We start from the raw sequence: 201,578 nt of genomic DNA on the forward strand, positions 1-201,578 counted from the left end.
GCAATAAAAAATGAGATGGAAGCAATGGGAAATTTAGCCGCCCATTTCATGTAAACCATAATGATAGAATATATCAAAAAAGCTACATGTAAAAATAAGTAATTTTTAATAGTTGGTTTCATTTATTCACTCTCTTTTGCATATAAATATATATTTATACCTAATTTTTCTAATGATAGATATTGGAACGTATTTAGTTTAATCTTTCACATTCCAAATTATATAGTAACATGGCTTTTATTGTAAAACAATAAAAGCCATGTATTCATTTTTTCCAAGATTCTATAATATGTATCGTTTTATTTGTTGCATCTGAATACCCAATCATTATTTTAGGGTTATTTAGAAAAGCATCATAATCAATATAAGGTAATAAGGAATTTGAATTCATGCCACCAATTGTTGACATGATACAAGAAACATTAGGATTTCTTATTAAAGCATTTAGTTCCTCAGCACGCTCTTGTATACTACCCGAACGATAATAATCATATCGACCTGTTAGTGAACCTTCTAATATATGAAATCCTTTCTGTTGTAAGTAAGATTTCGCTCGTTCAAATCTTTTAGGAGAAGTGTAGGTTACTGGAGAAGAAGGTGAGTAAATCCCAATTGTGTCTCCGTATTTTAATGATTTTGGAAGTGGCATTTGTATGAATCCCTTCTATTAATAGTTTTATTCATAAGGATTTGTCATTGAATATTCTTATATTTCGGTATTGTTATTGTAACATACATGCATTGAAATAATAATTGCTGTAGATGAATAAATATGCTTTTTACCTTGACGATATAAAGGGAAAGTTGTTATGGTTAAATGTGAGTGTATAAAAGGTTTGTTAAAGGAGTTTTGAAATGAAGCGGTTAAAATGGGGAAGGCTGACAGTCCTATTAGTCATTGTTTTAGGGATATGTTGGTTCTTATTCCAAGGAACTCAAAAGAGTGCAACAAGTATAGAGGGACAACCTTTACAAGTGGCAGAACTACCTAAAACAGAATTAGTTGAAAAAGTAGTCCCACCAAAGTACATACCACCGGAAATTGATGCAAAAGCAGCTATGATTATTGATGCGAGTAATGGAGATATTATTTATCAACATAATGAAAATGAGGCTTTTGCGCCAGCAAGTATGTCTAAGATGATGACAGCATATCTTCTATTAGAAAATGTACATAATGGGAAAGTTCGCTGGGAAGATCCGGTGAAAATGAGTGCGAAAGCGGCACAAACAGAGGGAGCGAGAATCCCAGTACAAGTTAATGACACATTAACTGTTAAAGATTTATATCATGCATTAATGATTGAGTCAGCTAATAATTCAGCTGTGGCTTTAGCAGAACATATGGCAAAATCGGAGAAAGATTTCGTTCAGCTTATGAATGCAAAAGCGAAACAGTTAAAAATGTCGGAACATGCTAAATTTGCAAATGCTTCTGGATTACAAGAGCCCGATGGAAGTGAAACAAAAATGACGGCTGGTGATGTAGCAAACTTGGCGTATCATCTTATAAAAGATTACCCAGAAATATTAGAAGTGACTCACTTACGTCAAAGTCAGTTAGCATTTAATAATATTAATGTTATAAGTACAAATGATATGTTAAACAAAAATAATAAAGCTTTATATATAGAAGGAATAGACGGATTAAAAACAGGATTTACAGATAGCGCAGGGTATTGTTTTACGGGTACAGCAAAACAAGGTGATACTCGTATTATTACAGTTGTTATGGGAACAAAAGGTAAAACAAAGCGTTTTACAGAGACGAATAAGCTAATGTCTTATGCATTTGGCTTAGTTAATTAAGTGAAATACTGAGTTGGATCACATATAAGAAAGGCAATTTGTTGTTACGTACTATCGGTAACAACAAATTGCCTTTTATTTTTTAGCACTAATAAAGTAAAAAGGTAAAAAATGTGAGTGTTATTATTTGAGTTTATTATTGTTTGTTTATATTATAAAGTTAGAAACTTATTAATGATAAGTTTTGAGGGGCATATGATGTGTACATAGGAAAAAGCCTCAAATGAAAATTGGAGGGAATTATGATGGCAAAAGATTTTTACTCAGCAATTGAAGACAGAAGATCTATTTACGCAATTAGTAAAGAACAAGTAGTTTCTGATGAAAAAATTCAAGAAGTGATTTATCATGCTGTAAAACATACACCTTCAGCTTTTAACTCTCAGAGTGCTCGCGTTGTCGTCTTGCTTGGGGAACAACACGATAAGTTACGGGATATTACGAAAGAAACGTTACGAAAAATTGTACCTGAAAATAACTTCGCTTCTACGGAAGAAAAAATGAATGCATTTAAAAGTGGTTATGGAACAGTTCTATACTTCGAAGATAGTGAAGTGGTGGAACAACTGCAAGAAAAATTTGCATTATACAAAGAGAACTTTCCAATTTGGTCTCAGCAATCCTCTGGAATGTTACAATTTGCAATTTGGACAGCTTTGGAAATTGAAGGGTTTGGTGCTACATTGCAACATTACAATCCATTAATTGATGAAGAAGTGAGAAAAGAATGGGGAGTTCCAAAAAATTGGAAGCTTATTGCGCAAATGCCGTTTGGTAAACCGGTTGTACCTGCAGGTGAAAAAGAATACCAGCCTTTAGAAAACCGTGTGAAAATTTATAAATAATGTAGGAACAAGTGGGGGAATTGTTTATCCCACACTAATTATTATTTGAACCAATCGGGGTTTTGCTACTTATAAAAAGGTGAACAGGGATACAACCTGTTCACCTTTTTATAAGTAGTAAGGATTTTTTTGATAGGAATTTTTCATCTGATTTTTTAATTCGTTTTTACGTGTTTCAATAGTTGATATTTTTTGTAAGGTAATAATTGAAACGAATTGAAAAAAAGCATAGTACAGTTCTATATTTTTATTTATAGGATCATCTATTATGTTTTTCATAAATATACCTCCCTTTTGATTCCACTATTTGCAAGCAATAAAACGCTCATCTTAAAATTCAATTGCTTTCCGTGTAGGGTAAATAAAATGTGTATAGATTAAAACGCTACTATATATATGATAATATAAATACCCTATAAATTCCATAGACAGTTAAAAATGGGTAGCGGAATGTGTATTTTCGTCAAATTAGAACAGAATTTTTGAAGTTAAATCTTACAAATCGTCAAATCTTTTAAAAGCGATAGATAGTATCAAAAATAGTTTTCTAAAAATATTATACTATTGATAAAAAAAGTGTTTTTTGTCATGATAAGAGTATACTTCATAGGAGGAACTATAATAGGAAATACATTCTTTGCATTGTGTTAGATGAATAGATTTTTTTAATTGGATAGAAAATATATACTGAGATAATGAATGGTATGTCGAATTTTCAATAAAATACATAAGGAATATAAAAAAAGCATTGCAAAAAGAGTAAGTTTAATGGTAAAGTTCACATGAAGTTCACACGGATTTCACTTCGCTCGTTTAAAATGAACTCTGTGTGAAAAATAAAACTCTTGTTAAAAAATGGAACTTAATGAATATTTTACTTTGATAATATTGTAAAGTATTAAGTTTATAAGTTTTTTTTAAGAGGATAGTAGGGAAAGGAAGTAAAGACAACTTATGAAAAAAGTAATCGCAGGTTTAGCAGCAGCTTCAGTAGCAGGTGTTGCAGTTCCAGGTATGGATTCTGCTCATGCACAAGTTTCAAACGAAGCGCTAAAAGAAATTAATGGACAAACTCAAACACAAACGACTGTAACTGAAACAAAAACTGTAGAAACAAAATCTGACTTAAAATACACAGTAACTGCTGATGTATTAAATGTTCGTTCAGGTGCTGGTACAGGACATAGCGTTATTTCTAAAGTAAAACAAGGTCAAGTACTACAAGTAATTGGACAAGAAAACGGTTGGTTCAAAGTAACTGTAAACGGTCAAACTGGTTATGTAAGTGGTGACTTCGTAACGACTGGTGGTAAAACAGGAGCTACTGTTCAACAAGGAACTGGTACTTACACAGTAAACGTTTCTTCACTTAACGTACGTACAGGCCCAAGTACATCTCATACAGTATTAGGCTCTGTAAATAAAGGTAAAACAGTACAAGTTGTTGGTGAAGTACAAGATTGGTTTAAAATCAACTTCAATGGTGGAACTGGATACGTAAGCAAAGACTTCGTAACAAAAGGTGGTTCTGCTGTATCTAACCAAACACAACAACCAACTACAAACAACAATACTACTACAGTTCAAACTGGTGGTTCTTATGTTGTTAACACTGGTGCTTTAAAAGTACGTACAGGCCCAGCTACATACAACGCTGTAATCGGTGGTGTAACAAACGGTACAGTATTAAACGTTACTGGCGCTGAAAATGGTTGGTACAAAATTAACCATAACGGCCGCACAGGTTACGTAAGTGCAGACTTCGTTAAGTTTGTAAAAGGCGGAGTAAACAACGTTACAAATAACAATAACGTTACAAATAACGTTCAACAACCAGGTAAAGACGTACAAAAACCAACAACTGGTGGAGATACATCTTCAATCGCTGGATTCGCTAGATCATTAAATGGTTCACCATACAGAACAGCTGGTACAACACCTGCTGGTTTTGATTGCAGTGGATTCATTCACTACGTATTAAATCAAACTGGTCATAAAGGCGCTCGTCAAACAGTTGCTGGATACTGGAGCTCTAAAACAAAAACTAGCAATCCACAACCAGGTGATTTAGTATACTTCCAAAACACTTATAAATCAGGTCCTTCTCACATGGGTGTTTACTTAGGAAACGGTCAGTTCATTAGTGCAGAAACTGATGCAACTGGTGTACGTATTAGTTCTGTGAGTAACTCTTACTGGAGCAAGCACCTATTAGGTTACACAAAAGCATACTAAGAAAAAGTAGATTATATACTTTTCGTATAGAGAAAAGGCTTTCCAGGGAAACTTGGGAAGCCTTTTTATAGTTTAATAAATTGGGATGTAATAGTTTTTACTGTAACTTCCCGTTTAAAAATCGAGCGTATAGATCATGAAAGTAGTTGGGGCGGAATAAGTTTGCTGCATGTCCTGCTAACGGTATTTCTTTATATAAAACGTTAGGAAGAATGGACTTTAAATCAAAAAGACAAGATTTATAGAGATGATCATGTTCGCCCATTACCCATAGAATAGGGTGGGGAAGTGATTTTAATTTAGATTTTAAATCGAATTCTAACCGGTGACGTAATGATTGAGCAATAATTGATGAATGTAATTGCAATCCGAACCGATAATAAATATTTCTTGAAATGACTGCGAACGGATTTGCCTTTAGTATGCCACTTGGAAAAATGGTATTTGCGTATTGAGAGAGCCATTTAGAGTAATCGTCTCCTCGCTTCTCCCAAAACTTTTGAAATACGTTATATAAAAGGGAAGGGTTATTATAATGTCCACCAATATGACAAATGCTCAAAACTTTTTCTGGATGCATTTGTGCAAAAATGGTAGAGATATAACAGCCGTAGCTTAAAGCGCAAATATGAGCTTTTTGAATGCCTTCTTTTTCGTATAAATTCAATAATTGATCAACGAGACGCTGTAATGAAAATTCGATAGCTTCTCCTTTATCATCGCCGTGACCTAATAAGTCATAAGTGATAATGTTGTAAGAGGCGGAAAATCGTTTATGCTCTTTTTTGAAAGCACGACGATTGCCGACTAAACCATGAATAAAAATAATTGTTTCCTTTTTAGAATGTATATTTGTTTGCAAAAAGGATACTCCTTTCAATAACTGGAGATTTATATAGTATTGTAAATTAGTTATCTATCATTCACATAGAACAATATTGAGTACCAGGTAATAATATCAGATATTTATATCTGTTGTAAAGATGAGTTTTTATGTATATTTTGTAAAAATAGAAAAAGTGTGTTTACATTCAGTTTACATTTGTATTGTATTCTATTTTTAGAAAGAACAGTTTTGTTTAACACGAGGAGATGACAGAAATGGAAGTTAGAAATGAAATAAAGAAAAAAGGGAGTTGGAGGCAGTTTTTACGCCTTATTCAAGATACAAATCCTCCGAAAGGGATTCTTGTTTTTGCGTTATTCATGAGTTTGCTTTCTACGGGAGCGAGTTTATTTATTCCGATGTTAACAAAAGGATTAGTAGATAATTTTTCACTTTCGTCAATTAGTACAGGACAAATTGTTGGGCTAGTTGCATTCTTTATTATGCAAACTATAGCTGCAGGATTATCTATATATTTACTAAATTATATAGGACAGAAGATTGTAGCCGGACTGAGAGAACGTTTGTGGAAAAAGGTACTTATATTGCCAGTATCTTATTATGATCAAAATAGAACAGGCGATACAATTAGCCGAATGACAAATGATACAGGTGTTGTGAAGACATTAATTTCTGAGCATTTGTCAAATTTATTAACAGGCGGTATTTCAATTGTCGGATCATTAATCGTATTATTTGTTTTAGATTGGAAAATGACACTTTTACTTTTAACGGTTATTCCATTATCAGTACTGATCTTAGTTCCACTAGGACGAAAAATGTATAAGATTTCAAAAGCACTTCAAGATGAAACTGCTTCTTTTACAAGTGTGCTAACGCAAGTATTATCAGAAATTCGTTTAGTGAAATCTTCGAACACAGAAAAAAGAGAATATGAAACTGGAAATAAAGGTATAGAGAAGTTATTGCAATTTGGTTTGAAAGAGGGAAAAGTGCAAGCGTTAATTTCACCAGTTATGTCGTTTGTTTTAATGGCATTGCTTGTTATTATCGTAGGATATGGCGGGATGCGAGTTTCTAGCGGTGCATTAACAACTGGGGAACTAGTAGCGTTTATTTTATATTTAGTTCAAATTATAATGCCGATGAGTCAATTATCTATGTTCTTTACACAATTCCAAAAGGCAATTGGTGCAACGGAAAGAATTAATACAATTTTAGAGTATGAAGTAGAAGATCATGAAACTGGTGTGAAAGTCACAAATGCTAAGCAACCAATTGTTCTTGAAAATGTACATTTCGAGTATAACGAAGAAGAGCAAGTGTTAAAGAATATTGATTTCACAATTGAATCAGGAAAAGTAACAGCGATCGTAGGGCCAAGTGGTAGCGGGAAAACGACATTATTTTCACTATTAGAACGTTTTTATGAGCCAACTAGCGGTGCTATTAAATTAGGGAAAGATGCAATTACGAACTATTCATTACAATCATGGCGACGTCAAATTGGTTACGTTTCACAAGATAGTCCGTTAATTGATGGAACGATTCGGGATAACATTTGTTACGGCGTTGAGGGAGAAGTGACAGATGAAGAAATTGAAAAAGTAGCAGCGATGGCATATGTGGATGCATTTATTCATGACTTGCCAAATGGATATGCAACAGAAGTGGGAGAACGTGGTGTGAAACTTTCTGGAGGACAAAGACAGCGAATTGCCATTGCCCGGGCGTTACTTAGAAATCCACAAATTCTTATGTTAGATGAAGCAACTTCTAGTTTAGATAGTAAATCAGAGTCTGTCGTTCAAAAGGCATTAAATAACTTAATGAAAGGCAGAACAACGTTAGTTATTGCACATAGACTTTCTACTGTAGTAGATGCAGATAAAATTATCTTTATAGAAAAAGGAAATCTTACAGGAAGCGGTACACATGATGAATTGTTACGCACACATGACATGTATCGTGAATTTGCAACGCAACAATTGAAAATTAAAGAGGGCGTATTATAAAATGAATCATCAGTGGGGCTTATACTCCGCTGGTGATTCATTTTTAAAAGTTATATAAAAGATGCTACGTAGAAAGGAGAGGTTTTCTTTGCTACCAAAAATTTTAATAGTAGATGACGATCCACATATTAGAGAACTTGTTTCTGTATTTTTAGAGAGGGAAGGATTTCAAACATATGAAGCAATTGATGGTCTAGATGCACTTCAAAAAATAGATGAAGTGAAAGTTGATATGGTTATTCTTGATATCATGATGCCGAATATGGATGGATTTGATGTATGTTTTGAATTAAGAAAATACTATGATATTCCGATTTTGATGCTAACTGCTAAAGGAGAAACATCTCAAAAAGTAAAAGGGTTTCATCTTGGTACGGATGATTATCTTGTAAAACCATTTGATCCGATAGAACTAGTAGTGAGGGTAAAGGCGTTATTGAAACGTTATCAAATTACAGTGTCGCAATCAATTCAAGTTGGAAATGTACTGTTAAACCGTAAAACATTTGAAGTTACAACTGGAGAACAAACGGTTACGTTACCGCTAAAAGAATTCGAATTGCTCTTTACTTTAGGTTCTAAAGCGGGAAGGACTTGTTCGAGAGAGCAATTAATTGAAGATGTATGGGGATATGATTTTGAAGGGAATGAGCGTACACTAGACGTTCATATAAATCGGTTACGTGAGAAGTTCCAAGAAGAGAAGTCGAAATTTAGTATTAAAACGATAAGAGGCTTAGGATATCGCTTAGAGGTAAGTAAATGAGAAGAAGAGAGCGAATGAATAAGGTGAAGATATTGAAAATAATTGGAGCGGTACTAGCTCTCTTTTCTTTTCTCACAATAATTTGGTCTATAGCCTTTTATGTATCATCAAGTGTAATAAATGCTCTTGAAATACAAGTATCACCTTTTGTTACTTTTTTAATTAGTGATATGGTCGGCTTTGTATTTATTGTTCTTATTTGGGTGTTGATTGGGGTATTAATGAGACCGAAGCGAGAGGCGATGATTTGGACTATTATTGAACCGATACAAAAAATTGCAAAAGGGGACTTCTCCGTAAAAATACGAAATGAAGAGAAATATGATGGAGAAATTGGTGTGCTCGTAAAAAGTATAAATGATATGACAGATGAACTAAATGCGATGGAGAATATGCGCCAGGAATTTGTTTCGAATGTTTCTCATGAAATACAGTCACCATTAACTTCTATAAAAGGATTTGCTAGAGCACTACAAGATACTAATCTTCCTGAGGAAAAAAGAGAGCATTATCTTACCATTATTGAAACAGAAACGACGAGATTATCTAAACTAAGTCAAAATTTACTGAAACTAACTCTTTTAGAGTCGGAAGAATATACACCAGAAAGAGTAACTTATCGATTAGATCAACAGTTAAAACAAATTGTATTAAATAGTGAACCGCTTTGGGCTGAGAAAGAAATTGAATTAGACCTTGATTTAGAAAAAGTGCATATAACTGCTGACCAAGAAAGTATGAGTCAAGTTTGGATTAATTTAATTCATAATAGTATTAAATTTACTCCAAGTAGCGGTACGATTTCAATCAAGCTAAAAGAATATGAGACATTAGTGGAAGTGCGTATACGTGATACGGGAATTGGTATATCCGAAGAACAGAAGCAACATATTTTTGAGCGTTTTTATAAAGCAGACTCTTCACGAAATCGTGCTTATGGAGGAAGTGGCTTAGGTTTAGCGATTGTGAAAAAAGTACTCGATCTTCATAAGGGGGAAATAAAAGTCGAGAGTGAGGAAGGGAAGGGTACGGAATTTATTGTGTGTATTCCTAAGTATAAAGAGAAATAGTGTTAGGGGCATATCTTCTAACACTATTTTTCTTTATACATACATTTACCATTGCTGCAGCTATACTGATAAGCTTTTCCTTCACTATTCATACGGTATGAGTAATCAGATTCTTTATCTTTTTTAAAGTCAACGTATGCTTCTGCACCGTTTTTATCATCATCAATATCAACGAATTGAACATGGCGTATAGAATAATCTTTCTTTTTACTTAAACCTCTTTCTTGCAAGTTTGTATGAATACCGTCTACTAACTCGTCAAACAATGACCAGTTTAAATTAAGATTTTCAAATGACTCAGTATGTCTTCCTACAATGCCGTTGTCTTGTATTATTTTATTATTATCGTATGTATAAGAGTATGTAAAATAAGGTTCGTCTTTATATACGACTTCCGCATAATAGCCGATATTATAAAGAGGAGTATATTTTCCGGTTATGCTTTGTATTTCTTTTTGCTTATATCCTTTTATAGTATGGAGATATTCGTTAGTATCTTTTTCTATTACTTTATAATGTAGTGGATTACCAAATATAAAGTACATAGCCAAAAATATGATGCATAGTCCGACTGCAGTTAGTGACAAGAACCACTTCTTTCTTTTCATACACATACACCCTTCTGTGTGGGATTTATTTCTATTTTACATGAATTATGGAAAAAACATGAGAATTATAAATAAAAAATTTCTGTAGTTACCTACAAGTAACCTACGCACATGAAAGTGCATCATTGCCTTTTTACATAAACATAGATACAATTTTAATATAATACATAACTGAGATGATTAAGGAGTGTTATACTTGGCAGAATTATTACAAGGCAAAAATGCTTTAATTACAGGTGCAGGTAGAGGGATTGGTCGTGCTGTAGCGATCGCTTTAGCGAAAGAGGGCGTAAATGTCGGTCTTTTAGCTCGTTCAGAAGAAAACTTAAAAGCTGTAGCGAAAGAAGTAGAAGCAGAAGGCGTAAAAGCTGTTATTGCGACTGCTGATGTTTCCTCATATGAAGAAGTGACTACTGCGATTGAGACGTTAAAAAACGGTTTAGGATCTATCGATATTTTAATTAATAACGCTGGTATTTCTAAGTTCGGTAAGTTTTTAGAACTAGACGTTGCTGATTGGGAAAAAATCATTCAAGTAAACTTAATGGGTGTATACTATGCAACTCGTGCAGCTTTACCAAGCATGATTGAACAACAATCTGGTGATATCATTAACATTTCATCTACAGCGGGACAAAAAGGTGCACCTGTAACAAGTGCATATAGTGCTTCTAAATTTGGTGTTCTTGGCTTAACAGAATCGTTAGCGATGGAAGTTCGTAAACATAACATTCGCGTAACTGCTTTAACTCCAAGTACAGTAGCAACAGATATGGCTGTAGATTTAGGATTAACTGACGGAAATCCTGAGAAAGTAATGCAAGCAGAAGATATTGCAGAGTTTATCGTAGCGCAGCTGAAATTAAATAAACGTACATTTATTAAATCAGCAGGACTTTGGTCTACTAATCCGTAAGGGATACATGTATAAACAAAAGAAGGGATATCTATTTTGTAATGAAGTAGATGTCCCTTCTTTATTTTTTGTATATGAGACAGAATTTTCGGTATAATCAAAAGTGGATAGTAGAAAAGCATGCTGACATTGCGCGTAGCAATATTGAACGCGCTAATTTGAATGATAGAGTTGAAGTGCGAACAGGATTAGCTTTAGATTCTTTACAACAAATAGAAAATGAGAAGTATGAACCATTTGATTTTATCTTTATAGACGCTGATAAAAAAATAACCCTGCTTATTTTGAATGGGCACTGAAACTATCACGCCCTGGTACTGTAATTATTGGGGATAACGTAGTACGTGAAGGAGAAGTTATTGACAATACGAGTAATGACCCTCGCGTACAAGGGATACGTCGCTTCTATGAGCAATAGCTACTGAACCACGTGTAAGTGCTACGGCGCTTCAAACAGTCGGAAGTAAAGGGTACGATGGATTTATAATGGCAGTCGTAAAAGAATAACGAAAGGAGATAAATAGAATGAAAAAGATGTTTGAAAAGTTATAACATGTATCGTATACAACGCAGTTAGCTCGTGGACCTCCAACGTACTTCAAAATATAAGTTTATATTAAAAATTGGAGGTTAGGAATAGATGAGAACTGAAAAAGAAATGCTGGACTTAATTATAAATACAGCAAAAGAGGATGAAAGAATTCGAGCTGTCATCATGAATGGATCGCGTGTAAATCCAAATGTGAAAAGAGATTGTTTTCAAGACTACGATATTATATATGTTGTAAAAGATATACGCTCTTTTACGTCTAATCATAATTGGATTCATAGGTTTGGAGAAATAATGATTGTACAAATGCCGGAAGAAATGTCAGTAGTTCCACCAGATGAAGATGGGAAGTTTCCGTATTTAATGCAGTTCATGGATGGAAATCGGATTGATTTAACACTAATTCCAGTTGAATTAATAAATCATTTCGTTGGGCAAGATAGTTTAAGTAAATTACTTCTCGATAAAGATAATTGTATGGAAGAATTTCCACCAGCAAGCGATAAAGACTACTTAATAAAAAAGCCTACAGAAAAAGAGTTTTTGGATTGCTGTAATGAATTTTGGTGGTGTAGTACGAATGTGGCAAAAGGATTATGGAGAGAAGAGCTTTCTTATGCGAAAGGAATGCTTGATGGTCCAGTGCGAGATATGTTCATCGTAATGCTAGAATGGCATATTGGTATGAAAACAGACTTTACAGGTAATGCAGGGAAGTTTGGAAAGCATTTTGAACAGTATATGGAAAAAGATATGTGGGAGCAATTTAAAAGAACTTTTTCTAATGCAGAATATGAAAACATATGGGAGTCATTCTTTGTTATGGGCGATTCATTTAGGGAAGTAGCGAATGAAATTGCTAACGCTTATGGATATCCGTACCCGCAAGGTGATGATGACAGAGTGACAAGTTATTTAAAACATGTGAAAGCTTTACCGAAAGATAGTACATCGATTTATTAATAATAGTAAGCAGTAAGACTGTCCAAATGACGGACAGTCTTATTTTTGTTTATGAATAACAATTTCTCTAACAAAGTGCAGAGGAATCACATATGAAAATTTAGGGAGGTTTTTATCATGTATTATTTTTATTCGCCACAAATGTTTACTCCATATCAATGGGGACTAGAACGAAAGGTTTCGTATGCTTATATGCCATATAACTCATTTTATTATGGAGACTATATAAACTCATTGCCGTACGCATATACCCCTCAAAATTGTGAAGTACAAATGAAAGCAGATGAGCGTGGATCGTGGACGCCATTTTCTTGGGTTGAAAAATATGCGTACGCATTTTCAGGACCGTACAATAAAGCGGAAGTTGCTCTTACATTTGATGATGGACCGGATTTAGAATTCACGCCAAAAATATTAGATAAGTTAAAACAACATAATGTAAAAGCGACTTTTTTCCTGCTTGGTGAAAATGCAGAAAAGTTTCCAAATGTAGTAAAGCGTATTGCGAATGAAGGGCATGTAATTGGTAATCATACGTATAGCCATCCTAATTTAGCGAAAGTAAATGAGGATGAGTACCATAATCAAATTATAAAAACGGAAGAAATATTAAAACGTATAGCCGGCTATGCTCCTAAATTTATACGCCCGCCGTATGGTGAAATACTTGAAAATCAATTGCATTGGGCAACTGAGAAAAATTTTATGATTGTACAGTGGAGTGTGGATACAGTTGATTGGAAAGGTGTAAGTGCTGATACGATTACAAATAATGTGTTAGGGAACTCATTTCCTGGTAGTATCATACTTCAACATTCAACTCCAGGTGGACATTTGCAAGGATCTGTAGAGGCGCTAGACAAAATGATTCCGCAGTTAAAAACGAAAGGAGCACGTTTTGTAACACTTCCAAGCATGTTTCAGACATCGAAAGAAAGAAAGTGAATGTGTTATGAATTGGAAAAAATAGGGTCGTATCGTATAATAAGAGTGTAAGTTAGGGGGGATATAATTGAGCTATGCATTAGTAAACATAGGAATGAGCATATTGATTGGTGTTATATTTATACTTGCTGCACTTATTCTTCGGAAAAATCCACCAACGGATATTAACGCTGCATATGGTTACCGTACGAAACGATCTATGAAAAATAAGGGACTATGGGATGCGGGGAACAGGTATAGCGCAGAAGTGATGAAACAAAATGGATTCATTATGATGTTGATAGGAAGTTTTATTAGTATACTGTTTAAATATCCCCATACAACGTTAGCGATAATAATCTTTATGCTAGTACTAATTATTCGCTTATTCATACGAGTAGAGAAAAAGTTGAAGACACTTGAGCAATAATGAAAAATAGGACTCCCGACCGATATTAGTAGGGAGTCCTATTCTATTTACAAATCATTATTTTTTAGTAATTCTTTTCCTTGCTCTATAACAAATTCATAGTATGCAATATCATATGGATAAATATCTTCAAATGTTATCGTTATCGGCTTATTGTTTAAAACAGAAATAGCTGTAAAAGATGAAATCTCTCTTTTTAATAGTTGTAGAAAAGAAGTTGCATGTACTTTCATCACATCATCTACTTCTTCACCTGGTGCGAATGGAAGTGGATTGATGACATTGTGGAAATACATATGACAAAACTCGCGATCTGTAAGATTTGAAATTTCATAATCTATTGTAAAGATGCCCTTATATGCTAAATCAGTCGTTTGAAAAGAAAGCCCTAATTCTTCTTCAATTTCACGAAGACCACCACTTTGTACATCTTCATCATGCATAATATGTCCAGCGGAAGTAATATCCCAAATGTTCGGAGCTTCTTTTTTATTTTTAGAGCGTAATTGGAAATATAAAAACATATCTTCATCATCTTTTTCTACAAACCAACAATGAAATGTTTCGTGCCAATCACCGTCACGATGCACTTCATCACGTAATTTCTTCCCAAGTATATTTTTTTCAGTATCAAATATTGTTAACCACTCTGTCATTTAAATTCCCCTTTCTGCAAATTTTATTATACAATATTTGTAATTAATTTTGGGAAAATAAAGAAAAAAGGAGAGGGTATAAGTGGGTATAGAGAGGGCGGAAATAAAATCGATTATTTCAACAGAGGAAGAATTACGGAAAATATTGGGACAACCAAGTGAGAGAGCGTTAAAGAAAGTTATTTCATCACTAGACCACCATTGTATAGATTTTCTATCCAAATCTCCTTTTCTAGTATTATCTACAGCAAATAAATTAGGAGAGTGTGATGCTTCACCGAGAGGAGATGCACCTGGATTTGTTTACGTATTAAATCATAATAAAATTATCATTCCAGAAAGCCCAGGCAATCGTCGTATAGACTCCATTTTGAATATTATTTCCAATCCACGTGTAGGATTAATCTTTTTTATCCCAGGACTTGGAGAGACTCTCCGAATAAACGGCCGAGCGTATATTACAAACGACGAAGCCATTTTGCAAGAAATGCAGGCAAATGGGCGCAATCCGTTACTTGGAATTGTCGTTGAAATAGAAGAGTGTTATATTCATTGTGCAAAAGCTTTTATCCGATCTAAGATGTGGGATCCAGAATCATGGTTGAATAAAAAAGAGTTACCTTCAGCAGCAAAAATGTTACTGGAACATGCGAAAGTAAATGCTTCTGAAGAAGATGTTGCACGTTCTTTAGAAGAAAGTTATACGAAAAGATTGTATTAATAAAATTTTATTAATATAGTTTTGTGAGGTAGATATGTACGTGGTTTAGAATGGAATATTTATATATGAAGCGTTGATTTACAAAGTGGAGAAATAACAAAATAGGTAAATCGATCGGGCGTTGCATAATGTTATTGTGAAATATAATAAAAATTGATTTTGAAAATAGTTAGTAAAAATAGGCTTGCTTTTTAAAAAGTTGATAACTATAATAAATTAACAAATAGACATGAACGAAAAAGTAACGATAAGGACACGGAATCATTTTTACGGTTTACAGAGAGGGAAGTCAAGGGTGTGAGCTTCCTAACACGAGAAATGATTTTACCACCTTTGAACTTCAATAGTGAACGAGTAATCTAGTAATTATTGACGGAATCAGCCGTTATCTGAACTTGAGCGATCTAGAGAGAAATACGTCTAGGTTGGAACAAGGGTGGAACCACGAAAACACATTCGTCCCTTTCCTAGGGATGAGTGTGTTTTTTTATAGTTTTAGAGATTGAAAATTGAAAATAATTAAAAAATAGTATTGATTTTGTTTTTTATGCGAGTATAATGAGTTAACAAATAAACATGAACGAAAAGTAACGATAAGGACATGAAATCATTTTTACGGTTTACAGAGAGGGAAGTCAAGGGTGTGAGCTTCCTAACACGAGAAATGATTTTACCACCTTTGAACTTCAATAGTGAACGAGTAATCTAGTAATTATTGACGGAATCAGCCGTTATCTGAACTTGAGCAATCTAGAGAGAAATACGTCTAGGTTGGAACAAGGGTGGAACCACGAAAACACATTCGTCCCTTTCCTAGGGATGAGTGTGTTTTTTTATTACTTTGAAAGGAGGTGCTGTAACATGAAACGATTTGTACGTACGGAAATAACCACCACCTGCATGATTGAAAAGCAGAGCAAGGTGATTGATAAAGATAAAAAATAAAATTGTAGGAGGAGATTAGAAGATGAATAATGTTGTTAATGTAGGGGTGTTAGGATTAGGTACGGTCGGAAGTGGTGTTGTCCATATTTTGAAAGAACATTGTAAAAAAATTGCACTTGATACAGGGTATGAAGTGAAAGTGAAGACAGTTGTTGTACGTGATTTAGAAAAAGAACGTGATGTTTGTATTGATGGAATCGTAGTAACAAGTCATGTCGATGAAGTTCTAAATGATTCAAATATTGATATTGTAGTAGAGGTAATGGGCGGAATTGAAGAAGCGAAGCAGCATATTGTTAAGGCTTTACGAAATAAGAAACATGTCGTGACAGCAAATAAAGATTTAATGGCTGTATACGGTGCAGAACTTCTCCAACTGGCAAATGATAATGATTGTGATTTGTGTTATGAGGCAAGTGTAGCGGGCGGTATTCCGGTGTTAAGAGGGTTAACAGACGGATTAGCATCAGATCAGATTGAAAAAATAATGGGAATTGTAAATGGTACAACAAATTACATGTTAACAAAGATGAGTCAAAATGGATGGTCGTATGAAGAAGCTTTACAGGAAGCACAAAAATTAGGTTTTGCAGAATCAGATCCGACAGCGGATGTAGATGGGCTAGATGCGGCGAGAAAGGTAGCGATTCTTGCAAACTTAGGTTTTTCGATGAATGTTTCTTTAGATGATGTGCAAGTAAGAGGGATTCGAAAGGTCGAAAAAGAAGATTTACAAATGGCTGAAAAGTTAGGGTTTACAATGAAGTTAATTGGGAAAGCGGAGAAACAAGGATCAGCCATTCATTTAAGTGTAGAACCGACACTTTTACCAAGTCATCATCCATTGTCGAATGTAAATAATGAATTTAATGCGGTATATGTTCACGGTCAAGCAGTAGGAGAAGTAATGTTTTACGGACCAGGAGCTGGGAAATTACCGACTGGTTCTGCAGTAGTAAGTGATATTATTTCAATCGTTAAAAATATGAATCAAGTTCCGAAAAATAAAAGTGCGTTAAAAGAGCCAGAACCATATGAATTACAGGGAGATGAAGAAGTTGTTTCGAAATATTTCTTACGTATTTCATTACGAGATGAACCTGGGATGTTGCAAAAAATAACAGAATGTTTCGTTAATTATTCTGTAAGTTTAAAAGAAGTTATTCAGTTACCTTTAAATCGTGAACTTGCAGAAGTCGTTGTTGTGACACATCAAACTTCAAAGTATCAATTCGAACAAGTTTTAGGAGCGATAGAAGATGTCGCAAGTGAAATAAACAGTTACTACATTATTGAGGAGGAAAAACAATATGTATAAAGGATTATTAAAACAGTATGCTTCTTATTTACCGGTCAATGAAAATACACCTGATGTGAGCTTAATGGAAGGGAATACACCACTTATCCCGTTATTAAATATATCAAAACAATTAGGAATTCAGTTATACGGTAAGTATGAAGGAGCGAATCCGACAGGTTCTTTTAAAGATCGAGGTATGGTAATGGCAGTTGCAAAGGCGAAAGAAGAAGGGTCAGAGGCCATTATTTGTGCATCAACTGGTAATACATCAGCATCGGCCGCAGCATATGCGGCACGCCTTGGAATGAAATGTATTATCGTAATCCCAGAAGGGAAAATTGCACATGGAAAATTAGCGCAAGCAGTCGCTTACGGAGCTGAAATTATTTCAATAGAAGGGAATTTTGATGATGCACTTAAGGCTGTAAGAAATATTGCTGCGGAAGAGCCAATCACATTAGTTAACTCGGTAAATCCTTATCGAATTGAAGGGCAAAAAACAGCAGCATTTGAAATTTGTGATCAATTACAAAGTGCACCAGATGTGTTAGCAATTCCTGTTGGAAATGCTGGAAATATTACAGCATACTGGAAAGGTTTCTGTGAATATGAAAAAGAAAAAGGCTATAAGAAGCCAAGAATTCATGGATTTGAAGCGGAAGGAGCAGCTGCTATTGTAAAAGGGCATGTAATTGACGAGCCAGAAACAATTGCAACAGCGATTCGCATCGGTAACCCAGCAAGTTGGTCATATGCAGTAGAGGCTGCTGAGCAATCTCACGGTGAAATAGATATGGTATCAGATGAAGAAATTTTACATGCGTATAGATTATTAGCAAAATCGGAAGGGGTTTTCGCTGAGCCAGGATCAAATGCTTCATTAGCTGGCGTAATGAAACATGTTCAATCTGGAAAAATCAAAAAAGGAGAAACAGTTGTTGCAGTTTTAACTGGAAACGGCTTGAAAGATCCTGATATCGCAATCTCTTCTAATACATTAGATATTGCAAGTGTTTCAAATAATATAGAACAAATTAAAGAGCATATTAAAGGGGTGATTATGTCGTGATACCATTAAGTATTCGTGTTCCTGCTAGTACAGCGAATGTTGGACCTGGATTCGATTCAGTAGGAATAGCTTTGTCATTATATTTACATGTAGTAGTTAAAGAAAAAGCTGATAAATGGCAAGTGATCCATTCCTTTGAAGATTCAATTCCGATAGACGATAAAAATTTAATTGTTAGCACGGCATGTAAAGTATGTCCTTCTTTATCACCCCATATAATAGAAGTTACTAGTAACATCCCACTAACAAGAGGTCTAGGAAGTAGCGCATCAGCAATTGTGGCTGGGATAGAGCTTGCGAATCAACTAGGAAAATTGAACTTAACGACTGATCAAAAAGTTCAAATTGCTACAAATTTTGAAGGACATCCCGATAATGTTGCTGCTTCTATATTAGGAGGAACTGTAATCGGAGCACTTGATGGGAAGAATGTTTCGGTTGTAAGAATTGAAAGTAAGGAATTAGGTGTTATTTCTCTTATTCCAAATGAAGAGCTAAATACAGATGAAAGTCGATCTGTATTACCAGATGTATTCCCGTTTCATGAAGCTGTTAAGGCTAGTGCAATAAGTAATGTATTAGTAGCTGCTTTATGTCAAAAGAAATGGAAAGTTGTAGGCGAAATGATGGAAAGGGATCATTTTCACGAGCCGTATCGTTTAGAGCTTGTACCGTTATTACCATCTATTCGTAAATGTGCAAAAGAATTCGGTGCATACGGTACAGCGCTTAGCGGTGCAGGACCATCTATTTTTATATTAACGCCATATGAGAAACGTCAAGAAATTGCTGAGCAATTAGCGAGAGTATTTACGTCTATGAAAGTGTGTGAGCTAGAAATTGATCATAGAGGGATTACTGTAAATAAAGAAGAACATATTGGATTATAAAGAAAGCTAGTATCGCTAGCTTTCTTTATGTTGTAAATATGTTTGCATATAAAAGAAAAATATGAATGTATAATTTAGTAAAGAGTATATTAACTTGGAGGTGAATGGATCATATGAAGAAAGAGTTACCGGAAGAAAAAAGAGAACGTATAAGGCAAAGTGAATTGAAAAACAATTCTACCGGTTCTTTACATGATGGGCTCAACAGAGCTGAAACGGGTAGTCCAGTTGATATGGCGGGTGGTATGAATTGGAAAGGTACAGCGCTAGTAATTTTAGTGCTAGTTTTAGCGTATATTATATACACTTATTTTTTTAGTTAAGAAATGCATGTTAAAGCTTTGAATGATTTGCTTTTATAATTAGTGAGGATGAAAAAACACGGTTATTGTACTATATATATTAAGCAGATTATAGTTGTCCATATATATTTATTTTTAATCCCCAAAATAGAGCTAGCATTATGCTGGTTCTATTTTTTTGCCACATTCCTGTAACAAAGCCCCTGTATATTCGGTGGTGGAGGTGCAGAAGATGAAAAAAATGATAGCGATATGTCTTCTTACAACGATGTCATTTTCGACTTTAGTCGGGTGTGATGTAAAAGATAGCAATACTGTTCAAGAGTCTAAAATAAAGAAAGCAACGTATAAAGAATTTACTTATGATGTCAATCCAGAGACTTTCACGTTAACTGTAGAACATGATGGTGTAAAGGAACAGGCGTCACAGCCCTTGCCGAAAATGAAGGTGTCGAATGTAAAAAAAGATAAGGATCGTACATCTTGGGAATATCCAGATCAAAAAGTAAAAGTGAGTCTAGAGAAGAAAAAAGATCACTTAAATATTGAAGTAGAATCGACTGGTGCAGAAAGCTTTACTTGGCCGAAAGTACAAGCTGAAAATTATACACTTCCGTTATGGGAAGGGAAGCAAATTCCGAGTAATGATGAAAATTGGAAGAAGTTTTTAAAGGATGATGCATATTCATTTGCTGAATCATTTTCTATGAAGTTTTTCGCGTTAAATGGTTCTAACTATTCGATTGTATATATTGCGAACAATATGTTTAATAATGAATTAAAATTTCATTCGGATCCGAAAATAGGATTTGATTTTACACATGAATTCCCGCGTATAAATAAAAGTAAAACATATGGATTTCAATTATATGTGACAAATAATGATGCAGTCAGTATTGCTAAACTGTATAAGGATAATATTGCTGGAAAAGGTGAATTTAAAACATTAAAAGAAAAGGCTAGAAAAAATAAAGAGATAGAAAAGCTTTACGGTGCGGCTCATTTTTATTTTTGGAATCAAAATGGTTTGTCTGACAGTAATGTAAATTGGCCGAAGATAAGAGAGCAAATAAATAGTCCTGTATTTAGCCATATAAAAGAACTTATCCAAAAGAATAGTTCGGAGTCTGGGGAATTGAATGTATTAGATCAAGTAAGTAAACAAGATTTCATTGATAAGTATCAAAAAAATGTTATTTTACGTTATATAAACGAAGTGTTATCAATGAAAGAATTTTATAAAGATGATATTTTTCAAAACGTTAATCAGGAAGCTAGTGTGCTATTAAAGAAAGGTGTAGGTCACTTAACGAATACAGAATTGTATAGCTTAAATAAGCATTTATTAAAGTCGCTACTTGGTGATGCGGTTGAAGAGGTAAGTAAATGGGGTAATGCAGATGGAACGGACATACTAAAGGAAATGAAAGAGGCAGGAATAGAAAAAGCGTGGATTGGTCTGCCAAACTGGGAACAAGGATTTATGCAACCTAATTTCGTGACAGAAGCTAAGGAAATGGGGTATTTAGTTGGTCCGTATGACTCGTATCATTCCATTCACAAAAAAAGTGATAAAAATTGGAACACAGCATCCTTTAATGACCCATCATTATACGAAGAGGCTACTGTAACGAAGAAAAATGGAGAAAAGGTGCAAGGGTTTTTAGGTAGAGGGCGAAAATTAAATCCAACTTTATCTCTGCCTAGTGTAAAAGAACGCATGAATGATATATTACAAAATGGTCCTAAATATAATTCATGGTTTATTGATTGTGATGCGACAGGTGAAATTTACGATGACTATTCAGCGAAACATATAACGACACAAGAGCAAGATTTAAAAGCACGTTTAAAACGAATGGACTACATTGCGCAAGAAAAGGGTATGGTCGTTGGTTCTGAAGGCGGAAATGATTTTGCTAGTAGTACGATTGCATTTGCTCATGGTATTGAAACGCCTGTAATTAAATGGGACGATGAAGATATGAGGAAAAACAAAACAAGTCCGTATTATGTAGGCGGATATTGGTCACCGAATCAAAATGTTCCAGAAAAATATGCAAAACAAGTACCGTTAAAAGAAGAGTATAAACAAGTGTATTTAAATTCTGTATATTCAGTACCGTTATATAAATTAGTATACAATGATTCTATAATTACAACGCATCACTGGGAATGGGGAAGCTTGAAAGTAAAAGATGAGGTCGGAAACCGTATGCTATACGAATTATTGTATAACGTTCCTCCGTTGTACCATTTAGATGAAGTAGAGTGGAATAAGCATAAACAAGAAATTACGCAGCACCTGAAAGTTTGGAATGAAGTTCATGAAAAGGCAGTAAAAGAAGAAATGACGAACTTTGCATATTTGTCAGAAGATAAGTTAGTACAATCAGCTTCGTATGGAAAAAACATTGAAATTATTGTGAATTTCTCAAATGAAGAGATAGAAACACAAAAGACGAAAATAAAAGCAAAATCAGCTTTCATTATTAATAATGGAAAGCAAACTATGTATACACCAAACTAATAAAATTATAATATATGAATTTAAAAAACAATTTTATATAAATAGTGACTTGCCAAAAATAAGCACGAGAGTATAATGTGAAATGGAGTACATATTGGATTTGCGCAGTAACCTTACAAAATTGTAAGGTAATTGAAAGGAAATTCAATATGAAGGTTAATAGACTTGCATTATAATTGGGAAAGAGAAAGAGAGGCGAATGGATATGAGCTCTGAATTAGAACAGAATACGAGAAGCAGTAAAAAACGTTCTAAAAGAAAGTCAATAAAATGGTTCATTTTAATTCCGTTTTTCCTACTTATTTTTGGTGGAGTAGGATATGGATCGTTAATATATAATAAAGCAAAAGCAGTAGTAAGTGATGCATATGCACAAATTGATAAATCATCGAAGCGTGATAAAGAAGTTGAACCTTTAAAGGATAACATTTCAATTCTAATCATGGGTGTTGATGGTAGTGAAATGAGAAAAAGTCAATACGGAGAAGCTGTTCGAACAGATGCACTTTTATTAGCAACAATTAATAAAGATGATAAATCAGTTAAATTAGTAAGTATTCCGCGTGATTCACGTGTATATATTCCATCTAGAAAGAAATTAGATAAAATTACACATGCACACGTATTTGGTGGTGTTGAAAGTACACGCGATACAGTGGAAAGATTTTTAAATGTTCCTGTTGATTATTATGTGAAGTTTAACTTTGAATCATTCGTACAAATTGTCGATTCACTTGGTGGTATTGATATTGATGTACCAGTTACTTTCACTGAACAAGATAGTAAAGACCAAGCAGGTATGATTCATTTAGAGAAAGGCTACCAACATTTAAATGGAGAACAGGCACTTGCGCTTGCAAGAACGCGTAAAATTGACAGTGATGCAATGCGTGGTCAAAGACAACAACTTGTAATTGAAGCAATTGCTAAAAAAGCGATGTCTGTTCAATCTATTAGCAAAATGGGCTCTTTACTTGATGCGGTTGATAAAAATATGAAAACGAACTTAACTTTCGATGATATGCTTGCTATTACGAAAAATATGGCAGGATCTAATTTGGAAATGGAAAAAATGCAAGTGGAAGGTACGGATAAACGTATCGGAGGCATTTATTATTACATTCCAAATGAAAAAAATGTGAAAGATATTTCGGAAAAATTAAATGAACATTTAGGTGTAACACCAAAGCCAGTTCGAAATGAATAATAAAAAAGATTGGCCTTTGCCAATCTTTTTTTATCGAGATGGATTTGTAACTTTTCTGTAACGATTTTTTATACTTAAATCATTTCAATTTATATAAACAAAAGGTGCAATTATACGATATACTAGAGGGGACGATTTGGCAATTAACTCCTAATGCTGAAGAGAAGCAAATGCAATTCATCAAAACTATAGAACGAATTGCATTAATAGGAGATCGAAATAGGCTAAAGCAAATTTTCTTGAATATTGTTCAAAATGCCATTAAATATTCACATAAAAATGGTAAAGTATATATTGAAGCGACTAAAAGTGAGGGACAAGCAGTGATAGAGGTGAAAGACGAAGGTATGGAAATTGCTAAAGAGCATTTACCATATATAGAACAGTCATTTTACCAGATTAATAATCATGCTACAGGTGCGGGTCTTGGTTTAGCCATCGTAAAAAAATGGTGGAGCTTCATGGAGGTACAATAAATATTATAAGTAAAGAAGGAATAGGAACGACCATTTTGATAAAACTCCCATTATAATACATATAAAATCTGTTTATATAGTGTAATAAAATAAATAGATGTATAATTATATTGGGTGATTTATATATAAGATTAATAGGGAGAGGAATTCGATAGAATGGAAAAAGTTTTTAAAATTAAACGAGTAGTATTCGTTTTAATAGCGATTGCAGCAGTAGCTATTGGGTATTTCATGTTTCAATCCATTACTTCACCAGCAAAGGCTGTTGCAAAACAAGAAAATGTAGTACAACTCGCAAGTGAACAACCGAAAGTAGAAATGAATAAAACGGCACCAAGTCGTTTTAATGGTAAGGAAAGAAAAGTTGCTTATCTTACATTTGATGATGGGCCAGGGAAATATACGGCTGAATTATTAAATACGTTAAAACAACATGATGCGAAGGCGACATTCTTTTTAATTGGAGCGAATGTAAAAGAGTTTCCAGATTTAGTGAAACGTGAAAATGCAGAAGGTCATTATGTAGGAATGCATAGTATGACGCATAATTTTGCAAAGTTATATAAAAATGGCGAGTATGTAAATGAGATGAAAGAAGATCAAAGCTTAATCGCCAATATTATTGGGAAATCACCTAAATTAACACGTCCACCATACGGTTCAATGCCTGGATTAAATGAAAGTCTTCGAAATAAAGTGGTAGAGGGCGGCTTTAAAGTGTGGGATTGGACAATTGATTCATTAGATTGGAAATATAATAAAATGCAAGTTGATGCAGCTGCAGCACAAATTGCTCAAAATGTATTAACAAATGCAACAAAACCACAAGAAGTCATTTTAATGCATGATATTCATCCGCAATCAGTTGCTGCTGTGCCAGCAATTTTAAAAGGGTTAAAAGAAAAGGGTTATGAGTTTGAAGCTTATCATGAAGAGAGTCACTTCCCAGTGAATTTCTGGCATGATAACCGTATGTAATGGAGGAATGAACGTTGAAGTATGGAAAAGTAGCAGTAGTTGGAGCACTATCAGTAGGACTATTAACAGGTTGTTTCGGTGAAAAACCAGAAGAAAACCTATATACAGCTTTTGAAACAGCGGCGACACAAGAGAAATCATTAGTTGATGAAGCGAAGAAATTAGAGAAGTTAGAGAAGGAAGGCCAAGAACTATATTCTCAAATTTTACAAGAAGGTAAAGATCATAATGACGCTGTTATGAAGAAAATAGAGCAGGCTACTGCCAATGTAGATAATCGTGAAAAAGCTTTGAAAAATGAGAAAGAAATGCTAGAAAAAGCTCAGAAAGAAACGAAATCTGTTCAAGGAAATATAGAGAAGCTTGAAGATAAAAAGTTACAAAAACAAGCGAAAGCAGTAGAAGAGTCGTATAAAAATCGTTATGATGCATTCCAAAAGATGAATGAAAATTATACGAAGGCGTTAGCGACCGAAAAAGAATTGTATGAAAAATTAAAAGTAAAAGAAACGAAATTAAAAGAGATTGGTGAAAAAGTTAAGGCTGTTAATGAATTAACTATGGAAGCACAAAAATCAAAAGAGCAATTTAACAATTTTACAAAAGAGTATAATGACAGTAAATTAGCATTCTACAAAAATGCAGAGATTAAGATTAAAGATAAGAAATAAAGAAGAGTTTTAAGAGTAATAAAAAGCCGGAGAAACATCGTCACAAATGTTTTTTCGGTTTTTTATGTTAAATGAATAGAAAAGACTGGAATTGATATCATAAAAGAGTTATAGTGAATTATTCCAAGGGAAACATTGTAAAGTAAGGAGACTGGAAATATGTCATATGAATTTTTACTCAAATTAGGTTTAGCACTCTTTTTAGGATTATTCATCGGGATAGATAGGCAGCTAAAGAATAAACCACTTGGTGTGAAAACAAGTATGGTTATTTCTGTAGCAAGTTGTTTAATTACGATGGTTTCAATTGAATCTGTACATGTATATTCTGTTCCAGGGCATACAAATATGGATCCCATGCGTTTAGCTGCTCAAATTGTGAGTGGAATTGGTTTTCTTGGAGCAGGTGTTATTTTAAGAAGAAGTAATGACGTTATTTCTGGATTAACGACCGCCTCTATGGTGTGGGCTGCTTCAGCTTTAGGTATTGCGATTGGAGCAGGATTTTATTTACAAGCGACGGTTGCTATGATTTTAATTATTTTAGCAATTAATGTACTTCCGCAACTTGTGAAAATTGCAGGACCATATTCATTAAGACAAAAGGACTTGTCTATTAAAATTACTGTAAAAGAGCATCATGAGTTAGATGGTATATTTAAGCAGATTAAAAATTTAGGAATGCATGTAAAACGCGTGAAGATTAAAGATATAGATAGTGGAGCATTTCAGCAATTAGAGATGGTTATTTTAGCTCCAGAAGATTTATATACAACTGAGCTATATAGTTCACTAAAAGAGATAGATCGTGTTGTTTCAGTTGAAGTGGAAAGTAGATAATTGTAAGAAAAAAGAGTGAAGTTGAAGTGAATTCACTCTTTTTTTGTTTGGATTTTTAAGGAAGTAAATTGATATAATGATGAGTAAGCAAGGGGGGAGAAATGATGGAAATACATATTAGAAGAGCGATAAGAGATGATATACCATGTATAGCAAAGGTCCACGCTGATAGTTGGAAAACGACATATAAAGGCATATTCCCTAACGAGATTTTAGAAAATATAACATATGAGCAACGGGAAAAACAATGGGAAAATATTTTTCAAAAAGAATGTAATCATCAATTTAGATTTGTAGCAGAGACGTTAAATGGAGAAATAGTTGGATTCATCGATGGAGGAGCAGAAAGAACTGGTACATATAATTGCGAGGGAGAATTATATGCGATTTACCTTTTACAAGAGTATCAAGGAATGAAAATAGGACAAAAGTTATTTCAAGCTTTCTTATCGGATTGTAAAAACAATGATATGCAATCACTTTTAGTATGGGTTGTTACGAATAATCCTTCTAAAAAGTTTTATGAAAAGTTTAATCCAGAAAAAATTGATACAAAATTTTTAGAAAGATTACAGGTGGAAGAGACAGCGTATTGTTGGAAAGATATTAATAATATTATTATGTAAAGTGTATGTTTGAAAGAGGTATACCAATTAAAGTATACCTTTTTTGTTTCACTCGAATGGTTTGGACATAATGCGAAAGATATATGAAAAGAAGAAATGAAAGTACTAACAAATAGAAATTTAGAAGTAGTAACTTCTTAGTATAAAATGATGTAAGAGTCTCTCATTGTAGAGACTCTTTTTTAAAAATATAAATAACCAAAAATTACCATGTATTTAAATTAAAATTTAACACAATTTATATATAAATAAGGAGGTGATTGGTAATGGCTAGAAATCGTAATTCTAATCAATTAGCATCACATGGAGCACAAGCGGCTTTAGATCAAATGAAATATGAAATTGCACAAGAGTTTGGTGTACAACTTGGCGCTGATACTTCTTCACGTGCAAACGGTTCTGTAGGCGGTGAAATTACAAAACGCCTTGTAGCGATGGCAGAACAACAACTTGGTGGCGGATATACTCGCTAATTGTAGAAGGTTATAGGAGAAAGGAAGGATTCTTCCTTTCTTTTTTTTTCAATTAATTGGTATGGATATATTGTGAACTGGATTCAAAGAATAGGAATAATACTATATTTTCCCCAATTTCTTTTGTTGTGAATGGAAAGTAGTAAAAATGTAATAGCCCTGGTGGAATGAAAAGTTACGTTCCAGCAGGGCTATTATATGGTAAGAAATATATGATGAAAGGTTTCGAAGCCAACATGTTAAAAAAAGAAAACTGTTGTTTGATTGCGCTTGCATCAGTTCCACTTGTTATGACATTAGGGAATTCAATGCTCATTCCAATTCTGCCGACTATTGAAAAGAAATTACATATTTCATCGTTTCAAGTATCCATGATTATTACCATTTATTCTATCGTAGCGATTCTACTTATACCGATTGCTGGTTATTTATCAGATAGATGGGGACGAAAGATGGTAATGGTTCCGAGTTTGCTGATTGCGGCTATAGGAGGAGCGATAACTGGTTGGGTATCTTGGAAAGTTGATAATCCCTACACTTGGATATTAATCGGTAGAGCGATTCAAGGTATTGGTGCTGCTGGTGCGATGCCAGTTGTTATACCGTGTGTTGGTGATTTATACAAAGATGAAAAGCAAGTTAGCACAGGTTTAGGAATCATCGAAACATCCAATACGTTTGGGAAAGTGTTGAGCCCTATTTTAGGGTCTGCTCTGGCTGCCATTGTATGGTTCTTGCCGTTTTGGGCGATTCCAGTTTTATGCGTAGTATCAATTGTTTTATTACTTGTTCTAGTAAAGGCAAAGAAACAAGAAGGAGAAGTACCGCCACTTAAAGAGTTTATCAAATCTATTCTCGCTACGTTTCGAGAAAAGGGAAGATGGTTGATTGCCATTTTTGCATTAGGTGCAATTATTATGCTTATTTTATTCGGAATTCTCTTTTATCTGTCGACTATACTGGAATCAAAGTATGACATTCATGGTATATGGAAAGGGTGTGTACTTGCGATTCCGTTACTTGTACTGTCACTTAGTTCATATATGGCTGGCAAAAAAATTGGAGATAATCAAAATGTGATGAAGAAGTGTATTTATATTGGTTTTTTAATGGCTGCTGCATCAGTTATCATTCCTTTATTTATAAAAGGGATTTATTTACTACTTCTTTGTCTCGTTATTATGGGGATAGGAATTGGTATGGCACTCCCATGTTTAGATGCTCTTATTACACAAGGGATTGAAAAGGAGCAAAGGGGGACGGTTACGTCATTTTATAGTTCTATGCGATTTATCGGTGTAGCAGCTGGACCACCTCTATATTCTTTTTTCATGAAAGGTGCTGACCATGAAGTGTTTTATGTAACAAGTATATGCGCTGTTATCGGTGCTGTTATAGCGATCATTTGGATTAAACCAGCAAAAGATGCAAAGAACGTAAAACAGAAACCGGAACCTACTTCATAATTTGAAAGAGAATTGCATGATGTTTTCAGTAACATGCAATTCTCTTTCGTTCATTAAGAATAAATAACTTGTTTTAACATATAAAGCGCGACACCCCATATGATGAGACCAGAAAATTTATTTAATAACACGATTGTCTTTCCGGTTGAGTCCATTCTTTTTAGAAATTTCCCCGCGAAAGCTAAGCTTATAAACCAAATCCACGAAACGATAATAGTTGCAAGTGTGAAAGCCCATTTTTCACTTCCTATGTATTGAATAGAATTTGTTCCGATTACACCGATTGTATCTAAAATTGCATGTGGATTTAATAACGAAACCGATGCAGCAAAAAGGATTTGCTTTTTTAATGGCATGCTGTTTTCTTGTTTTATATCGTTGGAAGGGTTACTTCTCCAAATAACAAAGCCCATATATAGGAGAAAGAAAAATCCAATTATATATAACGAGTTAGTTAGCCAAGAAAAAGTAAGGAGTACAAGGGAAACACCTTGCACCGCAATCAATATGAGTAACGTATCACATATTGAGGCAGTTAATACGACAGGGGCTGTCCTCCAAATGTTTGGTTGGCTCGCACCTTGATTAAAGACGAAAACATTTTGGACGCCTAATGGAATAATAAGACCAAATGCAAGAATGATACCATGAATAATTGCCTCACTCATCATATTACCTCCTATTTAAATTTATTATGATAGTGTATATTGTATAGAAGAAATGAAAATTTGTATCCATAAGAGGAGAATATAATGAAACAATATGTAATTTGTCAAATTATCAATGGAAAAAAATATTTAGCTGCTTATGCGGAGACGAAGCAGGAAGCAATTGAAAAAGCAGAATTGTTAGGATTACGAACGGGAACTCGATACACCGTTATTACTGCAGAGGAAGCAGAAGGGTTAACTTATCCTTAAACAACGTATAATAATGATGCAGAAAGTAAATAAGCTTAGTAATATATTATATTACTAGGCTTATTTTTTTGAAAGCGTTACGTGTTCTCGTATAAAAGATAATAATATTATGAGTCAAGTTGGCGGAAATAACGATTTGATTTTCGATCCTGATTTCCGTTTCTATAGTTATCAATATATTGTCTGAAGTTCCACGATTGTAAAAACTTATTTGCGGCGTTATAACCAGAATTGTATAGCCACTCTTTTTCTTCCATTGTTAACTCAAAGTTTGTACTAGTAATGGACCCTGTTGGGATTGTAATTGTTCTTGCTTTTGATTCCTTGTCTAAATGACGTAAATCATGGGCTTGCATCATTGTTTTAAAAAGTCCTTTGAACATGGAGATAGGCTCGTTGTAGTGGGCTGGGTCAGCTTGAATCTCATCTTTTACGAAATGAAACCCAAAAGTCGGCCAGCGGGGAGAAGTAGGAGAGTCGAAAATCCAAATTGGATAATTGCTTAAAATTCCTCCATCAACCATATAACAAGGTTGCTTCCATTTAGGGGTTCTCCATTTTACGGGCTCAAAGAAGAAGGGGATTGTACTACTCATTCTTACAGCTTTAGCAATAGAAAAGCGATAATTTAAAAATCCGTAGTTTGGTAAGTCATCGGGAAAGATAACCATTTTACCATTACTTATATCAGAAGCAATAATTTTAAGCTTATTTAAATCAGGTAAATCTGTAAATAAGTGAACTCCTTTTTTTCGCAGTAATTCTTCAATCCATTCTTCTATAAAAATATTAGAGTAAATACCAAGACTAGTCCATGCGCTTAATCCTTTGCCGATAAATGGAATTCTGTCAATAAAGGTTTTCTTCGTAAATTTATTATAATCAATGTCAGTTATAATCGTTTTTAACTCTGAGCAAGAATATCCTGCTGCTAGGAGCGCAGCGATAATGGAACCAGCTGATGTTCCAGCTACACGCTCCCATTCATAGCCTTTTTCAGCTAACGCGCAAATTGCCCCTACATGCGCAATTCCGCGTACACCGCCTCCTTCAAAAACACCATCAATCTTCATCCATCATACTTCCTTTCACATAAAATATTTGAAAATGGCAAAAAAGCACGTATTGTACGTGCTTTTTTACAATAGTTTTTAAATTTACTAGCAGCCTACAAAGCCGCCCCAACAGCTAGCTCCAATGATGATTAGAAGGATAAATAAAACGATTAATAAAGCGAAGCCTCCATAACCACATCCACCACAACTACCGCCGTAACCGTAACCGCCGCAACTATATCCGTAACCCATGTGGAATTCCTCCTTAAATTAAAAATAAAAATGAACGAGGGGAAAATGTACTGGAAGAAATAATGAACTATCGTGTTTGTAGGAACAATGTATACTATGCTTTTTTAAACTTGTTCGCGTATGAAGGAAGAGCCCGTTTTTTTGGAGGCTTGTTGTTTTTATAAAGAATGGAGTATAATTTTTGTGCGATGATACAAATAAGTATGTAAATATAAGGAGAATGTATGAATAAACAAATTGAAGTATTAATTGATAAATATGGGCTGACGCATTTAAAAGAGGAACTTATGAATACTGTATTTCCTTGTATAAGAGTTGTGCCAAAGCAGGAGGAAACAGTAGCGATAGGTAGTTCGAAAATGGGAGGGGTTCCTGACTTGCCATTTACATTTGAATATCCAACGCATAAAGGAAATACGTTACAGTTTATTGCACAATTTAATTTAAAGGATTTACAAAATGTTGGTATGGATCATAATCTTCCTAAGACAGGGATGTTATATTTCTTTAGCGTTGAAAATTACTTTGAAGCAGATGTGAATCCAACCGAAGCGGGACGTGTACTTTATTATGATGTTCCTGTTGAGCAATTACGGAGAGCGGATGAATTGCAAACGAATTATAACCAGTGTACAACTACTTTTGAACTGACATATAAATTGCCAGAGCTTTTCATTGAAGATGAGAATGATTCAGATCGTTTCTTACAATTACTTGAAGAGCTAATCCCAGATAACTACGATAACCATCAAATATTTGGTGAGCCATTTTCTGTACAAGATGAGGTATTGTACGAAACTGGACAGTATATGGAAATAGACCCGCAGCAAATGACGCTTTTATTCCAAATTGACTCAGATACTAAAAATTGTAATATGATGTGGGGAGATTTAGGGATGCTTTATTTCTGCATTGGAAATGAAGACTTGAAAAATCGACGTTTTGAAAATGCATGTTGTGTATTACAAACTTGTTAATGAAGAAGGTTGTTCTTATAAAAAGAACAGCCTTTTTACAATGTTAAATATGCATAATCTCATATGACCTATACGAAAAAGTATTGTATACTCTGAAACTATACGATACTTTTTCGTATAGTTATAGAATGTAAGGAGTGACATGATGGGAAAGACAAGTAAGTATGTGACAGCTGCCGCACTTTGTTCAACGATAGTAATGGGGGGCTTACAGGCTTCATCTGTATCTTATGCTGCTACGAATTCAACTGTAGCGACATCACAATCAGATGCAAAGTTGTTAAATGATTTTAGAAAAGAATTAAAAAAACAGGTTGATAATCGAGAAGAAAATATTACAATCACATATAAAACAAAAGATGGAAATGCTAGAAATGTGATGGACCAATTGTACGGCGAGTTTAATAAAGTTGTAGATGCAGATGAGTATGTAAAATATAATGTAGCGTCTACTAGATATTCTATTAAAGGATTACCAGGAAACTATACGTTTACACTGCAAGTTAAGTACCGTGAATCAAAAGAGCAAACACAATATGTAAAATCTCAGGCGAAAGCGATTATAGGCTCGATTGTAAAACCAGGAATGGATGAACATGAGAAAGTAAAAGCTATTCATGATTACGTTGTAAAACATGTATCGTATGATACGTCTTATGGAGCATATACAGCATATGAAGCGTTAGCGAATCGTTCTGCCGTTTGCCAAGGATATACGTTATTAACATATGAATTACTAAAAGAAGCGGGCATTCAAAACCATATTGTAACAGGTACAGGAAATGGACAAGCTCACGCATGGAATTTAGTGAACATTGAAAACAAATGGTACCACCTTGATACTACATTCGATGATCCAGTGCCAGATAAAGCTGGACGTGTAACATATTCATATTTTAATATGTCTGACGAGCAGTTAAGTAAAGATCACGAATGGGATCGTAGCAAATATCCAGCGGCAACTACAAGTTATTTCAGTGAATTAACAAATAAAATAAAAGCTGGTAGCTCAAAAACTGTCGTATATGAGCAGATGTTAAAAGAAACAAATCTACAATACTTATCTGCAGAATACGGAGCAGAAAATTATAATGAATTTAAGAAAAAGTTACAGCAACAGTTTGCAGCTAAACCAGAAAAAGTAGAAGTGCGATATAAGCAGTCCATGGATGGGACGATGCAAGATATAAAGAAAGTATTAAATGAAATAAATTGGCCAAAAGGTGCAAAGCGTGTGTCTTATCAAGTAGCGCCTTATAGTGCATTGGCGGGTTATTCATTAGCTACAATTACGTTTACGTATTAAGCAATGGGAAAAAGCATCTGTAAAAGATGCTTTTTTTATTTATTGATTACTTTTTAATATTAAGAATTATGTGATAAAATAAAAGGATAAGGATGTGAATGCGGAATGAACTTGTTCGAAAGTAATATATTTACATTGATATATACTTGTTTAGTAATCGGACTTGTCGTTTTATTTTTCCTATCATTTACTTTGTTTATAAGAAGAGTATTGCAAAGCAGTGCTGCAAAAAAACAACAATTGATGCATATGAATCAGAAGCTAGATCGAATTATTGAATTGCTTGAAAAAGATAAGGAATAGCGATAAAAGAAGTATGAAAAGAGGAAAGAGAATGGCCAATTATATAAAAGAATTACGCGAAAAAGTAGGGCATGATTATGTTTTCTTAAACTTTGCCGGTGGTTTTGTATTTAATAAAGAAGGAGAAGTATTACTGCAAAAAAGAGGCGACTTTAACGCTTGGGGCTTTCCAGGGGGGGCAATGGAGATAGGAGAATCGGCTGCGGAAACTGCAATTCGAGAAATAAAAGAAGAAACCGGGTATGATGTAGAAATAAATGAACTTATTGGAGTGTATACAAAATATTTTCAATCATATCCAAATGGAGACAAGGCGCAGTCAATTGTGATGTGTTTTTCATGCTCAATAGTTGGAGGCGACAAAAAAGCAGATGGTGATGAAACGTTGGATTTGAAGTTTTTCCCGTTAGACGACATGCCACCGTTATTTTGTAAACAGCATGAAGATTGCCTGCAAGATTTATTGGAGAAAAGGGTAGGGGTATATCGTTAACATATAAAAAAGAAGCTAAATGAGATTAGCTTCTTTTTTATGTTTTATTTATTTCCACCAATCATCAAACATTGATGCTGGTACTTGTCTTTTATGCTCACTCACTGTGTAACGTTTTTCAATCTTTTCTGCAACGTCAGCTGGAACTGTTTTACCTTCTAAATAGTCATCAAGTTGATCATACGTAATACCTAACTCTGTTTCATCAGCTTGACCTGGCTTTTCATCTAATAAATCAGCTGTTGGCATTTTTAAGTAAAGTCGCTCGTCCGCACCTAATTCTTGCAATAGAGCGCGTCCTTGGCGTTTCGTTAATCCCGTTAATGGTAATAGGTCTGCACCACCATCTCCGAATTTTGTAAAGAATCCTGTTACAGCTTCTGCAGCGTGATCTGTTCCGATAACAAGGAGCCCTTTTTGTCCACCGATTGCATATTGTGTAACCATGCGGATACGTGCTTTCACGTTACCTTTATTGAAATCTGTTAACGATTCATCTAATAAGTTTTCGTATTGATTTGAGAAAGCATCAACAGTTGAAGCGATATCAAATGCAACAGATTGATCAGCTTGAATAAATTGTAATGCTAATTGCGCATCATCTTCATCTTTTTGCACTTTATAAGGAAGGCGCACGGCGATAAACGTTGCATTACCACCTTCATTACGAATTTCCTCCACTGCAAGCTGAGCTAAACGTCCCGCTAATGTAGAGTCTTGTCCGCCACTAATTCCAAGTACAAATCCTTTCGCACCTGTTTTTTTTACATAATCTTTTAAGAAATCAACACGTTTACGGATTTCTGCTTTCGGATCAATTACAGGCTGAACGTGTAATGCTTTCATAATCTGTTCTTGCAATGTCATTATGTTTTCCTCCTATTCATATTAAAGCGGTAAATAAGTTTATATGTATATTGGTACATACTTCTATCCTTTATTATTTCGCAAAATTAACGAATATACAATAGGATGTGTGTATGAATATGAATGTAGTCATTATAATGAAACTGCATCGTTTAAGCAATTTTTTTGAAACCTTTCAATAATGTAAGGTTTTTGTCATTTGAATCAATGGAAGGGATTTCCGTACTTTACTAATATAAGAACATAGTTAGTAGAAGGGCGGAGAAGTAATATGAATATTAGAGAACTCGCATATCGGAATGTGACGCGAAATAGACGAACATATTCAGCATATTTTTTAAGTAGTGCATTTGCTATTATGGCCTTTTTTGTTTATTCGTTTTTTGCGTTTCATCCAGCATTAAGTGCTGGAGAATTGGGACAATACGTGTTCGTAAGTATGTCGTTTGCACAGTCCATTATTTACTTATTTACATTTTTCTTTATTTTATATTCGATGGGAATGTTTTTAAAAACGAGAAAGCGTGAATTAGGAATTTTAATGATGTTAGGTATGACGAAATATCAATTAAAGCGTCTTATCTTCTTTGAAAATATTATGATTGGGATAGGGGCAATTATTTTTGGAATACTTGCTGGAATGCTATTTTCTGGAATATTACTATTTGTAGCTCCAATGATATTAAAATTAGATTTTACTTTAGCTTATTACATTCCAATGAAAGCCATTGTTGTAACGAGTATTATGTTTTTCGTATTATTTATGATTATTTCATTGTTTAGTGCAGGAATGATTCGAAAAAATAAAATTATGAAATTGTTTAGAGGGTCCGCAGAAGCGAAGCCGGAACCGAAAGCATCCATTATTTCTTCTATATTAGCGGTTATATTGCTTAGTGCGGGATATGCAGGAGCACTTCTCTCGCACGGTGCAATGGTATTTATCATGATGATTCCTGTTACAACGGTAGTCATTATTGGTACGTATTTGCTATACAAGCAGTTGAGTGTTTTTATTATTAGACTATGTAAAAAAAGTAAACGTTTCTATTGGACACAGACAAATATTATTACGTTGTCAGATTTAGCTTACCGTATGAGAGATAACGCAAGAATGTTCTTTATTGTAACTATTATTTCAACTGTAGCATTTTCAGCAATAGGTACATTAGTTGGTTTCACGTCCATGACGAAAGGGATTATGGAGAGACCAATTGCGTTTCACTATCATTCTAAGCAAGGAAATAGTAATGAATCACAGCATTTGAAGATGATTGACGAAGGGTTAAAGAAACATAGTATAGCAGCTTCAAAAACTAATATTTCAACGAAGAAAACGGAGGAGCAGTCGTTAAGAAGCGCCACGTTTATAAAGGAATCAGACTATAAGGAATATGCGAAGTTAACAGGAGAACCCTTTCATGCGGTATCAAAAAAAGAAGTTTTATTTTTGGCAGTTGATATACCAGGACCACCGATGAAAGAAAGAAAAGAAATTACGTTGCCGCATTTGAATGAACCTTTAAAAGTGAAAAAAATTAATACGTCTTCATTAAGTAAAATAATAAGAGGTAACGTTTATGTAATCTCTAAAAATCAATATGATGCATTACAAGATGGATTTAAAGAGGAAAAAGATTATGTGTACAAAACAGAAGGAACGAAAGATGAAGTTGAGGTTGGTAAAGAACTAACGCATCAGATGAAGCCTTATGAAGAACATATAACATTTAGTGCAGAAGAGTACGAACAAAACCAAAGTTTACAAATTGCAGGACCAATTCTATTTGTAGGTTTCTTTATCGGTATTGTATTTTTCGTATGTGCAGGAAGCTTCCTTTATTTCCGTTTGTTTTCTGACTTGGAGGATGATACTCGTTTGTTTGAAATGATTCGAAAAGTAGGCTTAACAAGTGGAGAATTATCGAAAGTAGTTACAATCAGGTTGGGACTTTTATTCTTCGTTCCAATAGGTGTTGCAACATTACATGGGGCAGTAGCGTTAACTGCACTCGGACAGATGTTTGAGTACTCACTATTTAAAGAAAATGCGATTGTATTAAGTATTTTCATAGTAATTCAAGTTGTATATTTTTTACTGATTCGATTTCGTTATTTAAAACAATTGAAAGAGAGATTACGTATTCGTTAAATGTGTTTTTTTAACTTGAGTACAAAATTTTCTAAAAAGAGGCAGGTATTACCAAAAAGTGATAAAATGGAAAAAGCGAGGTGAAAAAATTAATAAATAGTAAGGGAGGAAGTAATATGAAAGCAACAGGAGTTATTCGAAAAGTAGACGAATTAGGACGAATTGTAATTCCTAAAGAATTACGTGATGTATTGGGAATACAAATTAAATCACCGCTTGAAATTTTCGTAGAAGAAGACAAAGTCATTTTACAAAAATATCAACCTTACAATGCTTGTCAAATAACAGGTGATGTTTCAAATCAAAACATATCATTAGCAAATGGAAACATTACTGTTAGTATAGATGGAGCGAAATATTTAATAAAAGAAATAGAGAAGTTTTTAAACAAGAGTGGGGCTTAGTCTTAATTTATATTATTTTAAAAATTTCATATCATTCTTGAAAGACAATAAAAGGACCAATTTAGTGGTCCTTTTATTTTGGTTATTGGTTGTACCAATCGGATTTTTGATGTCTACAAATTACGAGATAAATAAAAGAGTAGTATAAATTTCGTAAGCCTTATTGAGAAATATTTTTAAGGAAGGAAAACGAAACAACTAAAACGAATGTTACATGTAAGCATTTTCAAAAGTGGTCTGAAATGAAAATAATATATTTTCAGGAGGGATTACGATGAACAGTAGTACAGCGAATAAACAAAAAGGTATACAATTGATTCCTTTTACAGTAGATAAGGTAGTTGAACAAGTAAATGAAATTCCACCAGGTGTACAACTCATTCATGCTCCACAAGTATGGGAGAAGAGTGCAAAAGGTAAAGATATTGTTGTTGCCGTATTAGATACAGGGTGTGATATGAATCATATAGATTTAAAGGATCGTATTATCGGCGGAAGAAATTTCACGAAAGATTACGAAGGAGATCCAAATATTTATCTTGATAATAACGGACATGGTACTCATGTAGCTGGGACAATTGCAGCGACTGAAAATGGAGTTGGTGTTTTAGGAGTGGCACCACTTGCTAAAATGTTAGTGTTAAAGGTTTTAGCAGGAGATGGTTCTGGAAGTTATGAGCAAATTATTGAGGCGATTCATTATGCTGTAAATTGGAGAGGGCCTAATAAAGAAAGAGTTAGAGTCATTTCCATGTCACTTGGTGGCCCGCAAGATGTTCCAGAATTACATGAAGCAATTCAAAATGCGGTAAAGCAAGATGTTCTCGTCGTATGTGCTGCTGGGAATAATGGAGATTGTAATGATAATACGGAGGAACTAGATTTCCCAGGTGCATACTCAGAAGTAATTGAAGTCGGTGCCGTCAATTTAGAGCGGAAAATCGCATGTTTTAGTAATTCAAATCAAGAAATTGATTTAGTGGCACCAGGCGATGAAATATTATCTACGTATCCTGAAGGGAAATATGCGGTATTAAGTGGAACTTCTATGGCCACACCGCATGTCGCTGGAGCGCTGGCATTGCTCATAAAGCAGTGTGAAAGGGAATATGGTAGAAAGTTATCAGAACCAGAAATATATGCACAACTTATTAAAAGAACTGTACCTTTAGGATATGAACGTACATCTGAAGGGAATGGTTTATTAGATTTATCCCGCTTTAATGGGCAGTAAGACCCCCACCTCAAAATTCAGCGAAAGCAAAGAAGTTAGGTGGGGATCAACTGCCCATAAAAGTCCGATTGGTGAGGGCTGATAATCAGTGGGGGATGAAGAAAACCCCCACTGATTAAAGTTTCACTTTATTAAAAGAATAGAAAATACTAAAAAACATTTCATATTCATATGAGATGTTTTTTAGTATGATTCTGTCGCATGTAACGGGAAATCTAGTCATGCATTCTTTTTCAAGAAATGTTTGTCGCAGCTACATCTATTTTTTGAAGTAGAAGTTATGCATACATTAAAAATGAAAAGATTGATTTACTTACGGGACAATTCTATCCGGATTTTTTTAAAAGACATTCGTCAATTATTACGTATACGTTGTTCAGTAGTGATATCGAAAAAGTGTGCTTTCGCTAAACTAAAAGCTAATAGAAGTGTATCGTTAGTTTTAATCTCGGAACGAGCGTTAATTCGCGCAATAAAGTTTTGGTTTGAAAGTTTTCCATGAATCATCGTTTCAGCACCTAATAATTCAGCAACTTCTACTGTAATTTCGACTGTGGATTCAGGAGAAGATTGAAGAACAATAGGTTCATCATGTATGTCTTCAGGACGAATACCGAGTATGATTTTTTGTCCATTATACCCTTTTTGGTTTAATGTTTTTAGTTGACCATCTGGTACTTTGAAGCGTATATCTTCCATGTGAAAATAGCTATCTTGTAATGTCCCAGTAAAGAAATTCATAGCTGGAGAACCAATGAATCCGCCAACAAATATGTTCTCAGGAGTATCATATACTTCTTTTGGAGTTCCAACTTGCTGGATGAGTCCGTCCTTCATAACAACAAGGCGTGATGCCATTGTCATTGCCTCTGTTTGATCATGTGTCACATATATAGTGGTCGTATTTAAACGGCGGTGAAGTTTAGAAATTTCTGAACGCATACTTACGCGTAATTTTGCGTCTAAATTCGATAGAGGCTCGTCCATTAAAAATACTTTTGCATCCCGGACTATAGCTCTTCCTAATGCAACACGTTGGCGTTGTCCACCTGATAATGCCTTCGGTTTTCGTTGTAAGTAATCTTCAAGCCCTAAGATTTTCGCTGCCTCTGTTACGCGGCGATTAATTTCATCTTTCGGAAGTTTACGTAGTTTTAAGCCAAACGCGATATTATCATAAACAGTCATATGCGGGTAAAGTGCGTAATTTTGAAATACCATCGCAATGTTGCGATCTTTTGGGGCAACATTATTCATACGCTCTCCATCAATGTAAAACGAACCATCAGAAATATCTTCTAAACCTGCAATCATACGTAGAGTTGTTGATTTCCCGCATCCAGAAGGACCGACAAATACGATAAACTCTTTATCTTCAATATGTAAATTAAAGTCTGAAACAGCAGTAGTTTTATTATCATAAACTTTAAAAATATGATCTAATACAAGTTCGGCCATACATATTCACTCCTTTTATATAATTAATCGAATTATAAGATTATTTAAAGTGTAAGTAAATTGGCAGTGTGCACAAAAAAATAAGGGACTTTTATGCAAGTTTACAGATTGAAGATACGAGAAAGCTTCTTTAGATATAAGTTCATCTATAGATAAGAGGAATAAGTGAAAAGAGCTTCCAAGTCATGCAAGAGTTTATATAACGATTATGGTATAAGAAAACTGAATATTGTCTTTCATGAGACATCTAAAGAAAGAAACGCCATATAAACTGCTACTGCACCTTCAAAAGTTTTAATATTAATTCCTGTTTTTTCAATAAATTTATCAATTCGATACTGTAAAGTATTACGATGTAAATATAATTGTTTCGCTGCAAGAGATACATTTAAGTTACATTCAAAGAATACTTTAACGCTATCTATTAGTTCTTTGTCATTAGAAATGTGAGCTAATAATTGATTCGTGTATTTTTTTCTTTCTTCTTTCGGTAATGAAATTATTAATTGATAAGGGAGCAGTTGTTCAATGTATGTAATTTTTTTATATAAATAGGGAGAGAGAATAGAAAATAATTTCCGCTCCCATTGATACAGATAAGCAAATTCAGTTGTTTGCGAATAGCGCTTTCCAACAAAAAAGGATAGGGATATAAAAAAGTCCGTTTCTAGTGTATCTAGAACTGTTTGCAATACAGATTCTAGCAAGTTTTCTTCTAAGATGAGGACGCCTGCTTGCGAAGTTTCCCATATCATTGTAGTAGGAAAAGAAAACATGGACTGTAAAGCATCTTGAAATTCATCTCTCTCTACTATAGGTTGTGTTGTGAAGAAGTGTAAAAAACGAACTGATAGTATAGAAATGTTGCTATTTTTGTATAATGCTTCATACCACAATTTTTCTTTTTTTGTTTTATAAAATGTGTCAGTATGAATAGGGGTTAAGATGGATGAAAGCAATTGATGTTCTCTTTGGTGTAATCGGATTTTTCGAATCCCGATTTTGTTTCCATCAACTAAAAACCAGCTATAATCTTCAGACAACACAGCTTCATTGATTTTGATATCCTCACCATAATATGCTTTTAATTGTTGAATCATAGGAACACTCTTCTTTCAAAAATTATAGTAACAATATAGTAAAGAAGTATAGATTCATTGTAATTATCTTTAAATTTTCGCACTAGAATCTAGTTTGTTTTTGCTAGAATTTATAGCATTTCTGTATTGTGAAGGTGATAGAGTCGTTTCCCGTTTAAATGATTGTGCAAAGAATGATTGGGAAGAAAAACCGGTAATAGTTGAAATGTTAGAAATCGAATAATTAGTAGTTTCTAACAATATTTTACTTTCTCTAATACGAGTTTGAATTAAATATTCAATGGGTGAAACACCGACGAATTTCCTGAAAGAATGGGATAAATAATATTTATTAATATGACTGATTCTTGCTAATGTATCTAGGCTAATATTTTCGTGAAAATGCTGCTTAATATAGTTTTTAATCAATTCAATATCTTTATTGATTTTTTGAGTAGATGTTTTCTCTACATTAAAAGATTTTTTTCGCATCATCTTAAGTAGTAAAATTTCTAGAATATTTTGTATAATTAAATCGTAATCTTCTTGGTGGTTTTCCACTTCCTCCACCAATTGCTGAAGATAGAAGAGAAAGTTTTTTTGATCCTGACTATAATTATGAATAGTGACTGGGCTAGGATTTTCTATGGATGAAAAGGACAGACCTTGAATACCAAGTGCGATATATTCAAGCGGGTAATCCGTATCAGACTTTTCCGTGTGCTCGATATTTGGATTAATGATAATCAAATTGTGTTCTTGGACAGGGATTTCTTCTTTATAAAAGATAAAAGTTCCTTTGCCCTTAGTAATATACAATAGCTCTGTAAAGTGATGAGCGTGAATGGTACTATGCCAATCTTTATCGTATTTTGATTTTGTTATATAAAGAAGTTTAACTGGAAGATGGTTTCGTTGAAATTGTGGAATCTCATATACTTCATTGGACAAATGAATCCCTCCTTCGTAGACTTTTTATTTATTTTATCCTTTATCAAAAGTTTGTTCAAATCCCATTTCAAAAATTGATTGCAGCAATTGAGAATAAATGTGCAAAAGAAGGCATTCGATTTTTGAAACAAGAAGAAAGCTATACTTCAAAAGCCAGTTTCTTAGACAAAGATCCAGTTCCAGTTTGGTCTAAGGATGATAGGACCCGTTATCGCTTTAGTGGCAAACGAATCACTCGTGGTCTGTACCAAAGTAAAGCAGGAACATGTATCCATCCTGATATTAATGGTGCGCTGAATACATTGAAAAAAATCAGGAGTTGTACAATTGTATGACAATCTCAAAGTGAAAACGCCAATTCTATTAGAAGTACAAAAACGTAAGGCTGTTGCTTCGTGCATAGCTTAGTGGGTGCGTCAACCATCCATGTGTACGCGACTCGTCGGGGCTTGTAGCACACGCCGGATCCATCTGAGTGGCGGCTTCTTCCTCAAGGGAAAACTGCTCTTTTTCGAAAGGGTGGTACAAGTGGGGAAACAATCGTTCGTTGTCAGTACCAACCAAAAACAGACTTAGGGTGTTACCATAAGGTAGCATGAATGCTAGAGCGTCAAACTGTCTAGCGTTCGAACTCAAGCTCCCACTGAAAGGCTTTATCTCAGTGGGGTAGTTGACAAAGATTTTAGTGGGATATTCAGTAAAAAGCAAGATATCTAAAAAACAGAACAAGATGTTTATTGTGAAAGCGTTATCTATTTTGTATTCTTTAATTATGAAAGGTAGATTAGGAGATGGGGGTCAGATAAAGATGAAAAAAAAGTTATTGTTGTCTGGGATGACAGCTTTGTTATCTTTTAGTTTAATAGCTTGCCAAGGTAATACTACAAAAGTTGATAACGCTAAGGATGGTAAGGGCTCCAGTGGAAAACAAACCCTTCATGTGGCAACACTTGAATCGGCTTATGGTAAAGAGATGTGGAGCAAAGTGATTGACGCATATGAAGCTGCTAATCCAAAAGTTGATGTTAAATTGACAGTGGACAAAAATCTTGAGGATGTCATAGGTTCAAATATGAAAGCAGGAAAGTATCCGGATGTTGTGTTGTTGGCAACCGGTAGAAAACAGGCGCTAACAGAAACCTTGATTAAAGATAAAGCATTAGAAGACATTACCGATGTTTTTGATAAAAATGTTTATGGTGAAGATGTTAAAGTTAAAGATAAGTTAGTACCTGGGCTTACTGGTACACCTGCCACTAATCCTTATAATGACGGTAAAATTTATATGGCACCGATGTTTTATAGTCCAACTGGATTATTTTATAATGCTAGTTTATTAAAAGAAAAAGGTTGGGAAGTGCCGAAGACTTGGGACGAAATGTGGGCTTTAGGAGATAAAGCGAAAGCGGAAGGAATTTCATTATTTACTTACCCTACTACAGGCTACTTTGATACATTCTTCTACTCTTTACTACTGGGGGTGGGTGGACCTGAGTTATTTAATAAAGCTATGAAATATACAGATGGTGTTTGGGAAACTTCTGAAGCAACAAAATCTTTTGAAATTATCGGAAAATTAGGAAAGTATACAGAGCCAACTACCGTTGCGAATGCAAATGATAAAGACTACAAGAAAAATCAACAGTTGATTCTCGATAACAAAGCTTTGTTTATGCCAAATGGTACGTGGGTAGTTGGTGAAATGAAAGAAGCTCCTCGATCTAAAGGGTTTGAATGGGGCATGATGGCTTTACCGACAATTGATGCTAATAAGGACCGTTATGCATTTACTTTCTTTGAACAAATGTGGATTCCTTCTGCAGCTAAAAATAAACAACTTGCTAAAGATTTCATGACGTTTGTTTATTCGGATAAGGCAGCTGAAATTTTTGCTGAGTCGAGTGCTATTCAGCCTATCAAAGGCCTTTCTAATAAACTGACAGGTGAAAATAAATCATTCTATAGTATCTATGATAATGGAGTGAAAGTGGGAATAGGTGGATTTGCTGCAACGAAAGCTGTTGAAGGTGTAAGTATGCCAGATACATTATTTAGAACGATTGATAGTGTTGTTTCTGGTGATAAAAAGGTGAAAGATTGGCAAAGCTCTGTTGAAAAAGTGAGTGACCAATTACGGTCTGCATTAAAATAAATTCGTTTTCACTATGTACAATGGTGAGTCGTCTAGTCTCACCGTTGTACTTATTAACTGAGGTGATGGCATGAATAAGACGACAGAAAAAAGAATTTTTATTTTTGTTTGTACTGCACCCGCACTAATCCTGTTAGCCATTTTTATGATTGTTCCTACGATTGAGGTGTTCAGGATGTCCTTATATAAGTGGGGAGGATTTTCTAATAATAAGGTATTCGTTGGGCTCGATAACTTTAAGATTTTATGGAATGATATGAATTTCTTTCGATCTCTCCAAAACAGTATCGTATTAATTGTTATTGTGACAATTATCACGATGGTGATGGCGATCTTGTTTGCTTCTTTGTTAACGAGAGAAAAAATAAAAGGTAAAGGCTTCTTTAGAATTATATTTTACCTCCCTAATATCTTATCAGTTGTAGTTATCGCGGGAATATTTTCTGCAGTTTATGATCCGACTACAGGATTGTTAAATAATATACTTGCTTTATTTAACCTGGAAAATCTTCAAAAGATGTGGCTCGGCAATCAAAAAATTGCTATTTACAGCATTGGCGGGGCACTCATTTGGCAAGCAATTGGTTACTATATGGTCATGTATATGGCGGCAATGGCAAGTATTCCGGAAAGTTTTTATGAAGCATCCGCTTTGGAAGGGGCTGGACGGATCAGGCAATTTTTCAGTATTACTTTACCATTAATTTGGAATAACATTCGGACGACGTTAACTTTCTTCGTTATTAGTACGATTAATTTAAGTTTTCTACTCGTTCAAGCAATGACTGGCGGGGGACCTGACGGATCGACGGAAGTGTTTTTAAGCTACATGTATAAGCAAGCTTACACGAATTCTTCTTACGGTTACGGTATGGCTATTGGAGTGGTCATTTTCCTATTCTCATTCGCATTATCTGCAATTATAAGCCGTGTCACTAAAAGGGAAGTGTTGGAGTATTAAGGAGGTCCAAAACGATGGAAACACAAAAAAGAATGACTACAGAAACAGCTTATCGAGATCCCAAAATGATGGAAGCCGAAAAAGAACTGATTGTAGAAGCAGCTTATAAAGCTCCAAAAACAGTTAAGCCCCAAAAAGGTATGACTACAGAAGCAATATATCGCTGTTTTATATATGTAGCACTCATTACGTTAGCAATTTCTATCATTATTCCTGTTGCATGGGTTTTCTTAGCCTCAGTGAAGAAAAATTCGGAGTTTTATGGAAGTCCTTGGGCCATGCCGAAAAGCTTCTATTTTCAAAATTTTATCGATGCTTTCCAAAAGGCTAACATGGGTACTTACATGTTAAATTCAGTCATGGTAACTGCGTTGGCTCTGGTCATTTTATTGATTGTGGCCTTACCAGCAGCCTATGTGTTGGCAAGATATACTTTTAGAGGAAGCAAATTAATAAATACTTTTTTTAAAGCTGGGTTATTCATCAATGTGAACTACATTGTTGTTCCAATATTCTTAATGTTATTGGACGGAGATACCTTTTTACAAGGCCAGCTTGGTGAAGGATTTCTACTAGACAATTTATTTATTTTAGCTTTGGTATATGCGGCGACAGCGTTACCATTTACCATTTACTTGTTGTCTAGTTTTTTCCAATCCCTACCATCTACGTATGAGGAAGCGGCATTGGTCGATGGTGCCGGATATTTTAAAACAATGATTTCAGTCATGATTCCGATAGCTCGTCCAAGTATCATTGCCGTCATTTTATTTAATTTTCTTGCCTTTTGGAACGAATACATTATTGCCTTAACATTAATTCCAGGACCAAATAAAACGTTACCTGTTGGGTTAATGAACTTGATGGCAGCTCAAAAATCTGCTGCGAATTATGGTCAAATGTATGCGGGGATGGTTCTAGTCATGCTACCAACTTTGATTTTATACATCATTGTTCAAAAAAAATTAACACAAGGAATGACCCTTGGTGGTTTAAAGGATTAGAGGAGGATTTACATGAAAAAGAAAATAGGCCGTGTTACTTTACCGAGTGAAGAAAATTTCCTACAGGAAACAAAAGAATTGATGGAACGATGGGGTGCGGATGCGATTCGCGATAGTGATGGAACGAAACTAGATGATGAAATTAAACAGTTGGATGCGAAAATTTATACGACCTATTTTGTTGCACGAGCTCACAATGAGTTCGCAGAGAAGCACATGGACGAATGCCAGCAATTGTATTTAATGAGCTTGTTCAATACGGCGCTTACTGACACCCTTGAAATTGATTTTATGAAAGGCTACTTTGAGGAACAATTAAAGCCGGATTACATTCACAGTCCTAAAAAATACTGGGAGGTAATCGATCGGACAACAGGAGAAATTGTTGATGTTAATGATTGGGAAGTAAACGAAGAAAAAAATTGTGTTTTGATTACGAAGGCGATTCCTTGGCATGAATATACAGTTTCATTCCTAGTCTATGCGATTTGGGATCCAACTCAAATGTACAATCATATAACGAATAATTGGGGCGATAAACCACATGATATTCCTTTTGATGTTAGGCAGCCACATTCTAACGAATTTATGAAAAACTATTTAAAACAATGGCTGACAGAAAATCCAGATACAGATGTGGTCAGATTTACAACGTTTTTCTATCATTTTACTCTTGTATTTAATAATCTTGGCAAAGAGAAATTTGTTGATTGGTTCGGATATGGTGCTAGTGTTTCAGTTGCTGCTTTGGATGCCTTTGAAAAAGAAAAGGGCTATCGCTTAAGGCCAGAGGACATAGTTGATCAAGGTTATTATAATACTGCGTTTCGAATTCCAACTCCTGCATTTTTAGATTATATAGATTTTGTTCATAAGTTTGTTGCTGAAGAAGCAAAGAAACTTGTGGATATCGTCCATGAAAGTGGAAAAGAAGCAATGATGTTTCTTGGTGATAACTGGATTGGTACAGAGCCATATGGAAAATACTTTGAAAATATCGGATTGGATGCAGTTGTAGGAAGTGTGGGCGGCGGAGCTACATTACGTATGATTGCAGATATACCACATGTTCGTTACACAGAAGGGCGTTTCTTACCATATTTCTTCCCAGACACGTTTTACGAAGGTAACAACCCAACGATTGAAGCGAATGAAAACTGGTTAACGGCGCGAAGAGCTTTACTGCGGAACCCTGTTGATCGTATCGGCTATGGTGGTTATTTAAGTTTAGCTTATCAATTCCCGGAATTTATCTCCTACATTGAAAAAGTTACTGAGGAATTTCGTGAAATTCACGACACGATTAAAGGTGTTCAACCATACAGCGGTCTGAAAGTTGCAATTTTGAATTCATGGGGCAAGTTGAGAACTTGGCAAACACATATGGTTGCACACGCTCTATGGTATAAACAAATTTATTCTTATTTAGGTGTTTTAGAATCGTTAAGCGGGGCAGCTGTAGAAGTTTCGTTCATTAGTTTTGATGATGTCATTAACGAGGGGATACATGAGGATATTGACGTTATCATAAATGCCGGCGATGTAGGCACAGCTTTTTCAGGAGGTGCTAATTGGATTAATGAAAAGTTAGTCACTACAATTAGGGCCTGGATGTATAATGGCGGGGGGTTCATAGGTATTGGCGAACCGACAGCCTATCAGCATGAAGGACATTATTTTCAATTGGCGAACGTCTTAGGTGTTGACAAAGAATTAGGATTTAGCTTATCAACAGATAAATATTTTATTAACCCTGTTGAGAAACACTTTATTTCTGCTGATAGCACCCAATTTGATTTTGGTGAAGGAATGAAAAACATTTATGCGTTGTCAGATAAAACCGAAATAATCGAATATTTGAATGGAGAAGTCCACCTTTCAAGTCATTCGTTTGGAGAAGGCAGAGCTGTTTATATTGCAGGGCTGCCATACAGTGAAGAAAATACACGTTTGCTCATGCGCGCGTTATACTATGCTGCTAATAAAGAAGGAGAATTCCAAAAGTATCATGCGAGCAATATTTATTGTGAAGTCCATGCATATCCATCTATTCAAAAAATGGCAATCGTTAACAATTCAATGATTGAACAAACAACGGCTGTCTACGACGGACAAGGAAATAGGAAAGAAGTGACGTTAGCACCTAGTGAAATTAGATGGGAGGATTTTTCAAATGAAGGCTAATATTTTATTCATTATTAAAATTGTTGTGTTTATCGTATGCCTCTCTTTAATTATTTTTTACCAAAAGACAGCTGGTAAATTCGAACTAGGTATGATGTTGGTTGGGTTGGCTGGTCTCTTAGGGCTACTGTATGACTACAATCGAAAATACGTATAAATTGACTAAGGCAAGTGAATTGATTAAGGAATCGCACATATATGTTCAACGATAACAAGTATAGAAATTTACTCAATACTTCAAATACAAACCTAGGGGTGCGGACAAATGAAAAAGGCAGTCGGCATTGATATTGGGGGAACGAAGATTGCAGCGGGAGTCATTTCGGATACAGGCGAACTGCTTGAACGCGTGGAAATAAAAAGTGATCCTTCAGACCGAGAAAAAATGTTTGGTAGAGTTGTAGAATCTGTGGAACAAGTTCTCAAAAAATCATCGATTTCCATCGCTAATATCGAGGGGATTGGCGTTGGGGTACCGGGAAAAGTAGATCGCGAGAAAGGAATTGCCATTGTTCAAAACAATTTACCTTGGAGACAGTTTCCCATTTCAGTTCGTTTACAAGAGCAATTTCGTATTCAGCGGATTACGATTGACAATGATGTCTATATGGCAGCTTATGCCGAATGGAGAGCAGCGCATGTAAAAAGGAATGAAACCTTTGTGTATGTGACTATAAGTACGGGAATATCTTGTTCCATCATTCATAAAGGCTCATTTTTTAGGGGGGCAGGATTTGCTGGAGAACTTGGTTTAATTCCTGTCCTCATGAAGGGGGGCAATGAACGATTAGAAAAAATTGCTGCTGGGCCTGGGATTCAGAGAATAGCCGAAAGGGACTTACAGGTAGATACGATTTCAACAAAGGATGTTTTTGCTAGTTATATAAATGGTGTACCAGAATATCAGCCCATCATTAATGAGGTAGCTGATTGTTTAGCACAAGGTCTTTATAAGATTTCCTGTTTATTAGATCCGCATAAAATGGTTTTTGGCGGAAGTGTTATTGTGAAAAATCCATTTCTACTGGAGTTGATTAAAGAGAAGTTAAAAAGTTATCAGCTTCCTGAGCAACAACATCTTTTGGAGCAGATGAGTATCAGTACATTGGCACAAAATAATGGAGTTGTTGGTGCAGGATTACGAGTATTTGAAGGAAAGTAATGGGATGGCGCCGGTCTTCATTTATGGAGAAAATGATGGCAAATAGGTAGAGGAGTGGGCGAATATGTTTACATTAAGTCAAGACAAATTAGTTTCGTTAGGCGCGTCGATAACAACGGCGGAAATAAGACGACAGCCTGATTTATGGGATGAAACATTTGCATTATATAAGGAGAAAAGCGAGGGGATTGATGAGTTTTTACAAAAAATAATAACGAAACACAACCGGGTTCGAGTTATTTTTACAGGGGCTGGAACGTCTGCCTATGTCGGTGATACAGTCACCCCTTATTTAATAGAAAAAGTCGATGAACAACAATGGGAAGTACTAAGTATTCCGACCACTACTCTAGTTTCAAATCCTTACCAATTTTTCAAAAAGGATTTTCCGACCTTACTCGTTTCATTTGCTAGAAGCGGAAACAGTCCGGAAAGTATTGCTGCTGTACAATTAGCTGAGCAAATAGTAACCGATTTGTATCAAATAACGATTACTTGTGCGAAAGATGGGAAATTAGCTAAAAGGGCTGTGAATAATGAAAAAAATTTATTACTATTAATGCCTGAAAAGTCAAATGATCAAGGTTTTGCAATGACAGGAAGTTATACTTGCATGGCTTTAACAGCATTACTTATTTTTGATTCTATATCGATAGAAGAAAAATCGATGATAGTGAAAAAAATCCATCAAATGGGTGAAAGTGTCATTCAAAGAGAAGACGTTATCCAAAAGATAGTAGATTTAGATTTTGAACGAATTATTTACTTAGGTTCCGGTAGTTTAGAAGGTTTAGCAAAAGAATCACAATTAAAAATATTAGAACTGACGGCTGGAAAAATTGTTACCGCATTTGATTCACCGCTTGGCTTCCGGCACGGTCCAAAATCATTTGTAAACGAAAAATCATTAGTTTTTGTGTTTGTTTCTAACAATCCGTATACACGTCAATATGATTTAGATATGTTAAACGAAATGCAACAGGACAACATTGCCAGCTATATATGTGCCATCGAGGTTAATGGAGAAACGAATTACGCTGGGAATAGGTTTGTATTTGGCAGCGAGGCACAGTCTGTACCAGATGCTTACTTAGCATTACCTTTTGTTATGATTGGGCAAACAATATCACTGTTAGCCTCCGTGAAAGTAGGTAATACACCAGATACACCTTCACCGACAGGAACGGTGAACCGTGTCGTTAAAGGTGTTACTATCTACGAATATGAGTAACTAGGTTAGGGGAAACATACATGTCTATTTTTATCTTTGCAGATAAGTTTTTTCTTGAAGAGATGGTCACAGGTCCTGGATTTTTAGAGATAAAAGACGGAAAATTCGGTGTTTTTTCAGAATACAGGCCGAAGGAAGCGGCAGAAATTATTGAGTATAGAGGGCATTGGATCGCTCCTGGTCTAGTAGACACACATATTCATGGATTTAGAAATCACGACGTTATGGACAATAATTTTGGAGGACTGAACCAAATTTCGGTAGGACTCCTTTCTTGCGGCGTTACAGCCTTTTTACCGACAACTTTAACATCCTCAATAGAATCGTTGAATAATGTCGTTGAAATGATTGGTGCCAATTACAAAAAAGTACAGGGCGCAAAAATTAAAGGGATCTTTTTAGAAGGGCCGTTTTTTACTGAAAAGCATAAAGGAGCACAAAACACGAAATATTTTTGTGACCCATCAGTTGATATGTTGAAAGATTGGCAGAAATTATCAAATGATTCTATTAAAAAAATTGCGATTGCACCTGAAAGAAAAGGAGCAGCGGAATTCATTGAATATGCTGTAGGAGAAGAGATTATAGTAGCATTGGCCCACAGTGATGCAACGTATGAAGAAGCAAAGCGAGCGGTTGAAAAAGGAGCTTCCATTTTTATTCATACTTTCAATGGAATGAGTCCATTGCATCATCGTGAGCCAGGGATGGTCGGAGCGGCCATGAATTTAAAAGATGTTTTTGCCGAAATCATATGTGATGGACATCATGTACATCCCGTTGCATCAAATATTTTAATGAATATCCGCGGTAGAGAAAAGGTTGTTATGGTGTCTGATTGTATGATGGCTGGAGGTATGCCTGAAGGAATGTATCAGCTGGGAGAATTTCCTGTGAAAGTAAAAGATGGGATGGCTCGTTTGGAAAACGGAAGTTTAGCAGGTAGCATTTTGCAATTAAAAGATGCTGTCAAAAATGTCGTCGAGTGGGGAATTGCCTCACCTGAGGAAGCAATTTACATGGCGAGTACGGCACCAGCTAAAAGTATGCAGCTCGATGGTGAATGCGGGAAGATTGCCGAGGGATATGATGCTGACTTTATTGTGATGACGCCAGAGATGGATGTAACTGCTACCTATCTTGACGGTGTATGCCGTTTTCAAGCTTAAACAAATTTCTGAAAGAGGGATTACCAATGATACTATCTGTCACCATGAATCCATCGGTCGATATTTCCTATCCGATTCATGAGTTAAAGTTAGATGTTGTTAACCGTGTAGAAGCGGTTCATAAAACTGCTGGTGGAAAAGGCTTGAATGTTGCGCGAGTGATCGCTCAAATGGAAGAAGGTGTCCTAGCGACAGGTGTGCTTGGTGGTACGATTGGGGAATACATTATTCAAGAATTAAATAAAGCCAATATTCCAAATGACTTTTTGAAAATCAAAAAAGAATCAAGAAATTGTATCGCCATTCTTCATGAAGGGATGCAAACAGAGATTTTAGAATCAGGGCCGACAGTATCTAAAGAAGAAGGGATTAGTTTTTTAAAGAAATTTGAATTTCTACTTACAACAGCTTCACTTGTGACAATTTCGGGCAGTTTACCGAAAGGATTACCGACTAACTATTATTATCAAATGTTAGAAATCTGTCATGAAAATGGAATTCCAGTAATTATGGATTCGTCAGGGGAATCTTTGAAACAAGCGATGCTTCATAAAGAAAAACCATTTGCCATCAAACCGAATACAGCGGAATTATCACAACTGTTGGGCATTGATATGAAAGCGGGAATTATAGAACTAAAGCAAGCATTAAACAATGAATTATTTACTGGAATTGAGTGGATTATCGTGTCGATGGGTAGTGAAGGTGCATTTGTTAAGCATAGTGAGGACTATTATAGAGTTATGGTCCCGAAAATAGAAGTGGTTAATCCTGTAGGGGCTGGTGATGCAACAGTTGCAGGATTAGCTGTGGCACTACATCAACATCAAACGGTCGAGACTGTTCTGAAAACGGCGATGACTACAGGAATGTTAAATACGATGGAAGCTGAAACCGGTTATATTAATGTGAATAAGTTTAAGCAATACTTTGATCTCGTTAAAGTTGAAAAAATAGATTGATAGAGGAGAATGTTAATGCTAGAACTAACCAAAAATAAATTGGAAGCTCTAAAACGTTTATCTGCTGAAAATGGAATAATTGGTGCATTGGCTATTGACCAACGTGGATCGTTGAAAAAAATGATTGCGTCTGGCGGTGCGAGTCAAGTTGGAGATGAGGGCATTACCCGTTTTAAAGAAGTAGTTTCTGAGGAATTAACACCATTTACAACAGCGATCCTTTTGGACCCGGAATACGGTTTGCCAGCGGCTAAAGTCCGAGATAAAGAATCAGGCTTAATCGTAGCGTATGAAAAAACTGGATACGATGCGTCAGAAGTAGGACGGTTACCAGATTTATTACCAGAATGGTCAGTGAAACGATTAAAGGATGCCGGTGCCGATGCAATTAAATTCTTACTCTACTATGATGTCGATGAAGATGAAAAAATTAATAACTATAAACACGTTTATATGGAACGTATCGGATCTGAATGTGCAGCTGAAGACATACCATTTTTCTTAGAGATTGTTACGTATGATTCTGAAAGTGATGATGTGAAAAGTAAAGCATACGCAAAAATAAAACCTTATAAAGTGATTGAGTCCATGAAGGAATTCTCAAAGCCGCAATATAAAGTAGATGTATTAAAAGTAGAAGTTCCAGTAGATATGAACTATGTGGAAGGATATACAGAAGGTGAATTTGTTTACAGTAAAGAAAGAGCAGCTTCTTATTTCAAAGAACAGAGTGAAGCAACGAAGCTTCCATTTATTTTCCTTAGTGCCGGAGTAAGCGCAAAATTATTTCAAGAAACATTAAAATTTGCTAAAGAATCTGGTTCTACCTTTAATGGGGTATTATGTGGTCGGGCAACTTGGAAAGACGGTGTCATGCCGTTTGCTATAGGCGGTGAACAAGCAGGTCGCCATTGGTTAAAAGATGTTGGTAAAAGGAATATTGAAGAATTGAATCTCGTGTTGAAAGAGACGGCGAATTCATGGTTTGCTAAAGTAAAAGTAACAGCTGAGCTTCAAAGTTAGTACAATATCTTTTCTTTCATATGTCCTTCATTTCTTGAACAAATATTTGCACCAGAACGACTTTTTAAATGGAATGAATAAAAATGAGTAGACATTCGTCTGCTCATTTTTTAGTGCGTCCAGTATGGTCGCAAATCCTAGATTAAAAGCCCAGAACAGTTCATGACTATAGGGAGGAGAAGAACCTTTATATATAAACCGAAGAATAATAATTATCGTATAAAATTCAGTGAAAAACACCCTTGAAAAGGTGATAATACCCTTGTTTTGTAAGCGTTTTAAAAAGACAATATAACTAAAAAAAGAAACAATATCTTTATTGAGTGGGCACTTAAAAAAAACTATTCTAAACATAAGTGAAAGCGGTACCTTTCAGGTTTTGGTCTATTTTTAAAAATGAATGTGCAGGTATTGTTTTTAACTAAATTTTAAAATCCAAAGGGGGAGAAGAATTGGAGAGTAAGCATTTCAAGAGAGCTTTTAATATCCTTCTTGCACTTGTGCTAATTGTGCCGACATTTTTAGTGAGCATGATTGTACCATTGCATGTAGGAGCAAATGTGTCTAATCCTTGGGTCACAATTTCATCTGGTGGAAACGAAATTAATGCATTAATAGAACAAAATGGAAAGTCCTATGCAAGGCTTGGAGCAGGTGCTGGAAACGATAACGGGGCTAAAGCTGCAATTTTTCAAGAACAAAATAAAGTCGCTAAAGAAGCGGGAACGATGGCGTATACCTTTACTCCAGAAACCAAGGGCGAAGATACTAGATTTGGTTTCTATCCTCATTATATTGACAATAATAACTTCGTTTTTGTAGGCTACGATTCACTTGGATGGTTCTATGAATACAAATATCAAGAAAAAGGTGATTGGTTAAGAACAAGACCGAATGTTCCACTTCCAGAGGCTGGGACCGCACATTTCATAAAAATTGATTATAAAGGAACCACTATGAACATTACTTTAGATGGAAAAGATTTATTTGGACCGGTTACTTTACCCAATGATGTAAATAACCTCCTTACAGGTAAGGAAGCAGTTAAACTTGGTGCTTTTGGAGATAAAAAAAGTCAAGTCCTCATTGAATTAGGAGATGCACCTGGGGATGGAGGCACGAATCCAGGAGATGAAAAACTTGTCGACATTACGGATAATAAACTAGAAGAAGGCGATTTGAAAATTATCTCTGGTGACGGAAAAGTTACCTATAATGAAGATGGTTCAGCAACTTTTAGTGTTACATCTACCCAAAAAAATCGAATTGTCTACAACCAAATGAAAGGGATTAAAAATGGTGTTTTTGAAGCGGATGTTACTACGAATACTGATAAGATGAATCGTTTTGGATTCATTTATCGTGTTCAAAATGCATCTGCATACACATATGTAGGAACAGGAGATACGAACGATCAGTATTTTGGTGAAACATTTGGACCTATAAACAATTGGACGTCGATGACTTCAAACGTGCCGTTACAAGCAAAACAAACATACCATTTACGTTTAGTATTCATGGACGATGTTGCGACGTTATACATTGATGATAAAAAGGTCGACTCTTGGACATTAACTGGTGGTGTAGATCAAGCAGGCGGACTTGGGTTTGAAAAAAGCAGAGGTGCTGCCGATATTACGATTTCTAATATCAAAATCAAAGAATACAGTGCGCCAAAACCTCCAGATACCACGCCAGTAGAAGATACATTAAAGTCAAAGTATATGGATGTTACTATTGACCAAGTATTCCCGCGAATTGTGAAATACAAGGTTGACGATAAAGTAATGAATGGACAAGAATCACCTGTGTACGGATTAAAAGTAAATGGTTCCTTATACTATCCTAAAGTAAGCTTTGAAAAGTTAAGCGATAGTGAAGCGCTATATACATTAAAAGTTGTGGATGAAATGAAAAACTTTGATGCTACATTTAAGGTATCTTTGAAAGTGAATGATAATAAAGTTATTTATAGTTTCGATGAAATTAAAAATAATGGTAGTGCTAAAATTGAAACAGTTGAGTTTGCTGATATGAACGTTATCTCAGTAAATTCGGAACAAAAAGGTGCAAAAGCTAAATTAACGAATATTAGTACTGATGTTAGGAAATCAGGTGATGTAGATGTAAGCGTAGATTCTTCTATGGGAGAAATAGGTACATCTACCAAAAATTATACAGCATTTTTGTCAACTGACGAATTGAGTGCAGGTGTATGGTCCAGTTCAGAAGTGGATGGCTATAAAAACTTAGTTGCGAATCGATATGTAAATAAAAAAGGTGCAAAAGCAATGGGAATAGGTTCTAGTGCACTCTATTACCAAAGAGAGTTTATGCCAGAGCCACAAAAAAATAAACCAACTATTAAAATAGCTATTGCTAAAGATTTGAATACTGATAATAAGACAGATTGGCAAGATGCGGCGATTGCATACCGTGATATTATGCAAGATATTAAAGGATATCAAGATGTAAATAATAATGTTGGAATGCGTATTGCAATGAACTTCGGATCACAAGCACAACAACCGTTCTTAAAAACAGCCGATAATATTAAAAAGGTTGCACTTGCTACAGATGAATTAGGGCAGGCTGTTTTATTAAAAGGATATGCAAACGAAGGACATGACAGCGGTCATCCGGATTACGGTAATGTAGGTGAGCGTATGGGTGGCGCTAAAGATTTGGATACGCTTATTAAAGAGGGACGTAAGTATAATACCCAATTTGGTGTCCATATCAATGCGCAAGAAGTTTATCCTGAAGCGAAAGCTTTCAACAATGATTTTATTGATCGTCCAAATTCTTTAGGTTGGGGATGGCTAGATCAATCTTATACAATTAATAAATTAAAAGATTTGTATTCTGGAGCGCGTGCGAAAAGACTAGATGAATTGAAAGCTGCTGTTCCAAATCTCGACTTTATTTATTTAGATGTATGGTATCAAAATCAATGGGAATCAAATAGAATAGCAGATCAATTTAAAGATAGAGGCTGGAGGTTAACAACGGAATTTGGTGGTTCTATGGCCAATTATTCAACGTGGCAACACTGGGCTACCGATAAAAACTACGGTGGACCGGAAAGTAAAGGTATCAACTCAGAAGTACTACGCTTTATTAGCAATCACCAAAGAGATTCTTGGGTGTTGAACTGGCCTGAAGTAGGAGGAACTGCTGATCATCCGTTACTTGGTGGATTTGAATTAGCTGGTTTCGAAGGATGGCAATCTGATAAGAATTTTGATAATTTTATTCGCATGACATTTGATACGAATCTACCTACTAAATTCTTACAAAAATATTATGTGACGAATTGGACAGCGGTAGAAGGGGATAAAAGCAAGACAAACTTAGAAAAGGAAATAAAATTGAAAGACCCAAGTAATGGGGATGTTGTCGATGTAACTAGAAAAGACAATTCTAGGGAACGTGTGATTAAACTGAATGGAAACGTTGTACTTGATGGACACACTTATTTAATTCCTTGGGTGAAACAAGATTTTAAAAATCCAACTTCTAATTCTGATAAACTATATCACTGGAATTTGGAAGGTGGTACAACTACTTGGGCACTTCCAGATGAATATAAAGATGTTTCTACTGTTTATGTATACAAGTTGACAGATCAAGGTAGAGCAGATATGAAAGAAGTCAAAGTTGTAAATAATAAGGTAACTTTGACAGCTAGTGCTGCAACTCCTTATGTTGTTGTACCAAAAAGAGATAAAGGTTTGGAAATCCTTGACTATGATTGGAGCAAAGGTGCTCATATATATGACGCGGGATTCAATACAGGAAAAGTAAGTGCTTATACAACTATTCAAGGTGATAATAAAGCTGTAAGCGCCGTTAGAACGAATCAAACTGGAAGCAACCGTAATGTAAGTAGTGGAGATTACTATTTGAATATCGATAGTCCGTCAAAAGATACAACTGTTTCTCGTGTTCTTACTGGTTTAGAACCAGGTAAAGATTATGTGGCAGAGGTATATGTTGAAAACAATAGTGATGTAAAGGCGGGAATTACAGTAACAGGTGGGAAAGAAGACGTTAACAATTACACACTTCGTAGCCTGCAAAAGAACTATGTTAAGGCAGATTCACATGCTTCAAATGATGGATACAATAGTAAAATGCAAATTATGCAAGTAAGCTTTACAGCTGTAACGAATAAAGCTAAATTAACTCTAAGCCGTGATGCTGGAAAAGGAAACACAAAATTTGATGATATTCGGATCGTTCAAAAGTCCTTAAAAAATTATGTCTCACCAACGGAATTCAAACAAGATTTTGAATCGGTAGTACAAGGTATTTACCCATTCGTTATCGGTAACACAGAAGGGGTAGAAGACAACAGAATTCATCTGTCTGAACTGCATGCTCCATATACACAAAAAGGATGGGCAGGTAAAAAATTAGTCGATGATGTATTAGGGGGGAATTGGTCCGTTAAAGTGAACACTGGAAATAAAGGTTTGCTGTACCGCACGATTCCTCAAAATTATCGTTTCGAACCTGGCGTAACTTATAAAGTATCATTTGACTACCAAACGACAGCAAATGCATTCCGCTTTATTTCAGGGGATCAAGAAATTGATGTTCGAGATATTGCGAGTGCAAAAGGATTGAGTGTGAATAACACTCTTACTGCATCTACTGACACAAAAACAGCAGAGTTTACTGTGACAGGTTCTGAGAACGGTCAAACTTATGTTGGAATTTTCAGTGATGGAACGAATTTAAACGGGGATACTGGAGCAGGTACGTTTATTTTAGATAATTTACGTATTGAAAAAAGGTGACTATAGTGGAAGAGACACAGAGATAAAGATCTCGAATTAAGATAAAGGTAGTTTTATAGTTCAAGTAATATTGTGAATGGAAAAGAGGTTGACCTAAAAGTAGCTGAATAGCTATATGGGTTAACCTCTTTTTCATATAAGTATATCACCACAACAAAATTACGGACGGAAAGGAACGATTCTCTTAAGTTTATAAAGTATAAAAAAGAAGTTGTCTCTAAAAGATCATTTTTAAGGACCTTTTGAGACAACTTCTTTTAATATAAAGTAACTGAATCTAGTTATTTGACACTACTTCAATAACTAGATTATCAAGCATAATATCTTTGTAACCGTTAAAGTTAGCTTGTGAGCCTTTCACACCGCTAGTATTAGCTGCTTTATTAGTGGAATAAATGCCAAACCAGCTTTGCCCCGATTTATCGCCTGTTAAAGTAAAGGAATATGTGCCAGCTTTTGCATTCTTATCACTGCTTGCGGTTGACTTTAATTCCTCTTTAGTTAATACCCCTTTTTCCTCAAATGGAGCATTACCTGTCACTACCGCATACGTTCCATCACTACCTGCTTCATAATCAAAGGTAATTTTATACGTTACTCCTGGTTTAAATGTGAAGTTTTGAGGGATCGTTTGGTACACAAGGGTATCGCCTTCCGTTAATCCATTCGTTTTAAGTGACCATTTACCTGAGATAACATCACTTACTATTTTTTGATTCCAACCTCTTTGCGTATATGGTGCATGGAATTCAGAAAGGTGGGTTCTATTATCTTCTACGCCTTCAATATTACCAATTACAAACGGATAGATGCCTTGTACAACATTTTCAAAGTCTTGTACGAATTTGGTATCGCTTACTTGGTTTGCGGCATTACTTTCCACGATGCGGATATCATCAAAGTAACTTGCCCCATTTCCAGCATCTCTTGATAAATCAATCGTTACATCGGATGTTTTTTTACCAGTTTCAAAAAACACATACATGTTTTGGAAGTAACTTGTTCCATCCACAGTTGAAGTCATTTGACCATCAGCTTTTGCTTGCTCTGAGCCTAATGTATTATGTGCGTATGCTCTTACATAGTTTTTAGCGATAGATTTACCAGTACTATTTGTATAATCTTTGCCGTTAGAAGTAATTGTGATGCTTGCTCGTGCTTCACTTCGGTTGTCTATACCAACATATGCAGCATACTTTGTATTAGGTTTTAGGTCTGTTAATTTTTGGGTAACATTTACTTTCTTTTTATTGTTGGAGATTGTTAGCATATTATTATTACCTTCACTCTTCGTGATCTGAACTGCTTTTGAGTCTCCTTTAATTTTCCAATCTTTAAGGGAATTGCTGTTAAATCCAGTATCTATAAGATGCATTCCTTCACTCCATTTAACATCTTTATTGGATTTTGGCCCTTTATAAATTACATATGCAGTAGATTTTTTTGCATCTAATGTGATTTTTCCATTTTCAATTTTAACATTTTTCATTTTCTCTTTACCTAATTCTGTTAACTCATACACTTTAACGGTACCTTGCCAACCAGTAGGGACAGTCCACGTTGTTTTTCCACCGTTTGTGTTCCAGTGATATAATTTTTCATTATCTGCTGATAATTTTTTACCATTTTGATCCCAAGACCATGGGAATAAATACTTTTCGTCACCAGGTTTACCTTCAAATATTTTCTTACCATTTAATGTCATAGTTCTTGTTCGATAGCCATCTTTATCATTTGCAAAATCATTTGATTTTCTTTCAATTGTAAGTGTATTTTCATTAGATTCGTCCTTTAATACTGTCTTCATACCTGGTACCCAGTTGTAAGTTTGTTGTTTATCATCTATCATTTCAACTGCTTTGCCATTCTCCCACTGTGTTACTTTATAATGTTGAATGAATTTGGTTGGAACATTCACCGCAAATAAGTTATCAATATAGGCTTTGTAGTCACTTCTACCTTGCCAACCTTCAAAGTCTTTCATACTGTATCCACCTAATAATGGAGCATCTGCGTCGCCTCCATACTTAGGATAGTTGCCAATCCATGCATCTTTTTGATGGTTTTTAATGAAACGAGTGATGGTACTATTAATGCCTTTTAAGGTATACCCGCCGTAAGTTAAATCGGCTGCCCAGTGTTGGAATGTGGAATCATATTCATTCGCATATCCCCACTCACTGCCTAAGCGCCAACCTAAACTATTAATTTCTTTACTTAATTGACGGCTCGGCCATGTACTATTATCACCTGACTGTCCATTACCCCAAACATCTACATAAATAAAATCTAATTCATTCTTCTTCCCACCAAGAGCATCATATAAATCTTTGAATCGTTGTGCTCTGCCATTTCTTAAATCATAATCAGCATTAATGTTTATTCCTTGATCGATCCAGTTCCAACCATACTTATAAGTTCCATCTGGATTTTTTAATAAACGATCTTCTTGGAAATATTTTGACTCTGGATACGTTTCACTTGCATTCACATGAACACCAAAAGTTGCCCCATATTCTTTACCCCTTGCTAGCAATGTTTTCATGTCCTTTGCCCCGCCAATTCGGGTTCCAATGTCAGCATAATTTAAATGACCAGAATCATGCCCTTCACTACCGTACCCTTTCAGGAGAATAGATTGTCCTAGTCCATCAGTATTTAAGTGGAATTTTTTTACTCCGTCTAAAGCCATTAAGAAAGGATTTTGGGCTTGACTGCCAAAGTTCATGTTAACACGATAACCAACTAAGTCTGGAACTTTTTCTGCTCCTAGAGGTTCGTTCATAATTTTTCTATAAGCAATTGCTCCATCTTGCCAGTTTATCTTTTTATCATCATTAGCGTCAGCAGTAATGATAACCTTCACAGACGGCATTTCATCTACTTTATTAACTGTCCCATCTTCTAGCTCTAGAGTGCCATCTTCTTTACGATGTTCTTCTGACTTTTGATACGTCCAGAAGGTACTACTTAGACCAATTGTTTTTTTACCTGCACTATTAGTTGTAGCATTTGCTGTAATTCTTTGAGCGTCAGTCTTTGCAGCATAGGAATCTGGAGCTAATTTTTTTGCTAAATTATTCTCTGTATTCGACCATATACTTGCACTTAATTCATCAGTAGAAAGAAAAGCATACATATATCCTTTTTGCTCTTCATCTTTCGTATTTAAATTTTCATCCACCTTTACTTGTCTGTCACCATTAATATGTGTATTTGTTGACATCTGTACGCCGTCTAGCACTGCATCTTTTTGACTGTTATTTACAGAAATTAAATGATGATTTGGAATTTCAATTGTTTTTACGATATTGTTGTCGATGATCTTTGTAATATTGAATTCTAATATATTTTCTTTAACAATCATCTCAGCAGTAATAACCGCAGAGATATTGTGAGTAGTGTCTATTACCGTCATCTCATATACGATTTTATCTGATGAAACTTTTGCTTTTATTTTTGGTTTTACTGCTACGTCATTAATAAGGATTGTATCTAATGCCTCAGTCTGTCCATAAAAAGTCTTTCCTGCTCCATTTCCAGATTTTAAATCGTATTGAATGACTCTTGGAAAATTTGCATCAACAAGAACGTTCATTTGATTAGATGAAATAACTGTATTAGGATTTTGAGAAATAATTTGATTTTCAGTTTGTATAGTTTCTGTGTTTCCCTCAGCTTGGATTAGGGAAGCATTTGTAAAACAAGTAGAACCTACGACACAACCCGATACAAGTGTTGCGATTGTCCTCCTGAAATTCTTTTTTGATTTTTTCATATGTACCCCCTCGTTTTCATTTTTGCACTTTTGACATTGATGATCCTTCAAAGGTATAGAGCACTTTTTTACCTTTGAAAATTAATATTTTGATAGAAAGTGAAACCAGCATAGTAGTTGAGAATCTATCAAAACCAGAAGTAGTTTCCAGTGTCTATCTGTACCACTAGATTACTTTTTGTAAAACGCTTACACAAGAGAGATATTGCTCTGTTTTTTAGAAATATTGTTTTTTGTAATGCTGAAAATAAGGGGGCGGTGATACTAAAGCAAGTACATTTATTATTCAAATGGTGGCTTTAGGGGGAGAGACAAAGAGGTAAAGAGCAAGCTTTAAATCGCCGGAAATCGTTCTTCAAAAAATGTTCCTTTTTATGTTTTAGTGAGATGTTAAAAGTGAAAAGCAAGATGTCTAAAAAATACGACAAGATGTTGATTGTAGAAGTTTTTTTACGTACGTATAATGTAACAGAATAGCTTGCTAAACAGGCGATTCAAGTATGCTAATAGCTTCTTTGGAGAAAGAAAAACGTATATTAGTATGGTGGCCCATACGTCTGTTCATAAAATGATAAAAGACACATAGAACTAGCATCGTGACAACATAAACAGCTAAAAGGTTAGAGGAGGTATATACTGATGATATATCAAGCTATCCAGCAGTTAATTGATCGAGCTATTGAAATTCAATTAATTGACCAAGAAGATGAAATATATACAAGGAATAAAATTCTTTCTTTACTTCGTTTAGGTGATTTTGTAGTGGAAGCGTCAGCGCCCACATCTACAAAGAAAGCAATTTCGGAGTTATTGGAAGAGTTGATTGAATATGCTTGTATGCATAAAGTCATTGAATCAGTAATGGACGAGAGGGAGATTTTAGCAAGTGCAATTATGGATATTTTTATGTCCAAACCGTCCATTATCAATGCTCTTTTTTATGAAAAATACGAACAAAATCCGAGGGCTGCGACAAATTACTTTTATGAATTAAGTAAAAACAGCAACTATATACAAATAAAGCAAATTGCCAAAAATATAAATTATAAAGTAAATACGGAATATGGTGCCATTGATATAACAATTAATTTATCAAAACCGGAAAAAGACCCGAAACAAATTGCTAGAGAGAAAGTATCGGAAAGTACAAATTATCCAAAATGTTTACTCTGTATTGAGAATGAAGGATATAGAGGCAGAACTGGACATCCAGCACGCTCGAATCATCGTATGATTCGTATGAATCTTACAGATGAAAGCTGGTTTCTACAGTATTCTCCGTATATTTACTTCAATGAACACTGCATTGTATTGTCTTCAGAACACCGTGATATGAAAATCGACCGTCAAACATTTTTACGTTTGTTAAAATTTGTAGAAAAATTCCCACATTATTTCCTTGGGTCCAATGCAGATTTGCCAATTGTAGGAGGATCTATTCTAACACATGATCACTATCAAGGTGGAAACTATGAATTTGCTATGGCAAATGCATCAAATGACTTCATTTTTGAACTCACTAAATTTCCAGAAATGCAATGTTCTATTATTAAATGGCCTATGTCAGTTATTCGCTTAAGAAGTAACGACATAGAACAAATAGTAAATGCAGGGGAGTACATATTAGAAAGGTGGAAGAGATATGATGATCCGTCTGTTAATATATTTGCATTTACGAATGATGTTCCGCATAATACGATAACTCCAATTGCTCGTTACCGGAATAGTATGTACGAATTGGATCTTGTTTTGCGGAACAATCGTACAAGTGAAGAACATCCTCTAGGTATTTTCCACCCTCATGCGGAAATACAACATATAAAAAAAGAAAATATCGGTCTAATTGAAGTAATGGGGTTAGCTGTACTACCTGCGCGTTTAAAAACAGAACTTCAGGAAGTGGAAAAATTTTTACTTAACATTCCAAGTGATATTCCAACGCCTCATATACGATGGGCAGAACAATTAAAAATCAAATATGACAATCGGATATATGAACAAAATGTACAGGAGATTATAAGAGAAGAAGTGGGCAGAAAATTTATACAGGCGCTTGAAGATGCTGGTGTTTTTAAACGAGATGAAGAAGGGATATCAGCGTTCAAACGTTTTATTCAAAATTTAATTTAGGAAGGGACTTGGTAGTTATAGTGAAGAACAAAATACTCAATGAATAAAACCTCACAGTATTAAAAGAATAGAAAAACTAAACAACATCTCATATTCCTATGAGATGTTGTTTAGTATGGTTCTGTCGCATGTATTATGACATCTAATAAACCGGGGAATCTAGCATTTAAGTCATCTTCACGAATTGAAATGAAACGTTGAGTTCCTTCAAGGCGTGTATACATAACACCGGATTCACGTAAAACTTTGAAATGGTGTGATAAAGTTGATTTCGCGATTGGAATGTTTAACGCGCCACAAGATTGTTCGTTTTTTTCTAGTAGCATCGTTACAATTTGTAAACGAATTTGATCGCTAAGTGCATATAGAACAGAAGAGAATTGAATTTCTTCTCGATTTGGATGATAGAGAGTACGCATTTTTTCACCTGCTTGTATAAGTTAATATATTTGCACTATAACATATAAAGTGGTATATTTCTATTGTTCGAATATATTCGAACAATAGAATATAGGGGGAGAAAAAATGAAGTATACAAAATTGCAAAAGGCAGGACTACATATTTCAAAATTGGGGTTAGGAACAAACGCTGTAGGGGGACATAATTTATATGCTGATGTGAATGAGGAAGAAGGAAAACGATTAATAGAAGAAGCTATGGGGCAAGGGATTACATTTTTTGATTCAGCAGATTCATACGGTTTCGGTAGATCAGAGGAATTGGTGGGAGAAGTATTGAAAGGAAAACGCCATGAAGTTGTACTTGCTACCAAAGGTGGAATACAACCGTTATTAAATGGAGAGGTTTATATGAATAATGAACCGAGCTATTTAAGAAATGCTGTAGAAAATAGCTTAAGAAGATTACAAACTGATTATATTGATTTATATTATTTACATTTTACAAACCCAGAAACAAGTTACATAGATTCAATTGGAGAACTTACTCGCCTAAAAGAAGAAGGGAAAATTCGTTCAATTGGAATATCTAACGTAAACGTAGAGCAATTAAAAGAAGCGAATCAGCATGGGCACATAGATGTTGTACAATCGCCGTATAATATGTTAGATCGTACTGCTGGGCAAGAACTTTTGCCATATTGTATAGAATCAGGTATTTCATTTATTCCTTACGGGCCTCTTGCTTTTGGGATACTAGGTGGTAAATATACAGAAGATTTCAAATTGAATAAAGGAGATTGGCGTCAAAGTGTAAATCTATTTGAAGAGAATACATATAAGAGCAACTTTAAGAAAGTTGAAAAGTTAAAAGACATAGCTAAAGAAAAGGATCTCGAATTATCGCATTTAGCTTTAGCATGGTTATTAAACCAAAAAGGAATTGATACTGTTATTCCTGGTGGGAAACGAGCGGAGCAAATAAGAGAAAGTGTAAGAGCGGTGGAAGTTTCAATGAATGAAGATGTCATGAAAGAGATTGAATCTATTTTAGAAGATTAGTTGAAAGGAGAAGATTTAAATGAAAAGAGTACTAGCTGTATTCTTTACAATCATGTTTATGATCGGTACAGATACTTTCTTAATTTCACCACTGTTACCCACATTACAACAGGTGTATCATATTTCAACTGAGTTGTCAGGGTGGATGGTGAGTTCATATGCTTTAGGATATGCTGCATTTGCACTTATCGCTGGTCCTATATCAGATAGTTTAAACAGAAAAAAAGTGATGGTAATAGGAATGAGTTTTTTTGCGTTAAGTACGTTTTTATGTGGAATTGCACCGAGTTTTCGATGGATGCTAGCATTTAGATTTTTAGCAGGTGTAAGTGCAGCCTTTGTATCTCCACAAGTGTGGGCATCTATTCCGCTGCTTATAGAGAAGGAACAAATTGTAAAGGCAATTGGGATTGCAACAGCAGGATTGTCACTCTCTCAAATTTTAGGACTGCCAGTTGGATCATATTTAGCAATGATACACTATACAACACCATTCTTTATCATTGGTATATTATCAGCGCTACTTGTTATTGCTATTTATGGAGTATTACCAGAAATACAACCGGTTCATATAAGAGAAAAGAAAACAAATATCTTAAAGCGCTATAAACAATTACTTTCAGATTCTAAGGTTTCACTTTCTTATTTTGCATATTTTGTTTTTCAAACTGGTAATTTTGCTGCATTTTCATTCTTCGGTGTGTGGCTGTCTATTCAATTTGGCTTGCAAGTTCATGAAATAGGAACAGCTATGCTCGTATTAGGATTAGGAAATTTAACTGGTAATATTTTGGGGCCTAGAATCGTAAATAAAATTGGTTATAACCTTTCATTCTATGGTGGAATTATATTTACAGCAGTTCTATATACATTACTTCCTCATGTAAACAACATTATAATTGTGGAGTTTTTATTCTTTGTTTTGTTTTTTGTGACAGGAATTTTGTTTGTATTAATGATGAGGCACTTACAAAACATATCTATCGTAGCAAGAGGAACGGGAGCGGCTCTAGCTAATGCTTCTATGTATATTGGTCAAATGATTGGAGCGGCAATGGCAGGAATGTTATTTGCAGCGTCTCACAATTTTATATTTGTAGGTAGTTTTACTGCGTTATTATATATTTTAGCTTTATTTCTGTTTAGAAAAAGTGAAAGACTAACTGAGAATCGTGAAACAGGAATTGCGTCATAAAGTCTTTACAAATAAAAAAAGCCCAAAAATAAAAATCCCTATAGAGATAGGGATTAATATATCGGCATATAGCTCCTTGGAAAAGGATATACTGAGTATAACATATAGGACTACTTATAATTGTGAAATAGATGTGAAAGTAATGTGAAAAATAACATAATAAAAAGCACTGTTTTAGCTAATGAACTAAAACAGTGCTTTTCTCTTTGATTGAACAGTTGCTGCATTTTCATCATGTATGCCTGCATCTTTAATAATTCGTTGTTTTGCTTTATTTAATAGATGGTTTACTGCTTCTCCAAAATAGTTAGCTTCGCTTTTTGTGCGGGCTTCTCGTAAACATTTATAGTTTTCTAGCAGTTCCTCTTTTTCAGTGTCTGTTAAGAAATCTTCTATTTTCTTTTTTGTCATACGAAACACCCTTTCTTCTGACAAACGACGCAATAGAAAATATTTATTGTTTATTATAGCAATAATTTTTAAAAAAAGTATAGACTAACGTCGCAATAATTTGTCAATTTCTTGAATCTTCTCATCAGCTTTCCCAATTTGTGTGTTTTTAGCCTGCTCACCACCAAGCGCTTGATGTAGTAAGAAAGTCTGACCAGAAATAGCAGTCACAATGGATACTTTAATAATTTCTTTTATTAAGGTGACATCGAATAAAACGAGTCCAAGAAGTGCAGCTAGACTGCCAGTGAAAATATCAGTCAAAAACCCAAAGTGAAAAAAAGTTTTCAAACGGCGTGGAAGCAATAACTTACCTTGGTTATTGATTAGATGGGAAACGAAACCGGTAATGCCACCAACGAGAACAGCAGTTAGCCATTGATACATTTCCATCGAATCCACTCCTTTTAGTGAATAAGATTCGATTATTTTATATCGATTCCTTTTAATATTTCATAGAAACATATTGAGAAAGTTTGTTTGGGGGTATTACGTATTCAATTTAGTTATAACAGAAAAATCTGATATATTTCAGTCTATTATATGAAGCTGTTATTCCTTAATATGAATACAGAAAGGGGTGCGTGATATGAATATAGATTACCGAATAAGAAGTGTGGATGGTTATACAAAAAATATAGGGGAATTAGTAAGCATGCTGGAGCATACAAGGGCTGTAACATTCCTGAAAATAAGAGATCTATCGGTTGAGCAATTAGATTTAATGATACCGAGTGGAGGGAATTCCATTGGAGCGTTACTAAAGCATATAGCAGCTATTGAAAAAGCACATCAGCTTATTTCATTTCAAGAGCGTGACTTTACAAAGGAAGAATTAGAAATATGGAAAGACGCACTCTATTTAGGAGAATCGAGGAAAACGATTCGTGGTCATGAAATAAAGTATTATGTACAGCTTCTACAAAGTGTTCGAGAAGAATCACTGAAGTATTTGAGTGAACAAGGTGATGGATGGCTTATGTCAGAAAGAAAGTGGCCTAATGGTGTAGCGGCATAACCAGTACTATTTGTAGTTTCACGTGCTAGAAGATGAGATTAGTCACCGTGGGCAAATTAGAATGATGAAAAATAAATTATTTGAAAATTACGTTAAATAAGGTAGCTTTTTAAATAAATATTCCATATAATGAGAGTAATTAAAATGAGAACGGGGTGATGTATTATGGCGAAAATAACTTATATGAATCATAAACCAAATACAAAGGTGGATGGAAAGGGCGATACTATATAAGTGAGCGCACGATCCTTCCACTTAGCTTACATTAGGGAGGATATCAATTTGAATCAAAATATTTTAGAATCGTTCGGCTGGGATTCTTTCTTTGAGGAACAAGCTGTAGAGAACTTTGAGGTAGGGCGTATTTTACTTGAGCATAAGCATATATATCGAATTATTTGTAATGATGGTGAATATATGGCAGAACTGTCTGGAAAGTTTCGGCATGAAGCAGTAATGAAGGGAGATTATCCAGCAGTTGGTGATTGGGTGTATATAAAGAAAATAGAGAATGAAAAGAAAGCAATTATTCATCGTATTTTTCCAAGAAGAAGCTCTTTTTCTAGACAAGAGGCTGGTAATCGAACGGAAGAACAAGTAATAGCGGCAAATGTAGATTATCTATTTTTAGTGAATGCACTTAATCATGATTTTAATGTAAGAAGAATGGAACGTTATTTACTATTAGCGTATGAAAGCGGTGCAATGCCTGTAATTGTTTTAACAAAGAGTAGCTTATGTGAGGACATAGAGCAGAAAATTGTTGAAACGGAAGCTGTGGCAATTGGTGTTCCAATCTTCGTCGTTGATAGTGTAGAGCATACCGGTATTGAATCGTTGCAGCAATTCGTTACTTCAGGAAAAACAATTGCTTTAGTCGGGTCATCAGGGGTTGGAAAATCCACTTTGTTAAATGCACTTATAGGAATTGAAGTAGCAAAAACGGGTGATATTCGTGAGGAAGATAGTAAAGGAAGGCATACGACAACTCATCGTGAATTGTTCCGATTACCGAGTGGTAGTTTAGTTATTGATACTCCTGGTATGAGGGAGTTGCAGCTTTGGGAAGGAAGCGATGCAATTCAAACGACATTTTCTGATATTGAAGAACTAGCAAAAACGTGCCGTTTTAGGGATTGCAAGCATGAAAATGAGCCAGGGTGCGCAGTGCATAATGCAATTGATAACGGAATGATTACGATAAATCGTTTGCAAAGCTATAAAAAATTACAAAGAGAACTGGCGTATTTTATGAGAAAACAAGATACTATTCTTGCAAGAGCAGAGCGTGACAAGTGGAAGAAGATTTCCAAACAACATAAAAAAATGTAAGAAACCAAAGGAATATTCCTTTGGTTTTTTACATTTGTAAATTTTATAATAATATTATTCAAATATATAGACAAATAGAATTTATTTGTTTAAACTTTACAAAGTATTCATCATAATAGGTTATGAAAATAATAATTCGGGAATGGGAAATATTTGCAATTAACAATATTTACCTTATAAAATTGAAAAGCAGGAGGTTTGTAATGGGTAGACTATTAAATTCGTTTCGTGATATGAAAGTAGCAAAAAAACTACTAATTTCATTTTTCATCATTTTAATTGCGGCTGTCTCTATTATCGGAGGCATGTCTTATCAAACAGCTAAAAAGAATTTTGAATCACAAATTACGAGTAGTGCTCACGACAATATAAAAATATTAGATAATTTAATTAATCAAATGATTGAGGCGAAATTTAATGATGTAAATAATTTTGCGCGAGTGATTCAAGGTAATATGTATCAAGGGGATAATCAGGATGAATTAAGAAAAATGCTATCTCAATATATCAATTTGAATAAAGATGTGGAACAAGTATATGTTGCGGGCAATGATAAAAAATTTGTACAAGAACCAAATATACAAATGGCAGCAGACTATGATCCAACAGAACGTTCTTGGTATAAAGATGCAGTGGCAAAACAAGGTGGTATTGTAATTACTGAGCCGTATAAGGCAAAAGGAAATGGACATATTGTCGTAACGATTGCAAAACAAGCAGAAGATAAAAACGGTGTTGTAGCGGTAGATTTAAGTTTAGATAATTTATTAAAAACAACGAAGTTAATTAATATTGGTAAAAAGGGATATGCTTTCATTTTAGATGGGAAACAAAAAATAATTGCACACCCTCAAGAAAAATCAGGAGAAAAAGCAGCCGATTCTTGGGCGAAGAAAATTTATGAAGATAATCATGGTGCTTTTTCTTATACGTATGATGGTAGCGAAAAACAAATGGTATTTGCTACAAATGTAAAAACAGGTTGGAAAATTGGCGGGACTATGTACTCAAATGAAGTAATTGAAGCTGCGCAGCCTGTATTTTATAATATGTTAATTGTTATGTTCATTTCATTAGTTATAGGTGGGGCACTTATTTATTTTGTGACGCTTTCTATAACGAAGCCATTAAAAAGATTAGTTGTCACTTCTAAAGAAATAAGTGAGGGAGATCTAACGCAAACAATTGATATTCATTCTAATGATGAAATCGGTCAACTTGCAAAAGGATTTAATGAGATGACAGATGCATTGCGAACATTAATCGGAAGAATTAATACTTCGGCTGGACATGTTGCAGCAGCATCAGAAGAGCTAACGGCAAGTGTAAGACAGGCGAGTGAAGCAACTGAGCAAATTACGATGGCAATGGACGAAATATCAAGCGGGGCAACAACGCAAACGACAAGTGTAGAAAATGGTGCAATGTTACTATTTGATGTAACAGAAGGCATTCAGCATGTAGCAAATAGTTCATCATCAATTAGTACGGCTTCTGCTCATACTCGTGAAAAAGCAGAGAATGGTGGAAAACTAGTCGGAAAAACAGTAAATCAAATGCAGTCAATTGCAGAATCTGTTTCACAATCAGATGAGGTTATTCAGTTACTAAATAATAAATCAAAGCAAATTGGTGACATATTAGAAGTAATTCAAAATATTGCAGATCAAACAAATCTTCTAGCTTTGAATGCGGCAATTGAAGCTGCAAGAGCGGGAGAACACGGAAGAGGATTTGCAATTGTTGCAGATGAAGTACGTAAATTGGCGGAGAAGTCTAGCGTATCTTCTAGTGAAATAAGTAAATTAATATGTGAAATACAAGATGACATGAGTAAGACGGTAAAGTCTATGGGTCATGTAAATGAAGAAGTTCAATCTGGACTTGTTATTGCAAATGAAACGAAGCAAAACTTTACTGAGATTTTACAATCTACAAACGAAATTGCCGATCAAATTAAAACGATGGTTGAAACGGCTAACGGGATGTCAAAAGGTGCAAATGAAGTGTCTATTTCGGTAGGACAAATTGCAATGACAGCGCAGAATAATGCGACGAGTACTCAAAACGTTGCAGCATCAGCAGAAGAACAATTAGCGTCCATTGAGGAAATTAGTTCTGCGGCGGGTACATTATCTCAAATGGCTGAAGAATTACAAGGGTTAATTGAAAGATTTAAAGTATAATAAAGGACAGACTACCCAAAAATAGCAGTATGCGATTTTGGGGTAGTCTGTTTTTACTATGTAACATGAAATGTGATAGAGAGTATGTTTATGATGTTTCAAGGTATATCATGTATAATATTTGTCGAAAAATAGAGGTATTTGTTAACTTTATGTATAATTATAATCATATAGAATGCAAATAAAGGAGATTATTAATATGGGAGTGTACTGGGGGACCAAAAGACATTCTTGGCTTAGTTATGTCTCATTTTGGTTAAGTATTTCGTTTTTCATTGTTTTTCTCATTGAAGTGTTTATTTTAAAAGCACTTTCAAATAGTTCGGTGCAAATTGTTAAATACTTTTATTTTATATTTGTACCAGTAAACATCTTTCTTAGTTTAAAGTTACTCTTTAAGAAGAATGAAAAGAAAGCATTACCTATTTTTAGTTTCATTGTATCATTAGTATTTACAATTTTAATACTAGTATTAGCATTAGCAGCTACTGGAAAGTTCTTTTAAGGAGAGTGATGTAAGTCACTCTCTTTTTTTGATGTGAGCAAATAATGATTGGGAATAGGTTTAAAATTTAAGGGGGATTAAGTAATAAAGTAAGCGACATAATAATGAAGACTGAATAAAGTGTTTTATATACTTATGAAGCAAATGAATACGGTAAAAACGGCGATATATGGTACAATACATATGGATATTAATAGAGATAAAGGGTATATAAAATACTCATCGTTTTTTAGTAAGAGAGGGGTTATCTTATGCTATACGAGGATTTGATGACATTGTTTCAAGCAGCTCCGAAAGAAGAAGGTAGAGGCGGCTGGAAATATATAATCCAGGAACGAAATGATAAATATGAAATTGTTAATGAAATGTTGAAAAATCAAATGAGTGTTGAATTGTATTTTAATGAATATGATGAGGTGAAAATCACTTTATATAGAGATGGAATGCCTATTTCGACGATGCAAAGAATTGCGATTTCAAAAGTTGAATTAGATGAAGAAGAAGAAGGGATTCAATTCGTTTTAGAACGTATGCCTAGTCGGATGATTCGGTTGCAATTAAAGCCGTATTTAGCACTCGAAATGGGGCCGTACTGGGAAGTGTGTGATGATTGTGAATGAACATATAAAAGAAGCATCCAATAACATGGATGCTTCTTTTATGTTTTTTGAAGTTGTTTAAAAGCAATAATCGGAAGTAAAACGATGCTGACCCACCCGATTATAGGATATAGAATGTGGAGTAATTCACTGTAACCAACGTAACTAAAGCAATAGCTTATTAGTAAAATGAAGAAAATAATATTGTTATTTTTCCAGCCAGTGATGGATTGCATTTGTTTTGTCATTCCGAACACATTGCCAACTAAAGTTGTGAATACTTCACCGAAAATGATAAGAACAAAGAAAAAGTGAAAAGTGGCATTGAATTTTCTTATGACTTCAGCCATTGGAATGTTATATTGATAAAATTGGTCGACTGATAAGATAGCTAAATGGCTACATAATAATATTAAAGAAAGTCCTGCCCCACCTAAAATACCGCCCCATAAAATGGCCTTTCGATCTTTTACTTCACTGGCTAACGGGACGAGGACGCTTTGGGCGAGAGAAAGATTTAAGGCGACATATGTAATAGGACTAGTTATCCACTTCATATTCCAGCTTTCTGCAGGAATAGTGTTACGAATAGGAGTTGTACCGTGAAAAAACGTTGTAATAGCAAGTCCGATAATGAAAATCATCATAATAGGTACGACAAGTGTATTAACTTCAAAAACCCCTTGTAATCCGCGACTACCTATAATGAGACAGGCGATTACTGTAATGAAAATACCGAGTTGTCTTGGTAAACGAAGTTGCTCTTCAAATACCGCTCCAGCGCCTGATAACATAACGCTCGTTACACCAAATAATACGAGTAATAATAGTGTATTTACAACATTTCCAAATACATCCCCAAATAAGTATTTGTTAAATTCTTGCGCTGAAAATGCACCGATTTGCGAGGAGAGTAACATCATTTTTGTGCCAAGCCAAATAAAAAAAAATCCACTTACACATATACCAATAGTTCCATAAAATCCGTTCACTGTAAAAAATTCAACAATTTCTCGTCCAGTAGCAAATCCAGCTCCAACGACTGTTCCAATATAAGTAGCAGCGACTTTCTTTGCTACTTGCCATTGTTGATTGTCCATGTTATCCCTCTTTCTACTACGATGAGCTTGATTTACTATTATGCATATGTATGAGCTTGGACAATTAGACGTATGAACTGTTAGAAAACATACATGAATGAAAAGATATTAGGGAAGTATTAAAGGTGTTAAAACTTTGTTACATATGAGCCAATCGTTCGAGAGGATAGGAAAAGTATGGTAATATGTAACTAGGTTCTTAAAAGACAAACATTATGAAATGATAAGAGGAGTGGATTGTATGAGTACGAAAACAAATGTTGTTGAAGTATTAAACAAGCAGGTAGCAAACTGGAATGTGTTATATGTGAAACTACATAATTATCATTGGTATGTGACAGGACCACACTTCTTTACATTACATGAGAAATTTGAAGAGTTTTACAATGAAGCTGGAACGTATATTGATGAATTAGCAGAACGTATTTTAGCATTGGAAGGTAAGCCGTTAGCGACAATGAAAGAATATTTGGCAACATCTAGTGTGAATGAAGGGACAAGCAAGGAATCTGCAGAAGAAATGGTGCAAACATTAGTGAATGATTACTCTGCATTGATTCAAGAATTAAAAGAAGGCATGGAAGTTGCTGGTGAAGCGGGCGATGAAACATCAGCGGACATGTTGTTAGCAATTCATACAACATTAGAACAACATGTATGGATGCTAAGTGCGTTCTTAAAATAAAGTGAAACTTTAATCAGTGGGGGGGGCTTACTGCCCATTAAAGCGGGATAAATATAAGAATATAAAGAAAAAAGTCATTGAAAAATTCTTTCAATGACTTTTTTGTGATTTTTCAGTTTTCTTTTATGCTATAATATAGTAAAAAGGAGGCGATGCGATGTTTCGCTTTTTCAAAACTGGAAAAGAAGAGCGTGAAATTACGAAAGATGAATTGGAACAAGCGATGGCCAAGTTTCTAGAAAAGAATGCTAATATCGTTTATACAGTATTAGTAAATGATGATTATACAGTGAATTATGATTTGTTAAAGCCGTATTTACCTGCATTTCCAACAAACCATTTTCTTATTACGAAGGAAACGCTTGAGGTATTTGAACATACAGAAGAAAATCTAAACCTAGTTAAAGAAATTGATATTGTACAAAAGGCAGTAGATCAATATGTAACAGAAAAAGAAATGTTTCCAATTGTAGAAGGTAGTGAAGATCGCCTCATATGCGGAATGAAACTAGGACCTTACTTAGATCGTATATTAAAAAGAGACTTATATATTTCAGAAAAACATTATTTAGTTTCAAGTAAACCAGATAGAAAAAAACAAAAAAGTGGATAGATGTATGGAAAACAACAATAAATATATTGTTGTCTTTTTTTGTTCATTAAAATATTGATTTTTCAGTTTATTTAACTATATACTAAAATTATTGAAAGAAGAGGAGTAAGTAGTGTTAGCATAAGTTACATACAGTGATTACAGAATGGTATAAAGGTTTAGAAATAAATATGATAAAAGATTACGGGGGAATGGGTGTATGAAAAATAGTATGACTTACATTCAATTATTAAATGAAACGTTACATTGCTATGCAAGTAAAGGAAGTTTGGAAGCATATACTTATATAATGGAGCATGCTAAAGGTATAGTAGGGAATGAGGCTCAAATATATAATTTTAAATATGCATTAGCGAGTGCAGCAGGACTTGAAGAAGAAGCGTTGCATTTAATGAAGGAAGCTATTATAGAAAAGGGTTTTTGGTATGGAAATGAGTATTTAATTTCGGACGACGATTTAAAACCACTACATAAATTTGAAGAGTTTCATCAAATGGTTCAATTATGTAAAGAAAGAGAAGAGTTAGCAAAGAAAACAGAACGAGCAGATGTGAAATATATAGACAGTAAGAAAAAAGAAAAACTATTTATTGCAATGCATGGTGATCAAGAAAATATAGCAATAGTAGAACCATATTGGAAATCTGTTTTGGCACAAAATTATACGTTAGCTTTACCACAGTCTTCGAAAATCCAGTTTTCAGATGGGTTTGTATGGGATGATTTACATAGAGGGAAAGAAGAACTAAAAGAGCATTACGATAAGCTTATAGAGAACCGTACAGTAGAAAATGTAATAATTGGCGGTTTTTCTGCTGGAGCAAGAGTAGCTCTATATACAATTTTACAAAAAGATATAGCTGTGGATGGGTTTATTTTTATGGCACCGTGGCTTCCAGAGGTTGAAGAATGGAATGAGTTGCTGGGAGTACTACAGGATAAACATATAAAGGGATATATAGTCTGCGGTGATCAAGATGAAGATTGTTTCGAATGCGCACAGCAATTTGTACAATTATTAAGAGATAAGAATATAGAACATAAGTATAAAATTATACCTAACTTAAATCATGATTATCCTATTCACTTTGAAGAGGTATTGAAAGAAGCTATTGAATATATAGGGAATGAAAACGATAAGTAGTAAGAAAAGGAGATGCATCATATGTGATGTATCTCCTTTTTAAAATTATAAATTAAAAGCATTTGCTAATAAGCGATAAGAATTTAATTTATCTTCAAATCGATGAGTAATTGTGACAATCATAAATTCTTCAGTATTATACGCTTTGCTTAAGTTTATAATTTTTTCTTTTACAGAAGACGGATCACCGACAATCATACGTTGACGATTTTCTTTTATACGGAATAAATCATACGCGCTGTATGAATAATTTTGAGCAGTTTCAATAGAAGGAGTACCAGTTGTACGCTTTCCTTGTTCTAGTAATAAGATTGATAAATCTAAACTAGAAGCAATTTTTTCCGCCTCTTCAGTTGTTTCACCGCAAATAACAAAAATAGCTACGATTGATTTTGGTTTATCTCCTAAATAGGAAGGTTGGAATTGTTTTTGATAGGCCTCCATTACCTCGGGTCCACCGTATCCGTTTATGAACTGTGCGAATGCAAAAGAAGCACCTTGTTGTGCAGCAATCTTTGCACTCTCTCCACTAGAGCCAAGCAACCACATGTCGGGAGATGTTGGAATCACAGGAGTAGCTTTTAAATTCGCATAATGATGGTTTTCTGGTACTTGATCATGTAAGTACATTGCAACATCTGCAATTTGTTCTGGATATTGATCAAGTGAGACCATTTTTCCTTCTTGAAGTGCGCGAGTTGCAATTGGCATACCGCCAGGTGCTCTGCCGACACCAAGGTCAATACGATTCGGATAAAGCGCTTCTAAAACACGGAAATTCTCAGCAACTTTATACGGGCTATAGTGAGGTAACATAACACCACCCGAACCAACTCTCATACGCTCCGTTTTTGCTGCAATATGAGAAATAAGTATTTCTGGACTTGAACCAGCAAGGCTTACAGAATTGTGATGCTCTGATACCCAAAAGCGTGTATATCCGAGTTTTTCAACTTCTTGCGCAAGCGTAACTGTATGTGAAAAAGCTTGGGTTGCTGTACTACCATCTGAAATAGGGGATTGGTCTAATACACTTAATTTGATCATAGAATATACCTCTCAATCTTAATGTACATCCTATTATATATTTACTTACGAAAAATGCGTAATAAAATGCTCAAAATAAAAAGTGGATAAATTACATATCCACTTTTAACGTGAAAATCCTCGTTCATAATGATTCATTTCGACTACATTTAAAATATATTCGTAGTTATCAATCTCAAGTTTTAGTTGTTCACGTTCTTTTTTAGATAGATGCATATTACTAAGTTGGTTGCATAGCTGTTGTTTCTTTTCTTCTAAATACTTTTTTGTAGCATTGTAGTCGTAAGTTGGTTTCATTTTCAACCACTCCTTATTTGCTGTTGCTATATTATACGAAGCGTAAAGAGATGTGAGAGCTATCTCTTATGTATTTTTAGTGAATATTCAACTTGCTCTGTTGTTATGTTTATAGAAATTTATGAATAAAATGCACTAAACGACTAATGCCCATTTGATGAAGTAAGGGGTGGAATTGTGCAGAAAGATATAATGTATAACACGGAGATGGATGAAACATTAAAAATTATAGATAAAGGATTAAAGAAGACGACGAGCCCGAAGCAAATTATTGTAGTAGGGGCCGGCATGGCTGGATTAGTTTCGGCATCTTTATTAAAAGCTGCGGGACATGAAGTGAAGATTTTTGAGGCAAACAACCGGGTAGGTGGCCGCATAGAGACAGTTAGAATGGAAGATACCGGTTTATATTTGGATGTAGGGGCGATGAGAATTCCGTATTCGCATACATTAACGATGGCATATATAAGAAAATTTGGGCTACAGGTAAGCCCTTTTATTAATAGGAATGAGACTGATATTATTTACGTAAACGGCCGAAAAACGACATTAAAACAATATGAAAAAGAGCCAAGTATATTAAAGTATCCTGTGGAAATGAATGAAGTTGGGAAAACGTCTGAGGAGCTATTATTGTTAGCGGTACAGCCTATTATAAATTTTATTAAAAAGAACCCAGAGAAAAATTGGGATGTTGTAGTAAAGGATTTTGGGAGATACTCTACAGGACAATTTTTAAAATATCACCCTTATCAATATAATACTTACTTTTCACCAGTAACAATTGAGATGATTGGCGTTTTGTTGGATTTAGAAGGTTTTTTAGAAAGGTCATTCGTTGAGACATTACGTTTTTTATACATTATGCAAGAGGAGAGCGGATTTTGTGAAATAATAGGCGGTAATGATAGATTGCCAAAATCTTTTTTACCACAATTAGAGGAAGATATTATATATAATCAAAAATTAATGAAGCTACATCAGCATGATAATGGTGTGACAGCTTTCTATAGAAACGAAGAAACGTTTGAATATAGTAGTATTACAGGGGACTTAGTTATTGTTACCATTCCGTTTTCGACAATGCGGTTTGTAGAAGTAGATCCATTTGATTCTATATCTCATGAGAAATGGAAAGCAATTCGTGAATTGCATTATATGCCAGCGACAAAAATAGGAATTCAATTTAAAAGTCGATTTTGGGAAGAACAAGGACAGTTAGGTGGCAGAATTATAACAGATTTGCCAATTCGTTACGCATATTATCCAAGTCATGGAATTGGAGAAAAAGGACCTGCTATAATGTTAGGCAGCTATACATGGTCTTATGATGCGTTGTTATGGGATGGGTTATCAAAGGGTGACCGTATTTATTACACATTACAAAACTTAGCAACGATATTAGGCGGTCAAGTATATGATGAATTCTTATCTGGTATATCAAAAAGTTGGACGTTGGATCCATATGCACTTGGAGGGTTTGCTCTATTTCAGGCAGGTCAAGAATCAGAGTTGCAACCAGCGATTGTCAAACCAGAGGGAAGAATATTCTTTGCTGGAGACCATACAACGTTATATCACGGATGGATACAAGGGGCAATTGAATCTGGCGTTCGTGTTGCGGTAGATGTAAATGAATTAAATGTATAAAATTCAGAAATTTCTTTACTGTATAGTTTGAGATGGATATTATTATATATAAAAGAATTATAAGGAGTGTTGAAAGTGAATCCGTTATTATTCGATTTTCCTTCTGAATTTTATACTGAAAGGCTATTGATTCGAATGCCAAAACCAGGTGATGGTAAAGCTGTATACGATGCCATTCAAGCTTCTATGAAAGAATTAAAACCTTGGATGGTTTTTGCACAGAAAGAGCAAACAGAGGAAGAAGTAGAAGTGAGCATTAGAAAATCGCATATTCAATTTTTGCAGCGTGAGGATTTAAGGTTACTAGTTTTTTCGAAAGAAACAGGTGAATTTATTGCTTCTAGTGGATTACACCGTATTAATTGGGATATACCTCAATTTGAAATCGGGTATTGGATTGATTCAAGATTTAGTGGAAAGGGCTATATGGTAGAGGCTGCAAAGGGGATAACGGATTTCGCCTTTTCTGAACTAAAAGCAAACCGCATAGAAATTCGTTGTGATGCTTTAAATAAGAAGAGTAGAGCGATCCCTGAAAAATTGGGCTTCAAATTAGAAGGTACGTTAGAAAGTGCGAGTGTTGCAGTAGATGGAAATGGATTAAGAGATATGTGTGTCTTTGCTATGACGAGAAATACATATGAAAAAGAAGAGCTGTAAAGAAACGGCTCTTCTTTTTGTGTATTATGGTACAGGATGTCCGTTAGAACTTTCGAAAATTGTAAACCATTGTTGACGGTCTAAGTTAACTTTTGTAGCAAGAGCGGCCGTTTTAACACGATCTAATTTACCAGAGCCAACGATCGGCATCATATTAGCTGGATGTGCAAGTAACCATGCATACATAACAGTATCGATGCTAGTAACACCTAGTTCAGTAGCGACTTTTTGAACGGTTTCACGTACACGTACAGCGCGTTCTGATTGACCAGTAAAGATTTCTCCGCCAGCAAGAGGTGACCAAATCATTGGGTTGATTCGTTTCTCCTGACATAAATCAATTGTTCCTTTTTCAAAATGCTCAAGCTGCAGAGCTGATACTTCAATTTGGTTCGTAATAAGCGGGAAATCTAAGTATGAACTTAACATATTGAATTGGGAAGGTAAAAAGTTAGATACCCCAAAATGACGAACTTTTCCTTCCTGTTTTAAGCGTGAGAACGCTTCTGCCACTTCATTTGGATCCATGAAAGGATCAGGACGATGGATAAGTAATACGTCAATATAATCTGTATGTAAATTTTTAAGTGATGCTTCTGCACTTTGAATAATATGTTCTGCACTAGTGTTATAGTGAGCAACATATCGCTCTGGAAATTTCGGTGATGGGGGAGCGATTCCACATTTTGTGATGATTTGCATGTTTTCACGTAAGGAAGGCTTTAGTTGTAACGCTTCTCCGAACAGTCCTTCACACGTATAGCCACCATAAATATCAGCATGATCAAAAGTAGTAATTCCCATATCCATACAATCTTCAATGAAAGAAAGTAATTCTTGTTTTCTCATATTCCATTCTGCTAAACGCCAAAAACCTTGAATAATACGAGAAAATTCTAGCGTTTCGGCCATTTGAACTCGTTCCATTATAGTACCCCCTTGATGAATGATTATTTTTGAAAAGGCTTTCTTACTATATATTATTATATAGTTAGAGGGGCGTACAAACAATAAATATGTTTTGCTACAAAAACGATTATTTCTATATGATATAATGTAGAAACATATAGCTATAAGGAGAGGTACAAAATGATTCCAGTAACAATATTAACTGGTTTTCTTGGATCAGGGAAAACGACATTATTAAATCGCATTTTATCAGAGAATCACGGTCAGAAATTAGCGGTGATTGTAAATGAAATCGGGCAAATTGGTATTGATAATCAGCTGATTATGAATGTCGAAGAAGAGATTATGGAGATGACGAATGGATGTTTGTGCTGTACTGTACGTGAAGATTTACTCGTTGCTTTAAAACAATTACTGGATGTAAAAACAGAAGGGAAAATGGACTTTGATGGATTAGTAATTGAAACGACTGGTCTTGCAAATCCAGGCCCGATTATTCAAACATTCTTTTTAGATCCAGTCATTCAATCTGCATACCAAATTAACGGCGTTGTAACGGTGGTTGATAGTTATCATATACATAAACATTTTGAAAAAGGGTTAGAAGCGAAGGAGCAAATTGCATTTGCTGATGTTGTATTAGTGAATAAGTTAGATTTAATTGAAGAGAGCGAAAAAGAAAACCTCTTGCATGAACTTCAAGGAATAAACCCGACTGCGAAGTTAATTCAGTCGACTAACTGTGATGTAGATATTCCATCATTACTACAAATTCAAACGTTTAAAACGAAAGATACGTTACAAATTTATCCTCATACAGAGCATAATCATCTAGAAGGTGTAAAATCATTTGTACTACGCGAAGAGCGTCCGTTAGATTTACAAAAACTAAATGAGTGGATGTCAGCTGTCGTTCAAGAACTAGGAGAATATTTATATCGCTACAAAGGAATTTTATCGATTGATGGAGTGGATAAACGTATCGTTTTCCAAGGCGTACATACGTTATTTGCCGCTTCGTACGATAGAGAGTGGCAAGAGGGCGAAGATCGAGTAAGTGAAGTTGTTTTCATCGGAAAAGATATTAATAAAGAATGGTTCCAAGAACATTTTGAGGAGTGTGTGAAATAAGTCTGCGTTTATTGCAGACTTATTTTTTGGACTTAACTAAGAGTTTTGTAGAAAAATACTAGATTGCCAAAAACGAAGGACTAAAAAAACCTGTTTTCACAGGCTTGTATGTTCATCTAAAAGTAACTCCATTACAACACCTACAACAGGGCCTTCATCATCAATATCGCCATTTAAACGGAATCCAAATGATTCATATAATCCCATTGCAAGTTTGTTATCTGGATGTAAACTTAAATAAATTGTTTTACATTCAAATTTATTTTGTAAGAATTGAATGAGCAAGCGAAGGAACCGTTTTGCGTATCCTTTTCCTTGATATTGCTCGTCAATCATAAAGCGATCTAACCATACGCTTTTACGTTTTTCACAATACCATCCATACATTGCATATCCTACAAGGGTTTCTCCATCATATAAACCTACTGACGTTCCGTTTCCCTCATATAATGATTCTGCTAGAGAAAACGCATTGCTTTCAATAAATTGCTGCTGGTCTTTTGCGACGTTTAAAGCAGCTACCGAACGCCAATTTTTTTCTGTTACTTCACAAATGTGAAGAGTCATAATTCCAACTCACCTTCTAAAATGATATAGCTTGAAAGCTAATATGGATAATTTTACTTGTTATTTTGGTCAAGTCAAGCAGAAACACATAAAAAAGAAGCTGAATGTCGTATTCAGCTTCTTATCAAAAGTTGGTTAGTTAGTAGCTTCTTTCAATGTGTTTACGTTTTCTTCCATTAAAGTGAAGTAATCTTTATTATTTTTCGCATCGTCTTCAGAAATAGTAGCTAAGTGATTTAAGCGTAAAATCTTTGTACCTGTTTCTTTTTGAATAACGGATGCTACTTTTGGAGTAGAAAATGTTTCAAATAAAATATATTTTAGATTATGTTCTTTTACTGTTTTTGTAATGTCAGCAAGTTGTTTTTGAGATGGTTCATCAGAAGCTGAAATACCGGCGATAGCAATTTGTTTCAGGCCATAGCGTTGTTCCCAGTATCCATAAGCCGCATGAGAAACTAAAATATCTTTCGTTTTTGCATTCGCAACTGCTGCTTTAAATTGATCATCTAAATCAGTAAATTTTGTTTGAAGTGCTGCAAAGTTTTTTTCGAACTCTTGTTTATGGTCAGGTTGTAATGCTACAAGTGCATTTTTAATTTTTTCTGCTTGTTTCATTGCTAGAGTAGGGTCTAACCAAATGTGTGGGTCTTTATCGTGATGATGTTCATCCTCTTTATGGCCCTCTCCGTGATCATGATGCTCTTCTTCAGTAGAAGTACGCAGTTCAATACCTTTTGATGCATTTACAATTTTAACGTTTTCTTTTTGTAATGATTTTTCCATTTTTTCAGCAAATGGTTCTAATTCAGCGCCGTTATAAACGAATAAATCGGCTTTTGCAACTTGCACTGTTTGTTTTTGACTTGGTTCAAATGTATGAGAATCTGCACCAGGTGGGTAAATTGCTTCAACAGTTACATAGTCGCCACCAATTTTTTTTGCGAAATCTGCAAGAGGAAAAATAGTTGTATAAACAGTTAGCTTTCCGTCTTTCTTCGCATTACCTTCTTTTGTATTTGAGCAGCCAGTAAAAATTAAAGTGAAAATAAGTAAGAATGAAAGTATAGTCAATCTTTTAGGCATGAAGTTCTCCTCTTTTCTTTTTTTACGGATATATTTTCCCCGATTATAGAAAAAAATATCATTTTAATACAAAACGGAATAATTACGTTTTAGTTTGCGAACTTAGTATAATACATCTTTTATAAAGTTGCAATAAATAATAATCATTCCGATTTGATTTTGTTATAAAGTTGTCAAATATAGATGTGTTATTTTTGCGGATACATGCATATGTGACAACGCTGTGTTCATATATATGAAAGGAGGGTGTAGAGGGGGATGAGTGCTTGGGTTACTTAATGGAAGCTATTTTATTGATATTAGCGGTAGTATTACCGTTAGCCGTAGTCTTAATTTTTTTAAGAAGATTAATAAGTAATTTAGGAGATGCATCAACAGTCACAAAATTACGAGAGAAAGATGAGAAAAAAGAGTGAGTAAAGCACTATGCGTACGCATAGTGCTTTACTTGTGGTAAAATGAGAGAAGGAAACTCCTAAAAGTTGTATGTTACTGAAGGAGAGAAAAGTAAAATAAGAGGTATATGCATATATGAATAAGCGAACAGCGTTAGTACTTGGTGCAAGTGGTTTAGTTGGACAAGAGATAACGCGTCTATTACTTGAATCAGATTACTACGATTCGGTTACTATTTTTGTAAGAGAACCAATGCAATGGCAACATGAAAAGTTACAGCAAAAGCAAGTAGATTATTTGGCATTAGAGGAATATAAAGAGTTCTTTGCTGTAGATGACGTATTTAGTTGTCTTGGAACAACAATTAAAAAAGCAAAAACGAAAGCTAATTTCAAAAAGGTAGATTATGAATATACGTTACGAGCGGCTTGTTTAGCTGAAAAACAAGGGGTGCAAAATTTCCTTGTTGTGTCCTCAATGGGAGCGAATCCTAAATCGTTTTTCTTTTACTCACAAGTGAAAGGAAGAATGGAAGAGGAATTGCAAAAGTTAGTAATCGGTGGTATTCACATTTTTAGGCCATCTTTATTAGTAGGAAACCGACAAGAATTTCGCTTTGGTGAACGAATGGCGGAAAAATTATCTCGTATGATTCCTTTTATATTTAAGGGGGCATTCAAAAAGTATAAACCAATTTCAGCTAAAGATGTGGCGAAAGGGATGTATATAACTGCATTGCGAGAAGAATCAGGTATCCATATTTATAATTCGAATGAAATTACAACGATAGAATAAATAAAACCGAGAAGAAAAGCTTCTCGGTTTTATTTATTTGTACTGATTTTCCCAGGCGCCCGCTCGTATTGATACGGTTCTTCTAACTCAAAGCCAAGTTCATTGGCGGCTATTCTTGGGAAGTAAGGATTGCGAAGTAACTCACGTCCGATAAAAATTAAATCTGCTTCGTTATTGTTTAAAATTTGCTCTGCTTGTGCACCGGTAGTAATCAATCCAACTGCACCAGTTGCAATGTTAGCATGCTCTTTAATATGTTTAGCATATTGTACTTGATACCCAGGATAAACATCGATGCGCGCAGGTACAACAGCCCCAGAGCTACAATCGATTAAATCTACTCCTTGTTCTTTCATCCATTTTGTATATTGTACATAATCTTGAACTGTTAACCCGTCAGGATGATAATCATTTGCTGAAATACGAACAAATAGCGGTCCGTTCCAAACTTCATTTATCGATTCAATGATTTTGCGTAAGAAACGATATCGATTTTCAGGTGAACCACCATATTCATCAGTCCGCTTATTGGTAAGTGGAGAAAGAAATTCATTAATAAGATAACCGTGAGCACCGTGTATTTCAATAACGTCAAATCCAGCTTGTTTGGATCGTACTGCAGCTTGCTGAAAAGCTAATACAGTATCTTTAATTTGGTGTTTGCTCATTTCTATTGGCATTTTCATTGTTTCATTAAATGGAATGGCTGAAGGAGCTAACGCATCTGTTTCTAATTCTGCTTTTCTTCCAGCATGAGCGAGTTGAATGGCAGCTTTTGCACCATTATCGTGTATAAAAGTTGTCGCTTTATGTAAGCCTTCAATTAAACTGTCATCCCAAATGCCTAAGTCTTTATTTGAAATTCGACCTTCAGGTAACACCGCTGTTGCTTCAATCATAACTAAACCAACTTGACCAGCAGCTCTTGTTCCATAATGAATAAGATGGAAATTCGTTACTTGGCCATCCTCGTTTTTCGATGAATACATGCACATAGGTGACATAACAATCCGGTTTTTTAATGTAACGTCTTTAATTGTATAAGGTGAAAAAAGTTTGTAATTCATCCAATAGCCTCCTAGATTGAATTTTCTTACATTGTATCATTCTCGTTTTTGTTTCTCGAATAAAACGCTTATACGAAAAATTTTGTCTATTCGTGTTACAATAATGAATATGAATTGAATTGGAGGATGACATATGTACCAAGCTTATTATGAAAGTGAATTAGGCTTGCTAGAAATTACAGCGAACGATAAAGGAATTACGTCTGTTATATTTGTTGATGAGAGACAAGAAGAACATACAAATGAAATGATAGATCAATGTATAAATGAGCTCGATGAATATTTTAAGGGGAATAGAAAAGAGTTCACAGTCCCGTTGTCTCCTGAGGGAACAGCATTTCAAAAAAATGTATGGGATGCGCTCTATACGATTCCTTATGGCGTAAGTGCTTCATATTTAGATATTGCAGAGAAAGTCGGAAATACGAAAGCTGTACGAGCAATAGGAGGAGCAAATAGTCGCAATCCGATTTCAATAATCGTTCCGTGTCATCGTGTAATAGGAAAGAGCGGGAAACTTGTTGGGTATGCGGGCGGTTTATGGAGGAAAGAGTGGTTATTAAAACACGAAGGTATTTTGAAATGACGTATGGATGGGAAGAGGGATTGTTTTGAAATGTATAAATTGTGGGCAACTTTGCGAGGGAAATCAGTTAAATTGTGAAAGTTGCCAGCGGACTTTGCATACTGAACAGGGTGAAGGAAGTTCGCTAATAGACAAGGAATTAGAAGTATATGTAGGGAGACAATATCCGTATTACAAAAGGAAATGGGAGCTTGAGGAAAAGCGGATTGCTAGGTGGAGCTGGAATGGTTGGGCAGCTATTTTCAATGTAGGTTGGCTCGGATATCGTAAGTATTATTTACCTGCAGCTTTATTTGTAGTGTTATTATTAGCGTGTGATGCGTTTTCTTATTATATGGGCTTCAACGTAGCATTGCCGATCATTAATATGGTGCCTCTTACGTTTCTATTACTTGTTTTTATTTTATTTGGAATGGCGATTTTTGCGAATGGATTATATTATCAATTTGCAGAAAGGCGTATATATCGAATAAAAGCAAGAGAAATTCAAGATGGATCGGTTGAAAAGTACCTCATTCGTGATAGTGGTGGAACGAGTAAAATGGGAGCAACAATTGTTACAATTTTAGCGGTTGCTAGTATTTTTATCAGCCATTTCTTCTTCCCGACTGATCGAGATATTATTCAAAAAGTTCGTACAAGCTCTCTATATGAATATCCATTCTTTTCAATTGGTGAATCGTTTGAAAATTATTTTAGAAATCCGGGTTGGGCATATTATCGTGGCACTGAAGGATTAGAATTGGTAGAGTTCCAAGGGGATAGTCCGGATATGCCAAGGAAAAAGGTTACGATCCAATTTGTTGTTGATTATAAATTGGGTGAGATTGAGCCATACTCACTTATGATTAATGGCGAATCTAAAAATGAGGAAGAATTTTTAAAGATAATGGACGAAATATTTAAAGTTCAAAATCCATTTGACATAGAGGATGGATTACAAGTAAAAGAAAAAGAAAAAGAAGTGGATAGTAGAGCTCTCTATCCGCTTCTTTTTTTGTATATACGAAAATAATATTTGAAATAATCTGAATCTTTTGTATAATAATATGTATTATACTGGCTTTCATTTATCCCGCTTTAATGGGCAGTAAGACTCCCACCTCAAAATTCAGTGGAAGCAAAGAAGTTAGGTGGGGGGGCAACTGCCCATAAAAGCCCGATTGGTTCAACTAATAATCAGTGGGGGATGAAGAACCCCCCCACTGATTAAAGTTTCACTTTATACATATAGATTGGGGGAAGGAACAATGAAGAGAAAGGTAACAACGATTGCTGCAGTTGCATTATCGACTAGTGTATTAGTTGCAGGTTGCGGAAATGGGGAGAAGGCATCTACAACGAAGAAAGAAACAGGTAAGGGGGCAGCAGATAAGCAAGTATTAAACTTACTAGAAACAGCTGAAATTCCTTCAATGGATACGTCAAAATCAACAGACTCTGTATCATTCCGTGCCTTTGTAAATGCAATGGAAGGATTATATCGTTTGGATAAGGATAATAAACCAACTCCAGGTATGGCAAAAGACGTGAAAATTAGTGAAGATAAAAAGACATATACATTTGAATTACGTGATGCAAAATGGTCAAATGGTGATCCAGTTCGAGCGCAAGATTTTGTATATGCATGGCAACGTACATTAGATAAAGCAATGGCAGCTGAGTATGCATTTATTTTATTTGATGTGAAAAATGCACAGAAAGTAAATAAAGGAGAGTTACCGTTAGATCAATTAGGAGTGAAAGCGAAGGATGATAAAACGTTAGTAGTAGAATTAGAACAACCAGCACCATATTTCCTTGAGCTTACTTCATTCCCAACATTCTTCCCTTTAAATGAAAAATATGTGAAAGAACAAGGAGATAAATACGGATTAGAAGCAGATAAATTATTATATAATGGACCGTTTACGATGAGTGAATGGAAACATGAAAGAAGTTATCAGTTAAAGAAAAACCCTAATTATTGGGATAAAGATACTGTGAAGTTAGAAGAAATTAATGTGAATATTGTGAAGGAAACAAGCACAGGAGTAAATTTATATGATAGTGATCAAGCGGACCGTGTTATTTTAACTTCTGAATTTGTTGATAAATATAAAAAGAATAAGCCAGATGAATTTAAAACGAAGTTAGATCCACGTATGTATTTCTTAAGATTTAACCAAAAAAATGCAACGTTTAAAAATCAAAAGGTTCGTGAAGCAATTGACCTAGCATATGATAAAAAAGGAATTGCAAATGTTATTTTAAATGACGGATCACTGCCAGCATATTTCTTAGTACCTGAAAAATTTACGACAGGACCAGATGGGAAAGATTTCCGTACTGTAAATAAAAATTTCCGTGACAGTAAAGATAATGCAGCAAAAGCGAAAAAGTTATGGGAAGAAGCAAAGAAAGAACTTGGCCAAGATACAATTACAGTCGAATTACTAAATGATGATAACGGTAGTCGTAAAAAAGTAGGAGACTTTATTAAAGAAGAGTTAGAGAAAAATTTACCTGGTATTAAAGTGAATTTAAAACAACAGCCATATAAACAGAAGTTAGATTTAGAAAAGAAATTTGAATATGAATTCTCTTTATCTGCATGGAGTCCAGATTATCCAGATCCAATGACTTATATTGATATGTTTGTTACTGGAAGCTCATTTAATGAAATGGATTATTCTAATCCGAAGTATGATGAGTTAGTAGCGAAATCAAAAGGAGAACTATTAAAAGATGATAAAGCACGCTGGAATGCACTTGCAGAAGCGGAAAAAATCTTAATTGGTCAAGATGCTGCCATTTCTCCTACGTACCAACAAAGTACCGCATACTTAGAGAAACCATACGTAAAAGGAATTGCAAATCATACGTTTGGTGGGGACTTCAGTTATAAATGGGCATATATTACAAAAAAATAGTATAATAAAAGATGAGTGAATTTTCGCTCATCTTTTATTTGTATAGGAGGAATTAGAGTTGTTAAAAGGAATCAATCATCTTTGTTTTTCAGTATCTAATTTAGAAGATTCTATTACATTTTACGAAAAAGTATTGGAAGGAGAATTATTAGTTAAAGGGAGAAAACTTGCATATTTTAATATATGTGGAGTATGGATAGCGCTTAATGAAGAAATACATATTCCAAGAAATGAGATTCATCAATCTTATACGCATATTGCATTTTCTGTTGAACAAAAAGACTTTGAACGTCTACTGCAGCGATTAGAAGAAAACGATGTTCATATTTTACAAGGAAGAGAACGGGATGTAAGGGACTGTGAATCTATATATTTTGTTGATCCTGACGGCCACAAATTTGAGTTTCATTCAGGGACATTGCAAGACAGGCTTAATTATTATAGGGAAGATAAACCTCATATGACGTTTTATTAAGGGGGCAAAGAAAGTTGCATGCGCTAGTAATTGGTGGAACAGGAATGCTAAAGAGGGTTTCTATATGGCTTTGTGAGCAAGGGTTTCATGTTTCTATTATTGGAAGAGATGAAGTGAAATTAGAAAATGTTAAACGGGAGAGTACTACACCTGAAAGTATCACATACCTTCCGTTAGATTATCATAATGATGACGGTGTAAAGTTAGCTATTAAAAACACAATTGAGAGGAATGGCCCAATAACATTGGTTGTCGCATGGATACACGCAAGTGCAAAAGATGCGTTATCACTTATTTGTAGAGAATTAGACTTGTCGTCTGAAACATACGATGTTTTTCATATTTTAGGCAGTAAAGCGTCGAGAATAGCCTCGCACAAAATAGGGGGTAAGCGATGTAGCTATCATAGAATAATTTTAGGTTTTATATTAGAAGATACATACGCAAGATGGCTTACTCATGAAGAAATATCGGATGGGGTAATAAAAGGAATTGAAAGTAAATGTGATGAATGGATTGTAGGACGAGTAGAACCGTGGGAATTACGGCCAACATGGTAAGGGGGAATTGAAGTGAAGACAACGGTATATGTAACAAGGCATGGTGAAACGGAATGGAATGTAGCGAAGCGAATGCAAGGACGGAAAAATTCTGCTTTAACTGAAAATGGTATACTGCAAGCTAAGCAATTAGGAGAGCGGATGAAAGATTTATCTATTCATGCGATTTATAGTAGTCCGAGTGAAAGAACCCTTCATACTGCAGAGTTAATAAAGGGAGAACGTGATATACCGATAATCGCGGATGAGCATTTCTATGAAATTAGCATGGGTATATGGGAAGGACAGACAATTGATGATATAGAAAGGCAATACCCAGACGACATACAGTTATTTTGGTATGAACCACATCTTTTTCAGTCAACATCAGGAGAAAATTTTGAGGCTGTTCATAAAAGGGTAATTGAGGGGATGCAGATTCTTTTAGAAAAGCATAAAGGAGAAAGTATATTAATTGTTTCACATGCGGCAGCGGCAAAGCTACTTGTAGGACATTTTGCAGGTATTGAAATAGAAAATGTGTGGGATGATCCATTTATGCATAGTGCTAGTTTGAGTATTATAGAATTTGAAGAAGATAAAGGTGAAGTGAAGCAATTTGCAGATATAAGTCATTTTCAGTAAGCATACAAAAAAGGCCGTGAAAACGGCCTTTTTTGTATGAAAAACTAGCAATTGCGTTTTTTGTACCAGAAGTGATCGAATTTCTTGTTTTTGCAAGATGGGAATTTATGTCTGCCACCTGTGCAGTCGTTCCGTTTATTTCCATCATCACACGAATCGTCGCAAGAGCCACCGTGTCCATTAGGGAAGAATTCGCATTTTTTACAGTAACATCGTTTTGTCCAGTAAAATTTCTTTTCAAAGCGTACACATTTTGTAACGAACGTACAATGCTTTCTGCGAGTGCGTTTTGTAACTAACACACATTCTTTTCTACGTGTTACTTTCGTAACGAACGTCCATTTTTGAACGCGCACACGCGTACATTTCGTAACAAATGTCCACTTTTTAACATGCGTACATTTTGTAACGAACGTACAATGTTTCACGCGAGTACATTTTGTTGTAGGGCAGTTACAATCTTCGCTACACTCTATTTTTGTAGTGCAATCATCATCACAATCAAACGTACTTGGATCTTGATGTAAGAAATCTTCCATCCCCGCACTTTTGATTTCCTCAACAGCTTTTCTAATATCACGTTTCATAGAAATCCTCCTTATCATGTATTCAGGTGAAAAGGTATTCTTTTTCATTAACAGGATATGTATATAGGTATCTTTCTGAACAGGACAAGAGTGTAATTTTATATAAATGGTTGATAGCGGATGTATGGACAAGGCAAAGTGCATACATTGAATGAAGAGAACTGAGAAGGGATGTGAAAATATGCTACCTTCATATGATTTTTTTATTCATCCAATGAACCTAGTGGAATTGAAAAAAGACATTTGGTCAGACAGTCCAGTGCCAGCAAAATTAACTTATGGAAAAAAGAAGTATGACATTGATATCGTATATCGGGGTGCTCATATTCGTGAATTTGAGAAGAAATCTTATCATGTTATGTTTTATAAACCGAAAAAATTTCAAGGTGCGAAAGAGTTTCATTTAAATTCTGAGTTTATGGATCCGTCTCTCATACGAAATAAATTATCTTTAGACTTTTTTCATGATATTGGTGTACTTTCACCGAAATCACAACATGTGTTTATAAAAATTAATGGTCAAATTCAAGGTGTATATTTACAGTTAGAATCAGTGGATGAAAATTTTTTGAAAAATAGAGGATTACCGAGTGGTTCTATTTATTATGCGATAGATGATGATGCGAATTTTTCTTTAATGAGTGAGAGAGATAAAGATGTTAAGACCGAGCTTTTTGCAGGTTATGAATTTAAATATTCGAATGAAAATAGTGAAGAACAGCTGAGTGAATTTGTATTTCAAGCGAACGCTTTGTCAAGGGAAGCTTATGAAAAAGAAATTGGAAAGTTTTTGCATGTAGACAAATATTTAAGGTGGTTAGCTGGCGTCATTTTTACGCAAAACTTTGATGGTTTTGTTCATAACTATGCACTATATCATAACGATGAAACGAACTTATTTGAAGTGATACCGTGGGATTATGATGCGACTTGGGGGCGAGATGTACAAGGGAGACCACTTAATCATGAGTATATTCGTATTCAAGGTTATAACACATTAAGTGCAAGATTGTTAGATATACCTATATTTAGAAAACAATACCGAAGTATTTTAGAAGAAATATTAGCAGAACAATTTACCGTTTCATTTATGATGCCGAAAGTAGAAAGTTTGTGTGAATCGATTCGTCCTTATTTACTACAAGATCCATATATGAAAGAAAAATTAGAAACATTTGATCAAGAAGCTGATATGATTGAGGAATATATAAATAAAAGAAGAAAGTATATACAAGATCATTTACATGAATTGGATTAATTTTGAAAGAGATTGGAACATTATCAATCTCTTTTTTTGTATAATAAAGATGTATTGGTAGAATTGACGTAATATGTACTTAATAAAGAATGGGATGTGGAAACATGACAGTAAAATGGATTGAGTGGGCAAAACAAATACAATCTATAGCTCAAGCGGGTTTAACGTATTCTAAGGATGTGTATGATATAGAACGTTTCCAACAATTACGGGATATTTCCATTTCGATGATGTCACATTACACTAAGACAGATTGGGAAGTTGTAGAGAAGTTATTTGCAAGCGAGACAGGCTATCAAACACCTAAAGTTGATATAAGAGCAGTTGTTTTTCAAAATGAAAAGTTATTATTTGTGAAAGAAAAAAGTGATGGAAAATGGGCACTGCCAGGTGGATGGGCTGATATCGGCTATACGCCGACAGAAGTAGCAGCAAAAGAAGTTTTAGAGGAGACGGGGTTTATAGTAGATGATTTTAAGCTACTCGCTATATTTGATAAAGAAAAACACCAACCATCGCCTTCAGCAACGCATGTATATAAAATTTTTATTGGCTGTAAAATTATTGGTGGTGAAAAGAAAACTAGTATTGAAACAGATGATGTGGAGTTTTTTGGTGAGGATGAACTGCCTAATTTATCGATTGCTAGAAATACAGAAGAGCAAATTAAACAAATGTTTGCCTACATAAAAGAACCTCAGAAAGAAATAGTAATAGATTAATAATGCGTATGTCTGTGATATTGTCGGCATGAAGATATTGGCAGAATGCAACCTTTATGTAATAATGGGATGGTATGTGAAGAAAAAAGGAGATAGAAAATAAAATGTTAGCAAGCATAATAGATCAGTTATTGCAATTTTTTGCAAGTTTAGGTTACTTTGGAGTAGCACTAGCTTTAATGATTGAAATTATCCCGAGTGAAATTGTACTTTCGTATGCTGGCTTTTTAGTCGCAGATGGTAAAATTAGCTTTGTTGGTGCAGTTATTGCTGGAACAATCGGTGGTACTTTAGCCCAAATCTTTTTATACTGGCTTGGATACTACGGAGGACGTCCAGTTGTAGAGAAATATGGGAAATATCTGCTTATTAATAAACACCATTTAGACATAGCAGAAAATTGGTTTAAGCGTTACGGAGCAGGAGTAATCTTTTCGGCACGTTTTATCCCAGTCGTACGTCATGCAATTTCTATTCCAGCAGGATTAGCTAAGATGCCATTAAAACTATTCACACTGTATACAGTAGTTGCGATTATTCCATGGTCAATACTATTTATATATTTAGGTGAAAAGCTTGGTGGAAATTGGCGACATATTAAAGAGTATGCATCTGATTATACACATTACATAATTATAGGAGCGATTCTCTTTATTGCTCTATACTTCGGTTTAAAGTATTTCAAAAAGAAAAAAGCGGCACGTTAAAGTCAATGATTTTTCATTGGCTTTTTTGTTTGTTTCGGTTCTAAAAAAAAGGAGTTGTCCATAATGTGTAATAATAAAGCGTAGCGGAGGAATGTGATGAAAGGGTCACCGTTTATACGTGGAACGATATTTTTAACAATGGCAACGATGATATCTAAAATGTTAGGGTTTATATATGTTATACCATTTACAGCTATGGTCGGTACGAGTGGGTACGTGTTATACACGTATGCATATCGTCCATATACGATTATGCTCAGCATTGCGACGATGGGATTACCACTTGCGGTTTCAAAGATGGTATCAAAATATGATCAACTAAATGATTATCATACGGTTAAGAGAGTGCTGAAAAGTGGAATGGTGTTTATGTTTATAATGGGAGTTATTTCGTGTTTTACGTTATATATGCTAGCTCCGCATTTGGCTAAACTTGTAATCGATGGAAATGATCAAACGGGGAATAGTGTAGCGGCGGTCACTACTAATATTCAAATTGTCAGTTTTGCGTTAATACTTGTACCAGTAATGAGTTTATTAAGGGGCTTTTTTCAAGGGTTCCAATCGATGGGGCCTTCTGCTCTAAGTGTAGTTGTAGAGCAATTTTTTCGGGTATTAACCATTTTGATAGGAAGTTTTGTCGTTATATATATTTTAAAAGCCTCTATCTCACTAGCTGTTGGTATTTCAACATTCGGTGCTTTTATGGGAGCGGTAGGTGGACTAACTGTTTTAAGTGCGTATTACATAAGGAGAAGAAAGCACTTAAAGAAAAAAGAAATGGCAAGTATACCACAAACAACGAAATCTTTTTTCTCACTCTATAAGGAGCTCTTTACATATTCAATACCATTTGTTGTGGTTGGTTTAGCAATTCCGTTGTATCAGACGATTGACACATTTACAATTAATAAATTGCTTATACAAATGGGATATATGCAAGGAGAAGCAGAGAAAATCAATGCAATAATTGGTCTTGTTCAGATGGTTGTACTTATTCCAGTTTCCGTTGCGACTGCTTTTAGTATGTCTCTCGTACCTGAGATGACAAAAGCTTATACAGCAGGAAATGTGAAGTTACTGTACAAACATTTTACGAGGACGAATCTATTGGTAGTAGGGATTACAGTACCAGCGACAATTGGAATGATGGTGTTAGCAAAACCAGTATATACTCTTTTATTCGGTGCCGGAAATGATCCGGAGATGGGGCGAGTTATATTACAGTATTATGCTCCTGCCTGTATACTATTTTCTCTTTTTACAGTAACTGCTGCGATGTTACAAGGAATTAATCAGCAACAGAAAACAGTGCTAGGATTAGTGATTGGTATTATTGTGAAGATAATTTTAAATGTTGTATTGCTACCGTATTTCGATTATGTAAGTTTTATTATTTCAACATACGCAGGTTATACGATTTCAGTTGGCTTTAACTTGTGGATGCTTTCTAAATATGTTATAAAGGCAACATAAGCTTTTTAAGGCAGAGAGCACTCTGTCTTTTTCTTTGTTTATCCCGCTTTAACGGGCAGTAAGATCCTCACCTCAAAATTCAGCGAAAGAAAAGAAGTTTGGTTGGGGGCGGGCTGCCCGTAAAAGCCCGATTGGTGGGGCTGAAAATCAGTGGGGGGATGAAGCCCCCCACTGATTAAAGTTTCACTTTATAATATTTTTCTTATAAAAACGTTTTCAAAATAATTTTTCTATTGAAATTTAAACGTATGTTTCATATGCTGAGAATGGCGGTTCAAAAACTGTTATGTAAGAGAGGTAGATTCCTACATGTAAAAAGAATCGGGGTGATAGTATGTTAAATATTTATTTAACAGACCGAAACGGAAAACTACAAGAGGTTGAGGAAATGCAAAAGGGTTGCTGGATTAATGTACTTCATCCAACGGAAGAAGAAATTCAATATCTAGTACAAACTTTAAATGTGGACTTAGATTTCATTAAAGACCCTTTAGATGATGAAGAACGCTCTCGTATTGAAAAGGAAGACAATAATACTTTAATAATCGTGGATATTCCAACGGTTAGACATGATGAAGAAGGAAATTCGATTTATGACACGATTCCAATAGGTATGATTGTAATGCCAGATTGCTTTGTGACAATTTGTTTAGAAGAAAATCCAATTTTTGAACGTTTTATTAATCAACGTATTAAAGAATTTTATACGTTTAAAAAGACACGCTTTGCACTTCAGCTCTTATATACGATTTCTACTTATTATTTAAGATACTTAAAGCAAATTAACAGAAAAACAATTGATTTAGAGCACCAATTAAATAAATCGATGAAAAATAAAGAGATTTTCACATTGCTAGGCCTTGAAAAAAGTTTAGTTTACTTTACAACATCATTAAAGGCGAATAAAATTGTAATTCAAAAATTAATGCGTAACAGTACATTTTTAAAAATGTATGAAGACGATCAAGATTTATTAGAAGATGTATTAATCGAAAATAAACAGGCGATTGAAATGGCGGAAATATATAGTCACATTTTAAGTGGAATGATGAATACTTTTAGCTCCGTTATATCAAATAATTTAAACAGTGTTATGAAGCTGTTAACGTCTATTACAATCATATTATCATTACCAACGATGGTCTCTAGTTTCTTTGGAATGAACGTAAAGGTTCCGTTTGAAGGTGAGGCTCAAGGTTTTGTAATTGTACTTATAATATGTGCAACATTATCTTGCGCTTTAGCATTTGTATTTTGGAAGAAACGTTACTTTTAACGGTAAGAAAGCTGCTCTAGCATAGTTGCATAACTGCGCTAGAGCAGCTTTTTTGCTATGAAATCGAAAGTTTCGAATAGAATAAAACCTATAAAATGTAATGTATATGAGAGGGCTGAATTCCGTATAAGTCTTGTTCAATTCATAAAATGGGGTTAAAATTACATATTGTTAATGAAAAGTTGGAGGAAATACATCATGGAATTGTTTCAATTACCGAAAGCATTCCTGCAAATGAATACAATCTTTATCTCCATATTGATCGAAGCACTTCCTTTTGTGCTCATTGGTGTATTTATTTCAGGATTCATTCAAATGTTTGTGACAGAAGATATGGTAGCAAAATGGATGCCGAAAAATCGATTTCTGTCTGTTTTAATGGCTACTTTTTTAGGGATGATGTTTCCGGGCTGTGAATGTGGAATCGTTCCGATTGTTAGGCGATTAATCGGAAAAGGGGTTCCGCCATATGCTGGGATTGCATTTATGTTAACTGGGCCAATTATTAATCCGGTCGTATTATTTGCAACATATGTTGCCTTTGGAAGTAGTATGCACATGGTATGGTATCGTTCTATTGTAGCGATTATCGTAGCAATTATCGTTGGAATTATATTATCATTTATGTTTAAAGAACATCAATTACGAGATGATCACTTCCCAGAAGTGAATCATAAGCGTCCATTACGTAAAAAAATGTGGGATGTATGTACGCATGCTGTTGAGGAATTTTTCTCGATGGGAAAATATTTAGTATTAGGTGCGTTAATTGCAGCGGCAGTTCAAACGTTCGTACAAACTTCAACACTACTTGCTATAGGGCAAGGGCCGTTCTCTTCACCTGCTGTTATGATGGGACTTGCTTACATTTTATCACTTTGTTCAGAAGCAGATGCGTTTATTGCTTCATCATTCCAAAGTACTTTTTCAACAGCATCACTTGTCGCGTTCCTCGTATATGGACCGATGGTGGATATTAAAAATATGTTTATGATGCTTGCGACATTTAAAACGAAATTTGTAATTGTCGTTACAGTTACAGTTACACTTGTTGTTTATGCAAGCTCACTACTCATTTATGCGATGGGGTGGTAGGTTATGTTTCGAGCATATATATTATTAGGTTTTACAATCTTAATCGCGCAGCTTCATATTTCAGGTAATATTACGAAGTATATCAATATGAAGTATGCCTATTTATCAACAACAGCAGCTATTATTTTAGGTTTCTTAACGATCGTTCAAATTATTATCGTTTTCCAAAAAGAACATGAGAAAGAACAAGGAAAACAGGATTGTAGTTGTGATCATAGCCATTGCGGGCATGACCACTCAAAAGATGAGAATACATGGTGGAAAAAAGTATTTTCGTACACATTGTTTTGTTTTCCGATTGTTTCAGGATTATTTTTCCCGATTGCAACGTTAGATTCTGATATTGTTAAAGCGAAAGGGTTTCACTTTCCTGTTGCACAAGCGGAAAGTACAGATCCATTTATGAGAAGGCAATTTTTAAGACCTGACACGAGTATATACTACGGAAAAGAAGGATACCGTGGTGTAATGGAGAAAGGGAAGAAAGAGTTTGTAACGAAAGATAGTGTTACTTTAAATGATGAAAACTTTCTAAAGGGAATGGAAACAATTTATAATTATCCTGGCGAATTTACTGGGAAAAAATTATCATTTAAAGGTTTTGTTTTCAAAGATGATTCTTCTAAAAAAGAACAATATTTCTTATTCCGTTTCGGTATTATACATTGTGTAGCAGATTCGGGTGTATATGGTATGTTAGTGAAAAAACCAGAAGGGGTAGAATGGAAAAACGATGATTGGATTCAAATAGAGGGAGAAATTTCTACTGAATTTTATCAGCCGTTCCATGCGAATATTCCTGTTTTAGAAGTAACGAAATGGAATAAAGTTGAACAGCCGAAAGAGCAATATGTATTTAGAGGAGCCGATTGATCACATCGGTTCTTTTTTATGGACTAAGAGTTCTGAATGTTGTTAATATTAAATGAGTAGTTGTAATAGGCTCATACTGTTCAAGTGTGAATGGGGAAGGGAACTCTTGCCAAACTTCTTTGCTCTAGCCGAATTTTGTGGTGGGATTCTTATTGTCTACAAATAGCGGGTTAAATAATTAAAGAGGTGATAACAATGACTGAAGTAAAGGGAAAAACAGCTAATGAGTCCAGAGTGTTTAAAACGAGCCGAGTATTTCCAACAGATTTAAATGATCACAATACGCTATTTGGTGGAAAGATATTAGCCGAGATGGATATGGTTGCTTCTATTTCAGCAACGAGGCATGCAAGAAAAGAATGTGTCACAGCCTCTATGGATTGGGTAGATTTCTTACATCCTGTTCGCTCTTCAGATTGTGTTAGTTATGAATCCTTTGTAATTTGGACGGGTAGAACTTCTATGGAAGTATTTGTGAAGGTAGTAGCGGAAGATTTAATTTCAGGTGAGAAGCGTATCGCAGCAACGTCTTTTGTTACTTTTGTTGCACTGAGTAAGGAAAATAATCCAGTTCCTGTGCCGCGAGTAATCCCTGAAACAGAAGAAGAGAAAGAATTGCATCGCATTGCAGTGTTACGTGCAGAACAACGTCATATACGTAAGGCAGAGAGTAAGAAAGTAGCTACATTACTAACTTTTTGAATTGAATATTTAGTTGTTAAAGGTATTATAACAGAGCGAAATGTTCTTCATATGAAAAGCGGACACCTAAAAATAGGTGTCCGCTTTTATAGTTTTTCTATCCGCATATCATGTGACAATAACTACTTAGCAGAAGCAAGCAGCACCGACGATGATTAAGAGGATAAATAATACGACTAATAGCGCGAATCCATTACCATGTGCGAAGCCCATTGTTATTTCCTCCTTTTATTTTAAGATACAACATACAATATGCAAATGAGCTATCGTTTGATATGGACATATATCATGCAATGACATATTTTCTTGAATGATATTGTATTAAAAAAGAGAAGATATAGAAATAACAGTAAGTGGAGAAAGGAAAATATCCATGAAACACTTTTTCGTTGTAATCCTTTGTGTAATAGGTGTATTCATTTGGATGAACATCGATGTGGAAATGGGGAAAAAAATGGCTAGTGAATATGAAGTAGGACAAGTTCGATTAGGTGAATTTCAACTGTATACGAACGGTGAAGAGTTATATACGAATTTATTTGAGGATATACGTAATGCGGAGAAGTACATATATATCCATTTTTATATTGTAGGTAAAGATGAAATAAGCAAAGAGTTTTTGCAGTTGCTCGAGAAAAAGGCATCTAGCGGAGTAGAAGTGAAATTGTCAGTCGATCGAATAGGTGGATATAAGCTGAAGAAAAAGGTAATTCGTCAACTACAAAGCAATGGTGTCCAGTTTACGTTTAGTAAAAAACCTAAATTGAAACATTTATTCTATTCGTTGCATCAGCGAAATCATAGACGAATTGTTACGATAGACGGAAAAGTATCATATATCGGCGGCTTTAACATCGGAAAGGAATACCTTGGACAAGATCCGAAATTTGGCCAGTGGCGTGATTATCATGTGCGAGTTAAGGGGAATGGTGCCACGGATATGGAAAGAAAATTTGCTGCTGACTGGAAAGAAGATACGGGAGAAAAAATGCCTGTACATGAAAGTCTACCTGCAATTGGGAATGTAAAATATCAATATTTATTTTCAGATGGAAAAGGGTTATGGGAAAAATATGGAGCGTTTTTAAAGCAGGCTAAAAAGTCTTTAATTATTGCTACACCATATTTTGTACCAAGTAAAGAAATGACGAAAGAGTTAAAAGGTGCATTAAACCGCGGTGTCAATGTGAAAATTCTCGTACCATTTAAAAGTGATGCAGTATTGTTAAAACAAGCTGCCTATCCGTATTTGAGAGAGATGAACCATGCTGGGGCGGAGATCTATCAATATCGGAATGGTTTTTTTCACGGGAAAGTAACAATCATTGATGGAGAAATTGTTGATATAGGTACAGCGAATTTTGATAATAGAAGTTTTTATTTAAATTGTGAATCTAATTGTGTCGTATATGATAAAACAGTTGTTGCTGACGTATGGGATCGACTAAAAGAAGACTTCCATAAATCAAAAAGATTTTCGGAAGAAGATTTTGAGAAAATTAGTAAATGGGATTGGTTTTTAGCAAGAATAGCAAATGTTATAGCATCATATTTATAGCATATAGACAAAAAGTAGGGAGGCACTTTCATGGATTGTATGAAAGAATTGATGAGGTATAGTTATATGCTTATATATAAGGTTGGGGAGTATACAGGACAGGTAAGAGACGAAGAATTAAAGGAGCTATTACAGCATCATTTACCATATATGTTGCAAGCATATAATGAACAAGTGAATTTTCAAGAAGGAGAGAATGTACAGCATATAACTTGTGAACCAATTTCATTTCATTTTCATGAAATGGAAAAGGAAACTGATAGTAAATATACAGGTGATATTTATATTGCAACTTGTTATATTTCGCATTTGAAACGGTTAGCGTTAAAGTTTGCTCAAGTGGCAGTTGAAGTTGCAAATCCAGAATTTCGCTCGTTTTTAGAAAACTGCTTCCTGAAAATGAATCGTTATGCCTATAGTGTATGGCAATATGTCGTGAAGAAAGAGTATAAGATTAAACATGTATATGAAAATGAGAAGTTTGCATAAGAGACTAAGGCGGAAAGATAGGCGCCTTAGTTTTTTACTTTTCGTGGAGAAAAATGACTATATGTACATAGTTATTATCAGAAAATTTACAAATATTTACCGTTTATTTACTATTTTTCAATCTTTCCTTTAAAAATAGAGAGTAATATGGGATTGTACATATTCTATCAAAAGGAGGAAACGCAAATGAACAAATGGGTTAAATCATTAACTGCTATGGCACTTGCAAGTTCTTTATTAATGGTAGGTTGTAGTAAAGGTGAGGACAAGAAGAAAGAAGACGATACAACAACACAACAAGAGGATAAAAAGGATAAAGAAACAAGTGGAACTGAGAAGTCTACGGATTCTAAAGAAAAGAAATAATGTAATAATAGAGCTTCCTCTTTTATGTGAGGAAGCTTTTTTGTTGTAAATTGATTGAGATTATTGAAAAATAGAGAAAGAATGAAAGAGGGGGAAAACAAATGAAAGTATGTATATTGGGAGCAACAGGGCGAGTAGGTTCAAACATAATTAAATTAGCATTAAAAGATTCAGCAGAAGTGACTGCATTAGCGCGTGATTCAAGTAGAGTAGAAATAAATCATGAAAGATTACGAGTTATAGAAGGTAATGTATTAAATGAAAATGATATAAAGAAAGCGATAGAAGGAAGCGATATAGTAATTAGTGCACTTGGAACGGATCAAAATGGGACGTTAGCGAAGAGTATGCCACAAATTATAAAGAAAATGGAAGAAGAAGGAGTTCGTAAAATCATTACAATAGGAACAGCCGGTATTTTACAAGCAAGAACAAATCTAAATTTATATCGTTTTCAATCAACGGAATCAAAGAGAAAGTCGACAACAGCAGCAGAAGATCATTTAGCTGCATATGAGGCGCTTAGTAATAGTAATCTATGTTGGACCGTCGTTTGTCCGACACATTTAATAGACGGTGATGTGACAGGTATATATCGAACTGAAAAAGATGTATTACCAGAAGGAGGAGAAAAAATAACAGTTGGTGATACAGCGCAATTTACGTGGAACCTGTGTAGTGAAAACCAATATGAGAATAGCCGGGTAGGTATTTCCTATTAAAAAACCATCCCGAAAATGGGATGGTTAAAAGACGATATAACATACAAATATGATAATCATAATGATTTGGAGAATGGCTTTTGCTACTGTACTGCTTAAAAAACCAACTACAGTAGCAACTCCTACAAGAAAAGCGTCTTTTGGCGCTTTGTTATGCATTAATTCGGTTATAAATACCGCTAAAAATGGTATGATAATAAGTCCGAATGGTGGGAAGAAGAAAGATCCGGCAATGATCGAAATCATTCCGACACGTTCGCCCCATTTAGAACTACCGTATTTCTTTAAGAAATATCCATTTGCAATAAAATCAGCAACGAAAATGAATAGTGTGAAAATAGCTTGAATAATCCAAAAAGAAATCGTTAGTTCTCCGCCATTTATACCAAAATGGTAAATGAAATATCCAGCCCAGACGGCTAGGATGCCCGGGATAATAGGATAAATAAAAGCTAGGAATGAAATAATGAAACAGGCAATGATACAGATTGTTAAGAAAACAGTCACTTTATAACTCCTTTTTTATATCTAATTTATGTACAGCAATTTTTTTCACTTGATGTCCATCAAGTTCTAATGCCTTAAATTGAAAACCGGCATATTCGATGGAGTAGCCAGCTTCAATATTTACGTCAACTGCTTGCGATAATAGCCAGCCTCCAATTGTATCTAAGTCGCTTTCATCAATATGTAAGCCAAACATATCATTTACTTCAGAAATAAGTACTTTTCCATCTAGAACAGTAAGTTTAGGCGTACGTTTTTCAATCATAGGTGATTCATCTGCATCAAACTCATCTTGAATTTCTCCAATAATTTCTTCGAGAATATCTTCCATTGTTAAAAGTCCAGCCGTACCACCATATTCATCCATAACGATTGCCATCTGAACGCGATTCTTTTGTAGATGAACTAACGTTTTGCGAATTGGAACAGTTTCAAAGACAGTTAGTACTGGATGTATGTAAGATTCAAGTGGCTTATGAATGCCCTTCGTTTGATCATGAAATACTTCTTTCGTATTGATCATACCGATAATATCATCTTTATCTTTTTCGATGATAGGGTAGCGTGTATACTTTTCAGTTGCGACGATATCCATATTTTCTTCTAACGTATTTTCAGTAGATAAGCAAATCATTTCTGTACGAGGGACCATAATTTCTTTCGCAACTCGGTCGTCAAATTCAAAAATATTATTTACATATTTATATTCGGCTTGATTTATTTCGCCGCTTTTGAAACTTTCACCTAAAATGAGTCGTAGTTCCTCTTCAGAATGGGCCAGTTCATTTTCTTTCGCAGGTTCTAAACCGAGTAGTTTTGTGAAAAAGATAGCCGTACTATTAAGTAACCAAATGAACGGGTACATAATTTTATCAAATAAAATAAGTGGTCGTGCAAACTTAAGCGTGATTGCCTCTGCTTTTTGAATTGCAAAAGACTTTGGAACTAATTCACCTAATACAACATGGAAAAATGTAATCACGCTAAAAGCGATAATAAAGGATAAAGTATTTGCCATTGTTCCAGTAATATTAATCTTTTCAAAGAGCGGTCGTAGTAAATGTTCCACAGTCGGTTCACCAAGCCAACCAAGCCCTAAAGAAGTGATTGTAATCCCGAGCTGACAAGCTGATAAATAAACATCTAAATTAGATATGACACTTCTTGCAGCTAAAGCTTGTTTATTGCCTTCATTTGCAAGCTGGTCAATTCGACTTTTTCGTACTTTTACAACAGCGAATTCTGATGCAACGAAAAAGCCGGAAATAAGGATAAGTACAATGATGAGAAAAATATTTAATATGTCCAAGTGTATTCTCTATTCCGTCGCTTGGAATAAAGATGTCACCTCCTGCAATTATGTTATACTTTTATAATAAATCCAAATGAAAAGAATAGTCAAAGAAAAAGGGTAAATATTGGTATGTTTCTGCAATGGTTTTTGAATTTGCTGTTATTTTGTCCGCTATACAAAAGGAATAACCCTCTACTTTCAGATTCTAGAGGGTTATTTCAAATTAAGGTTTTGGAATACTTCTCGTTAAAGCGTATGATTGTTGTTTAAAGTGGTTTGTCGTCCATAGTGTTTGAAGGAATGAGAGTATACAATACGGGATATACAAAAGTAATAAGCTAATTGTAACAATAATAGGTGCATTTCCGCCGAATTGAACGATAAATTGCAATAGTCCACTTGCGTGAAAAACGCATTCCATAAAAACGAATGAAAGAATAATGGAACCTAAAATAGATTTATGATTCGAAGTAAGCGCTAAAAACAATGTATCTACAAGGAAAGAAGCTTGTTTTATTTCATATTCATTTGTATTACTTAAGAAAGGAATCCATTTTTTTATTGCTTGCATAACGATAATCATGGAAGTACTACAAACGATGATAAAAGATGAGTAGTAAGGAATCTTTATAAATTTTGTGATGTATAGGAGTAGTAATAAGACTGCGCATTGTAATAATACAGTACATAAAGAATAAGGAATCCATCTTAATAAAGAAGCGAACTTTTTAACCGATTGAGGTGCTTTAAAAAATAAATGGCCAATCCCTAAGCTGATGAAGAATCCGATTGCAAGAGTAAAGGTAAAACGAACAATCGATAAAAAATATATTTCCCACATGTAAGGGAATAACGGTGTTGATTGATTAGCAGTATGTACCATCTGATTTGCTGAGAAAAAGATAGATTCGTGCATCCAATCAATCTTTGGAATTGTCATCGAAGAAAGTTGTGCGAAGTTATGGAAAATGCTTATAAAGCCGGTGATGTATGAGTATTTATGTGTAATGAATAAAGTTGGAATAGGACTAATGATAAATATAATGAGAACACCAACGATAAATTTATATATATGTGAGCGCAATAAAGACATGTAATCACCTACTCTTTGAATATTCAGAAAATTCTTATTCTTATTTTAGCTTTTTTCGGAGTAAGTTACAATATATTTTTCTTAAAGAAGTTTAGTATTGTAGTGGATAGAATTGAATGAAACGTGAATAAATTATGACAAGAAAATGAATAATTTTCAGAAAAATAAAATAAATTATTTATTTTTTTCTGAAAATATAATATAGTTATGGCACAGAAAGTATTTTAACATAAGGAGGCTATTTATGAGGATTAAAGGAAATTATGTGCCGAAGAGAGAAGTTTTATTTTGTTCAAGTTCAATTACAATAGCGGAAGCGCTGGAGCATTTAAATAAAACTGGCTATCGTTGTGTACCAGTTTTAGATGAAAAAAAAGAGAAGTATTTAGGGAATATATATAAAGTAGATATTTTAGAATATAAAGGTTCGTTGGAAGAAAGTGTATTACAATTATTAAACGATAAAGAAGGATATGTCAGAGAAGATTCTTCGTTCTTTAAAGTATTTTTTACAATAAAAAAGTTACCTTATTTATCAGTAGTTGATGAAAAAGGAGCCTTTCTTGGGATTTTAACGCATAAAAAAGTTTTTGAGTTATTAGAAGACGCTTGGGGCGTTCATTCTAGTAAATATTCTGTCATGATTGGGACACAAGATTATAATGGGGCTATTCAAAAATTATCGACAGTATTAAAAAAATATACAGGTATCCAAAGTTTAATGACTTTTGATAATGATGCCTTATTAGTTCGTAGAATTATGTTTACATTAGGAGAAGAGTTTAAAGATGGTGAATTAGAGACGTTATTGAAAGATTTAGAAGATCACGGATTTAGAGTGGTGTATGTGGAAGAGATGAAAAATCCAAGTGAAGTTGAAACGATAGAATAATATGCAAAAGCCGTCTAATTATGTTGGATGGCTTTTGTTATGTTACGTGTATAAAATTATTTGAAAATAACGATAGGATAATAAGTGAGTCTGAAACAATATTTGTGCAAAAGAATAAAAAATGTAGATAATTTTGATTTTCAAAAAAGTCAATTTGAAAATATGTTTTTATTTTTCAACTAAATATGTTACTATATGTGTGATAAAAACAAAGAGGTCTGACAACTATACTCCACGCAATACCACTCTAACGATTTAAAAATTCAAAAAAATCAAAAATCAAAATTAATAATTAGAGTAAAAATAAGGGGACTGGAGAAATTATGGAGAAAGACACTGCTTTGTAAGGGGCATATTTTATCAGCTTGAACAGAGAGGAGGATGCATAGCATATTGTGAAAATAGAGATAAACAATGAAAAAGTGCTATGCAAATGAAAAGCATGAAGGGACGTTTAAGGCCAGGTGATACGGTAGCAATTGGTTTAATGTTATTTGCACTATTTTTAGGGGCAGGAAATTTAATTTTTCCACCAGTTTTAGGGCAACAAGCTGGAGAGAATGTTTGGGTTGCTACAATTGGATTCCTTGTAACGGGAGTCGGATTACCCCTATTAGCTGTAACAGCTGTCGCGTTTGTAGAGGGGGACTTGAAAGCGCTATCTTCTAGAGTTCACCCTATATTTGCGTTTGTTTTCCCATTAATTAGTTATTTAGCGATTGGACCTTTTTTCGCGATTCCGCGTACGGGAGCCGTTTCATTTGAAATGGGTATGAAGCCATTTTTATCAGAAGCATTAGTTTCCGAATGGTACATGCTATTTCTTTTCACTATAATTTTCTTCGGAATAACGTGGTATTTATCTTTAAATCCATCAAAATTAGTGGATTGGTTCGGGAAATTTCTTACACCATTGTTAGTATTAATTGTTGCTGTAATTGTCGGAAAGGCAATTGTTGATCCGATTGGAGAACCAGCTGCACCGCTAGAGGCATACAAGGAAAATGCTTTCTTTGGTGGATTTATTCAAGGATATTTAACGATGGATGCAATTAGTGCGCTTGTATTTGGAATTGTAGTTGTACAAGTTATCCGCTCTAAAGGAATAAAAGAGAGTAATCAAATTGCAAAAATAACAGTAGTATCAGGTATTATCGCTGTACTTGGTTTAACGTTAATCTATTTATCACTTGCTTATCTTGGTTCAACAAGTACATCACTTGGGGTATCAGAGAATGGTGGGCTTATTTTAACGAATGTTGTAAATGAGTTATATGGAACAAGTGGTAAAATTTTATTAGGACTTGTTATTGTACTTGCTTGTTTAACAACTTCTGTTGGATTAACATCAGCTTGTGCTGGCTTCTTTACAAACTTATTCCCAAAACTTTCGCATAAAACAATTGTAACAATGGTATGTGTATTTAGTTTAATTGTATCTAACCTAGGTTTAACACAATTAATCGCAGTTACTTTACCAGTGTTAATGATCATTTATCCAGTTGCAATCGTATTGATCGTACTTTCTTACTTCCATAAATGGATTGGGAAGCGTAATACTATTTATATTGGAGCTATTTTAGGTGCATTGTTAGTTAGTTTCTTTAACGGTTTAGAAAGTGCGAATATTAAAATTGAAGCGATTTCTAACGTGTTACAAATGTTACCATTATATAAAGAAGGAATAGGATGGTTAATCCCGTCATGTATCGGCGGCATTCTCGGTTTCTTCTTCTATAAATCAAATGAATCAAGTGAACTACAAAAGAAAGGTGCTTAGGCGCCTTTCTTTTTTTAAAGGGGATTTTTAGGTTTTGTCTAAGTAATAAATGGAAGGAGTGATAAAATGGCTAATTTTGAAGATTTTTTAACTTTGGATGTAAGAATTGGAACTGTAACACACGCAGAGGAATTTAAAGAAGCGAGAGTTCCAGCGATTAAACTAGAAATTGATTTTGGGGAGCTTGGAATGAAGCAGTCAAGTGCTCAAATTACGAAGAGATATAACCCGGACGATTTAATTGGTCAGCAAATCGTTGCTGTTGTAAATTTCCCGCCAAAACGTGTAGCTGGATTTAAATCAGAAGTGCTTGTTTTAGGAGGAGTACCTGAAGCTGGTGATGTTGTATTACTGCAGCCTAATATGGAATTACCAAATGGAACAAAAATTAGTTAATGTAAAGGCGGGAGAACATGGATATTGGACAAGAATATTTACAATGTGCCATTTCCAATTTTAAAGCAACAAAGAAACAAGGGGAACGGGTGCTTTCACAATTATCATATGAACAGATTGAATGGTCTTCTCATGAAGAAACAAATAGCATAGCAATCATAATTAAGCACTTGCGCGGTAATATGCGTTCTAGATGGACGGATTTTTTAACATCTGACGGTGAAAAAATAGATCGTAACCGAGATGCTGAATTTGAAGGTGGTTATTCTTCTAAGAAAGAGGTACTCGCAGCATGGAATGAAGGTTGGGAATATGTTTTTAAAACGATGAATGCACTAACGTCAGAACATTTATTGCAGACGGTATATATTCGCGGTGAAGCACATACTGTCATGCAAGCAATTGAAAGACAAATTTCTCATTATGCTTTGCATATTGGACAAATGATTTACATTGGTAAAATGTTAAAAGAAAATGAGTGGGAATGTTTAAGTATTCCTAGAGGAAAGTCTAACTTTCATTTAGAGAAAAAACGTTCAACATAATAATAGGAAAGAAACCGATATAAAATTGGAAGTAAGAAAACAAGCCAAATGATAGATGGCTCTACAGTCATAAGAATGCTACCAACAATCAGCCCATATATAATAAGAAAGAAATTAATAAGTGTATTCACAGGGATAAATCGTGAGAGAAACACTTGCTGTCGTTTAAAACAATCAATATGAAATACATAAAAGCGGAAGTACCATGTGGTAGTAATAAGATCTTTCTTTCGCGTAATTCTTTTTTTGCATGTATGACAGATGAACGGTGGTTGCATTTCATTGCGCTCCATTTTTTATATTTGTAATAATGTAGGACAAAAGTAGGTATAAAGTGTATATCCCTATATACGCTCCTGATATAAGAAAAAATGGATTTAGTAAAATCCCATGGATACTTGTCATAAAAACTAAGTCTTGTATTAAAACATCATATATATGAATAGAAATGATTGTACCGAGTGCATAAAGTGCTAGATATGCTGAAATATGTAACGCAACACGGATGGTAGGATGCTTAGCAAGCCAATAAAAAATAAATGATAGTACAACGGGTAGTGTTCCTATTAGTAGTTTCAATTCATTTCACCTCATTAACAATATAGCCTGAATTTAGACGGTCTATTCTCTAGAGCTTGTACATAACTTGAAATAGAGAGGTGATAGTATGAATCGAGGCTTTTTTTATGTGAAATTCACGAGTGTACGTAAGTTAGTATTATTTATTATTGCTACAGTACTAGCGACTTTTTTTCTTATTAGTATGATGGTAACCTCTATGAAAGAGACAAAGTCAAAGTATTTATATAATTGGTTAAATGAGTTATCAATGAATGGTTACATGTACGTTCTTGGGAAAGAGAATCATTATTTTACACAGGAATATCGAAATTTAAATCAAGATTTTTCAATATCTTCGTTTCTCTTTTCTATGGCTACGAATATTCGTTTTAACGATGTACGCAGTTTTGTCGGTAAAGAGCTACCTGGTTTCGGTAAGTACGATACAGAAATTGTTATTGCGGGTGAAGGAACAAATTATTCTAACTTGCCTATAGAGTCGAGCGTTCCACTTGAAGAAGTAGTAAAAGAACGGACTGGAGAAGGTGGACAGGCTCAAAAGCCGGATACGAATAAAGAGAAAAAGCAACCAGCTCAAACGACAGGAAAACGACAAGTTGCATTTATTTATCATTCGCATAGCTGGGAATCTTATTTGCCATTATTGAATTTAACAAATGATCCAAATCCGAATAAAGCCACAAGTTCCGTAACGAATATTTCAATAGTCGGCGACCGATTTCGTGAACAATTAGCAAATGAAGGAATCGGAGCAACTAACGACAAGACTGATGTTGGGCAAAAGTTGATTAGTAAAGGATTAAATAGCAATAGTTCTTATAAAATGTCACGGGAAATTGTACAAGAAGCAATGGCCGGCAATAAAGAATTACAATACTTCTTTGATCTACATCGTGATAGTGCTCGGAAAAATGTCACGACAAAAATAATCGGTGATAAATCATATGCGAAGCTTGCGTTTGTAGTAGGGAAAGGTAACAAAAACTATGAAAAAAACTTGCAATTAGCAACGGCATTACATGAGACGATTAGTAAGAAATATCCAGGCGTTAGTCGTGGTGTCATTCAAAAAGGATTCCAAACAGGAAATGGTGTCTACAATCAAGATTTGTCAGGACAAGCGATATTAATTGAAGTTGGTGGGGTAGATAATACAGAGGAAGAACTAAATCGATCGATTGATGCGCTAGCTAAAGCGTTTGGTGAATATTTCTGGCAGGCAGAAAAAGTGAATGGATAAAGTGAAACAGAAATGAATGCGAGAGTCTGAAAAAACGTGAGTGGAAAGCTTGCGTTTTTTGTAATTAATGATGCGTCACAGAATAGACATAAATTGTCGTTGTTATAGTAATATCGAAATTTGTCAAATTATACTGGGAGATTTATAAAGGGATTTTCGGGAAAGTAGAGAAAATCTTTTTACAAGGAAAGCTTTTTATTATGAAACTGGTAGGGTGATTGAAGTGATTAGGGAAATCCAAATAGAAGATGCAGCATCATTTTTGCAATTAAGTAAGCAATTAGATGAAGAAACGAAATTTATGTTATACGAACCAGGAGAAAGAAAATTTACAGCCAAGCAACAAGAACAAATGATTCATCGCTTTATAGAAAATAAATATACAACAATATTCGTAGCAGTTGAAGAAGAGAGAATAGTAGGATTTATTTTAGTGAATGGAAATCATATTCAAAGAAAGCGACATGTAGCAAGTATTGTAATTGGTATTTTGCAAGAGTATAGCGGGCGAGGTATTGGGACTAGATTGTTTAAAGAGGTCGAGAAGTGGGCAAGATTACAAGATATATGGCGTTTAGAATTAACGGTAATGGCCCACAATACAAGAGCTCAGGCACTATATAAAAAAGTTGGATTTGAGAAAGAAGGTGTCAAAAGAGCTTCTCTTATTATCGATGGAGAGAACATCGATGAGTATGAAATGGCCAAATTATTAAAATAAGAGGTCGTTATATGAAAAAAAGATGGATACTACTTGGTATCGTAGCGATGATACTCATTGTTGGAGTAGCAGGAATTAATTATAAAATGTATAAGGATAAGCAGGCGCGCGAGGTAAATGTAAATAACATATTTCCGAAAGCGAAAGAAACGATTGCGAATATGGATGGGGATATTGCGGTAATTAGTAATCCGAATTCGATGCTTGTGCTTGTGAATAAAAGTAGGCGTTTACCAGATGGGTATAAACCGCCAGATTTAGTTATTCCGAAAGTGCGCTACTCAAGTGAAGGTGATCAAGAAAAGAAAAAAATGAGGAAAGAGGCAGCTGGTGCGCTTGAGGAAATGTTTCAGCAAGCGGATAAGGAGCGTGTTTTCTTATTTGCAGTTTCTGGATTTAGATCTTTTGATCGACAAAAAGCGTTAAATACAATGTATAAAAAACAAGATGGAGAAGCAAAAACAGCAATGTCGAGTGCAGTTCCTGGAACGAGTGAGCATCAAACGGGGCTTGCTATGGATATTACATCGCAATCTGCTAAGTTTCAGTTAGAGACAATTTTTGGTGAAACGAAAGAAGGGCAGTGGCTTTCTGAAAATGCCCATAAATTTGGTTTTGTCATTCGATATACGAAAGAGAAGGAGTCGCTTACTGGTTATCGATATGAACCATGGCATGTGAGGTATGTGGGGAATCCACAAGCTACATATTTATATGAAAATCAACTCACGCTTGAAGAAGTAGCGCAGTGAACAATTGAGGGGAGAGAAGGGTTATGACGGTGTTATATAATAAAAAAGTACACGCATATGTGACAAGAGAAAAAGAAGGAGTTATGCAACTGCTTGTTTTTAAACATCGTGATATACCTGAAGCTGGTATACAAGTGCCAGGGGGAACAGTTGACGAAGGGGAAACGCTAGAAGCAGCGATTTTACGTGAAGTACAAGAAGAGTCTGGGTTACGTCATTTATGCATAGAACGATTCCTAGCTGATTACATCATACATGTGAAAGAAAAAAAGGAATATCAAAAACGTCATTTCTTCCACGTAACATTACTAACAGATGTAAAGGATAGTTGGGAACATATTGTAAGTGCCGGTGAGGAAGATGAAGGCTTAGTATTTTGCTACGAATGGATTGATATTGCGAAATACCCTGAATTAGCAGGGAAACAAGGTGAGTTTTTACATTTGTTAGATGAAGTATACGCACAGTAATAAAAGAGTCTGAAACGTAAATTCATTCGTTTCAGACTCTTTTTATTTTTCAGGAAATAAAAGGGTTTTATATTAGTGAGTTGAATTCTATTAAAGGAATTGAAGTTGTATATGCGAGGGGCGGAGAAAATGAAAAAGTAATAGAGTCATGTTATTAATAAAAGGACTTATAGAAGGAGAATGAAAATGGAGATGCAGTTCAATGCACTATTACACAAAGAATTAACAATTTATGATATACAAGCAATGATGGAAGCTGGGCAATTAACTTCAAAAGAATTAGTTATGTATTACCTTCATAGAATCGCAAAGTATGATCAAGACGGACCGAAAATCAATTCTATTTAATATTCCATCTTTTCATAGAGAATGGAGCTGGGGAGTATCGCTCTATGAACTAAAGCATAGTTTAGATAACTATCTTTCGAAATTACCTTCTACTATTCCAGTACATTCTATTTCAGAGTTAATGGAGTTTAATGAAAATATAGCAGAAAGGGCTTTGAAATATGGACAAACTAAGTTAGAAAGAAGAAAAGATTTTCCTAATACGTTAAGAAATCCAGAGTATTTGAATGCGAGATTAGAAGATATATATTTTTCACAAGAACAAGGCATTGATTTTGCACTGGAAAAATATAATCTTGATGCGATTCTGTTCCCTTCTTATATAGGCTCCACTATATGTGCGAAAGCAGGTTATCCGTCTATAGCAATACCTGCGGGATATATGGATAGCGGGAGACCATTTGGAATTACGCTTGCAAGCACTGCTTTTCGTGAGGGGACTTTAATTAAACTCGCATACGCTTTTGAACAAGCGACAAAGCATCGGAAATCTCCTAACTTATCATAAATAAATAGGGCAGGAAATCCTGTCTTATTTATTTTGTTCATTAAAGTGACATGTTTTTTTGCTTTGTCTTATCATATTTTAATAAGTTAAATGATAAACAAGCAGAGCACAATATAAGGATTGAAGCGAGAATATAGATTGTACGAACACCGAACAAATCGGTAATAATGCCAACACTCAGCATAGAAAGGCCAGAAGCTGTTGAGAGAAGAGCGCCGTGAGCTGTATACATCTTTGATAATAAAGATGGAGCAACGCTGGATTGTAAAACAGTTGTTTGAGAAATATCTCTAATTTGGTAACATGGGCCCATTAGAATGCATAGGAATAGCGCAATAAACCCGCTACTTGTTATACCATATAAAAATGTAAGAATACTAAACAGAAGAGAGCCTATCGCCATAGAGCGTATTAAATTGTTTTGAATGTATGTACTCATTTTCCACGCTAATAGACCGCCAATTAACGTCCCAACATAATAACTTGTATTAATAAATCCCCACCATTCTTCTCCGTTATGAAGGACAGTTGTTACATAAGCCATCGTAATAGCACCGATCCATATCGTCCCTGCAAAAGTTTCAATTAAGTCCATACATGTAACAGTACGGAGAGAAGGGTTTTGAAATAAGAGCTTCCAACCTTCCAATAAAGTATCACCTTTTGAAGAAGAAGGCTCTATTACTCGTTCAGTATGTATGGATCGTAATGAAAAGTGTAGTGCAACACATCCGAAAATCATCAAAATATTATTCATCATGAGTGTAGAAGAAGCACCGATAAGAAGCACAATAACACTTGTAAATGAATAAGCAGCGGCTTGGGCAATTTGTGTGGAAAAGGAAAAAATACTATTTACTTTTACTAATTTTTCTTTCGGTGTAAGGCGCGGAAGAATACCGTATAGTAATGGAGCGCTCCAGCCACTACATAATGAAATGAAAAAAATGAAAATGAATAGTACTACAATGTTTGTGGAAAGGACCGGGAATAATATCATTAATAAAAATAATAGAGCAGTTTTTATCCATTGTAGTGTAAACAGTAATGAATAAGATGGAAAACGATTCATTATAAGTGGTGCAGATGTATTTGCTATAAGATTAGTTATGACTTGTAATAATGGAAAAAGAGCAGTTAATGTAGCTGATTTCGTTGTGATATACATATGAGTTGTAATAATCATTATGTATACGATGTCTGCGAGAGTAATGCATATTTTCGATCCTAAATAGTAAGTCAATGAACGTTTTTGCAATAAGTACACACCCTTTCTGGGGAAAATATGACAGTAGTTATAATAATTATAATTTGAAAAATAAATTTTGAAAGAATTAAATTTTTTGTCACTTTTTGAAAGGGATTTTCATGTATAATGAAGAATATATTAATATAGTATTTTAATAATACTCATTGTAACAGTGAAAATGTACAATAGCTTGTAGTAAGCGCCCGCGTATGAGAAAGGGCGGATAAACCATTCTTTTCTTCATATACATATAGAAAATGAGAAAGAAAGTGAGGGTTGCATATGGCTGCTTGGGTAATTTGGTTTATAATAGCTGGTATTTTATTTATTGCGGAAATGTTGTCGATTACATTTTACATGCTTTGGCTTGGAATTGGAGCTGTTGTCGGAGGTCTTATTGCTTTGTTTGTTCCTGAAGCACTACTGTTACAAGTTATTGTTGGTGCGATTGTAAGTTTAACATTGACTTTCTTTACGAAAAGAATTTCAAAAAACTTTCGAGAAGCAAAAGGTTTTACTGATACAGTAGATATGCTTGCAGGTAAAAAAGGGATTGTTATGCAAGCGATTACAAATGAGGCGAACGGCATTGTGAAAGTGGATGGAGATACTTGGACAGCTATTGCAGATGATCCAATTGATGCCGGAGAAAAAGTTATTGTTATAAAGAGGCATAGTACTATATTACAAGTAAAAAAGGAGAGTGAATAAATATGGTAGCATTAACGTTAACGATTATTTTTGCACTAATTGTTGTTACATTTATCGCATTAACAATTAAAATTATTCCACAGCAAAAAGTTGGAGTCGTTGAAAGATTTGGTAAGTTTCAGCGCGTTATGCAGCCGGGATTAAATTTATTAATTCCGATTGTGGATCGCGTTCGCGTATATCACGACTTGCGTATTCAACAAACGAATGTACCACCGCAGAAGGTAATTACGAAAGATAATGTACAAGTGGAAATTGATACGATTATTTTCTATCAAGTCGTTGAACCTGAACTTGCGACATATGGTATTTCGAACTATGAATATGGTGTTCGTAACATTACTTCAGCAACGATGCGTCAAATCATTGGTAAAATGGAACTGGATGAAACGTTATCTGGTCGTGAAAAAATTTCAACTGAAATTCGCTTAGCGCTTGATGAAGCAACAGAAAAATGGGGCGTTCGCATTGAACGTGTTGAAGTTGTCGATATTAACCCGCCAAAAGATGTGCAAGCGTCAATGGAAAAACAAATGAAAGCAGAACGTAATAAACGTGCGATCATATTAGAAGCTGAAGCTGCAAAACAAGATAAAGTCCTTCGTGCTGAAGGGGAAAAGCAAAGTAAAATCTTAATGGCTGAAGGGGATAAAGAAGCACGTATTCGAGAAGCAGAAGGTATTAAAGAAGCAAAAGAATTAGAAGCGCAAGGGGAAGCAAGAGCGATTGAGGAAATTGCGAAAGCAGAACAAAATCGAATTGAATTACTTCGTGAAGCAAATTTAGATGAGCGTATACTTGCTTACAAATCATTTGAATCATTAGCTGAAGTTGCGAAAGGGCCAGCAAATAAAGTCTTTATTCCATCTAATGCAATTGAAACACTGGGTACTCTCGGGGCAATTGGAGAAATCTTTAAAGAAAAACAAGCGAAGAAACTGCCTTTAAATAATACAGAAAAAGAACAATAAGAGTGAAAAAGAGAAATGGGATGCCATTTCTCTTTTTTATTATAGAAAATTCAGAGTATGATATAATGGAATTTTTCGGATATTAAAAAAGGGAGTGAAGAAACATGCAAATACTACTAATACGCCACGGAGAATCAGAAGCTGATATTTTAAACGTACATGAAGGACGAGCTGATTTTGAATTAACAAAAAAAGGAAGAAAACAAGTGCAAAGACTTGTACAGAAAGTGAAAGCAGATTTTCCGCCAGATTTCATTTGGGCAAGTACATTAAAACGTGCTCGCGAAACTGGTGAAACGTTAGCAGAAGGAATTGGGTGCCCAATTCAATTAGAACAGGAATTAATGGAGTTTAATAATGGAGTGCAAGCAGGTCTTTCATTTGAAGAAGCTAAGAAATATCCAGAGCCAAAGTTTCTTCATGACCGATTTGAAAACGGGGAATCATTTATTGAATTTAGAATGAGAATAGAAGGCATCTTTTCTAAAATCGTAATAGAGAATACATATAACCGAATTGCAATTGTTGCACACGGTGGTGTAATAAATAGTCTATTACGTGCGTTTTTCAAAATGCCAATTTCAATGGACTATTATTTTAAAATAGGAGATACGGGAATAAGCTTAATTGAAATTGACGGTGAACAAAAAACGGTACATTTTATTAATGATACGAATCATTTGCACGGGATGTAGAGAATTATGTACAAAGTTGTATTTTTCGATGTTGACGGTACACTTTTAAGTGAGATTGATAGAAGTATGCACGACAGCACAAAGGAAGCGATACGAAGATTAATGGATAAAGGGATTCACGTAGTTGTTACTACAGGGAGACCATATAGCTTATGTTCGCAATTTAAAGAGCTGGGCATACATACAATTATTTCTGCAAATGGTGCACATATTAAGTGTGAGGAAACGGTTCTACATAAATCAGTACTTTCAAGTGAAATCGTTCATGATATCTCAGAGTTTGCAGAATTACATGGTCACGGTGTTTCTTATTTTACAGAGGATTTTTCAATGAACGGAATAGCCTCGGATAATGAGCGTGTAATGCAAGCGCTTAGCGAGACGTTGAATTTAGAGAAGTATCCAGAAAAAAGCAGGGATTTGTCAGAAGAAATCTATTGTTTATGTCTGTATGCAGATGAAATAGAAGCTCAAAAATTTCTTAAAAGATATCCGATGCTTACATTTGATCGTTTTCATAATTACGTTATAAATGTATTGGAAAATAGTAAAGTATCGAAGCTAACTGCAATTCAAAAAGTATTGGAGCATTTAAATATTTGTAAATCAGAAGCGGTTGCTTTTGGTGACGGTAGAAATGATATTGAGATGTTGCAGTATGTAGAATTAGGTATTGCGATGGGGAATGCTGGAGAAGAGTTAAAAACAAGAGCTGATTTTGTTACAAAGAAGGCGAGTGAAGGTGGTATTTTATTTGCCTTAGAGAAGTTTCATATCGTCTAACATACCTTTATTGAAATAAAGGTATGTTAGGATCTTTTATATGCTCACATAGTAAAATATGAACTTGTCCACGATGATGATAAAAGTGTGTAACAATTTCCAGCAACCATTCAAAGCGTGAATAAGAAATACCCCAATAAGCAGTCTTAATTTCTGCTAATTGTTCATTGGAATAAGATAAAAAAGTTTTAGAAAGTAAATCGTAGCCCTGTATCATCGTTTGTTGTATTTGCATAATTGTTTCGGGTGTTTGTTCTTTATAGAAAGTATGTAGCTCTTTTTCTGTAATACCATTTAAAATGAGTAAATCAGCATGGCAAATAAGAGAAAGATGTGCACACATTTCAAATAATGATCGCTTCGAGTGAATTGGTTGTATTTTTAATTCGTCTTCTTTATATTGGTTAAGCATTTGAATAGAAGTATCGACAGCAACTTTAAGTTGATGCAATGCAGATTGTACAAACATTGTAATTCTCCTCTTCTCCGTATATAATAGTTTCTTGAGGGTATTATATCGTACTCAAAATTCCGAAAATTCTAGTAGTTTGACTAGCATATTGAAAAGTATTATATTGTAAAAGGTCATATGAAACGTGAAGTAGAATGGAATGCAATTATTGAGTTAGGAGTTAGACCAATGAGTTTGAAATATGGAAGAGATACAATTGTTGAAGTTGACTTAAATGCAGTAAAACATAATGTAAAAGAATTTAAAAAACGTGTGAATGATGAAAATATTGCAATGATGGCTGCTGTAAAAGCAAATGGGTATGGCCACGGAGCAGTTGAAGTTGCGAAAGCTGCTATTGAAGCTGGAATAAACCAGCTTGCAGTTGCATTTGTAGATGAAGCGATAGAGTTAAGAGAAGCAGGAATTAACGTGCCGATTTTAATTTTAGGCTATACGTCAGTAGCAGCTGCGGAAGATGCAATTCAGTATGACGTTATGATGACTGTTTATAGAAGTGAAGATTTACAAGGTATAAATGAAATTGCAAACCGTCTTCAAAAGAAAGCGCAAATTCAGGTGAAAATTGATACAGGAATGAGTCGCATTGGTTTACAAGAAGAAGAGGTTAAACCATTTTTAGAAGAATTAAAACGTATGGAGTATGTAGAGGTAGTAGGAATGTTTACACATTACTCTACGGCAGATGAAATCGATAAATCATATACGAATATGCAAACAAGTTTATTTGAGAAAGCTGTCAATACAGCAAAAGAATTAGGAATTCATATTCCATATATTCATAGTTCAAATAGTGCAGGTTCAATGGAACTTAGCAATACATTTCAAAATATGGTTCGTGTCGGTATCGGAATTTATGGAATGTATCCTTCAAAAGAGGTAGATCATTCAGTTGTTTCTCTGCAGCCTGCGTTGTCGTTAAAATCAAAAGTAGCCCATATTAAGCATGCGAAGAAAAATCGCGGTGTAAGTTATGGGAATACGTATGTAACGACTGGTGAAGAATGGATTGCCACTGTACCGATTGGTTATGCTGATGGCTATAATCGTCAGTTATCTAATAAAGGGCATGCATTAATAAATGGAGTTCGAGTACCTGTTATTGGCCGTGTTTGTATGGATCAGCTCATGTTAGACGTTTCCAAAGCAATGCCAGTGCAAGTAGGAGACGAAGTAGTATTCTACGGTAAACAAGGTGAAGAGAACATCGCAGTAGAAGAAATAGCGGATATGTTAGGTACAATTAACTATGAAGTTACATGTATGTTAGACAGAAGAATCCCGCGAGTGTATAAAGAAAATAATGAAACGGCTGCTATTGTAAATATACTAAGAAAAAACTGAATCGTTATGATTCAGTTTTTTTTATTTTTGACAAATGAAAAATGCTCTGTTTGTACCGTGTGATTGAATGTCCTTAAAACCTACGGATTCTAGCGAAGAAATTATTTCTTCATTGGAATAACAAGCTTCTTCAAAAGAAAAGTCACTTCTTGTCCAATTATTATCTATGTCATGTTGAAATAGTATAAAGTTCATGACTGCTTTTTTATTGTCATTATCATATGTAGAATCGATTGTACAAACATATTCCGTTTCTGAAATGTGAAAGGACGCGCTCCAGTTTTCTAGAAAACCTTTTTCCATATTCATATCAAATACGAATGTACCCTCACTATGTAATATAGAATAAACATTACGAAAAACACTTTTTAATTCATCTAATTTTAAAATATGGTTTAAGCTATCACCAGTAGAGATAACATAGTGAAATTGCTCATTTATATTGAAATAACGAGCATCATCGACAATAAAGGTTGCGTCTGGCGCGTTTTGACGTGCATATTCGATCATTTGAGCAGAACCATCTATACCAGTTACTACAAAAGAATTATCAATTAATTTCTTAGTAAAGTGACCAGTCCCGCAGCAAAGATCTAAAATATGAGAATGTGGTGGTGCATATTCTAAAACGAGTTTTTCAAAAAGTAGATAAGCCTGTTCAGCATAATGCCCCCAATGTTTATTATAAATGGATGCGAAAATATCATAATCAGAATAAATTAGCTTTTTAGACATATGTATTCACCTCAAAATTCATTACATTATAATAGTCATGCTTCATTTTCATTTCAAAACCACATTGCTTATATAATTTTAATGCGTGGTTATTTTTCGTTTCGACGTCTAATTCAATTGTTGGAACTCCTTTTGTAATAAGGATATGTACCATGGACGTAAGAATATCTTTACCATATCCTTTACCTTGATAGGAAGGATGAACGGCGAATCCTGATAGTATAGTAGATTGCTCTTGTTTAGAAATTGTAATTGTTCCTATCACTTTTTCATCGATAAGAGCACAATACACTTGATGAAAAGGTGAATTCATCATTTTTTGTAACCATATAGAGGTATTTTCTACTGAATCTTCAAAGGCTTGACTGGAAAGATCAATAAGATCAAGAAGTGATTCTGAAGATGCAAGAGTGAGCTGTATAGTATTCTTTGGTGGTTTTTGCACTTCTGTTGCTTGGAACTCCATACTATATTCACTATATAAATAAGGTAACTTCATATGCTTTGCAAATTCTTTCCCAGAAGCAGACTCTCCATTCATAATAAGAAGAGCTTCGTCTGCCCCTCTTAATCGTATTTCTTGCATTGCGGTTTGTAAAAGAGTAGTACCTATATGTTGTTTCCTATAGTTCGGATGAACAAAGCCTAATAACTCAAGTTTGGTAGGTCTTTCAAAGTCATACATACTTAATGCACCGGCTAATTGAGTATCGTCATAGAGTAAAAAGTCATGTATCTCTTCTTTATTACGAGCAGTTAAAAAGTTTACATGTAAATCTGACGAGTAATCAATTTGATCGTGTTGCCCGCAAATATGAGCTAAATCTTTCATTTGCTGAATTTCGTTTACTGTTAAAGATTTCTTTCGTTCAATATTCATTTCACAATCCCTCACCTTCGCATTTAAAAATAGGATGGATGACTTAGCCACTTTTCTAATTCCACACTGCCCTGAACAGATAATAAACGGTACAAATATCGATAGGGACGTCTACATTCTACAAGATTAGGAATAGGCATGATGGTTTCATAACCTTGTTTAAAAGCATGAGCTTCCTTTTCTGTAAATACATATTCTAAGCCGATAAAATCAAATTCTCGAGGAGCAACTGCGTAAGCTTCTGTATCTACTAAACCTGTAATAGTTGTACCATCTGATAAAAACTGAGTAGGGTCCATATCAATTAAAACGAGCGTTGCTTCCTTTGGTACCGGTAAGGAAGAAAGTTGTTGTTCAAAAGTAGGAAATGCGTTACGGATGCTCGTGTTATCGGAATAAAACCTATTTACAAGTTCTTTACTGACTTTTAATATGTGAGACTTAAAGTCTTCTAGTAGAACTTGGAAAGTACCTGATGGATTTCCTATAAAATTTGCTTGAAACGAATGAATTTCTGCTAGTCCTTTTCCAAAGCTGAATAAAATTGAATCAGATTGTCCGAGAAAGGATTGCAGCGTACTTCCTGTTAGTTTTTCGACACTAACATACTTTCGGCCATTTAAAACATGTTTTTGCAAAATAGTGGGGATGGGCAAGTTAGTATGCTTTTTCAATAATTCGTGTATAAGTTCTAAATGATGGACGTTCCTTGGATCAATTCCGAATAGGTTTTTACATCCCCACCAAAAATCATTATTTGGTTCTTCAGTCATTTTTGAGGAACGAACAATAACTTCTTCAAATGCTGTTTTAACAAGAAACACATCGCTTGCATGTTTTTCATAACCTGGGTGTAAAGTTTGAATAGATAAAATAGGTGAAGCGAATAGTTGTTGTAGCATGAAGTTGCTCCTTTTTCTGTAAATTCTATAAAATCTATAAATTCATTATATAACAGAATATGTTCCAAGTGGATAATGATAGGAATAACATTGAACTTACATACATTCATGGGGAGAAATCAGTGTGTAAATTATATTTTTCTATTTTTGTGCGAATTATCAAAATAATTTCTGTTAATAAATCTATAAAAATACCCAAATGTAAATCTCTTATTTTTCAGTAAATGAAGAGTTAAGTGTTCTTTTATGAGAGTTATAATGTAGGTTATGAAAAATATTTCTCAATAATAAAATGAAGAGAAAAATGTGAAGAAATAGAATAGATTCCTTTATAATAGTTTTAAATTAATTAATATAATTAATTATTAATAATATTAGATAGGAGAGGATATGATGGCAAACGTACTCGTAATAAATTTCCCTGGAGAAGGTCATATAAATCCGACTTTAGCTATTGTAAGTGAGTTAATTCGGCGAGGGGAGACAGTTGTTTCGTATTGCATTGAAGATTATAGAAAGAAGATTGAAGCAACAGGTGCACAATTCCGAGAGTTTGAGAATTTCCTCTCTCAAATTAATATTATGGAGCGAGTAAATGAAGGTGGGAGTCCTTTGACGATGCTGTCTCATATGATGGAAGCATCAGAACGTATTGTTACTCAAATTGTAGAAGAAACAAAAGGGGAAAAGTACGATTATTTGATATATGATAATCATTTTCCAGTAGGACGTATTATAGCCAATGTTTTAAAATTACCTAGTGTCTCTTCTTGTACAACGTTTGCTTTTAATCAGTACATTACTTTTAACGATGAACATGAATCAAGAGAAGTAGATGAAATGAATCCATTGTATCAATCTTGTTTAGCGGGAATGGAAAAATGGAACAAACAGTATGGAATGAAATGTAATAGTATGTATGATATTATGAACCATCCAGGTGATATTACGATTGTGTATACTTCAAAAGAATATCAGCCGCGTTCAGATGTATTTGATGAATCGTATAAGTTTGTTGGTCCATCAATTGCTACGCGTAAAGAAGTAGGGCGATTTCCTATGGAAGATTTAAAAGATAAAAAATTGATTTTCATTTCTATGGGAACAGTTTTTAATGAACAACCTGAGCTATATGAAAAATGTTTTGAAGCTTTTAAAGATGTAGAAGCGACAGTCGTATTAGTTGTTGGTAAGAAGATAAATATAAGTCAATTTGAAAACATTCCTGATAACTTTAAGGTGTATAATTATGTGCCACAATTAGAACTATTACAGTATGCTGATGTATTCGTGACACACGGCGGTATGAATAGTTCGAGTGAAGCACTATATTACGGTGTCCCGTTAGTTGTAATTCCGGTAACAGGAGATCAGCCTTTAGTTGCGAAACGAGTAAATGAAGTAGGGGCTGGAATAAGGCTAAATCGTAAAGAACTCACTTCTGAATTGTTACGAGAGTCTGTAAAGAAAGTGATGAATGATGTAACGTTTAAGGAAAATAGTCGTAAAGTTGGAGAGTCACTTCGAAATGCTGGTGGATATAAAAGGGCAGTTGATGAAATATTTAAAATGAAAATGAATTCGTACTTGAAACTTAAATAAATGCTTGAGGCACACTTACTACAATGGGTAAGTGTGCTTCAATAAAAAATTACATGAAAATCACTATAAAGGTGAAACTTTTGTGTATATAAACTGATATCTTTGTATTAGTAGAGAAATTACGTTAAAATAATACTAAGAAAATATATAAGTTTTGGGGGTAATGAATGAAGAAAGTATTTGAATACGTATTATTAACAATTGGCTCAATTATTGTAGCAGGTTCATTAGAGCTTATTTTAGCGCCTAATGGATTAGTAGATGGCGGGGTAACAGCCATTGCTATTATGGCGAATAAAGTTGCAGGATTGCCGCTTTATGGAGTGTTCTTGGGGATTAATATCCCGATTTTATTATTTACTGCAAAAGTAATGGGAAAGAAGTTCTTTATCCGTACGTCCTATGCAAATGTTGTGACAACACTCGGATTGATTTATTTGAAACCATTTCCAGCAATTACAACTTCTGAATTGTTAATTGTTCTTTATGGAGGAGTTCTATTTGGTGTTGGTGTAGGGATTGTAGTAAAAATGGGCGGAGCAATTGATGGATCAGAAATGTTAGCTGTTTGGATGAATAAACATTTTAAAGTGCCGATTAGTACATTTTTACTTGCTGTAAATGCGGTTATTTTCATCTTTGTTGCCATTTTGTTTTCAATTGAACAAGCGATGTTCTCATTAGCAATTTTCTATATTGTTACGAAGATGATTGATTTCATATTAGATGGCATTAATCAAGGAAAGAGCGTTATGATTATTTCTGGTAAAAATAAAGAAATAGGCGATCTACTTATGAAAGAATTGCAATTATCCGTTACGTATCTACATGGAGAAGGTGGTTTTTTAGGAGAACATAAGAGAATCATTTATTGTATTACAAACCGTTTCATTTATCCGAAAATGAAAGATCTCGTTCTCTCTGTAGATCCAACTGCTATAATTGAAGCGTCTTATTCAACAGAAACAACTGGTGTCAAACGTCCGGGAAGGGCAGCGAGGTCAGAAAAATAGTGAATGAAAATAGCTCCACGTAAGTATAACTTACGTGGAGCTATTCTTATGTAGGGAACCACGCTTTTTTCAGTAATTTGACAACAGTTTTGATACAATCTTCTGGAATACTGCCAAAACCGAGCAATACATATGACTCCTCCCTCACATTATGAACAGAATCGTATGTGGAGAGAGGGTATAACTTAATACGTTCTTTTGCAGCTGCATGAATAAGTTCTTGTTCATTCATCCCGTTATGAACGTGAAGTACAATATGAAGTCCGGATTGTTCACCGAGTATATGCACTTTATTTCCCATTTCGTTTGTAATAGATTTAATTAAAGAAATATGTTTTCTTTTATATAACATACGACTTCGGTTAATATGACGTTCCCAATCACCGCTTTGAATAAAGGTAGCAAAGGTAAGCTGTTGCATGGTAGAAACCGTTTGTTTATACATACCACCGAGTTCTTTATAGGTTTTTAGCAGATGAGGTGGTAAAACGATATATCCCATTCGTAAAGAAGGCAAAAAAGATTTCGAAAAAGTTCCCATATAAATAACACGTTCATTTGAATCTAGCCCCTGTAAAGAAGGAATAGGTTTTCCAATATAGCGAAATTCTCCATCATAATCATCTTCAATAATATACCCCTTACAATCATTCGCCCATTTTAATAAATCGAGTCTTCTAGATAATGGCATAATGATTCCGAGTGGAAACTGGTGAGATGGAGTGACATATGCCACATTGGAACCGGATTCACGTAAAGCGGAAATATGAATCCCTTTATCGTCTAAAGGGATCGGGTGAACAGGAAGGCCACAACTTTGAATCATAGCAGGTATACGGTGAAATCCAGGATTTTCGATTCCGTATTCTTTTTTTGAACCAAGTAGTTGAAGGAGTAGCCAAAGAAGAGGCTGCGTACCTGCTCCAATAATAATTTGATTAGGTGAAGAATGTACCCCGCGAGCATGGTATAAATATTTTGAAATATGTTCTCGTAGAACGAGCTCACCTTGTGGATCCTCTTTAGCAAATAATTCATTTTCATACTGAAATAAAGTTTCGTGTAACGCTCTTTTCCAGTTTGTTATGGGAAAAGCTTTTTGATCAATAAGTCCTTGACTACAATCATAATCATATTGTTCGCTTTCTTTAATGTTAACAATGTTTGACGCAATTTGCTGTTTCTTTTGAATGACATCAATATCAACTTCCGCAACAAAAATCCCGCGTTTCGGTTTGCTTTCTACATACCCTTCAGCTTGTAATTGTTGATAAGCGGATTCAACTGTAATACGGCTCACATTAAGTTGCATAGCTAAATTTCTATGAGAAGGAAGGCGTGTACCAGCACGTAGTGATCCTTGAGAGATTTCTCGTTTCATATATTCGTAAATTTGTAAGTAAATAGGTGTTTTATTTTGTAACATTAATGGGATAGTCAGATCCATTTGTAGACGCTCCTTTTTATACTGGCCTTATAAAAAAGAATAGAACTGTCACTTAAACTAAGGGCAGTCGCTTTCTATAATGATGATATAACATTTAGAAAATTTTATAAATAGTAAGGAGAGAATCATAATGAATATTAAAGAAGTAGTAACAGAAGCGGATTTACACGATGTATTTCCTGTATTACAGCAATTACGAACAAAACTTACAAGAGAAGAAGCAAGTTGTTTATTTCAAAAAATGAAAGAAGAAAACTATAAACTATTTTCGCTACGTAATGAAGAGGGAGCAGTGGTTAGTCTAGCTGGTGTAGCAATTTGTACGAATTTTTATAATGAGAAACATGTTTATGTATATGACCTTGTAACTGCGGAAGCTCACAGATCAAAAGGGTATGGTAATGTTCTGCTGTCGTATGTAGAAAAATGGGGGAAAGAAAAAGGGTGCAGTTCTATCGTTCTTACATCTGCGTTTCCAAGAATGGATGCACATCGTTTTTATGAGAGAGAGGGCTTTAATAAGGTAAGCTATTCTTTTTATAAAGCGTTATAATACTAAGTAGGTTCCGTGTGTAAAAATATATGGAACCTATTTTCTTTTTCAGATTTGGGTTAGGGACAGGTCTAGTCATATAATTTGTCGAATATTAGAAATTAACATGGGAATGTTGAATTTGGAGAAGGTTAGGGGCGTTTATACTTGGAAAAAATAAAGGAATTATCTATACCAAATGATGTAAGAGTCATTATTATTTCTGATATTCATGGAGAATTAGATCTTTTTAAGGAACTACTACATAAAGTTAATTTTCAAGATGAAGATTATTTAATTATTAATGGCGATCTTTGTGAGAAAGGAAGAAATAGTATTGGTGTCGTAAACTATGTGATGGATCTAGTAGTTAGTAAGCCAAATGTGTATGTAATAGAAGGGAATTGTGAGGTTGTAGTTGAAGCACTTGTAAACGAAAATCCTGCGCTAATAAATTATTTATGTACGAGAAAGAATACAATTTTAAATGAATGGCTAGCACAATTGAATGTTACCGTTCATGAAGAAAGTGATATTTGTGAAGTGAAAAACATATTGATGGGTCATTTCTCAAAAGAAATAAAGTGGCTAACAGAATTACCAACAGCGATTGAAACGGAAGATTATATCTTTGTACATGCTGGCCTTGAAGATAGAGAGGATTGGAAAGAAACAGAACGAAAAAATGCGATAGCAATGCCGGAGTTTTTCAATAAATCACATAGAGCACATAAATATGTAGTTGTCGGTCATTGGCCTGTTGTAAACTATTCAGATAAAGCACCGTCTAACAATCCAGTTATTGATAAGGAGAAAAAGATGATTGCGATTGATGGGGGAAATGCGATTAAAGAGGCAGGGCAATTAAACGCATTCATCATTCAGAGGGAACCAACAGGAGATATGTTTTCTTATACATATGTAGACTATTTTCCAGAATATGAAGTGATTGCAGATTTTAATGCGAACACAGAAATGCAGGGCGGGGTTACCTATCCGTATTATTACATAAAGCTGATAGAGAAGGGGCAAGAATACACAATATGTAAGCAAAAGGAAACGAATACATTACTTTCTGTGAAAAATGAATACATTAGGCAACTTGAGTCAGGTGAGTACACAGTGAAAACCGATATTTCTTGTGCACAAATAAGTGTAAGCAAAGGGGACATTGTTTCGCTCATTGATGGAAGCTGTTCAGGATATGATTTAGTTAAAAGAGATGGAATAGAGGGCTGGATAAAGAAAGGTATTTTAGTTGAGATAGAAAAATGAAAAAGAAAATGTTTAGCTGAAGTAGGAGGTATAGAACCTCCTATTTTTTATTACCTTTTTAAATGAGTAGATTGCTTGCTGTCTTTCATAAGTAAGTAAATCGTACTCGGTAAAATGACAAGCGTCATTCCTAAAATAATTACAAGTATAGCATAACCCCTATACGGAGCAGGAACAATAAATGGAAGCGCGGACAGGAAAATACCTGCTATTATCATTGAAATACTACAAATATTTGAAGCTCTTTTTTCAAGGTGCTTATCATTCCATTCCAATGAAACTGTTGATTTACTCGTATCAATTTTGGAGCTGAAATAACCTAGTAATATAAATAAAAGCCCTAATGCTAAAAATATGAAATGATCAAGAGGAAGTGAAAAGCCAAGAGCGATAAGGGCAATGACAATATCAACAAAAAATAAGAATAGTAAAATTGCGTTGCTGATCAAATGGAGAAATTTCTGGTTACTCGCTGCTTTAGATAAAGCTAAAAATAAAAAGAATACGAAGGAACATATAATTATATTTACGATAACAAAAGTAGCTTTATCCATTGTTGATGTAGGTGTTCCATTGAAGTCCCATTTCGTAACAATATTTGATGGTAAGAAGAAATAGAGAATAATATTTGTCGTAACAATAGTGAGAAATAAAGTAATACTAAATCGATTATTCATTGAATCACCAGCTTTCTACATGAATAATTGGTATCTTATAACAAAATTATACAATATAATAAACGATATCTGTTTTGATTTTTCAGAAAAAATATTATAATTATATATGAAATAAAGAGGAGTGTAGGAGGAAATTATGAAAAGCGTAATCATAAAAGGGGATAGAGTAACAATTCGTACAATTGAAGAATCAGATATAAAAACATTATGGAATCTCGTGTTTAAAGAAGAAAATCCAGAATGGAAAAAATGGGATGCACCGTATTTTCCGTTTTCAATGCAAGAATACTCATCCTATAAGGAAAAGATGCAAACTCGTTTAAAAGAAGAACCGCTATCCAATTTAATTATAGAAAATAACGGTCAAGTTATAGGGACGGTCGGATTTTATTGGGAGTATAAACCGACGCGTTGGTTGGAGATGGGAATTGTCATTTATAATCCGGCTTACTGGAATGGCGGCTACGGTACAGAAGCGTTAACGTTATATCGGGATTTACTATTTGAAAAGATGGAGATTGGTAGAGTAGGGCTCACGACTTGGTCTGGCAATGAACGAATGATGAAAGTGGCGGAGAAAATAGGAATGAGCTTAGAAGGTAGAATGCGAAAATGCCGTTATTATAACGGAACGTACTATGACTCTATTCGAATGGGAATGATTCGTGAAGAATGGGAAGCGCTATGTGTAAAGGGGTGAAGGGATATGTACGCTATTATTGCTACATTTGATCGTGTATTTACTAATAAAATTACAGAATTGCAAAATGAATTAACAAATATCATTGGCACAAATCAATTAGCCGGAGCAGAACCTCATATTACGTTAGCTGATTATAATGAGTTAAATGTTCATTTGTATAAGGAGAAATTAGGGGAGTTTGTAGTTATGCAAGAAAATACGGACCCAGTAACTTTTCCTTCTGTTGGAGTTTTTCCTACTAACGGAACAGTCTTTTTAGCACCGACTGTTACTGATGCATTGTTAAAATTTCATCATTCTTATCATGATTATTTTAACAATTTTCATGACAACCAAAATTCATATTACGTACCGGGAAAGTGGGTTCCGCATTGTACGATTGCAAATAGATTACATACAAATCAGTTTTTAAGCGTAATGGAATATATTTATGAAAAATTTGATTTTGCAACAGCTTCAATTGAGAAATTAAAATTAATAAAGGTGAATTATGAAAATGGTTCTGCCATTTCTTCTCGTATATTAGCAGAATATAATTTAAAGAGAATGGAGACATCGAGATGACATATGTAATTAGAGAAATGAAGCAGGAAGATATTCATGCTGTACAATCAGTAGCGAAAATAGCTTGGCATGATACATACGAAGGCATTATTCCGAGAGAGATTCAAGACAGTTTTTTAGACGAGGCTTATTCTGATGAAAAAATGAAATATCGTCTTGAGAATACACATTTATTCGTTGCAGAAGAAGAGGGAGAAGTCATTGGCTTTGCAAATTTTTCACCTGTTAGACTGCAAAACGAAGCAGAATTAGGAGCAATTTATTTGTTACCAGAGCAACAAGGGAAAGGGATAGGAAGTGCTTTATTACAAAAAGGGTTAACAGTATTAAAAGGAATTCGGAAACTATACATTCATGTAGAAGCAGCGAATGAAAAAGGAAAACGTTTTTATGATGCGAAAGGTTTTGCACAATTAGAAGAATTTGAAGAAGATTTTGAAGGACATATGATGCAGACAGTAAGGATGGTTTTATACATATAAGGAGGACTAGAAATGAAGATATTTGATTTTAGTGAAAAAGTAGGAAAACACATAGCAGCCTTTCAATCTAATTTCATAATGTCGAAAATATTAAACCAAAAAGGAAATGTACATATTGGTGCTATGCATTTACGAGAGAATGGAATAATTGGATATCATGAAGCAGTTGTATCGCAACTGCTTCTTATTGTGGACGGAGAAGGATATGTATGCGGAGAAGATAAAGAAAAAGTAAAGGTGGAAGCGGGACAAGCTGTGTTTTGGGAGAAGGGGGAGCTTCATGAGACAAGTACAGAACATGGATTAATGGCAATTGTTATGGAAGCGGAGGATCTTGAACGAGCGATATTAATGCCTATTAAAGAGGAGAGTTGTGAAAAATGATAGAAAAGGCAAATCGGGAAGAAACGGACGAAATAATACAATATGCAGCTCAATCGCTTTTTGAAGGTACGAGGGGAAATTGTTGTTTAAATACAGAGAAAGCGATTGAAATTACAAGGCCGATTGTAGAAAAGGGAGCGTATTATTTAGTCGTTAAAGAAGAAAACGTTGTAATGGGTTGGATATTAATAGGGGAAAATACGGACTATTTTTCTCATGAAAAACTAGGGTTTATATACGAATTATATGTTTTTCCAGAGTACCGCGGGAAAGGATTGTCAAGAAAGTTAATGGAGGCTGGTATTAAGGAATTACAAAAGAATTATTCAGAAATTCGTTTGAATGTATTTGCTGGAAATTTTGCGAAAGAGCTGTACGAAGAGTTTGGTTTTGTTGAAAGGCAGGTCATTATGACTTTGAAGTGAGAATAATAGTTTGAACGGGAGAAGAGAAAGAATGAGAAAAGAAAATGAGTATGTTGCGTATTTACAAAGGTTGTATCCTGAATTGCAAATAAATTCTGTTTATATAAATGAAATAGGTCAAAATAATGATGTGTTAATTGTAAATGATAATATAGTATTCCGGTTTCCGAAATATGAAAAAGGTATTCAGAAACTTCGAACAGAAACACAGTTACTAGAGAAAATAAGACCCTTCATTACGCTTCAAATTCCCAATCCAAGTTATCAAGGGTTTCAAAATGAAGTACCAGGGAAAGTATTTGCAGGTTATGAGATGATTGAAGGAGACCCGTTTTGGGAAAATGTTTTTACAGAAATAAATGATGAAAAGCAATTACAGAAACTTGCGTACACATTGGCGAGATTTTTAAAAGAGTTGCATGAAATTCCGTTATCTACATTCGAAGGTATTATGCAATGTGATAGTACTGATATGTATTCAGAAATAAATAGTTTATATAGCCAATTAAAAGAACATGTTTATCCATTCATGAGAAATGTAGCGAGAAAAGAGGTCTCAACATCGTTTGAGTTATATTTAAATGAAAGTAGTCATTTTAACTTTACTCCTAGTCTTGTTCATGGGGACTTTGGCATGACAAACATTTTATATAGTGCAACAAAAAAGAATATTTCAGGGGTCATAGATTTTGGTGGGGCGAGCATTGGAGATCCAGCTTATGATTTTGCTGGCATATTAGCTAGTTATGGAGAAGAGTTTTTACAACTATTTGAAGCCTATTATCCTAATTTAGAAGCAGTAAAGGAGCGAATGTATTTTTATAAGAGTACATTTGCACTTCAAGAAGCATTATTTGGCGTACTAAATAATGATAAGAAAGCTTTTGAAGCTGGAATAGCACAATATGTATAAAAGCCGATTTTAAATCGGCTTTTAATTATCGATACATCGTTTACATCCAAATACCTTTAAACCCGAATCGTTTATAAATTCGTCCAGCAGTTGGATTGTTATAAAATAAGCCATCCGTTTGGACAGCTCATTTACATAATTCTCGTTATTGGAAGTGAAATTATTTGATAAAGTAACCCCAATAACTTATTACTACAAGTATTAAAGATAATACTGTATATACAATAGATCCTATTAAAATAGGATTTACACTTAATTCAAATTTTTCTTCCTCTACTTTAATACCCAATCTAGCTTGAGCTTGAAGGCGAACACTGTTGCTAGAAAATCCGCCTTTACTGCTAAAGTAATATGTAATAATGACAAAACATATTCCAGCGAAGAAAGTTAAATCAACAAAACTCCATTTTAAGATCTTAGATGATTTATATACAATTCCAGCTTCAATCATTATAGTTACAAGTAATCCTAATCCTTTTTTCATGTAATCAATCCTTTTGTATTTTCTAATGATTTTGAAATTTATCACTTATAATCATCTTATCATGTGATAAGAAGAAAAAACGAGGGATTTTTATTATATATTGTGTTCATCCTCAATTAACATAACGTCTCCTGATTGGTAGCAAGCACATGGAGAAATCCTACCTACCCTCAAAAGGAATCTGCCTTTTTCTTTTTATATAATTTTATGCAACTTTATATGTATCCCTATCCTAGCGTAGGTTTTAGGGTTCTCGTATGTTACTGAATTAGCCAAAAACCTGTATGAAATCTTGCATGCTCTTAACGTGGATTTTTCCAATATACTGGCGCTCCCCTAATAGTGTGTATTCCTCAGCAGTTTGATCTTGTAGGAAATTCAATGATGTTACTTCGCAATTGTATAATTCGCTCTACAACATCTAGTGTGGCAAGTTTAATTGTTTCTTGGCCAGGCGTACTAGGTAAGTTGTCGGCATCTAGACATTTATAAAATATATTTCATTTTTAGTACCGAGCTGTATATTTGAAACAGTTTTAAATCGTTCAACAATAGTTGACTTTCCAGAGAGTTTTATCAGCTTATATGCGGAAAGAAGTGCTTCATAATGAGAGGTAACAAATTCTTCTTTACTACATGGTATAAATGAATCATGGAAGCCGAGTAAAATTGATTTTAATGTTCCATTCTCTTGAAATACTCCCCACAGATCTTGAAAGTCTGTTTCATAACCGAAAGACTCTATATCTCCAATAATAAATCAGTTATGGGCTGCTTCTTCTTTTGGGTAAGCGGATACTTGTTCATGATCTTTCTTAATTTTCGTATCATCATAAAATGGAATGTTTTTTATTTTTCTGAATTTTACAACTTGAGTTTTTTGAAAGCAATATAAAATTTTATGTTTAGTTCACAAACTTTCGGAAAAACTAGGAAAGATATGACAAAGGAGGTTATGAACGGTGGATCATCCAATTCAAGGGTTAATGAAAGCAGCAATGGAAAATTTAAAAGAAATGGTCGATGTAAATACGATTGTTGGAGAGCCTGTTCAGACGGCTGACGGTGGTGTAGTGTTAACGGTTTCTAAAGTAGCGTTCGGTTTTGGAGCAGGAGGTTCTGATTTCCAAACGAATGATGGACAAAGAGCGAACGGTAACCCTGCATTTGGTGGCGGTAGCGCGGGTGGTGTTTCTATTACACCAGTAGCATTTCTTGTGGTGAATAAAGATGGAGTAAATATTCTGCATCTACAAAATGCGACACATTTAGCGGAAAAAATGATTGAATTAGCTCCACAAACAATTGATAAAATTCAATCGATGTTCCAAAAAGATGAAAAGAAAGAGGGAAATCATCATCCTCAAAACCCAGATGAAATCCTTTAAAAACGCCTGCTCACGAGCAGGTGTTTTTTCTTGTAATCACTATGTAATAAAACACATGAAATTGTAAATAGTTTTTGAAGTTTTTTCTATGTTTCTAAAATTTTTCATGTTAAAATATGCTATAGAATTGAAACATATAAAACGAAGGTGGCTAGGTGCTTTGTCTGGAGGATCTGACCAAGTAAAGAATATGATATATATTAATGGTAATCGTCGAGGTCATTGTTTTATTACATCAGGAATTACGTTTAAAGAGTTTGCAAGTAACATCCCTTCACCGCTTCATCAAGTGTTGCTTTTAAAGCATAACTTTGAATGGACAGATTTTCATTATCATACTTTATTTGAATATGTTGAGGAAGAAAATATACATAAGTTAATTCAAGCAGAGATTGATGAATTTGATGAATTTTGTTGGGTAGATTTTGATGATGCAAGCGATTTAGATGAACTAGAGCCAAAAGAAATTGCAGAGCTTTTATATTTGGCTCACAAAAAAGAACCACTTGCAAGAACGTTCTTTCCGTTATTGAAAAATAGATTTGTTTATTTTTCACATGATGACGGATGGTACAACAAAGTGTATTATCGTAGAATTGCTGATTTTGTAGGAATGTTAAGTAAAGTCATTCCTTATAAACTTGGTGCTTTCGGTAAGAAACGTTTTTCTTTCTTCCAAAAATCAAAAATTTTCCCAGCAATTTCAAAAGAAGTGATTATGGGGCTTCTTCCATTAATGGAGGATGGTCTTTATATTGATCTGGCAGGGAAAATTGAGTCAAGAAGGGGTCTTGAAATTCCGGTATATGTAGTTGGTTCGTATGAAAGTACGGATGAGGTACTAGATAATATCGATGAATTGAAAGAAGAAGCAACAGAGACTGGTTGGCTTATTTTTGATAAGAAAGAACAAGAGTGGCAATGGGTTGTGGACTAAGAAAACTTGGCGCATGGAGTCAAGTTTTCTTGTCTTTTGAAAGGAGTACAAATGAAGAAATATTATACAATTGTGGGTATTATAAGTATTATTCTTGTGGCAATTTTACTTATAACTTGTCCGAAAGAATCAGATTTTAAATTGTATCTAGAAGATAAGTATGCATTGAAATGTGACGAGAGTAGTTTTGAATGCACACAAAATGTAGATGGTAAAAAGGAAAAACTAAAATTTGAAAGTACAGATGCACGAAATGGTGTATTCTTTATGACTGTAAAGCAAACATTTAAAACAGAAGCTGATGTTACGAAAGAATATAGCGGGGTAGGAATGTTTGGTACATTTCTTTTTGTTTCAGAGAAGACTTTCTAGTAATAGAAGGTCTTTTTCTTATGCTTATGTTCATATAGATGAAGTAAGACAAGCATAGGAGGGATATTGATGAAGAAGGAATGTATTGTTTGTGGCGGTGAGGAGTTTTTCTCTTCTACATTATACGCACGTACAAAACAAGATTGGGCATATGCGCCAAACATGTACCGTTTTGAAAAGGTGTTTATTGAGCATAGGGATGAAGAAAATTATCCAGTGTTTCAAGAAATTACAGCGAAACATTGCTGTGGATGCGGTCATATTATGTTGTATCACGAATGAACACACCAAGTATAACTTGGTGTGTTTTTTTAAAACGCTGACAAAGCAAGCGGATAAAGTAAAGTAAATAAAACAGAAAAACTCCCAAAACCAATTGCTGTATATCCAAGTGTTCTTGCTCCGAAATTGACAGCTAATAAGCCAACTAAAATCGCAAGGGAACCGAGTGTAACTGGATAAAATGCAATGGAGAAAAGCGAAAGAAATAAAGCGACATAGCCTATCATTGCACCGATATTTGTACCTTCTATTTCATTTGCAATTTCTTTACGCTTATGTCTAATTGGAAGGCCAGCTGGTGATATTTCAGCTGCATACTCTTCGTTTTTTTCACCACTTTTAAAATGATGATTTCTCTTTCTTCGCATGTACATCCCTCTCTTTCAATTGGGTGTACCTATAGTATCTTTCATAAAGAGAAGAACATGAGTATGAGTTAAACCCAAGTTAAGCAAAAATTGGAGAATAAAGATTCCTTCATTAGCATGTACATTTCCTAATGAAGATAAAACAGGAATTTTGGAAAATGATGTAGAATGAAATGAGTGATAAAGCGTGAAGGTAGGGGAATGTATGACGAAATTTAATTGGCATGAATCAGCAGAAAAGAAATGGGATAGTAGTGCAGAGTTTTGGAATCAAAATAGTCAAGAGATGTGGGACAGCGGGAGTAGGAGTACAATTATTCCGTTTTTTGAACAATATGTGAAGAAAGAAGCCGAGGTGCTCGATGTTGGTTGCGGTGATGGGTACGGTACATATAAATTAAGTCGCGCAGGCTATAAAGCAGTTGGAGTGGATTTATCAGAAGTGATGATTCAAAAAGGGAAGGAGCGCGGAGAAGGACCGAATTTATCTTTTATAAAAGGAGATCTTTCTTCCTTACCATTTGAAAATGAACAATTTGAAGCAATTATGGCAATTAATTCTTTAGAATGGACCGAGGAGCCATTACGAGCATTAAATGAGATTAAGCGTGTTTTACAAAGAGATGGATATGCATGTATTGCAATTTTAGGACCAACAGCAAAGCCGCGCGAGAACAGTTATCCTCGTTTATACGGTAAAGACGTTGTTTGTAATACGATGATGCCCTGGGAATTTGAACAGTTAGCGAAAGAACAAGGTTTTGAAGTTGTAGATGGAATCGGTGTATATAAGCGCGGAGTAAATGAGAAGATGTTAGGTCAACTTCCTATAGAGTTACAACAATCGTTAACATTCTTATGGGTATTTATGTTAAAAAACGTATAAAGAAATGAAAGAATTTTTAGGAGGTAAATAAGTGCAGAAAATACAAAAAACTGATACAATATCATCAGAACCAATTAAAGGGGGACTAGGGTATATGACAACTACTACAACAGTTAAATCCGACATTGAAATCGCACAAGAAGCAAGTATGAAGAAGATTCAAGAAATTGCAGCTGAATTAAATATTTTAGAAGATGAATTAGAGCCATACGGGCATTATAAAGGTAAGTTATCTCTTGATATTTTTAAGCGCTTACAGAATGAGAAAGACGGTAAAGTTGTTTTAGTAACAGCGATTAACCCAACTCCAGCTGGAGAAGGTAAATCAACAGTAACAGTTGGTTTAGGTCAAGCTTTTAATAAAATTGGTAAGAAAACAGTAATTGCACTTCGCGAACCATCTCTTGGACCAACGATGGGGCTAAAAGGCGGAGCAGCAGGTGGTGGTTTTTCACAGGTTGTACCAATGGAAGACATTAACCTTCACTTTACTGGAGATATCCATGCGATCACAACTGCTAATAACGCGTTAGCGGCGTTTATTGATAATCATATCCAACAAGGAAATACACTTGGAATTGATACGCGTAAAATCGTTTGGAAACGATGTGTTGACTTAAATGATCGTGCCTTACGTAACGTAGTAATTGGTCTTGGTGGACCGGTTCAAGGTGTACCACGTGAAGATGGTTTTGATATTACAGTAGCATCTGAAATTATGGCCGTATTCTGCCTTGCAACAGATATTCAAGATTTAAAAGCACGTCTATCGCGCATCGTAGTTGCTTATAACTTTGCAAATCAACCTGTAACGGTTAAAGATTTAGGGGTAGAAGGTGCGTTAACATTACTACTAAAAGACGCATTAAAACCAAACTTAGTACAAACGTTAGAAAATACACCAGCTATCATTCACGGCGGACCATTTGCGAATATCGCTCACGGTTGTAACAGTGTTATCGCTACTACAATGGCAGCAAAATTAGGTGATTATGTTATTACAGAAGCTGGATTCGGTGCGGATTTAGGCGCTGAGAAGTTTTTAGATATTAAAGCTCGTGCAGCTGGTATTAAACCAGAAGCAGTTGTTATTGTTGCGACAATTCGTGCGCTTAAAATGCATGGCGGCGTAGCAAAAGATCAATTAAAAGAAGAAAATGTAGACGCGTTAGCAAAAGGTATGGAGAACTTACAGAAGCACGTTGAAACAATTCAAAGCTTCGGTGTGCCTTTCGTAATTGCAATTAATAAATTCATTACAGATACAGATGCAGAAGTTGCATACTTACAAGAATGGTGTAATGAGCGTGGCTATGCAGTATCCTTAACAGAAGTTTGGGAGAAAGGCGGCCAAGGCGGAGTTGACCTTGCTGAAAAAGTACTAAAAGAAATCGAAAAAGGTGAAAACAACTACGCACCACTTTATGAATTAGAATTACCATTAGAAGAAAAAATCCGTACAATTGCTCAAAAAGTATACGGTGCAAAAGACATTGAATTTGCTCCGAAAGCACGTAAGCAATTAGCTCAATATGAAGGCGAAGGTTGGAGTAACCTACCAATTTGTATGGCGAAAACACAATACTCTCTTTCTGACGATGCAACGAAATTAGGTCGTCCATCTGACTTTATCGTTACAATTCGTGAGCTAAAACCATCTATTGGTGCAGGCTTTATCGTTGCGTTAACAGGAACAATGTTAACAATGCCAGGCCTTCCGAAACAACCAGCAGCACTACAAATGGATGTAAATGAAGATGGAAAAGCAGTAGGTTTATTCTAAAAGGTTGTAATTCATCTCGTTTATCTGTAAACTATATATACATCAAGTGGCGCCTTTCCATCGAAAGGCGCCTGTTTTTTGGAGGAAATTATGTTTGATCCAACTGCTTTTGATAATTTAAAAGTAATCGTAGAAGGCGCTGTATATGATTTTGATTTACATGGAGATATTCTTGTAACAGATCGAAAAGATATGATGGACCTTGCTTCATTAAGTCGTATATATCATATTTCATTTCAATTAACAGAACCATTCGAACCGTTAGTAGAAGCAACATTTTCACTATCTGTAGATGCAAAGAACTTGTCAGGTGAAATATTAGAAGTACCACAATTTACACCAGGTTGTGAAATGAAATTAGCATTTTCATTCCCGATAGAAAAACCAGAAGTAATGTGCGAAGAAATTGAAACTTTCATGCATTCTATATGGGGAAAAGAAAGAATGATTACGCAAAAACTTTCATACGAATATAATAAGCAAGCGATTTCATATCATAATAAGGTAGAGGTTCTATTTCAAAAAGCGATTACAGAAGACCATGTTGATGATTTAATAGCTGTTATTTCACACATGATAGAAACGGTGCGAACAATACAACATTTTCTTCAAAAATAGAGATAAAGGAGAAAAACAAATGATAAAAGATATGCAACCATTTTTACAACAAGCTTGGGAGAAGGCTGGTTTTAAAGAGTTAACTGAAATTCAAAAACAAGCGATTCCAACTATTTTAGAAGGACAAGACGTTATAGCTGAATCTCCAACTGGAACAGGAAAAACATTAGCGTACTTATTACCCCTTTTACATAAAATTAATCCTGAAGTAAAACAGCCACAAGTTGTTGTTTTAGCACCAACACGTGAACTTGTCATGCAAATTCATGAAGAGGTTCAAAAGTTTACAGCAGGAACTGAAATTTCAGGTGCATCTTTAATTGGTGGTGCAGATATTAAGCGCCAAGTAGAAAAATTAAAGAAACACCCAAGAGTGATTGTCGGTTCACCAGGACGTATTTTAGAATTAATTCGTATGAAAAAGCTAAAAATGCATGAAGTGAAAACAATTGTATTTGATGAGTTTGATCAAATTGTAAAACAAAAGATGATGGGCGCTGTGCAAGATGTAATTAAATCTACGATGCGTGATCGTCAATTAGTATTCTTCTCAGCGACAATGACAAAAGCAGCAGAAGATGCGGCGCGTGATTTAGCAGTTGAGCCACAATTAGTACGTGTAACACGTGCAGAGTCAAAAAGCTTAGTTGAGCATACGTATATCATTTGTGAGCGACGTGAGAAAAATGATTATGTAAGAAGAATTATGCATATGGGCGATGTAAAAGCAGTTGCTTTCTTAAACGACCCATTCCGTTTAGATGAAATTACTGAGAAATTGAAATTCCGTAAAATGAAAGCAGCAGCTCTTCATGCAGAAGCAAGTAAACAAGAGCGTGAAGCAACAATGCGTGCATTCCGCGGCGGGAAATTAGAAATTTTACTTGCTACTGATATTGCAGCACGCGGTATCGATATTGACGATTTAACACATGTAATTCACTTAGAATTACCAGACACAGTAGACCAATATATTCACCGCTCTGGACGTACTGGACGTATGGGGAAAGAAGGAACTGTTGTATCTCTTGTAACACCACAAGAAGAGCGTAAATTACTACAATTTGCGAAAAAACTAGGTATCGTATTTACGAAGCAAGAAATGTTCAAAGGATCATTTGTAGAAACAAAACCGAAAGCACCAAAGAAAAAGAAACCAGCATTTACTGGGAAGAAAAAGCCTAGATAAATAATGTGGAAGGCGTAACTATTTGTAGTTACGTCTTTTTGTTTGTAATCAAGTGATAAAGGGAATTGTATTAGTGTTTTTTTATGTGCCTATCATATATATGCTTCTACTGGGAGTATCGAAAAAAGGATAGTTTATTTATTTCGTTTATACGAGGAAATAATATAAAAAAAGTCGAATATTAAACTGATGCGAAATAATAAAAAGAAGGTACACATATGGATAGGAAATTAGGAATGTTTTTAAATACGAAACATATTGAAGTAAACGAAGGAATAAAGAAGGCGAGAGAATGGGGGTTAGAATATATTCAATTATATGCTATGAATCCGCCTTTCAACTTAGCTAACATTTCAAAGGTACAATGGAATACATTAAAAGAAAACTTATCTTTTAATGAGATTCAAGTCCCGTCATTAGCAATTAGCTTCGGAGAAAATGGAATAATAGGAACTGAAGCTGAATGTGCAATAGAGAGTTTTAAATATATTACTGATAAAGGGTTAAGGTTAGGAGCTAACATAGTAACAGCCCATATTGGGAAAATCCCTGATGATGAAAATAGTGAGCACTATGATAAAATGCTACGTGTTTGTAATGAAATAGGGGACTTAGCGTTCAGATTTGGAGGATTCTTCGCCATTGAGACGGGATCTGAAAAAGCAATAGTATTAAAACGATTTTTAGCAACTGCAAACTCGAAAGGACTAGCTGTTAACTTTGACCCAGCAAATTTAATTAGTGATGTAAATGAAAATCCGGTAGAAGGTTTATTGCTATTAAAAGATTATATAGTACAAACTCATATTAAAGATTGTACAAAAGTGAAAAGCGATAGTTCAAGTAAGTATATTGAAGTCGCAGCAGGGAATGGTGAAGTAGATTTCGATATATTCTTCAAAGTATTAGATGAAATTGGATTCGAAGGATATAACATGATTGAAAGAAATGATTATTTTGATGAACTGGATGGGATGAGTCAGTCGATAAATTTTGCAAAGAAGTACATACCAACTCAAAAGGAATAATGATAGTACATGTAGAAACCTACTTAGAATATAAAAAACATTAGGGGGAAATGAAATGATTCATAAGGTCGGACAAATTATGCTGTATGTAAACAATCAAGATGAGGCAGTCAATTTTTGGACGGAAAAGGTAGGGTTTCATGTAGTAGCAGAGGAAGATAACAAACAAGGAATGAGATGGATTGAAATCGCTCCGACTAACGGTGCTGAAACGAGCATTATACTACATAATAAAGAAGTGATTTCTAAAATGAGCCCAGAATTGAATCTTGGTACACCATCGTTAATGTTCTTCTCAGAAAATCTTGATCAATTATATACAGATTTAACAAATAAAAATGTTACTGTTGGCGAAATGGTAACTATGCCTTCTGGTAAAGTATTTAACTTTGCTGATAGTGAAGGGAATTATTTTGCGGTTATGGAAAAGAACCAATAATAATATTGTTATGTGAAAATCCCCCTCAAACATATTGAGGGGGATTAAATCTTTGAAATGAATTTATCATGAGAGAGTTGTTTAATAAAAAATGTTCCTTTTTCAATAGCGGTTTCCATATAACCGACAATTTGATTAAACGTAAACACCTGTAAGTCTTCATGCAAATGTTGCTCGGGATACAACATATCTTCAAAAAGATACTTTCGAAATTCTAAAACATTTTCTTTAGAAACCTCTTCAATATCGACAATGTGAGCCTCTTGATTGAGAAGAGAGAAAAGCTGTTGTTCTTTATCGTAATGATGAAGCAACTTTGCATTTAACAATTTAAAATCGTTATAGTACATAGGTGCGATCGTTTCATCATTTTCTATTCTATTTTTTAACCAAGGAAGAAAAAAGCCACTTAGCCAATTATCATCAGCAATGAGGTGAGTGTAATAGCCTAAGAGAAAAGGGGAATCCATTTGAGCTTTATATTTTTGAAAAAAAGAATTAAAAGCTATCCTTCTCGTATAGTTTTTCGTTGTGCCAGCGTAAAAGTGTGAAGTTCCTTTTTCTTCTGCTGAATGAACTGCATCAGGGGCTACACCTCCAAGTATGAAAGAAGTTTTATCTTGAATACATAATTTCTCGGCAATCCTGTTAGCAATAATAGCATGCATAATTCGTGATCCCATGAATGACACCTCGATTTCAAGTATTCATTTCAGGAAGAGGACTGGACAGTTAGTATGACTTTCCCTGTACTTTTTCTACTTTCGACCCATTCATGTGCTTTCCCTGCATCTTGAAGTGGAAAAGATTTCGTAGCCTTGATTTGCAAACGTCCGTTACGCAAATAACGGAAAACTTCATTTGCAGTTTCTTGGAGTAGTTCAGGACGTTTTTTTCGTGTAGTTCCAAAGCTAAAACCGAGTATAGAGCGGCAACTTGCATGTAAATCTTTCGTTTGGAAATTGCCAATTTCACCACTTGCATTACCGAAATGAATGAGGCGGCCGTAATAAGCAAGACATTTTAAACTTCTTTCCGAAACCGTTCCAGAAATAGAGTCCAAAATGATATTCACTCCTTCTCCATATGTTAGCTCATTGACTTTCTCTACAAAATCTTCATCCTGATGACAAAATACATAATCAGCCCCAGCATCTAAAGCAATTTCTTTTTTTGCTTCACTTCTGACAGTACCGATAACTTTTCCCGCCCCTAATAGTTTTGCAAGTTGAATAGCAGTAGTGCCAATTCCGCCAGCAGCCGCATGAATGAGTACTGATTCGCCTTGTTGAAGCCTTGCAACATTTGCGAGTAAATTATAGCTTGTAAAAGATACAATCGGACAAGCAGCTGCAGTTTGAAAATCGACTTCATCAGGTAAAACAAAAGTAAGGTTTTCATTTGCAACAACGTATTCTGCGTAAGATCCATTTTGAGGAAAAGCAATGACACGTTGGCCAGGGTGAATATTTTTCACATGAGAGCCGACACGTTCTACAATACCAGCGGCATCTATCCCTGGAATAAAAGGTAGTGCTTTATTTCCTTTTTTGCCATAACGTGATTTAATGTCAGCAAAATTAACACTCGTAGCAACAACACGAATTAAAACTTGATCTTTTGAAATAGCTGGAATATCCACATCTGTATATTTCATCACTTCAGGACTACCGAACGACGTTACAACGATAGCTTTCATCATATATCCCCCTAAATTTGACTATATAAATCATTTTAAGTCTTCATTAGAAATTGGAAAATTATATAATTGTTATGCAAGGTTATAAGTGAAGCTTATGAACGCATTGAATCATTATATTAATTTATATAAAAAACTTTTGAAAAAATCGAACGAAATATAGATTACTTGCCAATATAAAGTGTAAGACAAAGGAGGGGTGGTATATGAAGGATGAAACAGTGTATACAGATTTGATCCAATTAACTTTATCAGGAAATAAAGAAGCGTATAGCGAATTATATGATGTAACGATTCACGAAGTATATAAGACAGCACATTTTTTAATAGATGATAAAACGGATGTAGATGATGTCGTTCAAGAAATATACATACAGCTATATGAATCGCTTCGTAAGTATGATAGCGAGAAGCCATTTCGTCCTTGGCTAATTGGACTTGCAATTAAACAAATTCATTCTTATAGAAGAAAGAGGTGGATGCGACTACGAATTATAAAAAAAGCAGAAGAGCAAAGAAAACCGGTACAAATTGATTTTTCTAACGATCTTATAAGTAAAATATCAAACCAAAAATTAATCGAACTTATTCATAAATTACCGTATAAATTGAAACAAGTTATTATTTTAAGATACTTACATGATTACTCTCAAGAAGAAGTAGCACAAATATTACATATTCCAATTGGTACTGTGAAATCTAGAATTCACGCAGCATTAAAGAAACTACGTCAAAAAGAGCAAGTAGAAGAAATCTTTTTAGGAGAGGTAGGGAATGTGAAATGAGTTTAGATTGTAGAGTTCGAGAATCTATACGAGAAGAAGCGAAGGGGATTGTTGCCCCACCGGAGTTAAAAGGAAAAGTAATCGTTCAAATAAAAATGAATCAAGGGGGGCGTAAGAGGAGGAAACGCCTTATCGCAGGAGTACTTGCGGCGGCTTTTTTAATTCCGACGACTGGTTTTGCGTATCAATCTATTATGGCAGATGGTATATACGGGTCTTTTGAAAACCTAAAAAAACACGCTGGAACGATGACATTAGAGGCGTACATGCGTTTTAGTGCAAAGTTATCACAAGCGAAAGATGAAATGGGTACAAAAGAATATGAAATGTTTACAAAAGAACTAAAGAAATTAACAAATGCAAAGCTTGCGTACGGAGATTCGAACGGCAATATTGATTATGATGCATTATCGCCAGCAAAAAGAGAAGAAATGAAAAAGGTAAGTATGGGCCTTCAACCATACTTTGATAAATTAAATGGTCATAAATCAAGTAGAGAAGTATTAACGCAAGAAGAGTTTGATCGCTATATGGAAGCTTTAATGACACATGAAATCGTACGAGTGAAGACAAAATCAACCGGTGCAATAAAACTAGAAGAAGTACCTGAGGCATATAAAGAAAGATTTATGAAAGCAGAGCAGATTATGGAGTATGTAGACGAAAAGGTGAGATAAGTAAAAAGGGAGAACTTGTGAAAAAATCAGGTTCTCCTCGTTTAGTTGAAAAATAAAATGATTGCATGTGTTTTGGGAGAAGTAAGTGAGATAACACTTTTATATGTTTTTTAAAAATAAGATATATCTGGATCGGCGGTATGACTTTGTTGTGGAAATAATAGTCTTTCAAAATATGGAGATGATTGTCCGTGTAATCGTAGTTGTTTTTCAATTTCAACGGCAAAACGGCGAGCATCCTCTGCACTACGTTTCCCTGTAACAATATCATACATTAAGTTTAAAGCCATAAAGTTAGCAGCTTCTAGGTCGCATTTAGCAGTGGCTTCACCAACAGTGCGATCTAAATATAAACTACCATCAAATTTCGCTAATTCATCTAAAAATTGTACAGGTACTTTAAAGTCAATTGTTTGTGCTAAATAGTCCAAATGAGGTGTTGGAAAATTATGAGGAACGGTATCAAGATGAACAACTGTGCGCTTCCATGGACCATTATTGTGCCAAATAATCTGTCTAGTGCTTGCTTCACTCGGTAAACCGTATTTATTAATTAAGGTATAAACTGTTTTTTTTTGATCTCCACTCCACCCATTTAAAATTTGGTCTAAAACAGGGTGGACTCCTGATTGTTGTCGATAATAATCATTGTAACCATAAGTCATTGTAATTCCCTCCTTATATAGTAATTAGAACGCCTTGTATTTATTATATGGTGGGCATTTGTCTAAATTTCCTATTATATATTTTAGGATAGATACAAAAAAATAAGGTAGAGTAGAATTATCCTTCATTTTTGCTATTTGCAGTATCTTTTTGTATAAAACAATCTAAAAGGGAATAACCAGCTATTAAGCTAATTATCGTAACAAAAGTTGTATTGATAAGAATAATATTAGCTAAATAAGGTAAGTACGCACCAAGCGGTGAAAAGAGTAGAGCTGGAGAAAAGGAAATGAATAGTGTAGGCACAGTAATGGCGATAAATTTATCCGGTTGAAAGCGCCAGTTTTGTTTACTTGTTTCACGATTAATAGATTGAAGGAATCGTAATAAAATGCCGACTATAAGAGGGAAGAGTGTAAAGTAGAATAATCTTGGATAAACTTTAAAGTGTACTTGTGCGTCTGTATCTAAATAAAATTGAATTTTCACTCCGACAAATAATAATAAGACGATAAATAATGTAAAGCAGAGGTATAGCATCACTTTTTGCATTATATTCCACCATCCTTTACTCAAAATATATTCAAAAAAAGAAGAGATATACAATAACTACTGTTGTATATCTCTTCTTTTACGGCTATTTAATAGTGGTGTTTGCTTTTTCTTGCTTCGTGAAATAATCTATAATGCCCATCGCACTAATTTCTATATCTAGATGTAAAATGTTATAAACGGAATGATCTGATGGAACGTTTAACTTTGTAAGGTGAGAAGAGACCTTATCCATTAATACAGTTTGCAAAGCTTTAGTAGCCTCATCGAAATCATAATATTTTTCAAAGACCTCTTTTCCAGTATGAACGAAAATAGGTAACCAATGTTCTAGTTGCTTATATACTTCTGTAACATTGGATGATGCACCGTAATGACCGAAATAAATAGTATCTACATTCATACTTTGAATGTGATTTTTAGAAGCAATCATCGCATCGGGTTGGAATTGTGAAGGGGATGTTGATGGTAAATATAGTTCTACACCGACGTCTGCGAGTTCTCTATAATAAATGCCGATTGTATCGCCAGTAAAAATACCGTTTGTTAATGAATCGTGAATGCTAATATGGTGCTTTGCATGTCCCGGTGTATCATAAAATGTAAGGATGCGGTCTTCTGCAATTTGTAACGTATCACCATGTTGTACAATATGAACACGTTCTTCTTCAATTGGAAGAATTGGATCAAAAAGTTTATCGAAATCTTCTTTGTACACAGCTTTTGCACCTAAAATGAGTTTTGTTGGGTCAATCATATGACGAGCACCGCGAGAATGCACATATAAAGTAGCATTTGGGCATTTTTCCATCATTAAACCAGCAGCACCGGCGTGATCTAAATGAACATGTGTAACGATAATGTTTTTAACTTCGTTTAAATCAATATGTAATTGTTGTAAGCCGTCTAAAATATACGGAAGAGAAGGGGCTGCACAAGTTTCAATTAAAGTAATATCATCACCTAATAAAACGTACGTACCAGTTCGTTCATTATGTTGTAAATCAAAATCATCAATCAGATATAGGTGAGAAGATAATTGTTCTACTTTTTTCATCTTTACCACTCCTTATATACGGTATGTAACTATTATACGCTAAAAATACAAAAAGGCAGAAAACGAAAGTTTCGTCTTCTGCCTTTTTGTAATGTTCTTATTTTCTTTGTTGTTTATTAATAGACATAATGAATAGTCCAACAATGCCGCCAACTAATGGAAGCATAATCTCTCCCGCTAAATTAAAGTAGGAGCTTAAAAATAAACCATTTACATCGATTACCCAGCCAATCACATACAATAACATCATATATAGTACGAAATAAAACTCGCGATTTGAAATCGTTTCATGTTGTGCAGTTTTCATATTGAACACCATCCTTTTCTATAATAATAGAATATAAACTGTCACATTTTGTTCACAATTTAATTGTAAAACTTTCCATCATAAAAGTCTAGTAATTTGTGTCGAATTTTCGAACAGAAATAAAGCGTTTACAATCGTGGGGAGAAAATACGTAATAAGAGCTGTAAATTCACGAATGTAGTATAGTATAAACATAGAATGATAGTGAAGAGAGGGGCAAAGACAATGACAGTTTATGATTTTTCAGCTAAAACAATAACAGGTGAAGAAAAATCGTTAAAAGATTACGAGGGAAAAGTACTTCTTATTGTAAATGTAGCTAGTAAATGCGGGTTTACACCGCAATATAAAGGATTACAAGAAGTATATGATAAATATAAAGAACAAGGGCTAGAAATACTCGGTTTCCCATGTAACCAATTCGGAGGACAAGAACCAGGTACAGAAGCAGATATTACTAGTTTTTGTGAGTTAAACTACGGTGTAAACTTCCCGATGTTTGCAAAGATTGATGTGAAAGGCGATAAGGCTCATCCTCTGTATACATACATGACAGAACAAGCACCAGGTTTACTCGGTATGAAAGCAGTAAAATGGAACTTTACAAAATTTCTAATTGGAAAAGACGGAAAAGTAGTAGGGCGTTTTGCACCGCAAACGAAGCCGGTGGATTTAGAGGTTGAGATTGAGAAGGTACTTGGCGAATAACTAGGAGTTTCACTTTATTAAAAAATGCCTCAAAGAACTATTTTGTTCTTTGAGGCATTTTATTTACATTCACATTGTCAATATTAAATCGCTGAATGGAAGTCATTTGATTTAGGCGGAGAAGCAGCTTTTTTCATAAGCACTTCCCATAAGTGTACGGATTTTTTCCATTCTGCTGCGGCTTGTCCTTTTTGATACATAGCATTCTCATAACTGAAAGTAAGTTGTTGCATATCGGCCGAGTTGTAAAGTGTATCAACATGGAGAGCATATTCTCGGAATGTTTGACTCTCGTCTCGTCGTATACCAATTCGCGCAAATTGTTTTAGGAGAGAATCGTAAGCTTTTGTATAAACGGCATCATCTTTTCGATATTTATAGAAATGAATGATAAAAAACGTAATCCATTTCATTCTAGTGATGAATAGAATGTATCCTATAATACTAATCGGTATTGTAGAGAGGAATACGTACCACCAAGAAAATCCATTTTTAGAATTTGGAATCTTTTTAGTAGAAGCTTCTTCTGTATCTTCTATTAAACTTTTGAGCTTTGCTTCATTGTTTCGTTGTTGTATTGGTTCGTTATTAGAATTATATACTTCTTTATTTTGTAAAGTAGGAGCAGGAGTATTATTTATAAAATTATAGGGATTCGTAAATCCTTTTGTCGGTTCAAATGGAATCCATCCGTATCCAGGGAAGTATACTTCGACCCAAGAGTGTGCGTTATCGTTCGCGATTTTATAAACATCCTCACCTTCAGCACCCACAAGCGTATTATCAAGAGTTCCTTCTGTATAACCTTTTACCCAGCGAGCGGGAATTCCAGCAGAACGAAGTAACACGATCATAGATGTCGAGAAATTATTACAGTAGCCACTTTTTGTATCGAAAAGGAATTGATCTACATAATCTTGGTTTTGGGCAGGGAATGAGACATTCGTTGTTTCATATATAAAAGAATGGTCGGTGAAATAGTTTTCAATAGCTAATACTTTATCATATCGGGTGTCTTTATCCTTTGTTAGACTTACAGCTAAGTCTCTTACTCGCTGCGGTAATGATTTGGGAAGTTGCGTGTACTTTGTCATGAAATAAGGATTTGTTTCTTGACCTTCATTCGTTTTTACAGCTTTCAAGTTTTCTATGGAAAACTCCGGGACCTCATATGTTACTTTATATGAATGTAAAGTAGTGGAAGAGTCTCCGTCCATCGTATAGATTTTTTCTGAAAATGGGTCAACGCTGTATGATATATCAGAAGAAGCCTCAACTGATATTAACCCTGCTGGATAGGTAAGGTGAGGATACCTTTTTTGCATGGTGATTGTTGCCTTAGTTGTCTCTGTTTTTGTATTTTGTTCGTACCAGCTCACGACGTCGTTATTATTTTTAAAAGTAACCTTTTTTTGTTTTTCAGAAACGTCCCAGCCTTTTCCTGTATAAAAATCTTTCGTTTCTACTCTCCAATATTGTTTGTTTTGCGTTTGTGCTGTGAAAACAATTGTAGGATCCGCCGTAAAAGGACCGCCTAATTTTGAGTCATCTAGACCATATCCAATTTTAGAAACTTCTTGTTTTATACTTGATTCGGATGTGTTGAATTTTAAAAAATCCATTGGGTTTGGCCATTGAGGGCCAAATTTTGGCGCAAAGTATGCGACGGTTGCTGACAATGCAATAAATATTGTAAGAGGTTTAAGTAATTTTGAGATTTCCCTAGCACAATTTTGTAAGTGCTCACTCTCTTTTATATGTTCTATGCGAAGAAGACTCAGCATAAAAAAGCCGATGACAACGGTACGAATAATAGCGTGGTTTGCATTGTATACATGTAAGTTATGAAAAGCGGTGATATAAATAATAGTCAATATAAGAAATAACAATCCACGCTTTTTATGAATCATCCAAAAAGAGATGAAAGAACTCAAAAACCAAAATGATAAAAAAAATAAAAGTGTTGGAAAAACAGGAGAGATATCTAGCAAATTTCCCTGGAATAACAGGGAAGAATTTCGAGAAATATCATAAAAAAGTTTCGTTAGCCAAGATGGATTAATAAAAGCATTTTTATAATATAGGAAATGAATGATGAATAAAATCGTGATGATCTTTATTGGAATCTGCCACTTTGTTTGAAAAAAAGAGAGAGTGAAGCAAATCCCTATAAATATTACAAAAATATCTAATCTACCTACATTTGTAATACCTATAAGGGGGCTTAGCCATTCTAGTAAAAGTAGAAATGCGCATACATGCATGAAAAATCTAGTCATATCCCATTGTTTTTTTGTCTGTAATGTTATCATTTGCTCACCTCAAAAAACACGTTTGTATACTGGTTTCCATAAACTACATTTACAAATATTTTTCGTTTTTGTAGAGTTTCTAGAATACTAAGTTCGCGATGTGATAGTTGATTTGCTTTTTCTTTTACGACAAACACCATTAATTTTCTATTTTTTATAGCAGCATAGTCAGCTGCCTTTTGAATATCGGGAGAAAGATCACTTGTCACGAGTATAATTGTTACGGGTTCATAAACTTTTCTTAATTCCATTTCTACACTTCGGGAGAGCGGGAATACACTGTCCGCTTGTACTTTTGCTAAATGACAAAAGATTTGATGTAACTGACTATCTCCATTGTCTAAAGGGAAAAAAGTTCGTTCTTTTCCGGTAGATACGAATGACGCCGGTGAATTTTGCTTCAAAACAGATCTGACAATAGAGGCAGTAAATGTGACGACTGATTCGAATAGAGGGGATGGGGTTCTGTCCATAAATATCATAATATTATGGCTGCGCTGTTGTTCAAACTCTTTCGTCATAATGTTGTTTGTTCGTGCAGTTGCTTTCCAATCAATCCATGAAAAGCGGTCACCAGGTTTATAGTCTCTCACACCGACAGAAATGGTAGAGTCTTTTACTAAATTTATATTTGCTGAAAGTGCTCCTTGTTCGAAATGATTTTCCATTTGTCGATACGTTATATCTACATACTGAGGGTAGACTAAAAATGTATCTGGAACTGAAAAAATTACTTCTTTCTCCATCATACCGAATAGATCGCCAGTTTTGACACGTACGCTTGAAAAAGTATGCTCTCCTCTAGGGATTGTGTCGATTGCATATTGAAACGAAATATTTCGTTTCAATCCTGGAAAGAGTATTACTTTATTCATCTTCGTTTGTTTACAATTTGTAAATTGTGATGGTAGTTCATCTTCTATAATTAAGTAAAGCAAGGGGAAAGGAAAACTTCTTTTTATTGTAATGGTGCTTAAAAAAGGTTCTCCTGCTGCATATTCGTCTTGATTTGTTATTCGTTTTACTTCAGCGTTCCGCAAAGCATAGAAGGGGAGTAATAGTGAATAAAGGCCAATAGGAATCATACTGTAAAATAAAAACCAACTTACAAATCCTCCTTGAAGCATAGCGTATACAAATGTTAGGACTAGACATAAAGGAATGAGTAATAACTTAGTAAAATGATAGATTGATCGTAGTATTCGTTTCATCAAAGGTTCATCTTCCTTTGAGTCGGCACGGTAGTTCGCGCAACGATTTTTGCGATAATTTGTTCTCCTGTAATTCCTTCAAATTTTGCTTCCATTTTTAGAATGAGTCTGTGAGCCAACACGTAAGGAGCTAAAAATTTAACATCGTCTGGAATAACATAATTTCTGCCATGGATGAATGCATAAGCTTGTGAAGCTTTCATTAAAGCAATCGAGCCACGCGGACTTGCACCTAGCTGTATAGAACTATAAGAACGAGTCTGACTAACAAGCTTTATAATGTAATGCTTAATTCCTTTGTCCATACTTACTTCCCGTACGCTTTGTTGCAAATAAAGTAATTCTTCTATTGTAGTAATAGCTTGTAAATGGGAGAGGGGATTTGTTTTTTCCATCCGGTTTAAAATTTCAAATTCTTCTTCTGGCGAAGGATATCCCATTTTTAGCTTCAATAAGAAACGATCGAGCTGGGCTTCTGGTAAAGGATATGTTCCCTCATATTCGACCGGATTTTGTGTAGCCATTACAAAGAACGGTTTTGGTAACGGTCTTGTCATACCATCTATTGTAATATTGCCTTCTTCCATACTTTCAAGTAAGGCAGATTGTGTTTTGGGAGATGTACGATTAATTTCATCAGCCAGTATAAAATTCCCCATGATTGGCCCAGGCTTGAACTCGAATTGGAGCTCTTTCGGATTGTAAATAGAAACACCTGTTACATCTGACGGTAGTAAATCAGGTGTGAATTGAATTCGCTTGTAATCAGCATCAATGGATTTAGAAAGAGCGCGTACTAACATTGTTTTCCCAACGCCAGGAACATCTTCTAATAGTACATGACCTTCAGCTAAGAGAGCTGTCAAAGCTAAAATCGTTTCTTTTCTTTTTCCGACCATTAATTTTTCAATATTGTTCATTATTTTTTCTATAATGGGATGTAATGAATCAAGTTGGTGCATCGTAATCCTCCTAATTTTATTATCGTTTTCTAATCTATTTAGTGGAAAATAGAACGTACCTCTCTATGTGCGAGTATAAAACTCTTACCTTTAATTCTGAGAATATTCAGATTATTTATTCTGATTACATCTAGTATAATTGTTTCAGTAACTAAGGGCAATATGGTAAATAATGATTTCTATTTTTATGTGAAATATGTCTTGATATAGAATAGTATCGTCGGTAAAAGTAGAAGAGGGGAAGGAAAGATTGACCTCAATGAGCAAAATAAATAGCGTAGGAAACCCTACGCGTATAGTTTGGAACATATATTAATCCCCCTTGTGAATAAAAAATAAAGTCGACTTCACATGAAGAGATCAGCTATTTAAATTATTACACTCCTTTATTTTGTATCTTTCTTATATTCTTTTCGTTTATTTAACCAAATATGAATTAATTCTACCAATTCCATTGTTTCAATCTCACAATATTCTCCTTTACCATCTTCGGCTAAATTGTCTAATATAGTAGTTGTGTCGTTCTGAATTTCTAAACCGCAAATGTTGCCATTTACTACCACATAATTTTTTTCTCCGTTTAAAATACTATGTATTTCTTCTAAAATCCAATCTCCAAAAGCTGCAACTTCAATTCCTAAAAAAGTTTCAACAAGTTTAATTTCTTTAGGAAGTCTCATAACTAAATCGCCACTGTTAAGCACTTCAAAACTATATGGATATTTCATGACTATTTTCCTCCTTTTACTTCTCTATTAATCTCATAAGCTCTATTAAGGTAATAAATTCTTATACTATCATCACTATTTTCCTACTTAAATTATAGTAAAAGTAGATTATTATTAAACTTATCTATCCAATATTTCTCTGATGTAGGTATGAATTCAGTGAAATCTTCATATGTACCACTCCAATCTTTTGGTACATAGTTTTCGTATGATGCCGGTTCTGGAAACATTGAATATAGTATTTTATTATCAAAGTTAATTAATAAGATTGGACTAAAATCTAATAGATCTTCTCCTGCATTTTTCCTTTTAATATTTTCAAGTAGTAAATAATTTAATTCATCTTTAGTTGTTTTATATTGATTAATCCTTACTAAAAATACTTCTACAGTTTCATGATCTAATACTTTTATTCCATTTCTTTCTTCCGCTTCGTCATTATCTTCAATGCTTATACCTAAATTTTTATATGCGTTATCTAATTTATTATAATCTAAAAACCATAGTTCTTTATCTGTTACATACCATCTAAACTCATTTTTATATATGACGGCTACGATAATGTTTTCTGCATAAAGCGGTTCTAATTTCATAATATACTCCTTGTATTATTATCTTAAAATCCTGCCATTCTTGGTGTATTCTTCTATGGATTCAATCTAAGTTGCTGACAATTCATATGGATTTTCTGGCGTTTTTTGTTCAACTATTTTCAGGATAGTTGCCCTTGATATGGTGGATTTAAAGTATTGTATTTTCATTTATGACCTCATCTAACGATTTAGGTATACCAAATTTAACTACTCCCAAATTACTTCCTCTATTATATAAGAAATTTTTTGGAAGCTCATTATTATCTGTACTTCATCTTAAATTTTGATAGAAGCAAGGAAGTAATTTAACAGTCAGTGAAGGATGTGAGCCCTCCACAATGATTAGATTTTCACTTTTTTATATTTTTTCCGGAATTTTTGACAATCTCTTGAACTGTGCGAAATGTCACATCTGTATTTTACAACCTCTCTTATAGTAAGGGTATGTAAGAGAGACGTATTAAAGGAGTGAACAGTATGAAGAAGAAACCTTCAGCACTAATGAGACGTTTAAAATATTTTTCACCAATAGATCGTTATAACGATAATCATACACAAGAAACATATGAAGATCGTGAATGGGAGAATGTGTACAGAAAGCGTTGGCAGCATGATAAAGTAATTCGTTCTACACATGGCGTGAACTGTACTGGTTCATGTAGTTGGAACATTTATGTGAAAGATGGAATTGTAACTTGGGAAGGACAGGAGCTTAACTATCCAACAACAGGTCCAGATATGCCTGACTTTGAACCACGAGGATGTCCACGTGGAGCGAGTTTTTCTTGGTACATTTATAGTCCACTTCGTGTGAAGTATCCGTATGTACGTGGTGTTCTTTGGAGTATGTGGCAAGAGGAATTACAAAATAATGAGTCACCATTAGATGCTTGGAAAAGTATTGTGGAAAACCCTGAAAAAGCACGCAAGTATAAGCAGGCACGTGGTAAAGGGGGATTCGTTCGTGCAAATTGGGATGAAGTGTTACAACTCGTTTCTGCTTCATTATTATACACAGTAATGAAATACGGTCCAGACCGAAATGTTGGTTTTTCACCAATTCCAGCTATGTCGATGTTAAGTCATGCTGCAGGCAGCCGCTTTATGCAACTTATGGGTGGACCGATGCTTAGTTTCTATGATTGGTACGCAGATTTACCACCAGCTTCTCCGCAAATTTGGGGCGATCAAACAGATGTACCAGAAAGTAGTGACTGGTATAACTCTGGTTACATTATGACATGGGGTTCAAATGTACCGATGACAAGAACACCAGATGCACACTTTTTAGCGGAGGTTCGATATAAAGGAACGAAAGTCGTTTCTGTCAGTCCTGATTTCGCTGAGTCAACAAAGTTTGCAGATGATTGGATTAGTGTGAAACAAGGTACAGACGGTGCACTTGCGATGGCAATGGGGCACGTGATCTTACAAGAATTTTACGTAGATAATCAAGTGGAATACTTCACAAAGTATGCGAAGCAATATACTGATTTTCCTTTCTTCGTTACATTGAAACAAAAAGGAGACCAATTCGTTGCGGATCGATTCTTAAATGCTTCTGATATTGGACGCGAAACAAAGTTAGGAGAATGGAAACCTGTACTTTGGAATGAAAATACGAATGATTTTGCAACACCTCATGGCACAATGGGGTCACGTTGGGATAACGAAAAGAAATGGAATTTACGTTTAGAAGATGAAGAAACAGGCGAAAAGATTGATCCACGTCTTTCTTTACTTGGAATGGAAGATCATGTTGGAACTGTACAAATCCCGTACTTCTCTGATGATGGAAACAAAGTATTAGAACGTACAATTCCAGTGAAAAAGGTTATGACAAAAGAGGGCGAAGTGTTCGTTACTACTGTATATGACTTAACGTTAGCAAATTACGGTGTGAACCGAGGGCTTGGTGGACAAGAGCCGAAAGACTTCAATGATGACGTGCCGTTTACACCTGCATGGCAAGAGAAAATGACAGGAGTAAAACGAGATCTAATCATTCAAATCGCTCGTGAGTTTGCACAAAATGCTGTTGATACGAACGGTCGCTCAATGATTATTGTCGGAGCTGGTATTAACCATTGGTTTAACTCTGATACGATTTATCGCGCCGTTTTAAATCTTGTACTTCTCGTTGGGGCACAAGGTGTAAACGGCGGTGGCTGGGCGCATTACGTTGGGCAAGAAAAATTACGACCAGCAGAAGGGTGGCAAACAATCGCGATGGCAAAAGATTGGCAAGGGCCACCAAAATTACAAAATGGTACATCTTTCTTCTATTTCGTAACAGATCAATGGCGCTATGAAGATACACCAGTTGGACATTTAGCATCACCAGTCGAAGGCAACTCTCGTTATCAACATCACGGTGATTACAACGTTTTAGCGGCGCGACTTGGTTGGTTACCTTCTTATCCGACATTTGAGAAAAATGGAATTGAACTATATAAAGAAGCTGTTGCTGCTGGTGCAACAACGCAAGAAGAAATCGGAAAATACGTTGCACAAAAACTAAAAGAAAAAGAACTGAAATTTGCGATTGAAGATCCAGATAATAAAAATAACTTCCCGCGCAACTTATTCGTTTGGCGTGCAAACTTAATTTCAAGTTCTGGTAAAGGACACGAATATTTCTTAAAACATTTATTAGGTACAACGAACGGATTAATGAATGATGATAGTGATTCATTACGACCAGAAGAAATTAAGTGGCATGAAGAAGCGCCAGAAGGGAAGTTAGATTTACTCATTAATTTAGATTTCCGTATGGCTGGAACAGCGCTTTATTCTGATATCATCTTACCTGCTTCAACTTGGTATGAAAAGCATGATTTAAGCAGTACAGATATGCATCCATTTGTACATCCATTTAATCCGGCAATCGGTTCACCATGGGAAGCACGTTCTGACTGGGATATTTTCACTTCACTTTCTAAAGCTGTGTCAGATTTAGCAGAGAAAATTGATCTTGAACCAATGAAAGAAGTTGTTGCAACACCACTTCTTCACGATACACCGCAAGAATTAGCGCAACCACTTGGTAAGATTAAAGATTGGAGCAAAGGTGAGTGTGAACCAATACCAGGTAAAACGATGCCACAAATTCATGTTGTCGAAAGGGATTATAAAACGATTTATGACAAAATGACGGCACTTGGACCAAATGCCGGGAAACAACCGATTGGTACGAAAGGAATTTCTTGGTCGGCAGAAAAAGAGTATGAGCAATTAAAGAGCCGATTAGGAGTTGTTCAAACAGATTCTATTGCGAAAGGTTGTCCAGACATAAAAGAAGCAATCAATGCTGCTGAAGCGGTATTAACGCTTTCTTCTACAACAAACGGTCATATGGCTGTAAAAGCATGGGAAGCACTTGAAAAACAAACGGATTTAAAACTACGTGATTTAGCAGAAGAACGTGAAGAAGAATGCTTCACATTTGAACAAATTACAGCACAACCAAAAACAGTAATTACTTCTCCAGCCTTCACAGGTTCAGAAAAAGGTGGACGTCGTTACTCACCGTTTACAACAAATGTGGAACGTCTCATCCCTTGGAGAACAATCACTGGACGACAATCTTTCTATTTAGATCATGACATGATGAAAGAATTTGGTGAAACGATGGCAACATTTAAACCAATTCTGCAACATAAACCGTTCCGTAAATCACGACCTGAAGTAGAAGGAAAAGAAATTACATTAAACTATTTAACGCCGCATAATAAGTGGTCCGTTCATAGCATGTATTTCGATTCATTACCGATGTTAACGCTGTTTAGAGGTGGTCCAACTGTTTGGATGAATAAAGAAGATGCTGCTGAAGCAGGTGTTGCAGATAATGATTGGATCGAGTGCTTTAACCGTAACGGTGTTGTTGTAGCACGTGCTGTTGTAACGCACCGTATACCGAGAGGAATGGCGTTTATGCACCATGCGCAAGATCGTCACATTAACGTACCTGGTACGAAATTAACAAGTAACCGCGGGGGAACACATAATAGTCCAACTCGTATTCACGTGAAACCAACACATATGATTGGTGGATACGGTCAATTAAGTTATGGATTTAACTATTATGGTCCAACTGGGAACCAGCGCGATTTAAACGTTGTAATTCGCAAACTGAAGGAGGTAGATTGGCTTGAAGATTAAAGCACAAGTCGGAATGGTAATGAACCTAGATAAATGCATCGGCTGCCATACTTGTAGCGTAACGTGCAAAAACACCTGGACAAATCGTCCAGGTGCTGAATATATGTATTTCAATAACGTAGAAACGAAACCTGGCATTGGTTATCCGAAGCAATGGGAAGATCAGGAGAAATATAAAGGCGGTTGGGAATTGAAAAATGGTGAAATTCAGCTGAAATCCGGTTCGAAAATGAAGCGTCTTATGAATATTTTCCACAATCCAGATCAACCAACAATTGATGATTACTTTGAACCGTGGAACTATGATTATGAAACGTTAACAAATAGTCCGCAGCGTAAACATCAGCCAGTTGCTCGTCCGAAATCAGCAATTACAGGCGAATTTATCGACAAAATTGAATGGGGTCCAAACTGGGAAGATGATTTAGCTGGTGGACATATAACGGGTTTACAAGATCCGAACGTAAAGAAAATGGAAGAAGAAATTACAACCGATTTTGAAAATGTCTTTATGATGTATTTACCACGCATATGCGAACATTGTATGAATCCATCTTGCGTATCGTCTTGTCCATCTGGTGCGATGTATAAACGGGAAGAAGATGGGATTGTTCTTGTAGATCAAAATGCATGTCGTGCATGGAGATTTTGCGTATCGTCTTGCCCATATAAAAAAGTGTACTTTAACTGGCAAACGAATAAAGCGGAAAAATGTACAATGTGTTTCCCACGTATTGAAGCTGGTATGCCAACAATTTGTTCGGAAACATGTGTAGGACGTATCAGATATATTGGGGTAATGCTATATGACGCTGACAAAGTAAAAGAAGCGGCTTCTGTTGAGAATGAAAAAGATTTATATGAATCTCAGCTTACTGTTTTCTTAGATCCAAATGATCCAGAAGTAGCAGCTGAAGCGAAAAAACAAGGCATTCCTGAAGAATGGATTAAAGCGGCACAACAGTCACCAATCTATAAAATGATTATTGATTGGAAAATTGCTCTACCTCTTCATCCGGAGTATCGTACAATGCCAATGGTTTGGTATATCCCACCGCTTAGCCCAATTATGAATATGGTGGAAGGGAAAGGTAGTAACTGGCAAGCAGAAGAGATTTTCCCTGCTATCGATAATATGCGTATTCCAATTCAATATTTAGCGAATCTACTCACTGCAGGAGATGAATCACATATTCGACTTACATTGAAAAAAATGGCTGTTATGCGAACTCATATGAGAGCACTGCAAATTAATAAAGAACCAAATGAAGCGGTATTAAAAGAACTCGGTTTAACGAAACAGGATGTAGAAGATATGTATCGTCTTCTTGCTATCGCAAAATATAAAGATCGTTTTGTTATCCCGACGTCTCACCGCGAACAAGTTGCAGATTTATATAATGAACAAGGAAGCTGTGGTTTATCATTTGCAGGTGGTCCAGGCTCTTGCATGACAATTTCTTAAATAATGGGGGCGGAAAAATATGAAACAAAGTCTACAAACTGCTTTTTCTTGTTCTTCATTCCTTCTCTCCTACCCGGAACTCGGGTGGAGAGAAGCTTTAGCTGAATTGCAAGAAGAGATTGAAGCGATTGAACAGGAAGAAGTTAAAACTTCACTTACAGCATTTATAAAACAAGCACTGGATAAAACGAACGATCAACTTATTGATAGTTACGTATATACATTTGATTTCGGTAAGAAGACAAATATGTATTTAACGTATATGAACACCGGTGAACAAAGGGAAAGAGGTATTGAATTACTAGAGTTAAAACAGCATTATAAAAAATCTGGTTTTGAAGTAACAGATAAAGAACTACCTGATTATTTACCGCTATTACTAGAGTTTTTTGCAAATGCAAATGAACAAGACAGTGAATCAATTATGAGTAAATACAAGGAGAATATACAAGCATTACACGTTCAGTTAAAAGAAGCAGATAGTATGTATGAACCAATTCTTTCGGCTGTTTTACTTGCTATCGATACATGGGGTATACAGACAAATTAGAAAGGAGAGTTGTCAAAATGATGGATCAATTTCTATGGGTATTGTTTCCCTATATCATTTTTGCAATCTTTATCGGTGGACATATTTTCAGATACAACTATGATCAATTTGGTTGGACATCAAAATCTAGTGAACTATTAGAAAAGAAAATGCTCCGAATCGGAAGTCTATTATTCCACTTTGGGATTATGTTCGTAATTGGCGGTCATGTTATGGGGATTTTAATTCCAGAAGCTGTATACCGTTCCATAGGTATTTCTGAGCATATGTATCATGTAGTAGCAATTAGTTTTGGTCTTCCGGCAGGTGTTGCTGCAATCATCGGTTTAATTATATTAACGTACCGCCGCGTAACAGTAAAACGTATCATTGCAACGAGTACGAAGGGGGATTATATTGCGCTTATTTTATTACTTATCGTAATGCTAGCAGGACTTTCTTCAACGTTTTTAAATATCGACTCAAAAGGATTTGATTATCGTACAACGATCGGTCCATGGTTCCGAAGCCTCTTCGTTTTTCAACCGAAAGTTGATTATATGACGGAAGTACCTGTATGGTTTAAAATTCATATTCTTGCGGGAATGGGGCTTTTCGCAGTATGGCCATTTACTAGACTTGTACATGTATTTAGTGCCCCAATTAAATATATAAGCCGTAGCTATGTAATTTACAGAAGACGTATTCCAAATGAATTGAAAAAATAATTTTGTTTTATATGTTTAGTAACTTATAAGGAAAGCCGAGATCTAATTGGAGACCTCGGCTTTCTTTATAAGTATAAGTTAATCAATGCTACAAACAGACGCAGAGCAATCTTCACAAGCAATTTCACATTTTAAAAATTGTAAATCGTGAATGGTAATCTTTCCTTTATGAATAGAAATTGTACCTTGCTTTTTTAATTCATTTAACATTCGATTTACGCTTTCACGTGAAGTTGCACAGAAATTAGCTAGTTCTTGATTCGTTAACGGTAAATCGATGAGAATGCCATTTTCTTTTAATACACCGTAACTATTTGTCATTCGAATGAGAGTAGAATACAGGGCACCTTTTTTGCCGTGTAATACTAAATCTCGGAACTTCGTTTGCATTCTTCTTAAATGTTCACTAATCCATTTCATAAATTCAAATACAAGAGCGGGTTTTTGGAGTAATGCTTTTTCTAACGCTTCACGCTTTATTACACCTACTTCAACATCTTCAAGACATTTTGAGTTTAATAAATATTTTGCATTATCCGTGAACAATGTTAATTCTCCAATAATGTCATATTCCGAACAAATTCGAAGTGTTAATTCTTGTCCGTCAGCACTAAGTTTACTAATTTGTACTTTTCCTGAATGGATAATATAGAGTTCGGTTGCCTCCATACCTTCTTGAAAAATAAAACTACCTTTTTTTATCTGCATTTTATATTCAACAGATGCAAGTAATTCCTTTAAATCTTGAGATAATTTCATACTGTTTGTCACAGCAATCACCTTTCTTCTTATAAGCAATACATTTCCTATTTTGAGTGTAAGTATGCTGAAAATGCAAGAGCTATTTCAAAATTGATGTAAAATTTCAATGACCGTAAGGAGTAGGGACTGAAGATGTGAACAAAATGCGAACGGATTTGTGAAGAATTTTTGAATGGGGAAAGGAATGTGAGAAAAGTCACATTGAATATGTCGCTTCTTTTTTATAATGAAGGCAAATAAAAAAACGAAAGCTTACTAAGCGTTGCAGCAGAAAAGAAGGGATATAGATGCACGAGAAAATGAAAGATTCTTTAGAACGGCCACTTCAAGATTTACGTATTTCAGTTATTGATCGTTGTAATTTTAGGTGCACATACTGTATGCCTGCTGAAGTGTTCGGAGCAGATTACGCTTTTTTACAGGAAGAGTTTTTATTATCTTTTGATGAAATAGAGAGACTAGCTAGGTTATTTATAAGTATGGGAGTTGAAAAAATTAGGCTTACTGGCGGTGAACCGTTATTGCGTAAAGACTTATCTCAGTTAATCGCAAGGCTTACAAAACTAGAAGGCTTAAAAGACATTGGGCTCACAACAAACGGAATTCATTTAGCAAAACAAGCTAAGACGCTAAAAGAAGCAGGATTAAAACGTGTAAATATTAGTTTAGATGCGATAGAGGATCACGTCTTCCAAACAATTAACGGAAGAAATGTAAGTACAAAACCTGTACTGAAAGGAATAGAAGCAGCAAAGGCTATTGGATTAGAAGTAAAGGTAAATATGGTTGTAAAAAAAGGAATGAATGATAGTCAAATTCTTCATATGGCTCGTTATTTTAAAGAACAAGAAATTCAGCTTCGTTTCATTGAGTTTATGGATGTGGGCAGTACGAACGGATGGAATTTTGAACAAGTGATTACGAAGGAACAATTAATAGAGAAGATTAATCGCGTATATCCGATTGAACCTGTTACGCCTCGTTATTTTGGAGAAGTTGCGAAATTGTATCGATATGTAGGGAGCGATGCAGAAGTTGGATTTATTACTTCAGTATCTGAGTCATTTTGTTCTTCTTGTACGAGAGCTCGTATTTCGGCAGACGGCAAGTTTTTTACGTGTCTATTTGGAACGAAAGGAACGGATTTGCGAACGCTTCTTAGAGAAAATATTTCGGATGCCTCACTACTAAAAATTCTCCAACATACATGGCGATATAGAACAGATCGATATTCAGATGAAAGAACGGCGGAAAGTACAAATAAACGTCAAAAAGTTGAAATGTCTTACATTGGTGGATAGCGAAAGGAGGATTCCTTATGCAAGAGCGATATTCAAGGCAAGTGTTGTTTTCTAGAATTGGTGAAATGGGACAAAGGAAAATAAGAAAGAAACATGTGCTCTTAATTGGTGCAGGTGCACTAGGGGCTGCGAATGCAGAAGCACTCGCTAGGATGGGAATTGGGAAATTGACAATTGCCGATCGTGACTATGTCGAATGGAGTAATTTACAGCGGCAACAGTTATATACAGAAGAAGATGCAAAGCAATGCAAACCAAAAGCAATTGCAGCAGCAGGACATGTAAGAAAGATTAATTCTGAAGTGGAAATTGTACCAGTTGTAATGGATGTCACAATGCAAGAAATAGAAGAGTTAACAAAAGAAGTGGATCTCATTATAGATGCCACTGACAACTTCGATACGCGCCTACTTATAAATGATATTTCACAAAAAGAAAATATACCTTGGATATACGGTGGATGCGTTGGAAGTTACGGTGTAACGTATACAATTCTGCCAGGAAAAACACCATGTTTTGGCTGTTTGATGGATCATCCTATGGGCGGTGCCACATGCGATACAGCCGGAATCATTCAGCCAACTGTACAGATGGTTGTTACGCATCAAGTTACAGAGGCGATGAAAATATTGGTGGATGATTATGAGTCGCTAAGAGGAACGATGTTATCATTTGATATTTGGAACAATCAATATCTCTCGTTAAAAGTAAATAGACAGAAGAAAAATACATGTCCATCGTGTGGAAATACTCGTACGTATCCAAGTTTAACATTTGAATCACAGGTGAAAACGGAGGTGCTATGCGGACGGAATACAGTTCAAATCCGTCCAGGAATAAAGAGAGTTCTAAATTTAAACGAAATCCAAAAAAGATTACAAAAAATTGTACATGTCCAAAAAACGCCGTACTTACTATCATTTCTAATTGATGAATATCGTTTTGTTTTATTTACAGACGGTAGGGCATTTATTCATGGGACAAATGATGTGAAAATAGCAAAACGATTATACGCAAAATATATAGGATGAACAGAGAGCGTTTCTCCTTATTAAAACGAGGTGAAAAAGAATGTTAGATAAACGTATACCAATTCCAGTAGCAGAAGCGGTTGAGCGTGTAATGAAATATGCCTACCAAGGTGAAATAGAAAAGGTTTCTCTTATAAAAAGCTACGGTAGAACGCTTGGAGAAGATGTTATTGCAGATCATGATGTTCCGCATTTTGATCGCTCTCCGTACGACGGATTTGCGATTCGAGCGGAAGACACAAAAGAAGCTAGTAACAGTAATCCCATTCAGTTTGAAGTGATTGGCGAAATTGGAGCAGGTTTTGTTTTTACAGAAGGAGTGGAACCATTTCAAGCTGTCCGTATTATGACAGGTGCGGCAATTCCTGCGGGGTGTAATGCAGTAGCCATGTTGGAGCTAACGGAAGAATTTGAAGAAAACGAAAAGACTTATATGAAATTGAAACGCTCCTTTGTTGCTGGGGATAACATTTCTTTTAAAGGAGAAGATGTAAAACAAAATAGCATTCTGGTGAAAAAAGGGACTGTTATTAATCCTGGAGTAGCAGCACTTCTTGCTACGTTTGGTTATAGTTCTGTACACGTTGTAAAACAGCCGGTTATTGGAATTGTAACGACGGGTAGCGAACTGCTTGAAGTACATGAAAAATTAAAGCCAGGGAAGATTCGAAATAGTAACTCCTATATGATAGCTGCTCAAATTGAACGAGCAGGCGGAGTTGTACAGTATTATGGACAATTCGCTGACAATTTTGAGACGTGCTATAACACTGTAAAAAAAGCGATAAAAGAAGTCGATATTTTAATTACAACTGGTGGCGTTTCGGTAGGAGACTATGACTATTTACCTGCTATTTATGAGAGATTACAAGCTAATGTACTTTTCAATAAAATTGCGATGCGACCAGGAAGTGTGACAACTGTAGCTGAGTTAGAGGGAAAACTATTATTTGGTTTATCTGGTAATCCTTCTGCTTGTTATGTCGGTTGTGAATTATATGTTAGGCCAGTCATTCGAACATACTTGCATAGAAAAGATTCGCACGTATTTCGTGCAGAGGCAATTTTACAAAAAGACTTTCCAAAAGCAAACCCATTCACTCGTTTTGTGAGAGGAAAAGTGGAAATTGTAAATGGAAAATTGCAAGCGACACCAGTTGGTTTAGATAAATCTAGTGCAATTTCTTCACTTGCAGAAGCGAATGCATTTATCGTTTTGCCAGGGGGAACGAGAGGATTTAAAGCTGGAATTACTGTTTCGGTACTGTTATTAGAATCAACCAGCGGAAGTGAATGGCCATGGAAAGAATCGCTTCGTTCATACAAATAATAGAAAAATAGGTTGCTAATTTATACAAAGATAAGAGGTGCGAAATGCCACATACGTATTATGAAGTAATTGATACACCTATTTCAATTGAAGAAGTGACAAACAAAGTAATTCGTCGTGAGTGTGGTGCGGTTACTACTTTTATTGGTACTGTTAGAGAATTTACGAAAGGTCGACGTACGCTTTATTTAGAGTATGTAGCATATAAAACAATGGCAGAAAAACAGCTTGAGAAAATTGGCGCCGAAGTAGGAGAGAAGTGGCCTGGGACATTTGTCGCCATTACACACCGCATTGGTACTTTACAAATTTCTGATCTTGCTGTTGTCGTCGCTGTTTCTACACCACACCGTAAAGCTGCCTATGAGGCGAACGAATATATTATGGAGCGTATAAAACAAATCGTTCCCATTTGGAAGAAAGAGTTTTGGGAAGATGATGAATGTTGGATTGGTGATCAGTTAGAGAAGGTAGCATATGAGAATGGCGAACCTGGAAAGGAGATGAGGATATGATTGAAGTACTATTATTTGCCCATTTACAAGAAGAAGTAAGCAAACCAGCATTACACATCGATTGTGAAAATATTACAGTTGCTGAACTAAAGAAGGTACTCATTAAGAAATACAACGTAGCGATTTCAAATGAGATTATGGTCGCTATAAATGAAGAGTATGCAAATGAGAATGACATCATTCAAACTGGCGATGTCGTAGCAATGATTCCGCCAGTAAGTGGTGGTTGATTCTTTTCATCCTAATCATGTAAGAACGTGATTAGGATGGAGGGAATGAATATAACTACGTATACATAGGAGGGAACAGGATGAAAAGTCCTAATTTTCAATTAAGTTTACAAACTTCTAATCTAATTATCGGTTTTATGGTATGGGTTATTTTATCATCATTAATGCCCTATATTAAAGTGGATATCCCATTAACTGCGGGACAAATTTCTATGGTAACAGCAGTACCCGTTATTTTAGGTTCTGTTCTTCGCATTCCAATTGGCTATTGGACAAATCGTTTCGGAGCAAGAAAATTATTCTTTATTAGTTTTATTCTATTATTATTTCCTGTTTTTTATATTAGTGTTGCCAATTCTATGATGGATTTAATTATTGGTGGATTATTTGTAGGAATCGGTGGTGCTGTATTCTCTGTAGGAGTAACTTCTTTACCAAAATACTTTCCAAAAGAGAGTCACGGTTTTGTAAATGGTATTTACGGTGTCGGTAACGCTGGAACAGCAATTACTTCATTTTTAGCGCCTGTTATCGCAACTTCAGTTGGCTGGAGAACGACAGTACAATGTTATTTAGTTTTACTTGCAACGTTTGCACTTATGAACTTTTTATTAGGCGATCGTAAAGAGAAAAAAGTGAATACACCACTAATGGAACAAATAAAAGGTGTATATAAAAATGAAAAACTTTGGTTTCTATGTATCTTTTACTTTTTAACATTCGGATCATTCGTCGCATTTACAGTGTACTTACCAAACTTTTTAGTATCTCATTTCGGATTAGAGAAAGTAGATGCAGGTATGCGGACAGCCGGATTCATCGTACTCGCAACAATTATGCGTCCGATTGGTGGTTGGCTCGGTGATAAGTTTAATCCATTTAAAATATTAATCTTTGTATTTATCGGTTTAACACTTTCAGGTATTATTTTATCATTTATGCCTAGTATGAATGTGTATACATTTGGTTGCTTATTAGTTGCATTTTGCGCGGGGATTGGTAATGGTACAATATTCAAACTCGTTCCAATGTACTTCTCTGAACAAGCTGGTATTGTAAACGGACTCGTTTCAGCTTTAGGCGGACTAGGAGGGTTCTTCCCGCCATTAATTTTAACATTATTATTCCAACTAACAGGTCATTATGCAATAGGATTTATGGCGTTATCAGAAGTCGCACTTGCTTGTTTAATTATTACAGTATGGATGTATAGTCAAGAAAAGCTGTTAGTGATGTTAAAGAATCATTAATAAAGAAAAAGAACCATCCTAAAGTAATCTAGGATGGTTCTTTTAGTAATAGACTTCGACATGTTTTATTGCTATCTTTTTTAGGGCCAGATTTTTTGGTAAGGCTAATAGATATTGTGAAAAAGTACACTTAAAATAAAGAATACAGTTTAGGTCGATAAGATAAAATTATGAATTTGTATAAATAATCCATAATTTTCTTTATGAGTCATGTTTGATATGTTAAAGAAAAGAGAGGGGAGGGAAATGAAATGAGAATTTTTGATGCACATTTTCATATTATTGATTTTAATTTTCCGATCATTGAGAACCAAGGATATTTTCCACCCAACTTTGTTGTAGAAGATTATCAGAATGAAACTCCTAATTTGAATGTAATTGGTGGAGCGATCGTATCTGGTTCTTTCCAAGGGTTTGATCAAGACTATTTATTAAAGGCACTAAAACAGTTGGGTTCAACATTTTGTGGCGTAACACAATTACCTTTTACGGTGACGGATGAAGAAATACTAAATTTAAATGAAAATGGGATAAAAGCATTACGATTTAATATTAAAAGAGGTGGTTCAGAAGATTTATCGAAGCTGGATTACTTTGCTAGAAGAGTTCATGATTTAGTAGGATGGCATAGTGAGCTTTATATGGATGCAAAAGAGTTACCCGAAATTGCATCCACTATAGAAAAATTACCAGCTATATCAATTGACCATTTAGGGTTATCAGAAGAAGGTTTACCACATTTATTAAAACTAGTTGATAAAGGGGTACATGTGAAAGCTACTGGTTTTGGTCGTGTCGAATTAGATGTTGAGAATGCCTTAAAGTCGATTTATGAAGTTAACCCAGATGCACTTATGTTTGGAACAGATTTACCATCTACAAGAGCGAAAAGACCTTTTGAGTATGGAGATATCAAATTGATTCACCAGCTATTTGATGAACAAGCTACCGATAACATCTTGTATACGAATGCTTTTAAATGGTATTTTGGGTAGCATCAGGGTCTACATTTGAATTAAATGTGTCCATATGTAGTAAAGCGTTTAATCCAACTAAAATATATGTAGAATGAGGTTTTAAATGTTTATTTTCATTATATTAGACGTAATAGTGCCAATATTAATATTGATGCTAATTGGTGCAATCTTACAAAGGAAGTTCCAATTTAACTTAAAGCAGCTATCTATACTTATTAATTATTGCTTGATGCCAGCGGCTGTATTTGTGAATATATATGATATTCGTATAGAAACAGGTTTGTTGCTCCAGATCATGTACTATTTAATGTTTTATAGTCTGAGTCTAATGCTAGTAAGTCATTTTATTTCAAAAACATTAAAGTTAGAAAAAGGAGAAAGTGCAGCTCTAAAAAATAGCATTTCGTTAATGAATTCCGGTAATTATGGATTACCAGTAAGTCAATTGATTTTCAGTCACAATCCAGTGGGGGTTTCCATTCAGATTTTCATTGTGATTTTCCAAAACCTTTTAACTTATTCATATGGGATTTATAACTTACTATCAGCAACAAAAACAATCGGAGGTATTATTCAATCATTTCTAAGACTGCCTGTATTTCATGCGCTCGTACTAGGGATTCTCTTTCAATCGTTTACAATTCAAATACCTAATTCTATCTTTCTACCTCTTAATCAGCTTGCGAATAGTTTTGTTGCCATAGCACTCATATTGCTAGGAGCACAATTAGCCAACATTAAGCTTAATTTTTTCCATAGAGTCATAACATGGTCTTTAATTGGAAGGTTACTGATGGGGCCATTATTAGCACTTTCCATGATCTACCTCTTAAACATTGATGGAATTGTTGCACAATCATTATTTATTGCAAGTTCTTTTCCTACTTCAAGAAATACATCAACTATTGCTATGGAGTATCAAATAGAGCCTGAACTACATGCACAAATCGTTTTATTTTCAACACTTTTCAGCATTATTACAGTAACTGTCGTTATTTATTTATCATATATTTTGTTTTGAATATACGTTTAAAACCGAATGGATTTGAGGCGGTAAATGATGGATGGAAATCCCATTGATATGAGAGGAAAACAGTCTTTGATATATTAGGTGTCGTTTACAATTGTACTATGTCTGATAATCAAGTGGCTTAATTCAAAAAAGAAACCAAAATAAAAAGAACAAACGCTTCTAAAAAACGTTTGTCCAAAGGTAATTACTATTTTAGCTAAGAAATAGATTATAATTTGTGAGTAAGAGAAAGCTTTTTTATAAGTTTAGGAAATATAGATGTTAGTTCTTGCTTCAAACGCTTCGTAAACGATGGATCTTTACCTGAAGTTGAAATCGTTACAACATATTCATTATTTCGTATGACACCAGGTGTGTGAAACGATGATTCTGTACCATCACTTACAACGTTAACCCACTGGAAATTGTGGGCGGCCTGTTTAACCATCAGATTTACAGCATGTTGATTTGTAGCTGCATAAATAAGGTGAGCATCTTTAATATCATCATTACTAAAAGTTTTTTGCTTCCAAGTAATATAAGGGAGTTCCTTCATTTCCGCGCAAATTTCTGGGCTAATAACGGTGACAAAAGCTCCTGTATCTTTTAATCCAGACGCTTTTCGATATGCGATTTTACCCCCACCAATAATAACGACCACTTTTTTATTTAAATTAAGCATAAGAGGGTACATGTTATACATACACACATTCCTCCATTCGTTCTAACAATGTTAATTTCATATATGTATCAAACTGAAGACAGTTACAAGTCGTAATGTGATCATATTTTTTCGTATGCAACTTAATTTTTTGAAGCAACAACCCGGTAAAGAGAAGATATGGCATGACGTATACGTGAGGCGCAGACGATGTTATCTTCTTGAGCTCAGCAGTAAAAGAGGGCGTTCCTTTCGTTAAAAAGGAGCACGATACTGGCATACCAAGTTTTCGTTCGGCAGCTGCTCCGACTTGTTGTAACTCACGTATCGGTTGTGGGTCACTACTGCCTCGTCCTACGAGTAAAATACTACTACCTTGCATTGGCATCGTTTCATGTATTCTTTTTACTACAAGTTCCACCATATGTGGATGCGTACTAAAAGGAGGTACAACTGAAAATTTGATTTGTGGATATTTCTTTTGTAGTTGCTCTATTTCAAAAGGAATATCACGTTTATAGTGAGCTGCTGCAAATAATAAGACAGGTACAATCATTATTTCAGTTGCGCCCTCTAGTATCGTTTCTGTAACGGCATCCGAAATAGTAGGTGTTGTTAGTTCTAGAAAAGCTATTTTTTGAATCCTTTCGTTACGTTCTTTCATAACAGATTGGATAAAGTGAATGAATTGTTCGTTTCCTTCTTGCAAGCGACTACCGTGTCCAACATATACAATTCCTTTCATTGTCTTACCATGTCTTTCTTCATAAGAGTTTCTTGTAATTGATGATCAATGTTATGAAACCCGACTTTATTTGCATAGTGTAAAGTTGGAACGTCGGTATACGAGAAGGGAAGAGTAAGAATATCGATAAAGCCAAGTCGTTTTATTTCTGATAAAAATGTATCAATTGAAGCACGGCCGTCAAAAACAATGCTATCCCATGAGAATTCAGAAAGCATCCGAGAATGGACTTCATCAAAGCGATGATCAATTGTATATTCATGAGTCATCATATAGGAGCCAGCACCAATTTTCTCTTGAATAAAAGCAATTCGGTTAATATTTCTGCCTAAATAAACAGTTGTATCGGAAGAGAACTTTGCTTCTTTACTTAGTAGGCCATATTGCATAAGTTTTTCTTGAGTGGCAACGTTCATGTGTTGCAGCCCTGCCTGTAAGGAACGAATATCTTTCTGATGTTTACTACATGATCGCATCAATATTTCTACACTTTCAGCTGAACAAAAAACAAGGCGATCAACGTTAAAAATTTCATTGATTTGTTCAAGGGTTAATATATATTCTACCTTTTTGAAAGTTGGAATTTGATATATTTCTGCACCAGCTTCTTGTAACCTTTGCTTCATTACACTTGTTTTATTTGTTGCGGATGTAAATAAAACTTTTTTACCATGTAATGGTTTACGTTCTTTCCAAGCAATTTGATCTCGTAAGGAAACGACATCACCAACAATTGTCATAGAAGGATTAGAAATATTTTCGTTTTTGACGATAGAGACAATGGTAGATAGTGTCCCTGTAACAACGCGCTGTTTACCAGTTGTACCCCATTCAATGATTGCTACTGGCGTATCTTCTTTTTTTCCTGCTTGTCGTAAGTTTTCACAAATTGTAGGTAAGTTTTTTATACCCATGTAGTAGGCAATCGTATCGCTATTGTGAGATGAATTATACTTTCCATGATCGGTTAAAGGACCTTTTGCATGCCCCGTTAGTAAAGTGACGCTATTACTGTAGTCACGGTGGGTGAGGGGGATACCAGCATAGCTACTAGCGGCGATGCTAGATGTAATACCTGGTACAATTTCATATGGAATATTTGCTGCTGCTAAAGTCTCTGCTTCTTCACCAACACGGCCAAAAATAGATGGATCTCCGCCTTTTAATCGGACAACAATTTTTCCCTCTTTCGCAAATTGAAGAAGGTGTGCGTTAATCATTTCTTGTCGCATAGTATGATTCTTTGGCATTTTTCCGCAATACATAAGTTCACATGTTTCTTTTGTATAGCTAAGAAAGATAGGGTTTAATAAGCGGTCATATAAAACAATATCTGCACGCTTTAAACAATCTATCGCTTTTTTTGTAATAAGTCCTTCATCACCTGGTCCTGCACCAACTAAATATACATATCCGTTCATAATTGCACCTCGACTATTTTTATTTAAAAGGAAGCCAGAGGAGGCTTCCTTTCGTAAATTACATGTATAAATAAATGTCACCATCAATAACTTCTACTTCGTATGTTTGAATACAGCCGTCATCAGGTTTTTGAACTTCACCTGTAAGTAATGAAATCTTCCAATCATGCAGCGGACAAAAGACGAATTCACCAGATACAATTCCTTCTGCTAATGGTCCGTTTTTATGAGGACAACGATTTTCTACAGCCCGAATATCGCCATTTGAAAGGCGGAATAGGGCGATAGACATACCTTTCATTTGTACCTCTTTACCGATTTGAATAGGAAGATCTTCTGCACGCATAACTTTTATTTTTTCTTTCGTGTGTATCATATAGATCACAGCTCCTTATTTCACAGTTTCTACTTCATACATCGCTTTTAATGACTTCGTTTCTAGCGCTTGTCCCCATGCTTCCGTATATGTACTACGAGCTGTTTGGAAACGTTCATTTAACGTACTAACCATATTTGTATCTTGTAGTATTTCCTTTATATGATCGAAGCCTAAACGTTCTGTCCAGTAGGCAGTACGCTCTCCGTAAATACCAGTTTCACGATAATATTGCATGTAAGCTGTAGCGATACGAAGGACATCATCTTCAGTAGGGACAATCATTACAAAATCAGCTTCACGTACTTCTGTACCACCATTTCCGCCAATATAAAGTTGGTATCCATTTTCGACACATACAACGCCAAAATCTTTCGTTAATACTTCCGCACAGTTACGTGGACAGCCCGTTACTCCCATCTTCATTTTATGAGGTGTATCTACCATTTCTAATGATTGTTCAAGTAACATACCAAGTCCTAATGAATCTTTCGTGCCGAAACGGCAGAAGCGAGAACCAACACATGATTTTACATTACGAAGCGATTTTGAATACGCATATCCCGAAGTCATATGTAAGTCAGCCCATACGTTAGGTAAATCTTGTTTCTTAACACCATATAATCCGATTCGGCTCGCGCCTGTAATTTTCACAAGAGGAACATCATATTTCTTCGCAACTTCAGCAATTTTCATTAAATCATCAGCTGTTGTAACGCCTCCGTACATACGTGGAATAACAGAGAATGTACCATCGTGCTGGATGTTACCGTTCATTCTTTCATTAACGAAACGGGACGATTTATCATCTTCATATTCTTCTGGAATCGCCATACGTAAATAGTAGTTTAAAGCAGGGCGACATTTTGAACAGCCGTCTTCATGCGCAAAACCAAGAACGTTTCGTACTTCTTTTGGCGATTTTAATCCTTTCTCATGAATGGCCGCTACGACTTCATCACGTGATAAAGTTGTACATCCGCACATACCAGCAGACTGCGCAGCAGCATCAAAAGCATCTCCGAGTGTATGAGATAAAACTTGCTCCACAAGCGGACGACATTTACCACAAGATCCTGCGGCTTTCGTGCATCTTTTTACTTCTTCAAAAGTAGTTAGCTCTTGTTCTAAAATAGCGTGAACGATTGTACCTTTCGTAACACCATTACATCCACAAATCGTGTCATCCGCACTCATTGTAGCAACATCGAGTTCACTTTCTTCACCAGCTTTGTGAAGAAGGGAAGCGGCTGTATATTCTTGTATGTCTTCTTCTTTCTTTAACATGCTAAAGAGGCGTGTACCATCAGCTGTGTCACCATATAAAACGATACCGACAACTTTATTATCACGAATTAATACTTTTTTATAGGAACGTTTACATTCATCAAAGATTGAAATTGCTTTCGTCTGATCATCTTCATAAATTTGGCCAGCAGAGAATAAATCACAACCAGCAACTTTTAATTGCGTACCGACGATACTGCCCGTATATCCACCAGTTTGTAAATTCGTTATATGTTTCGCTAATATTGTGCCTTGTTCATAAAGAGGGGCAACAAGTCCATATGCGATACCATCATGTTCTGCACATTCGCCAACTGCATAAATGGATTCATCATTTGTTAGCATATAGTCATTGACTACAATACCTCGGTTGACAATTAGACCAGCATCTCTTGCTATTTTCGTATTTGGTCGTATACCGACAGCCATTACGATTAAATCACAATCTACAACTTCACCATCTTCAAATTGAATGCCCTCAACATGATCTGTACCAAGAATTTTTACAGTTTTCTTTTCCATGAGAAACTGCATGCCTTGCGCTTCTAAATCTTCACGCAGAAGAGAAGCTGCTTTCGTATCTAGTTGTTGCTCCATTAAGCTAGGCATTAAATGAACAACATGTACGTCCATTCCTAAATCAATTAGACCTCTTGCGGCTTCTAAACCAAGTAATCCACCACCAATGACTACGGCTTTTTTCTTTTCTTTCGCAGTATCAATCATAAATTGTGTATCTTCAATAGTTCGAAATCCTGTTACACCAGGAAGAGTAGAGCCTTCAACGGGTAAAATAAAAGCACTAGAACCTGTTGCGATAATGAGTTTGTCATATGTAACAGTACGATTCTTTTCTGTAATAATAATTTTTTCTTCTCGGTTAATACTTTGAACTCTTTCATTTGTATACAAAGTTATTTCGTTTTCTTCATACCAACTGTATTCATTCATAATGATATCTTGTATATTTGTTTTGCCTTGTAATACATGAGAGAGCATAATACGGTTGTAGTTCGGATGCGGTTCATCTCCCAAAATAGTAATCTCATATGAATCACAATCATGTTTTAATATTTCTTCCATACAACGTATGCCAGCCATACCATTTCCGATCATAACTAAACGTTTTTTCATTTTCGTTTCCCCTTTTTATGTGAAATATTGAACAAAGGATTATATTTTTATTATAGAAAATCAAGAAAGGGGGAGATGTGATATTTATCACATTTTTATAATGATTCACAAATTGTTAAAATTCGGATTTGTGTGAGGAGGATGTGTATAGTTTTTGTGAAATGAAAAAGCAGGACATCAGTATGTATACTCATGTCCTGCGCTTTATTTACGCTCTCGTAATGGCACGTGGAAATAAAATATTATTTTCTAAATGAATGTGCTCAAATAAATCAGACTCTAACGCTTCAAGGCGATTGTAAACAAGTCGATAAGTGCCGCAAGCTCCTTCTGGAGGAGTAAAGTCATTTGTAACTTTACGAAGCTCTTTAATAATGTTGCCAGCGTGGTTATGTTCATTTTCTAGTTCATCTACTACTTTACGTAACTTTGCATAGTTTTCATCAGTTGGATTTTTTTCAAATTCTAAAATTAATGGGAAATCTTCGGTTTCTTCTTTAATTAAATGCTGTTCTAATTCCATTTTAAGTTCATGAAATAGCTTATGAATTTTAGCTAAATGCGGCTGATTTGCTCCATGAACACGTAATACTTTCGTCACATAAGGACTTAACTGTGGTAACTCTTCATTTAAATAACGATGATGCTTATGAATTACATAATCAATCAATTCACGATAAGAAGCATTTTTCCAATCAATTTCAGATTCATTTAATCGTTTCGTATTATGATAAAGCGTATTTAACTCTGTAATTACTTCAGTAGCTGATAAATTTCTTTCATGAATTGCATCAATAAGTGGCTTATTACCACCACAACAAAAATCTATTCTATATGATTTAAAAAGATCACTAGCTTTCGGAAATTGTGTAACAATCTCACCGACAATAGAAGTTTCAGTAAATGTATGTTCCATATGAATGCCTCCATAAAGTTTAAATGTAATATCTAAATTAAGAATAGCGATAAATGAAAAACAATGTGGTGATTGAAATCACTTATTATGTGTCTGATTTGAGAATAATAGGATTATTCTTCGACAGAGGACATTATAGAAAAGATGGCGAAGAATTTTTTGAGTAGGAAGTATATCTTTTATAGGAGGTTTTTTATGGAATATGTTTATCATATGGTACCAGAAGAACTAAAAGGAGAATATTTAATCCCATTAAATGAATTGAGAAGGGTATATCCTAATTTATATGGAGAGTATATACAAAAATATAAAGATCATCCTCAAAGGGAACACTTATTAACACGTAATATACCAAAACTAGAATGTTTATGGAATGATGTCGTGCATTTTTTACCACTGCATCCTTATGAGATTTATAAAGTATTATTGGAAATAGGAGTAAACATCCATACAAATAAGCTATTTTATAGAATTCCTATTAGCGCATTGAAGGGTCAGTGTATGGCAATATACAAGTACTCAAAGCACAATTGGGCTGGACCAAATAGCGAATTAAAAGAATGTGAAATAGAATTCATCAATTTTAATGAATATAAAGAATTAAAGCAATTAAATACCTACACAAAAGAATATTATAGAGATGAATACAAAATTGGTAGAAGATTTGGGATGTTTCACTTAATTCCACATGTTCTTGTCAAAGGGAAAGTGGAGGTGAAAAATATTGAAATCATTAATTGGAGTATTGCTCCAGTTAATGGTTAATAGTACAAGTGTTTAAAAAATAAGATGCCATTTTGAATTGATATAGGGCTTAAAAGAATGGAAGAGTAATTAGATCTTATACGTAATAATAAAAAAGAAGCTTACTAGAAGCTTCTTTTTTATTGCTATTTTTCACATGCGACTCCATCGCCATCACGATCAAGATGTGAGGCATAACCTGGTTGTCCTTTATATAGGGGCGCTTTCCCAGCAGCTCTAACTGCGGCACAATTTTTGTAATATGCACTACTAGTATTTCCTGAAGCAGGTTGTGTTTGAGTTTGCTGTGTTTTTTGCTCTTCTTGTTGTTTACGAGCTTGTTCATCAGCCTGGCGTTTTTGCTCTTCTTGTTGTTTACGAGCTTGTTCATCAGCTTGGCGTTTTTGCTCTTCTTGTTGTTTACGAGCTTGCTCATCAGCTTGGCGTTTTTGCTCTTCTTGTTGTTTACGAGCTTGTTCATCAGCTTGGCGTTTTTGTTCCTCTTGTTGTTTACGAGCTTGCTCATCAGCCTGGCGTTTTTGTTCCTCTTGTTGTTTACGAGTTTGTTCATCAGCAAGACGTTTTTGTTCTTCTTGTTGTTTACGAGCTTGTTCATCAGCCTGGCGTTTTTCATCCTCTTGCTTACGAGCTTGTTCCTCGGCTTGACGCTTCTCATCTTCTTGCTTTTGAGCTTTTTCGTCTGCTTCTTTTTTTTCTAGTTCTTTTTTGTCGCTATCTTTTTGTTCTGTAGTGTTAGAAGCAACTTTTTTACTAGTTGCTGTCGTTTTTTCAGAAGTAGGATTTGAAATACTTGATAACGCACCAAAAATAACAAATAAAATAGCAGTGATAATAAATTGTTTTTTTGCTACACCTGTCTTTTTAATTACAGATAAGATTGCTAGTACAAGGAAGAAAATAAATAAAATGAAACTTAAAATAGTAAAAAATTCGATGACTGGATGTTCTGAATTTGTTGAGCCAGTTACCATCAATATAATCGAAATCATAAAAAGAATAACAGTAGGACGACCATACTGTGTTGCTTTTCCATTTTTCTTGAAAAATGAAATAATACATAAGATTAAAAGAATAAAAGCAATTAAAAATAAAGCTGCACCAATATTACTCAAAATCGCCATTTTTATACCTCCATTTGTAAGATTTTCATTATTGATTATATAGGAACTTACTGGATATTACACGATTTATATAAATTTAGAAAATTAATATTTTTAATAGACTTATAAACATTTATTTTGTATATAAGGAAAAATAGATATATTTCCTATTACGTTTTTAAAGAGAATTCATAAAGTATAGTATATCGATTGAAAGGAGGAGATTTGAATGGAATTTCAATTGTTAGTGAATTGTGTGTTACAAGAAGGTAATGCTTACTTTCTAGTAACGAAGGTAGACGATGTAATTACTTTGAAAGTACCGATTACAGCGGGAGTAGCAGGTTTATTCTTAGCTTTCGGTGTACCAAGATGTTCTTAATTTAAATCTTTGCAGTAGAAAGAGGAGGACAAGCCTCTTTTTACTGTTACATAATAATTTTATGTAAACTAAAATTATATTTTATTAATAGCACATTTAAAATGGACATGCATATACTATAATGTTTTTTAAGTTATGAAAATTAAAGAGGTGCTATTATATATGAAAAGAAGGACATTTGATATTCCAGTTACATTGCGAAGAGAGTGGTTTTTAATAGAATTAGCCCATTTAACGAAGAAATATGGAATTGAAATTGCAACTAGCAAAATGGAAGCTGCACCGTTTTTAAGAGATCAAGTTACGGAATCAAAAATAGGGTCAGGGCTCCAATACGATAAATATGATGATGAGTATATCATTGAAAATTAAAGGATAAGAGCAAAACAAATTTCTTTATAACAAAATATAAAATAAAGCAGATTCTAAATATGGAATCTGCTTTATTATGAAATACTTCTAATCAACTATCCTCTTTCGAGTGTTTTTCCTACATATTTTACTTGCGTTATTCCAAAAGATTCACGAAGAATGCGAGCATAATCTTTTGATTCTATTGGTCGTTTGTTTTTAGTGCCTTTAAAGGTTTCTGTATAATTTTTATTTGTTAATGATACGTGACCATAATCAGTTAATTTACAAGTGATAGCCCCTTTATTAAAAGGAGATTCTTTATGTTCTACAATGACTTTCTGAATGTTATTCACCTTTTTCTCATCTATTGGATCTAAAGTGAAGGCATAGCCTATTTTCCATTCATCTGAAGGTTCAGATTGCAAGAAATTTGTAGATTCCCCGTTAGCTCCTTTTCTCATTTCTAAAATGTGTGTACCTTTTCGGGTAATTCGTTTGCGAATTCGATATTCACCCGTTTGAGAAGAGATGACTTCTCCGTTAAAAGGGACTGGATGTAAAGGTAGATGAGAGGCAAAACCGGCGTCTATAACATAATCTTTATTATTATGATGTAATATGATAATGACATGACCATCATCAGGTTTCCATTTATTTCCATAAAGGTCATAAACAGTACCAGCTACTTTATATACTTGAAATCCACAATCCATTAAAAAGTAATACAATAAGGAGTTTAATTCATAACAAAGACCGCCTCGTTTTTGAATAAGTAACTTTTCTATTAAGTTATTTTTTGAGATGTTTTTAATAGTACCAGCCATAATGTCGAGATTTTCATAGGGGAGAATCAATCCCATTTGTAAGAGAATTTCATCTAAATCATCAAATGTTATTTCTTTTGCAGGAATTTTTAATCGTTTAAAAAACTCCTTTTGTAAATCGGTCATCATAAAGCATTCTCCTTTCTTTTTACAGAATTTTCTTCTGCTCACCGCTAGGTTAGTACTTCTAAAAGTTTAATTCAAGTCTGCGAAAATTATCATAATATATGTTTCTGAAAACCTTATTATCTATTTAGAAATTTCAGTTTAATCTTTCGTCGTAGGAAAGTCTTACAGCATAAGCTTCTATTCGTTTGTTTTGTATTAAATTAAATAAAAGTACATATCTTCATTCCTCTTTTTTTATAACTAGGTAGTAATAAAGTGTTATTTTTCTAAAGTTTTTTCAAGATTTGTATACTTTATATAGACAATGATGATTAAGAGATATTTGGATTTAGTACGGTTAACAATTATTGAGAAACTTTTTTATAGTGTTCTCTCAAAAGGAAGAGATAGAAACAAAGAGAATAACGTGTGTTAAGGAAGAAGGGGTACTAGTAATCTCTTGAGAATAGGAACAAGATTTTGTTTAAGTAAAAAGATTATCTAGTATTAAGAAAGAAGATAAAAAATTACAAAGAGCACCTTCTTTCAAAAAAAGTGGGGGGAGTAACATGCGATTGATGAGAAGATGTGTGGCCTTACTAATTGTATTTTTTATCATGGTTCCAATGATTAGCACAAATGTGCGAGCAGAAGTTGTAAAAGAGCTTAAAACAGGCTTTCCAGATCAAGAAGTCTTTACACCTGGAGATTGGTTTTTAGGGCAAAAACCTGCAAATTATGATGAGAATAAACCTCCAATTCTTTTTGTACAAGGAAGGAATGGGAATGCTGATAGTTGGTATGGAAAGACAGTATATCACGATATAAATGATATGTATGACTATGCTTTGAAAGCAGGCTATCAAACAGTATTTATACAATTATATGATGCTGCTGGAAAAGGATCAGCTAGTCAGTGGGACAACGGAAAATTGTTAGCACAAAAATTAGAAGAAATATATAATCATTTCGGTAAAAAAGTTAATATTGTAGCACATAGTAAAGGTGGTATCGATACACAAGCTGCATTAGTAGAATATGGGGCAAATCGATTTGTCGGAAATGTTATTACACTTGCGACGCCACATCATGGATCAAACTTAGCGGATTTATCATATAGTTGGTGGGCAGGATGGCTTGCTTCTATATTAGGTCAAAAAGATGATGGTACGTACTCATTACAAATGGGCGAAATGGCAAAATTTCGTTCAACGATTGATAATAATCCAGCAGCTAAATTAAACCGTTATTATACAGTTACGGGAACTAGTTGGGGCCCTGTATTCTCGGCGTTATCCATGGGCGGATTATATTTGTCATCATACGGTTCAAATGATGGACTAGTAAATGAATGGAGTGCTAAGCTGCCGTATGGAACTCATTTATTTACAGATTCCAGATTTGATCATGATAATATACGAAAAGGATCAGCTGTTTTCTCGCGAATTGAACCATATTTACGTACATCAAATGTAGCCGTACCAGCTTTAGCAGCATCCAGCACTAGTTCAAATGAAAATATAGAACAATTAAATACAACTTCAAATCAAAACATTTTAGGAGGAGAATTGCCACAAAATCAGTGGATAGAGCAAACTGTTGCGGTTGATAAAAAGGCAGAAGGAATTATTTCAATATTAACTGCTTCGTCGGATGTAGAAGTACAAATGATATCACCAAAAGGAAAAGTGTATACAAATAAGGATAGTGTTATAACTACTGGTGAAGATGAATCTTTCTTTGGTGGCGCAACAATTAGAACATTTAAATTTGATAAAATGGATGTAGGAGAATGGAAAGTTAAAATGATGGCGAAGCAGTCGAAAGATGCATATTTAGTTGTAAGCGATTACAAGAGTGGCGCACCATTTGTTCTTCAAATGCCTACAAAAGTTAAAGTAAATAAACCTGAGTATAAACTGAAAAAATCACCTGTAGCACCTGAAATGAAGGGGGATCTTTCCATAACAGTAAGAGTCGTGAATAAAGAAGGGAAACTAGTCTCTGAATATAATGAATTACAAAATGTTAATAACAATACGTTTACTGGTGCTTTGAAGGATATAAAGCAACCAGGAGTATATAACGTTACGATGGATATAAAAGGGATGAATAAAGAAGGACAACCTTATAGTCGTACAATTGTTAAGTCAGTTTATGTGGAGGAGTAAGAAAGAATGAGAAAAAAGTACCGAACTTTTGTAGTAGTAAAGTTCGGTACTTTTTCATGTTTATTAGATTAACAAAAAGGTACAATGAGAATTTTTGAAGGCACAAAGGTTAAGTATTTGGTAGAGAATTCTTGAAATGCAGCAGGGATGCTTTTCATATTGTAGTAACACCTGCAAAAATAAAACCATTATCTTCGGTTGCAATAATGTGATTGTTTAAGTGAATTTATGTCTTTTAAATATTTGTATATATAAGGTTTGGAGTCGTTGACCTTTATTTACGTAGCACAGCAGGAAGAAGACAAAAAGTATCGAATGAATGTACATATGTAGTATTGTTTGCTTTTGGTGTGAATAGTAGTTAAAGATACGTTGAAATATTTTATACGGTAACAAAAGAGTAATTAAATAATAGAGGGAGCAACTTACATGGAAAATATATTAAAGGTATCTTCAAAATCAAGCCCCAATTCAGTCGCAGGTGCAATAGCAGGTGTACTAAGAACAAGTGGAAATGTAGAAATTCAAGCGATTGGAGCGGGTTCATTAAACCAAGCAATTAAAGCAATTGCAATCGCAAGAGGATTTGTTGCTCCAGGTGGTATTGACTTAGCCTTTGTTCCAGCATTTCAAGAGGTTACTATTAATGATCAAGAAAGAACGGCGATTAAATTGATTATAGGTCCTAGGAAGAAACGTTCTTAAAAAGAGTATTGATAAGTGGGATTTGAAAAAACTGATAGATAAAGTAATAAAAAGACCACTCTCATTTTGAAGTGGTCTTTTGTATTTTCGTATTTCATATTGTGGATACACCCCACATACTGAATTCGTAGTGATATTCAGTGCGTTCAATAACGATCCCGAATTCTAAATCATCCCCAGCTAATACAAAATCTGCATATCCAGTTAGAAATCTTGATATGGTTGATAACTCTTCTAAATTCTCAAATACTTCACCAATGTTCAGTTTAACTGCTTCAAATTTACCACCCTTAGAGAAAAAGAGTCTCCCTTGATCAACTGGAAATTTAATGGTTTTAGCTGTTTCTTTTAACAGTACTATTGATAGTCTTCTGTTTTCTTCATAATTAGTGCTACCAAAGTTTTTTATGTTTGAAGTTTGTGTTAGCGTATTAAATAAGTCTTTACAAAATAAATCATTAGATTCTGGCTCCATAAATGAGTCCATAGAAACTGTAACAATATTAGAAAGTTCGTCTATCAGTTCTTTTCTACTACCAGTTCTTTTTGCTTTCATTTTTAGAATTTCAATTCGGCTTTTATTCATATTACTCGAAAATTTTCACACCTTTACTTGCGTGGTGGGTGAATAAAACCACTTACTTCGACAAAGTAATTATAGCATATGGGAGTAATCTTGGTGGGAATTAGAAAAGAAAATCTTGTTGAAATGACAGCTAAAATCGATTTGGGTATAAATGGAATATATGTTGTTGAAAATGGTCAGGTTCAGCTAATAGAACCACCCAAAAGTGGATTTGGTGAACAATCATTTGTATATCAAAGTGGAAAAGTAATTCGGATGGAAAAGCGGAAGACGAGATTAATTTAATACTATTTTAGAAAAGAAGATTTGAGAAAAAATCGAGATTTAAAGGAGTCTTGGAGTGCTAATTTTATGAGTTTTTTATTTTCAAAAAAGTATGTTTTAATTTGCGAGGATGACAGGACTGTGAAAAGGTCTATACGAATTGATATGAGGTAGAGGGTTTAATCATTTATTTTAATTGTAAAGCAATTGAATTAATGGGGAGAGTATGAAACACAAGGCCCAGACAAAGTTTAACTATAATCTTTATCTGGGTTTTGTCTATGTATTTGATATTATAGAGGGTGAAAATGCTATTAGAGAAAAAAGTCAATTTGTAATGTTAATAACTTATACTACCAACTGTATAATCATTACTGTAATCTATACTTGCAGAAACCTTCTTCTGTTTGTCACCAGATATATAGCCAGATACCTCAAGCCTACTACGAGAGATATCTGTAGAAAATTCTACTTTTGTCACTGTAATATCCCAATTTTTCTCCTTTTTAAAATACTCGATAGCGGATTGTGATGCTTTTTCTTTCATTTCATTTTGTTCTTTTTCACTATAAGGGTGGGTAGCCTTATAAATTTGATATATAGTGTACGAACCTAAACCTAAAGTAACCAATAACGTTATTAAAAGGAGTTTTTTCATTTGTAACCACCTCTATTTTTCATTCGGTTTTGAAGCCTGGACATCCCTGTTTAGGTGGTTAACTGAAATCACATAGCTCTCTTTTTTATGGTGAGGAAAGTTCTCTTACTTCGTAATCATTGGTAGAAGATACTACAACTGAAAAAGTTTTATTTTTATCATTAGAAATATATCCGTTAACAAAAAGTTTTAATCCGCCCAATTCACTTGAAAATTCAGTATCTGTAATAGTAACATCAATATTTTTTTCTTTCTTAAAATATTCTATCGTAGCTTTGTTTGCTTTATTTTTAATTTCTTGCTTTTCTTGGGGAGTCATTGACATTAAAGGATTTGCTGTATGTATGAATTTTATAGCTGCGCAAGAAGCCATACCGACAAGAATTACGCTGACAATTATTGTGATTTTTAGTGATTTTTTGATTGTAATTCACTTCCCACTATAATTATACTTATATTACCAAATGAATGGGATTAAGGAAAGAGGGAGAAAGGTTGACTACTACTAATTGTTATTTTTTTCGGTTTTCAATTTTGTGTATTCATTTAACCAAATATCTATTAGATTTCTTAATGTAATAGTTTCTATTTCAAGAGGGATTTCGATTTCATCTTCATCATACTTATTAAATATAACAGTTTTATCTCTTCGAACATCTGCCCTAAAAATATTCGCACTTATTTTTTCATAATCACTTTTTTCATTTAAAACTTTATCTACAGTTTCTGCTATCCAATCACCGAATTCAGATACCTCTACATTTAAAAAAGCTTCTAAAATATCGAATTCCTTTGGTAGTCTAATAACTAAACTTCCTGTACTAAGTAACTCAAATTTGTAATCCATATTATTTTCTCCCTTAAAAATTAAATTATCGACCTTGTCTTGGAAATGCAGAAATAATTTTACCGTTACCATCTAAAAACAAACGAATAGGTAGGCCATTCTATCTTCATCTTTTCGTTAACAATTTATGTAATTGTAAATAAAGCCTATGTGTATGTGAAGTAATATGAACAAAAGACCGCCTATTACGGGCGGTCAATTTTTACTAATTATTTTTTAATGCTTGTTTTATCGTTTTAACTGTTTGTTCAAGCCATTCTAATGGTGTTACTTCTAACCCATCAAAATATATTCCATCTGCAGAATACCGTATGTATTCATTTTTTTCTGTATTACTATAATCGCTTTGAATAAATTCAGTTAGAAAAATAACAGCATCTTGCAAATACTCTTTTGATACCTCTTCTAGTAATTCTTGGAGCGCTTCTTCATAGGAAGTATCTTGGTGAAAAGTACCCGCTAGAAATTGAAATACCTCATCATCTTCGAGATTATCGAAATTGTCTTCTAATAACATAATCTTCCTCCTATTATCAAGATGGATATCCAGTTAAAATAAAACTTCCATTTATATCCTTCTTCAGTACAATTTTTGCATTTGACATATCTTCAACTGTTGTAGAACCTCTTATTACACCTCGTCCAATTATTTCAGTACCATGATAACGTAAAATTAATTTATTATCTCTTGGACTATTTAACCAACTTTGAATGCGTACTTGATTACGAGGGTTATTCAAGACGGTAGTCGCTATTTTTTCAGCTGATGCCCTATCAGTAAAAGTAGATGCACCTGTTATTCTAGGATCACTTTGCATTCTTTGCAATAGTTCTTCATCCGTTTTTCCTACATGTCGTTCAAGTAAATGTCCACCCCTAGCTTCATGTGCGGCTAGTCCACCTCCTGGAGTAAGCGAACTGATATCACCGGATTTCACAGTAGTGGTATTTTCTCCTGTAGCAAACTGATAGGTCGATAGCTTTTCCTCAGCTGCTCTAAAATCAGGTGTATTAAATACAGAGCGTATATTATTTCCACCAGCGAAAGCAAACTCATTGTAATTACGAATGCAGCGTCTTGCAAGCTTTGATTAGCAGTTCGTGAAATCTCAGCTGATTTTGTGCCAGGGTTCAACATTGCAATTTTATCCACGCCTTTTGTTCCTAAGAATAGTTGTCCAACAGCCAATATAGTATGACCAGCCGCGCTTCCATACCATTCTGCACCACTATACGAGTCACCATTGGTAACATCACGATTCCAAGAATCAGAAATTGCTTGTTTTATCGCATTGAACGTCTCGACTGGGTGAGAAACGGCTTCAATCGTGTTATTAAATGTGTCAATTGGATGGATAACTGCATCTGCAAGTCCTAATAATTCATCACCTATAGCGTCGCCCACTCCCTTTTTAAAGTGATAGGAAGGTATATTTTCCGTACGCAAGTTCAACAATGGGAACGGTAATAGCTATTTATCAAAATGATTATAATTCAAGATTTATCGTAGAAATTTATGTTAAAAGAATCGTTTTAAATTAGAATTCAAGCTAATACAGTTTAATTAAAAGGTTATTATTTGCTCACGAATAATATAAAAACATGTGAAAAAATATGAAATACCCTTTTGAAGTAGAATACAATATAATAAATAAAAAGCGTCACAAATGCTTGTATAACAGGCACTTGTGACGCTTTTATAGTTTTTCAGAACATAAAATAAACAACTCTAAAACTGCTCATTCTTCTCCCAAGATTCTACAATATAATGTGCAATCGTCGGGTTGAATCCTTTCCCAACTAAAAACATAATGGCAGCAACTTCTGTTAAAGCGTGTTTGTGTGATGTATGTTTCGCTTCATTTAAACCATAATCTACCCAAGGTTTTACGAAATCTAGTACAGGTTTCTTTAAAGGTAAAAACTGTGTACCGACAACTTGTTGAATCTGTTGTTGCGTTGGTTCTGTAATTGGTCCAGGTGGTAAGATTTGAGGCTGTGTAATATCCAGTGTTGGTCCAGGCGGTAAAATTTGTGGTTGTGTAATATCTAATGTTGGCGGTTTAGGTGGTGAGACACGTGCGTCGTAGCTTGGTTGATACATTTGTTGTTGTACTTGAGTTTGTTGTGACTGAGTTGGATATGGGTTTTGTTGAAATTGTTGTTCTTGAGTTTGTGGTGTTACATATGGATTTTGTGGATATTGAAGTTCCTGATTTTGCGGTGCTGCATATGGATTTTGAGGATATTCATAATTTGGACGTGTGTCGTATGAGTTTTGTTGAAATTGTTGTTCTTGAGTTTTCGGCGCTGTATATGGATTTTGTGGATATTGAAGTTCCTGATTTTGCGGTGTTGCGTATGGATTTTGTTCATATTGTTGCTCTTGTTCTTCATATTGTTCTGTGTATCTTTGGTCCTGTTGCTGAGGGTAAAAAGGTTGTTGTGGATAAGGCGGTTGATTATTATAGAACATATTTATTCCTCCTTCATGATGATGCCTACCACCTAGTGTATGGGCGGACAAGAAAATATGTGATGAAAAAATGCGGGCGTGTTACAATAAGTAACTGGGTGAAGATAAAATGACAAAACTAGAAAAGATAGAAAAAACAATTACTTTTGTAAAACATATTTTAGAAAAAGATGCGAGTGGGCATGATTGGTATCATATTGAGCGCGTACATAAACTGGCGATTTCTTTATCCGAGCAAGAAGGAGGAAATCGTTTTATAATTGAAATGGCAGCATTACTTCACGATGTGGCAGATGAGAAGTTAAATGAAAGTGAAGAAGCAGGAATGAAAAAAGTTTCTGATTGGTTAGAAGAGTTACATGTTGAAGAAGAGGAAAGTAAGCATGTTCTTCATATTATCGCCAATATGTCTTATAAAGGTGGTCATGGCGGTAAAGTGGAGTCAATTGAAGGGAAGATTGTTCAAGATGCAGATCGCTTAGACGCTCTTGGTGCAATTGGAATAGCTCGCACATTTGCGTATGGCGGGGCGAAAGGGAGACTAATGTATGATCCAACTATTCCTCCTCGTGAAGTGATGACGAAAGATGAGTATAGAAAAAATAATGACCCATCTTTAAATCATTTTTATGAAAAACTTTTAAAACTAAAAGACTTAATGAATACGAATGCAGCAAAACAAGAGGCTGAAGTTCGTCATCGTTATATGGAACAGTTTATTGAACAATTTATGAAAGAGTGGAATGCACAAATATGAAAATGTTAACTGTGGAAAACTTATCAAAATCATATGGAGAGAAACCGTTATTTGATGGATTATCATTTAGTATTGCAGAAGGACAACGTGCCGGAATTATCGGTGTAAACGGTACTGGTAAATCAACTTTATTAAAAATTATTGCAGGGGCAGAAATTCCTGACACAGGTGATATGACTCATTCACGTGGGTATACAATTAGTTATTTATCACAGCAACCAGAGTTTGATGAACAATTAACAGTATTAGAACAAGTCTTCCATGGTGATACACCTTTAATTCGTCTTCTTCGTGATTATGAAAAGGCGCTATTACATATCGAAAAAGATCCAAGTAATGAAAAGGTACAGGAACAATTATTTGCAGTGCAACAACGTATGGACGCAATGAGTGCGTGGGAAGCAAATGCGAATGCAAAATCGTTATTAACGAAACTAGGAATTACGGATTTCACAGCAACTGTTGGAAATTTATCTGGTGGGCAGAAAAAACGTATTGCGATGGCGCAGTGTTTTATTGAAACACCGGATCTATTAATTTTAGATGAGCCTACGAACCATCTTGACCATGAGACAGTTGAGTGGTTAGAGGAATATTTAGCAAGGTACACAGGTGCGGTATTACTTGTAACCCATGATCGTTATTTCTTAGATCGTGTGACGAATCGTATTTTCGAATTAGATAATGGAAAATTGTATAGTTATGAAGGGAATTACAGTACGTTTTTAGAAGCGAAAGCACTTCGTGAAGAACAAGAACTTGCACAAGAATCAAAACGTCAAAACTTATATCGCCGTGAACTAGCGTGGATTCGCCGTGGTGCAAAAGCTCGTTCGACAAAGCAAAAGGCACGTATTCAACGATTTGAAGAGTTAAAAGGTCAAGAAGGTCCAGCTGCAAAACAGTCAGTTGATATTGCGCTTAGCGGTAGTCGCCTTGGAAAAAAAGTACTTGAGTTAAAAGATGTAACGAAAAAATTTGGCGATAAAACAGTATTAAACAACTTCAATCATATCGTGAAACCAGGCGATCGTATCGGAATTATTGGAGCGAATGGAAGCGGGAAATCTTCGCTATTAAATATGCTTGCAGGTAAAATATCTCCTGATAGTGGTGAAATTGAAGTTGGGCAAACAGTAAAAATCGCTTACTATACGCAAGAAAATGAAGAGATGAATTTAAATCAACGTATGATTGAATACATTAAAGAAATCGCGGAAGTCATTCATACGACAGACGGAAAAGTAATTGGTGCGTCTCAAATGTTAGAACGTTTCTTATTCCCACCACATTCACATGGTACACCGCTTGGCAAATTATCTGGTGGCGAGAGAAGACGTTTATACTTATTACGTATATTAATGGGAGAACCGAACGTACTATTACTCGATGAGCCTACGAATGATCTAGATACACAAACATTAACTGTATTAGAAGATTATTTAGAAGATTTCCCGGGTGTCGTTTTAACTGTATCGCATGATCGTTACTTCTTAGATAAAGTAGTAGATGAATTGTTCATCTTTACGGGAGAAGGAGAAGTACGTGAATTTTTAGGTAGTTATACGGATTACTTAGAAATGGAAAAAACGAGAGAACTTATTGAGAAAGCGGAAGTGCAGAAAGAGAAAAAAGTAGTAGAAGAAGCACCGAAACAACAACGTAAGCGTAAACTTTCATATAACGAGCAGCGCGAATGGGAAACTATTGAAGATACAATTGCGGAACTTGAAGAAAAGCTAGAATCAATTGGAGAAGAGCTTGCGAATGTTGGTTCTGATTTTACGAAAGCGCAAGAATTGTCTGAAGCACAACAAAAAACAGAAGAAGAGCTAGAAAAAACGATGGAAAGATGGAGTGAACTATCGGACATTGTTGAAGGATTAAAATAAAAACAAGCTGCATATATTGAAAAGTAAAGAGAAAAACTTTACACTATTGGTAGAACCTATTTTAGGAGGGAAAAAATGAGAACATCTAATCCAATGTTGAAAAAAGAGGCATTCCGTAAAGAAGGAGCAAGTGCTTCTGCGATGACTATTGGCGGAACAGTAGGCAAAACGTTTATTATGCTTATCTTGCTACTTGCAACGTCTGTCTATTCATACATACAGATGCTAGAGGGTACGATGAAGATGCCAGTATTAATTGGCGCTTTAATCGTTGCGGCAATCATCGCATTTGCGTCTATGTTCTTCCCGCGTATTTCACCGTTTGGTGCACCAATCTATGCGGCGGTAGAAGGGGTTGTATTAGGTAGTATTTCAGCTGTTTATACAATGAAGTTTGGCGATTCTATCGTTTTAAATGCTGTATTACTAACAATCTCAATTCTATTTGCAATGTTAGTGTTATATGCAACACGTGTAGTAAAAGTAACGGATAAATTCCGTACAGGCGTGATGGCAGCAACACTTGGAATTATGGTTATGTACTTAGTCGTATTTCTACTAAACATGTTTGGTGTAACGGTTCCGTACATTCATCAAGGTGGTACAATCGGTATTATTATTAGTGCAGTTGTTATCGTAGTTGCTGCATTAAACTTATTACTAGATTTCAATTTAATCGAAAATGGTGTACGTAGTCAAGCTCCGAAATATATGGAGTGGTACACTGCAATGGGACTAATGCTTACATTAGTTTGGTTATACTTAGAAATTCTTCGTTTCGTTTCTTACTTTACGAAAAATGACTAATAAAAAATCCTGCATTTTTCATGCAGGATTTTTTGTTTTTCAAAGATAAATTGATGATGTGGTATAATATGGATGTTAGTAACTTTAAATTGAAGGGGATGGAATATGGTGAAAGAGAAGAAAGGGATTATGAAAAAACTATTTTCTAAAAGTTTTTTCATAGAACTAGATGATGCTTTAACGTATCCATCGGGAGAAGTTATTACTTCAGCTATTGAAAGTTATGCAGCTGAATGTAATGAACAACTGAAATTTGAGAGTAAAGTAAAACCGATAACTTTTTACTTAGAAGAAGTATTGTATCGTGCGGAAATAAAGATGGCCCGTGGAGGATATTACATTTCATGCAGTGAAGTATAAATTTTGAAACCTTACATGTTTAAAATATGTAAGGTTTCTTTTTTTCTTTTATAGCATAAAAAATAATCTTTTTTACTTTAAAATATATTATTTTACGCTTTTTACCCTTCAAACATTTTTCTTTACAATGAAGAAAAATATGTGAGGTGGTATAACTTATGATGAATCGAGTTGTATTAATCGGTAGATTGACAAAGGAGCCAGAATTATACTACACAAAGCAAGGCGTCGCGTATGCACGAGTATGTGTTGCGGTGAATAGAGCTTTTCGAAATAGCTTAGGTGAGCCGCAAGTAGATTTTATTAATTGCGTCGTATGGAGAAGGTCAGCTGAGAATGTAACTGAATATTGTAAGAAAGGTTCACTTGTTGGAATTACTGGACGTATTCATACGAGGAATTACGAGGATAATCAAGGAAAGAGAATATATATAACGGAAGTTGTGATTGAGAGCATTACATTTTTGGAGAGAAGGAGGGAGGGCGCATCGTAAGAAGAGGGCTTAGTAATATAGCCCTCTATCACTTTTGATTGATCCCTTCCCAAACAACATCTAATTGTTGGTTGAGTGTATTTTTCACGTTTATTTCATTAGCATGTAATAGTGAATGGGACATTAATGTATAAAAATAAGTACTCATAATAGTAGAAGTGATAATATGTATATCCCATTGACTGTTTAATTTTCCTGCCTCTTTCGCTTCTGTAATAATTGAAGACAAACCCTCTTGTAGCTGTTGTATACTTTTTAATTCATTTTCTACTAAGTAGTTTGACTTTATAATCTCAAAGACGGCATGCTTCATTAAATCACCATGTCCAGTAAATCGATCCAGTAAATCGCCTAAAACAAGTTTGATTCTTTCTTTTGGATGTTCCACATTTTCGTAAGTTTTTAAACTTTCCTTCCATAGCTCAATTTGAGAATCACCTAAAAATAATAATATGTTCTCCTTTTTCGGAAAGTAGTTGAAGAAAGTGCCCTTCGCTATCCCACATGCAGTAGTAATATCTTGAACCGTTACATTTTCGTACCCGCGTTCTTGGAAGAGTTGTACTGCTTTTAGGAATATAAGTTCTTTTAATTCTTTTTTTCTCGTTTCTCTCAGCATATAATCTACTCCTAACACAAACAATTATATATGTTTAATAGATAATCTCAAATAAAATCTTACTTCATGATTAAGTTTAATGTAATTGAAAGAAGGATAGAGAATGCTGTTTCTTATTTTTATTATAAATGAAAGTTGTATAGTTCATGTGCTTGCCTTTCAGAAATCCATTTTGGAATACGTTTCATTACTTCATTTCTTACTATAGTTAAAGGTTTACTTTCTATTTGCGCCATTTTTCCAACTGTCCACGCAGTGTTTGAGATTTTTTCAATTCTATCTCGTCGTTTTTGTTCATATTCTAAAAATGCTTGACGATAATGGGCATTATTTTTGATGCATTCCGCCAAAATAATCGCATCTTCAATTGCTTGGCAAGCACCTTGGCCTAAATTCGGAGTAAGTGCATGGGCTGCATCCCCAATAAAAACGATGCGTTTTTCAAAAAATTGATTCATTGGCATAATGTCTACAATATCACGATGAATCATATGAACGTCCGATGCATTATGCAAAATAGATGGTATGGGATTGTGGTAAGATTTGAAATGATTATATAAATCTGCTGTTGTGTAAGCTTTGTATTTTGGATCTCTAGCTTTCGCGTTTATGAGCGCATACCAGTATACTTCGTTGTTGGGAAGAGGGACGATACCAAATCTACCGTTCGTTCCCCAAGTTTCAATAAAGTCATTTGTTAAAGAAAGATTATTAGTAGGAGTTATGCCACGCCAACACGTATATCCTGCATAACGATAATTATCCCTTTGTGTTACTTGTTTTCGAACGACAGAATGAATACCATCGGCAGCAATCAGTATATTGCCAAATGCTTCACTACCATCTTGAAATACTATTTTTAAGGCGTCTTCCTCATTTCGTTCTATTTTTACACATTCTTTTCCCCATTCGACAGTATCTTCTTGTAGTTCAGAAAGTAGCAATTGATGTAAATCTTTTCTATGAATAGAGTACATTTTAGGATAACAAGCTGGGATAATCAATTTATTGAAAATAGTTCCTTTTTCGGATACAAGTTTAAAGCCGTTACTTTCGTTGCCGAATTTTTTTATTCTCTCAGAAATTCCGTACGGCTCAAGTGCTTGCATTGCATTTGGAGCAATGATAATACCCGCACCAGCAACAGTAGGCTCATTGTTTTTATCATATACTTTTACTTCTATTCCTATTTTTTGTAAGGAAATTGCTGCGCAAAGTCCAGCAATACCGCCACCAATAATTATGACATTGTTCATTTGTTATCACTCCACCTTTGAATGACTTTGTTCATAAAATGACCTCGGTCATTTTATGAGTTAAGGTTAATCCCTTTTTATGTAATTGTCAATTATACTTTTAACTATAGTTATGGAATGATTAGGTGAAAATAGAATGAATGAAACTTTCCAGCAATGTAGAAAAGTAAATAGTAAAATTAAGCATCCGAGTAGGAGTATAGAGTGATAACATGTTACAATACAGCTAAGAACATGCAATAAAGGAGAGTTTTTACGTGAAGATTAAAGCAATTGAACCGACGCCAAGTCCAAATACAATGAAAGTTATTTTGAATGAAGTATTACCATCAGGAGCACGTAATAATTATACAAATGAAAATAAAGAACAAGCACCAATGCAAGTGCAAGAAATTTTGAAAATTGAAGGCATTAAAGGTGTATATCATGTAGCCGACTTTTTAGCAGTCGAGCGAAATGCAAAGTATGACTGGAAAGTTTTATTACAGCAAGTTCGTGCTGTTTTTGGCGAAGAAGTAGTGGAAGAAAGTGAAGAGCAACAACTTGCTCATTTTGGAGAAGTGAAAGTGTTTGTTCAAATGTTCTTTACAATTCCAATGCAAGTAAAGTTAACAGATGGAACGACGGAAGAACGTGTTGGTTTACCAGATCGTTTTAAAGAATCAATTATGAAAGTGCAAATGTCTGCACCAAACGTTGTAAAAGAGCGTAAATGGGTGGAACAAAGTACACGTTACGGTAATTTTGAAGAAATCGGGAAAGAAGTAGTAGAAGAAATTGTTGCTGCTTATTCAGAAGAACGTGTAAATGAAACGGTTAAAGAATTATTAAATCAAGCAGGTGCTGTTGAAGTAACGATTCAAAAGCGTGAGCCATATAAAGTAACAGAAGAGATGATGAAAGATGTTGACTGGAAAAAACGTTTTGCAGCATTAGAACAAATGGATCCTACAGAAGAAGATATTCCAGTGTTGAAGATGGCGTTAGATGATGAAAAAGTTTCGATTCGCCGTTTAGCAACAGCATATTTAGGTATGGTAAAAGGTGATGAAGTATTGCCGTTATTATATAAAGCGCTATTAGATCGTTCAGTAAGTGTACGTCGTACAGCGGGTGATTGCTTATCAGATGTAGGTGATCCGGCAGCGATGTTTGTTATGATTAAATCTCTGAAAGATCCAAGTAAATTAGTACGCTGGCGTGCAGCGATGTTCTTATTTGAACTAGGAGACGAAAGTGCGATTCCAGCATTAAAAGCAGCGCAAGATGATCCAGAGTTTGAAGTAGCGATGCAAGCACGTCTAGCATTAGAGCGTATTGAAGGCGGAGAAGAAGCAAAAGGTTCTGTATGGAAACAAATGACGGAGTCTCGTAAAGGGGAATAATGTATGATTGTTTTCTATGATAGTTGGTGTCCGATGTGTACGGCGGTTGCAGAACGTACGAAAAAATTAGATAAAAAGGGTAAGATGAAATTTGTTTCATTTCGAGATGAAGATGTAGTTGAGAAGTATGAACTTTCTCAAGAATTACAAAGTAAGATGGAACAAAGACTGTATATTTTAAAAAATAATAAGTGGTATGACGGCATTCATAGCATACATGTATTAGCAAAGGCCGTTCCATCTTATTGGTTTGCAGTTCCTTTTATAAAGCTATCTATCGTACTTGGTTTTGGAAGTAAAGTATACGATTATATCGCTAACAATAGAAAACTTGTCCCAGTTGGACATTGCCGCGAAGGGATTTGTGAAATCCCTACAAAAAAATAAAATCATCGTTATCTTTCTTTTGCACCTATTAATAGAGCGTGATATGATGAATTTGGAATGAAAGTTGAAGGAGAGATTACAAGATGTCAAATGCTTATGAAGAATACATGCGCCAAATGGTAATCCCAATGCGTCAAGAATTAGTGCGCTCTGGGTTTGAAGAGTTAACTACAGAAGAAGCTGTAACAGAATTTATGGAAAACGTAACAGGTACAACTTTAGTAGTTGTAAATTCTGTTTGTGGTTGTGCAGCTGGTTTAGCACGTCCATCAGCAGGTCAAGCGGTTGTTCGTGCTGAAAAACAACCTGATCATCTTGTAACTGTATTTGCAGGTCAAGATAAAGATGCTACTGCAAAAATGCGTGAATACTTCGGAGAAATTCCTCCATCTTCACCATCTATGGCATTGTTAAAAGGAAAAGAAGTTGTTCACTTCATTCACCGTCATGAAATTGAAGGTGCAACTATGGACGAAATTATTACGAACTTAGAACAAGCTTTCGAAAAGAATTGCTAAAGAAGGGGGAGAGTAAATCTCCCTCTTTTCTTTATATAGAGGTGAAACAATGATAGTAACAACAGCAGGAAGAACGAACAAAGAAATGACAGATTATGCAAACCGGGTAGCAGCAGAATTAAATACTTCTTTCGTTAAACGTAATGACATACCAGTACATAAACTGCATGAGCAGTATGAACAAGATGTACTTGTCGTAGGGAAGAACCGATTAGCTATTTATCCGAAAGGTACGGAAGAATCGTTTTTCTTTCATCCGAACTCAGCGATGTTTCGTGTGAAAAGGTTAATGCGCGGAGAACACGATCCGTTTGTACAAGCCACGCAATTAGAGAGAGGAATGACAGTGTTAGATTGTACGCTCGGGATGGCATCAGATAGTATTGTAGCTAGTTATATTGTTGGTGAAAGCGGAAAAGTAACAGGACTTGAAGGCAATGAGTATATGGCTTATATTATGGAAAATGGTTTGAAAACATGGTCTTCATCCGTTTCTAAAATTGATGAAGCAATGCAACGAATTGATGTAAAGCAAACGGAGCACTTCGCATTTTTAAAACAATGTGAAGATAATAGCTATGACATCGTTTATCTCGATCCGATGTTTGAAGAAACTGTCATAGAATCTGACGGAATTAAAGGATTAAAACATTTCGCTTTGTATCATGATATTACTGATGAAACAATTGCGGAGGCGAAGCGAGTGGCGAGAAAGCGTGTCGTTCTGAAAGACCATTTCCGTAGTTCTAGATTTGAAAAACATAATTTTTACGTATACAAAAGAAAAAGTGCTAAGTTTCACTTTGGTGTAATTGACCCTTGCTAATTGTTTGAAAAGATGTATAATAAGCAATAATTAATTAAATATACTGTCTGTGATGAAGAGAGTAGTCTTTTTTAGAAGGAAAGCGAGCTAGGGATGGTGTGAGCCTAGTGCGGAAGAAAAAGATGAAGCGCACTTCGGAGATGCTTCTTGAACGAATAGTAGAGTAAGCCGAGGCCCCCTGTCCTCGTTATAAACGGGAAAGTGGTTCGTAATGAACAACAAGGGTGGTACCACGGGTTCAAACTCGTCTCTTTTTTAGAGACGAGTTTTTTGTGTTTAAAAAAATAAGGAGGTTGTAGTATGGATTATAAAACACAGTTTGCGGAAAGTTTATCTAATATTTTTACGAATGAATTAACGCAAAAGCAAATTTTAGATTTAATTGAAACACCGAAACAAGATGAATTCGGAGATGCTGCATTTCCATGTTTTTCACTTGCGAAGCAATATGAAAAATCACCAGCTATTATCGCAAAGGAAGTTGCAGAGAAATTAAGTGATCCGTTTTTTACGAAAGTAGAGGCTGTTGGTCCTTACGTAAATGTCTTTTTTAATCGTGAAACAGTAAGTGATGAAGTATTAAAAACGATTTTAGCGGAGAAAGAAGAGTACGGTCAAAATCATTTTGGATGTGAAAAAACGGTTGTTATCGATTATTCCTCTCCTAATATCGCGAAGCCTTTTTCAATGGGGCATTTACGTTCTACAATGATTGGAAATTCATTGAAACATATCGCTGAAAAATGTGGGTATGAAGTTGTAGGGATTAATTATATTGGGGATTGGGGAACACAGTTTGGAAAGTTAATTACGGCTTATAAAAAATGGGGAAATGAAGCAGTAGTGAAAGAGGATCCAATACGTGAACTATTTAAGTTATATGTTCAATTCCATGAAGAGGTAAAAGTCGACGAAGAATTAGAAGAAGAAGGACGTGCTTGGTTTAAGAAATTAGAAGAAGGTGATGAAGAAGCTGTTGAGCTTTGGAATTGGTTCCGTCACGAGTCTTTAAAAGAATTTTCTCGTATTTATGAACTTCTCGGTGTGGAATTTACTAATTTTCAAGGAGAAGCTTTTTATAATAATTTAATGGAAGACTTTATTGGGATTTTAGAGGAACATGATTTACTTGAAGAGTCAGAAGGTGCATTAGTCGTTAATTTAGAAGAAGAGGGCATGCCGCCTTGCTTAATTAGAAAATCAGATGGTGCGACGATTTACGCAACGCGTGACTTAACGGCAGCGTTATATCGTCAAAACACATATGCGTTTGATAAAGCGTTATACGTAGTTGGCCCAGAACAAAGTTTACACTTCAATCAATTTTTCACTGTATTAAAAAAGCTCGGCTACACTTGGGTTGATGGCATGGAACATGTACCGTTTGGGTTCATTTTAAAAGATGGTAAGAAAATGTCCACACGTAAAGGAAGAGTTATTTTACTCGAAGAAGTACTTGAGGAAGCAATAGACCTTGCAAAACAAAATATTGAAGAGAAAAATCCAAATTTAAAACAGAAAGAAGAAGTAGCAAAGCAAGTCGGTGTAGGTGCAGTTATCTTTCACGATTTAAAAAATGAGCGTATGCATAATATTGAATTCTCATTAGAAAATATGCTGAAATTTGAAGGGGAAACAGGACCGTACGTACAGTACACACATGCACGTGCTTGCTCTATTTTAAGAAAAGAAAGTGTAGAATTTGAAACGTGTACGTTTGCATTAAAAGATGATCATAGTTGGAATATCGTAAAATTACTAAACAAATTCCCGGAAGTAATTGAAGCAGCATGTAACAAAAATGAGCCATCGGTTATTTCGAAATACGTATTAGATGTAGCGCAATCGTTTAATAAATATTACGGGAATGTGCGTATATTAGAAGAGAGTGAAGAGAAAGACAGTAGACTAGCATTAGTGTATGCTGTGACAGTTGTATTAAAAGAGGGATTACGTTTACTTGGGGTGGATGCTCCTGAGGAGATGTAACATAAAAAGGTGTATATATCATTACAGATATGTATGCCTTTTTTATTTTGTATAGGAACGGTGTAAGCAGTATTTTCACATTATCAAAACTATATTTGAAGGATTGTTTAAAGCATAGGAATGTTTTTATTAAATGGAGAATTGTAATAGGGGTATATAAAAGGAGGCGTTAAACTTGGAAACGTACGATTGGAACAGTAAACTAGCGTATTTAAAGAATACGAGAGATCTATATTACAACGACGATTATGTAAGCTTTTTAGTAAATACAGTTTGGAGAATCACTAAGCCAGTACATATCGTTGATTACGGTTGTGGATATGGTTATTTAGGCTTAATATTAATGCCATTACTTCCAAAAGGATCAAAGTATACAGGCATTGATAGCGGGGGAACATTACTTGCTGAAGCGAGAGAATTGTTTCGTTTACTTCCATATGAGACAGAATTTCTTGAGGGAGATGCTACAGAAATTGAATTGAACGATACATACGATATAGCAATCTGTCATGCCTTCTTATTACATATGAGTTTACCAAAAACAATGCTACAAAAAATGATGCATTCAGTTAAAAGTGGAGGGAAAATAATTTGTTTTGAGCCACATTGGATATCAAATATGTCTTCATACTTTTTAGATGGAGAGAATCAATCTGAAATTATTAGGTTAGGCACTTTGCAGAAGTTATTTGAAAATGACACGCAGAGAAGCGGAAGAGATGGAAATATTGGTATGAAAATACCGATTTATTTAAGTGAACTAGGCGTAAAAAATATTCAATGTAGAGTAAGTGATAAGGTGAACTTTTTAGATTCTAATATACATCATCATGATAAAGAAAAGTTGTATCGCTTATTAAAAGAAGAGGGGATTGCAGGAGATCCAGGTGATAAACAGCAATTTATAGGACGTTTAATAGACAGAGGATTAACATATGATGATGCGCTAGCTCAATATGAAGTTGAACTACGATTTTTTAAAGCATTTCATATACATTCTTCAGTAGTGTACGCTCCGAATATGAAAATTACATTTGGTGAAATAGTATGTTAATAGGTAGTAATACGATGAAACATGTCGCTGAATGTCGATAAATCGATATTCGACATACAATCGCTGATATATTTTGAAAATCGCCGATAAAATGAAAGAATCGCTGATATATTGATGATGTATAAAAGTATGTGTAAACATTTTTAGGCAAAAAATAAGGCAAAGTACCCCCTAGGTTTATCCAGAACCTAAAATGAAAGGAGACTTTGCCTCATGCCTAATAA

Annotated in this window: 209 protein-coding genes, 7 pseudogenes and 3 other annotated features (1 of these 219 cut by a window edge); of the genes and pseudogenes, 146 read left to right on the forward strand and 70 right to left on the reverse strand. The window is 34.8% G+C overall.

Going from position 1 to position 201,578, the window contains the following annotated elements:
- Together ACTFSI_RS09770 and ACTFSI_RS09775 are read right to left on the reverse strand one after the other, a co-directional pair.
- Positions 1–122, reverse strand: the beginning of a protein-coding gene (locus ACTFSI_RS09770) for an EamA family transporter (RefSeq protein WP_000805122.1). It extends 220 nt beyond the left edge of the window; 122 of the gene's 342 nt are visible here — the first part of the coding sequence; its start codon is at positions 120–122; its stop codon lies beyond the left edge, outside the window.
- Positions 123–265: 143 nt separating this feature from the next.
- On the reverse strand, positions 266–649 hold the full coding sequence (locus ACTFSI_RS09775) for an LD-carboxypeptidase (RefSeq protein WP_275893899.1): 384 nt from the start codon (positions 647–649) through the stop codon (positions 266–268).
- Between the two features lie 206 nt (positions 650–855).
- Here ACTFSI_RS09775 and ACTFSI_RS09780 point away from each other — a divergent pair, with 206 nt between their 5' ends.
- On the forward strand, positions 856–1,809 hold the full coding sequence (locus ACTFSI_RS09780; RefSeq protein WP_000825884.1) for a D-alanyl-D-alanine carboxypeptidase family protein: 954 nt from the start codon (positions 856–858) through the stop codon (positions 1,807–1,809).
- Between the two features lie 242 nt (positions 1,810–2,051).
- On the forward strand, positions 2,052–2,654 hold the full coding sequence (locus ACTFSI_RS09785; protein WP_440045367.1) for a nitroreductase family protein: 603 nt from the start codon (positions 2,052–2,054) through the stop codon (positions 2,652–2,654).
- 108 nt (positions 2,655–2,762) lie between these two features.
- Here the strand turns inward: ACTFSI_RS09785 and ACTFSI_RS09790 are convergent, their stop codons facing one another.
- Positions 2,763–2,933, reverse strand: a complete 171-nt coding sequence (locus ACTFSI_RS09790; RefSeq protein WP_011040231.1) for a hypothetical protein — start codon at positions 2,931–2,933, stop codon at positions 2,763–2,765.
- Between the two features lie 675 nt (positions 2,934–3,608).
- Here ACTFSI_RS09790 and entFM point away from each other — a divergent pair.
- On the forward strand, positions 3,609–4,889 hold the full coding sequence (entFM, locus tag ACTFSI_RS09795; RefSeq protein WP_000755517.1) for an enterotoxin EntFM: 1,281 nt from the start codon (positions 3,609–3,611) through the stop codon (positions 4,887–4,889).
- Between the two features lie 97 nt (positions 4,890–4,986).
- Here entFM and ACTFSI_RS09800 read toward each other — a convergent pair whose 3' ends face one another.
- Positions 4,987–5,751 (reverse strand): alpha/beta fold hydrolase, encoded by a 765-nt coding sequence (locus ACTFSI_RS09800; RefSeq protein ID WP_001194311.1) that lies wholly within the window; start codon positions 5,749–5,751, stop codon positions 4,987–4,989.
- A gap of 239 nt (positions 5,752–5,990) precedes the next feature.
- Between ACTFSI_RS09800 and ACTFSI_RS09805 the strand changes: the two genes are divergently transcribed.
- From ACTFSI_RS09805 to hitS, 3 genes are all read left to right on the forward strand, one after another.
- Positions 5,991–7,751, forward strand: coding sequence for an ABC transporter ATP-binding protein (locus tag ACTFSI_RS09805; protein WP_044790397.1), 1,761 nt, complete (start codon positions 5,991–5,993; stop codon positions 7,749–7,751).
- An 88-nt stretch (positions 7,752–7,839) separates the two neighbouring features.
- Positions 7,840–8,517, forward strand: coding sequence for an envelope stress response regulator transcription factor HitR (gene hitR / locus ACTFSI_RS09810; RefSeq protein WP_044790396.1), 678 nt, complete (start codon positions 7,840–7,842; stop codon positions 8,515–8,517).
- Positions 8,514–9,587, forward strand: a complete 1,074-nt coding sequence (gene hitS, locus ACTFSI_RS09815; protein ID WP_044790394.1) for an envelope stress sensor histidine kinase HitS — start codon at positions 8,514–8,516, stop codon at positions 9,585–9,587. The genes hitR and hitS overlap by 4 nt, the downstream gene beginning before the upstream one ends.
- A 23-nt stretch (positions 9,588–9,610) precedes the next feature.
- On the opposite strand, the gene ACTFSI_RS09820 is transcribed toward hitS, so the two are convergent.
- Positions 9,611–10,195: a DUF3139 domain-containing protein gene (locus ACTFSI_RS09820; RefSeq protein ID WP_044790393.1), complete on the reverse strand. Its 585-nt coding sequence runs from the start codon at positions 10,193–10,195 to the stop codon at positions 9,611–9,613.
- A 196-nt stretch (positions 10,196–10,391) separates the two neighbouring features.
- On the opposite strand from ACTFSI_RS09820, the gene ACTFSI_RS09825 reads away from it, so the two are divergent.
- From ACTFSI_RS09825 to ACTFSI_RS09845, 5 genes and pseudogenes are all read left to right on the forward strand, one after another.
- Entirely contained in the window at positions 10,392–11,111 is a 720-nt protein-coding gene (locus ACTFSI_RS09825; protein WP_138322139.1) for a 3-ketoacyl-ACP reductase, read from the forward strand.
- Positions 11,112–11,224: 113 nt separating this feature from the next.
- Positions 11,225–11,618 (forward strand): annotated as a pseudogene (locus ACTFSI_RS09830) (O-methyltransferase); the annotation flags it as partial.
- A gap of 133 nt (positions 11,619–11,751) precedes the next feature.
- A complete protein-coding gene (locus ACTFSI_RS09835) occupies positions 11,752–12,624 on the forward strand; it encodes an aminoglycoside 6-adenylyltransferase (protein ID WP_138322138.1) in 873 nt (290 codons plus the stop codon).
- Positions 12,625–12,741: 117 nt separating this feature from the next.
- Positions 12,742–13,569, forward strand: coding sequence for a peptidoglycan-N-acetylglucosamine deacetylase (locus ACTFSI_RS09840; protein ID WP_138322137.1), 828 nt, complete (start codon positions 12,742–12,744; stop codon positions 13,567–13,569).
- Positions 13,570–13,663: 94 nt separating this feature from the next.
- A complete protein-coding gene (locus tag ACTFSI_RS09845) occupies positions 13,664–13,978 on the forward strand; it encodes an SdpI family protein (protein ID WP_041184205.1) in 315 nt (104 codons plus the stop codon).
- A 47-nt stretch (positions 13,979–14,025) separates the two neighbouring features.
- On the opposite strand, the gene ACTFSI_RS09850 is transcribed toward ACTFSI_RS09845, so the two are convergent.
- Positions 14,026–14,634 carry an NUDIX hydrolase gene (locus tag ACTFSI_RS09850; protein ID WP_138322136.1) on the reverse strand — a complete coding sequence of 203 codons (609 nt, stop codon included), beginning with the start codon at positions 14,632–14,634 and terminating at the stop codon, positions 14,026–14,028.
- Between the two features lie 82 nt (positions 14,635–14,716).
- Here ACTFSI_RS09850 and ACTFSI_RS09855 point away from each other — a divergent pair, with 82 nt between their 5' ends.
- The 14 genes and pseudogenes from ACTFSI_RS09855 to ACTFSI_RS09920 all read left to right on the forward strand — a co-directional run bounded on the left by ACTFSI_RS09855 (position 14,717) and on the right by ACTFSI_RS09920 (position 29,128).
- Complete coding sequence (locus tag ACTFSI_RS09855; RefSeq protein WP_138322135.1) at positions 14,717–15,355, forward strand: pyridoxamine 5'-phosphate oxidase family protein; 639 nt, start codon at positions 14,717–14,719, stop codon at positions 15,353–15,355.
- Between the two features lie 235 nt (positions 15,356–15,590).
- Positions 15,591–15,822: a binding site (T-box leader), on the forward strand.
- Between the two features lie 114 nt (positions 15,823–15,936).
- Positions 15,937–16,168, forward strand: a binding site (T-box leader).
- A gap of 154 nt (positions 16,169–16,322) precedes the next feature.
- Positions 16,323–17,618, forward strand: a complete 1,296-nt coding sequence (locus ACTFSI_RS09860) for a homoserine dehydrogenase (RefSeq protein ID WP_001067137.1) — start codon at positions 16,323–16,325, stop codon at positions 17,616–17,618.
- On the forward strand, positions 17,611–18,669 hold the full coding sequence (gene thrC, locus ACTFSI_RS09865; protein WP_000276440.1) for a threonine synthase: 1,059 nt from the start codon (positions 17,611–17,613) through the stop codon (positions 18,667–18,669). The genes ACTFSI_RS09860 and thrC overlap by 8 nt, the downstream gene beginning before the upstream one ends.
- Positions 18,666–19,559 carry a homoserine kinase gene (thrB, locus tag ACTFSI_RS09870; RefSeq protein WP_000612667.1) on the forward strand — a complete coding sequence of 298 codons (894 nt, stop codon included), beginning with the start codon at positions 18,666–18,668 and terminating at the stop codon, positions 19,557–19,559. Before thrC ends, thrB begins: the two co-directional genes overlap by 4 nt.
- Positions 19,560–19,672: 113 nt before the next feature.
- Positions 19,673–19,882, forward strand: a complete 210-nt coding sequence (locus ACTFSI_RS09875) for a DUF6366 family protein (RefSeq protein ID WP_000711909.1) — start codon at positions 19,673–19,675, stop codon at positions 19,880–19,882.
- Positions 19,883–20,093: 211 nt separating this feature from the next.
- Positions 20,094–22,391, forward strand: coding sequence for a glycoside hydrolase (locus ACTFSI_RS09880; RefSeq protein WP_440045368.1), 2,298 nt, complete (start codon positions 20,094–20,096; stop codon positions 22,389–22,391).
- A gap of 205 nt (positions 22,392–22,596) precedes the next feature.
- Positions 22,597–23,598, forward strand: a complete 1,002-nt coding sequence (locus tag ACTFSI_RS09885) for an LCP family protein (RefSeq protein ID WP_014481635.1) — start codon at positions 22,597–22,599, stop codon at positions 23,596–23,598.
- A gap of 68 nt (positions 23,599–23,666) precedes the next feature.
- Positions 23,667–24,130: pseudogene (locus tag ACTFSI_RS09890) on the forward strand (sensor histidine kinase); the annotation flags it as partial.
- Between the two features lie 100 nt (positions 24,131–24,230).
- On the forward strand, positions 24,231–25,052 hold the full coding sequence (locus tag ACTFSI_RS09895) for a peptidoglycan-N-acetylglucosamine deacetylase (RefSeq protein WP_000416558.1): 822 nt from the start codon (positions 24,231–24,233) through the stop codon (positions 25,050–25,052).
- A 14-nt stretch (positions 25,053–25,066) separates the two neighbouring features.
- The gene (locus ACTFSI_RS09900) at positions 25,067–25,723 is read left to right on the forward strand and encodes a YkyA family protein (RefSeq protein ID WP_138322133.1); all 657 of its coding nucleotides are present in this window, start codon (positions 25,067–25,069) and stop codon (positions 25,721–25,723) included.
- Between the two features lie 159 nt (positions 25,724–25,882).
- A complete protein-coding gene (locus ACTFSI_RS09905; RefSeq protein ID WP_000119508.1) occupies positions 25,883–26,563 on the forward strand; it encodes an MgtC/SapB family protein in 681 nt (226 codons plus the stop codon).
- Between the two features lie 101 nt (positions 26,564–26,664).
- Positions 26,665–27,189 (forward strand): GNAT family N-acetyltransferase, encoded by a 525-nt coding sequence (locus tag ACTFSI_RS09910; RefSeq protein WP_044790732.1) that lies wholly within the window; start codon positions 26,665–26,667, stop codon positions 27,187–27,189.
- A gap of 266 nt (positions 27,190–27,455) precedes the next feature.
- Positions 27,456–27,662 carry an alpha/beta-type small acid-soluble spore protein gene (locus tag ACTFSI_RS09915; RefSeq protein ID WP_000113545.1) on the forward strand — a complete coding sequence of 69 codons (207 nt, stop codon included), beginning with the start codon at positions 27,456–27,458 and terminating at the stop codon, positions 27,660–27,662.
- A 236-nt stretch (positions 27,663–27,898) separates the two neighbouring features.
- Positions 27,899–29,128: an MFS transporter gene (locus tag ACTFSI_RS09920; protein WP_044790788.1), complete on the forward strand. Its 1,230-nt coding sequence runs from the start codon at positions 27,899–27,901 to the stop codon at positions 29,126–29,128.
- A 53-nt stretch (positions 29,129–29,181) separates the two neighbouring features.
- Here ACTFSI_RS09920 and ACTFSI_RS09925 read toward each other — a convergent pair whose 3' ends face one another.
- Positions 29,182–29,796: a LysE/ArgO family amino acid transporter gene (locus tag ACTFSI_RS09925; protein ID WP_044790733.1), complete on the reverse strand. Its 615-nt coding sequence runs from the start codon at positions 29,794–29,796 to the stop codon at positions 29,182–29,184.
- An 84-nt stretch (positions 29,797–29,880) separates the two neighbouring features.
- Here ACTFSI_RS09925 and ACTFSI_RS09930 point away from each other — a divergent pair, with 84 nt between their 5' ends.
- A complete protein-coding gene (locus tag ACTFSI_RS09930) occupies positions 29,881–30,048 on the forward strand; it encodes a DUF3933 family protein (protein WP_000816386.1) in 168 nt (55 codons plus the stop codon).
- Positions 30,049–30,155: 107 nt separating this feature from the next.
- Here ACTFSI_RS09930 and ACTFSI_RS09935 read toward each other — a convergent pair whose 3' ends face one another.
- Entirely contained in the window at positions 30,156–31,121 is a 966-nt protein-coding gene (locus tag ACTFSI_RS09935) for a patatin-like phospholipase family protein (protein ID WP_044790734.1), read from the reverse strand.
- Positions 31,122–31,208: 87 nt separating this feature from the next.
- Positions 31,209–31,355 carry a YjcZ family sporulation protein gene (locus ACTFSI_RS09940; protein ID WP_000540425.1) on the reverse strand — a complete coding sequence of 49 codons (147 nt, stop codon included), beginning with the start codon at positions 31,353–31,355 and terminating at the stop codon, positions 31,209–31,211.
- 224 nt (positions 31,356–31,579) lie between these two features.
- Between ACTFSI_RS09940 and ACTFSI_RS09945 the strand changes: the two genes are divergently transcribed.
- The 4 genes from ACTFSI_RS09945 to ACTFSI_RS09960 all read left to right on the forward strand — a co-directional run bounded on the left by ACTFSI_RS09945 (position 31,580) and on the right by ACTFSI_RS09960 (position 34,434).
- On the forward strand, positions 31,580–32,332 hold the full coding sequence (locus tag ACTFSI_RS09945) for a YwqG family protein (protein ID WP_138322132.1): 753 nt from the start codon (positions 31,580–31,582) through the stop codon (positions 32,330–32,332).
- Positions 32,333–32,477: 145 nt separating this feature from the next.
- Complete coding sequence (locus tag ACTFSI_RS09950; protein ID WP_000520870.1) at positions 32,478–33,638, forward strand: transglutaminase domain-containing protein; 1,161 nt, start codon at positions 32,478–32,480, stop codon at positions 33,636–33,638.
- A gap of 105 nt (positions 33,639–33,743) precedes the next feature.
- Complete coding sequence (locus tag ACTFSI_RS09955) at positions 33,744–33,941, forward strand: DUF4083 domain-containing protein (RefSeq protein ID WP_138322131.1); 198 nt, start codon at positions 33,744–33,746, stop codon at positions 33,939–33,941.
- 31 nt (positions 33,942–33,972) lie between these two features.
- Positions 33,973–34,434, forward strand: a complete 462-nt coding sequence (locus tag ACTFSI_RS09960) for an NUDIX hydrolase (RefSeq protein WP_000035004.1) — start codon at positions 33,973–33,975, stop codon at positions 34,432–34,434.
- Positions 34,435–34,482: 48 nt separating this feature from the next.
- Here the strand turns inward: ACTFSI_RS09960 and nadE are convergent, their stop codons facing one another.
- Positions 34,483–35,301, reverse strand: coding sequence for an ammonia-dependent NAD(+) synthetase (nadE, locus tag ACTFSI_RS09965; protein WP_000174879.1), 819 nt, complete (start codon positions 35,299–35,301; stop codon positions 34,483–34,485).
- Between the two features lie 271 nt (positions 35,302–35,572).
- On the opposite strand from nadE, the gene ACTFSI_RS09970 reads away from it, so the two are divergent.
- The 3 genes from ACTFSI_RS09970 to ACTFSI_RS09980 all read left to right on the forward strand — a co-directional run bounded on the left by ACTFSI_RS09970 (position 35,573) and on the right by ACTFSI_RS09980 (position 39,091).
- Positions 35,573–37,453, forward strand: coding sequence for an FtsX-like permease family protein (locus ACTFSI_RS09970; protein WP_138322130.1), 1,881 nt, complete (start codon positions 35,573–35,575; stop codon positions 37,451–37,453).
- A gap of 116 nt (positions 37,454–37,569) precedes the next feature.
- Entirely contained in the window at positions 37,570–37,857 is a 288-nt protein-coding gene (locus tag ACTFSI_RS09975) for an AbrB/MazE/SpoVT family DNA-binding domain-containing protein (protein ID WP_000648332.1), read from the forward strand.
- A 274-nt stretch (positions 37,858–38,131) separates the two neighbouring features.
- Positions 38,132–39,091 (forward strand): serine protease, encoded by a 960-nt coding sequence (locus ACTFSI_RS09980; protein ID WP_001089037.1) that lies wholly within the window; start codon positions 38,132–38,134, stop codon positions 39,089–39,091.
- 354 nt (positions 39,092–39,445) lie between these two features.
- Here the strand turns inward: ACTFSI_RS09980 and ACTFSI_RS09985 are convergent, their stop codons facing one another.
- From ACTFSI_RS09985 to ACTFSI_RS09995, 3 genes are all read right to left on the reverse strand, one after another.
- A complete protein-coding gene (locus ACTFSI_RS09985; RefSeq protein ID WP_000829436.1) occupies positions 39,446–40,549 on the reverse strand; it encodes an ABC transporter ATP-binding protein in 1,104 nt (367 codons plus the stop codon).
- A 236-nt stretch (positions 40,550–40,785) separates the two neighbouring features.
- Entirely contained in the window at positions 40,786–41,649 is an 864-nt protein-coding gene (locus ACTFSI_RS09990) for a PucR family transcriptional regulator (protein WP_000615932.1), read from the reverse strand.
- A gap of 69 nt (positions 41,650–41,718) precedes the next feature.
- Positions 41,719–42,579 (reverse strand): AraC family transcriptional regulator, encoded by an 861-nt coding sequence (locus ACTFSI_RS09995; RefSeq protein WP_000064376.1) that lies wholly within the window; start codon positions 42,577–42,579, stop codon positions 41,719–41,721.
- A 44-nt stretch (positions 42,580–42,623) separates the two neighbouring features.
- Between ACTFSI_RS09995 and ACTFSI_RS10000 the strand changes: the two are divergent.
- The 12 genes and pseudogenes from ACTFSI_RS10000 to ACTFSI_RS10055 form a co-directional block, all read left to right on the forward strand.
- Positions 42,624–42,987: pseudogene (locus tag ACTFSI_RS10000) on the forward strand (zinc ribbon domain-containing protein); the annotation flags it as partial.
- Between the two features lie 400 nt (positions 42,988–43,387).
- Positions 43,388–44,731 carry a carbohydrate ABC transporter substrate-binding protein gene (locus tag ACTFSI_RS10005; protein WP_041184207.1) on the forward strand — a complete coding sequence of 448 codons (1,344 nt, stop codon included), beginning with the start codon at positions 43,388–43,390 and terminating at the stop codon, positions 44,729–44,731.
- 70 nt (positions 44,732–44,801) lie between these two features.
- Entirely contained in the window at positions 44,802–45,692 is an 891-nt protein-coding gene (locus ACTFSI_RS10010; protein WP_001044587.1) for a carbohydrate ABC transporter permease, read from the forward strand.
- Positions 45,693–45,706: 14 nt separating this feature from the next.
- Positions 45,707–46,696 carry a carbohydrate ABC transporter permease gene (locus ACTFSI_RS10015; RefSeq protein ID WP_080776405.1) on the forward strand — a complete coding sequence of 330 codons (990 nt, stop codon included), beginning with the start codon at positions 45,707–45,709 and terminating at the stop codon, positions 46,694–46,696.
- A gap of 12 nt (positions 46,697–46,708) precedes the next feature.
- Positions 46,709–48,880: a 1,3-beta-galactosyl-N-acetylhexosamine phosphorylase gene (gene gnpA / locus ACTFSI_RS10020; protein ID WP_440045369.1), complete on the forward strand. Its 2,172-nt coding sequence runs from the start codon at positions 46,709–46,711 to the stop codon at positions 48,878–48,880.
- Positions 48,870–49,037: a DUF6903 family protein gene (locus tag ACTFSI_RS10025; RefSeq protein WP_165444537.1), complete on the forward strand. Its 168-nt coding sequence runs from the start codon at positions 48,870–48,872 to the stop codon at positions 49,035–49,037. Before gnpA ends, ACTFSI_RS10025 begins: the two co-directional genes overlap by 11 nt.
- Before the next feature lie 108 nt (positions 49,038–49,145).
- Positions 49,146–50,042, forward strand: a complete 897-nt coding sequence (locus ACTFSI_RS10030) for an ROK family protein (RefSeq protein ID WP_044790744.1) — start codon at positions 49,146–49,148, stop codon at positions 50,040–50,042.
- A gap of 64 nt (positions 50,043–50,106) precedes the next feature.
- On the forward strand, positions 50,107–51,273 hold the full coding sequence (locus ACTFSI_RS10035) for an SIS domain-containing protein (RefSeq protein ID WP_000494691.1): 1,167 nt from the start codon (positions 50,107–50,109) through the stop codon (positions 51,271–51,273).
- A gap of 20 nt (positions 51,274–51,293) precedes the next feature.
- On the forward strand, positions 51,294–52,442 hold the full coding sequence (nagA, locus tag ACTFSI_RS10040; RefSeq protein ID WP_440045370.1) for an N-acetylglucosamine-6-phosphate deacetylase: 1,149 nt from the start codon (positions 51,294–51,296) through the stop codon (positions 52,440–52,442).
- 26 nt (positions 52,443–52,468) lie between these two features.
- Positions 52,469–53,404 carry a tagatose-6-phosphate kinase gene (gene lacC / locus ACTFSI_RS10045; RefSeq protein WP_000603952.1) on the forward strand — a complete coding sequence of 312 codons (936 nt, stop codon included), beginning with the start codon at positions 52,469–52,471 and terminating at the stop codon, positions 53,402–53,404.
- Between the two features lie 15 nt (positions 53,405–53,419).
- Positions 53,420–54,427, forward strand: coding sequence for a tagatose-bisphosphate aldolase (lacD, locus tag ACTFSI_RS10050; protein WP_138322128.1), 1,008 nt, complete (start codon positions 53,420–53,422; stop codon positions 54,425–54,427).
- Between the two features lie 452 nt (positions 54,428–54,879).
- Positions 54,880–59,232, forward strand: a complete 4,353-nt coding sequence (locus ACTFSI_RS10055) for an endo-alpha-N-acetylgalactosaminidase family protein (RefSeq protein ID WP_197225506.1) — start codon at positions 54,880–54,882, stop codon at positions 59,230–59,232.
- A gap of 277 nt (positions 59,233–59,509) precedes the next feature.
- Here ACTFSI_RS10055 and ACTFSI_RS10060 read toward each other — a convergent pair whose 3' ends face one another.
- Positions 59,510–63,010 (reverse strand): endo-alpha-N-acetylgalactosaminidase family protein, encoded by a 3,501-nt coding sequence (locus ACTFSI_RS10060; protein WP_014481639.1) that lies wholly within the window; start codon positions 63,008–63,010, stop codon positions 59,510–59,512.
- A gap of 639 nt (positions 63,011–63,649) precedes the next feature.
- Here ACTFSI_RS10060 and galT point away from each other — a divergent pair.
- Positions 63,650–65,140 carry a UDP-glucose--hexose-1-phosphate uridylyltransferase gene (gene galT / locus ACTFSI_RS10065; protein ID WP_440045371.1) on the forward strand — a complete coding sequence of 497 codons (1,491 nt, stop codon included), beginning with the start codon at positions 63,650–63,652 and terminating at the stop codon, positions 65,138–65,140.
- A 110-nt stretch (positions 65,141–65,250) separates the two neighbouring features.
- Here the strand turns inward: galT and ACTFSI_RS10070 are convergent, their stop codons facing one another.
- On the reverse strand, positions 65,251–65,559 hold the full coding sequence (locus tag ACTFSI_RS10070; RefSeq protein WP_001259915.1) for an ArsR/SmtB family transcription factor: 309 nt from the start codon (positions 65,557–65,559) through the stop codon (positions 65,251–65,253).
- A 106-nt stretch (positions 65,560–65,665) separates the two neighbouring features.
- Between ACTFSI_RS10070 and ACTFSI_RS10075 the strand changes: the two genes are divergently transcribed.
- Together ACTFSI_RS10075 and ACTFSI_RS10080 are read left to right on the forward strand one after the other, a co-directional pair.
- Positions 65,666–66,601: an aldo/keto reductase gene (locus ACTFSI_RS10075; RefSeq protein WP_000877942.1), complete on the forward strand. Its 936-nt coding sequence runs from the start codon at positions 65,666–65,668 to the stop codon at positions 66,599–66,601.
- Positions 66,602–66,620: 19 nt separating this feature from the next.
- Positions 66,621–67,796 (forward strand): MFS transporter, encoded by a 1,176-nt coding sequence (locus tag ACTFSI_RS10080; RefSeq protein WP_000832296.1) that lies wholly within the window; start codon positions 66,621–66,623, stop codon positions 67,794–67,796.
- 186 nt (positions 67,797–67,982) lie between these two features.
- Here the strand turns inward: ACTFSI_RS10080 and ACTFSI_RS10085 are convergent, their stop codons facing one another.
- Positions 67,983–68,207: a hypothetical protein gene (locus ACTFSI_RS10085; protein WP_000162601.1), complete on the reverse strand. Its 225-nt coding sequence runs from the start codon at positions 68,205–68,207 to the stop codon at positions 67,983–67,985.
- Between the two features lie 84 nt (positions 68,208–68,291).
- On the reverse strand, positions 68,292–68,639 hold the full coding sequence (locus ACTFSI_RS10090) for a DUF4257 domain-containing protein (protein WP_000426320.1): 348 nt from the start codon (positions 68,637–68,639) through the stop codon (positions 68,292–68,294).
- A 196-nt stretch (positions 68,640–68,835) separates the two neighbouring features.
- On the opposite strand from ACTFSI_RS10090, the pseudogene ACTFSI_RS10095 reads away from it, so the two are divergent.
- The 5 genes and pseudogenes from ACTFSI_RS10095 to ACTFSI_RS10115 all read left to right on the forward strand — a co-directional run bounded on the left by ACTFSI_RS10095 (position 68,836) and on the right by ACTFSI_RS10115 (position 73,907).
- Positions 68,836–69,364 (forward strand): annotated as a pseudogene (locus tag ACTFSI_RS10095) (DinB family protein).
- 182 nt (positions 69,365–69,546) lie between these two features.
- On the forward strand, positions 69,547–70,596 hold the full coding sequence (gene rsgA / locus ACTFSI_RS10100; RefSeq protein WP_001073048.1) for a ribosome small subunit-dependent GTPase A: 1,050 nt from the start codon (positions 69,547–69,549) through the stop codon (positions 70,594–70,596).
- A 203-nt stretch (positions 70,597–70,799) separates the two neighbouring features.
- A complete protein-coding gene (locus ACTFSI_RS10105) occupies positions 70,800–72,782 on the forward strand; it encodes a HAMP domain-containing methyl-accepting chemotaxis protein (protein ID WP_138322126.1) in 1,983 nt (660 codons plus the stop codon).
- 199 nt (positions 72,783–72,981) lie between these two features.
- Complete coding sequence (locus ACTFSI_RS10110; protein WP_000539567.1) at positions 72,982–73,287, forward strand: hypothetical protein; 306 nt, start codon at positions 72,982–72,984, stop codon at positions 73,285–73,287.
- 251 nt (positions 73,288–73,538) lie between these two features.
- Entirely contained in the window at positions 73,539–73,907 is a 369-nt protein-coding gene (locus ACTFSI_RS10115) for a DUF3979 family protein (RefSeq protein ID WP_138322125.1), read from the forward strand.
- 38 nt (positions 73,908–73,945) lie between these two features.
- Here ACTFSI_RS10115 and ACTFSI_RS10120 read toward each other — a convergent pair whose 3' ends face one another.
- Complete coding sequence (locus tag ACTFSI_RS10120) at positions 73,946–74,986, reverse strand: YkvI family membrane protein (protein WP_000370193.1); 1,041 nt, start codon at positions 74,984–74,986, stop codon at positions 73,946–73,948.
- Positions 74,987–75,227: 241 nt separating this feature from the next.
- Here ACTFSI_RS10120 and ACTFSI_RS10125 point away from each other — a divergent pair, with 241 nt between their 5' ends.
- From ACTFSI_RS10125 to ACTFSI_RS10135, 3 genes are all read left to right on the forward strand, one after another.
- Positions 75,228–75,671, forward strand: a complete 444-nt coding sequence (locus ACTFSI_RS10125; protein WP_000105198.1) for a Dps family protein — start codon at positions 75,228–75,230, stop codon at positions 75,669–75,671.
- Positions 75,672–75,828: 157 nt separating this feature from the next.
- Positions 75,829–76,284, forward strand: a complete 456-nt coding sequence (locus ACTFSI_RS10130) for a DUF3939 domain-containing protein (protein ID WP_000488187.1) — start codon at positions 75,829–75,831, stop codon at positions 76,282–76,284.
- Positions 76,285–76,483: 199 nt separating this feature from the next.
- The gene (locus ACTFSI_RS10135; protein WP_138322124.1) at positions 76,484–77,428 is read left to right on the forward strand and encodes an alpha/beta hydrolase; all 945 of its coding nucleotides are present in this window, start codon (positions 76,484–76,486) and stop codon (positions 77,426–77,428) included.
- 45 nt (positions 77,429–77,473) lie between these two features.
- Here ACTFSI_RS10135 and ACTFSI_RS10140 read toward each other — a convergent pair whose 3' ends face one another.
- On the reverse strand, positions 77,474–78,475 hold the full coding sequence (locus ACTFSI_RS10140) for an LLM class flavin-dependent oxidoreductase (protein ID WP_197225505.1): 1,002 nt from the start codon (positions 78,473–78,475) through the stop codon (positions 77,474–77,476).
- A gap of 105 nt (positions 78,476–78,580) precedes the next feature.
- Positions 78,581–78,772: a DUF3896 domain-containing protein gene (locus ACTFSI_RS10145; RefSeq protein WP_000805519.1), complete on the reverse strand. Its 192-nt coding sequence runs from the start codon at positions 78,770–78,772 to the stop codon at positions 78,581–78,583.
- Positions 78,773–78,949: 177 nt separating this feature from the next.
- Here ACTFSI_RS10145 and ACTFSI_RS10150 point away from each other — a divergent pair, with 177 nt between their 5' ends.
- Together ACTFSI_RS10150 and ACTFSI_RS10155 are read left to right on the forward strand one after the other, a co-directional pair.
- Positions 78,950–80,422, forward strand: coding sequence for a flavin monoamine oxidase family protein (locus ACTFSI_RS10150; protein WP_001168135.1), 1,473 nt, complete (start codon positions 78,950–78,952; stop codon positions 80,420–80,422).
- 75 nt (positions 80,423–80,497) lie between these two features.
- Entirely contained in the window at positions 80,498–81,082 is a 585-nt protein-coding gene (locus tag ACTFSI_RS10155; RefSeq protein ID WP_001068761.1) for a GNAT family N-acetyltransferase, read from the forward strand.
- A gap of 24 nt (positions 81,083–81,106) precedes the next feature.
- On the opposite strand, the gene ACTFSI_RS10160 is transcribed toward ACTFSI_RS10155, so the two are convergent.
- Complete coding sequence (locus ACTFSI_RS10160) at positions 81,107–82,009, reverse strand: aldo/keto reductase (protein WP_000442778.1); 903 nt, start codon at positions 82,007–82,009, stop codon at positions 81,107–81,109.
- 162 nt (positions 82,010–82,171) lie between these two features.
- Between ACTFSI_RS10160 and ACTFSI_RS10165 the strand changes: the two genes are divergently transcribed.
- Positions 82,172–83,122: a CobW family GTP-binding protein gene (locus ACTFSI_RS10165; protein WP_138322123.1), complete on the forward strand. Its 951-nt coding sequence runs from the start codon at positions 82,172–82,174 to the stop codon at positions 83,120–83,122.
- Between the two features lie 96 nt (positions 83,123–83,218).
- Here the strand turns inward: ACTFSI_RS10165 and ACTFSI_RS10170 are convergent, their stop codons facing one another.
- Together ACTFSI_RS10170 and ACTFSI_RS10175 are read right to left on the reverse strand one after the other, a co-directional pair.
- On the reverse strand, positions 83,219–83,689 hold the full coding sequence (locus tag ACTFSI_RS10170) for a GNAT family N-acetyltransferase (protein ID WP_000172421.1): 471 nt from the start codon (positions 83,687–83,689) through the stop codon (positions 83,219–83,221).
- 135 nt (positions 83,690–83,824) lie between these two features.
- Positions 83,825–84,775 (reverse strand): metal ABC transporter substrate-binding protein, encoded by a 951-nt coding sequence (locus tag ACTFSI_RS10175; protein WP_138322122.1) that lies wholly within the window; start codon positions 84,773–84,775, stop codon positions 83,825–83,827.
- A gap of 266 nt (positions 84,776–85,041) precedes the next feature.
- On the opposite strand from ACTFSI_RS10175, the gene ACTFSI_RS10180 reads away from it, so the two are divergent.
- Together ACTFSI_RS10180 and ACTFSI_RS10185 are read left to right on the forward strand one after the other, a co-directional pair.
- Complete coding sequence (locus tag ACTFSI_RS10180) at positions 85,042–85,191, forward strand: hypothetical protein (protein ID WP_000540927.1); 150 nt, start codon at positions 85,042–85,044, stop codon at positions 85,189–85,191.
- Positions 85,192–85,306: 115 nt separating this feature from the next.
- On the forward strand, positions 85,307–85,966 hold the full coding sequence (locus ACTFSI_RS10185; protein WP_001042754.1) for an oxidoreductase: 660 nt from the start codon (positions 85,307–85,309) through the stop codon (positions 85,964–85,966).
- Between the two features lie 29 nt (positions 85,967–85,995).
- Here ACTFSI_RS10185 and namA read toward each other — a convergent pair whose 3' ends face one another.
- Positions 85,996–87,033: an NADPH dehydrogenase NamA gene (gene namA, locus ACTFSI_RS10190; RefSeq protein WP_138322121.1), complete on the reverse strand. Its 1,038-nt coding sequence runs from the start codon at positions 87,031–87,033 to the stop codon at positions 85,996–85,998.
- Between the two features lie 133 nt (positions 87,034–87,166).
- Here namA and ACTFSI_RS10195 point away from each other — a divergent pair, with 133 nt between their 5' ends.
- The 6 genes from ACTFSI_RS10195 (at position 87,167) to ACTFSI_RS10220 (ending at position 92,190) form a co-directional block, all read left to right on the forward strand.
- Entirely contained in the window at positions 87,167–87,619 is a 453-nt protein-coding gene (locus tag ACTFSI_RS10195; RefSeq protein ID WP_000283894.1) for a methylated-DNA--[protein]-cysteine S-methyltransferase, read from the forward strand.
- Positions 87,620–87,644: 25 nt separating this feature from the next.
- Positions 87,645–88,634, forward strand: a complete 990-nt coding sequence (locus ACTFSI_RS10200; protein ID WP_044790755.1) for a DUF2628 domain-containing protein — start codon at positions 87,645–87,647, stop codon at positions 88,632–88,634.
- Positions 88,635–88,869: 235 nt separating this feature from the next.
- Positions 88,870–90,531: a peptide ABC transporter substrate-binding protein gene (locus ACTFSI_RS10205; RefSeq protein ID WP_070805838.1), complete on the forward strand. Its 1,662-nt coding sequence runs from the start codon at positions 88,870–88,872 to the stop codon at positions 90,529–90,531.
- A 58-nt stretch (positions 90,532–90,589) separates the two neighbouring features.
- Positions 90,590–91,006: a FosBx1 family fosfomycin resistance bacillithiol transferase gene (gene fosB / locus ACTFSI_RS10210; RefSeq protein ID WP_000911685.1), complete on the forward strand. Its 417-nt coding sequence runs from the start codon at positions 90,590–90,592 to the stop codon at positions 91,004–91,006.
- 14 nt (positions 91,007–91,020) lie between these two features.
- Entirely contained in the window at positions 91,021–91,566 is a 546-nt protein-coding gene (locus ACTFSI_RS10215; RefSeq protein ID WP_044790757.1) for a short-chain dehydrogenase, read from the forward strand.
- A 12-nt stretch (positions 91,567–91,578) separates the two neighbouring features.
- Positions 91,579–92,190, forward strand: a complete 612-nt coding sequence (locus ACTFSI_RS10220; RefSeq protein ID WP_000859178.1) for a phosphoserine phosphatase 1 — start codon at positions 91,579–91,581, stop codon at positions 92,188–92,190.
- A gap of 44 nt (positions 92,191–92,234) precedes the next feature.
- Here ACTFSI_RS10220 and exsB read toward each other — a convergent pair whose 3' ends face one another.
- Complete coding sequence (gene exsB / locus ACTFSI_RS10225; protein WP_138322119.1) at positions 92,235–92,777, reverse strand: exosporium protein ExsB; 543 nt, start codon at positions 92,775–92,777, stop codon at positions 92,235–92,237.
- A 181-nt stretch (positions 92,778–92,958) separates the two neighbouring features.
- Here exsB and cotH point away from each other — a divergent pair, with 181 nt between their 5' ends.
- From cotH to ACTFSI_RS10265, 8 genes are all read left to right on the forward strand, one after another.
- The gene (cotH, locus tag ACTFSI_RS10230) at positions 92,959–94,035 is read left to right on the forward strand and encodes a spore coat protein CotH (protein ID WP_000937980.1); all 1,077 of its coding nucleotides are present in this window, start codon (positions 92,959–92,961) and stop codon (positions 94,033–94,035) included.
- 104 nt (positions 94,036–94,139) lie between these two features.
- Positions 94,140–94,757, forward strand: a complete 618-nt coding sequence (locus ACTFSI_RS10235) for an NUDIX hydrolase N-terminal domain-containing protein (RefSeq protein ID WP_138322118.1) — start codon at positions 94,140–94,142, stop codon at positions 94,755–94,757.
- A gap of 104 nt (positions 94,758–94,861) precedes the next feature.
- A complete protein-coding gene (locus ACTFSI_RS10240; protein WP_000881205.1) occupies positions 94,862–95,464 on the forward strand; it encodes a DedA family protein in 603 nt (200 codons plus the stop codon).
- A gap of 96 nt (positions 95,465–95,560) precedes the next feature.
- The gene (locus tag ACTFSI_RS10245) at positions 95,561–96,940 is read left to right on the forward strand and encodes a putative polysaccharide biosynthesis protein (RefSeq protein WP_138322117.1); all 1,380 of its coding nucleotides are present in this window, start codon (positions 95,561–95,563) and stop codon (positions 96,938–96,940) included.
- A 334-nt stretch (positions 96,941–97,274) separates the two neighbouring features.
- Positions 97,275–98,216 carry a magnesium transporter CorA family protein gene (locus ACTFSI_RS10250; protein WP_000932394.1) on the forward strand — a complete coding sequence of 314 codons (942 nt, stop codon included), beginning with the start codon at positions 97,275–97,277 and terminating at the stop codon, positions 98,214–98,216.
- Between the two features lie 198 nt (positions 98,217–98,414).
- A complete protein-coding gene (locus tag ACTFSI_RS10255) occupies positions 98,415–99,311 on the forward strand; it encodes a permease (RefSeq protein ID WP_000418724.1) in 897 nt (298 codons plus the stop codon).
- 3 nt (positions 99,312–99,314) lie between these two features.
- The gene (locus ACTFSI_RS10260) at positions 99,315–100,184 is read left to right on the forward strand and encodes a TIGR03943 family putative permease subunit (RefSeq protein ID WP_000488049.1); all 870 of its coding nucleotides are present in this window, start codon (positions 99,315–99,317) and stop codon (positions 100,182–100,184) included.
- 195 nt (positions 100,185–100,379) lie between these two features.
- Positions 100,380–100,886, forward strand: coding sequence for an acyl-CoA thioesterase (locus tag ACTFSI_RS10265; protein WP_000141167.1), 507 nt, complete (start codon positions 100,380–100,382; stop codon positions 100,884–100,886).
- 126 nt (positions 100,887–101,012) lie between these two features.
- On the opposite strand, the gene ACTFSI_RS10270 is transcribed toward ACTFSI_RS10265, so the two are convergent.
- Complete coding sequence (locus tag ACTFSI_RS10270; RefSeq protein ID WP_000505094.1) at positions 101,013–101,099, reverse strand: YjcZ family sporulation protein; 87 nt, start codon at positions 101,097–101,099, stop codon at positions 101,013–101,015.
- 160 nt (positions 101,100–101,259) lie between these two features.
- Here ACTFSI_RS10270 and cls point away from each other — a divergent pair, with 160 nt between their 5' ends.
- The 4 genes from cls (at position 101,260) to ACTFSI_RS10290 (ending at position 104,021) form a co-directional block, all read left to right on the forward strand.
- Entirely contained in the window at positions 101,260–102,444 is a 1,185-nt protein-coding gene (gene cls / locus ACTFSI_RS10275; protein WP_000680143.1) for a cardiolipin synthase, read from the forward strand.
- Between the two features lie 30 nt (positions 102,445–102,474).
- Positions 102,475–102,933, forward strand: a complete 459-nt coding sequence (locus tag ACTFSI_RS10280) for a spore coat protein (RefSeq protein ID WP_000340559.1) — start codon at positions 102,475–102,477, stop codon at positions 102,931–102,933.
- 186 nt (positions 102,934–103,119) lie between these two features.
- On the forward strand, positions 103,120–103,299 hold the full coding sequence (locus ACTFSI_RS10285; RefSeq protein ID WP_001045960.1) for a hypothetical protein: 180 nt from the start codon (positions 103,120–103,122) through the stop codon (positions 103,297–103,299).
- Positions 103,300–103,400: 101 nt separating this feature from the next.
- Entirely contained in the window at positions 103,401–104,021 is a 621-nt protein-coding gene (locus ACTFSI_RS10290) for an NAD(P)-dependent oxidoreductase (RefSeq protein WP_000861630.1), read from the forward strand.
- A gap of 24 nt (positions 104,022–104,045) precedes the next feature.
- Here ACTFSI_RS10290 and ACTFSI_RS10295 read toward each other — a convergent pair whose 3' ends face one another.
- The 3 genes from ACTFSI_RS10295 to ACTFSI_RS10305 form a co-directional block, all read right to left on the reverse strand.
- Entirely contained in the window at positions 104,046–104,528 is a 483-nt protein-coding gene (locus ACTFSI_RS10295; protein WP_000215661.1) for a DUF456 domain-containing protein, read from the reverse strand.
- A gap of 1 nt (position 104,529) precedes the next feature.
- Positions 104,530–105,837 carry a hemolysin family protein gene (locus ACTFSI_RS10300; RefSeq protein ID WP_000353747.1) on the reverse strand — a complete coding sequence of 436 codons (1,308 nt, stop codon included), beginning with the start codon at positions 105,835–105,837 and terminating at the stop codon, positions 104,530–104,532.
- 208 nt (positions 105,838–106,045) lie between these two features.
- Entirely contained in the window at positions 106,046–106,915 is an 870-nt protein-coding gene (locus ACTFSI_RS10305; protein WP_000055302.1) for a hypothetical protein, read from the reverse strand.
- A gap of 244 nt (positions 106,916–107,159) precedes the next feature.
- Here ACTFSI_RS10305 and cbpA point away from each other — a divergent pair, with 244 nt between their 5' ends.
- From cbpA to ACTFSI_RS10325, 4 genes are all read left to right on the forward strand, one after another.
- Positions 107,160–107,807, forward strand: a complete 648-nt coding sequence (gene cbpA / locus ACTFSI_RS10310; protein WP_001220502.1) for a cyclic di-AMP binding protein CbpA — start codon at positions 107,160–107,162, stop codon at positions 107,805–107,807.
- Positions 107,808–108,249: 442 nt separating this feature from the next.
- Complete coding sequence (gene brnQ4 / locus ACTFSI_RS10315) at positions 108,250–109,587, forward strand: branched-chain amino acid transport system II carrier protein BrnQ4 (RefSeq protein ID WP_396021588.1); 1,338 nt, start codon at positions 108,250–108,252, stop codon at positions 109,585–109,587.
- A 66-nt stretch (positions 109,588–109,653) separates the two neighbouring features.
- Complete coding sequence (csaA, locus tag ACTFSI_RS10320) at positions 109,654–109,983, forward strand: chaperone CsaA (RefSeq protein ID WP_044790769.1); 330 nt, start codon at positions 109,654–109,656, stop codon at positions 109,981–109,983.
- A 17-nt stretch (positions 109,984–110,000) separates the two neighbouring features.
- Positions 110,001–110,528: a DUF1572 domain-containing protein gene (locus ACTFSI_RS10325; RefSeq protein ID WP_000351072.1), complete on the forward strand. Its 528-nt coding sequence runs from the start codon at positions 110,001–110,003 to the stop codon at positions 110,526–110,528.
- Here ACTFSI_RS10325 and ACTFSI_RS10330 read toward each other — a convergent pair.
- A complete protein-coding gene (locus ACTFSI_RS10330) occupies positions 110,501–110,806 on the reverse strand; it encodes a permease (protein WP_138322116.1) in 306 nt (101 codons plus the stop codon). The genes ACTFSI_RS10325 and ACTFSI_RS10330 overlap by 28 nt on opposite strands.
- Position 110,807: 1 nt before the next feature.
- On the reverse strand, positions 110,808–111,107 hold the full coding sequence (locus ACTFSI_RS10335) for a hypothetical protein (protein ID WP_000770750.1): 300 nt from the start codon (positions 111,105–111,107) through the stop codon (positions 110,808–110,810).
- Between the two features lie 88 nt (positions 111,108–111,195).
- On the opposite strand from ACTFSI_RS10335, the gene spoIIP reads away from it, so the two are divergent.
- The 6 genes and pseudogenes from spoIIP to ACTFSI_RS10365 all read left to right on the forward strand — a co-directional run.
- Positions 111,196–112,350, forward strand: coding sequence for a stage II sporulation protein SpoIIP (spoIIP, locus tag ACTFSI_RS10340; RefSeq protein WP_440045372.1), 1,155 nt, complete (start codon positions 111,196–111,198; stop codon positions 112,348–112,350).
- 223 nt (positions 112,351–112,573) lie between these two features.
- A complete protein-coding gene (locus ACTFSI_RS10345; protein ID WP_044790771.1) occupies positions 112,574–113,071 on the forward strand; it encodes a GNAT family N-acetyltransferase in 498 nt (165 codons plus the stop codon).
- A gap of 11 nt (positions 113,072–113,082) precedes the next feature.
- On the forward strand, positions 113,083–113,823 hold the full coding sequence (locus ACTFSI_RS10350) for a M15 family metallopeptidase (protein WP_044790772.1): 741 nt from the start codon (positions 113,083–113,085) through the stop codon (positions 113,821–113,823).
- 23 nt (positions 113,824–113,846) lie between these two features.
- Entirely contained in the window at positions 113,847–114,293 is a 447-nt protein-coding gene (locus ACTFSI_RS10355; protein ID WP_044790773.1) for an NUDIX hydrolase, read from the forward strand.
- A gap of 186 nt (positions 114,294–114,479) precedes the next feature.
- Positions 114,480–114,641 (forward strand): hypothetical protein, encoded by a 162-nt coding sequence (locus ACTFSI_RS10360; protein WP_000425813.1) that lies wholly within the window; start codon positions 114,480–114,482, stop codon positions 114,639–114,641.
- Positions 114,640–115,149 (forward strand): annotated as a pseudogene (locus ACTFSI_RS10365) (amidase); the annotation flags it as partial. The gene ACTFSI_RS10360 and the pseudogene ACTFSI_RS10365, both read left to right, overlap by 2 nt.
- A 40-nt stretch (positions 115,150–115,189) precedes the next feature.
- On the opposite strand, the gene ACTFSI_RS10370 reads toward ACTFSI_RS10365, so the two are convergent.
- Complete coding sequence (locus ACTFSI_RS10370; protein ID WP_138322114.1) at positions 115,190–116,407, reverse strand: MFS transporter; 1,218 nt, start codon at positions 116,405–116,407, stop codon at positions 115,190–115,192.
- Between the two features lie 273 nt (positions 116,408–116,680).
- Between ACTFSI_RS10370 and ACTFSI_RS10375 the strand changes: the two genes are divergently transcribed.
- The 4 genes from ACTFSI_RS10375 to ACTFSI_RS10390 all read left to right on the forward strand — a co-directional run bounded on the left by ACTFSI_RS10375 (position 116,681) and on the right by ACTFSI_RS10390 (position 119,558).
- Positions 116,681–117,109, forward strand: a complete 429-nt coding sequence (locus tag ACTFSI_RS10375; RefSeq protein ID WP_000741988.1) for an NfeD family protein — start codon at positions 116,681–116,683, stop codon at positions 117,107–117,109.
- A 2-nt stretch (positions 117,110–117,111) separates the two neighbouring features.
- A complete protein-coding gene (locus ACTFSI_RS10380) occupies positions 117,112–118,080 on the forward strand; it encodes an SPFH domain-containing protein (protein WP_000226261.1) in 969 nt (322 codons plus the stop codon).
- A 104-nt stretch (positions 118,081–118,184) separates the two neighbouring features.
- Positions 118,185–118,775: a histidine phosphatase family protein gene (locus ACTFSI_RS10385; RefSeq protein ID WP_001166471.1), complete on the forward strand. Its 591-nt coding sequence runs from the start codon at positions 118,185–118,187 to the stop codon at positions 118,773–118,775.
- Between the two features lie 6 nt (positions 118,776–118,781).
- Complete coding sequence (locus ACTFSI_RS10390) at positions 118,782–119,558, forward strand: Cof-type HAD-IIB family hydrolase (RefSeq protein ID WP_000278943.1); 777 nt, start codon at positions 118,782–118,784, stop codon at positions 119,556–119,558.
- A 7-nt stretch (positions 119,559–119,565) separates the two neighbouring features.
- Here ACTFSI_RS10390 and ACTFSI_RS10395 read toward each other — a convergent pair whose 3' ends face one another.
- The gene (locus tag ACTFSI_RS10395; RefSeq protein ID WP_000498022.1) at positions 119,566–120,027 is read right to left on the reverse strand and encodes a DinB family protein; all 462 of its coding nucleotides are present in this window, start codon (positions 120,025–120,027) and stop codon (positions 119,566–119,568) included.
- Between the two features lie 171 nt (positions 120,028–120,198).
- Between ACTFSI_RS10395 and alr the strand changes: the two genes are divergently transcribed.
- The gene (gene alr / locus ACTFSI_RS10400; protein WP_041184210.1) at positions 120,199–121,374 is read left to right on the forward strand and encodes an alanine racemase; all 1,176 of its coding nucleotides are present in this window, start codon (positions 120,199–120,201) and stop codon (positions 121,372–121,374) included.
- Between the two features lie 21 nt (positions 121,375–121,395).
- Here alr and ACTFSI_RS10405 read toward each other — a convergent pair whose 3' ends face one another.
- Genes ACTFSI_RS10405 through ACTFSI_RS10415 form a run of 3 tightly spaced genes read right to left on the reverse strand, consistent with a single transcriptional unit; the run spans position 121,396 to position 123,891 of the window.
- Complete coding sequence (locus ACTFSI_RS10405) at positions 121,396–122,109, reverse strand: class I SAM-dependent DNA methyltransferase (protein ID WP_138322113.1); 714 nt, start codon at positions 122,107–122,109, stop codon at positions 121,396–121,398.
- Positions 122,102–122,989: a GNAT family N-acetyltransferase gene (locus ACTFSI_RS10410; RefSeq protein WP_001019756.1), complete on the reverse strand. Its 888-nt coding sequence runs from the start codon at positions 122,987–122,989 to the stop codon at positions 122,102–122,104. Before ACTFSI_RS10410 ends, ACTFSI_RS10405 begins: the two co-directional genes overlap by 8 nt.
- A 23-nt stretch (positions 122,990–123,012) precedes the next feature.
- Complete coding sequence (locus ACTFSI_RS10415; protein WP_138322112.1) at positions 123,013–123,891, reverse strand: nitrate reductase; 879 nt, start codon at positions 123,889–123,891, stop codon at positions 123,013–123,015.
- A 393-nt stretch (positions 123,892–124,284) separates the two neighbouring features.
- Here ACTFSI_RS10415 and ACTFSI_RS10420 point away from each other — a divergent pair, with 393 nt between their 5' ends.
- Both ACTFSI_RS10420 and ACTFSI_RS10425 read left to right on the forward strand, forming a co-directional pair.
- Positions 124,285–125,493 (forward strand): macrolide family glycosyltransferase, encoded by a 1,209-nt coding sequence (locus tag ACTFSI_RS10420; protein WP_000024484.1) that lies wholly within the window; start codon positions 124,285–124,287, stop codon positions 125,491–125,493.
- Between the two features lie 167 nt (positions 125,494–125,660).
- Entirely contained in the window at positions 125,661–126,506 is an 846-nt protein-coding gene (locus ACTFSI_RS10425) for a YitT family protein (RefSeq protein WP_000755131.1), read from the forward strand.
- Between the two features lie 46 nt (positions 126,507–126,552).
- Here ACTFSI_RS10425 and pdxR read toward each other — a convergent pair whose 3' ends face one another.
- Positions 126,553–127,953: a MocR-like pyridoxine biosynthesis transcription factor PdxR gene (pdxR, locus tag ACTFSI_RS10430; RefSeq protein WP_044790780.1), complete on the reverse strand. Its 1,401-nt coding sequence runs from the start codon at positions 127,951–127,953 to the stop codon at positions 126,553–126,555.
- Positions 127,954–128,083: 130 nt separating this feature from the next.
- Here pdxR and ACTFSI_RS10435 point away from each other — a divergent pair, with 130 nt between their 5' ends.
- Both ACTFSI_RS10435 and ACTFSI_RS10440 read left to right on the forward strand, forming a co-directional pair.
- Positions 128,084–128,506: a GNAT family N-acetyltransferase gene (locus ACTFSI_RS10435; RefSeq protein ID WP_044790781.1), complete on the forward strand. Its 423-nt coding sequence runs from the start codon at positions 128,084–128,086 to the stop codon at positions 128,504–128,506.
- 147 nt (positions 128,507–128,653) lie between these two features.
- Entirely contained in the window at positions 128,654–129,760 is a 1,107-nt protein-coding gene (locus ACTFSI_RS10440) for a metallophosphoesterase (RefSeq protein WP_000411290.1), read from the forward strand.
- 50 nt (positions 129,761–129,810) lie between these two features.
- Here the strand turns inward: ACTFSI_RS10440 and ACTFSI_RS10445 are convergent, their stop codons facing one another.
- Positions 129,811–130,437: a DUF1648 domain-containing protein gene (locus tag ACTFSI_RS10445; protein ID WP_044790782.1), complete on the reverse strand. Its 627-nt coding sequence runs from the start codon at positions 130,435–130,437 to the stop codon at positions 129,811–129,813.
- Positions 130,438–130,573: 136 nt separating this feature from the next.
- Between ACTFSI_RS10445 and ACTFSI_RS10450 the strand changes: the two genes are divergently transcribed.
- Genes ACTFSI_RS10450 through ACTFSI_RS10475 form a run of 6 tightly spaced genes read left to right on the forward strand, consistent with a single transcriptional unit; the run spans position 130,574 to position 133,908 of the window.
- Positions 130,574–131,137 (forward strand): GNAT family N-acetyltransferase, encoded by a 564-nt coding sequence (locus ACTFSI_RS10450; protein WP_044790783.1) that lies wholly within the window; start codon positions 130,574–130,576, stop codon positions 131,135–131,137.
- Positions 131,138–131,143: 6 nt separating this feature from the next.
- Positions 131,144–131,704, forward strand: a complete 561-nt coding sequence (locus ACTFSI_RS10455; protein WP_000270878.1) for a 2'-5' RNA ligase family protein — start codon at positions 131,144–131,146, stop codon at positions 131,702–131,704.
- A complete protein-coding gene (locus ACTFSI_RS10460) occupies positions 131,701–132,186 on the forward strand; it encodes a GNAT family N-acetyltransferase (RefSeq protein ID WP_000222824.1) in 486 nt (161 codons plus the stop codon). Before ACTFSI_RS10455 ends, ACTFSI_RS10460 begins: the two co-directional genes overlap by 4 nt.
- A gap of 12 nt (positions 132,187–132,198) precedes the next feature.
- Positions 132,199–132,570 carry a hypothetical protein gene (locus ACTFSI_RS10465; protein WP_000688068.1) on the forward strand — a complete coding sequence of 124 codons (372 nt, stop codon included), beginning with the start codon at positions 132,199–132,201 and terminating at the stop codon, positions 132,568–132,570.
- Positions 132,567–132,995 (forward strand): GNAT family N-acetyltransferase, encoded by a 429-nt coding sequence (locus ACTFSI_RS10470; RefSeq protein WP_138322111.1) that lies wholly within the window; start codon positions 132,567–132,569, stop codon positions 132,993–132,995. The genes ACTFSI_RS10465 and ACTFSI_RS10470 overlap by 4 nt, the downstream gene beginning before the upstream one ends.
- A 31-nt stretch (positions 132,996–133,026) precedes the next feature.
- The gene (locus ACTFSI_RS10475; protein WP_001224482.1) at positions 133,027–133,908 is read left to right on the forward strand and encodes a phosphotransferase family protein; all 882 of its coding nucleotides are present in this window, start codon (positions 133,027–133,029) and stop codon (positions 133,906–133,908) included.
- 160 nt (positions 133,909–134,068) lie between these two features.
- Here the strand turns inward: ACTFSI_RS10475 and ACTFSI_RS10480 are convergent, their stop codons facing one another.
- Both ACTFSI_RS10480 and ACTFSI_RS10485 read right to left on the reverse strand, forming a co-directional pair.
- A complete protein-coding gene (locus ACTFSI_RS10480; protein ID WP_000715533.1) occupies positions 134,069–134,392 on the reverse strand; it encodes a hypothetical protein in 324 nt (107 codons plus the stop codon).
- Between the two features lie 368 nt (positions 134,393–134,760).
- Positions 134,761–135,212: pseudogene (locus ACTFSI_RS10485) on the reverse strand (GNAT family N-acetyltransferase); the annotation flags it as partial.
- 142 nt (positions 135,213–135,354) lie between these two features.
- On the opposite strand from ACTFSI_RS10485, the gene ytfJ reads away from it, so the two are divergent.
- From ytfJ to ACTFSI_RS10505, 4 genes are all read left to right on the forward strand, one after another.
- Positions 135,355–135,780 carry a GerW family sporulation protein gene (gene ytfJ, locus ACTFSI_RS10490; protein WP_000349987.1) on the forward strand — a complete coding sequence of 142 codons (426 nt, stop codon included), beginning with the start codon at positions 135,355–135,357 and terminating at the stop codon, positions 135,778–135,780.
- Positions 135,781–135,940: 160 nt separating this feature from the next.
- Positions 135,941–136,717, forward strand: a complete 777-nt coding sequence (locus ACTFSI_RS10495; protein ID WP_000014091.1) for an oxalate:formate antiporter — start codon at positions 135,941–135,943, stop codon at positions 136,715–136,717.
- A 51-nt stretch (positions 136,718–136,768) separates the two neighbouring features.
- Complete coding sequence (locus ACTFSI_RS10500; protein WP_000761170.1) at positions 136,769–137,089, forward strand: hypothetical protein; 321 nt, start codon at positions 136,769–136,771, stop codon at positions 137,087–137,089.
- 69 nt (positions 137,090–137,158) lie between these two features.
- On the forward strand, positions 137,159–137,371 hold the full coding sequence (locus ACTFSI_RS10505) for a hypothetical protein (RefSeq protein ID WP_000711202.1): 213 nt from the start codon (positions 137,159–137,161) through the stop codon (positions 137,369–137,371).
- Between the two features lie 29 nt (positions 137,372–137,400).
- On the opposite strand, the gene ACTFSI_RS10510 is transcribed toward ACTFSI_RS10505, so the two are convergent.
- A complete protein-coding gene (locus ACTFSI_RS10510; protein WP_044792607.1) occupies positions 137,401–137,739 on the reverse strand; it encodes a hypothetical protein in 339 nt (112 codons plus the stop codon).
- A 205-nt stretch (positions 137,740–137,944) separates the two neighbouring features.
- On the opposite strand from ACTFSI_RS10510, the gene ACTFSI_RS10515 reads away from it, so the two are divergent.
- The 6 genes from ACTFSI_RS10515 to ACTFSI_RS10540 all read left to right on the forward strand — a co-directional run bounded on the left by ACTFSI_RS10515 (position 137,945) and on the right by ACTFSI_RS10540 (position 143,682).
- Entirely contained in the window at positions 137,945–138,625 is a 681-nt protein-coding gene (locus ACTFSI_RS10515) for a class I SAM-dependent methyltransferase (protein WP_048552229.1), read from the forward strand.
- 94 nt (positions 138,626–138,719) lie between these two features.
- The gene (locus ACTFSI_RS10520; protein WP_012644371.1) at positions 138,720–140,408 is read left to right on the forward strand and encodes a formate--tetrahydrofolate ligase; all 1,689 of its coding nucleotides are present in this window, start codon (positions 138,720–138,722) and stop codon (positions 140,406–140,408) included.
- Between the two features lie 90 nt (positions 140,409–140,498).
- Positions 140,499–141,026: a hypothetical protein gene (locus tag ACTFSI_RS10525; RefSeq protein ID WP_000460208.1), complete on the forward strand. Its 528-nt coding sequence runs from the start codon at positions 140,499–140,501 to the stop codon at positions 141,024–141,026.
- Between the two features lie 19 nt (positions 141,027–141,045).
- Complete coding sequence (locus ACTFSI_RS10530) at positions 141,046–142,215, forward strand: DEAD/DEAH box helicase (protein WP_000588613.1); 1,170 nt, start codon at positions 141,046–141,048, stop codon at positions 142,213–142,215.
- 218 nt (positions 142,216–142,433) lie between these two features.
- Complete coding sequence (locus tag ACTFSI_RS10535) at positions 142,434–143,243, forward strand: sugar phosphate isomerase/epimerase family protein (protein ID WP_138322110.1); 810 nt, start codon at positions 142,434–142,436, stop codon at positions 143,241–143,243.
- Between the two features lie 55 nt (positions 143,244–143,298).
- Positions 143,299–143,682: a VOC family protein gene (locus ACTFSI_RS10540; protein ID WP_000581478.1), complete on the forward strand. Its 384-nt coding sequence runs from the start codon at positions 143,299–143,301 to the stop codon at positions 143,680–143,682.
- A gap of 44 nt (positions 143,683–143,726) precedes the next feature.
- Here ACTFSI_RS10540 and ACTFSI_RS10545 read toward each other — a convergent pair whose 3' ends face one another.
- Complete coding sequence (locus ACTFSI_RS10545) at positions 143,727–144,365, reverse strand: zinc dependent phospholipase C family protein (RefSeq protein ID WP_138322109.1); 639 nt, start codon at positions 144,363–144,365, stop codon at positions 143,727–143,729.
- A 29-nt stretch (positions 144,366–144,394) separates the two neighbouring features.
- Positions 144,395–145,381, reverse strand: a complete 987-nt coding sequence (locus tag ACTFSI_RS10550) for a quinone oxidoreductase family protein (RefSeq protein ID WP_138322108.1) — start codon at positions 145,379–145,381, stop codon at positions 144,395–144,397.
- A gap of 206 nt (positions 145,382–145,587) precedes the next feature.
- On the opposite strand from ACTFSI_RS10550, the gene ACTFSI_RS10555 reads away from it, so the two are divergent.
- Together ACTFSI_RS10555 and ACTFSI_RS10560 are read left to right on the forward strand one after the other, a co-directional pair.
- The gene (locus ACTFSI_RS10555) at positions 145,588–146,166 is read left to right on the forward strand and encodes a sigma-70 family RNA polymerase sigma factor (protein WP_138322107.1); all 579 of its coding nucleotides are present in this window, start codon (positions 145,588–145,590) and stop codon (positions 146,164–146,166) included.
- Entirely contained in the window at positions 146,163–146,843 is a 681-nt protein-coding gene (locus ACTFSI_RS10560; RefSeq protein WP_000050706.1) for a DUF3600 domain-containing protein, read from the forward strand. The genes ACTFSI_RS10555 and ACTFSI_RS10560 overlap by 4 nt, the downstream gene beginning before the upstream one ends.
- A 110-nt stretch (positions 146,844–146,953) precedes the next feature.
- On the opposite strand, the gene ACTFSI_RS10565 is transcribed toward ACTFSI_RS10560, so the two are convergent.
- The 4 genes from ACTFSI_RS10565 to ACTFSI_RS10580 form a co-directional block, all read right to left on the reverse strand.
- Complete coding sequence (locus ACTFSI_RS10565; protein ID WP_138322106.1) at positions 146,954–147,508, reverse strand: hypothetical protein; 555 nt, start codon at positions 147,506–147,508, stop codon at positions 146,954–146,956.
- 118 nt (positions 147,509–147,626) lie between these two features.
- The gene (locus ACTFSI_RS10570; RefSeq protein ID WP_001174527.1) at positions 147,627–148,061 is read right to left on the reverse strand and encodes a hypothetical protein; all 435 of its coding nucleotides are present in this window, start codon (positions 148,059–148,061) and stop codon (positions 147,627–147,629) included.
- Between the two features lie 85 nt (positions 148,062–148,146).
- Positions 148,147–149,118 carry an MBL fold metallo-hydrolase gene (locus ACTFSI_RS10575; protein WP_070805869.1) on the reverse strand — a complete coding sequence of 324 codons (972 nt, stop codon included), beginning with the start codon at positions 149,116–149,118 and terminating at the stop codon, positions 148,147–148,149.
- A 97-nt stretch (positions 149,119–149,215) separates the two neighbouring features.
- On the reverse strand, positions 149,216–149,425 hold the full coding sequence (locus tag ACTFSI_RS10580; RefSeq protein ID WP_000844975.1) for a DUF3925 family protein: 210 nt from the start codon (positions 149,423–149,425) through the stop codon (positions 149,216–149,218).
- A gap of 225 nt (positions 149,426–149,650) precedes the next feature.
- Here ACTFSI_RS10580 and bsaA point away from each other — a divergent pair, with 225 nt between their 5' ends.
- Complete coding sequence (bsaA, locus tag ACTFSI_RS10585) at positions 149,651–150,133, forward strand: glutathione peroxidase (protein ID WP_000219438.1); 483 nt, start codon at positions 149,651–149,653, stop codon at positions 150,131–150,133.
- Between the two features lie 83 nt (positions 150,134–150,216).
- On the opposite strand, the gene ACTFSI_RS10590 is transcribed toward bsaA, so the two are convergent.
- From ACTFSI_RS10590 to ACTFSI_RS10610, 5 genes are all read right to left on the reverse strand, one after another.
- Positions 150,217–152,445: a transglutaminase TgpA family protein gene (locus ACTFSI_RS10590; protein WP_138322105.1), complete on the reverse strand. Its 2,229-nt coding sequence runs from the start codon at positions 152,443–152,445 to the stop codon at positions 150,217–150,219.
- Positions 152,442–153,656 (reverse strand): DUF58 domain-containing protein, encoded by a 1,215-nt coding sequence (locus ACTFSI_RS10595; protein WP_000821919.1) that lies wholly within the window; start codon positions 153,654–153,656, stop codon positions 152,442–152,444. The genes ACTFSI_RS10590 and ACTFSI_RS10595 overlap by 4 nt, the downstream gene beginning before the upstream one ends.
- Complete coding sequence (locus ACTFSI_RS10600; RefSeq protein WP_044792599.1) at positions 153,656–154,618, reverse strand: AAA family ATPase; 963 nt, start codon at positions 154,616–154,618, stop codon at positions 153,656–153,658. Before ACTFSI_RS10600 ends, ACTFSI_RS10595 begins: the two co-directional genes overlap by 1 nt.
- Positions 154,619–155,004: 386 nt before the next feature.
- Entirely contained in the window at positions 155,005–155,346 is a 342-nt protein-coding gene (locus ACTFSI_RS10605; protein ID WP_000877034.1) for a hypothetical protein, read from the reverse strand.
- Between the two features lie 92 nt (positions 155,347–155,438).
- Positions 155,439–155,939, reverse strand: coding sequence for a hypothetical protein (locus ACTFSI_RS10610; protein WP_044792598.1), 501 nt, complete (start codon positions 155,937–155,939; stop codon positions 155,439–155,441).
- A gap of 477 nt (positions 155,940–156,416) precedes the next feature.
- On the opposite strand from ACTFSI_RS10610, the gene ACTFSI_RS10615 reads away from it, so the two are divergent.
- From ACTFSI_RS10615 to narI, 4 genes are read left to right on the forward strand one after another with little or no spacing between them, the layout of a single operon-like run.
- Positions 156,417–160,100 carry a nitrate reductase subunit alpha gene (locus tag ACTFSI_RS10615; RefSeq protein WP_138322104.1) on the forward strand — a complete coding sequence of 1,228 codons (3,684 nt, stop codon included), beginning with the start codon at positions 156,417–156,419 and terminating at the stop codon, positions 160,098–160,100.
- Entirely contained in the window at positions 160,090–161,565 is a 1,476-nt protein-coding gene (narH, locus tag ACTFSI_RS10620) for a nitrate reductase subunit beta (RefSeq protein WP_138322103.1), read from the forward strand. The genes ACTFSI_RS10615 and narH overlap by 11 nt, the downstream gene beginning before the upstream one ends.
- Positions 161,566–161,584: 19 nt before the next feature.
- Positions 161,585–162,115: a nitrate reductase molybdenum cofactor assembly chaperone gene (gene narJ / locus ACTFSI_RS10625; RefSeq protein WP_138322102.1), complete on the forward strand. Its 531-nt coding sequence runs from the start codon at positions 161,585–161,587 to the stop codon at positions 162,113–162,115.
- A 17-nt stretch (positions 162,116–162,132) separates the two neighbouring features.
- Positions 162,133–162,822 (forward strand): respiratory nitrate reductase subunit gamma, encoded by a 690-nt coding sequence (gene narI, locus ACTFSI_RS10630; RefSeq protein ID WP_044792594.1) that lies wholly within the window; start codon positions 162,133–162,135, stop codon positions 162,820–162,822.
- A gap of 78 nt (positions 162,823–162,900) precedes the next feature.
- Here the strand turns inward: narI and ACTFSI_RS10635 are convergent, their stop codons facing one another.
- Complete coding sequence (locus tag ACTFSI_RS10635; RefSeq protein ID WP_000185188.1) at positions 162,901–163,593, reverse strand: Crp/Fnr family transcriptional regulator; 693 nt, start codon at positions 163,591–163,593, stop codon at positions 162,901–162,903.
- 278 nt (positions 163,594–163,871) lie between these two features.
- On the opposite strand from ACTFSI_RS10635, the gene moaA reads away from it, so the two are divergent.
- The 8 genes from moaA to ACTFSI_RS10675 all read left to right on the forward strand — a co-directional run bounded on the left by moaA (position 163,872) and on the right by ACTFSI_RS10675 (position 171,239).
- Positions 163,872–164,885, forward strand: coding sequence for a GTP 3',8-cyclase MoaA (moaA, locus tag ACTFSI_RS10640; protein ID WP_138322101.1), 1,014 nt, complete (start codon positions 163,872–163,874; stop codon positions 164,883–164,885).
- Between the two features lie 17 nt (positions 164,886–164,902).
- Positions 164,903–165,916 (forward strand): molybdopterin-synthase adenylyltransferase MoeB, encoded by a 1,014-nt coding sequence (locus ACTFSI_RS10645; RefSeq protein WP_440045373.1) that lies wholly within the window; start codon positions 164,903–164,905, stop codon positions 165,914–165,916.
- Between the two features lie 40 nt (positions 165,917–165,956).
- On the forward strand, positions 165,957–167,246 hold the full coding sequence (locus ACTFSI_RS10650; RefSeq protein WP_138322100.1) for a molybdopterin molybdotransferase MoeA: 1,290 nt from the start codon (positions 165,957–165,959) through the stop codon (positions 167,244–167,246).
- Positions 167,247–167,290: 44 nt separating this feature from the next.
- Positions 167,291–167,761: a molybdenum cofactor biosynthesis protein MoaE gene (locus ACTFSI_RS10655; protein ID WP_044792588.1), complete on the forward strand. Its 471-nt coding sequence runs from the start codon at positions 167,291–167,293 to the stop codon at positions 167,759–167,761.
- Complete coding sequence (gene moaD / locus ACTFSI_RS10660; RefSeq protein ID WP_000573672.1) at positions 167,758–167,991, forward strand: molybdopterin converting factor subunit 1; 234 nt, start codon at positions 167,758–167,760, stop codon at positions 167,989–167,991. The genes ACTFSI_RS10655 and moaD overlap by 4 nt, the downstream gene beginning before the upstream one ends.
- An 80-nt stretch (positions 167,992–168,071) precedes the next feature.
- Positions 168,072–169,241 carry a nitrate transporter NarK gene (gene narK, locus ACTFSI_RS10665; RefSeq protein ID WP_002194307.1) on the forward strand — a complete coding sequence of 390 codons (1,170 nt, stop codon included), beginning with the start codon at positions 168,072–168,074 and terminating at the stop codon, positions 169,239–169,241.
- A 251-nt stretch (positions 169,242–169,492) separates the two neighbouring features.
- A complete protein-coding gene (locus ACTFSI_RS10670; protein ID WP_001217840.1) occupies positions 169,493–170,236 on the forward strand; it encodes an amidohydrolase family protein in 744 nt (247 codons plus the stop codon).
- 85 nt (positions 170,237–170,321) lie between these two features.
- Positions 170,322–171,239 (forward strand): AEC family transporter, encoded by a 918-nt coding sequence (locus tag ACTFSI_RS10675; RefSeq protein ID WP_138322099.1) that lies wholly within the window; start codon positions 170,322–170,324, stop codon positions 171,237–171,239.
- 220 nt (positions 171,240–171,459) lie between these two features.
- Here the strand turns inward: ACTFSI_RS10675 and ACTFSI_RS10680 are convergent, their stop codons facing one another.
- The 6 genes from ACTFSI_RS10680 to ric form a co-directional block, all read right to left on the reverse strand.
- Positions 171,460–171,933, reverse strand: a complete 474-nt coding sequence (locus tag ACTFSI_RS10680; protein WP_044792584.1) for a precorrin-2 dehydrogenase — start codon at positions 171,931–171,933, stop codon at positions 171,460–171,462.
- A complete protein-coding gene (locus tag ACTFSI_RS10685; RefSeq protein ID WP_000676456.1) occupies positions 171,926–172,636 on the reverse strand; it encodes a sirohydrochlorin chelatase in 711 nt (236 codons plus the stop codon). Before ACTFSI_RS10685 ends, ACTFSI_RS10680 begins: the two co-directional genes overlap by 8 nt.
- Positions 172,633–174,057 carry a uroporphyrin-III C-methyltransferase gene (locus ACTFSI_RS10690; protein ID WP_138322098.1) on the reverse strand — a complete coding sequence of 475 codons (1,425 nt, stop codon included), beginning with the start codon at positions 174,055–174,057 and terminating at the stop codon, positions 172,633–172,635. The genes ACTFSI_RS10685 and ACTFSI_RS10690 overlap by 4 nt, the downstream gene beginning before the upstream one ends.
- 58 nt (positions 174,058–174,115) lie before the next feature.
- Positions 174,116–174,433 carry a nitrite reductase small subunit NirD gene (gene nirD / locus ACTFSI_RS10695; RefSeq protein ID WP_138322097.1) on the reverse strand — a complete coding sequence of 106 codons (318 nt, stop codon included), beginning with the start codon at positions 174,431–174,433 and terminating at the stop codon, positions 174,116–174,118.
- A gap of 15 nt (positions 174,434–174,448) precedes the next feature.
- Complete coding sequence (gene nirB / locus ACTFSI_RS10700) at positions 174,449–176,854, reverse strand: NADPH-nitrite reductase large subunit (RefSeq protein WP_138322096.1); 2,406 nt, start codon at positions 176,852–176,854, stop codon at positions 174,449–174,451.
- Positions 176,855–177,062: 208 nt separating this feature from the next.
- Entirely contained in the window at positions 177,063–177,770 is a 708-nt protein-coding gene (gene ric, locus ACTFSI_RS10705; RefSeq protein WP_000401355.1) for an iron-sulfur cluster repair di-iron protein, read from the reverse strand.
- 195 nt (positions 177,771–177,965) lie between these two features.
- Here ric and ACTFSI_RS10710 point away from each other — a divergent pair, with 195 nt between their 5' ends.
- Entirely contained in the window at positions 177,966–178,535 is a 570-nt protein-coding gene (locus ACTFSI_RS10710; RefSeq protein WP_440045374.1) for a group-specific protein, read from the forward strand.
- A 125-nt stretch (positions 178,536–178,660) separates the two neighbouring features.
- On the opposite strand, the gene ACTFSI_RS10715 is transcribed toward ACTFSI_RS10710, so the two are convergent.
- A complete protein-coding gene (locus ACTFSI_RS10715) occupies positions 178,661–179,656 on the reverse strand; it encodes an excalibur calcium-binding domain-containing protein (protein ID WP_044792579.1) in 996 nt (331 codons plus the stop codon).
- A 208-nt stretch (positions 179,657–179,864) separates the two neighbouring features.
- On the opposite strand from ACTFSI_RS10715, the gene exsG reads away from it, so the two are divergent.
- Positions 179,865–180,017, forward strand: coding sequence for an exosporium protein ExsG (gene exsG / locus ACTFSI_RS10720; protein ID WP_000395675.1), 153 nt, complete (start codon positions 179,865–179,867; stop codon positions 180,015–180,017).
- Positions 180,018–180,179: 162 nt separating this feature from the next.
- Positions 180,180–180,389 carry a hypothetical protein gene (locus ACTFSI_RS10725; protein ID WP_000830253.1) on the forward strand — a complete coding sequence of 70 codons (210 nt, stop codon included), beginning with the start codon at positions 180,180–180,182 and terminating at the stop codon, positions 180,387–180,389.
- A gap of 95 nt (positions 180,390–180,484) precedes the next feature.
- Here ACTFSI_RS10725 and ACTFSI_RS10730 read toward each other — a convergent pair whose 3' ends face one another.
- Positions 180,485–181,324 carry an arylamine N-acetyltransferase family protein gene (locus ACTFSI_RS10730; RefSeq protein WP_138322095.1) on the reverse strand — a complete coding sequence of 280 codons (840 nt, stop codon included), beginning with the start codon at positions 181,322–181,324 and terminating at the stop codon, positions 180,485–180,487.
- Positions 181,325–181,872: 548 nt separating this feature from the next.
- On the opposite strand from ACTFSI_RS10730, the gene ACTFSI_RS10735 reads away from it, so the two are divergent.
- On the forward strand, positions 181,873–183,474 hold the full coding sequence (locus ACTFSI_RS10735) for an esterase/lipase family protein (RefSeq protein ID WP_138322094.1): 1,602 nt from the start codon (positions 181,873–181,875) through the stop codon (positions 183,472–183,474).
- A gap of 429 nt (positions 183,475–183,903) precedes the next feature.
- Positions 183,904–184,179: a stage V sporulation protein SpoVS gene (gene spoVS, locus ACTFSI_RS10740; protein ID WP_000427804.1), complete on the forward strand. Its 276-nt coding sequence runs from the start codon at positions 183,904–183,906 to the stop codon at positions 184,177–184,179.
- 94 nt (positions 184,180–184,273) lie between these two features.
- Here spoVS and ACTFSI_RS10745 read toward each other — a convergent pair whose 3' ends face one another.
- Positions 184,274–184,765 carry a YxiF family protein gene (locus ACTFSI_RS10745; RefSeq protein ID WP_002021215.1) on the reverse strand — a complete coding sequence of 164 codons (492 nt, stop codon included), beginning with the start codon at positions 184,763–184,765 and terminating at the stop codon, positions 184,274–184,276.
- 93 nt (positions 184,766–184,858) lie between these two features.
- Here ACTFSI_RS10745 and ACTFSI_RS10750 point away from each other — a divergent pair, with 93 nt between their 5' ends.
- Positions 184,859–185,050, forward strand: a complete 192-nt coding sequence (locus tag ACTFSI_RS10750) for a DUF3954 domain-containing protein (RefSeq protein WP_000512861.1) — start codon at positions 184,859–184,861, stop codon at positions 185,048–185,050.
- A gap of 319 nt (positions 185,051–185,369) precedes the next feature.
- Here ACTFSI_RS10750 and ACTFSI_RS10755 read toward each other — a convergent pair whose 3' ends face one another.
- The 6 genes and pseudogenes from ACTFSI_RS10755 to ACTFSI_RS10780 form a co-directional block, all read right to left on the reverse strand.
- On the reverse strand, positions 185,370–185,687 hold the full coding sequence (locus ACTFSI_RS10755; protein WP_000734956.1) for a hypothetical protein: 318 nt from the start codon (positions 185,685–185,687) through the stop codon (positions 185,370–185,372).
- Between the two features lie 85 nt (positions 185,688–185,772).
- A complete protein-coding gene (locus ACTFSI_RS10760) occupies positions 185,773–186,060 on the reverse strand; it encodes a hypothetical protein (protein WP_014481644.1) in 288 nt (95 codons plus the stop codon).
- 132 nt (positions 186,061–186,192) lie between these two features.
- On the reverse strand, positions 186,193–186,534 hold the full coding sequence (locus ACTFSI_RS10765; RefSeq protein WP_000384716.1) for a hypothetical protein: 342 nt from the start codon (positions 186,532–186,534) through the stop codon (positions 186,193–186,195).
- 205 nt (positions 186,535–186,739) lie between these two features.
- Positions 186,740–187,051, reverse strand: a complete 312-nt coding sequence (locus ACTFSI_RS10770; RefSeq protein WP_000923400.1) for a contact-dependent growth inhibition system immunity protein — start codon at positions 187,049–187,051, stop codon at positions 186,740–186,742.
- A 16-nt stretch (positions 187,052–187,067) separates the two neighbouring features.
- Positions 187,068–187,957: pseudogene (locus ACTFSI_RS10775) on the reverse strand (RNase A-like domain-containing protein); the annotation flags it as partial.
- A 306-nt stretch (positions 187,958–188,263) separates the two neighbouring features.
- Complete coding sequence (locus tag ACTFSI_RS10780) at positions 188,264–189,010, reverse strand: hypothetical protein (RefSeq protein ID WP_000499672.1); 747 nt, start codon at positions 189,008–189,010, stop codon at positions 188,264–188,266.
- 109 nt (positions 189,011–189,119) lie between these two features.
- Here ACTFSI_RS10780 and ACTFSI_RS10785 point away from each other — a divergent pair, with 109 nt between their 5' ends.
- From ACTFSI_RS10785 to ACTFSI_RS10805, 5 genes are all read left to right on the forward strand, one after another.
- On the forward strand, positions 189,120–189,767 hold the full coding sequence (locus ACTFSI_RS10785) for an HD domain-containing protein (protein WP_000163595.1): 648 nt from the start codon (positions 189,120–189,122) through the stop codon (positions 189,765–189,767).
- Positions 189,764–191,659: an ABC-F family ATP-binding cassette domain-containing protein gene (locus ACTFSI_RS10790; protein WP_000783207.1), complete on the forward strand. Its 1,896-nt coding sequence runs from the start codon at positions 189,764–189,766 to the stop codon at positions 191,657–191,659. The genes ACTFSI_RS10785 and ACTFSI_RS10790 overlap by 4 nt, the downstream gene beginning before the upstream one ends.
- A gap of 75 nt (positions 191,660–191,734) precedes the next feature.
- A complete protein-coding gene (locus ACTFSI_RS10795) occupies positions 191,735–192,466 on the forward strand; it encodes a Bax inhibitor-1/YccA family protein (RefSeq protein WP_138322092.1) in 732 nt (243 codons plus the stop codon).
- A 105-nt stretch (positions 192,467–192,571) separates the two neighbouring features.
- Positions 192,572–192,826, forward strand: a complete 255-nt coding sequence (locus tag ACTFSI_RS10800) for a DUF4318 domain-containing protein (protein WP_138322091.1) — start codon at positions 192,572–192,574, stop codon at positions 192,824–192,826.
- Positions 192,827–192,984: 158 nt separating this feature from the next.
- Complete coding sequence (locus tag ACTFSI_RS10805; protein ID WP_138322090.1) at positions 192,985–193,320, forward strand: single-stranded DNA-binding protein; 336 nt, start codon at positions 192,985–192,987, stop codon at positions 193,318–193,320.
- A 28-nt stretch (positions 193,321–193,348) separates the two neighbouring features.
- Here ACTFSI_RS10805 and ACTFSI_RS10810 read toward each other — a convergent pair whose 3' ends face one another.
- Together ACTFSI_RS10810 and ACTFSI_RS10815 are read right to left on the reverse strand one after the other, a co-directional pair.
- Entirely contained in the window at positions 193,349–193,939 is a 591-nt protein-coding gene (locus ACTFSI_RS10810; protein ID WP_138322089.1) for a TetR/AcrR family transcriptional regulator, read from the reverse strand.
- Positions 193,940–194,061: 122 nt separating this feature from the next.
- Positions 194,062–195,195, reverse strand: coding sequence for an FAD-dependent monooxygenase (locus tag ACTFSI_RS10815; protein ID WP_001066846.1), 1,134 nt, complete (start codon positions 195,193–195,195; stop codon positions 194,062–194,064).
- Positions 195,196–195,452: 257 nt separating this feature from the next.
- On the opposite strand from ACTFSI_RS10815, the gene ACTFSI_RS10820 reads away from it, so the two are divergent.
- From ACTFSI_RS10820 to ACTFSI_RS10845, 6 genes are all read left to right on the forward strand, one after another.
- Entirely contained in the window at positions 195,453–196,580 is a 1,128-nt protein-coding gene (locus tag ACTFSI_RS10820) for a conserved virulence factor C family protein (protein WP_000692584.1), read from the forward strand.
- A 3-nt stretch (positions 196,581–196,583) separates the two neighbouring features.
- Positions 196,584–196,967, forward strand: a complete 384-nt coding sequence (locus ACTFSI_RS10825) for a thiol-disulfide oxidoreductase DCC family protein (protein ID WP_000634875.1) — start codon at positions 196,584–196,586, stop codon at positions 196,965–196,967.
- Between the two features lie 83 nt (positions 196,968–197,050).
- Positions 197,051–197,485: a BrxA/BrxB family bacilliredoxin gene (locus ACTFSI_RS10830; protein WP_000063713.1), complete on the forward strand. Its 435-nt coding sequence runs from the start codon at positions 197,051–197,053 to the stop codon at positions 197,483–197,485.
- A gap of 49 nt (positions 197,486–197,534) precedes the next feature.
- Positions 197,535–198,311, forward strand: a complete 777-nt coding sequence (locus tag ACTFSI_RS10835; protein ID WP_000637469.1) for a class I SAM-dependent methyltransferase — start codon at positions 197,535–197,537, stop codon at positions 198,309–198,311.
- 40 nt (positions 198,312–198,351) lie between these two features.
- Positions 198,352–198,566, forward strand: a binding site (T-box leader).
- 45 nt (positions 198,567–198,611) lie between these two features.
- Positions 198,612–200,300, forward strand: coding sequence for an arginine--tRNA ligase (gene argS, locus ACTFSI_RS10840; protein WP_000385002.1), 1,689 nt, complete (start codon positions 198,612–198,614; stop codon positions 200,298–200,300).
- A gap of 175 nt (positions 200,301–200,475) precedes the next feature.
- Positions 200,476–201,354: a class I SAM-dependent methyltransferase gene (locus ACTFSI_RS10845; protein ID WP_138322088.1), complete on the forward strand. Its 879-nt coding sequence runs from the start codon at positions 200,476–200,478 to the stop codon at positions 201,352–201,354.
- Positions 201,355–201,578: the final 224 nt, after the last annotated feature.

It is taken from the genome of Bacillus cereus group sp. MYBK101-2 (assembly GCF_051918845.1).
GTDB lineage: Bacteria > Bacillota > Bacilli > Bacillales > Bacillaceae_G > Bacillus_A > Bacillus_A paranthracis.

Bases quoted from the DNA above. Each gene is read 5' to 3' on its own strand.
- ACTFSI_RS09775 (WP_275893899.1), bottom strand. From the start codon at position 649: ATGCCACTTCCAAAATCATTAAAATACGGAGACACAATTGGGATTTAC.
- ACTFSI_RS09780 (WP_000825884.1), top strand. From the start codon at position 856: ATGAAGCGGTTAAAATGGGGAAGGCTGACAGTCCTATTAGTCATTGTT.
- ACTFSI_RS09785 (WP_440045367.1), top strand. From the start codon at position 2,052: ATGATGGCAAAAGATTTTTACTCAGCAATTGAAGACAGAAGATCTATT.
- ACTFSI_RS09790 (WP_011040231.1), bottom strand. From the start codon at position 2,933: ATGAAAAACATAATAGATGATCCTATAAATAAAAATATAGAACTGTAC.
- entFM (WP_000755517.1), top strand. From the start codon at position 3,609: ATGAAAAAAGTAATCGCAGGTTTAGCAGCAGCTTCAGTAGCAGGTGTT.
- ACTFSI_RS09805 (WP_044790397.1), top strand. From the start codon at position 5,991: ATGGAAGTTAGAAATGAAATAAAGAAAAAAGGGAGTTGGAGGCAGTTT.
- hitS (WP_044790394.1), top strand. From the start codon at position 8,514: ATGAGAAGAAGAGAGCGAATGAATAAGGTGAAGATATTGAAAATAATT.
- ACTFSI_RS09820 (WP_044790393.1), bottom strand. From the start codon at position 10,195: ATGAAAAGAAAGAAGTGGTTCTTGTCACTAACTGCAGTCGGACTATGC.
- ACTFSI_RS09835 (WP_138322138.1), top strand. From the start codon at position 11,752: ATGAGAACTGAAAAAGAAATGCTGGACTTAATTATAAATACAGCAAAA.
- ACTFSI_RS09840 (WP_138322137.1), top strand. From the start codon at position 12,742: ATGTATTATTTTTATTCGCCACAAATGTTTACTCCATATCAATGGGGA.
- ACTFSI_RS09845 (WP_041184205.1), top strand. From the start codon at position 13,664: ATGAGCATATTGATTGGTGTTATATTTATACTTGCTGCACTTATTCTT.
- ACTFSI_RS09850 (WP_138322136.1), bottom strand. From the start codon at position 14,634: ATGACAGAGTGGTTAACAATATTTGATACTGAAAAAAATATACTTGGG.
- ACTFSI_RS09860 (WP_001067137.1), top strand. From the start codon at position 16,323: ATGAATAATGTTGTTAATGTAGGGGTGTTAGGATTAGGTACGGTCGGA.
- thrC (WP_000276440.1), top strand. From the start codon at position 17,611: ATGTATAAAGGATTATTAAAACAGTATGCTTCTTATTTACCGGTCAAT.
- ACTFSI_RS09875 (WP_000711909.1), top strand. From the start codon at position 19,673: ATGAAGAAAGAGTTACCGGAAGAAAAAAGAGAACGTATAAGGCAAAGT.
- ACTFSI_RS09880 (WP_440045368.1), top strand. From the start codon at position 20,094: ATGAAAAAAATGATAGCGATATGTCTTCTTACAACGATGTCATTTTCG.
- ACTFSI_RS09885 (WP_014481635.1), top strand. From the start codon at position 22,597: ATGAGCTCTGAATTAGAACAGAATACGAGAAGCAGTAAAAAACGTTCT.
- ACTFSI_RS09895 (WP_000416558.1), top strand. From the start codon at position 24,231: ATGGAAAAAGTTTTTAAAATTAAACGAGTAGTATTCGTTTTAATAGCG.
- ACTFSI_RS09905 (WP_000119508.1), top strand. From the start codon at position 25,883: ATGTCATATGAATTTTTACTCAAATTAGGTTTAGCACTCTTTTTAGGA.
- ACTFSI_RS09910 (WP_044790732.1), top strand. From the start codon at position 26,665: ATGATGGAAATACATATTAGAAGAGCGATAAGAGATGATATACCATGT.
- ACTFSI_RS09915 (WP_000113545.1), top strand. From the start codon at position 27,456: ATGGCTAGAAATCGTAATTCTAATCAATTAGCATCACATGGAGCACAA.
- ACTFSI_RS09920 (WP_044790788.1), top strand. From the start codon at position 27,899: ATGTTAAAAAAAGAAAACTGTTGTTTGATTGCGCTTGCATCAGTTCCA.
- ACTFSI_RS09925 (WP_044790733.1), bottom strand. From the start codon at position 29,796: ATGAGTGAGGCAATTATTCATGGTATCATTCTTGCATTTGGTCTTATT.
- ACTFSI_RS09930 (WP_000816386.1), top strand. From the start codon at position 29,881: ATGAAACAATATGTAATTTGTCAAATTATCAATGGAAAAAAATATTTA.
- ACTFSI_RS09935 (WP_044790734.1), bottom strand. From the start codon at position 31,121: ATGAAGATTGATGGTGTTTTTGAAGGAGGCGGTGTACGCGGAATTGCG.
- ACTFSI_RS09940 (WP_000540425.1), bottom strand. From the start codon at position 31,355: ATGGGTTACGGATATAGTTGCGGCGGTTACGGTTACGGCGGTAGTTGT.
- ACTFSI_RS09945 (WP_138322132.1), top strand. From the start codon at position 31,580: ATGAATAAACAAATTGAAGTATTAATTGATAAATATGGGCTGACGCAT.
- ACTFSI_RS09950 (WP_000520870.1), top strand. From the start codon at position 32,478: ATGGGAAAGACAAGTAAGTATGTGACAGCTGCCGCACTTTGTTCAACG.
- ACTFSI_RS09955 (WP_138322131.1), top strand. From the start codon at position 33,744: ATGAACTTGTTCGAAAGTAATATATTTACATTGATATATACTTGTTTA.
- ACTFSI_RS09960 (WP_000035004.1), top strand. From the start codon at position 33,973: ATGGCCAATTATATAAAAGAATTACGCGAAAAAGTAGGGCATGATTAT.
- nadE (WP_000174879.1), bottom strand. From the start codon at position 35,301: ATGACATTGCAAGAACAGATTATGAAAGCATTACACGTTCAGCCTGTA.
- ACTFSI_RS09970 (WP_138322130.1), top strand. From the start codon at position 35,573: ATGAATATTAGAGAACTCGCATATCGGAATGTGACGCGAAATAGACGA.
- ACTFSI_RS09975 (WP_000648332.1), top strand. From the start codon at position 37,570: ATGAAAGCAACAGGAGTTATTCGAAAAGTAGACGAATTAGGACGAATT.
- ACTFSI_RS09980 (WP_001089037.1), top strand. From the start codon at position 38,132: ATGAACAGTAGTACAGCGAATAAACAAAAAGGTATACAATTGATTCCT.
- ACTFSI_RS09985 (WP_000829436.1), bottom strand. From the start codon at position 40,549: ATGGCCGAACTTGTATTAGATCATATTTTTAAAGTTTATGATAATAAA.
- ACTFSI_RS09990 (WP_000615932.1), bottom strand. From the start codon at position 41,649: ATGATTCAACAATTAAAAGCATATTATGGTGAGGATATCAAAATCAAT.
- ACTFSI_RS10005 (WP_041184207.1), top strand. From the start codon at position 43,388: ATGAAAAAAAAGTTATTGTTGTCTGGGATGACAGCTTTGTTATCTTTT.
- ACTFSI_RS10010 (WP_001044587.1), top strand. From the start codon at position 44,802: ATGAATAAGACGACAGAAAAAAGAATTTTTATTTTTGTTTGTACTGCA.
- ACTFSI_RS10015 (WP_080776405.1), top strand. From the start codon at position 45,707: ATGGAAACACAAAAAAGAATGACTACAGAAACAGCTTATCGAGATCCC.
- gnpA (WP_440045369.1), top strand. From the start codon at position 46,709: ATGAAAAAGAAAATAGGCCGTGTTACTTTACCGAGTGAAGAAAATTTC.
- ACTFSI_RS10025 (WP_165444537.1), top strand. From the start codon at position 48,870: ATGAAGGCTAATATTTTATTCATTATTAAAATTGTTGTGTTTATCGTA.
- ACTFSI_RS10030 (WP_044790744.1), top strand. From the start codon at position 49,146: ATGAAAAAGGCAGTCGGCATTGATATTGGGGGAACGAAGATTGCAGCG.
- ACTFSI_RS10035 (WP_000494691.1), top strand. From the start codon at position 50,107: ATGTTTACATTAAGTCAAGACAAATTAGTTTCGTTAGGCGCGTCGATA.
- nagA (WP_440045370.1), top strand. From the start codon at position 51,294: ATGTCTATTTTTATCTTTGCAGATAAGTTTTTTCTTGAAGAGATGGTC.
- lacC (WP_000603952.1), top strand. From the start codon at position 52,469: ATGATACTATCTGTCACCATGAATCCATCGGTCGATATTTCCTATCCG.
- lacD (WP_138322128.1), top strand. From the start codon at position 53,420: ATGCTAGAACTAACCAAAAATAAATTGGAAGCTCTAAAACGTTTATCT.
- ACTFSI_RS10060 (WP_014481639.1), bottom strand. From the start codon at position 63,010: ATGAAAAAATCAAAAAAGAATTTCAGGAGGACAATCGCAACACTTGTA.
- galT (WP_440045371.1), top strand. From the start codon at position 63,650: ATGATATATCAAGCTATCCAGCAGTTAATTGATCGAGCTATTGAAATT.
- ACTFSI_RS10070 (WP_001259915.1), bottom strand. From the start codon at position 65,559: ATGCGTACTCTCTATCATCCAAATCGAGAAGAAATTCAATTCTCTTCT.
- ACTFSI_RS10075 (WP_000877942.1), top strand. From the start codon at position 65,666: ATGAAGTATACAAAATTGCAAAAGGCAGGACTACATATTTCAAAATTG.
- ACTFSI_RS10080 (WP_000832296.1), top strand. From the start codon at position 66,621: ATGAAAAGAGTACTAGCTGTATTCTTTACAATCATGTTTATGATCGGT.
- ACTFSI_RS10085 (WP_000162601.1), bottom strand. From the start codon at position 68,207: ATGACAAAAAAGAAAATAGAAGATTTCTTAACAGACACTGAAAAAGAG.
- ACTFSI_RS10090 (WP_000426320.1), bottom strand. From the start codon at position 68,639: ATGGAAATGTATCAATGGCTAACTGCTGTTCTCGTTGGTGGCATTACC.
- ACTFSI_RS10105 (WP_138322126.1), top strand. From the start codon at position 70,800: ATGGGTAGACTATTAAATTCGTTTCGTGATATGAAAGTAGCAAAAAAA.
- ACTFSI_RS10110 (WP_000539567.1), top strand. From the start codon at position 72,982: ATGGGAGTGTACTGGGGGACCAAAAGACATTCTTGGCTTAGTTATGTC.
- ACTFSI_RS10115 (WP_138322125.1), top strand. From the start codon at position 73,539: ATGCTATACGAGGATTTGATGACATTGTTTCAAGCAGCTCCGAAAGAA.
- ACTFSI_RS10120 (WP_000370193.1), bottom strand. From the start codon at position 74,986: ATGGACAATCAACAATGGCAAGTAGCAAAGAAAGTCGCTGCTACTTAT.
- ACTFSI_RS10125 (WP_000105198.1), top strand. From the start codon at position 75,228: ATGAGTACGAAAACAAATGTTGTTGAAGTATTAAACAAGCAGGTAGCA.
- ACTFSI_RS10130 (WP_000488187.1), top strand. From the start codon at position 75,829: ATGTTTCGCTTTTTCAAAACTGGAAAAGAAGAGCGTGAAATTACGAAA.
- ACTFSI_RS10135 (WP_138322124.1), top strand. From the start codon at position 76,484: ATGAAAAATAGTATGACTTACATTCAATTATTAAATGAAACGTTACAT.
- ACTFSI_RS10140 (WP_197225505.1), bottom strand. From the start codon at position 78,475: ATGATCAAATTAAGTGTATTAGACCAATCCCCTATTTCAGATGGTAGT.
- ACTFSI_RS10145 (WP_000805519.1), bottom strand. From the start codon at position 78,772: ATGAAACCAACTTACGACTACAATGCTACAAAAAAGTATTTAGAAGAA.
- ACTFSI_RS10160 (WP_000442778.1), bottom strand. From the start codon at position 82,009: ATGGAACGAGTTCAAATGGCCGAAACGCTAGAATTTTCTCGTATTATT.
- ACTFSI_RS10165 (WP_138322123.1), top strand. From the start codon at position 82,172: ATGATTCCAGTAACAATATTAACTGGTTTTCTTGGATCAGGGAAAACG.
- ACTFSI_RS10170 (WP_000172421.1), bottom strand. From the start codon at position 83,689: ATGACTCTTCACATTTGTGAAGTAACAGAAAAAAATTGGCGTTCGGTA.
- ACTFSI_RS10175 (WP_138322122.1), bottom strand. From the start codon at position 84,775: ATGCCTAAAAGATTGACTATACTTTCATTCTTACTTATTTTCACTTTA.
- ACTFSI_RS10185 (WP_001042754.1), top strand. From the start codon at position 85,307: ATGAATAAGCGAACAGCGTTAGTACTTGGTGCAAGTGGTTTAGTTGGA.
- namA (WP_138322121.1), bottom strand. From the start codon at position 87,033: ATGAATTACAAACTTTTTTCACCTTATACAATTAAAGACGTTACATTA.
- ACTFSI_RS10195 (WP_000283894.1), top strand. From the start codon at position 87,167: ATGTACCAAGCTTATTATGAAAGTGAATTAGGCTTGCTAGAAATTACA.
- ACTFSI_RS10205 (WP_070805838.1), top strand. From the start codon at position 88,870: ATGAAGAGAAAGGTAACAACGATTGCTGCAGTTGCATTATCGACTAGT.
- exsB (WP_138322119.1), bottom strand. From the start codon at position 92,777: ATGAAACGTGATATTAGAAAAGCTGTTGAGGAAATCAAAAGTGCGGGG.
- cotH (WP_000937980.1), top strand. From the start codon at position 92,959: ATGCTACCTTCATATGATTTTTTTATTCATCCAATGAACCTAGTGGAA.
- ACTFSI_RS10235 (WP_138322118.1), top strand. From the start codon at position 94,140: ATGACAGTAAAATGGATTGAGTGGGCAAAACAAATACAATCTATAGCT.
- ACTFSI_RS10240 (WP_000881205.1), top strand. From the start codon at position 94,862: ATGTTAGCAAGCATAATAGATCAGTTATTGCAATTTTTTGCAAGTTTA.
- ACTFSI_RS10245 (WP_138322117.1), top strand. From the start codon at position 95,561: ATGAAAGGGTCACCGTTTATACGTGGAACGATATTTTTAACAATGGCA.
- ACTFSI_RS10250 (WP_000932394.1), top strand. From the start codon at position 97,275: ATGTTAAATATTTATTTAACAGACCGAAACGGAAAACTACAAGAGGTT.
- ACTFSI_RS10255 (WP_000418724.1), top strand. From the start codon at position 98,415: ATGGAATTGTTTCAATTACCGAAAGCATTCCTGCAAATGAATACAATC.
- ACTFSI_RS10260 (WP_000488049.1), top strand. From the start codon at position 99,315: ATGTTTCGAGCATATATATTATTAGGTTTTACAATCTTAATCGCGCAG.
- ACTFSI_RS10265 (WP_000141167.1), top strand. From the start codon at position 100,380: ATGACTGAAGTAAAGGGAAAAACAGCTAATGAGTCCAGAGTGTTTAAA.
- ACTFSI_RS10270 (WP_000505094.1), bottom strand. From the start codon at position 101,099: ATGGGCTTCGCACATGGTAATGGATTCGCGCTATTAGTCGTATTATTT.
- cls (WP_000680143.1), top strand. From the start codon at position 101,260: ATGAAACACTTTTTCGTTGTAATCCTTTGTGTAATAGGTGTATTCATT.
- ACTFSI_RS10280 (WP_000340559.1), top strand. From the start codon at position 102,475: ATGGATTGTATGAAAGAATTGATGAGGTATAGTTATATGCTTATATAT.
- ACTFSI_RS10285 (WP_001045960.1), top strand. From the start codon at position 103,120: ATGAACAAATGGGTTAAATCATTAACTGCTATGGCACTTGCAAGTTCT.
- ACTFSI_RS10290 (WP_000861630.1), top strand. From the start codon at position 103,401: ATGAAAGTATGTATATTGGGAGCAACAGGGCGAGTAGGTTCAAACATA.
- ACTFSI_RS10305 (WP_000055302.1), bottom strand. From the start codon at position 106,915: ATGTCTTTATTGCGCTCACATATATATAAATTTATCGTTGGTGTTCTC.
- cbpA (WP_001220502.1), top strand. From the start codon at position 107,160: ATGAGGATTAAAGGAAATTATGTGCCGAAGAGAGAAGTTTTATTTTGT.
- brnQ4 (WP_396021588.1), top strand. From the start codon at position 108,250: ATGAAGGGACGTTTAAGGCCAGGTGATACGGTAGCAATTGGTTTAATG.
- csaA (WP_044790769.1), top strand. From the start codon at position 109,654: ATGGCTAATTTTGAAGATTTTTTAACTTTGGATGTAAGAATTGGAACT.
- ACTFSI_RS10325 (WP_000351072.1), top strand. From the start codon at position 110,001: ATGGATATTGGACAAGAATATTTACAATGTGCCATTTCCAATTTTAAA.
- ACTFSI_RS10330 (WP_138322116.1), bottom strand. From the start codon at position 110,806: ATGCAACCACCGTTCATCTGTCATACATGCAAAAAAAGAATTACGCGA.
- spoIIP (WP_440045372.1), top strand. From the start codon at position 111,196: ATGAATCGAGGCTTTTTTTATGTGAAATTCACGAGTGTACGTAAGTTA.
- ACTFSI_RS10350 (WP_044790772.1), top strand. From the start codon at position 113,083: ATGAAAAAAAGATGGATACTACTTGGTATCGTAGCGATGATACTCATT.
- ACTFSI_RS10355 (WP_044790773.1), top strand. From the start codon at position 113,847: ATGACGGTGTTATATAATAAAAAAGTACACGCATATGTGACAAGAGAA.
- ACTFSI_RS10360 (WP_000425813.1), top strand. From the start codon at position 114,480: ATGGAGATGCAGTTCAATGCACTATTACACAAAGAATTAACAATTTAT.
- ACTFSI_RS10375 (WP_000741988.1), top strand. From the start codon at position 116,681: ATGGCTGCTTGGGTAATTTGGTTTATAATAGCTGGTATTTTATTTATT.
- ACTFSI_RS10380 (WP_000226261.1), top strand. From the start codon at position 117,112: ATGGTAGCATTAACGTTAACGATTATTTTTGCACTAATTGTTGTTACA.
- ACTFSI_RS10385 (WP_001166471.1), top strand. From the start codon at position 118,185: ATGCAAATACTACTAATACGCCACGGAGAATCAGAAGCTGATATTTTA.
- ACTFSI_RS10390 (WP_000278943.1), top strand. From the start codon at position 118,782: ATGTACAAAGTTGTATTTTTCGATGTTGACGGTACACTTTTAAGTGAG.
- ACTFSI_RS10395 (WP_000498022.1), bottom strand. From the start codon at position 120,027: ATGTTTGTACAATCTGCATTGCATCAACTTAAAGTTGCTGTCGATACT.
- alr (WP_041184210.1), top strand. From the start codon at position 120,199: ATGAGTTTGAAATATGGAAGAGATACAATTGTTGAAGTTGACTTAAAT.
- ACTFSI_RS10405 (WP_138322113.1), bottom strand. From the start codon at position 122,109: ATGTCTAAAAAGCTAATTTATTCTGATTATGATATTTTCGCATCCATT.
- ACTFSI_RS10410 (WP_001019756.1), bottom strand. From the start codon at position 122,989: ATGAATATTGAACGAAAGAAATCTTTAACAGTAAACGAAATTCAGCAA.
- ACTFSI_RS10415 (WP_138322112.1), bottom strand. From the start codon at position 123,891: ATGCTACAACAACTATTCGCTTCACCTATTTTATCTATTCAAACTTTA.
- ACTFSI_RS10420 (WP_000024484.1), top strand. From the start codon at position 124,285: ATGGCAAACGTACTCGTAATAAATTTCCCTGGAGAAGGTCATATAAAT.
- ACTFSI_RS10425 (WP_000755131.1), top strand. From the start codon at position 125,661: ATGAAGAAAGTATTTGAATACGTATTATTAACAATTGGCTCAATTATT.
- pdxR (WP_044790780.1), bottom strand. From the start codon at position 127,953: ATGGATCTGACTATCCCATTAATGTTACAAAATAAAACACCTATTTAC.
- ACTFSI_RS10435 (WP_044790781.1), top strand. From the start codon at position 128,084: ATGAATATTAAAGAAGTAGTAACAGAAGCGGATTTACACGATGTATTT.
- ACTFSI_RS10445 (WP_044790782.1), bottom strand. From the start codon at position 130,437: ATGAATAATCGATTTAGTATTACTTTATTTCTCACTATTGTTACGACA.
- ACTFSI_RS10450 (WP_044790783.1), top strand. From the start codon at position 130,574: ATGAAAAGCGTAATCATAAAAGGGGATAGAGTAACAATTCGTACAATT.
- ACTFSI_RS10455 (WP_000270878.1), top strand. From the start codon at position 131,144: ATGTACGCTATTATTGCTACATTTGATCGTGTATTTACTAATAAAATT.
- ACTFSI_RS10460 (WP_000222824.1), top strand. From the start codon at position 131,701: ATGACATATGTAATTAGAGAAATGAAGCAGGAAGATATTCATGCTGTA.
- ACTFSI_RS10465 (WP_000688068.1), top strand. From the start codon at position 132,199: ATGAAGATATTTGATTTTAGTGAAAAAGTAGGAAAACACATAGCAGCC.
- ACTFSI_RS10470 (WP_138322111.1), top strand. From the start codon at position 132,567: ATGATAGAAAAGGCAAATCGGGAAGAAACGGACGAAATAATACAATAT.
- ACTFSI_RS10475 (WP_001224482.1), top strand. From the start codon at position 133,027: ATGAGAAAAGAAAATGAGTATGTTGCGTATTTACAAAGGTTGTATCCT.
- ACTFSI_RS10480 (WP_000715533.1), bottom strand. From the start codon at position 134,392: ATGAAAAAAGGATTAGGATTACTTGTAACTATAATGATTGAAGCTGGA.
- ACTFSI_RS10500 (WP_000761170.1), top strand. From the start codon at position 136,769: ATGAAGAAATATTATACAATTGTGGGTATTATAAGTATTATTCTTGTG.
- ACTFSI_RS10505 (WP_000711202.1), top strand. From the start codon at position 137,159: ATGAAGAAGGAATGTATTGTTTGTGGCGGTGAGGAGTTTTTCTCTTCT.
- ACTFSI_RS10510 (WP_044792607.1), bottom strand. From the start codon at position 137,739: ATGCGAAGAAAGAGAAATCATCATTTTAAAAGTGGTGAAAAAAACGAA.
- ACTFSI_RS10515 (WP_048552229.1), top strand. From the start codon at position 137,945: ATGACGAAATTTAATTGGCATGAATCAGCAGAAAAGAAATGGGATAGT.
- ACTFSI_RS10520 (WP_012644371.1), top strand. From the start codon at position 138,720: ATGACAACTACTACAACAGTTAAATCCGACATTGAAATCGCACAAGAA.
- ACTFSI_RS10525 (WP_000460208.1), top strand. From the start codon at position 140,499: ATGTTTGATCCAACTGCTTTTGATAATTTAAAAGTAATCGTAGAAGGC.
- ACTFSI_RS10530 (WP_000588613.1), top strand. From the start codon at position 141,046: ATGATAAAAGATATGCAACCATTTTTACAACAAGCTTGGGAGAAGGCT.
- ACTFSI_RS10535 (WP_138322110.1), top strand. From the start codon at position 142,434: ATGGATAGGAAATTAGGAATGTTTTTAAATACGAAACATATTGAAGTA.
- ACTFSI_RS10540 (WP_000581478.1), top strand. From the start codon at position 143,299: ATGATTCATAAGGTCGGACAAATTATGCTGTATGTAAACAATCAAGAT.
- ACTFSI_RS10545 (WP_138322109.1), bottom strand. From the start codon at position 144,365: ATGGGATCACGAATTATGCATGCTATTATTGCTAACAGGATTGCCGAG.
- ACTFSI_RS10550 (WP_138322108.1), bottom strand. From the start codon at position 145,381: ATGAAAGCTATCGTTGTAACGTCGTTCGGTAGTCCTGAAGTGATGAAA.
- ACTFSI_RS10555 (WP_138322107.1), top strand. From the start codon at position 145,588: ATGAAGGATGAAACAGTGTATACAGATTTGATCCAATTAACTTTATCA.
- ACTFSI_RS10560 (WP_000050706.1), top strand. From the start codon at position 146,163: ATGAGTTTAGATTGTAGAGTTCGAGAATCTATACGAGAAGAAGCGAAG.
- ACTFSI_RS10565 (WP_138322106.1), bottom strand. From the start codon at position 147,508: ATGACTTATGGTTACAATGATTATTATCGACAACAATCAGGAGTCCAC.
- ACTFSI_RS10570 (WP_001174527.1), bottom strand. From the start codon at position 148,061: ATGCAAAAAGTGATGCTATACCTCTGCTTTACATTATTTATCGTCTTA.
- ACTFSI_RS10575 (WP_070805869.1), bottom strand. From the start codon at position 149,118: ATGAAAAAAGTAGAACAATTATCTTCTCACCTATATCTGATTGATGAT.
- ACTFSI_RS10580 (WP_000844975.1), bottom strand. From the start codon at position 149,425: ATGAAAACTGCACAACATGAAACGATTTCAAATCGCGAGTTTTATTTC.
- bsaA (WP_000219438.1), top strand. From the start codon at position 149,651: ATGACAGTTTATGATTTTTCAGCTAAAACAATAACAGGTGAAGAAAAA.
- ACTFSI_RS10590 (WP_138322105.1), bottom strand. From the start codon at position 152,445: ATGATAACATTACAGACAAAAAAACAATGGGATATGACTAGATTTTTC.
- ACTFSI_RS10595 (WP_000821919.1), bottom strand. From the start codon at position 153,656: ATGAAACGAATACTACGATCAATCTATCATTTTACTAAGTTATTACTC.
- ACTFSI_RS10600 (WP_044792599.1), bottom strand. From the start codon at position 154,618: ATGCACCAACTTGATTCATTACATCCCATTATAGAAAAAATAATGAAC.
- ACTFSI_RS10605 (WP_000877034.1), bottom strand. From the start codon at position 155,346: ATGAAATATCCATATAGTTTTGAAGTGCTTAACAGTGGCGATTTAGTT.
- ACTFSI_RS10610 (WP_044792598.1), bottom strand. From the start codon at position 155,939: ATGAAATTAGAACCGCTTTATGCAGAAAACATTATCGTAGCCGTCATA.
- ACTFSI_RS10615 (WP_138322104.1), top strand. From the start codon at position 156,417: ATGAAGAAGAAACCTTCAGCACTAATGAGACGTTTAAAATATTTTTCA.
- narJ (WP_138322102.1), top strand. From the start codon at position 161,585: ATGAAACAAAGTCTACAAACTGCTTTTTCTTGTTCTTCATTCCTTCTC.
- narI (WP_044792594.1), top strand. From the start codon at position 162,133: ATGATGGATCAATTTCTATGGGTATTGTTTCCCTATATCATTTTTGCA.
- moaA (WP_138322101.1), top strand. From the start codon at position 163,872: ATGCACGAGAAAATGAAAGATTCTTTAGAACGGCCACTTCAAGATTTA.
- ACTFSI_RS10645 (WP_440045373.1), top strand. From the start codon at position 164,903: ATGCAAGAGCGATATTCAAGGCAAGTGTTGTTTTCTAGAATTGGTGAA.
- ACTFSI_RS10650 (WP_138322100.1), top strand. From the start codon at position 165,957: ATGTTAGATAAACGTATACCAATTCCAGTAGCAGAAGCGGTTGAGCGT.
- ACTFSI_RS10655 (WP_044792588.1), top strand. From the start codon at position 167,291: ATGCCACATACGTATTATGAAGTAATTGATACACCTATTTCAATTGAA.
- moaD (WP_000573672.1), top strand. From the start codon at position 167,758: ATGATTGAAGTACTATTATTTGCCCATTTACAAGAAGAAGTAAGCAAA.
- narK (WP_002194307.1), top strand. From the start codon at position 168,072: ATGAAAAGTCCTAATTTTCAATTAAGTTTACAAACTTCTAATCTAATT.
- ACTFSI_RS10670 (WP_001217840.1), top strand. From the start codon at position 169,493: ATGAGAATTTTTGATGCACATTTTCATATTATTGATTTTAATTTTCCG.
- ACTFSI_RS10675 (WP_138322099.1), top strand. From the start codon at position 170,322: ATGTTTATTTTCATTATATTAGACGTAATAGTGCCAATATTAATATTG.
- ACTFSI_RS10680 (WP_044792584.1), bottom strand. From the start codon at position 171,933: ATGTATAACATGTACCCTCTTATGCTTAATTTAAATAAAAAAGTGGTC.
- ACTFSI_RS10685 (WP_000676456.1), bottom strand. From the start codon at position 172,636: ATGAAAGGAATTGTATATGTTGGACACGGTAGTCGCTTGCAAGAAGGA.
- ACTFSI_RS10690 (WP_138322098.1), bottom strand. From the start codon at position 174,057: ATGAACGGATATGTATATTTAGTTGGTGCAGGACCAGGTGATGAAGGA.
- nirD (WP_138322097.1), bottom strand. From the start codon at position 174,433: ATGATACACACGAAAGAAAAAATAAAAGTTATGCGTGCAGAAGATCTT.
- nirB (WP_138322096.1), bottom strand. From the start codon at position 176,854: ATGAAAAAACGTTTAGTTATGATCGGAAATGGTATGGCTGGCATACGT.
- ric (WP_000401355.1), bottom strand. From the start codon at position 177,770: ATGGAACATACATTTACTGAAACTTCTATTGTCGGTGAGATTGTTACA.
- ACTFSI_RS10710 (WP_440045374.1), top strand. From the start codon at position 177,966: ATGGAATATGTTTATCATATGGTACCAGAAGAACTAAAAGGAGAATAT.
- ACTFSI_RS10715 (WP_044792579.1), bottom strand. From the start codon at position 179,656: ATGGCGATTTTGAGTAATATTGGTGCAGCTTTATTTTTAATTGCTTTT.
- exsG (WP_000395675.1), top strand. From the start codon at position 179,865: ATGGAATTTCAATTGTTAGTGAATTGTGTGTTACAAGAAGGTAATGCT.
- ACTFSI_RS10725 (WP_000830253.1), top strand. From the start codon at position 180,180: ATGAAAAGAAGGACATTTGATATTCCAGTTACATTGCGAAGAGAGTGG.
- ACTFSI_RS10730 (WP_138322095.1), bottom strand. From the start codon at position 181,324: ATGATGACCGATTTACAAAAGGAGTTTTTTAAACGATTAAAAATTCCT.
- ACTFSI_RS10735 (WP_138322094.1), top strand. From the start codon at position 181,873: ATGCGATTGATGAGAAGATGTGTGGCCTTACTAATTGTATTTTTTATC.
- spoVS (WP_000427804.1), top strand. From the start codon at position 183,904: ATGGAAAATATATTAAAGGTATCTTCAAAATCAAGCCCCAATTCAGTC.
- ACTFSI_RS10745 (WP_002021215.1), bottom strand. From the start codon at position 184,765: ATGAATAAAAGCCGAATTGAAATTCTAAAAATGAAAGCAAAAAGAACT.
- ACTFSI_RS10755 (WP_000734956.1), bottom strand. From the start codon at position 185,687: ATGAAAAAACTCCTTTTAATAACGTTATTGGTTACTTTAGGTTTAGGT.
- ACTFSI_RS10760 (WP_014481644.1), bottom strand. From the start codon at position 186,060: ATGGCTTCTTGCGCAGCTATAAAATTCATACATACAGCAAATCCTTTA.
- ACTFSI_RS10765 (WP_000384716.1), bottom strand. From the start codon at position 186,534: ATGGATTACAAATTTGAGTTACTTAGTACAGGAAGTTTAGTTATTAGA.
- ACTFSI_RS10770 (WP_000923400.1), bottom strand. From the start codon at position 187,051: ATGTTATTAGAAGACAATTTCGATAATCTCGAAGATGATGAGGTATTT.
- ACTFSI_RS10780 (WP_000499672.1), bottom strand. From the start codon at position 189,010: ATGTTCTATAATAATCAACCGCCTTATCCACAACAACCTTTTTACCCT.
- ACTFSI_RS10785 (WP_000163595.1), top strand. From the start codon at position 189,120: ATGACAAAACTAGAAAAGATAGAAAAAACAATTACTTTTGTAAAACAT.
- ACTFSI_RS10790 (WP_000783207.1), top strand. From the start codon at position 189,764: ATGAAAATGTTAACTGTGGAAAACTTATCAAAATCATATGGAGAGAAA.
- ACTFSI_RS10795 (WP_138322092.1), top strand. From the start codon at position 191,735: ATGAGAACATCTAATCCAATGTTGAAAAAAGAGGCATTCCGTAAAGAA.
- ACTFSI_RS10800 (WP_138322091.1), top strand. From the start codon at position 192,572: ATGGTGAAAGAGAAGAAAGGGATTATGAAAAAACTATTTTCTAAAAGT.
- ACTFSI_RS10805 (WP_138322090.1), top strand. From the start codon at position 192,985: ATGATGAATCGAGTTGTATTAATCGGTAGATTGACAAAGGAGCCAGAA.
- ACTFSI_RS10810 (WP_138322089.1), bottom strand. From the start codon at position 193,939: ATGCTGAGAGAAACGAGAAAAAAAGAATTAAAAGAACTTATATTCCTA.
- ACTFSI_RS10815 (WP_001066846.1), bottom strand. From the start codon at position 195,195: ATGAACAATGTCATAATTATTGGTGGCGGTATTGCTGGACTTTGCGCA.
- ACTFSI_RS10825 (WP_000634875.1), top strand. From the start codon at position 196,584: ATGATTGTTTTCTATGATAGTTGGTGTCCGATGTGTACGGCGGTTGCA.
- ACTFSI_RS10830 (WP_000063713.1), top strand. From the start codon at position 197,051: ATGTCAAATGCTTATGAAGAATACATGCGCCAAATGGTAATCCCAATG.
- ACTFSI_RS10835 (WP_000637469.1), top strand. From the start codon at position 197,535: ATGATAGTAACAACAGCAGGAAGAACGAACAAAGAAATGACAGATTAT.
- argS (WP_000385002.1), top strand. From the start codon at position 198,612: ATGGATTATAAAACACAGTTTGCGGAAAGTTTATCTAATATTTTTACG.